Annotated in this window: 220 protein-coding genes, 2 tRNA genes and 4 pseudogenes; 94 read left to right on the top strand and 132 right to left on the bottom strand. The window is 70.1% G+C overall.

All coding sequences use genetic code 11. The features are described 5' to 3' along the window. The first annotated feature begins 41 nt into the window (after window positions 1–41). The 6 genes from AB0F91_RS18680 (at window position 42) to AB0F91_RS18655 (ending at window position 3,954) form a co-directional block, all read left to right on the top strand. Window positions 42–284, top strand: a complete 243-nt coding sequence (locus AB0F91_RS18680; RefSeq protein ID WP_360598779.1) for a hypothetical protein — start codon at window positions 42–44, stop codon at window positions 282–284. A 166-nt stretch (window positions 285–450) separates the two neighbouring features. Next, entirely contained in the window at window positions 451–978 is a 528-nt protein-coding gene (locus AB0F91_RS18675; protein WP_360598778.1) for an Arc family DNA-binding protein, read from the top strand. Between the two features lie 75 nt (window positions 979–1,053). Beyond that, complete coding sequence (locus AB0F91_RS18670) at window positions 1,054–1,896, top strand: DUF4097 family beta strand repeat-containing protein (protein WP_360598777.1); 843 nt, start codon at window positions 1,054–1,056, stop codon at window positions 1,894–1,896. Window positions 1,897–1,922: 26 nt separating this feature from the next. Next, a complete protein-coding gene (locus AB0F91_RS18665) occupies window positions 1,923–2,894 on the top strand; it encodes an ATP-binding cassette domain-containing protein (RefSeq protein WP_360598776.1) in 972 nt (323 codons plus the stop codon). Next, window positions 2,891–3,700, top strand: coding sequence for an ABC transporter permease (locus AB0F91_RS18660; protein ID WP_360598775.1), 810 nt, complete (start codon window positions 2,891–2,893; stop codon window positions 3,698–3,700). The genes AB0F91_RS18665 and AB0F91_RS18660 overlap by 4 nt, the downstream gene beginning before the upstream one ends. Window positions 3,701–3,723: 23 nt before the next feature. Next, a complete protein-coding gene (locus AB0F91_RS18655) occupies window positions 3,724–3,954 on the top strand; it encodes a hypothetical protein (RefSeq protein WP_360598774.1) in 231 nt (76 codons plus the stop codon). Here AB0F91_RS18655 and AB0F91_RS18650 read toward each other — a convergent pair. The 3 genes from AB0F91_RS18650 to AB0F91_RS18640 all read right to left on the bottom strand — a co-directional run bounded on the left by AB0F91_RS18650 (window position 3,951) and on the right by AB0F91_RS18640 (window position 7,454). Beyond that, complete coding sequence (locus tag AB0F91_RS18650; protein WP_360598773.1) at window positions 3,951–4,964, bottom strand: acyl-CoA dehydrogenase family protein; 1,014 nt, start codon at window positions 4,962–4,964, stop codon at window positions 3,951–3,953. The genes AB0F91_RS18655 and AB0F91_RS18650 overlap by 4 nt on opposite strands. A 106-nt stretch (window positions 4,965–5,070) precedes the next feature. Then, entirely contained in the window at window positions 5,071–6,981 is a 1,911-nt protein-coding gene (locus AB0F91_RS18645; RefSeq protein WP_360598772.1) for a glycosyltransferase, read from the bottom strand. 5 nt (window positions 6,982–6,986) lie between these two features. Then, the gene (locus tag AB0F91_RS18640) at window positions 6,987–7,454 is read right to left on the bottom strand and encodes a GtrA family protein (protein WP_360598771.1); all 468 of its coding nucleotides are present in this window, start codon (window positions 7,452–7,454) and stop codon (window positions 6,987–6,989) included. A gap of 155 nt (window positions 7,455–7,609) precedes the next feature. Between AB0F91_RS18640 and AB0F91_RS18635 the strand changes: the two genes are divergently transcribed. The 7 genes from AB0F91_RS18635 to AB0F91_RS18605 all read left to right on the top strand — a co-directional run bounded on the left by AB0F91_RS18635 (window position 7,610) and on the right by AB0F91_RS18605 (window position 13,825). After that, window positions 7,610–8,983: an FAD-binding oxidoreductase gene (locus tag AB0F91_RS18635; RefSeq protein ID WP_360598770.1), complete on the top strand. Its 1,374-nt coding sequence runs from the start codon at window positions 7,610–7,612 to the stop codon at window positions 8,981–8,983. Further along, window positions 8,980–9,735, top strand: coding sequence for a decaprenylphospho-beta-D-erythro-pentofuranosid-2-ulose 2-reductase (locus tag AB0F91_RS18630; protein WP_360598769.1), 756 nt, complete (start codon window positions 8,980–8,982; stop codon window positions 9,733–9,735). Before AB0F91_RS18635 ends, AB0F91_RS18630 begins: the two co-directional genes overlap by 4 nt. A 73-nt stretch (window positions 9,736–9,808) precedes the next feature. Beyond that, entirely contained in the window at window positions 9,809–10,312 is a 504-nt protein-coding gene (locus tag AB0F91_RS18625; protein ID WP_360598768.1) for a YbaB/EbfC family nucleoid-associated protein, read from the top strand. A gap of 2 nt (window positions 10,313–10,314) precedes the next feature. Further along, window positions 10,315–11,805, top strand: a complete 1,491-nt coding sequence (locus tag AB0F91_RS18620; protein ID WP_360598767.1) for a WXG100 family type VII secretion target — start codon at window positions 10,315–10,317, stop codon at window positions 11,803–11,805. After that, complete coding sequence (locus AB0F91_RS18615) at window positions 11,802–12,512, top strand: hypothetical protein (protein ID WP_360598766.1); 711 nt, start codon at window positions 11,802–11,804, stop codon at window positions 12,510–12,512. The genes AB0F91_RS18620 and AB0F91_RS18615 overlap by 4 nt, the downstream gene beginning before the upstream one ends. Next, window positions 12,512–13,108 carry a hypothetical protein gene (locus tag AB0F91_RS18610; protein ID WP_360598765.1) on the top strand — a complete coding sequence of 199 codons (597 nt, stop codon included), beginning with the start codon at window positions 12,512–12,514 and terminating at the stop codon, window positions 13,106–13,108. Before AB0F91_RS18615 ends, AB0F91_RS18610 begins: the two co-directional genes overlap by 1 nt. 174 nt (window positions 13,109–13,282) lie before the next feature. Then, window positions 13,283–13,825, top strand: a complete 543-nt coding sequence (locus AB0F91_RS18605) for a VC0807 family protein (RefSeq protein ID WP_360598764.1) — start codon at window positions 13,283–13,285, stop codon at window positions 13,823–13,825. Window positions 13,826–13,899: 74 nt separating this feature from the next. On the opposite strand, the gene AB0F91_RS18600 is transcribed toward AB0F91_RS18605, so the two are convergent. From AB0F91_RS18600 to glf, 5 genes are all read right to left on the bottom strand, one after another. Next, window positions 13,900–15,285 carry a hypothetical protein gene (locus tag AB0F91_RS18600; protein WP_360598763.1) on the bottom strand — a complete coding sequence of 462 codons (1,386 nt, stop codon included), beginning with the start codon at window positions 15,283–15,285 and terminating at the stop codon, window positions 13,900–13,902. Window positions 15,286–15,381: 96 nt separating this feature from the next. Further along, window positions 15,382–15,984 carry a hypothetical protein gene (locus AB0F91_RS18595; RefSeq protein WP_360598762.1) on the bottom strand — a complete coding sequence of 201 codons (603 nt, stop codon included), beginning with the start codon at window positions 15,982–15,984 and terminating at the stop codon, window positions 15,382–15,384. A 129-nt stretch (window positions 15,985–16,113) separates the two neighbouring features. Further along, window positions 16,114–17,163: a decaprenyl-phosphate phosphoribosyltransferase gene (locus tag AB0F91_RS18590; RefSeq protein WP_360598761.1), complete on the bottom strand. Its 1,050-nt coding sequence runs from the start codon at window positions 17,161–17,163 to the stop codon at window positions 16,114–16,116. Continuing rightward, the gene (locus AB0F91_RS18585) at window positions 17,160–17,720 is read right to left on the bottom strand and encodes a phosphatase PAP2 family protein (RefSeq protein WP_360598760.1); all 561 of its coding nucleotides are present in this window, start codon (window positions 17,718–17,720) and stop codon (window positions 17,160–17,162) included. The genes AB0F91_RS18590 and AB0F91_RS18585 overlap by 4 nt, the downstream gene beginning before the upstream one ends. Further along, complete coding sequence (gene glf / locus AB0F91_RS18580; RefSeq protein ID WP_360598759.1) at window positions 17,713–18,936, bottom strand: UDP-galactopyranose mutase; 1,224 nt, start codon at window positions 18,934–18,936, stop codon at window positions 17,713–17,715. Before glf ends, AB0F91_RS18585 begins: the two co-directional genes overlap by 8 nt. Before the next feature lie 88 nt (window positions 18,937–19,024). Between glf and AB0F91_RS18575 the strand changes: the two genes are divergently transcribed. Continuing rightward, window positions 19,025–21,037 (top strand): DUF6541 family protein, encoded by a 2,013-nt coding sequence (locus tag AB0F91_RS18575; protein WP_360598758.1) that lies wholly within the window; start codon window positions 19,025–19,027, stop codon window positions 21,035–21,037. A gap of 198 nt (window positions 21,038–21,235) precedes the next feature. Here AB0F91_RS18575 and AB0F91_RS18570 read toward each other — a convergent pair whose 3' ends face one another. Continuing rightward, on the bottom strand, window positions 21,236–22,123 hold the full coding sequence (locus AB0F91_RS18570) for an LLM class flavin-dependent oxidoreductase (protein ID WP_360598757.1): 888 nt from the start codon (window positions 22,121–22,123) through the stop codon (window positions 21,236–21,238). A 93-nt stretch (window positions 22,124–22,216) separates the two neighbouring features. Between AB0F91_RS18570 and AB0F91_RS18565 the strand changes: the two genes are divergently transcribed. After that, complete coding sequence (locus tag AB0F91_RS18565; protein WP_360598845.1) at window positions 22,217–23,002, top strand: HAD family hydrolase; 786 nt, start codon at window positions 22,217–22,219, stop codon at window positions 23,000–23,002. A 631-nt stretch (window positions 23,003–23,633) separates the two neighbouring features. Here the strand turns inward: AB0F91_RS18565 and AB0F91_RS18560 are convergent. The 3 genes from AB0F91_RS18560 to AB0F91_RS18550 are packed head-to-tail and all read right to left on the bottom strand — an operon-like array spanning window position 23,634 to window position 27,345. Continuing rightward, on the bottom strand, window positions 23,634–24,374 hold the full coding sequence (locus tag AB0F91_RS18560) for a lysophospholipid acyltransferase family protein (RefSeq protein WP_360598756.1): 741 nt from the start codon (window positions 24,372–24,374) through the stop codon (window positions 23,634–23,636). Continuing rightward, window positions 24,257–25,810, bottom strand: coding sequence for a hypothetical protein (locus AB0F91_RS18555; protein ID WP_360598755.1), 1,554 nt, complete (start codon window positions 25,808–25,810; stop codon window positions 24,257–24,259). The genes AB0F91_RS18560 and AB0F91_RS18555 overlap by 118 nt, the downstream gene beginning before the upstream one ends. Next, window positions 25,807–27,345 carry a hypothetical protein gene (locus AB0F91_RS18550; protein ID WP_360598844.1) on the bottom strand — a complete coding sequence of 513 codons (1,539 nt, stop codon included), beginning with the start codon at window positions 27,343–27,345 and terminating at the stop codon, window positions 25,807–25,809. Before AB0F91_RS18550 ends, AB0F91_RS18555 begins: the two co-directional genes overlap by 4 nt. Window positions 27,346–27,637: 292 nt before the next feature. Between AB0F91_RS18550 and AB0F91_RS18545 the strand changes: the two genes are divergently transcribed. Next, on the top strand, window positions 27,638–29,569 hold the full coding sequence (locus tag AB0F91_RS18545; protein WP_360598754.1) for a DUF6541 family protein: 1,932 nt from the start codon (window positions 27,638–27,640) through the stop codon (window positions 29,567–29,569). Between the two features lie 142 nt (window positions 29,570–29,711). On the opposite strand, the gene AB0F91_RS18540 is transcribed toward AB0F91_RS18545, so the two are convergent. The 7 genes from AB0F91_RS18540 to AB0F91_RS18510 are packed head-to-tail and all read right to left on the bottom strand — an operon-like array spanning window position 29,712 to window position 36,180. Then, window positions 29,712–30,704, bottom strand: a complete 993-nt coding sequence (locus tag AB0F91_RS18540; protein WP_360598753.1) for a lysylphosphatidylglycerol synthase transmembrane domain-containing protein — start codon at window positions 30,702–30,704, stop codon at window positions 29,712–29,714. A 43-nt stretch (window positions 30,705–30,747) separates the two neighbouring features. Further along, on the bottom strand, window positions 30,748–31,992 hold the full coding sequence (locus AB0F91_RS18535; RefSeq protein ID WP_360598752.1) for an acyl-CoA reductase: 1,245 nt from the start codon (window positions 31,990–31,992) through the stop codon (window positions 30,748–30,750). After that, entirely contained in the window at window positions 31,989–33,041 is a 1,053-nt protein-coding gene (locus AB0F91_RS18530) for an acyl-protein synthetase (RefSeq protein ID WP_360598751.1), read from the bottom strand. The genes AB0F91_RS18535 and AB0F91_RS18530 overlap by 4 nt, the downstream gene beginning before the upstream one ends. Then, complete coding sequence (locus AB0F91_RS18525) at window positions 33,038–34,447, bottom strand: AMP-binding protein (RefSeq protein ID WP_360598750.1); 1,410 nt, start codon at window positions 34,445–34,447, stop codon at window positions 33,038–33,040. Before AB0F91_RS18525 ends, AB0F91_RS18530 begins: the two co-directional genes overlap by 4 nt. Then, on the bottom strand, window positions 34,444–35,175 hold the full coding sequence (locus AB0F91_RS18520) for a glucose 1-dehydrogenase (RefSeq protein ID WP_360598749.1): 732 nt from the start codon (window positions 35,173–35,175) through the stop codon (window positions 34,444–34,446). The genes AB0F91_RS18525 and AB0F91_RS18520 overlap by 4 nt, the downstream gene beginning before the upstream one ends. Further along, window positions 35,168–35,437: an acyl carrier protein gene (locus AB0F91_RS18515; RefSeq protein WP_360598748.1), complete on the bottom strand. Its 270-nt coding sequence runs from the start codon at window positions 35,435–35,437 to the stop codon at window positions 35,168–35,170. The genes AB0F91_RS18520 and AB0F91_RS18515 overlap by 8 nt, the downstream gene beginning before the upstream one ends. A gap of 11 nt (window positions 35,438–35,448) precedes the next feature. After that, window positions 35,449–36,180, bottom strand: coding sequence for a UDP-N-acetylglucosamine acyltransferase (locus AB0F91_RS18510; protein ID WP_360598747.1), 732 nt, complete (start codon window positions 36,178–36,180; stop codon window positions 35,449–35,451). A 200-nt stretch (window positions 36,181–36,380) separates the two neighbouring features. Here AB0F91_RS18510 and AB0F91_RS18505 point away from each other — a divergent pair, with 200 nt between their 5' ends. Both AB0F91_RS18505 and AB0F91_RS18500 read left to right on the top strand, forming a co-directional pair. Continuing rightward, on the top strand, window positions 36,381–37,487 hold the full coding sequence (locus AB0F91_RS18505) for a DegT/DnrJ/EryC1/StrS family aminotransferase (protein WP_360598746.1): 1,107 nt from the start codon (window positions 36,381–36,383) through the stop codon (window positions 37,485–37,487). Next, window positions 37,484–38,440, top strand: coding sequence for a Gfo/Idh/MocA family oxidoreductase (locus AB0F91_RS18500; protein ID WP_360598745.1), 957 nt, complete (start codon window positions 37,484–37,486; stop codon window positions 38,438–38,440). Before AB0F91_RS18505 ends, AB0F91_RS18500 begins: the two co-directional genes overlap by 4 nt. Here the strand turns inward: AB0F91_RS18500 and AB0F91_RS18495 are convergent, their stop codons facing one another. The 6 genes from AB0F91_RS18495 to AB0F91_RS18470 all read right to left on the bottom strand — a co-directional run bounded on the left by AB0F91_RS18495 (window position 38,441) and on the right by AB0F91_RS18470 (window position 43,805). Beyond that, entirely contained in the window at window positions 38,441–39,211 is a 771-nt protein-coding gene (locus tag AB0F91_RS18495; RefSeq protein WP_360598744.1) for a hypothetical protein, read from the bottom strand. Then, window positions 39,208–39,717, bottom strand: a complete 510-nt coding sequence (locus AB0F91_RS18490; protein ID WP_360598743.1) for a SigE family RNA polymerase sigma factor — start codon at window positions 39,715–39,717, stop codon at window positions 39,208–39,210. Before AB0F91_RS18490 ends, AB0F91_RS18495 begins: the two co-directional genes overlap by 4 nt. Before the next feature lie 128 nt (window positions 39,718–39,845). After that, window positions 39,846–40,460, bottom strand: a complete 615-nt coding sequence (locus AB0F91_RS18485) for an acyltransferase (RefSeq protein WP_360598742.1) — start codon at window positions 40,458–40,460, stop codon at window positions 39,846–39,848. Continuing rightward, complete coding sequence (locus AB0F91_RS18480) at window positions 40,447–41,643, bottom strand: glycosyltransferase family 4 protein (RefSeq protein WP_360598741.1); 1,197 nt, start codon at window positions 41,641–41,643, stop codon at window positions 40,447–40,449. The genes AB0F91_RS18485 and AB0F91_RS18480 overlap by 14 nt, the downstream gene beginning before the upstream one ends. 32 nt (window positions 41,644–41,675) lie before the next feature. Further along, a complete protein-coding gene (locus AB0F91_RS18475; RefSeq protein WP_360598740.1) occupies window positions 41,676–42,605 on the bottom strand; it encodes an NAD-dependent epimerase/dehydratase family protein in 930 nt (309 codons plus the stop codon). A gap of 54 nt (window positions 42,606–42,659) precedes the next feature. Beyond that, the gene (locus AB0F91_RS18470; protein ID WP_360598739.1) at window positions 42,660–43,805 is read right to left on the bottom strand and encodes a DegT/DnrJ/EryC1/StrS family aminotransferase; all 1,146 of its coding nucleotides are present in this window, start codon (window positions 43,803–43,805) and stop codon (window positions 42,660–42,662) included. Between the two features lie 132 nt (window positions 43,806–43,937). Here AB0F91_RS18470 and AB0F91_RS18465 point away from each other — a divergent pair, with 132 nt between their 5' ends. From AB0F91_RS18465 to AB0F91_RS18450, 4 genes are all read left to right on the top strand, one after another. Beyond that, window positions 43,938–47,051: a BTAD domain-containing putative transcriptional regulator gene (locus tag AB0F91_RS18465; protein ID WP_360598738.1), complete on the top strand. Its 3,114-nt coding sequence runs from the start codon at window positions 43,938–43,940 to the stop codon at window positions 47,049–47,051. Between the two features lie 235 nt (window positions 47,052–47,286). Further along, complete coding sequence (locus AB0F91_RS18460) at window positions 47,287–48,816, top strand: MFS transporter (protein ID WP_360598737.1); 1,530 nt, start codon at window positions 47,287–47,289, stop codon at window positions 48,814–48,816. A gap of 135 nt (window positions 48,817–48,951) precedes the next feature. Continuing rightward, window positions 48,952–50,136 carry an L-2-hydroxyglutarate oxidase gene (gene lhgO, locus AB0F91_RS18455; protein WP_360598736.1) on the top strand — a complete coding sequence of 395 codons (1,185 nt, stop codon included), beginning with the start codon at window positions 48,952–48,954 and terminating at the stop codon, window positions 50,134–50,136. A 110-nt stretch (window positions 50,137–50,246) separates the two neighbouring features. Continuing rightward, entirely contained in the window at window positions 50,247–51,971 is a 1,725-nt protein-coding gene (locus tag AB0F91_RS18450; RefSeq protein ID WP_360598735.1) for a hypothetical protein, read from the top strand. A 31-nt stretch (window positions 51,972–52,002) separates the two neighbouring features. On the opposite strand, the gene AB0F91_RS18445 is transcribed toward AB0F91_RS18450, so the two are convergent. Both AB0F91_RS18445 and serS read right to left on the bottom strand, forming a co-directional pair. Then, window positions 52,003–53,010 carry a DUF3558 family protein gene (locus AB0F91_RS18445; RefSeq protein WP_360598734.1) on the bottom strand — a complete coding sequence of 336 codons (1,008 nt, stop codon included), beginning with the start codon at window positions 53,008–53,010 and terminating at the stop codon, window positions 52,003–52,005. Window positions 53,011–53,425: 415 nt separating this feature from the next. Further along, window positions 53,426–54,694, bottom strand: coding sequence for a serine--tRNA ligase (gene serS, locus AB0F91_RS18440; protein ID WP_360598733.1), 1,269 nt, complete (start codon window positions 54,692–54,694; stop codon window positions 53,426–53,428). A gap of 177 nt (window positions 54,695–54,871) precedes the next feature. Here serS and AB0F91_RS18435 point away from each other — a divergent pair, with 177 nt between their 5' ends. Next, the gene (locus tag AB0F91_RS18435) at window positions 54,872–56,164 is read left to right on the top strand and encodes an aspartate aminotransferase family protein (RefSeq protein WP_360598732.1); all 1,293 of its coding nucleotides are present in this window, start codon (window positions 54,872–54,874) and stop codon (window positions 56,162–56,164) included. Between the two features lie 68 nt (window positions 56,165–56,232). Here the strand turns inward: AB0F91_RS18435 and AB0F91_RS18430 are convergent, their stop codons facing one another. The 4 genes from AB0F91_RS18430 to AB0F91_RS18415 are packed head-to-tail and all read right to left on the bottom strand — an operon-like array spanning window position 56,233 to window position 59,412. Further along, entirely contained in the window at window positions 56,233–57,138 is a 906-nt protein-coding gene (locus AB0F91_RS18430; protein WP_360598731.1) for a haloalkane dehalogenase, read from the bottom strand. A gap of 38 nt (window positions 57,139–57,176) precedes the next feature. Then, a complete protein-coding gene (locus AB0F91_RS18425) occupies window positions 57,177–57,629 on the bottom strand; it encodes a DUF350 domain-containing protein (RefSeq protein ID WP_360598730.1) in 453 nt (150 codons plus the stop codon). A gap of 55 nt (window positions 57,630–57,684) precedes the next feature. After that, entirely contained in the window at window positions 57,685–58,851 is a 1,167-nt protein-coding gene (locus AB0F91_RS18420) for a glutathionylspermidine synthase family protein (RefSeq protein ID WP_360598729.1), read from the bottom strand. Continuing rightward, window positions 58,852–59,412, bottom strand: coding sequence for a hypothetical protein (locus tag AB0F91_RS18415; RefSeq protein ID WP_360598843.1), 561 nt, complete (start codon window positions 59,410–59,412; stop codon window positions 58,852–58,854). 166 nt (window positions 59,413–59,578) lie between these two features. Between AB0F91_RS18415 and AB0F91_RS18410 the strand changes: the two genes are divergently transcribed. The 3 genes from AB0F91_RS18410 (at window position 59,579) to AB0F91_RS18400 (ending at window position 61,585) form a co-directional block, all read left to right on the top strand. Next, the gene (locus AB0F91_RS18410; RefSeq protein WP_360598728.1) at window positions 59,579–60,583 is read left to right on the top strand and encodes a septum formation family protein; all 1,005 of its coding nucleotides are present in this window, start codon (window positions 59,579–59,581) and stop codon (window positions 60,581–60,583) included. A gap of 1 nt (window position 60,584) precedes the next feature. Next, window positions 60,585–60,935 (top strand): metallopeptidase family protein, encoded by a 351-nt coding sequence (locus AB0F91_RS18405; RefSeq protein ID WP_360598727.1) that lies wholly within the window; start codon window positions 60,585–60,587, stop codon window positions 60,933–60,935. 146 nt (window positions 60,936–61,081) lie between these two features. Beyond that, window positions 61,082–61,585, top strand: a complete 504-nt coding sequence (locus AB0F91_RS18400; protein WP_360598726.1) for a hypothetical protein — start codon at window positions 61,082–61,084, stop codon at window positions 61,583–61,585. 4 nt (window positions 61,586–61,589) lie between these two features. On the opposite strand, the gene AB0F91_RS18395 is transcribed toward AB0F91_RS18400, so the two are convergent. Then, window positions 61,590–62,021 carry a DUF4232 domain-containing protein gene (locus AB0F91_RS18395; protein WP_360598725.1) on the bottom strand — a complete coding sequence of 144 codons (432 nt, stop codon included), beginning with the start codon at window positions 62,019–62,021 and terminating at the stop codon, window positions 61,590–61,592. A 79-nt stretch (window positions 62,022–62,100) separates the two neighbouring features. Between AB0F91_RS18395 and tenA the strand changes: the two genes are divergently transcribed. Beyond that, window positions 62,101–63,030, top strand: coding sequence for a thiaminase II (gene tenA / locus AB0F91_RS18390; protein ID WP_360598724.1), 930 nt, complete (start codon window positions 62,101–62,103; stop codon window positions 63,028–63,030). 15 nt (window positions 63,031–63,045) lie between these two features. Here the strand turns inward: tenA and AB0F91_RS18385 are convergent, their stop codons facing one another. Both AB0F91_RS18385 and pheA read right to left on the bottom strand, forming a co-directional pair. Further along, window positions 63,046–63,660: a histidine phosphatase family protein gene (locus AB0F91_RS18385; RefSeq protein ID WP_360598723.1), complete on the bottom strand. Its 615-nt coding sequence runs from the start codon at window positions 63,658–63,660 to the stop codon at window positions 63,046–63,048. Beyond that, window positions 63,657–64,562 carry a prephenate dehydratase gene (gene pheA, locus AB0F91_RS18380; RefSeq protein ID WP_360598722.1) on the bottom strand — a complete coding sequence of 302 codons (906 nt, stop codon included), beginning with the start codon at window positions 64,560–64,562 and terminating at the stop codon, window positions 63,657–63,659. Before pheA ends, AB0F91_RS18385 begins: the two co-directional genes overlap by 4 nt. Before the next feature lie 98 nt (window positions 64,563–64,660). On the opposite strand from pheA, the gene AB0F91_RS18375 reads away from it, so the two are divergent. The 3 genes from AB0F91_RS18375 to AB0F91_RS18365 all read left to right on the top strand — a co-directional run bounded on the left by AB0F91_RS18375 (window position 64,661) and on the right by AB0F91_RS18365 (window position 66,734). After that, complete coding sequence (locus AB0F91_RS18375) at window positions 64,661–65,293, top strand: macro domain-containing protein (RefSeq protein WP_360598721.1); 633 nt, start codon at window positions 64,661–64,663, stop codon at window positions 65,291–65,293. 138 nt (window positions 65,294–65,431) lie between these two features. Beyond that, window positions 65,432–66,364, top strand: a complete 933-nt coding sequence (gene coaA / locus AB0F91_RS18370) for a type I pantothenate kinase (protein WP_360598720.1) — start codon at window positions 65,432–65,434, stop codon at window positions 66,362–66,364. A gap of 193 nt (window positions 66,365–66,557) precedes the next feature. After that, a complete protein-coding gene (locus AB0F91_RS18365) occupies window positions 66,558–66,734 on the top strand; it encodes a hypothetical protein (RefSeq protein ID WP_360598719.1) in 177 nt (58 codons plus the stop codon). A gap of 274 nt (window positions 66,735–67,008) precedes the next feature. On the opposite strand, the gene AB0F91_RS18360 is transcribed toward AB0F91_RS18365, so the two are convergent. Together AB0F91_RS18360 and AB0F91_RS18355 are read right to left on the bottom strand one after the other, a co-directional pair. Next, a complete protein-coding gene (locus AB0F91_RS18360; RefSeq protein ID WP_360598718.1) occupies window positions 67,009–68,577 on the bottom strand; it encodes a hypothetical protein in 1,569 nt (522 codons plus the stop codon). 150 nt (window positions 68,578–68,727) lie between these two features. Continuing rightward, window positions 68,728–70,068: a hypothetical protein gene (locus tag AB0F91_RS18355; RefSeq protein ID WP_360598717.1), complete on the bottom strand. Its 1,341-nt coding sequence runs from the start codon at window positions 70,066–70,068 to the stop codon at window positions 68,728–68,730. A 585-nt stretch (window positions 70,069–70,653) separates the two neighbouring features. On the opposite strand from AB0F91_RS18355, the gene AB0F91_RS18350 reads away from it, so the two are divergent. Continuing rightward, a complete protein-coding gene (locus AB0F91_RS18350; protein WP_360598716.1) occupies window positions 70,654–70,974 on the top strand; it encodes a nucleotide pyrophosphohydrolase in 321 nt (106 codons plus the stop codon). On the opposite strand, the gene AB0F91_RS18345 is transcribed toward AB0F91_RS18350, so the two are convergent. Beyond that, window positions 70,975–71,112 carry a hypothetical protein gene (locus tag AB0F91_RS18345; protein ID WP_360598715.1) on the bottom strand — a complete coding sequence of 46 codons (138 nt, stop codon included), beginning with the start codon at window positions 71,110–71,112 and terminating at the stop codon, window positions 70,975–70,977. It lies immediately after the preceding gene. Window positions 71,113–71,530: 418 nt separating this feature from the next. On the opposite strand from AB0F91_RS18345, the gene AB0F91_RS18340 reads away from it, so the two are divergent. Further along, entirely contained in the window at window positions 71,531–72,157 is a 627-nt protein-coding gene (locus AB0F91_RS18340) for a response regulator transcription factor (RefSeq protein ID WP_360598714.1), read from the top strand. Window positions 72,158–73,307: 1,150 nt separating this feature from the next. Continuing rightward, window positions 73,308–73,721 carry a hypothetical protein gene (locus AB0F91_RS18335; protein ID WP_360598713.1) on the top strand — a complete coding sequence of 138 codons (414 nt, stop codon included), beginning with the start codon at window positions 73,308–73,310 and terminating at the stop codon, window positions 73,719–73,721. Window positions 73,722–73,828: 107 nt separating this feature from the next. Here the strand turns inward: AB0F91_RS18335 and AB0F91_RS18330 are convergent, their stop codons facing one another. The 5 genes from AB0F91_RS18330 to cutA all read right to left on the bottom strand — a co-directional run bounded on the left by AB0F91_RS18330 (window position 73,829) and on the right by cutA (window position 81,476). Beyond that, window positions 73,829–74,971 (bottom strand): GAF domain-containing protein, encoded by a 1,143-nt coding sequence (locus tag AB0F91_RS18330; protein ID WP_360598712.1) that lies wholly within the window; start codon window positions 74,969–74,971, stop codon window positions 73,829–73,831. A gap of 53 nt (window positions 74,972–75,024) precedes the next feature. Next, window positions 75,025–78,351, bottom strand: a complete 3,327-nt coding sequence (cydD, locus tag AB0F91_RS18325) for a thiol reductant ABC exporter subunit CydD (RefSeq protein ID WP_360598842.1) — start codon at window positions 78,349–78,351, stop codon at window positions 75,025–75,027. 44 nt (window positions 78,352–78,395) lie between these two features. Continuing rightward, window positions 78,396–79,406, bottom strand: a complete 1,011-nt coding sequence (gene cydB / locus AB0F91_RS18320) for a cytochrome d ubiquinol oxidase subunit II (protein ID WP_360598711.1) — start codon at window positions 79,404–79,406, stop codon at window positions 78,396–78,398. A 114-nt stretch (window positions 79,407–79,520) separates the two neighbouring features. Beyond that, window positions 79,521–81,017 (bottom strand): cytochrome ubiquinol oxidase subunit I, encoded by a 1,497-nt coding sequence (locus tag AB0F91_RS18315; protein WP_360598710.1) that lies wholly within the window; start codon window positions 81,015–81,017, stop codon window positions 79,521–79,523. Window positions 81,018–81,155: 138 nt separating this feature from the next. Then, complete coding sequence (gene cutA / locus AB0F91_RS18310; RefSeq protein WP_360598709.1) at window positions 81,156–81,476, bottom strand: divalent-cation tolerance protein CutA; 321 nt, start codon at window positions 81,474–81,476, stop codon at window positions 81,156–81,158. 173 nt (window positions 81,477–81,649) lie between these two features. Between cutA and AB0F91_RS18305 the strand changes: the two genes are divergently transcribed. Further along, window positions 81,650–82,258, top strand: coding sequence for a TMEM165/GDT1 family protein (locus AB0F91_RS18305; RefSeq protein WP_360598708.1), 609 nt, complete (start codon window positions 81,650–81,652; stop codon window positions 82,256–82,258). Window positions 82,259–82,377: 119 nt separating this feature from the next. Further along, entirely contained in the window at window positions 82,378–83,037 is a 660-nt protein-coding gene (locus AB0F91_RS18300; protein ID WP_360598707.1) for a DUF998 domain-containing protein, read from the top strand. On the opposite strand, the pseudogene AB0F91_RS18295 reads toward AB0F91_RS18300, so the two are convergent. The 3 genes and pseudogenes from AB0F91_RS18295 to AB0F91_RS18285 form a co-directional block, all read right to left on the bottom strand. After that, a pseudogene (locus AB0F91_RS18295) lies at window positions 83,034–83,225 on the bottom strand (DUF6188 family protein); the annotation flags it as partial. The gene AB0F91_RS18300 and the pseudogene AB0F91_RS18295 overlap by 4 nt on opposite strands. 197 nt (window positions 83,226–83,422) lie before the next feature. Beyond that, window positions 83,423–84,061, bottom strand: a complete 639-nt coding sequence (locus AB0F91_RS18290; protein ID WP_360598706.1) for a helix-turn-helix domain-containing protein — start codon at window positions 84,059–84,061, stop codon at window positions 83,423–83,425. After that, window positions 84,058–84,912: a hypothetical protein gene (locus AB0F91_RS18285; RefSeq protein ID WP_360598841.1), complete on the bottom strand. Its 855-nt coding sequence runs from the start codon at window positions 84,910–84,912 to the stop codon at window positions 84,058–84,060. The genes AB0F91_RS18290 and AB0F91_RS18285 overlap by 4 nt, the downstream gene beginning before the upstream one ends. A gap of 85 nt (window positions 84,913–84,997) precedes the next feature. Here AB0F91_RS18285 and AB0F91_RS18280 point away from each other — a divergent pair, with 85 nt between their 5' ends. Next, window positions 84,998–86,170 (top strand): homogentisate 1,2-dioxygenase, encoded by a 1,173-nt coding sequence (locus AB0F91_RS18280; protein WP_360598705.1) that lies wholly within the window; start codon window positions 84,998–85,000, stop codon window positions 86,168–86,170. On the opposite strand, the gene AB0F91_RS18275 is transcribed toward AB0F91_RS18280, so the two are convergent. Together AB0F91_RS18275 and AB0F91_RS18270 are read right to left on the bottom strand one after the other, a co-directional pair. Further along, on the bottom strand, window positions 86,131–87,135 hold the full coding sequence (locus AB0F91_RS18275) for a hypothetical protein (RefSeq protein WP_360598704.1): 1,005 nt from the start codon (window positions 87,133–87,135) through the stop codon (window positions 86,131–86,133). The genes AB0F91_RS18280 and AB0F91_RS18275 overlap by 40 nt on opposite strands. Continuing rightward, a complete protein-coding gene (locus AB0F91_RS18270) occupies window positions 87,132–88,175 on the bottom strand; it encodes a hypothetical protein (protein ID WP_360598703.1) in 1,044 nt (347 codons plus the stop codon). The genes AB0F91_RS18275 and AB0F91_RS18270 overlap by 4 nt, the downstream gene beginning before the upstream one ends. Window positions 88,176–88,296: 121 nt before the next feature. On the opposite strand from AB0F91_RS18270, the gene AB0F91_RS18265 reads away from it, so the two are divergent. Next, window positions 88,297–89,097, top strand: coding sequence for a DUF2470 domain-containing protein (locus AB0F91_RS18265; RefSeq protein WP_360598702.1), 801 nt, complete (start codon window positions 88,297–88,299; stop codon window positions 89,095–89,097). A gap of 240 nt (window positions 89,098–89,337) precedes the next feature. Here the strand turns inward: AB0F91_RS18265 and AB0F91_RS18260 are convergent, their stop codons facing one another. Continuing rightward, window positions 89,338–89,805 carry a PPOX class F420-dependent oxidoreductase gene (locus AB0F91_RS18260; RefSeq protein WP_360598701.1) on the bottom strand — a complete coding sequence of 156 codons (468 nt, stop codon included), beginning with the start codon at window positions 89,803–89,805 and terminating at the stop codon, window positions 89,338–89,340. A 22-nt stretch (window positions 89,806–89,827) separates the two neighbouring features. Between AB0F91_RS18260 and AB0F91_RS18255 the strand changes: the two genes are divergently transcribed. The 3 genes from AB0F91_RS18255 (at window position 89,828) to AB0F91_RS18245 (ending at window position 92,590) form a co-directional block, all read left to right on the top strand. After that, the gene (locus tag AB0F91_RS18255; RefSeq protein ID WP_360598700.1) at window positions 89,828–90,652 is read left to right on the top strand and encodes a CPBP family intramembrane glutamic endopeptidase; all 825 of its coding nucleotides are present in this window, start codon (window positions 89,828–89,830) and stop codon (window positions 90,650–90,652) included. 51 nt (window positions 90,653–90,703) lie between these two features. Beyond that, on the top strand, window positions 90,704–91,888 hold the full coding sequence (locus tag AB0F91_RS18250; RefSeq protein WP_360598840.1) for an arginine deiminase: 1,185 nt from the start codon (window positions 90,704–90,706) through the stop codon (window positions 91,886–91,888). 150 nt (window positions 91,889–92,038) lie between these two features. Beyond that, entirely contained in the window at window positions 92,039–92,590 is a 552-nt protein-coding gene (locus AB0F91_RS18245) for a ferritin (protein ID WP_360598699.1), read from the top strand. Window positions 92,591–93,224: 634 nt separating this feature from the next. Here the strand turns inward: AB0F91_RS18245 and AB0F91_RS18240 are convergent. From AB0F91_RS18240 to AB0F91_RS18225, 4 genes are all read right to left on the bottom strand, one after another. After that, complete coding sequence (locus AB0F91_RS18240) at window positions 93,225–94,052, bottom strand: hypothetical protein (RefSeq protein WP_360598698.1); 828 nt, start codon at window positions 94,050–94,052, stop codon at window positions 93,225–93,227. Further along, window positions 94,049–94,681 carry a SigE family RNA polymerase sigma factor gene (locus tag AB0F91_RS18235; protein WP_360598697.1) on the bottom strand — a complete coding sequence of 211 codons (633 nt, stop codon included), beginning with the start codon at window positions 94,679–94,681 and terminating at the stop codon, window positions 94,049–94,051. The genes AB0F91_RS18240 and AB0F91_RS18235 overlap by 4 nt, the downstream gene beginning before the upstream one ends. 58 nt (window positions 94,682–94,739) lie before the next feature. Further along, window positions 94,740–95,093, bottom strand: a complete 354-nt coding sequence (locus AB0F91_RS18230; protein WP_360598696.1) for a DUF952 domain-containing protein — start codon at window positions 95,091–95,093, stop codon at window positions 94,740–94,742. 121 nt (window positions 95,094–95,214) lie between these two features. Next, entirely contained in the window at window positions 95,215–96,090 is an 876-nt protein-coding gene (locus AB0F91_RS18225) for a DUF5926 family protein (RefSeq protein ID WP_360598695.1), read from the bottom strand. A 76-nt stretch (window positions 96,091–96,166) separates the two neighbouring features. Between AB0F91_RS18225 and AB0F91_RS18220 the strand changes: the two genes are divergently transcribed. Beyond that, window positions 96,167–97,321, top strand: a complete 1,155-nt coding sequence (locus AB0F91_RS18220) for a cytochrome P450 (RefSeq protein ID WP_360598694.1) — start codon at window positions 96,167–96,169, stop codon at window positions 97,319–97,321. 50 nt (window positions 97,322–97,371) lie between these two features. Here AB0F91_RS18220 and mca read toward each other — a convergent pair whose 3' ends face one another. Next, window positions 97,372–98,169: a mycothiol conjugate amidase Mca gene (gene mca / locus AB0F91_RS18215; protein WP_360598693.1), complete on the bottom strand. Its 798-nt coding sequence runs from the start codon at window positions 98,167–98,169 to the stop codon at window positions 97,372–97,374. Between the two features lie 99 nt (window positions 98,170–98,268). On the opposite strand from mca, the gene AB0F91_RS18210 reads away from it, so the two are divergent. Beyond that, window positions 98,269–98,862 (top strand): TetR/AcrR family transcriptional regulator, encoded by a 594-nt coding sequence (locus AB0F91_RS18210; protein WP_360598692.1) that lies wholly within the window; start codon window positions 98,269–98,271, stop codon window positions 98,860–98,862. A 237-nt stretch (window positions 98,863–99,099) separates the two neighbouring features. Here the strand turns inward: AB0F91_RS18210 and AB0F91_RS18205 are convergent, their stop codons facing one another. The 11 genes from AB0F91_RS18205 to AB0F91_RS18155 all read right to left on the bottom strand — a co-directional run bounded on the left by AB0F91_RS18205 (window position 99,100) and on the right by AB0F91_RS18155 (window position 109,912). Then, the gene (locus tag AB0F91_RS18205; protein WP_360598839.1) at window positions 99,100–100,032 is read right to left on the bottom strand and encodes a DUF4328 domain-containing protein; all 933 of its coding nucleotides are present in this window, start codon (window positions 100,030–100,032) and stop codon (window positions 99,100–99,102) included. Between the two features lie 207 nt (window positions 100,033–100,239). Continuing rightward, complete coding sequence (locus AB0F91_RS18200; protein WP_360598691.1) at window positions 100,240–100,590, bottom strand: rhodanese-like domain-containing protein; 351 nt, start codon at window positions 100,588–100,590, stop codon at window positions 100,240–100,242. Between the two features lie 50 nt (window positions 100,591–100,640). Next, the gene (locus tag AB0F91_RS18195; RefSeq protein ID WP_360598690.1) at window positions 100,641–100,958 is read right to left on the bottom strand and encodes a DUF485 domain-containing protein; all 318 of its coding nucleotides are present in this window, start codon (window positions 100,956–100,958) and stop codon (window positions 100,641–100,643) included. A 121-nt stretch (window positions 100,959–101,079) separates the two neighbouring features. Further along, window positions 101,080–102,867 carry a cation acetate symporter gene (locus tag AB0F91_RS18190; RefSeq protein WP_360598689.1) on the bottom strand — a complete coding sequence of 596 codons (1,788 nt, stop codon included), beginning with the start codon at window positions 102,865–102,867 and terminating at the stop codon, window positions 101,080–101,082. Window positions 102,868–102,937: 70 nt separating this feature from the next. After that, window positions 102,938–103,444 carry a hypothetical protein gene (locus AB0F91_RS18185; protein WP_360598688.1) on the bottom strand — a complete coding sequence of 169 codons (507 nt, stop codon included), beginning with the start codon at window positions 103,442–103,444 and terminating at the stop codon, window positions 102,938–102,940. Window positions 103,445–103,448: 4 nt separating this feature from the next. Continuing rightward, window positions 103,449–104,282, bottom strand: coding sequence for a LytTR family DNA-binding domain-containing protein (locus AB0F91_RS18180; protein WP_360598687.1), 834 nt, complete (start codon window positions 104,280–104,282; stop codon window positions 103,449–103,451). 162 nt (window positions 104,283–104,444) lie between these two features. Further along, complete coding sequence (locus tag AB0F91_RS18175; RefSeq protein WP_360598686.1) at window positions 104,445–105,290, bottom strand: S49 family peptidase; 846 nt, start codon at window positions 105,288–105,290, stop codon at window positions 104,445–104,447. Between the two features lie 18 nt (window positions 105,291–105,308). Beyond that, window positions 105,309–106,610 (bottom strand): histidine kinase, encoded by a 1,302-nt coding sequence (locus tag AB0F91_RS18170; protein WP_360598685.1) that lies wholly within the window; start codon window positions 106,608–106,610, stop codon window positions 105,309–105,311. Between the two features lie 211 nt (window positions 106,611–106,821). Next, window positions 106,822–107,682, bottom strand: a complete 861-nt coding sequence (locus tag AB0F91_RS18165; RefSeq protein WP_360598684.1) for a DNA-formamidopyrimidine glycosylase family protein — start codon at window positions 107,680–107,682, stop codon at window positions 106,822–106,824. A 58-nt stretch (window positions 107,683–107,740) separates the two neighbouring features. Beyond that, entirely contained in the window at window positions 107,741–108,181 is a 441-nt protein-coding gene (locus AB0F91_RS18160; RefSeq protein WP_360598683.1) for a DUF983 domain-containing protein, read from the bottom strand. Window positions 108,182–108,289: 108 nt separating this feature from the next. After that, the gene (locus tag AB0F91_RS18155) at window positions 108,290–109,912 is read right to left on the bottom strand and encodes a sigma-70 family RNA polymerase sigma factor (RefSeq protein WP_360598682.1); all 1,623 of its coding nucleotides are present in this window, start codon (window positions 109,910–109,912) and stop codon (window positions 108,290–108,292) included. A 219-nt stretch (window positions 109,913–110,131) separates the two neighbouring features. Here AB0F91_RS18155 and AB0F91_RS18150 point away from each other — a divergent pair. Both AB0F91_RS18150 and AB0F91_RS18145 read left to right on the top strand, forming a co-directional pair. Next, a tRNA-Gly gene (locus AB0F91_RS18150) sits at window positions 110,132–110,204 on the top strand. An 848-nt stretch (window positions 110,205–111,052) separates the two neighbouring features. Next, a pseudogene (locus AB0F91_RS18145) lies at window positions 111,053–112,364 on the top strand (alkaline phosphatase family protein). A gap of 90 nt (window positions 112,365–112,454) precedes the next feature. Here the strand turns inward: AB0F91_RS18145 and AB0F91_RS18140 are convergent. The 4 genes from AB0F91_RS18140 to AB0F91_RS18125 all read right to left on the bottom strand — a co-directional run bounded on the left by AB0F91_RS18140 (window position 112,455) and on the right by AB0F91_RS18125 (window position 114,711). Next, window positions 112,455–112,856, bottom strand: a complete 402-nt coding sequence (locus tag AB0F91_RS18140) for an immunity 7 family protein (RefSeq protein WP_360598681.1) — start codon at window positions 112,854–112,856, stop codon at window positions 112,455–112,457. An 85-nt stretch (window positions 112,857–112,941) separates the two neighbouring features. Then, window positions 112,942–113,484, bottom strand: coding sequence for a DUF2716 domain-containing protein (locus AB0F91_RS18135; protein WP_360598680.1), 543 nt, complete (start codon window positions 113,482–113,484; stop codon window positions 112,942–112,944). Window positions 113,485–113,666: 182 nt separating this feature from the next. Next, entirely contained in the window at window positions 113,667–114,272 is a 606-nt protein-coding gene (locus AB0F91_RS18130) for a hypothetical protein (protein ID WP_360598679.1), read from the bottom strand. Window positions 114,273–114,411: 139 nt separating this feature from the next. After that, window positions 114,412–114,711: a hypothetical protein gene (locus AB0F91_RS18125; RefSeq protein WP_360598678.1), complete on the bottom strand. Its 300-nt coding sequence runs from the start codon at window positions 114,709–114,711 to the stop codon at window positions 114,412–114,414. A gap of 115 nt (window positions 114,712–114,826) precedes the next feature. Between AB0F91_RS18125 and AB0F91_RS18120 the strand changes: the two genes are divergently transcribed. The 4 genes from AB0F91_RS18120 to AB0F91_RS18105 all read left to right on the top strand — a co-directional run bounded on the left by AB0F91_RS18120 (window position 114,827) and on the right by AB0F91_RS18105 (window position 122,769). Next, window positions 114,827–116,149: a hypothetical protein gene (locus tag AB0F91_RS18120; RefSeq protein WP_360598677.1), complete on the top strand. Its 1,323-nt coding sequence runs from the start codon at window positions 114,827–114,829 to the stop codon at window positions 116,147–116,149. A 133-nt stretch (window positions 116,150–116,282) separates the two neighbouring features. Further along, window positions 116,283–117,449, top strand: a complete 1,167-nt coding sequence (locus tag AB0F91_RS18115) for a hypothetical protein (protein ID WP_360598676.1) — start codon at window positions 116,283–116,285, stop codon at window positions 117,447–117,449. Then, on the top strand, window positions 117,442–121,155 hold the full coding sequence (locus AB0F91_RS18110) for an FkbM family methyltransferase (RefSeq protein WP_360598675.1): 3,714 nt from the start codon (window positions 117,442–117,444) through the stop codon (window positions 121,153–121,155). The genes AB0F91_RS18115 and AB0F91_RS18110 overlap by 8 nt, the downstream gene beginning before the upstream one ends. 81 nt (window positions 121,156–121,236) lie before the next feature. Further along, on the top strand, window positions 121,237–122,769 hold the full coding sequence (locus AB0F91_RS18105; protein WP_360598674.1) for an acyltransferase: 1,533 nt from the start codon (window positions 121,237–121,239) through the stop codon (window positions 122,767–122,769). Window positions 122,770–122,858: 89 nt separating this feature from the next. Here AB0F91_RS18105 and AB0F91_RS18100 read toward each other — a convergent pair whose 3' ends face one another. Continuing rightward, window positions 122,859–123,527: a response regulator transcription factor gene (locus AB0F91_RS18100; protein WP_360598673.1), complete on the bottom strand. Its 669-nt coding sequence runs from the start codon at window positions 123,525–123,527 to the stop codon at window positions 122,859–122,861. After that, on the bottom strand, window positions 123,524–124,645 hold the full coding sequence (locus AB0F91_RS18095) for a sensor histidine kinase (protein WP_360598672.1): 1,122 nt from the start codon (window positions 124,643–124,645) through the stop codon (window positions 123,524–123,526). Before AB0F91_RS18095 ends, AB0F91_RS18100 begins: the two co-directional genes overlap by 4 nt. Before the next feature lie 99 nt (window positions 124,646–124,744). Here AB0F91_RS18095 and AB0F91_RS18090 point away from each other — a divergent pair, with 99 nt between their 5' ends. Further along, entirely contained in the window at window positions 124,745–124,996 is a 252-nt protein-coding gene (locus AB0F91_RS18090; protein WP_360598671.1) for a Smr/MutS family protein, read from the top strand. Here the strand turns inward: AB0F91_RS18090 and AB0F91_RS18085 are convergent. Beyond that, window positions 124,993–125,826 carry a helix-turn-helix transcriptional regulator gene (locus AB0F91_RS18085; RefSeq protein ID WP_360598670.1) on the bottom strand — a complete coding sequence of 278 codons (834 nt, stop codon included), beginning with the start codon at window positions 125,824–125,826 and terminating at the stop codon, window positions 124,993–124,995. The genes AB0F91_RS18090 and AB0F91_RS18085 overlap by 4 nt on opposite strands. Window positions 125,827–125,928: 102 nt before the next feature. Here AB0F91_RS18085 and AB0F91_RS18080 point away from each other — a divergent pair, with 102 nt between their 5' ends. Further along, window positions 125,929–127,359: an MFS transporter gene (locus AB0F91_RS18080; RefSeq protein ID WP_360598669.1), complete on the top strand. Its 1,431-nt coding sequence runs from the start codon at window positions 125,929–125,931 to the stop codon at window positions 127,357–127,359. Between the two features lie 4 nt (window positions 127,360–127,363). Here AB0F91_RS18080 and AB0F91_RS18075 read toward each other — a convergent pair whose 3' ends face one another. From AB0F91_RS18075 to AB0F91_RS18065, 3 genes are all read right to left on the bottom strand, one after another. After that, complete coding sequence (locus AB0F91_RS18075) at window positions 127,364–127,738, bottom strand: hypothetical protein (RefSeq protein ID WP_360598668.1); 375 nt, start codon at window positions 127,736–127,738, stop codon at window positions 127,364–127,366. 71 nt (window positions 127,739–127,809) lie between these two features. Then, window positions 127,810–128,697: a VOC family protein gene (locus tag AB0F91_RS18070; RefSeq protein ID WP_360598667.1), complete on the bottom strand. Its 888-nt coding sequence runs from the start codon at window positions 128,695–128,697 to the stop codon at window positions 127,810–127,812. Next, complete coding sequence (locus AB0F91_RS18065) at window positions 128,690–129,208, bottom strand: sigma-70 family RNA polymerase sigma factor (RefSeq protein ID WP_360598666.1); 519 nt, start codon at window positions 129,206–129,208, stop codon at window positions 128,690–128,692. Before AB0F91_RS18065 ends, AB0F91_RS18070 begins: the two co-directional genes overlap by 8 nt. Before the next feature lie 127 nt (window positions 129,209–129,335). Here AB0F91_RS18065 and AB0F91_RS18060 point away from each other — a divergent pair, with 127 nt between their 5' ends. After that, window positions 129,336–130,286, top strand: a complete 951-nt coding sequence (locus AB0F91_RS18060; protein WP_360598665.1) for an EamA family transporter — start codon at window positions 129,336–129,338, stop codon at window positions 130,284–130,286. Here the strand turns inward: AB0F91_RS18060 and AB0F91_RS18055 are convergent. Together AB0F91_RS18055 and AB0F91_RS18050 are read right to left on the bottom strand one after the other, a co-directional pair. Continuing rightward, complete coding sequence (locus AB0F91_RS18055; RefSeq protein WP_360598664.1) at window positions 130,240–130,650, bottom strand: VOC family protein; 411 nt, start codon at window positions 130,648–130,650, stop codon at window positions 130,240–130,242. The genes AB0F91_RS18060 and AB0F91_RS18055 overlap by 47 nt on opposite strands. A 92-nt stretch (window positions 130,651–130,742) precedes the next feature. Beyond that, entirely contained in the window at window positions 130,743–132,053 is a 1,311-nt protein-coding gene (locus AB0F91_RS18050; RefSeq protein WP_360598663.1) for a UDP-glucose/GDP-mannose dehydrogenase family protein, read from the bottom strand. Between the two features lie 181 nt (window positions 132,054–132,234). Here AB0F91_RS18050 and AB0F91_RS18045 point away from each other — a divergent pair, with 181 nt between their 5' ends. Next, window positions 132,235–132,993 carry an SDR family NAD(P)-dependent oxidoreductase gene (locus tag AB0F91_RS18045; protein WP_360598662.1) on the top strand — a complete coding sequence of 253 codons (759 nt, stop codon included), beginning with the start codon at window positions 132,235–132,237 and terminating at the stop codon, window positions 132,991–132,993. 176 nt (window positions 132,994–133,169) lie between these two features. Here AB0F91_RS18045 and AB0F91_RS18040 read toward each other — a convergent pair whose 3' ends face one another. From AB0F91_RS18040 to AB0F91_RS18015, 6 genes are all read right to left on the bottom strand, one after another. Further along, on the bottom strand, window positions 133,170–133,850 hold the full coding sequence (locus tag AB0F91_RS18040) for a class I SAM-dependent methyltransferase (RefSeq protein ID WP_360598661.1): 681 nt from the start codon (window positions 133,848–133,850) through the stop codon (window positions 133,170–133,172). 161 nt (window positions 133,851–134,011) lie between these two features. Beyond that, window positions 134,012–134,650 (bottom strand): PadR family transcriptional regulator, encoded by a 639-nt coding sequence (locus tag AB0F91_RS18035; RefSeq protein ID WP_360598838.1) that lies wholly within the window; start codon window positions 134,648–134,650, stop codon window positions 134,012–134,014. Window positions 134,651–134,720: 70 nt separating this feature from the next. Then, window positions 134,721–135,050, bottom strand: coding sequence for a hypothetical protein (locus tag AB0F91_RS18030; protein WP_360598660.1), 330 nt, complete (start codon window positions 135,048–135,050; stop codon window positions 134,721–134,723). Further along, a complete protein-coding gene (locus tag AB0F91_RS18025) occupies window positions 135,047–135,862 on the bottom strand; it encodes a hypothetical protein (protein ID WP_360598659.1) in 816 nt (271 codons plus the stop codon). The genes AB0F91_RS18030 and AB0F91_RS18025 overlap by 4 nt, the downstream gene beginning before the upstream one ends. Beyond that, on the bottom strand, window positions 135,859–136,371 hold the full coding sequence (locus AB0F91_RS18020; RefSeq protein WP_360598658.1) for a sigma factor-like helix-turn-helix DNA-binding protein: 513 nt from the start codon (window positions 136,369–136,371) through the stop codon (window positions 135,859–135,861). The genes AB0F91_RS18025 and AB0F91_RS18020 overlap by 4 nt, the downstream gene beginning before the upstream one ends. Window positions 136,372–136,457: 86 nt before the next feature. Further along, window positions 136,458–138,146 carry a TM0106 family RecB-like putative nuclease gene (locus AB0F91_RS18015; RefSeq protein ID WP_360598657.1) on the bottom strand — a complete coding sequence of 563 codons (1,689 nt, stop codon included), beginning with the start codon at window positions 138,144–138,146 and terminating at the stop codon, window positions 136,458–136,460. Window positions 138,147–138,261: 115 nt separating this feature from the next. On the opposite strand from AB0F91_RS18015, the gene AB0F91_RS18010 reads away from it, so the two are divergent. After that, entirely contained in the window at window positions 138,262–138,726 is a 465-nt protein-coding gene (locus AB0F91_RS18010) for a DUF6474 family protein (RefSeq protein ID WP_360598656.1), read from the top strand. A gap of 56 nt (window positions 138,727–138,782) precedes the next feature. On the opposite strand, the gene AB0F91_RS18005 is transcribed toward AB0F91_RS18010, so the two are convergent. The 6 genes from AB0F91_RS18005 to AB0F91_RS17980 form a co-directional block, all read right to left on the bottom strand. Next, on the bottom strand, window positions 138,783–139,118 hold the full coding sequence (locus AB0F91_RS18005; protein WP_360598655.1) for a helix-turn-helix domain-containing protein: 336 nt from the start codon (window positions 139,116–139,118) through the stop codon (window positions 138,783–138,785). Window positions 139,119–139,128: 10 nt separating this feature from the next. After that, entirely contained in the window at window positions 139,129–139,698 is a 570-nt protein-coding gene (locus AB0F91_RS18000) for an NAD(P)H-dependent oxidoreductase (RefSeq protein ID WP_220245503.1), read from the bottom strand. A 98-nt stretch (window positions 139,699–139,796) separates the two neighbouring features. Beyond that, window positions 139,797–140,768 (bottom strand): glycine betaine ABC transporter substrate-binding protein, encoded by a 972-nt coding sequence (locus AB0F91_RS17995; protein WP_360598654.1) that lies wholly within the window; start codon window positions 140,766–140,768, stop codon window positions 139,797–139,799. Continuing rightward, window positions 140,768–141,547 (bottom strand): ABC transporter permease, encoded by a 780-nt coding sequence (locus AB0F91_RS17990; protein ID WP_360598653.1) that lies wholly within the window; start codon window positions 141,545–141,547, stop codon window positions 140,768–140,770. Before AB0F91_RS17990 ends, AB0F91_RS17995 begins: the two co-directional genes overlap by 1 nt. Further along, on the bottom strand, window positions 141,544–142,731 hold the full coding sequence (locus AB0F91_RS17985) for an ATP-binding cassette domain-containing protein (protein ID WP_360598652.1): 1,188 nt from the start codon (window positions 142,729–142,731) through the stop codon (window positions 141,544–141,546). The genes AB0F91_RS17990 and AB0F91_RS17985 overlap by 4 nt, the downstream gene beginning before the upstream one ends. After that, the gene (locus tag AB0F91_RS17980; protein ID WP_360598651.1) at window positions 142,724–143,371 is read right to left on the bottom strand and encodes an ABC transporter permease; all 648 of its coding nucleotides are present in this window, start codon (window positions 143,369–143,371) and stop codon (window positions 142,724–142,726) included. Before AB0F91_RS17980 ends, AB0F91_RS17985 begins: the two co-directional genes overlap by 8 nt. A 295-nt stretch (window positions 143,372–143,666) precedes the next feature. On the opposite strand from AB0F91_RS17980, the gene AB0F91_RS17975 reads away from it, so the two are divergent. From AB0F91_RS17975 to AB0F91_RS17960, 4 genes are all read left to right on the top strand, one after another. Then, a complete protein-coding gene (locus AB0F91_RS17975; RefSeq protein WP_360598650.1) occupies window positions 143,667–144,221 on the top strand; it encodes a hypothetical protein in 555 nt (184 codons plus the stop codon). Window positions 144,222–144,297: 76 nt separating this feature from the next. Beyond that, window positions 144,298–145,047 (top strand): YcnI family protein, encoded by a 750-nt coding sequence (locus tag AB0F91_RS17970; RefSeq protein ID WP_360598649.1) that lies wholly within the window; start codon window positions 144,298–144,300, stop codon window positions 145,045–145,047. Continuing rightward, the gene (locus AB0F91_RS17965; protein WP_360598648.1) at window positions 145,047–145,616 is read left to right on the top strand and encodes a copper resistance CopC family protein; all 570 of its coding nucleotides are present in this window, start codon (window positions 145,047–145,049) and stop codon (window positions 145,614–145,616) included. The genes AB0F91_RS17970 and AB0F91_RS17965 overlap by 1 nt, the downstream gene beginning before the upstream one ends. Further along, window positions 145,613–146,641 (top strand): CopD family protein, encoded by a 1,029-nt coding sequence (locus tag AB0F91_RS17960; RefSeq protein ID WP_360598647.1) that lies wholly within the window; start codon window positions 145,613–145,615, stop codon window positions 146,639–146,641. The genes AB0F91_RS17965 and AB0F91_RS17960 overlap by 4 nt, the downstream gene beginning before the upstream one ends. 237 nt (window positions 146,642–146,878) lie before the next feature. On the opposite strand, the gene AB0F91_RS17955 is transcribed toward AB0F91_RS17960, so the two are convergent. Together AB0F91_RS17955 and AB0F91_RS17950 are read right to left on the bottom strand one after the other, a co-directional pair. Further along, a complete protein-coding gene (locus AB0F91_RS17955; protein ID WP_360598646.1) occupies window positions 146,879–147,808 on the bottom strand; it encodes an aminoglycoside phosphotransferase family protein in 930 nt (309 codons plus the stop codon). Beyond that, on the bottom strand, window positions 147,768–149,165 hold the full coding sequence (locus tag AB0F91_RS17950) for a helix-turn-helix transcriptional regulator (RefSeq protein WP_360598645.1): 1,398 nt from the start codon (window positions 149,163–149,165) through the stop codon (window positions 147,768–147,770). Before AB0F91_RS17950 ends, AB0F91_RS17955 begins: the two co-directional genes overlap by 41 nt. A gap of 318 nt (window positions 149,166–149,483) precedes the next feature. Here AB0F91_RS17950 and AB0F91_RS17945 point away from each other — a divergent pair, with 318 nt between their 5' ends. Next, window positions 149,484–149,828, top strand: coding sequence for a hypothetical protein (locus AB0F91_RS17945; protein ID WP_360598644.1), 345 nt, complete (start codon window positions 149,484–149,486; stop codon window positions 149,826–149,828). Window positions 149,829–149,841: 13 nt separating this feature from the next. Then, window positions 149,842–150,246, top strand: coding sequence for a hypothetical protein (locus tag AB0F91_RS17940; RefSeq protein ID WP_360598643.1), 405 nt, complete (start codon window positions 149,842–149,844; stop codon window positions 150,244–150,246). A gap of 327 nt (window positions 150,247–150,573) precedes the next feature. On the opposite strand, the gene AB0F91_RS17935 is transcribed toward AB0F91_RS17940, so the two are convergent. Next, on the bottom strand, window positions 150,574–151,839 hold the full coding sequence (locus AB0F91_RS17935) for an MFS transporter (RefSeq protein WP_360598642.1): 1,266 nt from the start codon (window positions 151,837–151,839) through the stop codon (window positions 150,574–150,576). After that, window positions 151,832–153,148, bottom strand: coding sequence for a GH1 family beta-glucosidase (locus tag AB0F91_RS17930; RefSeq protein WP_360598641.1), 1,317 nt, complete (start codon window positions 153,146–153,148; stop codon window positions 151,832–151,834). The genes AB0F91_RS17935 and AB0F91_RS17930 overlap by 8 nt, the downstream gene beginning before the upstream one ends. Before the next feature lie 176 nt (window positions 153,149–153,324). Here AB0F91_RS17930 and AB0F91_RS17925 point away from each other — a divergent pair, with 176 nt between their 5' ends. Further along, window positions 153,325–153,951, top strand: a complete 627-nt coding sequence (locus tag AB0F91_RS17925; protein WP_220245489.1) for a TetR family transcriptional regulator — start codon at window positions 153,325–153,327, stop codon at window positions 153,949–153,951. Here AB0F91_RS17925 and AB0F91_RS17920 read toward each other — a convergent pair. Beyond that, window positions 153,924–154,862: a MerR family transcriptional regulator gene (locus tag AB0F91_RS17920; protein WP_360598640.1), complete on the bottom strand. Its 939-nt coding sequence runs from the start codon at window positions 154,860–154,862 to the stop codon at window positions 153,924–153,926. The genes AB0F91_RS17925 and AB0F91_RS17920 overlap by 28 nt on opposite strands. Before the next feature lie 443 nt (window positions 154,863–155,305). Here AB0F91_RS17920 and AB0F91_RS17915 point away from each other — a divergent pair, with 443 nt between their 5' ends. After that, complete coding sequence (locus AB0F91_RS17915) at window positions 155,306–155,548, top strand: hypothetical protein (RefSeq protein WP_360598639.1); 243 nt, start codon at window positions 155,306–155,308, stop codon at window positions 155,546–155,548. Between the two features lie 189 nt (window positions 155,549–155,737). Here AB0F91_RS17915 and AB0F91_RS17910 read toward each other — a convergent pair whose 3' ends face one another. Then, window positions 155,738–156,925, bottom strand: a complete 1,188-nt coding sequence (locus tag AB0F91_RS17910) for an amino acid deaminase/aldolase (RefSeq protein WP_360598638.1) — start codon at window positions 156,923–156,925, stop codon at window positions 155,738–155,740. A gap of 102 nt (window positions 156,926–157,027) precedes the next feature. Between AB0F91_RS17910 and AB0F91_RS17905 the strand changes: the two genes are divergently transcribed. Next, the gene (locus AB0F91_RS17905) at window positions 157,028–158,332 is read left to right on the top strand and encodes a D-arabinono-1,4-lactone oxidase (protein WP_360598637.1); all 1,305 of its coding nucleotides are present in this window, start codon (window positions 157,028–157,030) and stop codon (window positions 158,330–158,332) included. A 14-nt stretch (window positions 158,333–158,346) separates the two neighbouring features. Here the strand turns inward: AB0F91_RS17905 and AB0F91_RS17900 are convergent, their stop codons facing one another. Genes AB0F91_RS17900 through AB0F91_RS17890 form a run of 3 tightly spaced genes read right to left on the bottom strand, consistent with a single transcriptional unit; the run spans window position 158,347 to window position 160,695 of the window. Beyond that, complete coding sequence (locus tag AB0F91_RS17900) at window positions 158,347–159,306, bottom strand: ribose-phosphate pyrophosphokinase (protein WP_360598636.1); 960 nt, start codon at window positions 159,304–159,306, stop codon at window positions 158,347–158,349. Window positions 159,307–159,349: 43 nt separating this feature from the next. After that, entirely contained in the window at window positions 159,350–160,000 is a 651-nt protein-coding gene (locus AB0F91_RS17895; RefSeq protein WP_360598635.1) for an NAD(P)H-binding protein, read from the bottom strand. A 41-nt stretch (window positions 160,001–160,041) separates the two neighbouring features. Beyond that, complete coding sequence (locus tag AB0F91_RS17890) at window positions 160,042–160,695, bottom strand: hypothetical protein (protein WP_360598634.1); 654 nt, start codon at window positions 160,693–160,695, stop codon at window positions 160,042–160,044. 432 nt (window positions 160,696–161,127) lie between these two features. On the opposite strand from AB0F91_RS17890, the gene AB0F91_RS17885 reads away from it, so the two are divergent. Next, window positions 161,128–161,982 carry a CoA ester lyase gene (locus AB0F91_RS17885; RefSeq protein WP_360598633.1) on the top strand — a complete coding sequence of 285 codons (855 nt, stop codon included), beginning with the start codon at window positions 161,128–161,130 and terminating at the stop codon, window positions 161,980–161,982. A 22-nt stretch (window positions 161,983–162,004) separates the two neighbouring features. On the opposite strand, the gene AB0F91_RS17880 is transcribed toward AB0F91_RS17885, so the two are convergent. The 8 genes from AB0F91_RS17880 to AB0F91_RS17845 are packed head-to-tail and all read right to left on the bottom strand — an operon-like array spanning window position 162,005 to window position 170,410. Next, window positions 162,005–163,387: an amidase gene (locus AB0F91_RS17880; protein WP_360598632.1), complete on the bottom strand. Its 1,383-nt coding sequence runs from the start codon at window positions 163,385–163,387 to the stop codon at window positions 162,005–162,007. A 13-nt stretch (window positions 163,388–163,400) separates the two neighbouring features. Continuing rightward, entirely contained in the window at window positions 163,401–164,159 is a 759-nt protein-coding gene (locus tag AB0F91_RS17875; protein WP_360598631.1) for an SDR family NAD(P)-dependent oxidoreductase, read from the bottom strand. Then, window positions 164,156–165,580, bottom strand: a complete 1,425-nt coding sequence (locus AB0F91_RS17870; RefSeq protein WP_360598630.1) for an aldehyde dehydrogenase family protein — start codon at window positions 165,578–165,580, stop codon at window positions 164,156–164,158. Before AB0F91_RS17870 ends, AB0F91_RS17875 begins: the two co-directional genes overlap by 4 nt. Beyond that, window positions 165,573–166,355, bottom strand: coding sequence for an ATP-binding cassette domain-containing protein (locus tag AB0F91_RS17865; protein ID WP_360598629.1), 783 nt, complete (start codon window positions 166,353–166,355; stop codon window positions 165,573–165,575). The genes AB0F91_RS17870 and AB0F91_RS17865 overlap by 8 nt, the downstream gene beginning before the upstream one ends. Continuing rightward, window positions 166,352–167,152, bottom strand: coding sequence for an ABC transporter ATP-binding protein (locus tag AB0F91_RS17860; RefSeq protein WP_360598628.1), 801 nt, complete (start codon window positions 167,150–167,152; stop codon window positions 166,352–166,354). The genes AB0F91_RS17865 and AB0F91_RS17860 overlap by 4 nt, the downstream gene beginning before the upstream one ends. After that, entirely contained in the window at window positions 167,149–167,979 is an 831-nt protein-coding gene (locus AB0F91_RS17855; protein WP_360598627.1) for an ABC transporter permease, read from the bottom strand. Before AB0F91_RS17855 ends, AB0F91_RS17860 begins: the two co-directional genes overlap by 4 nt. Then, the gene (locus AB0F91_RS17850; RefSeq protein ID WP_360598626.1) at window positions 167,979–168,923 is read right to left on the bottom strand and encodes an ABC transporter permease; all 945 of its coding nucleotides are present in this window, start codon (window positions 168,921–168,923) and stop codon (window positions 167,979–167,981) included. Before AB0F91_RS17850 ends, AB0F91_RS17855 begins: the two co-directional genes overlap by 1 nt. Next, the gene (locus AB0F91_RS17845; protein ID WP_360598625.1) at window positions 168,920–170,410 is read right to left on the bottom strand and encodes an ABC transporter substrate-binding protein; all 1,491 of its coding nucleotides are present in this window, start codon (window positions 170,408–170,410) and stop codon (window positions 168,920–168,922) included. Before AB0F91_RS17845 ends, AB0F91_RS17850 begins: the two co-directional genes overlap by 4 nt. A gap of 98 nt (window positions 170,411–170,508) precedes the next feature. Between AB0F91_RS17845 and AB0F91_RS17840 the strand changes: the two genes are divergently transcribed. Beyond that, a complete protein-coding gene (locus tag AB0F91_RS17840) occupies window positions 170,509–171,249 on the top strand; it encodes a FadR/GntR family transcriptional regulator (protein ID WP_360598624.1) in 741 nt (246 codons plus the stop codon). 79 nt (window positions 171,250–171,328) lie between these two features. Here the strand turns inward: AB0F91_RS17840 and AB0F91_RS17835 are convergent, their stop codons facing one another. From AB0F91_RS17835 to AB0F91_RS17820, 4 genes are all read right to left on the bottom strand, one after another. Beyond that, window positions 171,329–171,925 carry a class F sortase gene (locus AB0F91_RS17835; protein WP_360598623.1) on the bottom strand — a complete coding sequence of 199 codons (597 nt, stop codon included), beginning with the start codon at window positions 171,923–171,925 and terminating at the stop codon, window positions 171,329–171,331. Then, complete coding sequence (locus AB0F91_RS17830; RefSeq protein WP_360598622.1) at window positions 171,925–172,677, bottom strand: hypothetical protein; 753 nt, start codon at window positions 172,675–172,677, stop codon at window positions 171,925–171,927. Before AB0F91_RS17830 ends, AB0F91_RS17835 begins: the two co-directional genes overlap by 1 nt. Before the next feature lie 246 nt (window positions 172,678–172,923). Then, the gene (locus tag AB0F91_RS17825; RefSeq protein WP_360598621.1) at window positions 172,924–173,955 is read right to left on the bottom strand and encodes a PLP-dependent transferase; all 1,032 of its coding nucleotides are present in this window, start codon (window positions 173,953–173,955) and stop codon (window positions 172,924–172,926) included. An 83-nt stretch (window positions 173,956–174,038) separates the two neighbouring features. Next, entirely contained in the window at window positions 174,039–177,260 is a 3,222-nt protein-coding gene (locus tag AB0F91_RS17820; RefSeq protein ID WP_360598620.1) for a penicillin acylase family protein, read from the bottom strand. A gap of 149 nt (window positions 177,261–177,409) precedes the next feature. On the opposite strand from AB0F91_RS17820, the gene AB0F91_RS17815 reads away from it, so the two are divergent. The 3 genes from AB0F91_RS17815 to AB0F91_RS17805 all read left to right on the top strand — a co-directional run bounded on the left by AB0F91_RS17815 (window position 177,410) and on the right by AB0F91_RS17805 (window position 179,567). Then, entirely contained in the window at window positions 177,410–177,784 is a 375-nt protein-coding gene (locus AB0F91_RS17815; protein WP_360598619.1) for an FKBP-type peptidyl-prolyl cis-trans isomerase, read from the top strand. 133 nt (window positions 177,785–177,917) lie between these two features. Further along, entirely contained in the window at window positions 177,918–178,673 is a 756-nt protein-coding gene (locus AB0F91_RS17810; protein WP_360598618.1) for a trypsin-like serine protease, read from the top strand. Between the two features lie 147 nt (window positions 178,674–178,820). Beyond that, a complete protein-coding gene (locus tag AB0F91_RS17805) occupies window positions 178,821–179,567 on the top strand; it encodes a trypsin-like serine protease (RefSeq protein WP_360598617.1) in 747 nt (248 codons plus the stop codon). 324 nt (window positions 179,568–179,891) lie between these two features. On the opposite strand, the gene AB0F91_RS17800 is transcribed toward AB0F91_RS17805, so the two are convergent. The 4 genes from AB0F91_RS17800 to AB0F91_RS17785 all read right to left on the bottom strand — a co-directional run bounded on the left by AB0F91_RS17800 (window position 179,892) and on the right by AB0F91_RS17785 (window position 182,443). After that, window positions 179,892–180,074: a hypothetical protein gene (locus tag AB0F91_RS17800; protein WP_360598616.1), complete on the bottom strand. Its 183-nt coding sequence runs from the start codon at window positions 180,072–180,074 to the stop codon at window positions 179,892–179,894. A gap of 36 nt (window positions 180,075–180,110) precedes the next feature. Beyond that, window positions 180,111–180,902, bottom strand: coding sequence for a thiopeptide-type bacteriocin biosynthesis protein (locus tag AB0F91_RS17795; protein ID WP_360598615.1), 792 nt, complete (start codon window positions 180,900–180,902; stop codon window positions 180,111–180,113). After that, window positions 180,895–181,962, bottom strand: a complete 1,068-nt coding sequence (locus AB0F91_RS17790; protein WP_360598614.1) for a hypothetical protein — start codon at window positions 181,960–181,962, stop codon at window positions 180,895–180,897. Before AB0F91_RS17790 ends, AB0F91_RS17795 begins: the two co-directional genes overlap by 8 nt. A gap of 398 nt (window positions 181,963–182,360) precedes the next feature. Then, window positions 182,361–182,443, bottom strand: a tRNA-Leu gene (locus AB0F91_RS17785). Window positions 182,444–182,573: 130 nt separating this feature from the next. On the opposite strand from AB0F91_RS17785, the gene AB0F91_RS17780 reads away from it, so the two are divergent. The 7 genes from AB0F91_RS17780 to pknB all read left to right on the top strand — a co-directional run bounded on the left by AB0F91_RS17780 (window position 182,574) and on the right by pknB (window position 192,039). After that, entirely contained in the window at window positions 182,574–183,818 is a 1,245-nt protein-coding gene (locus tag AB0F91_RS17780; RefSeq protein WP_360598613.1) for a DUF3662 and FHA domain-containing protein, read from the top strand. Between the two features lie 101 nt (window positions 183,819–183,919). Further along, window positions 183,920–184,381 carry an FHA domain-containing protein gene (locus AB0F91_RS17775; protein WP_037718919.1) on the top strand — a complete coding sequence of 154 codons (462 nt, stop codon included), beginning with the start codon at window positions 183,920–183,922 and terminating at the stop codon, window positions 184,379–184,381. Beyond that, window positions 184,378–185,781 carry a PP2C family serine/threonine-protein phosphatase gene (locus tag AB0F91_RS17770; RefSeq protein WP_360598612.1) on the top strand — a complete coding sequence of 468 codons (1,404 nt, stop codon included), beginning with the start codon at window positions 184,378–184,380 and terminating at the stop codon, window positions 185,779–185,781. Before AB0F91_RS17775 ends, AB0F91_RS17770 begins: the two co-directional genes overlap by 4 nt. After that, window positions 185,781–187,274: an FtsW/RodA/SpoVE family cell cycle protein gene (locus tag AB0F91_RS17765; RefSeq protein WP_360598611.1), complete on the top strand. Its 1,494-nt coding sequence runs from the start codon at window positions 185,781–185,783 to the stop codon at window positions 187,272–187,274. The genes AB0F91_RS17770 and AB0F91_RS17765 overlap by 1 nt, the downstream gene beginning before the upstream one ends. Next, window positions 187,271–188,734, top strand: a complete 1,464-nt coding sequence (locus AB0F91_RS17760) for a penicillin-binding transpeptidase domain-containing protein (RefSeq protein WP_360598610.1) — start codon at window positions 187,271–187,273, stop codon at window positions 188,732–188,734. Before AB0F91_RS17765 ends, AB0F91_RS17760 begins: the two co-directional genes overlap by 4 nt. 3 nt (window positions 188,735–188,737) lie before the next feature. Beyond that, window positions 188,738–190,048: a serine/threonine-protein kinase gene (locus tag AB0F91_RS17755; RefSeq protein WP_360598609.1), complete on the top strand. Its 1,311-nt coding sequence runs from the start codon at window positions 188,738–188,740 to the stop codon at window positions 190,046–190,048. Next, window positions 190,045–192,039 (top strand): Stk1 family PASTA domain-containing Ser/Thr kinase, encoded by a 1,995-nt coding sequence (gene pknB, locus AB0F91_RS17750; RefSeq protein ID WP_360598608.1) that lies wholly within the window; start codon window positions 190,045–190,047, stop codon window positions 192,037–192,039. The genes AB0F91_RS17755 and pknB overlap by 4 nt, the downstream gene beginning before the upstream one ends. A gap of 69 nt (window positions 192,040–192,108) precedes the next feature. Here pknB and AB0F91_RS17745 read toward each other — a convergent pair whose 3' ends face one another. The 4 genes from AB0F91_RS17745 to AB0F91_RS17730 form a co-directional block, all read right to left on the bottom strand. Next, window positions 192,109–192,459, bottom strand: a complete 351-nt coding sequence (locus tag AB0F91_RS17745) for a hypothetical protein (protein ID WP_360598607.1) — start codon at window positions 192,457–192,459, stop codon at window positions 192,109–192,111. A 382-nt stretch (window positions 192,460–192,841) separates the two neighbouring features. Beyond that, window positions 192,842–193,486, bottom strand: coding sequence for a hypothetical protein (locus tag AB0F91_RS17740; RefSeq protein ID WP_360598606.1), 645 nt, complete (start codon window positions 193,484–193,486; stop codon window positions 192,842–192,844). Further along, the gene (locus AB0F91_RS17735) at window positions 193,474–194,286 is read right to left on the bottom strand and encodes an ABC transporter ATP-binding protein (protein WP_360598837.1); all 813 of its coding nucleotides are present in this window, start codon (window positions 194,284–194,286) and stop codon (window positions 193,474–193,476) included. Before AB0F91_RS17735 ends, AB0F91_RS17740 begins: the two co-directional genes overlap by 13 nt. Next, window positions 194,286–194,930 (bottom strand): aminodeoxychorismate/anthranilate synthase component II, encoded by a 645-nt coding sequence (locus tag AB0F91_RS17730; protein ID WP_360598605.1) that lies wholly within the window; start codon window positions 194,928–194,930, stop codon window positions 194,286–194,288. Before AB0F91_RS17730 ends, AB0F91_RS17735 begins: the two co-directional genes overlap by 1 nt. Before the next feature lie 209 nt (window positions 194,931–195,139). On the opposite strand from AB0F91_RS17730, the gene AB0F91_RS17725 reads away from it, so the two are divergent. After that, window positions 195,140–196,459: an FAD-dependent oxidoreductase gene (locus AB0F91_RS17725; RefSeq protein WP_360598836.1), complete on the top strand. Its 1,320-nt coding sequence runs from the start codon at window positions 195,140–195,142 to the stop codon at window positions 196,457–196,459. A gap of 4 nt (window positions 196,460–196,463) precedes the next feature. On the opposite strand, the gene AB0F91_RS17720 is transcribed toward AB0F91_RS17725, so the two are convergent. Next, window positions 196,464–197,063 (bottom strand): response regulator transcription factor, encoded by a 600-nt coding sequence (locus AB0F91_RS17720; protein ID WP_360598835.1) that lies wholly within the window; start codon window positions 197,061–197,063, stop codon window positions 196,464–196,466. After that, window positions 197,060–198,928 (bottom strand): histidine kinase, encoded by a 1,869-nt coding sequence (locus tag AB0F91_RS17715; protein WP_360598604.1) that lies wholly within the window; start codon window positions 198,926–198,928, stop codon window positions 197,060–197,062. Before AB0F91_RS17715 ends, AB0F91_RS17720 begins: the two co-directional genes overlap by 4 nt. A gap of 169 nt (window positions 198,929–199,097) precedes the next feature. On the opposite strand from AB0F91_RS17715, the gene AB0F91_RS17710 reads away from it, so the two are divergent. The 3 genes from AB0F91_RS17710 to AB0F91_RS17700 all read left to right on the top strand — a co-directional run bounded on the left by AB0F91_RS17710 (window position 199,098) and on the right by AB0F91_RS17700 (window position 201,031). After that, window positions 199,098–199,808, top strand: a complete 711-nt coding sequence (locus AB0F91_RS17710) for an ABC transporter ATP-binding protein (RefSeq protein ID WP_360598603.1) — start codon at window positions 199,098–199,100, stop codon at window positions 199,806–199,808. Between the two features lie 2 nt (window positions 199,809–199,810). Continuing rightward, window positions 199,811–200,545 carry an ABC transporter permease gene (locus AB0F91_RS17705; RefSeq protein WP_360598602.1) on the top strand — a complete coding sequence of 245 codons (735 nt, stop codon included), beginning with the start codon at window positions 199,811–199,813 and terminating at the stop codon, window positions 200,543–200,545. A gap of 93 nt (window positions 200,546–200,638) precedes the next feature. Then, window positions 200,639–201,031, top strand: coding sequence for an SCO5389 family protein (locus tag AB0F91_RS17700; protein WP_360598601.1), 393 nt, complete (start codon window positions 200,639–200,641; stop codon window positions 201,029–201,031). On the opposite strand, the gene AB0F91_RS17695 is transcribed toward AB0F91_RS17700, so the two are convergent. The 3 genes from AB0F91_RS17695 to AB0F91_RS17685 are packed head-to-tail and all read right to left on the bottom strand — an operon-like array spanning window position 201,000 to window position 203,220. Then, window positions 201,000–202,073, bottom strand: a complete 1,074-nt coding sequence (locus AB0F91_RS17695) for an LLM class flavin-dependent oxidoreductase (protein WP_360598600.1) — start codon at window positions 202,071–202,073, stop codon at window positions 201,000–201,002. The genes AB0F91_RS17700 and AB0F91_RS17695 overlap by 32 nt on opposite strands. Further along, a complete protein-coding gene (locus AB0F91_RS17690; RefSeq protein WP_220245437.1) occupies window positions 202,025–202,183 on the bottom strand; it encodes a hypothetical protein in 159 nt (52 codons plus the stop codon). Before AB0F91_RS17690 ends, AB0F91_RS17695 begins: the two co-directional genes overlap by 49 nt. Continuing rightward, a complete protein-coding gene (locus tag AB0F91_RS17685; RefSeq protein ID WP_360598599.1) occupies window positions 202,183–203,220 on the bottom strand; it encodes a class E sortase in 1,038 nt (345 codons plus the stop codon). The genes AB0F91_RS17690 and AB0F91_RS17685 overlap by 1 nt, the downstream gene beginning before the upstream one ends. 724 nt (window positions 203,221–203,944) lie before the next feature. Here AB0F91_RS17685 and crgA point away from each other — a divergent pair. Continuing rightward, window positions 203,945–204,211 (top strand): cell division protein CrgA, encoded by a 267-nt coding sequence (crgA, locus tag AB0F91_RS17680; protein ID WP_220245435.1) that lies wholly within the window; start codon window positions 203,945–203,947, stop codon window positions 204,209–204,211. Between the two features lie 118 nt (window positions 204,212–204,329). Continuing rightward, window positions 204,330–204,701, top strand: a complete 372-nt coding sequence (locus AB0F91_RS17675) for a PH domain-containing protein (RefSeq protein WP_360598598.1) — start codon at window positions 204,330–204,332, stop codon at window positions 204,699–204,701. Here AB0F91_RS17675 and AB0F91_RS17670 read toward each other — a convergent pair. Continuing rightward, the gene (locus tag AB0F91_RS17670) at window positions 204,698–205,447 is read right to left on the bottom strand and encodes a rhomboid family intramembrane serine protease (RefSeq protein ID WP_360598597.1); all 750 of its coding nucleotides are present in this window, start codon (window positions 205,445–205,447) and stop codon (window positions 204,698–204,700) included. The two genes, AB0F91_RS17675 and AB0F91_RS17670, sit on opposite strands and share 4 nt — an antisense overlap. A 259-nt stretch (window positions 205,448–205,706) precedes the next feature. Next, entirely contained in the window at window positions 205,707–206,231 is a 525-nt protein-coding gene (locus tag AB0F91_RS17665) for a peptidylprolyl isomerase (RefSeq protein ID WP_285971318.1), read from the bottom strand. 206 nt (window positions 206,232–206,437) lie between these two features. Between AB0F91_RS17665 and AB0F91_RS17660 the strand changes: the two genes are divergently transcribed. Then, window positions 206,438–207,061 (top strand): hypothetical protein, encoded by a 624-nt coding sequence (locus AB0F91_RS17660; protein WP_360598596.1) that lies wholly within the window; start codon window positions 206,438–206,440, stop codon window positions 207,059–207,061. 65 nt (window positions 207,062–207,126) lie between these two features. Here AB0F91_RS17660 and AB0F91_RS17655 read toward each other — a convergent pair whose 3' ends face one another. Next, window positions 207,127–207,579, bottom strand: a complete 453-nt coding sequence (locus tag AB0F91_RS17655) for a hypothetical protein (RefSeq protein ID WP_360598595.1) — start codon at window positions 207,577–207,579, stop codon at window positions 207,127–207,129. A gap of 139 nt (window positions 207,580–207,718) precedes the next feature. After that, window positions 207,719–208,252 carry a DUF2020 domain-containing protein gene (locus tag AB0F91_RS17650; protein WP_360598594.1) on the bottom strand — a complete coding sequence of 178 codons (534 nt, stop codon included), beginning with the start codon at window positions 208,250–208,252 and terminating at the stop codon, window positions 207,719–207,721. 158 nt (window positions 208,253–208,410) lie between these two features. Here AB0F91_RS17650 and AB0F91_RS17645 point away from each other — a divergent pair, with 158 nt between their 5' ends. The 3 genes from AB0F91_RS17645 (at window position 208,411) to AB0F91_RS17635 (ending at window position 210,313) form a co-directional block, all read left to right on the top strand. Then, window positions 208,411–208,833 (top strand): DoxX family protein, encoded by a 423-nt coding sequence (locus AB0F91_RS17645; RefSeq protein WP_360598593.1) that lies wholly within the window; start codon window positions 208,411–208,413, stop codon window positions 208,831–208,833. A gap of 66 nt (window positions 208,834–208,899) precedes the next feature. Beyond that, window positions 208,900–209,565, top strand: a complete 666-nt coding sequence (locus tag AB0F91_RS17640) for a hypothetical protein (protein ID WP_360598592.1) — start codon at window positions 208,900–208,902, stop codon at window positions 209,563–209,565. A gap of 109 nt (window positions 209,566–209,674) precedes the next feature. Next, on the top strand, window positions 209,675–210,313 hold the full coding sequence (locus AB0F91_RS17635) for a pyridoxal 5'-phosphate synthase (RefSeq protein ID WP_360598591.1): 639 nt from the start codon (window positions 209,675–209,677) through the stop codon (window positions 210,311–210,313). A 216-nt stretch (window positions 210,314–210,529) separates the two neighbouring features. On the opposite strand, the pseudogene AB0F91_RS17630 reads toward AB0F91_RS17635, so the two are convergent. Next, a pseudogene (locus tag AB0F91_RS17630) lies at window positions 210,530–211,344 on the bottom strand (phosphotransferase). 63 nt (window positions 211,345–211,407) lie between these two features. On the opposite strand from AB0F91_RS17630, the gene AB0F91_RS17625 reads away from it, so the two are divergent. Further along, window positions 211,408–212,286: a hypothetical protein gene (locus AB0F91_RS17625; protein WP_360598590.1), complete on the top strand. Its 879-nt coding sequence runs from the start codon at window positions 211,408–211,410 to the stop codon at window positions 212,284–212,286. A 9-nt stretch (window positions 212,287–212,295) separates the two neighbouring features. Beyond that, the gene (locus AB0F91_RS17620) at window positions 212,296–213,132 is read left to right on the top strand and encodes a PHP domain-containing protein (RefSeq protein ID WP_360598589.1); all 837 of its coding nucleotides are present in this window, start codon (window positions 212,296–212,298) and stop codon (window positions 213,130–213,132) included. On the opposite strand, the gene AB0F91_RS17615 is transcribed toward AB0F91_RS17620, so the two are convergent. Continuing rightward, complete coding sequence (locus tag AB0F91_RS17615) at window positions 213,129–213,761, bottom strand: TetR family transcriptional regulator (RefSeq protein WP_360598588.1); 633 nt, start codon at window positions 213,759–213,761, stop codon at window positions 213,129–213,131. The two genes, AB0F91_RS17620 and AB0F91_RS17615, sit on opposite strands and share 4 nt — an antisense overlap. Window positions 213,762–213,835: 74 nt before the next feature. Between AB0F91_RS17615 and AB0F91_RS17610 the strand changes: the two genes are divergently transcribed. After that, the gene (locus tag AB0F91_RS17610) at window positions 213,836–215,245 is read left to right on the top strand and encodes an FAD-dependent monooxygenase (RefSeq protein WP_360598587.1); all 1,410 of its coding nucleotides are present in this window, start codon (window positions 213,836–213,838) and stop codon (window positions 215,243–215,245) included. Here the strand turns inward: AB0F91_RS17610 and AB0F91_RS17605 are convergent. Further along, a complete protein-coding gene (locus tag AB0F91_RS17605) occupies window positions 215,224–215,886 on the bottom strand; it encodes a dihydrofolate reductase family protein (protein WP_360598586.1) in 663 nt (220 codons plus the stop codon). The two genes, AB0F91_RS17610 and AB0F91_RS17605, sit on opposite strands and share 22 nt — an antisense overlap. Before the next feature lie 44 nt (window positions 215,887–215,930). Between AB0F91_RS17605 and AB0F91_RS17600 the strand changes: the two genes are divergently transcribed. Then, a complete protein-coding gene (locus AB0F91_RS17600; protein WP_360598585.1) occupies window positions 215,931–216,902 on the top strand; it encodes a methyltransferase in 972 nt (323 codons plus the stop codon). A 270-nt stretch (window positions 216,903–217,172) separates the two neighbouring features. Here the strand turns inward: AB0F91_RS17600 and AB0F91_RS17595 are convergent, their stop codons facing one another. Further along, window positions 217,173–217,838 (bottom strand): class I SAM-dependent methyltransferase, encoded by a 666-nt coding sequence (locus AB0F91_RS17595; RefSeq protein WP_360598584.1) that lies wholly within the window; start codon window positions 217,836–217,838, stop codon window positions 217,173–217,175. A 275-nt stretch (window positions 217,839–218,113) separates the two neighbouring features. Between AB0F91_RS17595 and AB0F91_RS17590 the strand changes: the two are divergent. The 5 genes and pseudogenes from AB0F91_RS17590 to AB0F91_RS17570 all read left to right on the top strand — a co-directional run. Continuing rightward, window positions 218,114–218,800, top strand: a pseudogene (locus AB0F91_RS17590) (tyrosine-type recombinase/integrase); the annotation flags it as partial. Between the two features lie 819 nt (window positions 218,801–219,619). Beyond that, window positions 219,620–220,606, top strand: coding sequence for a LuxR C-terminal-related transcriptional regulator (locus AB0F91_RS17585; protein WP_360598583.1), 987 nt, complete (start codon window positions 219,620–219,622; stop codon window positions 220,604–220,606). 95 nt (window positions 220,607–220,701) lie between these two features. Then, complete coding sequence (locus tag AB0F91_RS17580) at window positions 220,702–221,127, top strand: hypothetical protein (RefSeq protein ID WP_360598582.1); 426 nt, start codon at window positions 220,702–220,704, stop codon at window positions 221,125–221,127. Then, window positions 221,109–221,450 carry a hypothetical protein gene (locus tag AB0F91_RS17575; RefSeq protein WP_360598581.1) on the top strand — a complete coding sequence of 114 codons (342 nt, stop codon included), beginning with the start codon at window positions 221,109–221,111 and terminating at the stop codon, window positions 221,448–221,450. The genes AB0F91_RS17580 and AB0F91_RS17575 overlap by 19 nt, the downstream gene beginning before the upstream one ends. A gap of 5 nt (window positions 221,451–221,455) precedes the next feature. Continuing rightward, a complete protein-coding gene (locus AB0F91_RS17570; RefSeq protein WP_360598580.1) occupies window positions 221,456–222,463 on the top strand; it encodes a hypothetical protein in 1,008 nt (335 codons plus the stop codon). Between the two features lie 210 nt (window positions 222,464–222,673). Here the strand turns inward: AB0F91_RS17570 and AB0F91_RS17565 are convergent, their stop codons facing one another. Together AB0F91_RS17565 and AB0F91_RS17560 are read right to left on the bottom strand one after the other, a co-directional pair. Continuing rightward, window positions 222,674–224,947 carry a hypothetical protein gene (locus AB0F91_RS17565; RefSeq protein ID WP_360598579.1) on the bottom strand — a complete coding sequence of 758 codons (2,274 nt, stop codon included), beginning with the start codon at window positions 224,945–224,947 and terminating at the stop codon, window positions 222,674–222,676. A 230-nt stretch (window positions 224,948–225,177) separates the two neighbouring features. After that, the gene (locus AB0F91_RS17560) at window positions 225,178–225,429 is read right to left on the bottom strand and encodes a hypothetical protein (RefSeq protein WP_360598578.1); all 252 of its coding nucleotides are present in this window, start codon (window positions 225,427–225,429) and stop codon (window positions 225,178–225,180) included. Window positions 225,430–225,968: 539 nt separating this feature from the next. Between AB0F91_RS17560 and AB0F91_RS17555 the strand changes: the two genes are divergently transcribed. Continuing rightward, window positions 225,969–226,307, top strand: coding sequence for a hypothetical protein (locus AB0F91_RS17555; protein WP_360598577.1), 339 nt, complete (start codon window positions 225,969–225,971; stop codon window positions 226,305–226,307). Window positions 226,308–226,477 lie beyond the last annotated feature (170 nt).

Raw genomic sequence — 226,477 nt, 5'->3', positions numbered from 1 at the left:
CCCGCTTGCCGCCGGTGATCGAGCGCTGATGGCATGGAGCCATGGCTGATCCGAAACCCGCGCTCGTGCTGCACCTGTCCTCCGGTGGCGAACCGCTGATCTTCCCCCTCACGGCCGACGAATCCGCCGGCGTGGAGGAGAAGATCCCCGACCTGCTCAAGCACGGCGGGGTCCATTCCGTGCAGACGCGCGACGGCAACACCGTGTCGGTGAACTTCGCCCACATCGCCGCCGCGTACGTCGACGATCTGAGCCGGAAGGGGAAGTTCGGGCTGTCCGTCTAGCCCGCCGTTCTGGGGGACGTGCCACATCCAGGTCAGGGTCGAAACCACCCTGACCTGTCTTTTTTCCGCCCGAGTGCCGCTTGAGTGCCACGCACGTGCCATCGATGGCACACATCTGAGCCAGATTGGCATTGCAGTGGTGCCATGCGTGTGCCATAGTTGTGCCATGGACTTGACCACGTACGTCAGCAACCTCGGCCGCGAGTTCGCCACGCTGGCCGAAGCCGGTGGCGAGGAGTCGCGTGAGCTGGTCGAGCGGCTGACCGGGTCACTGGAGTCGGCGATCCGGATGACGCTGCTGGACGCGCTGTCGGCCGCCACCGACGAGATCACCCGCGAACTGGCTCCGGGTTCGGTGGAGCTGCGCCTGCGTGGCCGCGATCCGCAGTTCGTCGTGACCACGCCGCCGGCCGAGCCGCTCGAGCTCGCGGCCGAAGACCCGGCCACGGCCGCGGCTCCGGAGAGCGAGCTGCTCATCTCCGAAGAGGGCCCGGCCGCACGGATCAACGTGCGCCTGCCCGAACAGCTCAAGGCCGCCATCGAGGAGGTCGCGGGCAAGGAGGGGCGCTCCGTCAACGCCTGGCTCGTCCGGGCGGCCGCCACGGCCTTGCAGCGCAGCGACCGCGACCAGCGCGTCGAGCCGCCCAGCAGCGGCAAGCGGACGAAGCAGAGCTTCACCGGCTGGGTCCGCTAGCTCCGTTCAGCACCACTTCACCTCACGTCCCTGACCTGCGGGGACGGTTCACCGACACCAGTTCTGGAGACAGCCATGCCCAAATTCGAAACTCCCGACCCGATCTCCGTCACCGTCGACCTCAGCGTCGGCGACGTGCAGATCTCCGCGAGCGACCGGCTCGACACCGTCGTCGACGTCCGCCCGAGCGACGAGAACGACGAGTCCGACGTGAAGGCCGCGCAGCAGGTCCGCGTCGACTACACCAACGGCACGCTCACGATCACCGGCCCGAAGCGCACGTTCGACTTCTCCCGCAAGACCCGCGCGGTCGACGTGACCATCGAGCTGCCCACCGGGTCCGCGGTGAACGCCGAGCTGCAGGCGGGCGACTTCCGCACCGCCGGTGTCCTCGGCCGGAGCCGGTTCAAGACCTCCGCCGGCAACGCGCGGATCGACCGCACCGGCCCGCTGCACCTGTCCACTTCGGCCGGTCACGTGACCGTCGACGGTGTCGCGGGCAACGCCGAGATCTCCACCGGCACCGGCAAGATCCGGATCGGCGAGATCACGGGCATCGCGGTGGTCAAGAACTCCAACGGCGAGACCACGATCGCCTCCGTCGGCGGCGACGCGCGGGTGCGGTCGGCCAACGGCGACATCACCGTCGAACGCGCGGGCGCCGGGGTCGACGCGAAGACGTCGGCCGGGCTCATCCGCCTCGGCGAGATCGTGCGCGGCGCGGTGACGCTCGAAACCTCCATGGGGGACCTGGAAATCGGCGTCGCCGAAGGCACCGCGGCCTGGCTTTCCGTGACCACCGGCTTCGGCCACGTGCGCAACCTGATGGAGAACACCACCCGCCCCGAGGAAGCCGACGAGACCGTCGAGGTGCGCGGCCGCACCTCCTACGGCGACGTGATCATCCGCCGCGCCTGACTTTTCTTTCCAGCGAAGGGGAAACCATGACCAGTTACCACTCCCGGCCCGCGATCGCCGCGACCGGACTGCGCAAGTCCTACGGCGATCACGTGGTGCTCGACGGCCTCGACCTCACTGTCGAAGAGGGCACGGTGTTCTCGCTCCTCGGCGCGAACGGCGCCGGCAAGACCACCGCCGTGAAGATCCTGTCCACGCTGATCAACGCCGACGCCGGTGACGTGCGGGTGGCCGGGTACGACCTCGTCCGCGAACCCGACGCGGTCCGCGCTGCCATCGGCGTCACCGGCCAGTTCTCCGCCGTGGACAACCTGCTCACCGGCGAGGAGAACCTGCTGCTGATGGCAGATCTCAACCACCTCGGCCGGGCCGACCGCCGCCGCCGCACCGCGCAGCTGCTGGAGCAGTTCGACCTCGCCGAGGCGGGCAAGAAGCCCGCGTCGACGTACTCCGGCGGCATGCGCCGGCGGCTCGACCTGGCGATGACGCTCGTCGGCAGCCCGCGGCTGATCTTCCTCGACGAGCCGACCACCGGTCTGGACCCGCGCAGCCGCCGCAACATGTGGCAGATCGTCCGCGGTCTCGTGGCCGACGGCGTCACGATCTTCCTGACCACGCAGTACCTCGACGAGGCCGACGAGCTGGCCGACCGCATCGCCGTGCTCGACCACGGCCGGATCGTCGCCGAGGGCACCGCCGACGAGCTCAAGCGCCGCATCCCCGGTGGACACGTGCGCCTGCGCTTCGCCGACCCGCGCGGCCTCGACACGGCCATGAGCACGCTCGACGACGCGTCGCGCGACAACGACTCGCTCACCCTGCGCGTGCCCAGCGACGGCAGCCTGCGCTCGCTCAAGGCCCTCATCGGCCGGCTCGACGACCGGGCCATCGAGGTCGACGAGCTGTCCGTGCACACCCCCGACCTCGACGACGTCTTCCTCGCCCTCACCGGCAACCCCGCGACCGAGAACACCCACGAGAAGGTGACGACCCGATGAGCACTCTCACCGCGCCGGTTCCGGCCGGCCTCGAGTTCCAGCCGCTGCGCGACTCGGCGACGATGCTGCGCCGCAACCTCAAGCACATGCTGCGCTACCCGTCGATGACGCTGATGCTCGTCGGAATGCCGGTGGTCTTCCTGCTGCTGTTCGTGTACGTCTTCGGCGGCACGATGGGCGCCGGGATCGGCGGAGGCCGCGAGACCTATGTGAACTACGTGGCGCCGGCGATCATCCTGATGACCGTGACCGCCACCGTCCAGGGCACCGCGATCTCGGTCGCCATGGACATGACCGAAGGCGTGATCGCGCGGTTCCGGACCATGCACATCGCCCGCGTCTCGGTGCTGACCGGGCACGTGCTGGGCAGCGTGGTCCAGGCCGCGTTCACCCTCGCCATCGTCATCGGCGTGGCCCTTCTGGTCGGTTTCCGGCCCTCGGCCGGGCTCGGCGGGTGGCTGGCGACGGCCGGGTTCCTGCTGGTGGTGACGTTTGCGCTCGTCTGGCTGTCGGTCGCGCTGGGTCAGGTGAGCAAGAGCGTCGAGACGGCCAGCAACCTGCCGATGCCGCTGATCCTGCTGCCCTTCCTCGGCAGCGGCTTCGTGCCCACCGCTTCCATGCCGGCCGGGCTTCGCTGGTTCGCCGAGTATCAGCCGTTCACACCGATCATCGAGACCCTGCGCGGCCTGCTGATGGACAAGCCACTCGGTAACAACGCGTGGTTCGCCCTTGGGTGGTGCGCGGTGATCGCACTGGGTGGCTATCTGTGGTCGAAGCGCCTGTTCAACCGCGAATACGCGCACTGAGCCTTGCGGTTTGAAACGGCGTAGTGGCGCAGGCTGCCGATCGAAGGTCGCGATGCCTGACGTTCGGGCACGGCATCCACCAGTGCCTCGGCCTGCAGCCGGCCCGGGTCGAACTGCGCGTCGCGTTGCCGGCGCTGACCAGGCGGTTTCCGACGCCGCGGCCGGCTGCCGCGCCCGAGGACGTGCCGCTGCGGCCCGGGCACCAGAACCTCCACGGCGTGCCGCGCCTGCCAGTCACCTGGGATCAGGGCTAGCGCCGGGCCAAGGCCAGCAGGCCGTCGCGGATCTCCGGGCGGCTGGCGGCCACCAGGAGGAACGTGGCCTCCCGCACCAGCCGGCCCGCGTGCTCGCCGGCGAGCACGGAGCGGCTGCCGGTAGCGGCCACGAGGGCGCCCGCGCTGCGGTAGGCCAGTTCGGCACCGGCCGCGCGGGCCGCGGGGAGTGAGGCAGGGTCGGTGAGGCCCGAGTCGAGGCGGATGCGGATCTGGTCCTGTTCGGTGCGCAGGGCGGTGGCCGTCTCGGGCCGGCCGAGGTCGTCGAGCAGGCGGGCACAGCGTTCGGCCAGCCCGAGGGGCGCGCAGCCGTTGAGCCGCGACGCGAACGTGTTCCCCGCGACGAAGTCGGCGTGCGAGACCTCGGCGAGCACGCGCTCGGCGGACACGAAGTAGTCGTCCAGTCCGATTCGGACGGTCGAGGTCCCTTGAGCGGCCATCAGGCGCAGTGGACTGGCGTGGAGTCCGTGGCCCGCCACCGGCGCCACCACGGTGGTGACGACCGTGTCCTCGGGGGTGCGGCCCGAGAGCATCAGCAGATCGATCCCGCCCCACCCGCTCACGAACGGGGCCTCGCCGTCGAAGCGGAACCCGTCGCTGACCCGCCGGGCCCGGGTGCGCGGCGGCGTCGGGATCACGCCGGCGTACGCGACGCCGGCCCGGACGGTGCCCTTGACCAGGTCGGCGAGGTACTGCGACCGCAGTGCCTCGTTGGCCGAACCGGACAGGCCGGCGACGAGGCCGTGGTGCTGGACCCAGGTGAACGTGGTGCTCAGGCAGCCGCCGGCCAGCGTCTCGATGACCTCAACCAGCTCGGCCAGGCCCGCGGCGGGGCCACCGGCGTCGGGGGGCGCGGCGAGGCCGTAGAGCCCGGCCTCGGCCAACGCGTCGAAGTGCGACCGCGGCACCTCGCCGCGCAGGTCCACCTGCGCGGCCGCGGGAAACAGCACGTCATCGGCGAGGGCCCGCGCGCGGGCGGCGAGGTTCGACACAAGAGTTAGGCTACCCTAACTCGACGGAAAACAAGCCCCCGAAAGCACCGAAAGCCACCACGGAAGAACCCGTGGTGGCTTTCGGCGGTTCAAGCGTTCAGAGCAATCAGAGCTCGTACAGCCGCTTCCAGTTCTCCCGCGAAGTGAGCTCCGGCATCGCGCGCTTGTACTGCTCCTGCACGCCCGCGCCTTCCTTGCGGAGACGCTGGATCACGCGAGCACCGCGCCGGGCGAGGTCGAACATCTTCACCTTGTCGTACGTGCGCACGCGCACGCCTTCCTGCGAAGCGTCCGTGACCACGGCCGTGTCGAACAGCGCGATGTGCCACCAGTGCGCCTCGTCGATCGGCACCGCGCCGAGGCCGAAGCGGCTGCGGCCGAGCACGCGGTCGACCACGCGCTTGATCAGCACCAGGCGCTGCATGCTGGGCCGCGGCGCGCTGTTGATGATGCCGATGTCGTTGGACGCGATGCCCGGGACGTCGGTGGCCTTGTGCCGCTTGGTCTCCGGGTACTGCTCGCGGATCCGGCGGATCTCCTTCATCGCGGCGACGCCGCCGTCACGCAGGACCTCCGGGCCCTCGAGGAAGTCCTCGACGGCCTTGATCAGCGTGGCCGACAAGCCGTACTGCATGCCCAGCAGGTAGCGCACCAGCTGCGCGAGCAGCACGCGCGAAAGCAGGTTCAGGTTGAACGGCGAGTGCAGCGCGGCGGTGATGATCGAGTTGCGCAGGTTGAAGTACCGGTGCCACTCGTCCCAGTCCTTCCAGTGGAAGTCCGCGTGCCACACGCCGGCGCCCGGCAGGGTCACCGTCGGGAAGCCGTACTCGCGGGCGCGGTAGGAGTACTCCGCGTCGTCCCACTGGAAGAAGAACGGCATCGGGTAGCCGATCGCCTTCACGACCTCGTAGGGGATCAGGCACGACCACCAGCCGTTGTACCCGGCGTCGAGGCGGCGCTCCTGGCGGTTGGGTTTGAGGGTCTGCTCGTCGACGCCCAGCAGGTCGGCCGTGGACAGCGAGTGCGTGACCGGCTGGCCCGGCTCCAGCGTGTTCAGGCGCGCGTACTCGGCGCCGACGTGCAGCTGGTTCGGGTGCAGCAGGTTGAGCATCTGGCCGCCGACGATGATCGGGTTGGCCGCGCGGTTGGAGAACGCGGTCATGCGCACGACGAGGTCCGGCTCCAGCAGCACGTCGTCGTCCATGAACAGCACGTTGGCGTGCTCGGTGGCGGTGTGGCCGGCCACCTCGTACAGGCCGCGGGTGAAGCCGCCGGCGCCGCCGAGGTTGGGCTGCTTGATGTAGTGCAGCTTGTCGCCGAGGTCCTTCGCCACCTGCTCGAAGCCGTCACGCGACTCGACGAGGTCGGTGCCCTGGTCGGCGACGTAGATGGCGTCGAGCGTGTGCAGCGACGACACGTCGGCCGCGAGCGCCTGCAGGTTCTTCAGGCAATCGTCCGCGCGGTTCATCGTGCAGATGGTCACCGCGGTCGGGCGGATCTTCTCCGGCGCGTCGACCGTCCAGCGGACCTGCTCGACGCGCAGCGTCTGGCCGCCCTCGGTCTCGAGGTCGAGCCACAGCGCGCCGCCGTCGTAGAACTTGTCGAGGCTCGCGGTCATCGTGACCTTACGGGCCTTGGCGCCGGCCACCTGCTCGGCGTTGACCACCCGGGCGTCGCCCTGGAGGTCGGACGCGCCGACCGAGAGCAGGCCGTCACCGCTGACCACGGCTTCCACGGTGACCGAGGTGACCGTGGTCCAGCGCTGCCAGTAGCTGGCGGGGAAGCGGCCGAAGTAGGTGTTGCCGGTGACCTTCGACGACGGTTCGACGGTGAGCGCGTCGCGGTCGCGCACCGCGGAGCCCCATGCGAGCTCGGCGTAGAGGTCCTTGCTGACGATCGGCGCCGGGCCGGCGTACAGCCCGCGCTGGGCCGTCAGCCTCCCTTCGGGCGCGTGCTCCGCGAACCGGGTCTCGCCTTCGGGGGCCGCCTCCGCGACCGGGGCTGCTTTACCGGGCATCGAACTCAGTTCTCCTTTACCGGCCGCTCACGAAACACGACCCACTTGAGCATGACGAAATTGATCACGGTCGCCGTCGCCTGCGACACGACCCAGCCGAGCGTGGCCTTCCACGTCGACTCCGGGAGCAGGTGCAGCATCCATTGGTTCACACCGACGGCGACGAAGAACGTCACGGCGTAGAGCAGGATGAAGCTGCCGACCTGCGTGCCGCCATCGCGACGGCCGCCGGCGAACGTGAACCGGCGATTCAGGAAGAACGCCGTGGTCGTGCCCACGACGAAGCTGATCGCGCGAGCGATGTCGACCCACGGCACGGCGTCCATGCCGACGGCCCTGAGCAGCGTGTAGGTACCCAGGTCCAGCAGCGCGCAGAATCCGCCGATCAGCCCGAAGCGGATGAGCTGACCGAGCAGACCGGGGCCCACCGGTGTTGTCACCGTCGTCTCACTCTGCGGTTCTGTAGCCACCACTGGAATACCTTCTCGGCTCGATGCGTCGTCGTCTCGGGAAGCCCTGTCCGTGTCGACTTTGACGCGCGGACGCTTGTGCCTTGATGCGCAAAGTGTAGAAGCGAGCACTTCAGGGTCACGTTCCGGGCGTCCTACGGCGTGGCTACGCTGGTCGAGTGACCCAGACACCCGAGACACAGCGACGCACGCTCACCGGCTGGGGCCGCACCGCTGGGACAGTCGCAGACGTCCTGAGCACGCCCGATGTCGAGACCATCGCGGCCGCCGTCGCGTCGGCCGGCCCCCGCGGGGTCATCGCGCGCGGCCTCGGCCGCTCCTACGGCGATCCGGCGCAGAACGCCGGCGGGCTCGTGGTCGACATGACCGTGCTCGACCGCATCCACTCGATCGACCCCGACTCCGGCCTGGTCGATCTCGACGCCGGCGTGAGCCTCGACAAGCTGATGCGCGAGGCGCTCCCCCACGGCCTCTGGGTACCGGTGCTGCCGGGCACGCGCCAGGTGACGATCGGCGGCGCGATCGCCAACGACATCCACGGCAAGAACCACCACTCGGCCGGCAGCTTCGGCAACCACGTGGTGTCGATGGACCTGCTCACGGCCGACGGCAAGGTCCGCACGCTCACGCCGGAGGGCGACGAGGCCGAGCTGTTCTGGGCGACGGTGGCCGGCATCGGCCTCACCGGCATCATCACGCGCGCCACCGTGCGGATGAAGAAGACGGAGACGGCGTACTTCTACGTCGACGCCGACCGCACGTCGAGCCTCGACGAGACGCTCGCGCTGTTCACCGACGGTTCGGACCTGAACTACGACTACTCGATGTCGGTCCCCGACCTGATCTCGGCGGACTCGCGCCTGGGCCGGGCCACGTTCTCGCGCGGCTCGCTCGCCACGCTGGACCAGCTGCCCGCGAAGCTGCGCAGCGAACCGCTGAAGTTCGACGCGCCGAAGCTCGCGACGCTGCCCGACGTGTTCCCCAACGGCCTGGGCAACAAGCTCACCTTCGGCCTGATCAACGAGCTGTGGCAGAAGACCGTGCCCAAGAAGGGCGTGCGCGGCAAGGTCCAGAACCTCACGCAGTTCTACCACCCGCTGGACATGATCTCGGAGTGGAACCGCGCGTACGGCTCCAAGGGCTTCCTGCAGTACCAGTTCTCGGTGCCGTTCGGCGCGGAAGACCAGCTCAAGGCCATCTGCCACCGGATCGCGACGTCGGGGCACTACTCGTTCCTCAACGTGTTCAAGCGCATGGGCGACGCCAACCCGGCGCCGATGTCGTGGCCCTCGCCGGGCTGGATGCTCAGCGTCGACTTCCCGATCAAGCCCGGCCTGAGCCGGTTCTGCCTCGAACTCGACGACGAGGTGCTCGCCGCGGGCGGCCGCCTGTACACCGCGAAGGACTCGCGGACCACGGCGGAGACGTTCGCGAAGATGTACCCGCGGCTCGAGGAATGGCGCAAGGTCCGCGCCGCCGTTGACCCCCAAGGCGTTTTCGCCTCTGACATGAGCCGGAGGCTCGCACTGTGATCGACGCCGTTGGCAACCCCCAGTCCCTGCTGCTGCTCGGCGGCACGTCCGACATCGCGCTGGCCATCGCCGAGAAATACCTCGCGGAGAAGCCGCTGCGGGTCGTGCTGGCCGCGCGTCCGTCGCCCCGGCTCGACGCCGCGGTGCGGCGTCTGAAGGACCGCGGCGCCGAGGTGTCCGTTGTGGACTTCGATGCCAAGGACACGGCCTCGCACCCCGCCGTGCTCGACCGCGCGTTCGCCGGTGGCGACATCGACGTGGCCGTGGTGGCGTTCGGCCTGCTCGGCGACCCCGAGGAGGTCTGGCAGGACCACGCCAAGGCGGTGGAGCTGGCGACGGTGAACTACGCGGCCGCCGTGTCGGTGGGCGTGGCGCTGTCGGAGAAGCTCAAGGCCCAGGGCCACGGCACGATCATCGCGCTGTCGTCGGTGGCCGGTGAGCGCGTGCGGCGTTCGAACTTCGTGTACGGCTCGACCAAGGCCGGGTTCGACGGCTTCTACCTGGGCCTCGGCGAGGCGCTCGCGCCGCACGGCGTGCAGGTGACCGTGGTCCGCCCGGGTCATGTGAAGACCAAGATGACGGCCGGGCTGAAGGACGCTCCCCTGGCGCAGACGGCCGAGCAGGTGGCCGACATCGCCGTGACCGCGGCGCGCAGCGGCAAGGACCTCGTGTGGGCGCCGGCGCAGTTCCGGCTCGTGATGTCGGTGCTGCGGCACGTGCCGCGTCCGATTTTCCGGAAACTGCCGATCTGACCGGGAACTCCCGAGGCGGGATCTTCGTCGCATATTCTGGACGAAGGTCTTTCACCTTTCTGGGGGTTCCACCATGCCGGACCAGGCAGCGCGGCTCGACGCCGTGCTCCAGCGGTTCCAGGAGCAGGCGGCTCGCGCCGCCGAGCTCAAGGACCAGATCGCGAACCTGCGCGGGCACGCCCGCAACGCCGACGGCTCGGTGACCGTCACCGTCGCCCCGTCGGGTGCCGTGCTCGGGCTGCAGCTGAGCCCGCAGGCCATGCGCCGCTCGCACACCGCGTTGCAGCAGGAAATCCTCGGCGCCATCCGCTCGGCGACGCAGCAGGCCGCGGCCGCGCTGAACCAGACCGTCGAGCCGGTGCTGGGCGAGCGGGCGGAGCAGTTCCGCGAGGCGTTCAACGCGCACGTCGAGCCGCTCGGGCCGAGCGCGCCGCCGCCCGCCAGTTCGCTGGCCGCCCCCGGGCAGCCCGGGCAGCAGCCGCACATGCCCCAATCGCCGCAGAACACTCGGAACCGGGCGAACCCGCAAGCCGTCGAAGACGACGATTTCGGGGGTTCCATTCTTCGGCGGGAGTGATCGTGACCAGTGGGTTCAAGATCGAGCCGGTGGCGCTGACCGCGCACGCGAGCGGCTCGAAGGAAGCGGCCGGGCACTTCGGCAGCCTCGCTCAGCTGCTGCAACAGGCGCGCGTGAGCGACGACTGCTTCGGTCCGCTCGGCGAGCTGATGGCGTACAAGTACTTCGACTCCCTGCAGGAGTGCCAGGACCTCGCCGACCAGGCGAAAACGTTCCTGGAGGCCATCGCCGACAAGACCACGCTGGCCGCGCAGGCGTACCAGGGTCACGAGGACGCGACCACCGACGCCGTGACCGGGCTCGGCAAGGAGCTCGCCGACGGCGGCAGCGGCGCCGGCTCGCTGTCGGACGTGAACCACGCGGGCGACGCCGGCCGCAAGAGCTACCTGGAGCAGCACGGCGGCTACGGCAGCTCGTGGCTTTCGACGTCGACCGAGGTCTCGCAGGCGAGCAGCCCACCGGACGTGGCGATCGCCGCTGTGCACACGCGTATGGAGCAGATCCAGCTGGTGACGAGCCCCGGGCAGTCGCTGCTGGACAACGGGCTCGGGTTCCTCATCGGCATCGTGATCAGCCCGCTCGTGGAATTCGTGCTGGAGCCGGCGATCGGCGACCCCGAGCAGATGCGCAGCACCGCCCAGGGCTGGGCGCAGGTGGCGCAGTGGCTCGACAGCGTCGGTGAGCACGAGCGGAAGCGCGCGGACCTCACGAAAGAGCCGTGGGAAGGCGCCGGCGAAGACGCGTTCCGCAAGCAGATGGGTGAGTTCGCCGAGGGCGCAGGAGCGTTCGCGGACGAGGCGCGCGGGCTGCAGCAGATCCTGGAGCTGGCCGCGGACCTGTTCGACGCGTTCGTGGAGATCGTGATCGACATCCTGCAAGAGCTGGTGATGGGCCTGATCATCGAGTGGCTCGCGGCGCTGGCGGCGTCCTGGATCACGGCGGGCGCATCGGTGGGAGCCGCGGGCGCGGCGACCACGGGCGAGGTCGCGGTGACCGGCGGGCGGCTCGGGATGAAGGTCAAGCAGCTGCTGGGCAAGCTGAAGCCGCTCATCGAGGAGCTCGAGAAGATCCTGCAGAAGCTGCGCACAGGGCCGCTGAAGAAGGTCGTGGAGCGTGTGGAAAGCCTGCGCAACGGCAACTTCCTCGAGAAGCGCGTGGCGGACATGATCGACAAGAACCCGCTCGCGAAGATCCTCACGAAAGCCGACGCGGCCACCGGGGCCTCGCGCACGGGCAACCGGTTCGCCAACGCGCTGGGGGTCGGCGAGAACGGCGCGAACGCGCTCACGACCAACCTGACCGAGACCGGGCTGCGGCTGGCGGGGATGAGCGGGACGTCGAGCGTCGGCAAGGCGGCGTGGCGGGGCAGCGCGGGCAACATCGCCGAGCAGGGCATCGAGCAAGGCGTCAAGTACGGTTACCACCAGTCTCAGACCGAAGGTGAAGACGAGCGCCGCGAGGCGACCGACCGAGGGTTCTCACTCGAAGAATGAATCTCGCCGATCCCCTGGGCGCCGCCACGCAGGCGCGGCCGCACCTGCGTGCTGACGAGCGGTTGTTGTGGGCCGCGTATGGCGGCGTGACCGGGTACGCCGTCCGTGGCCTCGACGAATCCGGCCAGCCCGCGAAGAGTGTGCTGCGCAAGGTGGGTTCCGGGCTGGCCGGCTTCGCGGGCGGGATCGTGGACGCGGCACTGTCCGGTGAGGACAGTGGCAGCGGCGGTTCCGTGACTCCGGAACCGGCGGTCGTGGTGTTCGGGGAGCGGACGGGGATGGCGGCCGAGGGGCTCGTACGCGGGGCGCGGGCGTCGTTGTGGGCGCTGACGTCGGCGCGGCTGGTGTTGTTGCGGGTCGTGGTGGCACCGGAACCGGTTGAAGAGCCGGAGAAGTCGTTGCTGGGCAAGGCGATGGGCTTCGGGCGGGGCATGGCGAAGTTCGGCAAGGACGTGGCGGAGATCGTCACGGACCGGCGCAAGACGTACGGGGCCAACCGCGAAGGTGAGCCGGTGGCGTCGCGGGAGTTCGAGGTGGCGGCTTCGCTGCCGCGCGAGCAGATCGCCGGGTTCGCGGTGGCTTCTCGCGACCGCCAACCCGGCCTGCGGATGTCGCTTGTGGACGGTTCCGGCTTCGACCTGCGGTTCGGCGTGGCCGAGCCCGAAGCGTTCGACTGGCTGCTGGCGCGCACGAACGGAGCCGCGTGATGCGTGCGCAGGAGCTGAAGCAGGCGGGCGAGGTCGACGAGATCATCGAGCGCGACTACACGAAAGTGTGGCTGCGCAAGAAGGAACGGCTGCTGCTGGGCTGCCCGCCGGCGCACGGGCACGTCGTCGCGTGGATCGGCGGCACCCGGCACCTGCCCTACACTCCGGCGCGCGAGCCGGTGAAGGTCACGACGGCGCCAGGCCGCTGGCCGACGCCCGCCGGCCTGCCCGACGAGGACTGGACCGACGACCCGTCGCTGGCCTACCGCGTGGAAGCCGCGGCGCCTACGGCCGTGGCCGTGCGGATCGCCGACCACCTGGCCTTCTCCGCGGGCGCCGCGCGCCTGACCTGGACCGATCGGCGGCTCGCGCTTGTGTACCCGACGAAGTTCGTGGCCGAGGCGGACACGAAGGACTTCTTCGTGACGGCCGAGGAGTTCCCGGCCGACGTCGTGGTGCGGCTCGACGCCGTGGCCCCCGGCCGCAGCTTCCCACCCGAGCCGGGGATCCGGTTCACCTTCGCCGACGGCTCCACGTTGACCCAGCGTGACCTCCTAGCGCCGATGAAGGTGCGCAGGGCCCTTTCGCGTTGCTGACCTGGATCAACCGATCGGTGGATGCCGGGTGGCCGGACCGACGATGGTTCCGGCCCGCGTTCCCCCGCAGACTCGGACGTATGGGTAAAGACTTCCGTTCGTCCGCGTTCGCCGTGCTTATCGACGTCGCCGCACCGGTCGGGGGCCTACTACCTGCTGCGGGCCTTCGGCGTGGTGCCCGGGTGGGCGCTGCTGCTGAGCGGTCTGCCGCCGGCGTTGCGCGTGCTCTACACAGCCGTCACGCGGCGGTGCGTGGACGGGATCGGCTCGTTCGTGCTGGCGATCGTCGCCGTGAGCGTGGTGACGACGCTGCTCGCCGGCGACGCGCGGCTGCTGCTGGTGCGCAACGCGTGGTGCAGCTCGCTCGCCGGCGTCTGGCTGCTGGCGAGCCTGGTCATCGGCCGTCGGCCGGCCACCTACGAGGCCGCCCGCGCGCTGCTGCCGGGCAAGGGCGAGCAGCTCGACGACGCGTGGGAGCGGCGGCCGTCGTTCCGGCGGCTGCGGCGAGTGCTCGCCGTGGTCTGGGGCGTCGGCGGGCTGCTGCACAGCGGCGTGAGCATCACCATGGCGTACACGCTGCCCATCGACGACGTACCCGCGCTGGACACGGTGGTGTCGATCGTGTTCTTCGTGCTCCTGCAGGTGGTGACGCAGGTACTGCTCGTGCGCGAGGGTTCGATGCGGACGGTGATCCGGCGCCCCGCACCCGTGCGCTGAGGAGTCCCGCCGTGGGGCACTGAACGAGATCGCGCTCCGCTTCACCACTTGGGCTCCCGCGAGTGGTGCTGCTGCTAGCGCGCCGGCGCCAGGAAGAGGTGCTGCGTGCCCGCGCCAGGTGAGTCGATGGTCCACGCCGCCAGCGCCGTCGGCGGAGGCGCGAGCGGCGTCGTTTCGAGCACGAGGTCCGGCGTCGTGGGCGCGACGCCGTGGTCGAAGTGGTGAAAGTTGGCTTCGATCAGGGCACGGCCGAGCTCGTTGCTGCCCAGCTTCGCCTCGGTGATGGCCGGATCGACGGCGCCGCGGTCGGAGAACTCGCCAACCAGATGACAATCGCACGCGTACGCGAGCGCGCCCGCTTCACCGGGACTCTCCACTGCGCGCCCCTTCGCCAGGGTGGCCAGCTGCGGGCCGATCTCGCGGTACTCATCCGTCGCCGCGAGGTTGCCCGTGATCGGCGCGAACCGTCGCGGCAGACCGGGCGCCACATACACGCCGATCGCGACGGCGAGCGCCAGCCCGGCCGCCGCCGTCGCCGGGACGCGGTGCGGCGTCACGCAAATCCACGCCGCGAGAAAAACCGTCGCACCAACGATCGCGGGCGCGTACGACCACGGGTTGGGCGACGCGACGACCACCGCGTGCACGATCCCGGCCCCCGCGAGTACGGCGAACGGCCGAATGGTTTCGTCCCGCCGGGCCAACGCCCCGATCACCGCGAGCGGCACCGGCAGAAACGAAACCAGCGTGGCGGCGGGAAAGTCGAGCCACGGCACCGTGGGCTGCTGAAAGACGACGGTGTCCGGCACCGCCGACCCGAGCAGGAACCAGCTGAACGCGAACCACGGCACCGCGACGACAAGGGCCGCGAAGGTCGTCCGCCAGATGCCCTCCCAGAACCTCGGCCGCGCCACGAACACCACCAGCGCGACCACCAGCAGATCGACCCGCACGAGCACGAGCGTCCCCGCTGCGAACCCGAGCGCCGCCGGCCGGCGTTCCACCGCGAACACCAGCACCCACACCACCCCGGCCGCCGCCGGCAACACCTCCAGCCCGACCGCCGACACGAGGAGCGGGTTGAGCAGCAAGGCGGCGTAGGCGAGCAGCACGAACTGGCGGGGGAGGCCGGTTTTTTCAGCGAGTCTTCCGAGTCCTGTCGTGAGCAGCACTTGCGCGGCCACGAACACCACGCCGGCGCCGGCCACCGCATCGCGCACGACGACCGTCACGGCGGCCACGGCGGCCACGTGCAGCGGTGAGGTGGCCGTGTTAGCCGTGCCCTGCTCGACGAGGCCCCAGTGGCCGTGCAGGGCGAGGTTGCGCGCGTAGGACAACGTGACGTACGCGTCGTCGACCAAATGCCGGCTGGCCAGAAGAAACACGGCGGCTGACACGGCCGCGACACCGAACGGCAGCCACCTGTCGATGGCCGGCCGGACAACGGTGTCGCTTCGCATCACGCGACACCGTACACAACCGCCGTGATCTTCCTGTGACCTACTCCCGAGGCATGGCCCGTTCAGCCGCGCACGGCCTCGCCCGGGATCGAGCGATCAGATCCCGTAACCAGTACCAGTTCCGTTGCTGGTACCCGTCCCACCGGGACCACCAGGCCCGCCCTGCCCAAACCCGGGCCCACCACGGAACTCGCGGTACCCGCCGCCGCCACCGTCACGGAAGTGCGACATCCCCGGCCGCCCGTCGTGCTGAGTCGCAGCCATGACACCGCCGACGATGCCGCCGCCGACGAGCAGCCCGAGGACGCCGACGCCGACCAGCTGGGTCACCCGGTTGCCTGCGAACCGGCGGAACCCGCCGGGCCGGCGAACCGGCTGCGGTGCGCCCCACGCACCAGGCGGCGGCTGCTGACCGTACGGCTGCTGCGGCATTCCGGGCTGCTGCATTCCAGGCTGCTGCATTCCAGGCTGCGGCATTCCCGGCTGCGGAGCCCCGGGCTGCTGCTGTCCCGGCGGGGCCTGCTGCGGCCCAGGCGCCTGCGGCTCGCCGGCACCCACCCCTTGCTGCTGGTTCTCCGCGGTCACCCGCGCATCTTCCCCAGAACCACCAGCAGCACTACCCGCCTGCGAACTCTCCACCGGCGCATCCCGCGGCGTAACAAGGTCACCGGACTGCTCCAGCGGGACCTGGTCACTCATCTTCGGCTCCTCCGGCTGAAGTGGGAACGAGCGGCCTGCCCGCCCCCACCTCCGAGGATGACCGGTATTGCTGTGCGCAGCCTGATACTCAGCTGTCTAAAATCCAGCGCAATTCACAGGTAAAACGGCTCACAGATAGAACGACAAGAACAACGTCACGACCCAAGCCAGCCCGAGCACCTGCAGTACCCGGTCCCGCAACGCGATCTCGTCCGGCGCCCCGGCGTTGCCGCCGTCGACGTCCACCGCATACCGCAGCACAGCGATCACGAACGGCACCATCGACACGACGGCCCACAGCGAATCGTGCTCCGCCTGCCGGATTTCGAAGGCCCACAGGCAGTACGACATGATCAGAATGGCGGCCGACGTCGCCCACACGAACCGCAGGTAACTCGCCGAGTACTTCTTCAGTGACGACCGGATCTTCGCGCCCGTGCGTTCGAACAGCATGATCTCGGCGTAGCGCTTGCCCGCGACCATGAACAGCGAGCCGAACGCCGTGACCAGCAGGAACCACTGCGACATGGCGATCCCGCCGGCGACACCACCGGCGATGGAGCGCATCAGGAAGCCCGAGCCGACGATCGCGAGGTCCACCACCGGCTGGTGCTTGAGCCCGAAGCAGTACCCGAGCTGCACGGCTTCGTACACGCCGAGCACCACGGCCAGCTCCCAGCTCGCGGTGAACGACACCGCGAGACCGGCCAGGAAGAACACCACCGCGGCGGCGTAGGCCACCGGCACCGGCACGACGCCGGCCGCGATGGGCCGGTTGCGCTTCGTCGGATGGGCGCGGTCGGCGTCGACGTCGACGGCGTCGTTGATGAGGTAGACCGACGAGGCCGTCAGCGAGAAGGCCACGAACGCGATCAGCGCGTCGATGACCAGCTCGGTGCGGTTGGTCGCCTTCGAGAACGCGAAGAACGGTGCGGCGAACACCAGCACGTTCTTCACCCACTGCTTCGGGCGCGCAGTCTTGATCACGCCCAGCAGCAGCGCCACGGGGTTCGTGCCGGCCGAAGCGGCGGCCGGGGTCGCCGGCTCCGAAACGGCAGCAGAGGACGCGGCCGAGTCAGCGGCAGCCTCCTCAGTCTCGACCTTCACGGCTTCGTCCGCCTGCGCGGATTCGGCCGGGTCGGTCGCGTTCTCGGCACGCTCGTCGGTCGTTTCGCTCATCGTCGCTTCAGCTTCCGTCGGATCAGACCACCGACGAGGCCTCCCAGGGCCGCACCGGCCAGTACGTCGGTCGGATAGTGGACGCCGAGCAGCAGCCGTGAGGCCAGCATCGGCGGTACGAGGGCGGGGACCAGGTTACGCCCGGTGAGTCCCGAGTAGAGCACTGCCGCCGCCGTCGTGGACGTCGCGTGCGAAGACGGGAAGCTCAGTTTGCTCGGCGTGCCGACGAGAACCTCGACGCTCGGATGGTCCGGACGACGCCGCCTGACCACCCGTTTCACCACGATGGAGGCGGCGTGCGCGCCGACGACGCCGGCGGACGCGACGAGCCAGTCCTTGCGCCGAGGCTTGTCCACCGCGGCGCCGATCAGGCCGAGCGCGAACCAGCCCGCGCTGTGCTCGCCGAACAGCGACATCCCGCGCGCGACCTGCACCGTGCCCGGCTTCTTCAGGAAGCGCTGGGTCTGGGACAACACGGCGACTTCGCCGGTGGTCGGGCCCGCAGGTGGCGTGCCGGTCGTGCCGGCGTCAACCGGCGCGGCGGCCTGCTCAAGCATCGATCGACCCGTCGAGCGGCGCACCGTCGGTGAGGTGCGGCGCGATCTTGTTGTCGAACATCGACAGCGCCGAACCGATCGCCATGTGCATGTCGAGGTACTTGTACGTGCCCAGCCGGCCGCCGAACAGCACGTTCCTCTCGCGCGCCTCGGCCTTGGCCAGCTCGCGGTAGCTCTCGAGCTTCTCGCGGTTCTCCGGCGTGTTGATCGGGTAGTACGGCTCGTCGTCTTCCGTCGCGAAGCGCGAGAACTCGCGGAAGATGACCGTCTTGTCCTTCGGGTAGTCCCGCTCCGGGTGGAAGTGGCGGAACTCGATGATGCGGGTGTAGGGCACTTCCTGGTCGTTGTAGTTCACGACCGGGGCGCCCTGGAAGTCACCGGTGGGCGCGACCTCGGACTCGAAGTCGACGGTGCGCCAGGTGAACCGGCCCGCCGAGTAGTCGAAGTAGCGGTCCAGCGGCCCGGTGTACACGGTGGGGGTACCTGCCGGGATCTGGTCGCGCACGTCGAAGTAGTCGACGTTCAGGCGGATCTCGATGTTCTCGTGCTCGGCCATCTTCTCGAGCCACGCGGTGTACCCGTTGACGGGCAGACCCTCGTAGGTGTCGTTGAAGTACCGGTTGTCGAACGTGTAGCGGACCGGCAGGCGCGTGATGATGTTCGCGCCCAGGTTCTTGGGGTCGTTCTCCCACTGCTTCGCGGTGTACCCGCGGATGAAGGCCTCGTACAGCGGACGGCCGACCAGCGAGATGGCCTTTTCCTCGAGGTTCTCGGCGGCGTCGGTCTGGAACTCGGACGCCTGCTTGGCGATGAGCTCGCGGGCCTCGTCCGGGGTGTGGGATTTGCCGAAGAACTGGTTGATCAGGCCCAGGTTCATCGGGAACGAGTAGACCTGGTCCTTGACCTTGGCGAACACCCGGTGCTGGTAGCCGGTGAACTCGGTGAAGCGGTTGACGTACTCCCACACGCGCTTGTTCGAGGTGTGGAACAGGTGCGCACCGTACTTGTGCACCTCGATACCGGTCTCGGGGTCGGCCTCGGAGTAGGCGTTGCCGCCGAGGTGGCTCCGGCGCTCGAGCACCAGAACCTTCTTGCCGAGCTCGGCCGCGGCCCGCTCGGCGACGGTCAGCCCGAAGAAACCGGACCCGACGACGACGAGGTCGTAGCCGGCGAACTCGTGTTCAGTAATCTTGGCGGGGTTCGTGTGCTCGCTCACGGGCGCCCAGGGTACGCAGTCCTGACACCGTGGCCCGAACCGACCTCGGCATACCGACGGCCGTACCGCACCGACACACGTGAGAAGCATGCCTGCACCGGACACCTTGGGGAGCTACTTGGTAGCGGTCGTCACCTACCTGGCCGTGCTGGCGATACCCGGCGGCCTGGTGGGCTGGGCCGCCGGAGTGCGCGGCTGGGCGCTGGCCGGCCTCGCGCCGCTGCTCAGCTACGCCGTGACGGGTCTGGCCGGCCCGTGGCTCGCCGATGTCGGGCTCCCGTACAACGTCGGATCCGCCGCCCTGTGCACCGTGGGCCTGGCGGCTCTCGCGTACGGCGTACGGCGGCTGCTGATGGCCGGCGGCCGGCTGCGGCCGGGCGCGGAGGAGCCGCCGATCGAGTGGAGCAAACGGGCGCACTGGGCCGTGGCCGGGTGCCTGGTCGTGGCCGTCGGCCTCTCGATCGCCGTCGTGCTCTCGGCGCGCGGCGGCACGACGGCCGTCTTCCAACGCTGGGACACCGTGTTCCACGCGAACGGCATCCGCTACATCGCCGACACCGGCGACGGCTCGCTCACCGGCATGGGCACCATCAACTGGTACCCCGACGGCTCGTTCTACCCGAACGCGTACCACCTGGTCGGCGCGCTGGTCTACCAGATCTCGGGCACGAGCGTCCCGGTCACGCTCAACGCCATCACCATGCCGGTCGCGGGCCTGTTCGCGCTGTCGATGGTGGCGCTGATCCGCCAGCTCGGCGGGCGCGCGGTGTACGCGGGCTGCACGGCGCTGGTCGCGGCGGCCGCCACGACCGGCGCGTACGAGTCCGTGTCGAGCGGGCTGCTGCCCTACGCGCTGGGCATCGTCCTGACGCCGCTGGCCGTGGTGGCGCTGCAGCGGTTCCTGGTGCGCCCCGGTGTGGACACGGGCCTGATCCTGGCGCTGACGGCCGACGGGCTGCTCGCGGCGCACTCGAGCGCGCTGTTCGGCGCGGTGCTGTTCGCGTTGCCGCTGGTGGTGCAGCGCTGGTACCGGTCGCTGCGGCGCAAGCGCGTGGACGGCGTGGCTCACGAGACGCCGGCGTGGCGCGTGATCCTGGGCGACGTGTTGCGGATACTGCCGGTGCTGGTGGTCAGCGGGGTGCTGGCGGCGCCGCAGATCCTGGGCGCGATCGGGTTCACCTCCGGCGCATACCCGTACTACTCGTGGAACTCGAACCTGCCGATCCCGCTGGCGCTGAAGCTGCTCGTGACGTTCCAGCAGGTGCTCAGCCGGCCCCAGGTCTGGCTGACGGTGCTGCTCGCGCTGGGCACGCTCATGTTTTTCACGCTGCGGCGGATGCGCTGGGTGCTGCTCTCGGCGATCGGGCTTTCGGGGTTCTTCGTGCTGGTCACCTGCTACGGCTACCTGCCGTGGGTGGTGTCGCTGTCGCGGCCGTGGTGGAACGACCGGTACCGCCTGATGGCGCTGGCCGCGATCCCGCTGTGCCTGCTCGCGGGCCACGGCATGGCGGAGCTGCAGCGGTGGATCGCGCGCCTGGCCCGCAGCGGCACGTGGGTGCGCTCGCGGCCGCAGGTGCTGGCGCGGCTCGGCCTGGTGACGGCCGTGGTCGTGGTGGCCGCGATGGCCGTGCTGACCGGCGGGTTCTACCGCAACGCGAACGCGACGGCTGTCTCGTACCTGTACTACAACGGGCCCGAGGGCGAGGTGACGCCGCCCGTGAGCGCCGACGAGATCACCGCCATGGAACACCTCGGCACGATGGGGATTCCCGCGCGGGAGAAGGTGCTCAACGACCGCATGGACGGCACCGCGTGGATGTACGCGATCGCCGGCGTGCACCCGGTGGCCGGCCACTACGACGGGGGCGGGCGCGTGTCGCCCGACGCCGTGTACCTGGCCCTGCACTTCCGCGACTACGCCACGGACCCGCGCGTGCGCGACGCCGTGCGTCGGCTGGACGTGCACCACGTACTGGTGGGCAGCGGCACGATCCGGAAGGACACACCGATCGCGCCCGGGCTGCAGGGGCTGGACGGGCGCGATTTCCTGCGGGTGGACTACCGGAATGCCGGCGCGGTGATCTACACGATCGTGAAGTGATTCTGTGGAGGTTTTCGGAGCCTCGTGACCGCGGCTGCCCCGGCCGCGGCCACGAGGACCTCCCATTCCCCAGCACCCCCGGGGTGCTCACGGGTGAGAAGAGCGGCCCGGTGAAGGGCCGCCTCCCCCTCTTCTCGACTGCTTGACGCCCGGGTCGGGAAATCGGTTTCCCGACGGGGTGAAGGTCACCTGAACGGCCTAGTTGTCCTTGAGCGTGGGCAGCACGTTCTCCACGACCTGCTCCAGCACGGACTCGTGGCCCTCGTACGGGCCACTCGAGCGCGGCCAGTGCGCGATGACGTCGGTGAAGCCCAGCTCGCGCGAGCGTTCGACGGCTTCACGGAACGCTTCCACGCTGCTCAGCGAGAAGACGGGCGCCGCGTCGAGGCTCAGGTAGCGGTGCACGGAGTCGCGCTCGCGGCCGGCTGCGTCGAGGCGCTCGTCGAACACGCGGCTGAGCTCGGCGATGCCCTGCCACCACTCGTCGGTGGTCGCGCCGCCGCGGCCGGTGGTGGCCCAGCCGGCGCCGAAGCGCGCGGCCAGCGTCATCGTGCGCGGTCCGTTGGCCGCGACCACGAACGGCAACCGCGGACGCTGCACGGTGCCGGGGAGGTTGCGGGCGCCGTGGGCCCGGTAGTACTCGCCCTCGAAGTCGAAGCGGTCGGTCATCAGCAGGCCGTCGAGCGATTCGACGAATTCAGTGAAGCGGTCGGCGCGCTGCTTCGGCGTGTAGTCGGGCGCGCCGAGCACCTGCACGTCGTAGCTCTTCGCGTCCACGCCCGCGCCGATGCCCAGCACGAAGCGGCCGTCGGACACGTCGTCGAGGGTGATCAGCTCACGCGCGAACGGCACCGGGTGCCGCGCCACGGGCGACGCGACGAACGTGCCCAGCCGGATGGTGGACGTGACCATGGCGGCGGCCGTGAGGGTGGGCACGGCGGAGAACCACGGGCCGTCGACCAGGGATCTCCAGCCCAGGTGGTCGTAGGTCCACGCGTGGTCGAAGCCGTACTCCTCAGCGGCCCGCCACTTGGGCTCGGCCGCCCACCAACGATCTTCCGGAAGGATCACGATGCCTGCTCGCACGAGGGTCGACGGTATCGGCAACCACCGACATTCGCTCGAACGGGCGGTGCCCGTGCCCGGTTCGGGGACAATGGGCGCGTGGAGAAACCCCGCTTGATCGCGTCCGACGTCGACGGCACCCTGCTCGGCCCCACCGAAGTCCTTTCCGACCGCACCATCGAAGTCGTGCGACGGGTTCGCGCCGACGGCGTTCCGTTCGTCCTGTGCACCGGCCGGCCGCCGCGGTGGATCCCGCCGATCGCGGGGCCGCTGGGACTGACGGGGTATGCGGTGTGCGCGAACGGCGCGGTGCTGCTGGACATCGCCACTTCGGAGGTGGTGGCGGTGCACGGTTCTTTGGCACCGCCGTTGCTGCACGACCTCGCCTCGGCGCTGGACAAGGCGCTGCCGGGCTGCCGGCTGGCTGCGGAGCGGATCAGCACGAATGCCCGGAGTTTCGTGATCGAGCCCGAGTACCGGAACCCGTGGGGCGACGGCGAGGGCCGGACGGCCCCGCGCGCCGAGGTGCTGGGGCACTCGGCGATCAAGCTGCTGATCAGCCACCGGGGCCTCGGCTCGGAAGAAATGGCGGCGGCGGCGCGGGCGGTGCTGGACGGGGCGGTGGACATCACGTACTCGTCGTCGGGTGGGCTGATCGAACTGTCGGCGCACGGGGTCACGAAGGCGACGGGGTTGGCGGATGTCGCTGAGCGGCTTTCGGTGCCGGTTGAGCGGGTGATCGCCTTTGGTGACATGCCCAACGACGTGGAGATGCTGCAGTGGGCCGGGCACGGGGTCGCGATGGCGGACGGTCACCGCGCGGTCCTGGAAGTGGCGGACGAGGCGACCGGACCTGCCGCGGAGGACGGCGTGGCGCAGGTTTTGGAGCGCTGGTTCTAGGCGTCTTGCCAGTCGCGCTGGCGTCTTGCCGATTGCTGCGGGCCTTGCCATTCGGAACGGCGGCTTGCCACTTCGTGCCGCGGCTTGCCACCTGGTGATCTGAGTTGCCCACCAGCTGGCCGACTTGCCACTCGCCGGCGCACTTGCCTTGGCACGAGGCTCACCGCTGGGGACCTGGTTTGCCACCTCAGCGGCGACTTGCCCGCCGCACTCCCCTTGCCAACTGACCTGACGCCTTGCCATCCACCAGCGAGTTTGCCGTTCGTGAGCCGGGGTTGCCGGCTTTGCCGATAGGACGCTGGCTTGCCATTTCGCGGATGGGCTTGCCACTCGAGGGCCGGGCTTGCCGCAAGTTGGTGAGGCGTGCCGGCTCGGGCGGAGGCATGGCCTCCGACGGGCAAACTCCAGCTCAACTGGCAACTCGCCAGGCATCCCGATTGCCAGCCGAGGTGGCGAATTGCCATCGGAGCGGGCTGCTTGCCAACCAGCTGGCCGACTTGCCGCTCACCGGAGCACTTGCCACGGCACGGGGCCTGCCGCTGGGACCCTGGCTTGCGACCTCGGCGGCGACTTACCTCGCACCGCTTTCACTTGCCAATCGACATGGCGACTTGCCGGCCGAAGTGGCGAGTCACTCCCGGCCGGCGGGGCGGGCGTCCAGCGCTGCGGCATCCTCCGGGGTGGGGGCGGTGCCGCCCAGGTGGGCGGGGAGCCACCAGCGTTCGGAGGGCGCGGGGGATTCCGGGTAGTCCGCCTGGGCGCGGTCGAGCAGCTCCGAGAGGCGGGAGCGGAGTTCGGCGGTCCCCGCTTCGCAGTCGTCGCCGGCTCCGGGACGTATCGGGGTGCCGAGCAGGATCGAGATGGGCACGTGGCGCCGCGTCAGGTTCTTCGGGTGGCCCTTCGTCCACAGGCGCTGCGTGCCCCACAGCGCCATCGGCACGATGGGCACCCCGGCCTCCGCGGCCATCCGCACGGCGCCCGTTTTCAAGTCCTTCACCGTGAAGGAACGGCTGATCGTCGCCTCCGGGAACACGCCCACCACCTCCCCCGCACGCAGCCGGGCGACGGCCTCGTCGTACGAAGCCTGGCCGGCCGAGCGGTCGACGGGAATGTGGTGCATCCCCCGCATCAACGGTCCCGCCACGCGGTTCGCGAAGATCTCGTGCTTGGCCATGAATCGCACCAGCCGCTTGGCGGGCCGCGCACCCAGGCCGCAATAGATGAAGTCCAGGTAGCTGACGTGCGTGCACGCGATCACCGCCCCGCCGCGCGTCGGCACGTGCTCCGCGCCCTCGATGCGGATGCGGTTGTCCAGCACCCGGAACATCGTCCGCGCGGCAACCAGCACGGGCGGGTACACGAAGTCAGCCATACCGCGAGGCTACGGGACCGTAGGTTTCTCGTGGCTACGCAACGTGATCGTCGGCACGAAACCCGTCGTTCGGGAACTTTCGCCACCGCCGGGCAACAGCCGAGCACCACCGCCACCAGCGTGCAGAACAAGGCGACGACCTGGTGCTTCACGTTCTCGATCCCGTCGCCCAGAGCGGCGACGACGAACTGACCCACCGCACTGGTCAGGAGGAGCGCGAGGGCCACGCCCAGCGCGGCCCGCCGGTGGCGCCACGCGCGCCAGCCGACGAGGAGCCACACGGGCACCAGGGCGAACAAGCCCAGGTGCGCCAGCAGCCCCGTCAGGCCCGACCACAGCGGCACCCGGTACTCCTGCGCCGCCGGTGTCAAGCCGGCCGAGGCGTCGAAGGAGGCCAGGTACGGAGGCCGCGCCGCGAGCAGATCGCCCGCCGCGCGGTGGAGGACGCCCAGGGTGCGGTCGGGGTGGGTGGCGAACCACTTCACGACGTTGCGCCGGCTCAAGCGGTCCCGGTACTGCGCGTACTGCGGATCCAACGTCACGGGATGCGGGTGCCACCAGCCGTTGGCCGCGTACTGCCCGAACGACGGCGGCAGGCCGAGCGACGCCAGATCCGCAGTGGTGTCGTGGTGGCCATCGACGATGTTCAGGAACACCGTGTTCACCATGTTGATCTCGCGCGAGTCATCGCCAGGACGCGCGGACGCCGTGCCGTCAGGAGCGACAGCCGGGGTGACCGCCGCCTGGGCCCACCAAGTCCCGCCGGCCAGAGCAAGAACCACGAGAACGCCCGGCAGCCACCGCGAACGTGTCACCAGCAGCACCGCGATGATCAGCAACGGCAAGACCATCAACGTCTGCACCTTGGCGTTCACCGCCATCAACCCGCCGACGATGGTCACCGCGGCACCGACCCGGAGCCACCGCCGTCCCATCAGCAGCAGACCGCCGACGGCCAGCAGCAGACCGAGAAATGCCGTCCCCTCGCCCAAAGTGGACGAGAAGTAGCCGAAGAACGCCGAATCCGCCACCACCAGCAGCAAACCGACGGCGACGGACAACCGCACCCGCAGCCGGTAGGGCAACCCGGCCACCACCGCGGCCACCGCTGCCGCGGCGACGACCGAGGAAATCACCCCGAGCACGACCAGGCTCAGCTCCGAGCGCGCCCCGAACGCCACCGCCAGCCGGGCGAGCCAGCTCTGGCTCAGCTGGTACGTCGGGTCGCAGCCCCCGGGTGTGGCCTCGTACACCAGGTGGACGTACTTCTCCGGCTTGCTGATCCGCTTGATCCCGGCACCGCACAGAACGCGGAAGCCGTCGCCGTTGTCGGACATGGACACGGGGCGCGGCACGAGGAAGCGCACCAGCAGCACGGCCAGGGACACGCCGAAGACCCCCAACCCGAGGGTCGTGGACCGGCGCACCAGCGTCATCCCGGGCACGATACGTACTGGAAGTCCGGTGCTCGATCGAGGTAATCGATGAGCAGGCCGGCCTCGTCCGCGCGCGGGTACACGGAGATCCAGAACGGCGTGCCGGTGCGGCGGAACGTCGCGAGGCGGTACCAGGCGCGGGTGTCGTCGGTGCAGTGCTGGCTCTTGGCGTAGCCGGATTCCTCGGGCACGGCCACCGTCGCACGCATCAGATTGGTGCCCACCACCAGCCGAGAGCCCGCGCGGCTGGCGATGGCGCCCGGCGCGGCGGCACTCACCACCGAGCCCGGCGGCAGGTACGAAGCCAGCCAGTCGCCGACCTCCGCGAGCTGCGCGCTGTCCGTGTGCCACGTGCGCACGCTCTTGAGCACGTCCGGGCTCACCACCGAAACGAGCACCGCGAACCCCGTCAACACGGCCGCGACCACCGGCATCAGCCGCGACACCGTGCGCGGCTTCGGCGACGGGTTCGCGGCCGTCAGCACGCCGTACGCGCCCACCGAAGCGACGGCCAGTAGCGGCGGCACGGGCACGAGCAGCCGCCACGACGGTCCGGTGTCACCGTCGAGCACGACCACGAAAACCGTGAAGCACAAGGCCAACGCGAACGGCAGCCACAGGGCCGAGCGCGGTTCGGCCGCGCGTTCGGGCGAGCGCAGGGCCACCAACCCCACCACGGCGGCAACCGCGAGCACCAGAAAACCCAGGTGGGCCAAGGAAAATCCCGCGAGATAGCGCCAGTCGGGGCCGAGCACGCGCACGGCGGAGTCGGGCAGGAAGCGGTGGTAGTACGTGACGCGCCAAGCCGTCCACGGCACGAGGAACACCAGCGCGCCCAGCACGTAGCCCGCAGGCATCCACCAGCTGTGCCGGCCGCGCACGGCGGCGAGCGCCAGCCACACCCCCGCGACGACGGCGAGGACCAGTCCTTCCGGCCGCGTCATCACCGCGCCCGCCACGAGCACTCCCGCCACCACGGACCTGCGGGCGACCAGCGCGTTGGCCACGGCCAGCACCAGCAGCACGAACATCGGCAGCTCAGTGCCCGACGGCCCGTACACGGCGAGGCCGCTCGCGCCGGCCGTCAGCACGGCGGCCGCGACCCCGATCGCGGGCTGGGGCTCCGCGCCTTCCGGCAGCGCGAGACGCATGATGCGATTGGTGAGGAAGTACGCAAGGAGAACGCACCCCAACGCCGCGACAACACCCAGCACAACGGCCGACGTCGAGATATCCGCGCCGAATGCCGCGCGCGGCAACGCGATCACCACGAGCCACAGGAAATTCGCGTAACCCTCGTTCCGGTCACCGGGATTGAACACGGGCCCGTTGCCGTCGGCGATGTTCTGCGCATAACGGAAGGTGACGAGCGCGTCTTCGGTCACGGTGGCGAACAACAGCTGGTGCACCAGCGAAAACGCGAGCACGAGCACCACCACGAACGCCCGCCACGCGGCGTCGGTGGCGATTCGGCGCCAGGTCACCACGACGAGCGCACCCAGCACCAGCCAGCCCCCCACGACCGCGTAGACCACGCGACCCCCTGCCTCCAGCCCCCGGCCGGTCCCCACCGGCCGCCACCCCGTTGCCACCTGCGGCCACGGTGAATCCCCGCGACGAAACCTCGCTTTCGAGTGAGCGATTGGCCGGAATACGCAGCGTTGTCGGACGGTTCCGGCCCTCACTTCACAGAGTCCAGTCAATCGCTTCACTACGCTTCCCGGACATAAGCCGTTCGGGTGTATATCGGTCCCGCTAATCTGTGACTCCGATTCCGATCCGCCACCCGGGGGTACCGAGCGGATCCGTCACAGCCGAGGAAGTCCGTTGCCGAGCGAACCCACGCTGCTGTCCGATGTGGCGAGTCTCGCCGTCCTGCTGCTCGTGCTCGGCCTGCCCGGCGTGCTGACCGGCCTCGCCGCGGGCCTGCGCGGCTGGGTGCTCGCCGGACTCACACCGCTGCTGAGCTACGCGATCGGCGGCCTCGCGGGGCCCTGGACCGCGGCGATGGGGCTGCCGTTCAACACGCTCACGTTCTGCGTGACCACTGTGGTGTTCGTGGCTGTCGCGTTCGGACTGAGGCGGCTGACGGTGCGGCGGTGGCCGCCGGCGGCGGAACCGCGGGTGTGGTCCGCGCGCGGCCAGTGGGGTGTGATCGTGTGCCTGCTGCTGGCGACCGGGCTCGGGTTCTACGCCGCCCTGCGCGGCATGGGCCATCTCGGCGCGATCGCGCAGGGCGGCGACGCGCCGTACGCGGCCAACGGCGTGCGTTACATCGCCACCACCGGCGACGGCAGCCTGTTCGGCATGGGCACGCTCAACTGGTACGGCGACGCCCACCCGCCCTTCTACCCCAACGCGTACCACCTGCTCGCAGCCATCCAGTACTCGCTGACCGGTGAGTCGTCGATCCCGCTGACGCTCGACGTGAACACGGCGGTACTGCCCGGCCTGCTGGCGCTGTCGCTGGTCGTTTTGGTGCGCGAGTTCCGCGGCCGCGCGGTACTGGCCGGCGCCGTGGCGCTCGCGTCGGCGGCGCCGGTGATGAGCACGTACGAGTCGATGAGCCGCGGGCCGCTGTTCCCGTTCCTGCTGGGGCTGGCGTTGACGCCGCTGGCGGCCGTGGTGCTGCGGCGCTACCTGGAGCGCGTGGCGCCCGACACCGGGTTCCTGCTGGTCGCGGCCGCGGTCGGGCTGCTGTGCGTCCACTCGTCGACGCTGTTCGGCGCGATCCTGTTCGCCGGTCCGCTGCTGTTGCAACGCTGGTTCTCGCCGAGCCGGCGCTGGCACCGCTTCGGGCACGACCTACTCGCGCTACTGCCGATCGCGGTGGTCTCGTTGCTGGTGGCCTGGCTGCAACTGTTCGGCGCGCTCGGGCTGGCCAACGGCGATCTCCCGTACCTGGGCTGGCCGAGCGAGGGCCGCGCGACCAACGCGATCGGCGCGTTGCTGGGCTTCCAGCACTGGGAACCAAAGCCGCAGCTGTGGCTTTCCGCCGCGTTGCTGCTGGGCTTCATCTTCTTCCGGCGGCTCGGTGAGCTGCGGTGGATCGGCGTGACGGCGCTGATCACCGGACTCGCGTACGCCGCCGTGTCGTCGTCGAACTCGCCGCTGGTGATGGCGTTTTCGCGGCCGTGGTGGGACGACCCGTACCGGTTCATCTCGATGGCGATCGTGCCGCTGTCCTTCATCGCCGGCCACGGCGTGGCGTCGCTGCAGCAGTGGCTCGGCGAGCACCTGCCGCCGCGCGTGCCGTCGGTGATCCTGGCGGTGCTGGTGCTGCTGGGCTTCGTGGGCGCGACGAAGGGCCTCTACGCGACCACCAACGGCGACCGCCTCGCGCCCGGTTACCGCTCCGCCAACCCGCACGACCAGACCATCACGCCCGACGAGGAAGCCGCGATGGTCCAGCTCGGCCACCTCGCGGCCCCCGGCGAATGGGCGATGAACGACCGCTTCGACGGCACGGTCTGGACGTATGCCCTCACGGGCGTCCGCACCGTCGCCGCCCACGACGACGGCACCGAACCGCCGACCGACGCCCTGTACCTGGCCCGGCACTTCAAGGACTACGCGACGGACCCGGCCGTGCGTGCGGCTGTGAAGCGCTTGAACATCCACTGGGTGATCCAAGGTCGGCCGATGGCGCCGCCGAACCCGCCGTACGTGTCGCCGGGGCTGGTGGGGCTGGACGGATTGCCGTTCTTGGAGCAGGTGTACCGGAACTCGGATGCCGTGATTTACCGGTTGAAGGGCTGAACCGGCGGGTTTTTCAGCCGGTTGCGGTGTCGACCGCGGTCACCGGGGCCAATCCCGCACGCCGCCGCCCTGCGGTGGATCAAGGCCACCGTGACAGGACGGTAAGCGCTTACTGGCCTCGCCAGGCAGGACCAGCGGCGCGTCAGGCAGCCGCGACTGTGCGGCGGGTCGTTGCCCACGCGGCGCCTGCGGCGAAACCCGCCGTGAGGAGGTCCGCGACGGTGAACATGACGCGCGAGGCCACGGCGAAGGCTGTGGCCTGGCCGACGGTGAGGCCGCTGGCCGTGAGGACGGCGACCTGGGCCACCTCGCGGACGCCGATGCCGCTGGGCAGGATGAAGGCGAAGGTGCCGACGGTCATCGCGACGGCCATGGCGCCGACGCAGAGCACGAGGCCGTTGAAGCCCGGCGCGCCGACGGAATTGGCCAGGAGCCACAGGTGGACACCCTGCAGAACCCACGCGAGGGTCGAAGCGCCGAAGGCCTTGAGGACCACACCCCAGGTCAGGGGCCGTTCGAGGGGCGGGCGGCGGAGCAGGCGAAGCACCAGCGAGGTGCCCCACGTCAGCACGCGCGGGTGAAGCAGCGCCAAGCCGACCGGGATCAGCACGAACAGCCACATCGCGCGCGGGCTGTTACTGAATACCGCCGGCGCGGCCAGCAGCGACACGACCAGCGCGGACACGACGCCGACGCCCAGCTGGATCAGCGAGCCCGTGAAAATGCGGGCGCGCGCGAGGCCGGCCTTGCGCCCGAGCTCCATCTGCAGCAGGTACGCCCACACGGAACCCGGCACGTACTTGCCGAGCGAGCCGACCAGGCAGATCTGCGCGCCGCGGATGTAGCCGATGGGTTTGCCGAGGTCGTCGACCAGGACTTGCCAGCCCCAGGTCGACACCATGATCGCCAGGACCAGCGCGACGAGGCTGAGCACCGACGACTGCCAGGCCACATCGGACAACGTGTGCCAGAACTCGGTCCAGTTGTCGGTGAGCGCCTTGGCCGCGAAGGCCACCACGAGCACGATCGCGAGCCACCGCACCGCGTCGAGGATCTTGGCCTTGGTCGACTTCGCCGCCTTCTTCGACTTCGAGGGAACTGGAGAATCCTCCTCAGGCGTTCGAACGGTCGTCACTGACCAGACTCCTCACAACGCAGCACAGACTCGTCACCGCTGGTCAGGCTTGTACCGTGACCAGACGGCTGAACTCGGCAAGCAGATCGTAACCGTCCCAGACGCCCGCGAACGTCAAGGCAGAGCCGAACGGCACCACCCGATCGACACCGCGCCCGGCGAGCTCCGTCACGAACTCCACCAGCTCGTCGCGGGTAAATCCGAACTGGGCCACGGTCTGGTCCTTGCGCAGAACAAGCGGCACGAGTTCACCCAACGAGGCGACGTGCGCATTGGCGAAAGTGCCCGCCCCGAGCCACTCGCGCGGCATCACGGCGGCGTCGGTGAGCTCCAGCGTCGCGAGAGAATTTCCGTCGAACGAGATCGCGGACACGAGCCCGTCGACGGCCGCGCCGTAGGCCGACACGCGCTTCTGCACGGCCATCGCCGGCTCGGTCACGTGCTGCTTGGCCTCGAGCACCGACGCCAGCAGTGCCCGGAACTGCTCGCCCGCGGCCTTTGCGCCGGCCGCGTCGCCGACCCAGAACACCGCCCTCGGCGACGAGCACGCGGCCTGGTCGAACCAGTACGAGTCGTTGTAGAAGCCCTCGGCCGCGCCCCGCCGCTGCTCCGGCGTGGCCTCCTGCCAGCCGCGCACCGACGCGACGGCGAACGACGAGCGGTCCGGGAATGTCAAGTCACGCGCGTGCGGCGCCAGCGGGTACTTGCGCAGTGCGGCGACGGAACCGTCACCGCCCCAGATCACGCGCAGGTCGGCGGCCAGCGACAGCGCGCCGCTGACCTCGTCGCTGCGGTCGTAGGTGACCATGCGCTGGGTCGCGCGGATGATCGCGGCCGACTCCGGGGAGACGTCGTCGAGTGCCGCGTTCAGGGCTTCCAGCACGGCCTCGGCCGCGCCGGCCGAACGCGCCGACACACGCACCACGTTGGTGTTGCCCGCGAGCGCCGAAAGCGCCCACGAGTACACGAAGATCGTGTCGACGTTGGCCGGCGGCACGTGGAACACCAGCCCGCGCGGGAACCGCAGCGAGTCGCCGGACTTTTCCAAAGTGGACAGTGCCTTCGCCAGCTCTCCCTTGCGCAGGAAGAAACCCAGCGATGCCAGCTCCGGGTAACGCCGTGCGAGAGCGGGCGCGAGGAGCTTCCGCGCGAACTTGGTGACGAACTCGACCACCCGCGGGTCGCCGACGGTCAGCCGGCCACCCGGCGGTTCGGCCCGCACCTCGTCCAGCAGCGAACCGACCTCAACCGGCTCCGCAATCGGGAACCGCTGCTCAAGAGAAGTCACGCCGCAGCCCCCGAGAACGTGTCCGAACAACCCCGCGCCTCGGCCTTCGGCAGCCGCCCCAGCACCGAGAAGTGCTTGCCGGGCCAGTCCCCGTCGTCAATGCCGTTGTACACACCGAGGTCCTCGGTCAGCAGCACGTGGCCCGGGTACGAGCGCGGCAACGTCGAGACGACCTCGATCACGCCCGGCTTGCCCACCGGCTGCTCCTGCCACGTCTCCGGATCGCGGATGACGACGTCGGCGAAATCCGGGCAGTACAGGGAGTTCCCCGACGGTCCTTCGAGGAACACGGTGCCGATCTGCTCGATCATCCCGTAGTAGTTGTGGATCCGCGTGAGGCCGGTGTCCTCTTTGAACCGACGGCGGAACTCGGTGTTGTCCACCGCGCGGTCGATGAGCTTCTTCCAGCCACCGGAGTGGATGAGGATGCCGTTGGAGAGATCGAGCCCGTGGTCGCGCGCCACCTCGTACAGGTAGAGCCACACCATGAACGTGAACCCGAAGATCAGGAACGGTTTGTCCCCGTACTCGGCGAGGAACTTCTTCACGGCCTCGACGTCGGGCTTGTCGTCCTCGTCGAGCACGTAGGTGTGCTTGCGCCCGAAGTTGGCCATGCCCAGCACGCCGGCGCCCCGCGCGGAGAACGAGCGGCGGTTCTTGATGATGCCGATGGTGTCGACCATCAGCATCGGCAGCCGCTCGCCACCGAGAACTTCCTGCAGCGTCGCACCGAGCTGCTTGGTCTGCGCACCCGCCGCGTCCTTGTCCAGGTAGATGCGCGACGCGCCGGCGCCGGTCGTGCCCGAAGACGTGAGCGTCTTGAACACCTCGGCGTCGGGAATGGACTTGAGGTCGTGCGTTTTGAACATGCGCACCGGCAGCCACGGCAGGTCCGCGATCGTGGCGAACGGCGCGTTCGGCGCGATTCCGAGCGACGTCAGGATCCGGTCGTAGCCCTCGGACCTCGCGCGGTGGTGCGCGGTCAGCTCCGCGAGCTCGGGAAGCAGCTGCGCCTCCCGCTCGGCCTGCGAGCGCGTGAACACACTCATACCCGTCCTTCCAACGACCGGTAGTCGATCTTCCCGCTGGCCAGCAGCGGCACCGTGTCGATCGGCCGCACGTCGAACCCGCTGGTGTGCAGGTGCAGCCGCTCCGACAACGCGCGCGACGCGTCCTTGCAGATCGCCTTGGCGCCGTCGCCCTCGGGCAGCTCGGCGAACAGCACGACCTTGTCGCCCGCCGGCACGGCCGCCACCACGTCGATGCCGACCGCGGCCTGGCGCACGGCCTGCTCCAGGTCGTCGAGGCTCACGCGGTTGCCGAACACCTTGCCGATGCGCTTGAGCCGCCCGGTGATGAACAGGTACCCCTCTTCGTCGAGGTACCCGAGGTCGCCGGTGGCGAGCAGCCCGCCGCACTCGTCACCCGCGGCCAGGCCGGCCTCGTCGTCGGCGTAACCCATCATCACGTTGGGTCCGCGGTAGACGACCTCACCGACGATTTTGGGGTGCGTGGTCTCGACCCCGTCGTCGCGGCGGACGGAGAACGCGCCGCCGGGCAGCGCCGGGCCGGCGGAGCCGATCTTGTCGGCGAGACGCTCGGCGGGGACGGTGGTCATGCGCGGCGAGGCCTCGGTCTGGCCGTACATCACGTACATCCGGCCGCCGACCGCGCGCATCTTGTCGTTGAACTCGACCACGAGCTCGTCGCGCAGCTTGCCGCCGGCCTGCGTGAGCGTGCGCAACGTCGGGTACTTCGCGGGGTCGAACTTGAGGCGCCGCAACATTTCGTAGTGGTAGGGCACGCCGGACAGCGAGGTGATGCCGTACTCGTTCACCGCGTCCCAGAATCCGCGGCCGAGCACGCCGGACGCTTCTATCACCACGGTCGCGCCGCGCACGAGGTGCGAATTCAGCACCGATAGGCCGTAGCTGTAGTGCAGCGGCAGGCAGGTGGGGGCGACCTCGTCGGCGTCGACGCTCAGCACTTCGGCGATCGCCTCGGCGTTGGCGAGCAAACCGTTGCGCGACAGGCGGACGAGCTTGGGGTTGCCGGTCGAACCACTGGTCGGCAGCAGCACGGCGAGGTCGGGGTGCGGCTCCACGCCGTCGGCCGACTCACGCAGCCAGCTCTCGCCGGACGCCGTGTAGCCCTCGGGCGCCGGGGCGTCCGGCGCGGCCAGCACGGCGGCGGGCCGGAACCGCGTGATCAGGCCCGCGAGCACGTCGGCGTCGAGCGCCGGGTCGATCAGCGCCACCGCGCGGTGGGCCTCGACGGCGCCCAGGTACCGCAGCACACTCGCCAGGTCGACGGACATCCGCGCGAACAGCACACCCACCGGCAGCTCACCGAGCGCGGCCGCGACGCGCGCGACCTCCGTGTCCAGCTCGTCGCCCGCCAGCGTGCGGCCCCCGGCCGCGTCGACCAGCCGAGCACCCGCACCCCACAGCGTCACAGCACCAAGCCTCCGTCGATCCCCAGCACCTGTCCGGTGATGAACGCGGCGTCGTCGCTCACGAGGAACCGGATCGCCTTAGCCACGTCCTCGGCGGTCCCGAGCCGGCCCAGCGGCGTCTTCGCGACGTTGTCCGCCTTCGCGTCCTCGGACAGACCCGAGGTGAGGTCCGTCTCGATCACGCCGGGCGCCACCGCGTTCACGCGGATGCCCGAACGGCCGAGTTCCTTCGCGGCCGAGCGCGCGATGTTGGCCACCGCCGCCTTCGACGCCGCGTACACGGTCTGACCTGCGCTTCCGTACTGGCCCACCACGGAGGCGAGCACCACGATCGCGCCGGTTTTCTTGCGCATCATCGCCCGCGCCGCGGCCTGCACGGTGTGCAGCGTGCCGGCGACGTTGGTGGCCAGCGTGGTGTCGACCAGTTCCTCGCGGATCATGCCGAGGAGCGCGTCCTCCATGATCCCGGCGTTGGCGACCACGACGTCGAGCCTGCCGTGCTCCTTCGCGACCCCGCGGACGACCGTCGACACCGCCTTGGCGTCGGTGACGTCGAGCGCGAGGCCGGCCGCGGCACCCGCAGCTTCCGCGGCTTCATTCGCGCGGGCCTCGTCGCGACCGGTCAGGACCACCGTGGCGCCGGCCTCGACCAGGGCGCGCGCGGTGGCCAGGCCGATCCCGCGCGTACCGCCGGTCACCAGCGCGACGCGTCCGGTGAGATCAGTCATTCTTCGACTTCAGCTCGGTCACCATGTCCACGGCGACCTTGAAGCTCGACATGTCGATGACCTGGTCGGTGTCGAACTCGACGTCGAACTCGTCCTCGATGGCCGCGACCAGCGCCATGTGGCCGACCGAGTCCCACGCCTCGATGTCGCGGTACTTCAGGTTCTCGACGTCCACGTCACCGTCGAGGTCGAGCGCTTCGACGAAGACCTCGCGCAGCTTGGGGGCGACCGGCCCCGCAGCCTGAGCGTCAGACACAGCCATGTTCACTACTCCTAATGCTCGTCGCGCGGGCGGGCGTCCCACGCCTTGACCAAGGTAGAGAGGTCGCCGGGCAGGCGGTCGGCCAGCCCATCCTCCGGGAGGCCCGCCTTGCCCTTGAGCCACGGACCCAGGGCTTCGATCGTGGCCTCGTCCAGGCCGCGGCGGGACAATCCCACGACGTTCACGCCGGTGACGCGCGCCGGGTTGCCCACGGCGATCGTGAACGCGCCCACCTCGCGCCGCACGGCCGAGGCCATGCCGACCATCGCGCCGGGGCCGACCACGACCTTCTGGTGCAAGATCGCGCCCATGCCGAGGTTCGCACCGTCCCAGATGTGGCAGTGCCCGCCGGTGATCACGTTGGACGCGACGGTGACGCCGGAGCCGACCAGGCAGTCGTGGGCGATGTGGGAGCCGCGCAGGTAGTAACCGTCGTTGCCAAGGGTGGTGGTGCGCCAGGTGCCCTGGTGGACGGTCGCGTACTCGCGGATGCGGTTGCGGCTGCCGATCACCACGCCGTGGCCGTCGGCGTCCGCGTCGCCGGTCGGCGCGGTGTCCCACGCAGCGGGGTGGTCACGCCCACGGTCCTCGCCCGGCGTGCCGATGGTCACGTGCGGGCCGATCCAGTTGCCGTCGCCGATCCTGGTCGGGCCGACGATCACCGTGTACGGTCCGATGACGTTGTCGTCGCCGAGCTCGACGGCTTCGCCGATGACTGCGGTGGGGTGGATCCGGTTGGCCACGCTGGTGATCCGTTCCGTTTCGTAAGCCGCCGTCGGGTCCGAGCGGCCTGGGGTCTGAGGCAGGCGGCGGCGCCCGGTAACGTGTGGCCCGCGTTCACGCAGGGCGGCCGGGCGCAGAACCGGCGGCTCTCCGGCCTCGCGGCCTGAGCGCACTGCACTGTACCGGACGCATCGAAATCGCCTGCCGAGAGAGACTGCCGATGATCCCCATTACCGTGGTCGACGTCCGTGACGCGGAAGACCTCGTCGTCGAGGTGCTGCGATCCGGCGCCATCGCACAGGGGCCGATGGTCAAGCGCTTCGAGGACGCCTTCGCGCACGTCGCGGGCACGAAGCACGCCATCGCCGTGAACAACGGCACCACCGCGTTGGTCGCCTCACTGCAGGCGCTGGACCTGACACCGGGTGACGAGGTGATCACCTCGCCGTTCACGTTCGTCGCGACCCTGAACGCCATCCTCGAGGCCGGCGCCACCGTCCGGTTCGCCGACATCCGGCGCGACGACTTCGCGATCGACCCGGACGCCGTGGGCGCGGCCATCACCGACCGCACCAAGGTCCTGATGCCGGTGCACCTCTACGGCCAGACGGCGGACATGGGCAAGCTCGCCCCGCTCGCCGCCGAGCGCGAGCTGCGGATCATCGAGGACTCGGCCCAGGCGGTCGGCGCGTCGTTCGAGGGCCGCGCCGCCGGCTCGTACGGCATCGGCTGCTTCTCGCTGTACGCGACGAAGAACGTGACCACCGCCGAGGGCGGCGTGATCACCACCGACGACGACATGCTGGCCGACAAGCTACGCGTGCTGCGCAACCAGGGCATGCGCGCCCGCTACCAGTACGAGATGGCCGGCCACAACTACCGGATGACGGACCTGCACGCGGCCGTCGGCATCCCGCAGCTGGAGAAGCTCGACCAGCTCACCGCGGCCCGCCAGGCCAACGCGAAGCGGCTCTCGGAGGGGCTGGCCGGCACGCCGGGCCTCGACGTCCCGCAGGTCCTGCCCGGGCGCGAGCACGTGTGGCACCAGTACACCGTGCTTGTCGGCCCGCACGCGATGCTCTCGCGCGACGAGCTGGCCACCGCGCTCACCGAGCGCGGCATCGGCAACGGGATCTACTACCCCAAGATCGTGTTCGACTACGACTGCTACCGCGCTCACCCGCTGATCCCGGGCGCCGACGTGACCGACTTCCCGGTGGCCTCGGCCGTCGCGGCGCAGGCGCTTTCGCTGCCGGTGCACCCGCACCTGACCGACGAGCAGCTCGACAAGATCATCGAAACGGTTCGCGAGGTGCTCGGCGCATGACCCATCGCATCGCCCTGATCGGCACGGGCAACATGGGTTCGCTGCACGCCCGCGTACTGGCGGCCAACGAGCGCGTGGACCTCGTCCGCGTGATCGACCCGCGTGAGGAAGCCGGCCGCGCCGTCGCCGAGCGCTACGAGACGCAGTGGACGCCCGAGCTCGGCTCACTGTCCGATGTGGACGCCGTGGTGCTCGCATCGGCCACCGAGGTGCACTACGACCTCGCGCAGGAGATCCTCGGCCAGGGCAAACCGATGCTCGTCGAGAAGCCCGTGTGCAACAGCCTCGAGCTGTCGCAGGAGATCGTGGCGCTCTCGGAGCAGAAGGACGTACCGCTGATGTGCGGCCTGCTCGAGCGCTACAACCCGGCCGTGATGACGGCGCGGGCGCTCGTCAACGAGCCGGTGCACCTCATGGCGCGCCGCCACGGCCCGTACGCGCCGCGCATCAAGACCGGCGTCGCGTGGGACCTGCTGGTGCACGACGTCGATCTGGCGATCCAGTTCTTCGGTGGCGCCACGCCGGCCCGTGTCACCTCGGGTGCCGGGTACTTCCACCCGTCGTCGGTGGAAGGCGCGGAGGACACCATCGAGACGGTGCTGTCGTTCCCCACCGGCCTGGCCACGGTGTCGGCTTCGCGGCTGGGGCAGAAGAAGGTGCGGTCGCTGGTCGTGTCCGAACTGGACCGGCTGATCGAGATCGACCTGCTGCGCCGCGACGTGACGATCTACCGCCACGTGTCGCACGACTCCGTGACGCCGGACGGCCTCGGCTATCGGCAGCAGACGGTGATCGAGATCCCGGAGCTGGTCACCGCACGTGAGCCGCTGGCGACACAGCTGGACCGGTTCCTGGACCTGCTCGAAGGCAAGATCGACGCCGACGTGGAGCGCGACCTGATCCTGCCCTCGCACCACGTGGTGGCGCAGGTGCTCACGCAGGCCGCAGCCTGATCACTTCGTGAGGCGGGTGCCGTCCTTGCCGTACGCGACCAACGGGGTCAGTACGGCGGGGTCGGGCACTTCGCGCTCGTCGAACCAGAACACGACCACGCTGGGGTCCACGCTCCACAACGCCGTCTGCGCCTGCACGGGCTTGCCCTGCACGGTGCTGACGATCTTCACGGCAGGGCCGGCGAAGTAGCCGTACACGGGGACCCAGGCGCCGCCGGCCTCGATGCCGCCCGCGGTGGCGTGGAAGCCGAACGAGCGGTCGGCGCCGCTGATCTCGTTGCTGGCGTAGAGCGACAGGTAGCCGCTCTTGGTGTGGATCGCGGCCATGATGCCGAAGTGGACGTCGGGCAGAGCCGTGTTGTCGTCGATTTTGGTCGCGTAGAAGACGAGTTCGCCGCCGGCGGTCTTGTTGCCGGTGTGGATGACGTCGCCGTAGGGCTGGGTCGCCGACTTCGGCAGCTGGTGGCTCGCCGACGACGGCGGTGGCGAGGTGGCCGGCGGGGCGCCGTCCGACGCGACCGGGGCGCTGGTCGTGGGAGCAGGCGGTGCGGCGACGGGCACCTGCGTCGGCTCGGCCGGCGTACGCAGGGCGACGGCGCCGAACACGATCCCGACGACGGCAGCCACCGCCGCGGCCGCCCCCGCGCCCGTGGCGATCCTCCGGCGGCGGATGCGGCGGCCGTCGGTGATGATGCGGTCCAGGTCGGGCGCGGCGAACGGCTGGTCGGGCTGTTCGCGCAACGCGGCGCGCAGCTTGTCGAGGTCGTTCACCGCCCGCTCCCTCCGATCAGCACGTCTTCCGGCCCGGCGGCCACCCGCAGCTTCGCGAGCGCCCGCGAGTTCGTGCTCTTGACGGTACCCACCGACACGCCCAGTTCATCGGCGACCGCCTGTTCCGGCAGGTCGAAGAAGTGCCTGAGCACCACCACGGCTCGCTCGCGGCCCGTCAGCCGCGCCAGCGCGGACGTCAGCCACTCGCGCTGCGTCACGGCCTGCGCGACGTCCTGGCTCGTCGGCCGCTCGGGCACTTCTTCGGAGGCGTACTCGCGCAACGGGCGGCGCCAACCGTCGATCACGTGGTTGATCAGCACTGTCCGGGCGTACGCGTAGGCATCGTTGCGGCGCACGCGCGACCAGGCGGCGTACGTGCGGGTGAAGGCGGTTTGGGCAGCGTCCTGGGCCTGATGGCGGTCGCCGGTCAGCAGGTACGCCGCGTGTGTGAGCCGGTTCGACGAGGCCTGCACGAACTCGACGAACTCGTCGTCACTGCGCGCCACCCGCGTACCCCCGATCTCCACGTCTACGGGACGGCTGGGTGCGACGGAGGTTGTCCCGAGGACGGCTCGGCCCGATCAACGCTACCTCGAAAATCGGTGGCGTGGCCCGGCGTTGGCTCGAAGGAGTGTTACTCCGTGAAATCGCCCGCCGGGGAGCCCCAGCCGGAGGGGTCGTCGGAAAGGGCGCGGCGGCGGGCGTTCTCCGCCTGAACGCGCTCCACTTCGGACTGGATGTACTCCTCGTCGTAGCGCTGGAAGACGCGCGCGGGGTTGCCTGCCACCAGGGTGCGCGGCGGCACGTCCTTGGCCACCACCGAGTTGGGCTGCACGGTGGCGAAGTCGCCGATCGTCACGCCGGCCATGATGACGACCAGACCGCCGATGAAGCAGCCCTTGCCGATCTTCACGGGCTTGCGCTCGATGAGGTCGCTGCCGGAGTGGTTCTGCAGCGTCATGTTCGCGAGCCAGCTCGAGTGCGTGAAGATGAGCGTGTTGAGGCCGATGCTGGTGTGCTCGCCGATCTCCAGGCCGCCGCTCGCGTCGAGCGCCGCGCCTTCGCCGATCCAGCAGTGCTCGCCCATCGTGAGGTTCTCGGGGCTGATGATCTTCACGCGCTCACGCACGCGGCACGTCGAAGGCAGCCCGTAGAACGCCGCCCGCTCGGCGTCGTTCATGTACTGCGCAACGAGGTCGTTCAGGATCATCGGCCGCAGACGGTTGCTGCGGTCGTCATCGAAGAACATCGTCGTCCGCCACCATCTTCGTGAACACGCGCAGGTGTTCCTCGGCCACCACGTCGAGGCCGAAGTTGGCCCGGACCATGGCGCTTTCCCGTTGCGCGATCCGCTCGCGCAGCTCCGGGTCGTCGAGCAGCGACAGCACGGTCTCCTGCACCGCCGCGGCGTCGTCCGGGCGCACCAGCAAGATGTTCTCGCCGTTGCGCAGCTCGATGCCCGGGTAGTTGTCCTCCGTGACCGAAGCGATGGTCGCCGTTCCGGACAGCATCGCCTCGAGCGAGGCAGTGCCGCAGCCGCCGTTGAGGTCGTGGGTCACGATGTCCGCGGCCGCGAAGTACGCCGGCACGTCCTCCTTCGGCACCGCGCCCGTCACGACCAGGGCGTCGGCCACACCGAGCTCTTCGGCGCGCTTGAGGAACGCGTCGTGGTAAACGCGCCCGACGATCACCACGCGCACGCCCGGGTGCCGCTCGAGGATCGCGGGCAGCGACTCGATCAGCGGCAGACGGTTGCGCAGCGGGATCACGTGGCCGAGCGAGACGATCAGCGGCGCGTCGCCCAGCTCGAGCTCCGCGCGCACGTCCTTGGTCACCGGCTTCTCGAAGTGCCCCGTGTCCACGGCGATCGGGAAGTACTCGGAGTTCGCGTCGCTCGTGCCGTAGCGCTCGACGCAGTAGTCCACGCCGAGCTTGTCGAGGATGACGTAGCGCGGGCGGATGTATTTCAACACCGGCTTGACCAGCACCGCGTCGAGCATCCGGAACACGCGCGAGTACAGCTTGTTCTCGCTGATCAGGAGCGTGTGAATGGTCAGCAGCACGGGAAGCTTGTGACGCCGCGCGTAGAACCCGGCCAGCCACGACAGGTCGAAGAACTGGCCGTGCAGGTGCACCGCGTCGGGCTTGAACTCGTCCAGCAGCTTCCACAGCCGCCGCCAGTTGCCCGGCTTGAGCGACGCGAAGCTCAGGTCGAAGTCGATCGACAGACCGAGCTGCGGCATCTTCGCCGCGGGCAGCCGCACGATGCGGTAGCCGTCGCGCTGCTCGTCGGCCGGCGCGTCGCCGTACGCCGCCGTGATCGCCAGAACCTGGTGGCCGGCCGCCACGTACTCACCCGCGAGCGACGCCGACATGTGGGCGCTGCCGCCCACACGGGGCGGGAAGAAGTTGTTCACCACCGCGATGCGCATCGCACGTCCTTGGGCTGGGCCCGCGGTGGCATTCACCCGGCGTCCCTGACCAGCGCCCGCATGCCCTCTTCGACGGTGATGGTCGGCTCCCAGCCGAGCATCTCCCGCGCCCGCGTGATGTCCGCGGCCCGGCGCGACACCAGCACGTCACGCTCGTTGAACTGCGGCTGCACGTCGACGCCGACGGCCTCGATGAGGATCTTCGCGAGCGTAGCGATGGACGTGTCCACACCCGTGCCGATGTTGATCGGCTTGTTCGACTGCTCCGACTCAAGCGCGGCCACGACCGAGCGGGCCAGGTCCGACACGTGCACGAAGTCCATCGACTGGTCGCCGCGCCCGTCGATGATCGGCGGCCGGCCGGCGCGCAGGCGCTGGATGAAGTGGTTGATCACCGACGTGTAGTAGGCCTCGATCTTCTGGCCCGGGCCGTACACGTTGAAGAAGCGCAGCGCGTTCCAGGACAGGCCCTTGGTGCGCTCGTAGAAGCCCAGCAGGTCCTCGCCGGCGCGCTTGGAGATGCAGTACGGCGTGAGCGGGCGCAGCTCGTCGTCCTCGTGCATCGGCAGGCGCTTGGGCTCGCCGTAGACCGAAGCGGTGGACGCGAACACCAAGCGCTCGACACCCTCGTCGGCGGCCGCGGCGAACACGTTGTGGTTGCCGGTCATGTTGATGTCGATCGACTCGTGCGGGTCGGCGATCGACTTGTTGATCGAGACCGTGGCGAAGTGGATCACGTGCGAGCAGCCGCGGATGGCCTCGCGCACGGCGCCGCCGTAGCGCACGTCCTTCTCGACCAGCTCGACCTTGCCGGTGGCCACGAAGTCGTTCACGCGAGCCCGGTCGCCACGGGTCATGTTGTCGAAGATGCGGACGGTGTACCCGCCGTCCAGCAGCAGCGGGATGACGTGCGCGGCGATGAACCCACCGCCGCCGGTGAAGAACACCTTCTTCTCGGACATGGTCGCGGTCTCTCCTCGGTCGGCGGTGTCTTCGGCGGTCACGGTCTTCGGACGTCAGATGAGGGCGTTGACGGCTTCGCGCACGGTCGTCACCACGCGGTCCACCTCGGCCTCGGTCAGCTCCGCGTGCATCGGGATCGCCAGCTGCCGACGGAACGCGTCAGCCGAGACGGGCAGCGGCCGCTGCCCGCCGTACACCGGCTGCAGGTGAGAAGCGTACGTCCCGAAGTTGCACTGCACGCCCTGTTCGCGGATGCGCAGCGCCAGCGCGTCACGGCTGACCTCCGGCGCGACGGTGAGCAGGTAGGCCTGCCACGGGTGCTCGCGGTCGGGCAGCTCGGCGGGCACGGTCAGCGCGTCGACGTCGGCGAACGCCTCGTGGTAGCGCTTGGCGACCGCGCGGCGGGCGGCGAGCAGGTCGGGTAGCCGGTCGAGCTGCACACCCATGATGGCGGCCTGGATGTCCGACAGGCGGAAGTTCCAGCCCAGCTCGTGGAACTCGGGGATCGGCAGTGTGCCCGAGCCCTCGCGGCTGATGGCCGGCTCGATGCCGTAGGTGTGCATCTTGCGGGCGTGGGCGATGAGGTCTTCGCGGTTCGAGACGAGTGCGCCGCCCTCGCCCGCGGTGATGCCCTTGCGGCCGTGGAAGGAGAACGCGGCGAGGTCGGCGAGGCTGCCGGCCGGGCGCGTCTTGTAGGTGGCGCCGGCCGAGCAGGCGGCGTCCTCGAACAGCCACAGGCCGTGCTGGTCGGCGATGGCGCGGTACTCGTCGAAGTCGCCCGGCAGACCGGCGACGTCCACGGCGAGGATGCCGACCGTGCGCGGCGTGATCAGGGCTTCGATCGCGGCCGGGTCGGCGCTGAAGATGTCGGGCCGGATGTCGGCGAACACGGGCATCGCGCCGGCCTGCAGCACGGCGTGGCCGGTGGCGGGGAACGTGTAGTCGCCGACGATGACCTCGTCGCCCGGCTGCACACCCAGCACCTTGAGGCCGAGGAACAGCGCGGCGCCGCAGCTGCTGGTGGTCAGGGCGTGCGTGGTGCCCGTGGTCTGCGCGAACCGCTCCTCGAAGCGGCGGCACGCGGGACCGGCGCCGGCGAGCCAGCCCGAACGGAACACCTCGGCGACCGCCGCCAGCTCCTCCTCGCCGACCGTCGGCTTCCCGAGCAGCACCGGTTGGTCGGCCGGTTGTCCAGACATCCCCACTCCTTGTTCCTCGCGCCACGACACGTTGCGCAAGCTCGCTCCGAAGTGTAGAGACGCGCTCCGCCGAGCGGGGCGTGGGGACGAAACCTGCCGGTGACGGGCGGCCGGAGCGCCTAGCCTTGCCGCATGCGGATCGGGGTTCTGGGGACGGTCACGGCGTGGGACGCGGCGGGTGACCCGGTCGCCGTCGGGGGTCCCCGGGTGCGGGCGCTGCTGGCGCAGCTCGCGCTGGAGGCGGGCCGGTTCGTGCCGGCGGAGCGGCTGATCGACGGCCTGTACGGCGAGGAGCCGCCGGACGGCGCGGCCAATGCGCTGCAGTCGCAGGTGTCGCGGCTGCGCGGCGCGCTGAAGACGGTGGCGCCGGTGGAGTTCACGGGCGCGGGCTACCGGCTCGTGGTGGAACCCGACGAGGTCGACGTGCACCGCTTCGAGCGGCTGGCGGGAGACGGGCGGCGCGAGCTCGCGGCGGCCGACGCCACGCGCGCGAGCGACCTGCTCGGTGAAGCTTTGGCGTTGTGGCGCGGGCCGGCGTTCGCCGACGTGACCGAAGCGCCCTTCGCGGCGACGCAGGCAACCCGTCTCGAAGAACTGCGTGCCGATGTGGCCGCAGATCGCGTCGACGCCGAGATCACGCTCGGCCGCGCGACGGAGGTGCTCGACGAGCTGCGGGCGGCCGTCGTCGCCGCGCCCCTGCGCGAACGGTCGCGCGCCCAGCTCGTGCGCGCACTGCACGCGGCGGGCCGCTCGGCCGAGGCACTGGCGGCCTTCGAGGACGCGCGGCGCACGTTGGCCGACGAGCTGGGCGCCGACCCCGGACCCGAGCTGGCCGAGGCGCACCTGGCGGCGCTGCGGAGTGAACCGTCCGCCGCGTCTTCGCCGTTGCCCGCGCAGCTGACCAGCTTCGTCGGCCGCGACGGCGAGCTGCGGCAGGTCGGCGAGCTGCTGCGGCGCGCGCGCCTGGTGACGTTGCTGGGTCCCGGCGGCACGGGCAAGACGCGGCTGGCCGTGGAAGTCGCGTCGGCTCATGCCGCGCCGGCGGCGCTCGTGGAGCTGGCGCCGCACGTCGCCCACGACGTGGGGCAGGCCGTGCTCAGCGCGTTGGGGCTGCGCGAAGGCGCTTCGCCGCTGCGGGGTTCGGGGGTGCAGGACCCGATCGAACGGCTGGTGTCGGCGTTGCGCGACCAATCGACGTTGCTGGTACTGGACAACTGCGAGCACGTCGTCGACGCGGCCGCGCGGCTGCTCGCGCGCCTGCTGCCCGCGTGTCCCGGCCTGCGCGTGCTCGCGACCAGCCGGGAGCCGCTCGGCATCACCGGTGAGCAGCTGGCGCCGGTGCCACGGCTCGCGGTGCCGCCGCCGGGCACGCCCGCGGCCGAGGCACTGGGGTTCCCGGCCGTGCGGTTGTTCGCCGACCGCGCGGCCGCGAGCGACCCGGCGTTCCGCGTGGACGACGACACGATCGGCGACGTCCAGCACATCTGCGCCGCGCTCGACGGCCTGCCGCTCGCGCTGGAGCTGGCGGCGGCGCGCGTGCGGACGCTGCCCGTCGGCGAGATCGCCGCCCGGCTGGACAACCGCTTCCACCTGCTCGCGCGCGGCAGCCGCACGGCGGAGACGCGGCACCGTTCGCTGCGCGGTGTCGTGGAGTGGAGCTGGGAGCTGCTGGACGACGACGAACGCCGGCTCGCGCGGCGGCTCACGGTGTTCTCCGGCGGGGCGACGCTGGGTCTTGCCGAGCAGGTGTGCGAGGTGCCGGACACCGTCGACCTGTTGCCGGGTCTGGCGGACAAGTCACTGGTCGAGACCACGGGTGACCGCTACCGCATGCTGGAGACGATCCGTGCGTTCTGCGCCGAGAAGCTCGCGGGCGCGGGCGAAACGGCGCGGTTCGAGGCGGCACACGCTTCGGCCTTCCTGCAGCTGGCCGAGGAAGCCGACCCGTTCCTGCGCACCGCCGACCAGCTGCGCTGGCTCGACCGGCTCGACGCCGAGTACGACAACCTCGTCGCCGCGCTGCGCTGGTCGACGGACGCGGACCTGCCCACGGCGTTGCGGCTGACGGCCGCGCTGGCCACGTACTGGTGGATGCGCGGCCGGCGCTACGAGGGCGCGATGCTGTCGCTGGAAGTCGTGAAACGCTGCGGCCCGATTGCTCCCGAGGGATACGAGGAGCAGTTCCTGATGTGCGTGCTCAACGCGATGTCCGGCGCCCCGGGCCACGACGCCACTCTGCCATACCAGTCCACAGTGGAGCATTACGCGCAAGACATGTCCTGGGCGCCAAGGCATCCGACGCTGAGCCTGCTGCTGGGCGTGGTGATCGGCCCACCGTCCGACGAGGAGGCGCTCTTCACCCGCAGCAGCATCATGGCCGGCGGCGACCCGTGGAACAGCGCGCTCGTCCCCATGGGCACGGGCCTGCGCGCGATGCTCACCGGCGACCTCGACGAGGCCGAGAAGAAGCTGCGCGAGGGCGAGTCCCGCTACCGCGCCCTCGGTGAGCGCTGGGGCCTGTCGATGTCGCTCGACCACCTGTCGCAGCTGCTCACGTGGCGCGGCCGCTGGGACGAGGCCATGGCCGCGATGACCGAGTCCATGGACCTCATGCAGCAACTCGGTGCGGCCGACGACTACGCCGACCTGCTCTGCCGCCGCGCGGACAGCCGCGCCCTCCGCGGCGACGTCGCGGGCGCACGCGAGGACTATTCGAAGGTGATCGCGCTGGCCCGCCGCTCGGGGATGCCGGAGACGCGCGCTTCGGGTTACGTCGGTCTGGCGGCGTTGGCGCGCCGGGACGGCGACTTGGCGGCGGCTCGTTCACTGGCGGAACGCGCATTGGCGGAGTGCACCAGCGGCTCTTTCTCGGTCGCCACGGTCCGCGGGGCTGCGACGATCGCGCTGGGCTGGGTTTCCGTCGCCTCGGGCCACCCTTCGCAAGCCCGCGCGCTCATGCGCGAAGCCGTGGCGGCGGCGCACCAGTGGCAGGACAGCACCGTGCTGGCCTCGGCCCTGGAGTGCGTCGCGGGCGCCGCGCTGCTGGAGGACCACGCCGAGGAAGCCGCCATACTGCTCGGCGCCGCCGTCGCCGCGCGCGGCACGGAGGTCGCCGGCCAGCCGGACGTCGCCGAGGTGGCCGACCGCGCTCGCGCCCTGCTGGGCCCGGATTACGACGGGTACTACGCCAGCGGACGGGAGCTGACGGTGCAGAAGGCCCTGACGGCGGCGGGGATCGCTCCGTAGGCAGCTCGCGGGGCCGGGACCCGGATCCCCCCACCTTGTGGCTGCCCGCCACTCGAAACCTCCGGTGACGATGGCGTGAACCAGCCTCGCGGGCTCGCACGGCACCGAGGATCCGTTCTCCGTCGACCTGCCGCACCGCACTGACCTGCACTGTCAGCCGTGGTCGTCGTTCGTGCGCGGGTCGTCAGCGGGGCCCCGCAGCGTAAGGGCCAGGAGCGAACCACGGAGGCCCACCATGACGATCACCGCAGCGCCCACCAGTCCGGCCGGAACGCTGACGCCGGCGCGCAAAGCCGCCATCATCAGCGTCTGCGTGCTCGTGCAGATCCTCACGGCCGTCGACATGACAGTGCTCCACCTGGCGATCCCGGCGTTGTCCGAGTCGTTGCAGCCGACGACCACGCAGGCGCTCTGGATCGCCGACGGGTACGGGTTCGCGTTGGCCGGACTGCTCATCACGGCGGGGAACATCGGCGACCGCATCGGACGAAAGAAGGTGTTGCTCGCGGGCGCGGCTTTGTTCGGACTGGTCTCGGTGGCCACGGCGTACGCGCCGAGTGCGGAGCTGCTCATCGTGCTGCGGATCTTGCTCGGGGCGAGCGCGGCGACGCTCATGCCGTCGACGCTGTCGATCCTGCGCAACACCTTCACCGGCAAGGAACGCGCGGCGGCGATCGGCGTGTCGAGCGGGCTGACGATCCTCGGGTTCGGTCTCGGCCCGCTCATCGGCGGCGCGCTGCTGAGCCACTTCTGGTGGGGTTCGGTGTTCCTGATCAACGTGCCCGTGGTCGTGGTGCTGATCGCGGTCGGCCTCTTCGTGCTGCCGGAATCGCGCAATCCCGTGCCCGGGCGGTTGGACGGCTTCAGTGTCGCGCTGTCGCTCGTGGGCATCCTCGGCCTGGTCTACACCATCAAGGAGATCGCGTACGAGGGCCTGGGCGACTGGGACGTCTACGCGGCGGCGATCCTCGGCGGCGGCAGCCTGCTCGCGTTCGTGCTGCGCCAGCCGCGGCTGGCCGAGCCGCTGATGGACCTGCGGCTGTTTCACAACCGCGCGTTCTCCGCGACGGTCGTGACCACCGTGCTCGCCATGTTCGCGCAGCTGGCTGTGAGTGTAATCTCCACGCAGTACTTCCAGCTCGTCAACGGGTGGTCGCCCCTGAAGTCGGGGCTGGCGGGCCTGCCCGGCATGGGCGGCGCCCTGATCGGCGGCACGCTCGGCGCCGTGCTGATCAAGCGGCTCGGCCGCGCCGGCACGGTCACGCTCGGTTGTCTGTCCTCGGCGATCGGGTTCGCGCTCTACAGCCGGACGGACGTCGGCACGGCGTATGCGTACCTCGTGGTGACGATGGTGGTCTTCGGCATCGGTCTCGCGCTGATCCTCACCGTCGCGACGGACACCGTGCTCGGCGTGGTCCCCCGGCACCGCGCCGGCGCCGCGTCGGCCATCTCCGAGACGGCCACGGAGCTCGGCGGCGCGCTGGGCATCGCGGTGCTCGGCAGCGTGCTCGGCTCGCTCTACCGCCAGGGCCTGCCCGCGGACGTCCCGGCGCCGGCCCGCGAGACGCTGGCCGGCGCCGCGCAGGTGTCCGCGCAGCTCCCGGCCGGTCCCGGAGCGCAGCTCCTGCACACCGCGCAGCACGCGTTCACCGGCGGGCTGCAGGTGACGATGCTCGGCGCCGCGGGCCTGATGCTGCTGGTAGCGGGCGTGGCGTGGTTCGCGCTGCGCGGGGTGCCGAAGGTGCTCGAAGATCCGGTGGAGTGACCACGCTGGTCCGGAGTGGGCGGAAGTCCACTCCGGACCAGCGTTCGTCAACGGGTCACCTGACCCGTGAAAAACCGCACTTCAGACCAGTTGGGTCTACGCAACCGACGCCCAGGTCGCGTAGCCTTTCCGTCCGTGCGCAACGTGGCGGTGATCGGTGGCGGAATAGTCGGCTTGGCCGTGGCCTGGGAGCTTTCCCGGCGGGGGCAGGACGTCACAGTGCTCGAGAAGGAGAGCCGCTGGGCGGCGCACCAGACGGGGCACAACTCCAACGTGGTCCACGCCGGCCTCTACTACAAGCCGGGCTCGTTCAAGGCGCGGATGTCCGTGGCCGGCAATCGGTCCATTGTGGACTTCGCGCGGCAGTACGGCGTGCCCGTGGAGGTGTGCGGGAAACTCGTGGTCGCCACGAGCGAGGCGGAGCTGCCGGCCCTGAACATCCTCGCCGAGCGCGCCGAGGCCAACGGCGTGCCGGCCAAGAAGGTCACCCCCGCCGAGGCGCGCGAGTACGAGCCCGAGGTGACGTGCGTCGGCGCGCTGCGCGTGGAGTCCACGGGCATCATCGACTTCCCGGCCGTCTGCGCCGCCCTGGTGCGCCTGCTCGACGAGGCCGACGCCGACCTGCGGCTCGACACTGAGGTGCTCGGCATCCGCCCCGGCGCCCACGGTGGCGTCGAGGTCGCCACCGGCACGGAGGTCATCCACGCCGACGCGCTCGTGAACTGCGCCGGTCTGCAGTCCGACCGCGTGGCCGAGCTGGCCGGCGTCACCCCGAGCGCGCGCATCGTGCCCTTCCGCGGCGAGTACTACGAGCTCAAGCCCGAGCGCCGCCACCTCGTGCGCGGTCTCATCTACCCCGTGCCCGACCCGACGCTGCCGTTCCTCGGCGTGCACCTCACGCGGATGCTCGACGGCAGCGTGCACGCCGGCCCCAACGCCGTGCTCGCGCTGCGCCGCGAGGGCTACCGCTGGGCCGACGTGTCGGTGAAGGACCTCGCCGACGTCGCCCGCTTCCCCGGCGCGTGGCGGCTGGCGCGCAAGTACGCGTACCCGACCGGGCTGGAAGAAGTGCTGCGCTCGTTCTCGAAGAAGCGCTTCGCCGCGAGCCTCGCCCGGCTCGTGCCCGCCGTGACGGAGGACGACATCGTTCGCCACGGCTCCGGCGTACGCGCCCAGGCGCTGCGCCCGGACGGCTCGCTCGTGGACGACTTCCTCATCGAAACCGCTCGCGACCAGGTCCATGTGCTCAACGCCCCGAGCCCCGCGGCGACGAGCGCGCTGGAGATCGCGAAGCACATCGCCGACCAGGTAGCGGCGTAACCAGCACAAACACGTTCGCTGAAAGTTTTTGGGATTTCCGTGAACCGTCCGGCCCCCTCGTTCCGTGTGTTGGCCGCACGCGGAAGATCACGCTGGAGGTCCCGGAAGCCATGAACCACAACGCCTCGCACTTCGGTGAGCCCGCCACGACGTTCCTGAAGCCGAACAGTGGGCAGGGCCCGGCGGACCTGGGCCGGGTGGTTCAGGCGGTTGCCCGCCCCGGTGCGTCCCGGCCGCTGCGGGTCGACGTGGCCGGCGGTGGGCCGGTCGGGCTGATCTTCGCGTGCACGCTGCGCTCGATGCTGGGCGACAAGGTCAAGATCCGCGTGTTCGACCGCCGCTGGATGCGGCGCGACGGCCGGATCGCCTGGCAGGGCACAGCGGAGGGCAACAACCGCCGCGAGCAGGTCGTCACGCTGCAGAGCAACGTGTGGGGGCAGCTGCCGATGCTCGTGCGGCGCCGCCTGTTCACCTCCGGCAACTACTCGGAGATGTGGCCGCTCGGCCCCGACTCCCCCACGCACCGCGGCCGCCCGCGCAACATCAAGGTCCGCTGGATCGAAGACTGCCTGCTGGAGATGGCGCAGGACTTCTACGGCATCGAGCTCATCCCCGAGCCGTACGCGCAGCCGAAGTCCTGGGACGGCCTCGACGTGCTCGCCATCTGCGACGGCGCCCGCTCGAAGACGCGGGAGGACCTCAAGGAGGCGTTCGGCCCGTCGAGTCGCGACCTCTACTCCGTGGGCGGGCAGCCGCTCGACGAGACCGTGCTCGGCATCCGCATCAAGGGAAAGGTGCCCGACGAGCACACCGTGCCGCTCACCGTGTGCCAGAACCGCTTCCTGTTCAACTCCCTCGGCGGCGGCTTCATCAACATGCGCCTCACCGCCGAGGAGGCCTCGGAAGTCCTTGCCTACGGCGAAAACGGCCCCGTGCCGTGCATCGGCAAGTTCGGCTGCACCATGCGCCCGGACGGCGACAAGTTCGTGTGCGACCGCCACCGCTCGGTGTTCAAGCCCTCGGTGGACAAGCTGTCGTTCCTGTGGCCGCGCATCGCCGACGGCGTCAAGTTCTTCGGTGCGACGATGGCCGACATCGTGGGCATCACGTCGTTCAAGCTGGGCATGCAGCAGAACCCGAAGTTCACCGCGCAGATCGCGCCGTCCACGTACGCGTTCCTGCTCGGCGACGCCGCCAACTCACTGCACTTCTGGCCGGGCCGCGGCCTCAACACCGGCGTGAAGAGCGTGCAGTCGCTCGCCGCGAACCTCGCGTCTCGCTGGGCCGGGCGGACGTTCCGCGCCGCCGACTTCGCGCCGCACGAGGGCTTGATGCAGCAGCTGCAGTACCGCGAGAAGTCGCGTGCCTGGACGACGATGCTGATCCCCGACGAGAACGGCCTGCCGCGCGGCATCGAGGACCGCATCCGCGCCGGCCTCACCAGCAAGGAGGACCGCCAGGTGCTGGCCGACACGCTGTACAAGCGGCTGCTGGCCGTGAAGTCCCGGCTGGAGGGTCGCATGGGCGCGCTGGCCGACGACGCTTGGTACCGCTCGCGCATCAACTCGCTCGACGTGAAGACGCTGGGCGTGATGGTCGAGTCCGGCGCCTGGATCACCCGTGAGATCGGTGGCGACGAGGTGGCGGTGAACATCGAGGTGGCGCCCGCCGACACCAACGCCTCCGAGCCGACGCGCCGCGCGCCCTCGCCCCAGCGGCCGGCCCGCCCCGCGTCGCGCATCATCCCCGCTTCGCGCAACATCCCCGCTTCGCGCAACATCCCGGTGGCACGCACCGCCCCCGCCGGGCCGCGGCGCCCCGCCGGCGTGTCCTGACGCGACAGTCCATTCAGGACTGCCGAGGCGGTCAGGCGGGGAGATTCCCCGACACCAGGGGAACTCCCGCCTTGACGGCGTCGCAGGACTTCGAGGGATCGTCGAGGTAACCGGACACGATCTGGATCGACGAGCTCGGCGTGACGGCCAGGCCGGCGCCGCAGTTGACGCCGCCGGAGTCGTTGAAGTTGCCGAAGATCGACCAGTGGTGACCGTTGGCGTCGATGGTCGAGACCGGCGGCACGTCCATGCCGGGCCACTGCGTCATCGGCAGGTCGGGGCCGAGCCAGACCTCGAATGCCTTCTGACCACGGTCGCCGTCGGTGTCGTCCCACAGGCAGAACACCGCGTTGGGCACGACACTGGAGCTCTGCTTCTCGCCCTGCGGCACCACGTGCAGCGACGCGGCCTGCTCGGGCTTCAGCAGTGTGCACGGGTCCAGACCCACGAGCGGCCCACTCGGCGGAGCCGGACTGCTCGGGGCCGTCGGTGTGATCCGCGGCGCGGGCTGCCCGCCCGGCAGGTGCGCGGCGACCTGCGGGACCGCTTGCTTCGCCGCGTCGCACGCCTTGGTCTCGTCCGGGTTGGACGCGCTCACGAACGCGTAGGACTTCGGGCCGAGCGTGGTGTAGAGGTCGCAGCTACCGGGGATGAACGAGCCGTAGCGCGTCCACTGGAACCCGCCTGACCCGAAGGGCGGAGCCTTCACCACGGCGCCCTGCAGGTAGTCGTCCAGCGGCTGGTCGACCGACCAGCCGACGGTGAGGATGGTCAGCGCCGCGCTCTCGTCCTTGCTGTTCCACAGGCACATCGCGGGCGTGCGCAGCTTCTCGCTCGCCGCCCGCCCCTTGCCGGGCGCGCGATAGCCGAGCGCGTCGGCCTGTTGCTGGTCGACCAGCGAACACGCGTCCACGACCTGCTGCACGGGCCCCTGCCCGGGCATCGGCGCCGCGACGCCCCCGACTCGCACCGTGCACCCGGCCACCACCACGGCCACGCCGGCCACGGCCAAGGCCGCCCGGACACCCCTGAACCCCATCGGCGTTCCTCCTCGCGCGCGAACCCTAGCGGGCGCACCGGGCTCGCACCGACCATCCGCGAAAACGACGACGGCCGGAACCCCGCAGGGCCTCGGCCGCGTGAAACGCGCCGATCAGCGCTTCTTCGGCTCCTGGTGCGCGAAGCGGTTGCGCACCAGGAGCGGCAGTCCCGCGGGCTGCCCGGCCGATCCCTACCCGTTGAGCCCGGTTCCCCGACTCAACGCGCGATCGCCAGGGCGGAGTGAGCCCGACTTCGGGCGGGCAAGATCGCAGCGGCGCGCTGCCGGGCCTGGACGGCCGGCAGTGAGTGGCCCGTTCGCCTTCCCCGCCGGGCGCACCGGGCTCGCACCGACCATCTGCGAAAACGACGACGGCCGCAACCCCGCAGGGCCCCGGCCGCGCGAAACACGCCGATCAGCGCTTCTTCGGCTCCAGCACCTCGCGCCCGCCGACGAAGGGGCGCAGGGCTTCGGGCACGCGCACCGAGCCGTCGGCCTGCTGGTGGTTCTCCATGATCGCGACGATCCAACGCGTGGTGGCCAGTGTGCCGTTGAGGGTGGCCGCGATCTGGGGCTTGCCGTTGTCGTCGCGGTAGCGCACGGACAGCCGGCGAGCCTGGAACGTCGTGCAGTTGGACGTGGACGTCAGCTCGCGGTAGGTCTCCTGCGAGGGCACCCAGGCCTCGCAGTCGAACTTGCGGTGGGCGGACGTGCCGAGGTCGCCCGTGGCCGTGTCGATGACGCGGTAGGGCACCTCGATCTTGGCGAGCATCTGCTCTTCCCAGCCGAGCAGGCGCTGGTGTTCGGCCTCGGCCTCGGCGGGCGTCGTGTAGACGAACATCTCGACCTTGTCGAACTGGTGCACGCGGATGATGCCGCGGGTGTCCTTGCCGTACGAGCCGGCCTCGCGGCGGTAGCACGAGGACCAGCCGGCGTAGCGGCGCGCACCGTCGCCGAGCTCGAGGATCTCGTCGGCGTGGAAGCCCGCCAGCGGGACCTCCGAGGTACCGACGAGGTACAGGTCGTCGTCGCGCAGGCGGTAGACCTCTGACGCGTGGGCGCCGAGGAAACCGGTGCCGGCCATGATCTCCGGGCGCACGAGCGAGGGCGTGATCATCGGCGTGAAGCCGTTCTCCAGCGCCTGCGCGATGGCCATGTTGAGCAGCCCGAGCTGCAGCTGCGCGCCGACGCCGCTGAGGAAGTAGAACCGCGAGCCCGACACCTTCGCGCCGCGCTCCATGTCGACGGCGCCGAGGCCCTCCATGAGGTCCAGGTGGTCGCGCGGCTCGAAGTCGAACTTCGTGGGCTCGCCGACGGTCTTGAGCACGGTGAAGTCGTCTTCGCCGCCGACGGGCGCGTCGGGGTGAACCAGGTTCGGCACGGTGCGGAAGAGCTGGTCGAACTCCTCCGATGCCTCCGTCTGCTCGACCTCGGCGGCCTTGACCTGGGCGGACAGGTCCTTGGCGCGCGCGAGCAACTCGGCCTTCTCCTCGGGGGCGGCCTTCGGGACGAGCTTGCTCACGGACTTCTGCTCGGCCCGCAGCTTGTCGGCGTTGGCGATCGCGGAGCGGCGGCGGGAGTCGAAGCCGAGCAGCTTGTCGACCACTCCTTCGTCCTCACCACGGGCACGCTGCGACGCGCGCACGGCTTCCGGGTCTTCGCGCAGAGTCCTGGGGTCAATCACGGAAGAAAGGGTAGTCGCAGGCCAGCAGGTGCCTCGACGCGGTTTCGAATTGCGCGGCCCTTGGTCGTCCACGGACAAACTGTGCGGCCCTCGTCCGAGGACGGTGCAGTCTGATCGTTGTCGCCCGTTTCCGGCGCTGCCCATACTCCGAAGAGCCCGAGACGGATGGAGAACGACATGACCGACGAGCTGCTCGCCCGGCACCGAGCGGTGTTGCCGTCCTGGATGGCGCTGTTCTACGACGAGCCGATCGAGATCGTCCACGCGCAGGACCGGCGCGTCACCGACTCCCACGGCCGCACCTACCTCGACTTCTTCGCCGGCGTGCTCACCAACTCCATGGGCTACGACGTCGCCGAGATCAGTGACGCCGTGCGCAAGCAGCTCGACACCGGCGTGCTGCACACGTCCACGCTGTACCTGATCCGTTCGCAGGTGGAGCTCGCCGAGCGGATCGCCGCGCTGTCCGGCATCCCGGACGCGAAGGTCTTTTTCACCAACTCCGGCAGCGAGGCCAACGACACCGCGCTGATGCTCGCCACGCAGTACCGCGGCAGCAACCAGGTCCTGGCGATGCGCAACTCCTACCACGGCCGTTCCTTCGGCACGATCGCCATCACGGGCAACCGCGGGTGGTCCGCTTCGTCGCTCTCGCCGGTGAAGGTCAACTACGTGCACGGCGGCTACCGCTACCGCAGCCCGTTCCGCGACCTGTCGGATGCGGCCTACATCGACGCCTGCGTGGCCGACCTGGTCGACATCCTCGAGACGGCCACCTCCGGCGACGTCGCCTGCCTGGTCGCCGAGCCGATCCAGGGCGTCGGCGGCTTCTCGCTGCCCCCGGACGGACTGTTCAAGGCCATGAAGGAGGTGCTGGATTCCTATGGGATCCTGTTCGTCTCCGACGAGGTCCAGACCGGCTGGGGGCGCACGGGCTCGCACTTCTGGGGCATCCAGTCCCACGACGTCGTGCCCGACCTGATGACCTTCGCGAAGGGCCTGGGCAACGGCCTTGCCATCGGCGGCGTCGTCGGCCGCGGCGACGTGGTGGACGCCATCAACGCCCAGTCCATTTCGACCTTCGGCGGCAACCCCGTCGCCATGGCGGGCGCGACGGCCGTGCTGGACTACATCAAGGACCACGACCTGCAGGCCAACTGCGCGGCTCGGGGTTCACAGCTGCTGTCCGGCCTGCGGGCCGCTTCGAACCCGTTGATCGGCGAGGTGCGCGGCAAGGGCTTGATGGTCGGCATCGAACTCGTCCAGCCGGGCACCACCACCCCACACCCGGCGGCCGCCAAGCGGATGCTGGAGGAAACCCGCGCCCGCGGCCTGCTCATCGGCAAGGGCGGCCTGCACAACAACGTCCTCCGCCTGGGCCCGCCGATGACCCTGACGGAAGCCGAAGCGCAGGAGGGCCTGGACATCCTGGTGGACGCCCTCGCCGCCACCCACGCCGCACTCTCTTGACCCCGGAGCGCCCCAATGTGGCGTTCGGTGCGCTGAACGCAACCAACGCCACATTGGGGCGCTCCGGCTCAGCCGCGCACGAAGCGAGCCACGTGCTCAGCCAGCTCCTCACCCGCATCTTCCTGTAGGAAATGCCCCGCCCCCGCGATCACCGGATGCGTCAGCCCCGCGGCCCCCGGCATCGTCCGCTGCAGAATCGGCCCCATCGCCCCGGTGATCGGGTCACCGTCGGAGAACGCGACCAGGAACGGCAAGTCCAGAGACGACAGCGTCTTCCAAGCCGCACGGTTGGCATCCGAGGCCGGGTTGTCCGGCCGGTACGGCACCAGTCCCGGCATGGCTCGTGGCCCGGCCTTGTACATCTCGTTCGGGAACGGCGCGTCGTACGCCGCGCGGACCTCGGGAGAAAGCGAAGACCGGCACCCCGATTGGATGAACCGCCCGATGTCCAGCACTTGCGCGTTCTCCACCGCCGAACGGAATTGGTGCCACACCTCAGGCATGTCTTGATCACCCGTGGGCAGACCGGTGTTGGCCGCGACCACACCCGCGAACCGTGATGCGTTCTCCGCCACCAGCCGCAGCCCGATCAGGCCGCCCCAGTCCTGGCCGACCAACGTGACGCCGGACAACCCCAACGCGTCGAAGGCGAACCCGCGCATCCACGACACGTGCCGCGCATACGTGTGGTCCGCGATGTCGCCCGGCTTGTCGGAGCGGCCGAACCCGACGAGGTCCGGCGCGATCGCGCGCAGGCCGGCGTCGGCCAGCACGGGCAGCATCTTGCGGTACAGGTAAGACCAGCTGGGCTCGCCGTGCAGGAGCAGCACGGGTGGTCCGTCGGCCGGGCCGGCCTCGACGTACCCGACTCTGATCAGGCCACCGTCGGGGTCGGCGAGCTCCGCGTACTGCGGCTCGTAGGGGAACTCGGGCAGGTCCGCGAACCGGTCTTCCGGCGTCCTGAGCAGTCGCACGGTTCCACGCTAGTGGGAACCGGACCGCAAAGCAGCACTCAGGAAATGCCGACCGCCACCACGAGGCCCAGGGCGAGGTGCGCCGCGGCGACGACGATGCTCGCCGGCGCGAACTTCTCGCTCTCGATCGTGGAGCCGACATCGATGCGGGTGGCCCACTCGAGCAGCCGCACGGCGATCACCTGCACGATGATGCCGAGCAGGCCGTAGACCAGCGACGTGATCAGGCCCTCGGTGAGGTCGCTCGCCGAGTTGAAGATCGCGACGACCACGATGAACGCCATCGACAGCAGCCCGGACGCGGTCACGATCACCGCGTTGGGCAGCCCGCGGTGCACGAGCTGCGAGAGCTTGCCCGGGGTCGTCCAGTCGATCGCCCAGAAGCCGGCGAACATCAACAGCAGGCCGATGACGCCGTACAACAGGATCGCGCCGACCCCTCGCACGAGGTCGGAGCCGAACGTGTCGGACAGCGCAAGGGTCGTGGTCACAGGGGTCTCCCAGAACGATCAGAGCGAACCGTGCAGATCAGGCGGGGAGGTTGTATCACGACTCGGGGATGCGGTGCGGGACGAACGCGGCGCCGTCGTCGGTGACCAGCCCGCTCGTCTCGCGGATCCCGAGCCCCGCGGACGAGTCGCCGACGATCCACGCGCCGAGCGCCGGCCGGTAGCCGTCGAACTCGGGGAGCGGGTCGAAGGCCTGGTAGACGTAGCCCTCGGCGCCGTAGACGCCGTCGGTCTGCGTCTCGTAGCCGGTGGCCACGATCTGCACGTTGGCGCCCTCACGGCCCAGCTTCGGCTTGCGCACGTACTCCGTGAGCAGGCCCGGGTCGTCGGTGAACGCGGGCAGCAGGTTCGGGTGCCCGGGGTAGTTCTCCCACAGCACGGCCAGCAGCGCCTTGTTCGAGAGCAGCATCTTCCACAGCGGCTCGACCCACAGCGTGCGCGGCATCGTCTCCACGGCGAAGCGGCCGAACTCCTCGTCGACCACCCACTCCCACGGGTAGAGCTTCACGACCGTGGACATCTGCGCCTCTTCGAGGTCCACGAACCGCTTGAGCACCGGGTCCCAGCCGATCTCTTCGATCGAGAGCCCCACGGTGTCGAGGCCGGCCTCCGCGGCCGTCTCCTGCAGGTACGCGGTGGTCACGTGGTCTTCACCGGACGGATCGGCCGAGGACCACGTGAAGTGCAGCTCGTTCGACGGCAGCTTGTCGCCGATCTCGCGCCAGCGCTCGACGAGCTTCTCGTGGATGGAGTTCCACTGGTCGTCGTTCTCGAAGACGGCCGTCTTCCAGTGCCACTGCACCACCGAAGCCTCGAGCAGCGTGGTGGGCGTGTCGGCGTTGTACTCCAGCAGCTTGGCCGGCGACTTGCCGTCGTAGCGCAGGTCGAAGCGCCCGTAGACGTGCGGGTCCTGCCGCTTCCACGACTCGGCGATGTGCGGCCACACCCACTCCGGGATGCCGAAGCGCCGGTAGCCCTCGGTGGTCACGACGTTGTCCACGGCCTCGAGGCACATCGAGTGCAGCAGCTCGACGTCGGCTTCGAGCGAGAGGACCTCGTCCATGTCGAAGACGTAGTGCACCGACTCGTCCCAGTACGGGCGCGCCTTGCCCGCGCCGTCGCGCGCCGGGGTGCCGTAGACGAGGCCCTGGTCCTCGACGATCCGCTGCCAGTCGCGCCGCGGCTCGGACCTGTCCCGGTACACCTACGAGCCCCCGCTCTTGCCGGTGCCGCCCGTGCCGCCGGACGTGCCCGTCTTGCCGCTGATCCCGAAGCCGCCGCGTTGCACTGATTTGCCCGATTTCGTCGAGACGTTCGTGTTCCCCGAAGGCGCGGTGAAGGTGCCGCCGGACACGCGCTGGCCGATGGTGCCGGTGCCGCCGTAGTTGTAGCGGTAGCTGTTGAAGCCGCCGCCCGCGAGCGGGATGATCCAGAAGCCGCCGCTCTGGTAGCCGTGCTGGCTGGTGACGTAGCTCTCGTCACAGAACTGGTCGTTCTGGATCACGCCGTTCGCGTCGGTGCAGACGGCGGTCTCGTTGGTCGGTTTCGCCACGGTGTAGAACGTCGCGACCAGGCCGGCCAGGCCGACGGTGACACCGCTGCCGATGAGGATCTTGCGCTTGGTCGCGGCCCGCTGGTCGGCCTTGCGCGCGGCCTCGGCGGCCTCGGCCTCCTGGCGTTCCTGGTCGGCGATCGCTTGCCGGCGGGCGCGCTGCTCGGCGAGCGAGGGCTCCTTCGGCGTCGTGCTCTCGTCCTGGAACCGCATCGATCCGCGCGGAGTCGGCTCCGTTGGCGGCTCGTGGGGTGGCTGGGCCCCGTTGTTGTCGTCCTGCGTCATCTGCGCTCCGTAATCCCCCGCACCGCGAAGTCCCTTCCCACACTAACGACCCAGGACGCGCACGGCTCGCGCGGCGCGGGCATCATGGGTATCGATGTCTCCCGACGCCGAGCGGTTCCGCTCGCCCCTGCAGACCCTGAGCACCCGCGTGGTGATGACCGGGGTGTTCCTGGGTGCCGTGATCGCACTGGGGCTGTCCGTCGCGTTCTCGTGGACGGCCTCCTTCGCGGGTGGGGCCGGTGGCGGCGAGGGCAAACTGTCGGCCGCGGCGCAGGAAGCGTTCCAGTCACCGCCGGGCAGCTGCCTGACCTGGAACGCACCGAACGCGTCCGACGTGCACAAGGTCCCCTGCACCCAGCCGCACCTGTTCGAGGTCACGGGCCTGGCTGACGTCGGCCCGCAGTACGGCGCCGAGGCGCCGTTCCCGAACCTCGACCAGTGGCAGCAGATCGCCCAGACGAAGTGCAACGCCGACGTCACGCCGTACCTCGGGCACCCGCTCGACCCGTACGGCAAGCTCACCACCAACCTGCTGCGCCCCAGCGCCGACCAGTGGGCCAACGGCGACCGCCAGCTCCGCTGCGGCCTGCAGTGGGCCGGTCCCGGCGGCGGACTGCAGCCCACCACCGGCCCGGCGAAAACACAGGATCAGTCGGCCGTGTGGGCGCCCGGCACCTGCCTGGCCCTGGCCGGCAAGGGCGTCGGCGACCCGATCGACTGCAGCCGTCCCCACTCGTACGAGATCATTGCGACGCTCGACCTGGCCACCGAGTTCAAGGACGGCTACCCCGACCAGAACAAGCAGGACAAGTGGCTCGACACCGAGTGTCACAAGGTCGCCGACGACTACACCGGCAAGGCCGACCTCAGCGCCAAGAAGCTCATCCTCGGCTGGGACCTGCGCGAGCAGGAAAGCTGGGACGCCGGCTCCACCAAGGTCAACTGCAAGGTCGCCGCCCCCCTCTCCGACGGCAGCGGGTTCCAGGCCGTCACCGGCAGCGTCAAGGACAACGCCGGCCAGCCCGACGCCGCGGGCCCGCCCTCCGACAACGGCGGGGGCCAGAGCAGCTCCCCGCCCAGCACCACCGGGTCCCGCTGACATGCCGGTGGAGATGACCCGCGCGCGCTTCGAGGAGCTCGTGTCCGAGGCTTTGGACCAGGTCCCACCCAAGTTCGCCGACGCGATGGACAACGTCGTCGTCCTGGTCGAAGAGTTCAACGACGAGTCCCCCACCATCCTGGGCCTCTACCACGGCGTCGCCCTCACCCGCCGCACCACCGACTACGGCGGCGTCCTGCCCGACCGCATCTCCATCTACCGCCGGCCCATCCTGTGGATGTGCTCCACGGAGGCCGAGGTCGTCGAACAGGTCCTGATCACCGTCATGCACGAACTCGGTCACCACTTCGGCCTCGACGACGACCGCCTCCACGAGCTGGGCTGGGGCTGACGGCTGCCGACACACCCGCTCCGTCACAACGCGGCCGCGCCAGATGACGAATCAGCTTCAACACCTGAACTACTCCATCGAGAGCAGTGCCCGGCGCGGGTTTTGGTGCTGAAATAGCACATCACCCGGCCGCCGGGAGGACGTGAATGACTGCGCTCGACACCCCACCTCTACCGGACGACGACCGGCAGACTCCCCAAGCCGACCGAGCCGACCGAGCCAACCAAGCCGACACCTCCGACAGTCCGGAGCCGGCCGAGAGGTCGCGAAGACCCCTGGTCCTGGCCGCCACCGCAGGATTCACCATCGGAATACTGATCACCGGCCTACTCTGGGGTCTCTCCGGCCAGCGCGGCGGCGCGAACGTCGACGCGGCAGCCGCCTGCGACGCCTTCAACCGCGCCGGCCACCTCCCGGACACGACCAGCGGCTACGACGCCACCGCCTTCACCCGCCTGGCCGACGACGCCGCCCACCGCATGACCGCGGCCTACGAACTGGCCCAGGCCGCAGCCGCCTTCGACGGCCAGTACCAGCCCTTGGCGCAAAGCCTCGCCGGCGTGAACGGAATGGTCCTGTCCGGCCGCTTCGACAGCCGGTCCGGACAAGACGACATCATCCGCGTCCAGCAACTCTGCGCCAGGGGCTAGGAACTCAGGCCCGCCGCACCGTCTTCACCGCGAGCTGGTTGCCCGGCAGCTTGTCCCCGGCACACCCGGTCCCCGGGTCCGGCAGGAATTTCGACGCCGTCTCCTGCGGCAGGTACACGCGCAGGCCCTTCACCGGAGTCGGCTTGCACACCGCCGGGTCGAAGTTCGCGACCTGCGTGAACTGCACGTCCGCGGCGGCCGACTGGCCCGGCTGCAGCTTGATCGCGTCGCCCTTGGTGCCCACACGGAACGCGGCCGGGCCGACCTGGTGCCCGTCGTCGCCGGCCACGTAAGAAACGCCGGGGAAGCCCTGGATCGTGCAGGGCTTGCTGCTGGAGTTCTTGATCAGAATCGGCCGGTAGACCGAGCCCGCGCCCGCGTCGCCCTGGCCGAAGGAGAGCGTGACGTCGCCGGCCTTGCACAGGCCGTTGTCCACCGGCTGACCGGACGGCGGCGGCGTGCTGTCCGAAGAGGACTCGGACGAGCTGGCCGTGGGCGCCGGTGACGTGTCGGACGTGCTGGCCGACGTGTCGGAGCTTGGCGTGTTGCTCGCGGTCGGCGTGGTTTCGCTACCACAAGCCGACAACAGCAGGGCGCCGGACGCGCCCAGCGCAGCAAGAAAGACCAAGGGAATCCGCGGTTTCGTCGTGCTTACCATCTCACTTGCCTCCCCGTGCTGGGTAACCACTGTTCAGTGGACGTGCGACCTCCGCACCGGGTTGCGCCGGCATCGTGAACTCTTCACCAGAGGGAAGGCGATCATGACGGGCTTTTCTCACCAGGCATGGCAACACACGGTGAAGCTACAACACGCCATGTCGGTCCACCCGTTCAACGAAGAGCTCGCGACCGGCACTTTGTCGCGCGAGCGGTTCCAGTTTTACCTGGTCCAGGACGCGCGTTACCTCGTCGGGTTCGGCCGGGCGCTGGCGTCCGCGGCGGCCAAGGCACCGGAGGTCGACGACGTCGCGTTCCTGGCCGGAGCGGCGCACGACGCGATCGTGATCGAGCGCGAGATGCACGAGAGCTATTTCAAGCGGTTCCGGCTCGCGGAGACCGATCTGGCCGACATCGAGACGTCGCCGACCTGCGTCGCGTACTCGTCGTTCCTGCTGGCCACGGCCCACACCGGCGGCTACGGCGAGCTCCTCGCGGCGCTGCTGCCGTGCTTCTGGGTGTACCAGAACGTGGGAGCCGGAATCCTCAAGCGACAGTCGCCCGAAACCGACAATCCGTACCGGCCGTGGATCGACACTTACGCGGGCGACGAGTTCGAAGCGACCGTCCGCACGGGCCGCGCCGCCCTCGACCGCGCCGCCGACGCCGCGGGTGAGGCGACGCGCGAAAAAATGCTCGCAGCTTTCACCCGGGCGTGTGAGTACGAGTGGATGTTCTGGGACAGCGCCTACCGGCAAGAGGGCTGGCCCACCGCTGCCCTGAGGTAACGGGGGCCTGCCCACTCACAACGGCGTGTCCACCCAGGTCAGGCATCGCCAGCCGTCGGGTTCCGCAAGGAGTTCGACGATGCCCGTGTTCGGGATGAGCGCGCTGCTCGCCAGGTCGCCGGGCACGTTCGAGGCCAGGAACTCGGCGCCGAGCCGGATCGCGCCGCCGTGGCTGACCAGCACGACGATGCCGTCCGGGTCGGTCTGTTCGTGCTTCGCCCGCAGGTCGTCAGCGGCGCCGACCATGCGGGCCCGCACCTGGGCGCCCGACTCGCCGCCGGGGATGGCGGCTTCGAGGTCGCCTTCGGTCCAGCGCTTGGCCGTCTCGAGGTAGGTCCGGATCGACTCGGCGTCGGTGGCGCCTTCGAGGTCGCCTGCGTCGACTTCCTTCACACCCTCGATCACCTGCACCTCGATGCCGAGCACCTCGGCCAGCGGCGCGGCCGTCTGCTGCGCGCGCGTGGCCTGCGACGCGTACACGGCCACGATCGGCTCCGGCGCGAGCCGCCCCGCGAGCGCCTTCGCCTGCTTCTGCCCCAGCTCGGTGAGCGGCGGGCCGGGCAGCGCTGTGTCGAGCGCGCCCCTCACGTTGCCGTCGGTCTGGCCGTGGCGGACGAGGAACAGCCTCACGCACCTTCTCCCCTCAACACGGCATCGACCCAGGCTTGGGCGTCGACGAAGTCCTGGTTGCCCGCGCCGGGTTCGACGGTGGCGGCCACCTCGTCGGCCCGCGGGTGCGAGCCGAGGAACCGCAGGTGGCAGCGGCGGCGCAGCGCGGCCATCGCGGAGACGATCCGCGGCTCGGCGACGTGCCCCTCGAAGTCGATGAAGAAGCGGTACTCGCCGAAGTTGTTGCGGGTCGGGCGCGCATCGAGGCGCGTGAGGTTGATGCCTCGGCTCGCGAGCTCGGCGAGCAGCTCGGCCAGCGTTCCGGTGCGGTTCACGGCCGCCGCGACGATCGACGTGCGGTCGGCGCCCGTCGGCTCGGGCAGCTCGCCGGGGCGGCGGACCAGCAGGAAACGCGTCTGTGCGTCGTGGACGTCGGCGACGCCCGTGGCCAGCTCCTCCAACGCGTAGTGCTCGATGGCCACCGGCGCGGACACGGCGGCGTCGTAGGTGCCCTCGACCACGCCGACGGCGGCCGACGCCGTGGACGAGGACGCCACCACGGTGGCGCCGGGCAAGTTCGCCTCGAGCCACTCGCGCACCTGCGCGAGCGCGTGCGGGTGGCTCGCGACGGTGCGGATCTCGCCGCCGCCCGGACGCGTCAGCACGCTGAAGTGGATGGGCAGGATGATCTCCGCGACCGCGACCAGAGGGTCTCCGTCGCTGAGGCCGTCGAGCGTCGTCGGCACGACGCCCTCGACGGAGTTCTCGATCGGTACGCACGCCGCGTCGGCAGCGCCTTCGCGGACGGCCGCGAGCGCCAACCGGACGGTCTCGTAGGGAGTCAGGTCCTCGCCCGGCGCGAGCGCACGGGCGGCCTGTTCGGTGAACGTGCCCTGTGGGCCGAAATACGCGATCCGCAACACGACCGCCAGGCTACTTACCGCACACGTGTCGGTTTTCACTCGGACAGCCGGTACGCCAACCGGTTACGCCGGGTGGCTTTTTTTGCCATGCTTGAACCGTGACCGCCGAATCGGGCACACACACCGGGCGCGAGGACATCGGCCCGCCGGTTTCGTCCCGGACGCCGGAACTCGTGTTGTGCGCCGTCGATGAACCGCTCGCCGCCGCGTGGACCCACGCCCTCGGCCGCCTCGAAACCGAGGCCGCCACGATCCGGGTGCACCGCGGGTCGGTGCTGGACGTCGTCGCCCAGGCCGTGGTGAGCCCTGCCAATTCCTACGGCTGGATGCGCGGCGGGATCGACGCCGTGTACGCGCGGGCGTTCCCCGAGGTCGAGCAGAACGTGCGCAGCGCGATCTTGGCTTCATACGGCGGAGAGCTACCCCTCGGCGAGGCCGTGATCGTGCCCACGGGCGAGGCCGAGCCGGGGTGGCTGATCAGCGCGCCGACCATGCGCGAGCCCGGCGAGCGGCTGCCCGCCGACACCGTGCACCCGTACCTCGCGGCACGCGCGGTGTTCCTGCTCTGGCAGCGCGGGATGCTCGAGGCAGGCCCCGTGCGGGACGTCGTGGACACCATCGCGATGCCGGGGCTCGGCACCGGCGTCGGCGGCGTCGAGCCGGCCACGTGCGCCCGCCAGGTAGCCGCGGCGTGGGAGGAAGTCTTCGGCCGTCGCCGTAACCCTCGGTGACCGCGTAGGCAACGGTTCGGACCGCGTGCAGCACATCACAGCGCGTTCACGCGCGGTAGGCCCTACCGTTGATGGAGCGTTACTCGAAAGGTGACGCCCAGTACGGAGCCAGCGCAGGCGACGGCCGAGGAGTGTGCGATGCCACGGGTCCGTGAACTCAGTCCCTACGTCGAGCTTCACCGGGAACAGTGGCGGGAGCTGCGCAGCTCGACCCCACTGCCCCTGACCGCCGATGAGCTGGTCCGGCTGCGGGGTCTCGGCGAGCAGATCGACCTGGCCGAGGTGGCCGACGTCTACCTGCCGCTGTCGAGGCTGATCAACCTCCAGGTCAAGGCGCGGCAACAGCTGTACGAGGCCACCACGACGTTCCTCGGCGAAGACTGCGTCAGCACGAAGGTGCCGTACGTGATCGGCGTCGCCGGCAGCGTCGCGGTCGGCAAGTCGACCACGGCGCGCATCCTGCGCACGCTGCTCGCCCGCTGGCCGGACCACCCGCGCGTGGACCTCGTGACCACCGACGGGTTCCTGTACTCCCGCGACGAGCTCACCCGCCGCGGCATCATGCACCGCAAGGGCTTCCCGGAGAGCTACGACCGGCGCGCCCTGCTGCGCTTCGTCACCGAGGTGAAGTCCGGCGCCGAGCGCGTGTCAGCGCCCGTGTACTCCCACCTCGCGTACGACATCCTGCCCGGCCAGGAACAGGTCGTGGAGCGCCCGGACATCCTCATCATCGAGGGTCTGAACGTCCTGCAGCCCGGCCCCCGCCTGACCGTGTCGGACCTGTTCGACTTCTCCATCTACGTCGACGCGCACACCGACGACATCGAACGCTGGTACGTCGAGCGCTTCCTCAAGCTCCGCCACACCGCGTTCTCCGACCCGGCTTCGCACTTCCACCACTTCGCCGGCCTCGACGACGAGGAGGCCCGCGAAGAGGCCCGGCACCTGTGGAGCACGATCAACGAGCCGAACCTCATGGAGAACATCAAACCGACCCGCCCGCGGGCCACGCTCGTGCTGCGCAAGGACGCCGACCACTCCATCAACCGCGTGCGCCTGCGCAAGCTCTGACAGCTCTGTTCGAGCGCTCTGTCACCCACATAGCCCTCGCCAGCCCCACATCCTCACCCTCCGCCCCCCGACCTCGGCCGATCGGCCAGTTCGGGGGGCGGCTTCGTAACCAGTTGGCCGATACCGGGCGAGGCTCGTGAAAGCGACCCTGAACAGAAGGGAAATTCGCATCTGACCTGGGAAGGAGGCCCCGGTGCTCTCAATCGTCCTCACGTGGGTCGGCGCAGTACTCGGACTGGCCCTCTTCGTCGCCATGGCCGCCAGCACCTTCCTGGTCGACCTGGACGAAGCCATGCGCGAACGCCGCCGCAAGGCCGCCACCGCAGCCGCCGCCGTCCCCGTGGTAACAGGCCAAACACCGACGGCATGAACAACAAAGCCCCAGCCACCACCGGCCGGGGCTTTCTTTATTCTTTGTCCTTTCACCACCCACACAACGGCATCAGATCCACACCCTTCACCAGCGCACCCAGACCCGGCCCTGCACCTCGATCCCCGCCTTCCACGCGGTCTGGACTATTTGTCAAGGTACTCTTTCCCGCCTTGACAAATAGTCCAGACCGTAGTGACGCTAAAAAATCGGGGCGCCTCGCTGCGCTACCCCCAGCGCAATGATCCGCGCCAGCGGATCGAGCCGCCTGCGATCACTCAACCGCAGTCAACGCCTCGCGATACCCGTCCAAATCATAATCCAACCGGTCCTCATCCTCAGCCTCTTCCAGCTGCCCCTCGAGCACAGCGACCAGCTCCCCCAAGACCTCTTCCCTCGTCAACCCCTTCTCGATCAACTTCCGAGCCGCCACCCAAACCTCTTCGGGCGAGTCCTCCCAAAGTTGATCCACCACCGACGTCTCCAACGCCAGCCTCAACCCATCAGCACCATCGAACTCATCATTCGCCAACGATTCGTGGTACTCCGGATGCCCACCGATAACCAGCATCCGCCGCTGCTCCGGATCCGACGGATCCAAATCCGTCAACTCCTCGTCCCCAATCACCGTGGACAACTCCGGCACAGCGAACCGTCGCCGCTCAACCACCCCCAAGACCTCTTCAGCGGACTCCGTCCCATCCAGATAGTCCGAAACCGCATCCTCTTCGGACTCGTCTTCATCGGACAAATACTCCGCCAAGTACTCCTTCACATCCTCGACAAGAGCAGCCGAAGCAACCTCCGACAACCCGTTCCGCGCAGCAGCCCAGGAAGCCCACGCCAGCACCACCGGCGGCACGAGGTCCTCATCCTCGACCTCGTACTCCCCACCCAGCAACGACTCCAGGAACCGCGCCAGCTTCTCCGGCCCGACCCGCAGCGGATCCGCCGGCTCCGTCCGGCAGCTGTGGTCCACCAGCAGCCGCGCCACCGACCGCGCCGCCTCGACGTCCGCGAACGAAACCTGCGCGAGGAACTCCTCCACGACCTCGTCGCGGCGCGCCTCCGGCCACTCCTCGGCACCGCGAGCAGCCGACGGCCCCGGCAACGCCCGCAGCCACGCCATCGCCACGGCGTGGAAGCGCGTGTAGTCCTCGCCGACGTCGGGCTCGTCCATACCGTCGGTCGCGGCGATACCGTCGAGCAGCAGGCGGTGCGCGTCGGCCGGCTCGACCTTCTCGAGCACGACGAGCTCACCGTCGTCGGCGATCTGCGTGCGCATCTCCGCGAGGACCTCGTGCGGCTCGTCGATCACCACGAGGTCGCGCACGCGGCCGAGCTCGGTGAAGTCGAGCAGCGCCAGCAGACCGAGCGTCGCGTCGCCGCGGGAGAACGTGCACAGCAGCGAGGACTCGTCGCCGTAGACGTCGCCGGTCCGCCAGATCTCACCGACCGTCACGCGACCGACCTCACCGGCCCACTCGGGCTCGGGGATGCCGCGCGACAGCACCACGGCGAGCGCCTCGGCGGCCGCCGTGCGCTCCTCCTCGGTCTCGGCCAGCACCTTCAGCGCGGCCAGCAGCGCCGCGGCGCCCGGTGTGATCTTGCGCTGCGCGAACGCGATCAGCTCCAGACCCAGCTGCTCGCCGCCCTCGGGCTCGCCCTCGATCGTGAGATCCCACCACTGCCCGAGCACCTCGGAGGCAAGGAGTTCGACGTCGAACGGACCGGGCTCCGCCGCGACGGCGGAGAAGTCCCGAAGGACGTCCTTGAACAGGCCGTTCACGCTGGGCGTGGTGGGCTGGGAGGTCTTCTTGCGGGCGCGGCTCACCGGACTCATGCGGACCATCGTTGCATCGCTGGTGCGGGCGCGGATCCGCGGGACGCGCGGCCGCGGTGGCCCCGGGCGCGGTATCCGCGACCGGCCAGGGAGCCGGCCGCGGAGAGGGACCACCGCGACGTCGCGGAAAAGAGCTACGTGCGGGGTGTTTCAGCTGGTCAACGAGTCAGACGCCGGAAGGTTACGCGGTTTCGGCAACGCGATTCGCGCCGCGCGCACTTCCGCGATCAGCCGCGTCTTGCGCCGGTGAACGCTCACCAGGTCAGCCAGGTACCCCGTGAACTCCTCCGCCGTGCCGGCTCGTTTGTGCAGCGTGCGCAGCTTCTTCAGGTGCTTCGCCGCTTCGCGGTAGGCCTGCGGGTCCTTCTGCTCGATGAGCTGCTCGACCTGGCTGCGGTAGACGGGGATCGTCTCGGCCGGGTGCGCGACCTCGCGCGACGCCGCCAGCTCCACACGCAACGCGAGCGACCCACCGAAGCGCACACATGCGCGCCACGCCTCGTCGGGCCGTTCCTCGGCGAGCAGCGCCCGGGCGAGCTCTTCGGCGCCTTCTTCGCTGTCGGCCGCGCGCTCCCGAAGCCGCGCAAGAGCCGCGACGCGCTGCACAGACCACACACCCGCTTCAACGGCCGCCTCGCGCAGCGCCGTGTACGTGACGTTGCCCGGCGCGTCGTCGAACTCCTTGCGCCGCAAGGCGACCGTCGCGTCTTCCGGCTCGGGGAGCTTCTGGTGCGTTTTGTGGGGTGTGAGCGCGCGGGCCGCGTGCGCGATGGCCTCGCTGTGCCGCCCGGCCGCCCGCAGCACCCGCACGATCTTCAGGCTCACATCCACGCGCGGCGGCTTGGCGGAGAGGATCGCGACGAGCGCATCGACGTCCCCGCGCACTTCGGCGAGCTCCTCGAGCAGGCGCTCCGCGACCTCCCGGCGGTACCCCGCAGGGCCGGCATTCAGTATTTCGTCCACAGCGGACTTGATCCGCTCAAGTCCCTTTTCCCCCAACGCCTCGGCGAAATCCGCCAGCGCGATCGTGGGCCTGCCGGGCCCCTCGAACTCCACTTCCAGCAGCCACTCGGCCAGCTGCTCAGGGTCCGGCGGCCGCGCGGCACACGCCCGCGCATACAGCTCGACGGCGAAGTCCAGCTTGTCGCCGAGGTCACCGGAAGGATCTCCGGACTGCTCCAGTACCTCCCCGATGTCATCCACGGTCCGCCGCGCGAGCGGCGCCAGATCCGCCGGGCTGCCCGCGTCGAGCAACCGCTCCAAGGTGTCCAGCACAGCACCCACCTTGGCCGTGTACTCGACGTTGCCGTCCTGCACGGCCGTGTCCAACAGCCGATGCGCCTCGGCCACCTCACCCGATTGAGTGGCGCACCGCAGCTCCAGCGAATGCCGTAACTCAGGGTCACGGCGCGCCTGGGCGTACAGCAGATCCACCAGCGTTTCCGCGTCCAACGTACGCAGGTAGGACCGCAGATCCGGGGGAGCACTCACGCGCACCAGTCTGCCGCATGCCGTTCTGCGCGCGTGTGGGCCAACTGCGTGCTCTTTTCGGAGCAGTCGCACACCGCCGGTGACCTGTGTTTCTCGTCGGTTGCGGCCGGGGTTGCGGGGTGCGGCCGGGTTGCGCCTCGGGTGGTCACCCGCACGGCCCGATGCCGCGACTCACGCGTTCGCCGCCGCGCCGCGGGTTGCCGCAGCACTGTCTCTCGCCCCGGCGCCGTCCCTTGTTCCGATGCTGTCCCTTGTCCCGCCGCCGTCCCTTGTCCGGCCGCCGTCCCTCGTCCCGCCGCCGCGGATTGCCCGGCGTTCTCCCTCGCCCCACCGCCGCGGATTGCCCCAGCGTTGTCCCTCACCCTGCCGCTGTCCCTGAGCCAGCCCCCACCCGTGATTCGCTTGCTGCTCCAGGAAAATCACGATCGCCAACGCCACCAGCACCAGCGCCGTACCGGGCACGAGCGCGATCAGGACCACGCGCCTTCGCGGGTACTCCACGGCCCTTCCTTCCGGAGCCCGAGTCAACGAAAGTCCGCCATACGGCCGTGAGCCCACCGTGACCGCCGTGGTACGCAATCTCCCGTGACTCTCGACGCGCTCACCCAGCGCCTGCGCGCCTTCGCCGCCGCCCGCGACTGGGAACCGTTCCACCACCCGAAGAACCTCGTCATGGCCCTCTCCGGCGAGGTCGGCGAGCTCATCTCCCTCTTCCAATGGCTCACCCCCGAAGAGGCCCGCGACTACTGCTCCGACCCCACCCTGACCACCAACGTCCGCGACGAAATCGCCGACGTCCTCCTCTACTTGATCCAGCTGGCCGACGCCCTGGACATCGACCTCCTCGAAGTGGGCAACGCGAAGGTCGACCGCAACGAAACCCGCTTCCCACCCACCCAGCGCTGATCAGCCGGCGCGGCTCGTCGACGGCTTGCTCGTCGTCACCACCTGCTGCGTCGGCATCGGCTCCGGCGGGCTCAGGAACGCGACCAGCAGCAGAGCCGCGACGGCCACCGCCATGACCGCGACCACCACGATCCGCATCAGGCCGGCCGGCGACGCAGGTAGAAGACCATGCCGCCGGACGCCGCGGCCGCGATCAACGCACCCGCGGCGACCAGAAACGGATAGCCACCGGATTGGGATATCGACGTTTCCGAAATTGCGCCAACCGGATTTCCGGTTCCGCGTGAGCCGCGGCAGACCAGATCACAATGAGCCCCGCGACCAGGGAGGACCTATCGGCAGCACGGCGAAAGAGAGCCAACATACAGACCTTCCGAAGAGCCCGGCGAAGCGACGACGTGGATATCGCGATGCCGCCGGAACCGTTACGGATCAATTCCGAACGATTTCCCGTAGCAACCTGATCGGGTGTATCCGGTGAATAGCCGCCAAGCCGCCGACGTGTCCTCCGGCACCAGCACCGGCACCTGACCGCGCGACGCCGTAACCTCGGGGTATGCCGATCCAGGTGCTGCTCGTCGATGACCACGAACTGGTCCGCCGCGGCCTGCGCGACCTGCTGGGCGACGAGGCGGACATCGAGGTGGTCGCCGAGGCCGGGGGCGTGGAGGAGGCGCTGGCCGTCGCGATGCACGTGGAGCCCGACGTCGCGGTGGTTGACGTCCGCCTCGGCGACGGCGACGGCATCTCCCTGTGCCGCGAGCTGCGCTCCAAGCCCAACCCGCCGGCCTGCCTCATGCTCACCGCCTTCGACGACGAGGAAGCCATGGTCGGCGCCATCATGGCGGGCGCGTCGGGTTACCTGCTCAAGCAGGTGCGTGGCCAAGACGTGGTGAACGCCGTCCGCGAGGTCGCCGCCGGCCACTCCCTGCTCGATCCCGTCTCCACCGCGCGCGTGCTGGACAAACTGCGCCACCCACCCATCGACGACCTCGCCACCCTCACCGACCGCGAACGCGACGTGCTGGAACTCATCGGCCAGGGCATGTCCAACCGCGAAATCGCCGAACGCCTCTTCCTGGCCGAAAAAACGGTCAAGAACTACGTCACCTCGGTCCTCGCCAAGCTCGGCATGCAACGCCGCACCCAAGCCGCCGCCTGGATCGCCCGCCGCGGCAAGTGATGCCCGAAAACGCATACCCCCATCGCTTCGGCCGAAGGTTCAGACCGATCCGGCGGATGACCACTGGCTGACCACGGCGTTCGCCCGCAAGGTGCTCGCCGTCATCTGCCCGTCGTCGGGGGGAACAGACCACGGCGATCCGGTTCGACCTGGCGATCGCGGCCAGCGAAAACGATGCACTGACGGAGCTCGACGCCTCGATCTTGTCGGTGCCCCATGGAATCGGCTACCAGAAGTACAACCCGGCCAGCCGCGCCACGTCGGGCCTCGAGCCGGGAAAGTCGGTCAACAAAGGTGAAGTGCGAGACACAAGAGCTGACGGCCGACGCAATTCCTGCTGCTGAGCGCTTTTGCGTACGTGCGGCTCTCGACGGGCCGACCGTTCACCGGCGATCTCCACGGCTCCGCCGTATCCGCTTTTCGACGGCGCTGAACTGCGCCGCCACGGGTTCCCACATGAAGCCACTGCCTCGTTTGTGATCAGGGCGCCCCTGACCAGCCACTGCGGACAAGAACTGGTGACGTCGATTTTCGCGTGATCGCGGGGTACCGCCGCTCGGAAACCGGCTAGGCCGTTCGGAGGTTTCTGGCGCGCATGAGGTCACCGTCGGCCACGGGGGATTCGGCAAGGACCTTTCGGATTCACCCCATCGTGAGTCGAATGGATGTTCGATTTGCCGGTAGACTCGTCACCAGTTGAAAGCGAGCCGTGGGCTCGCGGTGCTGGGGTGGAAAGCAAAGTCATACGGGAAGCCGTACGCGCCCGTCGGAGAGGGAGGAGCGGCTCACATGACGCGTGAAGGCTGAAGCCGGATCAACGCGCTGTGGGTGGCGGTCGCGCACGTGCGACTAGTGCCTCGTCAAGCAACGTTGATCATGCAATCGGGTTTTCGGATGGGTGAGTTGCTCGCGAAATGAGTCTCCGATCGAGCACCCGCGTCGCGCCAGCAGACATAAACCGGCGATGGCCGTGTTCTGCTCGGTGTGAGTGGGGTGGTCGGTGCCGTTGAGCGCGAACCGCAACGCGGTGAACTCGCACTCGATCCAGTTCAGCCACGTCGGCCGTGGGCGGCCCGATCGGGCAGTTCGGCGGCAAGTTCGGACGCGAATGCCGCCCGAGTTGCGCCATGGGGGCGCTAGATTCGGGCGTGTGCGCAGGTTGATCGTCGTGGTGGTGTTGCTCGGGCTGGTGTCGGCGGGGTGCTCCCGGTCAGTGGTGCCCGACCAGGGGCCGACGGTGGCCCCGGTGGGGTACTCGCTGCCCAAGGGGGCCGAACAGGTGGTCAGTCCGGGGATGGATCCGGACCTCAAGGTCGAGCTGCCGGTGGGCGGTCTGGTCAAGCTGGACGACGACACTGCTCAGCGCGCCCTGGACGCTCAGATCTGGTCGGTGCTCCGGCTGGCCCAGGTGTACGGCAAGACCGCGATCTACCAGGCGGTCGCGCCGGGCAAAGTGGCCTTGGTGATCGCCGCGCACGGCTACCCGTGCCCGCCGCGCGCGGTGGACTGCGACGTGGACACCAAGGGGCCGTTGAAGCTCCTGGTGGTCGTTACCCCGACTTAGTGCCGCGTCACGCAACGTTAATCATGTAATCGGGTTCTCGGATGGGCGAGTTGATCGCGAAATGAGACTTCGGTCGAGCACGCGCGTTGCGCCAGCGGACATAACCGCTAGTCCAGAGGAAGATCGAAGGCGACGAGTGTGCCGAGGCTCGGTGAGGAGTTGATGAAGAACTTCCCGCCGGCAGCGTCGGCGCGTTCGGCGAGATGACGCAGGCCGCGGGTGGCGACGCCTTGGGGCACGCCGGATCCGTTGTCGCGAACGCGGAGTTTCACGCCGTCGCGGTCGCGGGTCAGGGACACGCGCGTCTCGCTCGCGCCGGAGTGGCGGACCACATTGGACAGTGCTTCGCGCAGTGCCGCGCGAATGTGGTCGGCGCGTTCGGCGGGAATGTCGGCGAACTCGCCGGAGAGCTCGAGGGTCGGCGGGTAGCCGAGGAGCTCGCCGGCGATGCGGACTTCGCCGCGGGCGGACTCGGCGAGGTCGATCGGTGTGCCGGTGTCGTGGCGCGGCTCGGGTGAGCGCAGGGCTCGCACGGTGCCGCGGATTTCCTCGATGGTCTGGTCGAGCTGGTCGATGGCATCGGACAGCCGCGCGCCATCGGCCTGGGCGAAGCGTTTGCGCATGTTGCGGCGCACGCGGTCGAGTTGCATGCCGGCGCCGTAGAGGCGTTGCACAATCACGTCGTGCAGTTCGCGGGCGATGCGTTCGCGCTCTTGGTAGAGCGTCACGCGGTGGCGTGCGTTGGCGCCCTCGGCGAGCGCGAGCACGACGCCCGCCTGTGCGGCGAACGCCACGAGCATCTCGACGGTCCCCGCGGAGAACGGCTCGCGGCCCTGCAGGCGGTAGACCGTGAGCGCGCCCAGGACGCGTCCGCCGGAGCCGAACGGTGCGGCGGCGAAGGGGCCGAAGCCGCGCAGCTCGTCGGGCACGAAGGGCGCGGTGCGCGGGTCGACGACGAAGTTGTCGCTCACCACGGGCTCGCCCCCGCGCGCGACGCGGCCTGCGGCGGAGTCGGCAGGCAAGGTCAGGCCCTGCAACGCGCGCCCCGTGCCGCTGGAGTCGACGGCGGCCTCGACCACGACGTGCCCGTCATCGGCGCTGACCATGGCCAGGCCGAGGTCGGCGTCGGCCAGCTCGGCGGCGCGGATCACGACGGTGTCCAGCACGGCCTCCGGGTCGTCCCCGGACAACGCGGTGCTGGTGATCTCGGTGGCAGCGGACAACGCCCGCGCGGCAAGTGTCGGGTCCATGAGCAACACCGACCTTAGCGCGTGCTTGCGGTCCGGACCCGGAATCGTGACCGTCACCAATCACCCCTCGCGGCGGGTACCGCTTGCTTTTCGAGCACCTGGCCGCCGCGAACCTCCAGCACCACGTCGGCGTCGAGCTGCTCGTCGAGGTTGTGGGTGACGTGCACGACGGTGCGGCCGGCGAGTTCGGCACGCAGCGTGGCGCGGAGGGCGCGGGCGGTCCGTTCGTCGAGGTGCGCGGTGGGCTCGTCGAGCAGCACGAGGTCGGCTTTCGGTGCCGCCAGCAACGCCCGGGCCAGCGCGACCCGCTGAGCCTGACCACCGGAAAGCCCGGTGCCGGCGCTGTCGAGAACGGTCGCCGCGTCGAGCTCCGGCAGCCGCGCGAGGTCGAGCGCCCGCCGGACGTCCTCGTCGGTCGCCCGGGGATCCGCGAGCCGCAGGTTCTCCGCCACACTCGTCGACACCAGCATCGCCTCCTGCGGCGCCCACGACACCCGCCCGGGCACCGCGACCTCCCCCGCGCGTGGCTCCAGGAACCCCAGCAACGCCGCCACCAACGTCGACTTGCCCGCCCCGCTCGGCCCCACCACGGCGACGTAGGTCCCGGGCTCGATGTCGAGCGTGACGTCGGTGAGCACGGTTTCGCCGTCGGGCCAGCCGAGGTCGGCGCCACGCAGCCGCACGGCACTCGGTCCCGACGCGGGCGCCAGGCCGGCCGCACCGACGGAGTCGGCCTGCGCAGACCGGGGTGCCGACCGCATCGCATTGCCAGGCAGCGCCCGCTCTGATCCGGCAGCTGTATCGAGGTCGCCCAAGCGGAGGCGGGCAGCCCGCAGCGGGTCCCAGTGAGTGGCGGCCGGCGGCAGCAGGGAGAGGACTTCCGCGAGGGCCAAGGGGACCAGCGCCAGCAGCGGAGCCAGGACACCCGCCAACTGCCCGGACGTGACGGCCGGCGCGGCGAGAAGCGTGCTGCCCACGGCGGCCGCCCCGGTGGCCAGCACGACAAGGGCGTCGGCCGCGCCGGCGCCGAAGGCTTGGCGGCGGGCGGCGGCGGTCAGCTGGGCGTCGGTCGCGAGCAGTGAACGGCGGCGCGCGGTCGCGGTGCCGTAAGCGATCAGCTCGGCTGCGGAAGTGAAGAGCACCAGGACCCGCGTGGCGACGTCGCGGCGACCGGCGGCGAGGGCAGCCGTCGCACGCCGCTCGGCCACGAGGGCGAGCCGGGGCGCGGCGAGACTGACCACCACGGCAGCGGCGAGAAGCAGGCCGGCCGACGGAAGGACGACCATCTGCACCGCAACGGCGCCCACGGCGACAAGCCCGACGACGACCGGCGGTGAGACCACACGAGGCAGCAGGTCACGGACGGTGTCGACGTCGGTGACAAGGCGGCGCTGCCCCTCGCCCGCCGCCAAAGCGCGCGCCGGGCCGAGGCGGACGAGCGAGTCCCACAGCCGCACGCGCAGCCGCCCGGCGATGCGGAACGCGGCGTCGTGCGTAACAAGACGTTCGGCGTACCGCAACGCCGCGCGCCCGAGCCCGAACGCGCGCACGCCGACAACCGCGACGGTCAGCGTCAAGATCGGCGGCTGCAACGACGCCTTCGCGATCAGCCACCCCGAAGTCGCCGTCAACGCAACGCCCGCCAACAGCGCCACGGCACCCAGCACGGCTCCGGAAAACAGCCGACGGTCGAGCAACAACCGCCACGGCAACGGCCGACCGGAGCCCGCCGCGTCGACGGAAGTGGTGCCGGACAACGGCTTCTCATCCGCCACCGCCACCGCCACCGCCGCCGACCGCTCGTGCGCCGCGATGATCGCCGCCGCCCCACCTGCCACGGCCCGCTCGACGGCGCCCACCACGCGCCGGGCGTTGACCTCGTCGAGGTGGGCCGTCGGCTCGTCGAGCAACAGCAGCCACGCGCCCGCCCGCACCTTCACCAACGCCCGCGCGACGGCCACCCGCTGCCGCTGCCCCAACGACAGCTGCTCAACGGGCCGGTCCCCCAACCCCGACAGCCCAAGCTCCGCCAGCGCGTCCTCGACAACATCAGCCTCGCCGACCACCCCCTCGCCGACGCCGGCCGAGCCCACCACCTCCTCACGGACGGTTCCGCCGCTGAACACCGGCGACTGCGGCACCCAAGCGACGTCCGCGCGCCAGCGGTCGATGTCCACCGCGGCCAGGGGGACGTCACCGAGGGTGATGGTGCCGTCGTAGGTGGGGAGGAAGCCGAGGAGGGCGGCGAGGGTGGTGGACTTGCCGCCGCCGCTGGGGGCGCGAAGCCAGGTCGTTTGGCCTCGCCGCACGGAGAACGAGGAGCCGGCAGGGGCGAAGCCGCCGCGGCGGGCGATGCTCAGGTTGGACACCGTGAGTTGTCCACGGGGCGGCACGCGCGTGCCGAAGTGCGGGGCCGGCTCGGCCAGCACGTCCGTGACCCGCCGGACCGCCTCGACGCCGTCCTCACTGGCGTGGAAGGCCGCGCCCACCGCGCGCAGGGGTTGGTAGCACTCGGGGACCAGGATCAGCACGCCGAGCCCGATGGCCAGGGGCAACGAGCCCGACACCAGCCGCACGCCGATCACCACGGCGACCAGCGCCACGGACAACGTGGCGACCAGTTCCAGCACGAAAGCCGACGAGAACGCCACCCGCAAAGTCTTCAACGTCGCGCGGCGGTGGCGTTCCGAGACGCGGGCCACGGTCGCCGCCTGCGCGTCCGCGCGACGGAACGCCGTGAGCACCGGCAGAGCGCGCACCAGTTCCAGCAGCAGCCCCGACATCCGGTGCACCGCGTCGGTCGCGCCGGCCACCCGGTCGGCCGTGAACTTGCCGACCAGGATGGCGAAAACCGGCAGCAAGGGCACCGTCACCAGCACGATCACCGCCGACGGCCAATCCATCCACAGGATCGCCGCACCCGCCGCAAGGGGGACCACCGCGGCCGTCACCAAGGCCGGCAAGTACTCGCGGAAGTAGGCGTCGAGAGCGTCCAACCCGCGGGTGACCAGCTCTGTCAACGAGCCGTCGCCACGGTGGGCCAGCCACTCCGGGCCGAGCCGCAAACTGTGGGAGACGACGCGGGCACGCAAGTCCTGCTGCGCCGTCGCCGCGGCACGCGCGGAGACCACCCGCACCGCCCAGCCGGTGAACGCCCGGCCCGCGACGAGCGCGAACAGCGCGGCCAGCTGGGCGGTGCGGCCCCCGATCCCGGTGGAGACGATGGACGCGAGCACATCGGCCAAAAGAAACGCTTGGGCCACAAGGAAAGCAGCGTTGACGAACGAGAGCGCCGCCACGAGGAGCAGCGCCCGGCGCGCGGCCGGCCCGAGAGCCGAGAGCGCGCCGAGCGGCCCCTTGCCCGGCCGCACCTGGTCCACTGTGGACCTCGGGGCGGAAAGGGTGGTGCGGCCGGGAAGCGTGATCACGGTGCGTGCACCGCCGGGATGTGCTGGACGCCGATGCGCTTGCGGAAAACCCAGTAGGTCCAACCTTGGTAGACGAGCACGGCCGGTGCGCCGAACGCGGCGACCCACGTGATCACCTTCAGCGCGTACGGGCTCGCGGCGGCCTGCGCGATCGTCAGCGAATTGGCCGGGTCACCCGTCGACGGCAGCACGTTCGGGTACAGCACCCCGAACATCGTCACCGCGGCGGCCGCGATCACCACGCCCAGCGCGGCGAACGCCTGCCCGTCGCGGTCCGCGCGCAGCCGCAGCCACGCGACAATTGCGGCAACCACGCTGACCACAAGCGCGACCGATGTCCACGCCTGCCCCGCGCGCACCTGCACCACGATCAGGAACGCGACCAGCGGCAGCAACGCCACCGGCAGCAGCCGCAACGCCAGCACCCGCGCCCGCTCCCGCAACGAGCCCGACGTCTTCAGCGCCAGGAACGCCGCCCCGTGCACCAGTGAGAACCCGACCACGGCAAGCGCGCCCAGCAGGGTGTCCCACCGCACCGCCTCGAACGGCGAGCCGACGCGGTTGCCGGCGGCGTCGAGCGGCAGACCGAGCACGGTCGTCGCGAGCAGCAGCCCGACGCCCAGCGGCGGGATCCACGAGCCGATCATGATCACGCGGTCCCACGTACGCCGCCAGCGCTCGGAGTCGACCTTGCCGCGGTACTCGAACGCGACCCCGCGCCCGATCAACGCCAGGAGCACGAGCAGCAACGGCAGATAGGCGCCCGAAAACAGCGTCGCGTACCAGTCGGGGAACGCCGCGAACGTGGCGCCGGCGGCGACGATCAGCCACACCTCGTTGCCGTCCCAGACCGGCCCGATGGTGTTGACCATGACCCGCCGCTCGGTGTTGTCGCGCCCGAGCACGGGCAGCAGCATCCCGACGCCGAAGTCGAAGCCCTCGAGGAACAGGTAGCCGAGCCAGAACAGCGCGATGATCCCGAACCACACCAGCTGCAGCGTTGTCATGACTCATCCCCAAGATCGCCCTGAGTTATCCACAACCCGTCGAGTTGTCCACAGATCAGCTGTGGGTAACTCTCCTGGGTGATCGCCCCACCACGCTGGGTTCGACCCATCGGCTCAGTAAGCGAACGACAACGCGTCATCCGAACCCGCCTCCCCACCGTGCGCAGGCGGCGGCAGAACCCCATCGACCCCACCACGGACGTACTTGCGCATCAGGAACAGCTCCACCACGCCCAGCCCCAGGTAGAGCACCGTGAGCGAGATCAGCGAAGTCCACACCTCACCGACCGACAGCTGCGACACCGCCTGCGCCGTGAACATCCACATGCCCTCGACGCCCGTCGGGTTCGGCGCGACCACGAACGGCTGACGCCCCATCTCCGTGAAGATCCAGCCGGCGCTGTTGCCGATGAACGGCGTCACGATGCCCACGACCAGCAGCAACGGGAACCAGCGCGCGCCCGGGATCCGGCCGCGGCGCGTGAGCCACAGCGCCAGCAGACCGATCCCCGCCCCGATCGCGCCGAAGCCGATCATGGCCCGGAATCCCCAGTAGGTCACCGGCAGGTTGGGCACGTAGTCGATCGGCTTGCCCGCCAGCGGCCCCAGGTCGGGGTCGTTCGGGTAGTTGGTGCCGTACTTCGCCTGGTACTGGCCGATCAGGTTTTCCACACCCGGCACCTCAGTGGAAAAGTCGTTGTGCGCGAGGAACGACAGCAGCGCCGGCACGGTGAACGTCTTCACGTCCTCGCAGTTGGCCCCCGCGACGTCACCGATCGCCAGGATCGAGAAGCTCGCCGGCTTCTCCGTGTGGCACAACGCTTCCGCCGAAGCCATCTTCATCGGCTGCTGCTGGAACATCAGCTTGCCCTGCGTGTCACCCGTGATGGCCAGCACCGCGAACGCGGCGATCCCGACCCAGGCGCCGAGCCGCAGCGACGCGCGCCAGACGTCGCGGTGCACGCCGGCGTCCGAGTCCGAAGCCGAACGACGCCGCCACAGGTGCCAGCCCGCGACCCCGACGAGGAACGCCGCCGCCACCGAGAACGCCCCGGCCAGCGTGTGCGGGATCGCCGCCAGCGCCGTGTTGTTGGTCAGCACCGCGAAGATCGAGTTCATCGTCGGCTTGCCGTTCACGAACTCCACACCCACCGGGTGCTGCATCCACGAGTTCGCGGACAGGATGAAGTAGGCCGAGGCCATCGTCGCCAGGGAGAACGCCCACGCACACGCCAGGTGCACGCGTTTCGGCAGCCGGTCCCAGCCGAAGATCCACAGGCCGAGGAAAGTCGACTCCACGAAGAACGCGATGAGCCCCTCCATCGCCAGCGGCGCGCCGAACACGTCGCCGACGAAGCGGGAGTAGGCGCTCCAGGCCATCCCGAACTGGAACTCCTGCACGATCCCGGTCACCACGCCCATGGCGAAGTTGACCAGGAGGAGCTTCCCCCAGAACTTGGTCATCTTGAAGTAGCGCTCGTTGCCCGTGCGCAGCCAGGCAGTCTGCATCCCCGCGACGAGCACCGAAAGTCCGATGGTCAACGGGACCATCAGGAAGTGGTACACGGTGGTGATGCCGAACTGCCACCGCGCGAGCTCAAGGACATCCACGTACCCGAGCTAACTCCGCCCGCGCGCCACCAACCAGTTCAACACGTCCCGAAAACCGCGGGACCAACGTCCTGAACCCGGGAAACGCCCACGTCAGGCGTCCCGGGCACATCCGTCCACTGTGTACCCGAAAGGGAGCTATCGGGTCTGCTCCACCAGCCACGACAGGTACCTCGGGCTCCCGCCGACGATCGGAGTCACCACGATCTCCGGCAAGGCGTAGGTGTGGCGCACGTTCAGGAACTCCTCCAACGCGCCCGCGCGGTCGGCCGCCGTCTTGCACTCGACGCGCCACTCGTAGTCGGTGCACACCTTGCCCTCCCAGCGGTACACGCTCGTGATCGGCCCCACAATCTGGGCGCAGGCGGCGAGCCGCGCCTCGACGGCGCTCGTGGCGATGTTCCGAGCGGTCGCTTCTTTGTCGACAGTGGTGGTCACGACCACGTGGTCAGCAGGCATAACTCGCACCGTACCGCATCCGCAAAACAAAATTCGGCACACCGAAAACTATATTCAGGTCCTCCGGCAAAAGCTATTCAACGAACCTCACGGGGCAATTCGCAAACCCCATCAACTTGCAGCTTTCTGAACGCCTCCTTTATCGTTGAAGTGAAAGGGGTGTCCACCAGCTCATGTCTCCCGCACTCATCGCTCTCATCAGCGCGTTCGGCCTGGTCCTGGCAGTGGAACTGCCGGACAAGACCCTGGTCGCGACGCTGGTGCTGACCACGCGTTTCCGCGCGTGGCCGGTATTCGCCGGGGTGTGCGTGGCATTCGCAATCCAGTGTGTTATAGCCGTCGCGTTCGGCAGCGTGCTGACCCTTCTTTCGGAAACCGCGGTTTCCCTGCTCGTGGCCGCGATGTTCGGTATCGGCGCCTTCATGCTCCTGCGCGAAGGATTCAACGAAGCCGACGAAGCGGCCGACGACGCCGCACGCCTCGGCGCGGCGCCGAAGTCCTTCCGGCGCTCCGCGCTGACGTCGTTCGGCGTGCTCTTCGCCGCCGAGTGGGGCGACGCGTCGCAGCTCGCGACGGCGGGACTCGTCGCACGGCTCGGCAACCCGTTCGCGGTCGGGCTCGGCGCGTTCGTCGCGCTGGTGTCCGTGGCCGGGCTCGCGGTGTTCATCGGCGCGAAGATCCGCAGCCGCATCCGGCCGAAGCTCATCCAGCGCGTCGCGGGGTTCGTGTTCGCCGGATTCGCCGCGTTCGCCCTGGTCCAGCTCGCTTTCCAAGCCGGCTGACCACAGAGACTTCACAGGAACACCAGCTAGCCTCTTCGAAACCAGTGGATGAGGGCAAGGTGAACCCGCGATGACGCGGGGAGCCTTGCCCTTCGCCATGACCACCGAGGAGTGCCCGCATGCCGAAGGCCGCGCCTGGCGCCGTGTCCCCCGTGCACGGCCGGCTCGCGCTGGCCGGCATGGCGCTCGCGGTGGCCATCGCGGCTGACCTGCACCTGCGACTGTCGGCGCAGGTCAGCCCGGTGTGGCAGACGCTGTCGGAGTACGTCTACGGCCACCTCGGCAGCCGCTCGGCCGCGCCGCTGTTCAGCGCGATGTGCCTGGCGCTGGCGCTCGGTTCCGTCGCGCTGCTGGCCGGGCTGGTGAAGGCCCGGCGCTCGCCCGCGGTCGTCACGCTGCTCGGCGTGTGGTGCGCGGGCCTCACGATCTGCGCGACCGTCCCCGTCGACCCCGACGGCCAGGCCCGCACGTTCGACGGCCAGCTCCACAACGCCGCCGCCCTCACCGCGTTCCTCGCCCTGCCGGGCGCCGCGTGGCTGCTCACACGCCGCGGCACGCCGAAGTGCCCGTGGGAACCGCGACGCAGCACGATCCGCGGCCTGGCCGTCGCGAGCCTCGCCAGCGTGCTGATCGTGCTCGGCGGGTTCGTCTTCGAACTGATCACCGGCCCCGCGCAGCAGGAAGTGACGCTGGGGTTGTTCGAGCGGCTGCTGTTCTGCGTGGACCTGGCGCTGCTGCTCACGATGGTGCGACCGCTGCTGGCGGCCGCGCGCCGCTAAGCGTCCGGGCCGACCAGGATCGGCTCGACGCCGTGGCCGGTGAGCCACCACGACTCGTACTGCCGGTCCGGCCCCACACACAGCTCGGCGCCGCCGTCGAAGACCACCGTCAAAGTGCCCTCCTCGGGCACCGCCACCTCGGTCACGCGCTGCCCGAACGCCGCGAGCACCGGCGCCAGGGCCGCACCGCTGCCGGGCTCCCAGCTCGTGGCTCACGCCCTCCACGTCACGCAGCACGAACCCGCACCTGGTAGTCGAACGAGGTCCGGCGCACCTCGCAACCGACGAGCTCACTCGGAGCGTTCACCTGGGCACCTGCGCGACGGCTCCTCGGCAAGCCGTCCCCTTCGCTCCACAAGGCCATATTCCAGCACGCCACGCCGCACTACGCGTCGGTTCGAAGCACCTCGGTGAGCTTCCCGGCCGCCGCGACGACCTGCGGCCCCACCGCGGCCGCGTCCAACGGCTCCAGCGACACCACCCCGACGCTCGCCCGCAGCCCCGGCACCCCACGTACCGGCGCGGCCACGCCGGACGCACCGGCTTCCAGCTCGCCCGTGGACGCGACCCAGCCGTCACCCCCGGGCCGCAGCGACATCGCCCGGCCCGCGGCGCCCGCGCTCAGCGGATGACGGCTGCCCACGCGGTACGCCACGTGGTAGCTCGTCCACGACGGCTCCACCACCGCCACGGCCTGCGCCTGATCGCCCTGGGCAACGGTGAGGTGCGCCGTGGCCCCGACCTTCTCCGCCAGCTCGCGCAGGACCGGCCGCGCCGCTTCCCGGAGCTGCGGCAGCACCTGCCCGGCCAGCCGCAGCAGGCCGACGCCGAGGCGCACCTTCGTGCCGTCACGCCAGATCAGGCCACGCTCCGACAACGGCACCAGCAGGCGGTAGACGGCCGCGCGGCTCGCGCCGATCGTCACGGCCAGCTCGGAGATGGTCGCCGCCTCCTCACCCGCGTCGGCCACCGCCTGCAGCAGTGCCAGGCCGCGGTCGAGGGTCAGCGACCCCTCCCTGCTCACAGCAGCTCGAGCTCACCCAGGTCGGCCACCGGCTCCGCGAACGACGCCGCGGCGTAGGACGCGAAGAGCTCCCGTACGGCCTTCGCGGCCGGCTCCGACAGCGCGCGGGCCTCGGCGGCCAGCGCCTTGCCGTCGGTGGTCTCGAGCGCCTCGCGCACGTCGCCGCCCGAGAGGCAGCGGGCCGACGCGACGATCAGGTTCAGGAAGCCGTGGTGCGTGAAGCCCGTCTCCGGATCGGTGTGGCGGACGGCGCGGTGCAGGCTGTTGGTGGCCTTGAACGACGCGCCGGGCGCGCCGCTGACCACCGACAGGAAGTCGGCCACCTCGTCGACGCTGGGGAAGTTCTCCCCAGCGGGGCCACCGCAGCGGATCTTCGGCCAGCTGCCGTGCTCGATCACCTTGCGCACGCCGTCGAGCCAGCCGACGCCGCGGCGCGGCTCGACCACGCGGATCACGTCCTCGGGCACGAACTCCGAAACGCGCTCCAGCCACACCTCGTCGACGTCGGACGGCGCCGGCATCTCGACCATCCGCAGAGACAGCAGCTCACTGCGCGACTCGACGATCGAGATGGCCTTGGGCACGCCGCCGAGCCCGGTGTCGATGATCAGTGACAGGGGCAGCGGCTCCTTCGGCTTGATCTTGATCAACTCGGTGATCAGCTCCGGCAGCCGGGAGGCCTGGCAGAGAAAAACGCCCAGTACACCGGCGTGTTCACCCGCCCGCGACTCGTAGTGCGCGCGCAGCGCTTCGGGCATGGCCGCGTCCGAGGGCGGGAAGAGCGCCGAGTCGTCGACGAGCCGCGCGAACAGGGGAGGAATTCCACGGGGGCCGGGGGGCGTGAGTTCCACAGCGCTTGACACGAATGACACGCTAGTAGCGTACGACAACAGGACAAAATCGTTCGTTCTGCGGACACCTCCGGAGGAGTCAGCCATGCCCTTCTACCGGCGCGTAGGCGAGGTCCCCCACAAGCGGCACACGGCCTTCCGCAAACCCGACGGCGGCCTCTACGCCGAGGAGCTGATGGGTGTCGAGGGCTTCTCCGCCGACTCCGCGCTGCTGTACCACCGCGGCCTGCCGACGGCGATCGTCGACGCCGTGGCCGTGCCAGACGACCGCGGTTCCCTCGTGCCCAACCACCCGCTGAAGCCGCGGCACTTCAAGACGCCGGAGCTGAAGTTCGGCGCGTCCGCCGACGCCGTGACCGACCGGCGGCGCCTGTTCGGCAACGCCGACGTGACCATCGGCTTCGTCGTCGCCACCGCCCCTTCGCCCCTGTACCGCAACGCGGCGGGCGACGAGCTGTTCTACGTCCAGGGCGGATCGGCTGCCTTCGAGACGATCTACGGGGTGCTGGAGGCCTCGGACGGCGACTACGTCGTGATCCCGACGTCGTGCACCTACCGCGTGGTGCCGCGCGGCGAGGCGCGCCTGTACGTGCTGGAGGCGCGCGGGCACGTCGGTCCGCCGAAGCGCTATCTGTCGGCGAAGGGGCAGTTCCTGGAGCACTCGCCGTACTGCGAGCGTGACGTCCGGGGACCTGTCGCGCCGCTGCTGGTGGATGGTTCCGACGTCGACGTGCTCGTGCGCCACCGTGCCGGCCTGACCCGCTACACGTACGCGACGCACCCCTTCGACGTCGTCGGCTGGGACGGCTGCCTGTACCCGTGGGCGTTCAACATCGACGACTTCGAGCCCATCACCGGCCGCGTGCACCAGCCGCCGCCCGTGCACCAGACGTTCGAGGGGCCGAACTTCGTGGTGTGCTCCTTCTGCCCCCGCAAGGTCGACTACCACGAGGACTCGATCCCCGTGCCGTACAACCACGCGAACGTCGACTCCGACGAGCTCATGTTCTACGTCCGCGGCAACTACGAGGCCCGCCGCGGTTCGGGCATCGGCATCGGCTCCCTGTCGCTGCATCCGTCGGGCTTCACGCACGGCCCCCAACCGGGCGCCGCGGAGGCGTCCATCGGCGCGGAGTTCTTCGACGAGACGGCGGTGATGGTGGATACCTTCGCGCCGCTGGAGCTCGGGGAAGCGGCTTCGGCCTCCGAGGACGAGGCTTACGCGTGGTCGTGGTCGGGGAGGGGACCGGGGGCGTGAAGGCGGACGGGGCCGATCCACACGTGCCCGGGGAGGCCGGCCGCTCGTGAGCCGGCGATCCACAGCTTCCTCGTGGCGGCGATGTCGAGGGCGGTGAGAAGACTCGTGCTGGGGATGCGGAAGGCGGCTGTGGTGCCGTCGGGGTGAAGCGCGTGACCCTCGATGCTGAAGCGGCCGCCGGTACGGATGATGGCGGGCTCGGTTGTGACGTCGAGCTCGGTCCATTCGCCGAAGACCGGCGCGCGCCGCACCGCGCGCGAGAACGCCCTGCCCGCGAACAGCGCGGCGACGGCAACCAGGAGCCCCGCGACCGTGCCCCACGTCGACTGGTCGCCACGAGGCAGGCTCAGGCGCGCCCAGACGAACAGGGCGCCGAGGCCGACGAACCAGGCGGCGGTGAAACGTGCCCGGCGCCGGCGCAGCGTCCGCATCGGCCGGGGGTCGGGTTGGGTCACGGGGGCCGCGAGCGGGAGTGCCGTGGGCAGGGGCAGGTCGCGGATCCGGGCCGGGCGGTATCCGACGCCAGGCACGAGCACGAGCACGTGGTCGCCGATCCGGAGCACATGGAGGTACCGGCACCGCGCCAGCAGATCGGTCGCGTACCGGCCCAGCTTGAACTGCGCCCAGCGTCCGTCGGGAAGCCTCACCGCGAACCGTCGTCCGGCTGTGGTTTTCTCGGTGGCGTCGACGGTTTCGAACGGCGTCGCGAACATGCGATCGAACAGCCGCAGGTAGCGCAGCGTGCGGCCGCCCAGCGCAAGGACCGTGCCGACGTAGTACGCGAGCAGCACGAGGTCCGCGACATCGACGCGTCCGTCTGCGGCGATCAGCGCCACCAGGCCGGCGGCGATCACGAGGTGGGCCACCAGACGTTTGAGGAACCTGCGGGGGGCAGTGCCCATCAGCGAGCCGAAGAACGGCAGCTGCGCGGCGGGAACGGCGGGGTCGGGAAACCAGCTGTTCACTGCGCTCCTGCTCGGGTTTCGCCCAGGGTCAGCCACGCCTGCCCGGCGACGGGGTAACCGGGCACGCCGACGCGGACCTTGCCGGGTTTGGCCGGGCCGAACGTCCACAGGGTGTGGGACGCGGTGACGTTGAGCGCGAGTGACCCGGGTCGTTTCGGCAAGCGGATGTGGACGGTGCGGCCGTCGGGCAGTTGCGCCTTGCTTCGGCTGACCGCCAGCTCGGTCCAGGTGTCGGCGCGGTGGGCCTTCGCGAGCCCGAGCGCGTCGATGCCGCTGCCGAGTGCGTGGAGGAACGCGATGATCGCCCCGCCCGCGACCGGGGCGAGGATCAGAACCTGGACGAAAGCGGCGGTCCCGCCGTCGCTGCGGTTCGCGAGGATCTCGAGGCCGGCCCAGACGGCAAGGGCACAGGCACCAAGGGAGACCGCGACGGTCAGCCACGTGCCGCGGACGCGGGCGTCGCGGTCCGCGTTGAGGACGGGGTCGTGGCGCGGCGCGACCTGCTCACGCGAAAGGACGGGGAGCTCGCGCGCACCGGACGGAGGTTCGTCGTGGATGCGCGCCAGCCACGCCGAAGGGCTTCCCGCCACGATGGCCAGAGCCTGGTCTCCGCTGCGCGCGAGCCACAGGCTTCGCTGCCCGGCGAGCTGCGCCTGCACACCGGCGCCGGGGCGAGCGCGCAGCCACCGGCCATCGGGCAGCCGCACGGCGACCGTTTTGCGGCGGGCGATGAGGCCGTCCGCCGGGATGGCGACCTGCTCGAGAGCGAGATCGGTGTGCCAGCGCCATTTCAAGGCCCAGCTGAGTGCGGCAACGGCACCTCGCCCCCACTGCACCGCGATGACGAGACCCAGGTAGATCAAGAGCAGTGGCGCGGCGGGGCCGACGTGTGCGAAGAAAAGCGCGATACCGCCGCCGATCAACAGGACTCCGAGCAGGGCGATCCCCTGCGCCTTGTGGATCTTGCGGACCCTCAACTGTGCGGCGGGCATCTTCGGGTCGGGTTCCCAGACACGGACAGTATCCGTTTTGTCGGACATCTTCTCCCCAGGTGGCGGTACGGATCACCGACTATTCGCCACTCGTGCGGGGCGCGTTACGAAGCGGGTCTTCCCAACGCAGCAGAATTCAGGTTAGGCTCACCTAAGTAGGAGGTGACCCGTGACCGAGGCCCCGACATCCGTCCGCCGCCCGCCCGCGCCGAACCCCGCCGAGCGGGCCAAGACGATCGCGACGCGCAACGGACCGGCGACGATCATGCCGACCGTCGAGCGCGCCGATTGCGAGGCCGAGCGCGTGGTGCCCGTGCTGCACCACGTGCACCACAGCGGCAGCGTCAGCATCCTGCTGCCCGACGAGCACCCGATGGTGCGTACGACGCGGCAGACTCAGCGCGGCGAGCTCGCCGTCATGGTCGAGCTCGCCGACCACGCCCCGGTGGAGCTGCGGGAACCCATCCGCGGCCTCCTGTGGATAACCGGGTGGCTCCGGCCGCTCTCGGCGGTTTCGGCGCGCGCCCGCGCCGTGTCCATCGCCGAGCAGCGGCCGGACGAGCGGCTCCTGGACGTCGGCCACGGCCTGACGCTCCTGCGACTCACGCCCGCGTCCCTCGTGCTGGCCGACGCGGAGGGCACGCATTCGCTGCGGCCGCACCTGTTCAGCGCGGCGCCGCCCGACCCGTTCCACAGCTACGAGGCCGAATGGCTGCGGCACCTGGAGAGCGACCACTCGGACGTCGTGGAGCAGCTCGCGCAGCACCTGCCGCCGGGTCTGCAGCACGGCCGCATCCGACCCCTCGGCCTCGACCGCTACGGCTTGCGCCTGCGCGTCGAGTCCGACACCGGCGACCACGACGTGCGCCTGGCGTTCTCCCAGTCGATCGACAGCCCGCCCAAGCTGGCCGCCGAGCTCCGCCGGCTGGTCGGCTGCCCGTTTCTCCGCCGGCAGCACCGCTCCGACTGACGCTCACCTCGTGGGGATGGTTCGTCGGCCATCCCCACGAGGACATGTCGACTGGTCCGCCTGTGGACAACGCGCTTGATCCCCATGGGGACAGCCCGGCACCTGTCCCCATGGGGATGAGTTGCCCTGGGGACAACTCGTCGCTCGTGGGGCCCGACCCAGCGAGCAGAAACCGGCCACGCACGGCAAAGGCCGGCCCCACCTCAGTGGAGCCGGCCTGACCGTGGCGAGCGCGAAACCTCAGTCGTCGGCCAGTTCCGGCGGGAAGCCGCCCGTGGCGATGGGGCCCCAGCGGTCGATGGTGATCCGGATGAGGCTCTTGCCCTGCTTGCGCATGGCTTCGCGGTACTCGTCCCAGTCGGGGTGTTCGCCGGAGATGCTGCGGAAGTAGTCGACGAGTGGTTCGACGGAGTCGGGCAGGTCGATGACCTCGGCGGTGCCGTCGACCTGGACCCAGGGCCCGTTCCACTCGTCGGACAGGACACAGACCGAAACGGCAGCCGAACGCCGCAGGTTCGCGACCTTCGCCCGCTTCGGGTAGGTCGCGATCACGATCCGGCCCTCCGCGTCGACGCCGCACGTGTTGGGGGAGAGCTGGGGCCGCCCGTCGGCGCGGGTGGTGACCAGGATCGCGCGGTGGCGGGGCTTGAGGAACTCGACCAGCGCGTCGCGGTCGACCTTCGTGTTGGTGGCGATAGTCCGAGGCATACCCCGAAGGTAGCGTGCGCTCATGAGCACGACAGAGCGATCGGGCATCAGGTCCTGGCTACTGCCCCTTCCGCCCGATTCGCCCGCCCCGATCGTGGACGAGAAGGAGCGCCGGGCCGTCAAGTTCGAGCTGGTGCTCGTCTTCGGCATCACGCTCGGCCTCTCCGGCGCACGCAGCCTGCTGTCCCTTGTGGACTCCCTGCTGCGCCCCGTCCCGCTGGCGCAGCAGCAGGTGCAGCTGAACGTCCCGCAGGCCGCCGCCAGCCTGCTCGACCTGCTGCAGCAGCTGCTCAACGCCCTGCAGCTCGTCAGCTGGGGCGTGCTCGGCCTGTACCTGCTGTGGCGCGCCGGTCTCAAGATCCGCGATATCGGCCTCGACCGCCGCGCCCCCGGGTCCGACGCACTGATCACCCTCGGCCTCGCCGCCGTGATCGGGATTCCCGGGTTGGGCCTGTATTTCCTCTCCTACCACCTCGGCTTCAGCCTCGCGGTGCAACCGTCCACATTGGGCGACACGTGGTGGCGCCCGATCGCGCTCACGCTCTCGGCGTTCGGCAACGCGTTCGCCGAAGAGGTGCTCGTGCTCGGGTACCTGCTCACGCGGCTGCGTCAACTCGGCGTGCGCGAGAACAGTTCGCTCGTGGGAGCCGCGGTGCTGCGCGGCTCGTACCACCTGTACCAGGGGTTCGGCGGCTTTGTCGGCAACTTCGTCATGGGCCTGGTGTTCGGCCGCGTTTGGCAGCGCACCAACCGCCTGTGGCCGCTGGTCGCCGCGCACACCGTTTTCGACGTAGTGTCTTTCGTTGGTTATTCACTCCTGAAGGGCCATCTTTCCTGGCTCCCCTGACGTGCGCTCATTAGGCTCGACCTCGTGAACGACGTGACGGCACCGCCCAGGGTGGACAGCGAAGTCGGACCCCTTCGTGCAGTTCTCCTGCACCGGCCGGGAAACGAGCTCAAAAGGCTGACGCCCCGCAACAACGACCAGCTCCTCTTCGACTCCATCCCGTGGGTGGACCGGGCCCAGCAAGAGCACGACGCGTTCGCGGAAGTGCTCCGCGGGCGCGGCGTCGAAGTGCTCCTGCTGGCGGACACCCTGCGCACGGCGCTGGAGGACCAACGCGCGCACACCGCGGGCGTCCACGCCGCTGTGGATGAACTGCGCCTCGGCGCCGACCTCGCCGATTCGCTGCGTTCGCACCTGAGCGGCGTCGACGCGGGCACACTCGCCGAGGTCCTCATGGCGGGCATGACGTTCGAGGAGCTGCCGTCGTCGGAGGGCTCGTCGCTGGTGCGGATGATGCGCGACCCGCACGAGTTCGCCGTCGACCCGCTGCCCAACCTGCTGTTCACACGGGACTCGTCGGCGTGGATCGGCGACCGCGTGGCGATCTCGTCGCTGACCATGCCCGCGCGGCGGCGCGAAACGGCTGTGCTCGACCTCGTCTACGCCTACCACCCGCGCTTCCGCCACGCGGCGCGCGCGTACGGCGCCCACTCCGCGCCCATCGAGGGCGGCGACGTGATGCTGCTGGCCCCAGGCGTGCTGGCCATCGGCGTCGGCGAGCGCACCACGCCGGCGGGCGCGGAGTCGCTCGCGCGCTCGGTGTTCGCCGACGGCCTCGCGCACACCGTGCTCGCCGTGCCGATCGAGCAGACCCGCGCGACGATGCACCTGGACACGGTCTGCACGATGGTCGCGGCCGACGCCGTCGTGATGTACCCGCTCGCGCGCGATTCGCTCACCGCGTTCACCGTGCGTCCCACCGGCGACGGGGGGTTGAAAGTCGCGGGGCCGGCGCCGTTCCTGAGCGCCGCCGCCGAGGCGATGGGCATCGACCGCCTGCGCGTGATCGACACAGGCCTTGACCCGGTGACCGCCGAACGCGAGCAATGGGACGACGGCAACAACACCCTCGCGCTGGCCCCCGGAGTCGTCGTCGGGTACGAGCGCAACTTCGAGACCAACGAACGCCTGGCCGACGCCGGGATCGAGGTCCTCGCCATCGCCGGATCCGAGCTGGGTTCAGGTCGCGGCGGCCCGCGCTGCATGTCGTGCCCGATCGTACGAGACACGATATAAAGCGAAGTTAGCCTTCCCTAATGCGTGGAATTCATTAAGGGAAGGCTAACCAAAATAAGGGAAGATTTCTTTAGGAATGGTAACCCTAATAGGGTGGAGATCACCAGCTCAAAGTGGAAATTAATCGAGAGTTGTCGTACCGTCATTGGCATGGCCCTCACGAAGAAAGAACCGCGCTCGAAGTTCTACGAACTGCTGCAGGCGCAGATCCACAACGAGTTCCACGCGTCCCAGCAGTACATCGCGCTGGCGGTCTGGTTCGACAACGAGGACCTGCCGCAGCTCGCGAAGCACTTCTACAAGCAGTCGGTGGAAGAGCGGAACCACGCGATGGCGCTCGTGCAGTACATGCTCGACCGCGACCACCACGTGGAGGTTCCGGGCGTGAAGGACGTCCGCAACGAGTTCTCCGCCCCGTTGCAGCTCCTCGAGCTGGCGCTGGAGCAGGAGAAGGAGGTTGCCGCCGACATCTCCGCGCTGGCCAAGGCCGCGCGCGCCGAAGAGGACTACATCAGCGAGCAGTTCACGCAGTGGTTCCTCAAGGAGCAGGTCGAGGAGATCTCCCAGATGTCCACGCTGGTCACCGTCGCGCGCCGCGCGGGTGACGACGTGTACGAGATCGAGAAGTTCCTCCACCGCGAGTCCGTCGGCACGCCCTCCGCGGACGCCGGCATGCCCCCCGTCGCGGGCGGCGCTCTGTAAGGCGGCCGGTTCAACCGACCCAGCCAGCGGATGCTGGCACCATCAGGCCGGCCATCGCGGAGCCCGGGTTGTCCCCTTGCGGACAACCCGGGCTCCGTCGTTGGTTTGCTTCGAGCCACGCGGGAGCGTGCCTGAAAGTCGACAGGTCGGGCCTACCTGGCTGTCCACCACGTCGGGGCCGTCACGAACGCAGGAGGCTTGACCTGCTCAGCTGTCCACAAGGGCGATGATCCACTATCGGCTCGCTAGGTCGCGCCCACCCGGTCATCCACAGGGCCGACCACGAATCGGTCGGTCGCGCCCACTCCACCGGGGCCGCCGAGGAGTGGCTGGGCCGAGCACACCCAGCAATCCCCGCTGCGCCGCACGGCAGATCCCGGTAGGCGGGCGACCAGCAGCTCGTGGGGTCGGACATAGCCAGGTATCCACAGCGCCACGAGCCGTCGCGCCGCTGACTGTGGTGCGCCGCCGAGTCGTCAGGTCAGGCCTACCCACCTGTCCACAAGGCGACGGTCGGCTCTCAGGTCGTTAGGTCGAGCCCACCCAGTCATCCACGCCTCCACCAGGGCCCGGACAAAGAGAAACCCGGGCTCTCCCCCTGCGGACAGCCCGGGTTTCTCGGTCGGCGCCAGGCTCAGCCGGCGCAGGTCTGGTTGACGGAACGGACGTCGAGGCTCGAGACGGAGCCGTCATCGTCGAGGGTGAAGTGGTAGGCGCCCTCGTCGCCGGTCGGTGCCACCAATTCGTCGGAGGCCTGGGACGTTCCCGGGTACGCGGCGGTCACGTCTTCCTTCGCCGAACCCTCGCCGACGCCCTCGGGCGTGTGGGCGGCGCCGTCCGGTTTCACGACCACCACGCCGGCGTCGGGCGAAACCACGGCCGTCGCCGCGGGGACGCCCTCACCGGCGACGTCGTAGTAGGTGCAGCCGGCTGATTCCTTGACCGGCGTCAGCGTCAGGCCCGACTCGGTCAGCTGCTCCTCGGTCATCCCGAGCTTCAAGGCTCCGAGACCATCCGCCATCAGCAACGGCCCTTTCGTGACCTTCGCCGGCTCGTCACCCCGGGTCGCGGGCGGAGGCGAATGCCGCTTCGGCGGAGCGGCCGAGACGTGCGACGGCGCGACCGGTGGGGTAACGGGTGGGTCTTCAGCCGCCGGTGGCACGGCCGACGTGACCGGTGCGACCGGCGGCGGAGCCGACACGTTCGGCACCGTCAGTCGCGAAGCCGTCAGGTCGGCCGTACCAGTCGTCGCCTGGAATTTGAACACCACCAACCCACCCGACACCAACGCGAGCGCACACACCGCCCCGGACGCCGACATCAGCACCTTCCGCCGCTGCCGACGACGTCGCGCACCGGCCATGATCGCCGGCGCCGCGTCGGCCGGCGGCGCGACGCCGAGCCGGTCGTCGGAGAAGAGCGCGCGCAGCCGCTGTTCGAGCTCGTCCTCGGAGACGTTCAACCCGCTTCGCTCCCTTCTCCGTGCTTCAGCTTCGTCCGCAACGAAGCGAGGGCCTTGCTGGCCTGGCTCTTCACCGTCCCCTGGCTGACGCCGAGCGCTTCCGCGATCTCCGCCTCGGACAGTCCTTCGTAGTAACGCAGCACCACCACCGCGCGTTGCCTCGGTGGCAGATTCCGCAGCGCCTGCCACAGCGGCTCGTGTTCGAACGGGTCGTGCGGCGCGCACGGGCTCGTGTCCGGCAGGTCCGCGACGAGGTTCTCCCGACGCGTGCGTCTCCACCGGCTGACGTGCGCGTTGGCCATCGAGCGCCGCACGTACGCGAGCGGGTCGCCCGTCTTCTGCTGGACGTAGGACCAGCGCGAGCCGATCTTCTCGAGCACGGTCTGCACCAGGTCCGCGGCGTCGTGCGGGTTGCCGGTGAGCGCGTGGCCGTAGCGCAGCAAGCCGGGCAGGCTGGCCGCGACGAAGTCACCGAACTCGGCGAACACCCTGGGCTCGGCCGCCACGCGCGCGCCCGCGACCCACGCCGGTTCTCCCCCCGAGATGACAGGTGCCGCTGCCGTCACCAAATCGCCCCCTCCCCCGATGAGATCGCCGCGCACCGCGTCCTCGTCATCCCCCACACGCATGGCAGCCCCCGCAGGTTGTCCAGCTCTCGCGACTACTTTCCGTGAATGTTTCCGCGATTCAGCGCACGGAGAGCGACTCGGGCAACCGCAACGAACCGTCCGCGCCTGAGGGGAAATCGTGTACCGCGACCACAGCGTTTCGCGGGATCGGCCCGTAGATGTGCGGGAAGAGGATTCCGTCGGGGTGTGGTGGGGCACCGTCCTCCCAGACCACGCGCGCGTCGACCCGCGTCGGGTCGATCTCGAGCAGCACGAGGTCGGTGCGGCCGCGGTAGAGCGCGTTCGCGGGCAGGCTGACGGTGCCGGGGTCGGAGCAGTGGATGAACCCGATGTCGACGAGCGAAGGCGCAGCGAATTCGCCGCCCTCGGGCACGGCGGCCCACTCGTCGCGGGTACAGATGTGCAGGATCATCTCAGCGATCGTGCCACCACGAAGGCACGTCGAGGTACGGGTTTACCCGCTCAGCGGGGTGTGACTTCGGCGGGCGAACACGCTGTGGAAGTTCGGCGTCGAACTTCCACAGCGTTGTTCACTAGCGAATCGTGAGCTGGCGGCCGATGAGGCCGTCGCGGGCGCGGCGCTCGGTGGCGTTGAGCGGCTCGGCGTCGAGCGACTTCAGCGCCTCCTCGAGCCGGGCGCCAAGCTGGTCCTTGGGCTCGGCCCATTCGCGCGCGTGCGCTTCGGGGTCGAGGTCCCACACCGGGACGAGTAGGCCGTGGGCGCGGAACGAACCCGCGTACCGCGTGCCCTCGCCGAGGCCCAGCGTGCCGGCCGCGGACAGGCGCGCAAGCGCTTGCAGCAGCAGGTTCTCCGGCTCGGGACGGACCCAGCGCAAGTGCGCCTTCTCGCCGGCGAGCACCCAGTACGCACCGGCGCCGAGGCGCTCGGTGGGCATGATGGCGGCGTTGGCGCGCTCGAGGGACACCGCGACGTCGCCGCTCGCGTCCGCGTCCTCGGGCAGCCACCAGCCGAAGTCGCTGTGGAGCGTGAGCTCCAGCTCAGCGGCGGGCGCGAGCAGGTCCTGCAGGCGGTTGTGCTCGTCCGGGTCGGTCGGCGTGGTCGTGTCCGGCACCGACAGGACGTCACCCGGCTTCGCGTCGAGCACCCAGCGCAGCGACCGGCCGAGGTCGCGGCTGATGTCCGACGACCGAGTCTGCACCTGCAGACCGAGGTAGCGCTGCCCGTCGGAGCGGACGAACGCCGCGGCCGCCATGGGCAGCACGGTGCCGAGGGTGACGTCGCCGCCTTCGGCGAGCGTGAGCTTCGCCGTGGCCGACGGCACGAACTCGCGCAACGCGATCAGCTCCGGCTCCGCGGCCAGACCTTCGAAGGGCTGCCCGACGAAAACGTCGCGCACCTTCGGTTTGCGGTCCGGCTTGGGACCCTTCTTCCGTGCGCCCTTACCCACTTCAGCCTCCTCAAAGCTCGACGCCAGACGCTATCGAAGCGGGGGCCGCAGGGGGCGCCCGGGTTAGAGTCGGCTCGTGTTCGACGCTTCCGATCCCGCCTTCCTCGCCGACCCGTACCCCGCGTTCGCCGCGCTGCGCGCCGAGGGCGAGGTGCACCACCACGATGGACTCGACCTGGCGATCACGGTCTCGCACGCCGCGTCGGCCGCCGTGCTGCGCCACCGCGGGCTGGGCCGGATCTGGACGGACGCGCAGCCGCTCGAGCGGTTCGCGTCGTTCAACCTGCTGCATCGCAACTCGTTGCTGGAGAACGAACCGCCGGCCCACACGCGGCTGCGGCGGGTGATCGCGGGCGAGTTCGGCCGCGGCCACGTGCAGCGGCTGCGGCCGATGGTCACGCGGCTGGCTTCGTCCATGGTGGACACACTGGCGGGCAAGATCGAGGCCGACGGCAGCGCCGACTTGCTGGAACATCTCGCGCAGCCGCTGCCGGTGGCCGTGATCGCGGAGCTGCTCGGCATCCCCGTGGAGGCCGGGCCGCGGATGGTGGCGTGGAGCAACGCGATCGTGAAGATGTACGAGTTCGGCCTGCCGGAAGCCGGCCGTGACGCAGCCGAGCAGGCCGCGGCCGACTTCGTCGAGTACCTGCGCTCGGTGGTGAGCGGGACGCCGGGCGGGATCGTGGCCGACCTGGCGGCCAGCGAACTCACGCCGGACGAGGTCGTGGCCACCGCCGTGCTGCTGCTGATGGCGGGGCACGAGGCGACGGTGAACGTGATCGGCAACGGGGTACTCGCGTTGTTGACCCATCGGTCCGAGTGGGAACGACTTGGGTCGGACCCAAGTTTGCTCGACTCGGCTGTGGAAGAACTGATCCGGTTCGACGCGCCGCTGCAGCTGTTCGAGCGCACGGCGACCGAGGACGTGGAGATCGCGGGGTACCACGTGGCTCGCGGCACGAAGATCGGCGCACTGCTGGGGGCGGCGGCGCGGGATCCTCGGGTGTTCGATTCGCCGGACGTGCTGGACATCGGCCGCTCACCCAACGCGCATCTCGGTTTCGGGATGGGGATCCACTACTGCGTGGGGGCGCCGCTCGCGCGCGTGGAGATCGCGGCGGCGTTGTCGGCGCTCTCCGCGCGGCTGCCGGGGCTGCGGCTGGCGGCTGACCCGGAAAGGCGACCGGAGTTCGTGATCCGGGGGCTGAGGACGTTGCCGGTGACGGTCTGATCGGTGCTTCGCAGGTCGGGCCGCCGGGTTGGGTCGGCTGATCGACCGCGTCAGCGGAGGCCGGCGAAGAGGTCGTCTTCGTGGGTGTCCGGGGTGCTGCCGACGAGGTGGTACTCCTCCCAGGGCCAAGCGGCGCGTTCGACCTCGCGGGAGTGGTGGAAAAACGGGTGGGCCGGATCGGCCTGGGTGGCGTGGGCCTTGAGGGCGCGGTCGCGGGTGTCGAAGTACTGCTCGCAGCGAATCCTCGTGGTGACGCGGAGACGGTCGGGCGCGAGCTCGTCGAGGACCGGGCCCATCTGCGACTCGAGACCGGCGGAGAGTGTGGCGTCGTGCATGGCCTGGAACCATGCGCGGCTTAGGGTGGCCTGGTAGTAGAGCTTGCGCGGGGTGCCGTCGTCGGTCGCGGCGAAGGCGGCGCGGGTGACTTCGTGGGTGCGGATGTGGTCGGGGTGTGGATAACCGCCGGTCTCGTCGTAGGTGATCACGACCTGTGGACGGAATTCGCGCAGCAGGTCCGCGAGCGGCTTGGCGGCGTCCTCAACGGACAGTTTCGCGAAGCAGCCTTCGGGTAGCGGCTGGTCGAGGCCGGAGTCGACGTGGCCCAGGAACTGCTGGCGCACACCGAGAATCTCCGCCGCGGCGGCCATCTCGCGTCTGCGGATGGCGGGCAGGTCCCTGTGGATGGCCGGGCTGTTCCACATTGGGTTGAGCACATCGCCGCGTTCGCCGCCGGTGCAGGTGGCGACGAGGACGTCGACGCCCTCCGCGGCATAGCGGGCGAGGGTGGCGGCGCCCTTGCTGGATTCGTCGTCGGGGTGGGCGTGGACGGCGAGCAGGCGCAGGGTCATCGATGTCCCTTCGAGGATGATTAGGTCGAACCTAAGGTTAGGTTCAGGAAAATCACTAGGTCAAGCACAAATTTAGGTCGGACCTAGTATTCTGGGTGGGTGAGCCTCAGGGAGCGGAAAAAACTCGAGACCAGGCAGAACATCTCGCACGCGGCGACGCGGCTGTTCATCGCGCGCGGGTTCGAGGGGGTGACGATCGCCGAGGTCGCGGACGCGGCGCGTGTCGCGAAGATGACCGTGACCAACCACTTCGGGCGCAAGGAGGACCTGGTCTTCGACATTCGCAACGACTTCGTCGACTGGCCGGCGAAGCTGGTGCAGCAGGCGCCGTCGCGCACGCCGTTCGCGGCGGTGCGCGACGGGTACTTCGCGGCACTCGAGGAGCGGAGCGCGCTGCTGGGGTTCGCGGGGATCGAGTTCGTCGGGATGGTGCGGGCCAGCGTGACGCTCATGGCCGCGCTCACGCAGATGCACCGAGACCGGGAACAGCAGCTCGTCGCCGCCCTGCCGGCACCCGAGGCCCCCGGCAGCGACATCCTCGCGCGCGCGGCGGCGGCCCACCTGACTTCGGTGCTGCGGCTGCTGTTCGACGAGGTCTGGGACCTCACCTACGCCGGTGACGAGGACCTGGTCACCAAGGTGCGCGAGGCGGCGGCGAAGGCGTTCGGACAGCTCGAACCGGCGCTCGGCTGAGGCACACGGGGCAACGCCGACCGGCGCCGGTGTGCCCGCGGCTCAGGAGCGCTACCGAACGGGCCGACGCACAATGTCGTGACGAAGGCCTTCGCACGGCCCGGCCCCCAGCACCCGGTTGCGACGCAGAGCGCGGCGGAACCGGGCACAGCACGCACGAAGGGGTGCGGGCAAACGACGCATGCTCAACGCGGCTGCGAAGACCTTCGCGCAGCTGGGGCTGAGGCCCAACGAGGCTCAGCGAGCAGCCCCGACCGGGCGGGCGTTGTGCAGCTCCGGCTCCGGAGCGCCGTCGATCCTGAGGACGCGCAGCGTGCGCAGCCGGCCTGGGGCGATGGGCATCAGGAGGTCCGAGAAGCGGCGGATGACGAGCGCCGTGGTGATTGCGAGGGCGGCGGCGGTGAGGTCGGTGAGGGCGACGAGGACGACGCTGTCCGCCATCGCCTGCACGCCCGGGCGCAGGCGCCAGATGATCGTGACCGCGAGGAGCACCCAGTTGGCCAGCCAGGTGCCCCACCAGATGAGGACGAGGCGGGAGGGCTTGGGGCGTTCGTCGCGGGGGCGGCGGAGGACGGCGTGCTCCAGTTCGCCCACCACGGACAGCGCCATGGGCAGGTTCGCGACCGGCACCAGCACGCCGACGAGCACCTGCCACACCGGCCGCGCGGGCTCGACGCAGGCCTCGTCGGCGGCGGCGTGGCGGGCGACGAGCAGCCACCACACGGCCAGCCCCGCCGGGAGCAGCGAAAGGATCGTGGTGAGCAGGCCCGCGGTGACCACGAACGCGTCGGAGAAGCCGACCACCGACGTGCTCAGCGCGGAGTCGCGGCTCTGCACCAGCAGGGCGTAGCGCCAGATCTCCGAGCCCGCCGCGGCGAGGGCGAGGAACGCGAACGTCCACAGGATCGTGTTGAGGCTCTGCGCCAGGACCGGGATGCGGTCGATCGCGCGCACCGCGCCGGACGCGGTGCCGGGCACCGTCGTCGGGCGGCGCCAGACGAGGTTCGGGAAGCCCCAGCGCGGCGGGACCGGGTAGGACGGAGGGCCCGCATACGGCGTGGTCGCCACGGCGCGCCGCCGGATCACCGAGCCGGGCGGCGGTGAAGCGACCCACTTCAGGCGTGGACGCTGCCGCGGGTGCGACGGGTACTCCGGCGTGGTCCGCTGCACCTGGCCCTGCGGGGCGGCGGTGAACGGTCGCGGGTGGTCGGCCGGTTGAGCAGGGCCGCCGGCCGGCGGCGCACCGAACCCGGGCACCCAGCCGTCGGGAGAAGACTCAGCCTGCCAAGGCGGGTACTGGGGCCAGCCCGCGCCGCCCTGAGGACCCGCGGGGTGCGCGGATCCCGGGGGGACGGGGGGCTGGGCTGGGTGCATCCGTCAGATGACCTCGGGTTCGGCGCCCGCGTTCTCGCTCACCATGGGGCGGCCCTCGCGGGCCCAGGCGCCCATGCCGCCGGCGACGTTGACAGAGTCCCAGCCGCTGGCGTTCAGCCAGGCGGTGGCGCGGGCGGAGCGGCCGCCGCTGCGGCAGATGACGTAGACGGGCTGGTCGTCAGGCAGCTCGGAAAGCTCGTCGACCCGCGCGGGCAGCTCGCCGAGGGGGATGTGGACGGCGCCGGGCGCGTGGCCGGCGGCCCACTCGTCGTCCTCGCGGACGTCCAGCAGGGGGACGCCGTCCTTCGGCAGGTCACGGACTTCGGCGGTCGGCAGTTCAGCAGGGCTCACCACAGTTCCATGCTCCCATGTCCAGGCGTTGTGCGCGTGTGAGGAACCAAACGCTAGCCCCCGTACTCGGCGCGCAGTTCCGCGGCCAGGGGGTCCAGCTTGCGGTTTGCGAAGCGCACATACAACGCCGTGATGACGAACGTCGTCAAGAACTGCGCCAGGCCCAGCACCAAACCCACCGTAATGGTGCCCCACAGGCGCGCGCTCATGAACGCGTGCGCGTAGTCGGCGAGGAGCACGTAGAGCAGGTACCAGACCAGGAACGCCGCCGACAGGGGAAACACGAACCCGCGCCGACGCCGGCGAAGCTGCTGGAACTCGGGTGTCGCCTGCACGTGCTCCCAGTCGACGTTCGCTTCGGTGCGTTCCACGGCGCCCCTTCCCGACCACGACCTGACCACGACCCGACAACACCGACACGAAGATCTTCCGCCCCGGAAAGGCTGATGCGACCTCGTCGGATCGGGTGATCGGGCAGTGACGCCGAGTGACCTACTTGCGGTGCCGGCCGCGCCCGGCGCGCGCCTTGTCCTCCGCCTGGCCGAACCGCGCGACGGCTCGGTCGCGCATGAGGCCGAGCGGGTCGGGGGCGTGCAGGCGCAGCATGATGTCGTTGACCAGCTCCGGGCGCCCGTAGCGGGTCAGGCGGCTGACCACGTATGTCATGAGGAACGCCGCCGGCACCGAGATCAGGCCGGGCTGGCTCGTGAACCAGGGCGCTTCGAAGCCCGCGTAGCCCGCCGCCATGTCGACTCCCAGCGCGGCCAGCACCAGTCCTCCACCGACGAGCATGCCCGCCAGCGCACCCGGCCAGCTGAGCTTGCGCCACCAGATGCCGAGCAGCAGGAGCGGGCTGAACGTCGAGGCCGCCAACGCGAACGTCAGCCCGATCGACAGCGAGATGTCCTCCGTGCGCAGCAGGAACGCCAGGCCGAGCGGACACAGCGCGACGATGGCCGTGCCCACCTTGAAGTCCTTGACCCGCCCCGGAAGCAGGTCCGTGGACACCACGCCGGCCACGCTCACCAGCAGCCCCGACGAGCTCGACAGGAACGCGGCGAACGCGCCCGCCGCCACGACCGCCGCGAGGATCTGGCCCGCCACCCCAGGCACCATCGCCGACGGCAGCATCAGCACGGCCGCGTCGGTGTTGCCGGTGACGAGCAGCTGCGGCACGTACATCCGCGACAGCGCGCCCAGCATCGTCGGGAACAGGTAAAACAGCCCGAGCAGCAACAGCACGTGGACGGTCGTGCGGCGCGCGGCCTTGCCGTCGGGGTTGGTGTAGAAGCGCACCAGCACGTGGGGCAGCCCCATGGTGCCGAGGAACAGCGCGAAGATCAGCGAGTACGTCTGCAGCAGGTCGGTGATCTTGCCGGACGCGGGGTGCAGCCACGCGTCGTTGGTCGCCGGCGCGTCGCTGATCACCGGCACCGGCGTGCCCGCGGCGAACTTGAGCGAGGTGCCCTTCTCGACCGTGTGCGGGATCAGCGGCGACCAGCGGGCCACGCCGCGCGCGGGGCCGCCGTCGATGCGGCCGTCGGCGTAGAAGTAGGTCTCGGTGGTGACCTTCACCGTCACGTCGGTCTGCACCGACACCGTGGTGTCCTGCGGGAACACGGGCGGGGCCGGCGAGCCGAGCGCGCGCACGCCGCCGGGGCCGCCGCCGGAGAAGAACACCATGCACAGCACGAAAGTCGGCACCGAGATCGCGAACAGCTTGAGCCAGTACTGAAAGGCCTGGACCACCGTGATCGCACGCATGCCGCCGGCGATCACGTTGATCCCCACCAGCACCGTGACCACGACCGCGCCCACCCACGCGGGTACGGGCAGGACCGACGCGAGCGTCAGTCCCGCGCCCTGCAGCTGCGGGACCATGTAGAGGATCCCGATGAACACCACGAACGCCGTCGCGAAGCGGCGCAGCCCCAGCGAACCGAGGCGCATCTCCACGAAGTCCGGCAACGTGTAGGCGCCCGAGCGGCGCAGGGGCGCGGCGACGAACAGCATCAGCGCGAGGTAACCGGCGGTGAAGCCGATCGGGTACCAGGTGGCGTCCGCGCCTTCCTTGAGCACGATGCCCGCGACGCCCAGGAACGACGCGGCCGACAGGTACTCACCCGAGATGGCCGCGGCGTTGCGGCGTGAACGGACCGTTCGCCTGGCAACGAGGAAATCGTGCGTGCTGGTGGCCGAACGCGACGAGCGGTACCCGAGGTAGTACGTCGCGAGGGCGACCAGCACGATGCCGGTCAACGCCCACGGGTTCAGCTGCACGGCTGGAATCCTCGCACGAGCCCGCGGCCAGGTGATGCCCCGCCACCGGGGCTTTCCCGTCCGCCGGCGGTCAGTTTTCGATCATGTCCACGAAGTCGCGCTCGTGGCGCTCGGCGAGCCGGTTGTACCAGAGGCCCACCGCGAACAGGAACGGGAACGGCAACAGCCCGAGCACGAGCCACGGGATCGGGATGCCGATCACCGTGAACCGCGCGACGGCCGGCAGGAGGTAGAACAGCACGGGCATCGCCCCGAGCACCACCAGCACCAGCAACGCCAGCAGCACGGCCGTGCGCAGCTGCACCTTCACCAGGTCCCGGACCAGCAGCTTTCCCCAGCTGGTCTGTTCCTCCAGCTCGATGCGCGCCCGCATCCGGCCCGCCGACTGGCGCGGGTCGGCCAGGACCACGCGCTGGCGCTTCGGCTTCTCGTGCGCGGGCTCGGCCGGGCGCAGCGGCTCGGGCGCCGGCGGCACCGGCTCCACGACCGCGCTGTCCTCGGGCACGCGACCCAGCGTGGGGTCCGGTTCGCGGACCCCGTTGGCCAGGCGGTGGTACGGGTCGTCGGGCGCGGACACGGGCTCAGCCGCCGCGGCCGGAGCCGACGAGCCGGTCCTTCAGCGCCCGCGTGTGCCGTCGGCTGACCGGCAGCACCTTCTCCTCGTTGCCGATCACGACCTGGTAGCCGCCCTGGCCCATGCGCAGCTCCGTGATCAGCGGCAACGCGACCAGGAACGAGCGGTGGATGCGCACGAACCCGGCCTTCTCCCAGCGTTCCTCGAGCTGGGCCAGCGGGATGCGCACCAGGTGGCTGCCCTCGGTGGTGAACAGCCGCGCGTAGTCGCCCTGGGCCTCCACCCACCGCACCGACGAGCGCGGGATGAGCTTGGTGGTGCCGGCGAGCTCGACGGGGATCACCTCGTCGTCGTTCTTCACCGGCTCGCCCGCGCGCTGCCCCGGCGGCGGCGACGTGGCCGCGGCCAGCTTCTCGCGCACGCGCGAGACGGACCGGTCGAGGCGGTCCTGCTGGAACGGCTTGAGCACGTAGTCGACGGCGCCGAGGTCGAACGCGTTCACGGCTTCCTCGGCGTGGCCCGTGACGAACACCAGGATCGGCGACGGGTTCATCGCCGCGATCACGCGCGACATCTCCATACCGGACAGGCCGGGCATGTCGATGTCGGCGAACACGGCGTCGACCGTCGGCAGGCCCTGCGCGCGCCGGGCGATGAGCTCGGGGTCGTCGTGGGAGAACAACCGCAGCGCGTCGGAGGCGTCCGACGCCTTGAAGACGCGGTGGATGTACGGGTTGTTCTTCAGGCCGTGGGTCAGTTCGTCAAGCCCGTTGAGTTCGTCGTCCACCGCCAGGACGATGAGCTTCCGGGTGTCTTCATGAGCACTCACAGTGAGTCGCATCCTGCCCATTGCCGAGTGCAATGTCCAGCCCCGCCCCGCTCATCCGCCCGTCGGGGAAAGCCGACGCCCCCTTTGCCCCATTCCTGGTCACGGGCGCGGCACGGTGCAGCACGACGGTGCGGCCAACCGGGCGAGTACCGGACGCGCACGGGTGTCCGGAGGTCACAAACCGAAGCGGGCCCACGCGGCCTTGGTGGTCACCGCGTCGAGCACCGCGCTCGCTGCCGCGGGCGCGCCGATGCCGAGCCGCGCGAGCAACGGCTTCTTCGGCTCGGCCACGGAGATCTCCGCGTCCGGGTACCGCTCGGTGACGATCTGGCGCAGCGAGCCGAGGCCGTCGATCAGCCCGAGGTCGAGCGCCTTCTGCCCGAGCCAGACGTCGCCGGTGAACAGATCCTCGGTGTCGGCGAGCCGGCCGCCACGGCGCTCCTTGACCCAGTCGACGAACAGCTCGTGGAGCTGGCTGTGCATCTTCTTCAGCCACTCGACGTCTTCGGGCTTCTCCGGGCTGAACGGGTCCAGCCGCGACTTGTTCGCGCCCGCCGTGTGCAGCCGGCGCTCGATGCCGAAGCGCTCCAGCAGGCCCGTGAACCCGAAGCCGCCGCTGATCACGCCGATGGAGCCGACCATCGACGTGCGGTGGGCGAAGATCTCGTCGGCCGCGCACGCGAGCCAGTAGCCGCCGGACGCGGCGACGTCCTCGGCGAAGGCCAGCACGGGCACCTTCTTCTCGTCGGCCAGCTGACGGATGCGCTCCGCAACCAGGCCTGACTGCGTCGGCGCGCCACCCGGCGAGTTGATCAGCAGCGCCACCGCCTTGAGCCGGTCGTGACCGAAGGCCCTGGTCAGCGCCGATTCGACGGCCGCCAGGTTGATCGAGCCGCGCGCCAGCGGCGAAGGCGACGGCGTGATCACGCCGTGCAGCTTCACCACCGCGACCACGTCCTTGCGCTCGACGCGGTCGCCGAGCACGGGCAGGCGGGACGTCAGCTTCTCGGTAACGCTCATGCCGCCAGGCTAGCCATCTCAGTGGGCGGGCAGCATGCCCGAACGCGATCCGTTCACACCGCTGTGCTCGGCCTCGTCGTCCTCGGGCCCGCCCTGGGGCGGCACGTCGGCCGAGTAGTCGGGCATGTTCGGGCGCACGCCGAGCTTGAACTTCGGCACGCGCAGCGTCACCTTCATGCCCGCGCCGGGCGCGGTGTCGACGGTGAGCGCGTAGTCCTCGCCGAACACCTGGCGCATGCGCTGGTTGATGTTGCCGAGGCCGACGTGGGCGCCGGTGCGGTGCGCGTTCTTCAGGTCGGTGAGCGCGCGCGGGTCCATGCCGATGCCGTCGTCCTCGACGCTGATCAGGGCCTCGGTGCCGTAGTCCTGCGCGATCACGGTGACGCAGCCGCCGCTGGGCTTGCTCGCCAGGCCGTGCTTGACCGCGTTCTCCACCAGCGGCTGGATGATCAGGAACGGCACGACCACGCTCAGCACCTCGGGCGCGATCTTCATGCGCACCTCGAGGCGACCGCCGAAGCGCGCGTTCTCGATCGTGAGGTAGCGGTCGATGTTGCGCAGCTCCTCGGCGAGCGTGGTGTACATGCCGGAGGTGCGGAACGAGTAGCGCGTGAAGTCGGCGAAGTCCTGAAGGAGCTCGCGCGCTTCTTCGGGGTCCGTGCGGATCAGCGCGGAGATCGTGTTCAGCGCGTTGTAGACGAAGTGCGGCGAGATCTGCGCGCGCAGGGCCTTGATCTCGGCCTGCTGCAGCTGGTTGCGTGACTCTTCCAACCGGGCCAGTTCGAACTGCGTGCAGACGAACTGCGCCACGGCCTCGGCCATCTGCACGAGCTTGCCGCGCGTGCGCCCGACGACGATCAGCGTGGCCTCCGCGGCGCCCTCGACCAGGATCGGCACGATGGCGGCGGTTTTCATCTTGCAGGTGCCGCGGTGGTTGCACGGCATCCGGTTGTGGTCGGCGACGGCGCGACGGTGCTTGCGCAGCGCGGTGCCGATGTCGTCGACGAGGTCGAGGTAGTGGTCGGTGGCTTCGCCAGCCCAGGACAGGAGCGTGCCCTCACTGTCGGTGATCCCCACGGCGAGGCAGTCGAGCACTTCGAGCAGCTCGGAGGTCATCCGGTTGGCGGCCTCCTCGTCGAGCCCGGCGCGCAGGTTCGGCGTGGCCTTCGACATCCGGTGCACGGCCTGCAGCACGGCGTCCTGGATCACGCCCTTGGGCCGACGCACCTTGAAGAGCAGCACGAGCACGATGACCGCGAGCACACCGGCCAGCGTCCACGGGACGACCTGCGCGAGGGGGAAGGCGGACACGACGTCCATGCTCTGCGCTCGACCGACCGGGTGCAAGGCTTGCTCCCCACTTTCTGTCCAGTTGTGACGACCGAGGGTGGCTGAACCCTACCGAGCGGCGTGCCAGGGCCGCATGGTCACTCCCTGCGACGGCCGTCGGGTTGGGTTTCCCGTTCGGCCCAGCGCTCTCACGGCGCGAACGGACGCGTCGTGCGGAGGTTCGCGGAGCCCGGGCCCGGTGTTACTTGAGCAGGCGGGACATGCGCCGGTCAGCGAGAGGTTTGCCGCCCGTCTGGCAGGTGGGGCAGTACTGGAAGGACTTGTCGGCGAACGAGATCTCGCGGATGGTGTCGCCGCAGACCGGGCAGGGCAGGCCGGTGCGGGCGTGCACGCGCAGGCCCGAGCGCTTCTCGCCCTTGAGCATCGCGGCTTTCTGGCCGACGGAGCGCTGCACGGCGTCGGACTCGATGTCGTGGATGGCGGCGGCCAGCGTCTCCAGCGCGCCCTCGTCGAGCTTGCCGACGGTGGCGTACGGGGAAAGCTTGGCCTTGTGCATGATCTCGTCGGAGTAGGCGTTGCCGATGCCGGCGATGAGCGACTGGTCGGTGAGCGCCCACTTGAGCCGCGTGCCCTTGCCGGCGAAGAGCTCGCGCAGCTGCGACGCGTCGAGCGACAGGGCGTCCGGCCCCAGGCGCGCGACGCTGGGGATCTCGCTCGGGTCGCGGACGATCCAGACGGCGAGGCCCTTCTTCGTGCCCGCTTCGGTGAGGTCGAAGCCCGGCCCGGCCGCCGCGTTGAGGTGCACGCGCAGCGAGATCGGGCCCTTGCCCGGCTTCAACGGCGTCGGCGAAAGCTGGTCGGACCAGCGCAGCCAGCCGGCGCGCGCCAGGTGGACGACGAGGTGCAGGTCGCCGAGGACCACGTCGAGGTGCTTGCCGTGGCGCGTGGCGCCGGTGATTTCGCGGCCGTGCAGCTCGGTGTAGGGCGGCACGGCCGTCTTCAGGACGCTGAGCGAGGCGACGTCGAGCCGGAACACCGTGGCGCCCACGGCGTGTTCGCGCAGGTGATGGGCGAGTGCTTCGACCTCGGGCAGCTCGGGCATGGCACCAGTCTTGCTCGTGCTGCCCGAATCGGCCAGGTGCCCGGCCTGTTCGACTGAGCTATTCGACCGGGTGCAGGGGACCGTCGAAGTCGGGCAGCGAGTGCTTCTGGATCGTCTTCGTGATCCGCTTGACCTCGCCCGACACCGTGAACATGCCCCGGATCGTGCCGACCCAGCGCTCAGACGGCCGGTCACCCGTCACGTCGCCCTCGGTCTCGGCCACGACCGTCCACGGCCGCCGCAGGATCCAGCGCAGCGGGAAGAACAGCAGCACCAACAGGATCGCGAGGAACACCCACGCCGGCACGCGCACCTGGTCCGGCGTCCAGATCACGAGCACCACGGCCAGGAACGCGGTGACCAGGAGCATGGCGATGCCCGGCGTGTAGCTGCCGGCCACATCGTGTTCGAAATCGTCCGCGGTGGCGGGCGCCCGCCACTCCATCTGGGCTCGGACCACCCAGTCACGGCCGTCTTCGCCGCGCACCAGCCGGTTCATCCTGTTGCCTCCCGGGCGACGCTCGAGTCGGTCAACGTTACCGTGACGGCGCCCGTCAGCGCGAGGTGGTCACGGAGCGTGGCGCGAGGTTTGCCCGGTTTTCGCTGCTCAGGGAGCCGGCGGTGAATCGGAATCGGCCGAACCGGTGACATCCGAGGGGGTCACGTCTCCCGAGTCCTGGGAAGCGGTATCCGTCTCGGACCGGGTCTCCGACTGCGTGGACTTGGTCGGAGCGCGCTTCGCGGACGATCCGGGCTTCTCCGGGACGGTGCCGCCCGGCGCCGGCGTGGTCGTGACCGTCGGCGGGAGGTAGGTCTCCGGCGGGGGCACATACGTGAACGTCGGCGGCGGCACGAACGACGGCGGGTACGACGTGCGCGTGGTGCTGAACGGGCCGTCGATCGACGGGTCGTCGCACGGGTCACCCGGTGTCAGGTCCGGATCGGTGTCGGCGCGCGAGTCCGTGGATTCGGTGGCGTCCGGGGAGTTCTGGCTCGACACCGTGGAGTGCGACTGGCTGACGCCGGGGAGGTCATCGCGGGCCGAAACGTCGGACGGCTGCCCGGCGCCGGCTCCAGCAACAGGCCCGCCCGGGAGCTTCGGCACGTCGTTGGCGCCCAGGTGCGAGCCGACGGTGTGAGCCGACGGGTGCTGCGGACGCGCGGCCCCGTGCAGCTGGCCGGTCGCCACGCGCGGGCCGTGTTGCACCTGCGGAGGCGGCTGCTGAGCCGGCGGCGCGGGCGGCTGCAACGCCAGTTCTGGCGCACCACCCTGCAGACCGACGTCCTGCACCGGGTGCGTACCGAACACGAGCGGACCGGTCGTGAACCCGGCGACGCCCGCGGCGGCCGTCGACGCGAGCGCGAGCCCGACCTTCACCTTCGAGCCGAACAGCACGCTCTTCACGGTGGTGACGACCCCCGTCACACCGGCAGCCTTGCCGATGCCCACCAGCGCGGGCACCGCGACCACGAGCACCTCTGCGTGCGCACGCAGCGAGGAACAGACGTCGCGCAGCTCGTCCTGCGTCGCGCGGCACGACGCGCACCCCAGCAGGTGCGCCTTGATCCGCTTGGCCTCGGCGCCCGTGACGCTGCCCGCGGTGAAGCCGCCCATCTTCTCGACGACCGAACGGCACGTCTCCGGCCCGCGGTTCACCGAAAGGTGCGCCTGGAGATAGGCCGCGCGAAGGCCCTGGCGCGCACGGCGGGCGAGCGCCGCCGTCGCGTTGGCCGAAAGCCCGAAGTGCGGCGCGACCATGGCGGGTTGCTCACCCTCGACCTCGGTCTGCCACAACACCGTGCGCCAACGCTCGGGCAAGCTCGTGAACGCCGTGGTGATCAGCGTGTGCTCGGCGGTGCGCGCGTTGGTGTCGGCGCCCGCGCCGGCGCGGAACGTCAGCTCGTCGTCGGTCACCGGCACGTCGCGGCGCGCCCCGTGCCACTCCCACGACACCCGGCGGGCAACGGTCAGGAGGTACGCGCGGACGTAGTCACGCGGGCCCGCGCCGCGCCGCAGCGCCTGCAGAACCCGGAAGAACGTCTCGGCCGTGATGTCCTCGGCCTCGGACCTGTCCGACGCGAGGCTCTGCGCCAACCTGCGCACGGCCGCCGCGTGGAGCTCGAACAGCTCCCCGAACGCGGCGTCTTCCCCGTTGCGGAGCCGCTGAAGCAGTGCCTGCTCGTCGGATTCCGAGGCCGCTGGTGGCGGCGCCGTGCCCAGCTCGGTCATCCGGCAAGGCACCTCCTCCCCCGAAGGACTCACCACTCGGTCGAATGGGGACACCATACGGAGCGAAAAGCCCGTCGTCACCCCCTGTGCGCCCGATGTGACAACGAAGCACCGGGTCGAAGCACGTCACAGGCCGGGCAGCGCCAAGGTGGACCCCCCGAAAGTGGCTCCCACCCCTCGGTATAGAGTTACGGCAACACCGAGCAACAAGCGGTGAACGCGGATGTAGCGCAGCTGGTAGCGCATCACCTTGCCAAGGTGAGGGTCGCGGGTTCGAATCCCGTCATCCGCTCGGTCCAGGGGCCACTCTGCTCGCGGAAAGCGCGAGCTGGGTGGCCCTCGCCATGTCTCCCGGGGGCCGAGCCCCCGGGCCCCCACGGTGCCATCGGTGACCATTCCTGCATGGCTGAGATGGGGGAGCTACTGCGCGGGGCGCAGTGCTCGTGGTGAGACAGGTGGGGTGGTTGGGTGCGGGTGAGATGCGCTGTGCGGCCCAGGTGAGTGGTGAGAGAACCGCATTGTTCAGGTGCGGGCGAGACGCCCTGCCCGGCCCAGCTGAGTCGTGAGAGAACCGCATTGTTCAGGTGCGGGCGAGACGCCCTGCCCGGCCGAGGTGCCCCGGTGAGGCGAGGTCCCGGGGCGAGTGGAGTGGGTGACCATGCTCCGCGCGCCCGAGTCGAGTGGTGAGAGAGCCGCGTTGCTGAGGTGCGGGTGAGGTGCGCGGCGCGGCCGAGTCGAGTGGGGCGGCCGGCGGCGTTAGTGAGGTGCGGGCGACGGAGTCGGCCCGAGGAAGCTCGGGGGCCGGCGAAGCAGGCATTCGGGCCGAGCAATCTCCCCACCGGCGCGGACTGCCACCTCGCCTTGCCTACAGAAGGCTGGCAACGCAGCGGCGACTGCGCCCAGAACCCTCCCTGCACCTCGATCCGCAGCGTCCGCAGTGACAATCGATGATCGGGGTGCGTCCAGCGGCACCCGTCACTCGTTCCGAGATAACCACCTTTTTGAGTGGCGAGGTGGCAGCGGGGTGTCAGCCATGACCGAACTGACTCGTCGCCGTCTTCTCGGATCCACCGCCGGAGCCGCCGGCGCTGAGCGCCCAAACACGGCTCGATCAAGGACATCGAGCACGTCGTGCTGCTGATGCAGGAAAACCGGTCGTTCGACCACTACTTCGGCACCATGCGCGGCGTCCGCGGGTTCGGTGACCCGCACGCCAAGAAGCTGCCGAACGGCAAGTCCGTGTTCTACCAGCCCGACGCCGAGAACCCCGCCGGCTACGCGCTGCCGTTCCACCTCGACACCCACGCCACCAACGCCCAGAAGATCCCCTCGACCTCCCACGCCTGGCAGGTCCAGCACGACGCCCTCAACGGCGGCAAGATGGACAGCTGGCTCCCGGCGCACCGCGAGGCCGACGGCAAGAACGGCCCCTACGTGATGGGTTACCACACGCGCGCCGACCTGCCGTTCCAGTTCGCGCTCGCCGAAGCCTTCACCGTGTGCGACTCCTACTTCTGCTCGGTGCTCGGCCCGACGTGGCCCAACCGCATGATGTGGATGACCGGCACCGTCGACCCCGACGGCGAGAACGGCGGTCCGATCCTCGACAACAACGCCCCCGCCGGCGGCTACACCTGGACCACGTACTCAGAGCGCCTCCAGGCCGTGGGCGTGAGCTGGAAGGTCTACGAGCAGAGCGGCACCTACGGCTGCAACATGCTCGAGAACTTCGCCAACTTCAAGAACGCGCCGGCCAACGCCGCTCGCCGTCAACGGCCTGACCCACCGCCCCGAAGGCCAGTTCGAATACGACGCGCGCAACGACAAGCTGCCCACCGTATCGTGGATCATCTGCACCTCCACGGCTTCGGAGCACCCGAACTACACGCCCGCCGAAGGCGCGGCGTTCGTCGCCTCGAAGATCGACGCCATCGCGTCCAACCCGGACGTGTGGGCCAAGACCGCGTTCATCCTCAACTACGACGAGAACGACGGCCTGTCCGACCACGTCGTCCCGCCGACGCCGCCCGCCGGCACCCCGTACGAGTTCGTCACCAAGACCTCGCCGGGCGGCACCAAGGGCAACGGGCTCTCGGTCGGCGCGGGCTACCGCGTCCCGGCGATCATCATCTCGCCCTGGACCGCGGGTGGCTGGGTGTGCAGCGAGCCGTTCGACCACACGTCGACGCTGCAGTTCCTCGAGCAGGTCACCGGTGTGCGCGAGACGAACATCTCCGACTGGCGCCGCAAGACCTTCGGTGACATGACCTCAGCCTTCCGCTTCAACGACCACAAGGCGCAGCCGCCGACGCTGCCCGACACCTCGGGCCCGCTCACGCTGTCGCGCGACGAGGCCGCGAACCTGCCCGCGCCGGTGTTCCCCGGCACGGACCAGAAGCCGCCGCGCGAAGAGCCGGGCAGCCGCCCACAGACGCCGAACCACCACCACTGACGGCGTCCCACTGAGAACACCCTCCCGCGGGCAGATAAAAGCGAGCGGCCCCTTCGTGCCACCAGCGCGAAGGGGCCGTTCGTGCGGTTCCTACAGCTCGTAGACGTCCAGCACGGTCGGGGCGACCGGCGTGAGGTGCTCGTCGCGGAACTCGGACACGAGGCCGCGCGCCATGCGGAACACGCGGAACTCGTTGTCGTGGTCGGGATCCTGGTCGTCCCAAACGTGCAGCAGCCCGTACGAACCCGGCGCCAGCTCGCCGACGCGCGTGAACGTCTCCAGCAGCTCGGGCGCGATCGCCCCGCCGTGCTTGTCGAGGCCGCCGAGGTGCAGCATCGGCATGCCCGCGCTCCAGCGGAGGTCGACGAGGTCCAGCGTGCCGGCGTCCCGCACGGCTCGGTGGACGCGATCGACCAGGCGCTCCAGCAGAGCAGCGTCGTCGTCGCCGCTCGTGGTCGCCGCGATGGTCACCCAGCCGTGGTATTCGTACACGTCGCGAACGGTAGCAGCGCCACAAGCTGCGCCGATGCGCCGGTCGGCCCGCCGCGGCGGGCGGTTCCCCAGGCCGGACGGGCGGTCAGCGCGCCAGTGCGCTGGGGCGGCCGTCGCGGCGCAGGATCTTGGTCAGCACGCCCTCGCCGTGCTTCTCCACGGCGGGCAGCAGCCGATCACCGAACGCGCACAGCGTGCGCTCCCACGGGTGCCCGAGCGTGCCGAAGCTGAAGTCCTCGGCGAGGAACAGGTGGTAGTCGCCGCGCGGGAACACGGGCACGGGCCACGCCGCGCCCTCGGGCATGCGGTGGGGCCAGAACTTGAACGACTGGTGCTGCCAGTGCAGCACCCACAGCCACTCGTCCTCGCGGACAGTCTCCTTCAGCGCCGCCAGCGCGATCCGCGCGACGTCGGGCTCCTCCACCGCGTACGGCCCCAGCCGGAACTCCGCCGACGCACGGTCGAAGTCACCCGCCGACAGGTCCCACGTACGCGACGGCGCGGGCTCGCGGAAGCCGGGCCAGTCGTGCGCGAAGGTGCTCGGCCAGAAGCCGAGCGTGTTGTAGACCCAGTACCAAGCGGGCTCGTCGGCCACTCTGGAGAGTGGCTCCCAGGCTGCTGCGTTCACTTATCGACCTCGAAGTCGTCGGCCGGCTCAATACTGACGAAAGCTTCGTGTCCGGGGGCGAGATTGTCCAGTCCAGGGCCGCCCCGTGCCAAATGTGTCACCCGAGTGGGTGTGTCCCGTGGCCGTGGCCTGGGCAATCGGTGACCGAACGCGGCCGCAGCGTCCGGTCACCGACCATCACCTCACGCAGCGTCCCACAGGGTCATGAAGGCCGACGCCTCGCTGAACGCCCACGGCCGCAGCCGGTCGCGATCGCGCGCCGTGAGCGTGAACTCCTTCGCGCGCCGCACGTCGACGACCAGCGCCTCGCCGCCCGGCAGGATGTCGGACATGCCCTGCACGAGCAGCCACAGCGCCAGCTGCGCTGCGTCACGGGTGAGCGGTTCCTCCTTGAAGTAGAGCCAGGTCGCGTAGCGCTGACCGTTGCTCTTGCGCAGGCCGAGCTGCGGACTCAGGCCCACCTCCAGCTCCCCCAACGGCACGCGCGCCCGGCCGACCTCGATCAGCTTCGGGTCGCGCCGGCCCAGGTAACGCAGCCACCCCTCGGCGATGGCCGAGTAGTGCGGGCGCGTGCGGTCGTCGGCGTGGTGGACCAGCGAACGCATCGCCACCTCGTCCTGCCGCGCCGCGCGCCCGGCCCGCACCGCATTGGCCGCCCGCCGGTAGTAGTTGAACGCCGCCCGCGCCGGGTCCTCGTACAGCCGCCGCTGGCGCCGCACGAACGACGACCGCGTGGGACCCGTGCTCGCGCTGTAGCCGACGAACGTGGGCAGGGTGATGTAGGCCATGGGACAGCCGCCTTCCGGTCCGAACTCTTCGCCGATGCCGCCCCCGCTGAACCCACGGCACCTACGGTGAACGCTGCGCGAGCGACATCTCCCCTGGACAAGACCAATTTTAGAACATGTGTACGACAGTTTTTGCCGCTCAACGGGTGACGGGTGGCCAGGTTCCGGCGAGGAGTTCGCGGGCCTGCTGCAGGATCTGGTCCTCGCAGAAGCTGACGGGCGTGACGTCGGTGGAGATCCAGGAGTCGAGCATCGCGATCCACCGCTGAAGGTCACGCAATGCCTCGGGCGACCCGAGCCGCTCCGACTGCTCCCGCACGCTGCGGCTGGCGGCGCCGACGGGCGTCTCACCGCGCACCATCGCGCCCAGCGTCTCGCCGAGCCGTTCCCAACGCGCTGTCGCGGTGTCGGCGGGCACCTCACCGCGGTTCGAGGACATACACCGATCCTACGGACGGCCCTGGACCCTGGACGCCACGCGACCGGCGCGGAATGATCTCGCCGACGAATCGATCACGAGTCTACAAACCGGTACCCCCCGCAGGTCCGGGTGCATGAAAAACTACGGCCCCGACCAGTGGCAGAGGATGGCGATGAGCTGGCAGGAAGAGCTTCGGCGGCTGGACTCCGACCTGGCCGCGGGCCGGATCGGGCACGCCGAGCACCGGCACAAGCGCGAGGAGCTGCTCGCGGAGGCGTCCGGCGGGGGCGCGGCCTCGCCGGTGGCGTCGCCGTTGCAAGCGGGCGCGGGTGAGATGCCGGCCCAGGTCACGGAACCGAGCGCGGCCGCGGGGACGTGGAGCGCCGACCCGGTCTCGTGGAACCAGCCCCAGCAGGGCTGGGCGCCGACCACCCCGACCACGCCGAGCACCCCGAGCACGGCGAACACGTGGGCCAGCGCCAACCCCGCGATCCAGCAGCAGCAGCTCCAGCCGGTCTGGCACCCCGTCCAGCAGCAGGTCACCGAGCCCGTGCCCGCGGAGCCGCAACCCGAGCCCCAGCCGGAGAAGCACGACAAGAAGAAGGCCAAGCCGCAGCGGCCGCCCCGGTCGTCGCTGACCCGGAAACCGCGGTGGAGCCCGAAGGACGGCGAGCCGTCGTTCGCGACCGCGCCGAGCCCGGCCGACACGAAACCGACCGGCTACCTGCCTGTCACCGGCGACACGGGTGACCTGGGCCGCCGGCCGGCGCCCGAGCTGCGCCGCCTGTGGGAGGAAGCGCCGCCGCGCAAGAAGAAGCCGACGTGGCTGTTCCTGTCACTGGGCGTGCTGGTCGTGCTGGCGCTGGTCGTCGGCGGTATCTGGTACATCGGCAACCGGCCGGACCAGAGCGACACCGCCGACACCGTCTCGCCGCCACCGATCCCGTCGGCCACCGGCAGCCCGGATCCGTCGGCGTCGCTGGAGGACAAGCTGCCGGCCCTGGCCGGTACGCCGAACCCCGACAACTCGACGATGTCGCTCGACAAGGCCGTGCAGCTGAAGGTCGTGTCGCAGGCCGACGCGGACCTGATGAAGACGGCCACCGCGACCGAACTCGTCTACCACGCGTACGCCGACACCACGCACACCGACAACGGCACGATCCTGCTCGCCGTGCCGACGCCTTCGCCCGCGCAGGCCGCGCAGCTCGTGAAGGGCCTCAAGCAGAACCTCACCGCGGGCGGCTTCGGCAGCACACCGCTCGGACCCGCGCCGACGGACCTGCTGTACTCCGGCAGCAGCCCGGCCGGACGCGTCCTCGCGTTCTGGTACACCTCCGGTCCGGTGGCGATCGGAATCGGCGTATCGCAGCCGCTCCCGGACGACGCGGTGGTGCTCCGATCGCGGATCGAACAGATCCGCACGAAGGTGGCGGCAGCCCTGCCCGCCCGCTGATGCGGCCCCGGACACGGAAGGCGACCCGCGGGGTCGCGCGGGGTCACAGCCGTGCACAATGTCCACGTCGTCACACACATCGGGTCGCGGTGGCGCACTGATCGTCGCATGCCGACAGATAAGGGGGGCCCTGGTGTCCTGGCAGGAGGAGCTGCGGCGGCTGGACGAGGAGCTCGCGTCAGGGCGGCTGTCCGCGGACGACTACCGGATCCGGCGCGACCAGGTGCTGTCCTCGGCCGTCGGCCAGCAGGACCAGCCGGCCCCGCAGCAGGCCGCCCCGAGCTCGGACTCGACGCAGATCATCACGCCGGTCAGCCCGCCGCAGGGCATGCCGCAGCAGCAGCCGGCCCCGCAGCAGCCCGCCGGTGACCCGAGCGCGGAACGCACCCAGGCCGTGCAGTCCTGGCAGATGCAGCAGCACGCCGACCCCGCACGCACCGAGTACGTGCAGCCCCAGCAGCAGCCGCCGCAGGCGCAGTACTCCCCTCCCGGCGGGTTTCAGCAACCGGCCTCCCCCGCCGGCGGCTTCCCGCAGCAGCAGCCGTGGAACGCGCCCGAGGGCGACCAGAGCCCGCCGTGGGGCGGTGGCGACCTCCCGCCGCTCGGCCCGACGGGCAACGACTCCTTCCGCCAGGGTCCCGAGTTCTTCGCCGAGAAGCCCAAGTCGGGCAACGGCAAGAAGATCGGCGCGATCGTCGGCGCCGTGGTCGTGCTGGCCGCGATCGCGTTCGGTGCCTACTGGCTCTGGGGCCGTGACAGCGGGGGCGGCAACGAGCAGCCCACCGCCCAGCCGACGCAGCAGGCGCCCTCCAGCGCGCCGAAGCCGCCGGACGGGATGGCGGTCGCCGACATTCCGGGCGCTGCGGAGAAGTACGACACCATCAAGAGCTTCACGCAGATCCCGGCGCTGAATTACCTCACCTCCGACGAGCTGTCGACGTACGAGGCCGCGCAGGCCGGCGACGTGAAGTTCGTGGTGCACGACCTCGGCGGCGGCGCCCGGGCGATCCTCATGTTGACCAAGGTGAGCAGCCCGGCCGCGGCGCAGGACGCAGCGAGCAAGCTGCTGGCCACGCAAATCCGCAACGACGCCACCCGCGTCACCGACGCCCCGGACGGCGTGTTCGTCACCTCGGTCGACGCGAAGGACAGCTCCCCCGCGCAGATCCGTGGCCACTATTCGCACGGCAACGTGGTGGTCCGGATCGAGGTGACCGCTCCGGGAAGCCTGCAGACCGCGAAGACGAACTTCGACACGATCCTCGCTGCTCAGCTGAAGGTGCTCCCGAGCAATGGGTGACGCGTGCACAGTCACCGCGTGCACGATCGTCGCGCGCAACTACCTGCCCGCGGCCCGTGTCCTGGCCAGGTCCTACCTGGCGCAGCACCCCGAAAACGACTTCGTCATCGCGGTCATCGACGGCCACGAGGACGAGCGCGACGGGTACCGGGTCGTCGGGCAGGACGCGTTCGGCATCGACCGGGACGACTACCTGCGCATGGCCACGGCGTACTCGGTGACCGAGCTGGCCACCTCGGTCAAGCCCTATCTGCTGCGCGAGTTGCGCCGCGAGTACGACGTCGCGATCTACCTCGATCCGGACATCAGGGTCTTCGCGCCGATGCCGGAGATCGCGGAGCTCGCGATGGAGCACGGCATCGTGCTCACCCCGCACGTGCTGTCCCCGCTGCCGCGCGACGGGATGGAGCCCGACGAGGCCGTCATCATGGGCGCCGGGATCTTCAATCTCGGCTTCATCGGGGTCGGTCCCGGCTCCGGTGACTTCCTCGATTTCTGGGCGCAGCGGTTGCGGCACGACGCGATTGTGGCGCCGGAACGACAGCTGTTCACCGACCAGCGCTGGGTGGACAACGTGCCCGCGCTCTTCGGCCACCACGTGCTCGTGGACCCCGGTTTCAACGTCGCGTACTGGAACCTGCACGACCGCCCGGTCGAACGCGACGACAACGGCGAGCTGACCGCGGGCGGGGCGAAACTGCGGTTCTTCCACTTCAGCGGTTACCGGCCGGAGACGCCGTGGCTGCTGACCTACTACTGCGCACGCGAACCGCGCGTGCTGCTCTCGGCCAGCCCTGAACTGCGCGAGCTGTGCGACGCCTACGGTGCGGCGCTGCGCGACGCGGGTTACGCCGAGACGCTGGAAGCGGTGCCTTACGGTTTCGCCGGTTTCGGGGACGGCACGCCGCTGCCCAAGCTGGCCCGGCGCGTGTTCCGCGAGGCCTGGATCAAGGCCGAGCGCAAGAACAAGCGTCTCCCACCGCACGCCTACGGCGAAGACGGCGGCCGCGCCCTGCGCGAGTGGCTGGCCGGCGCGGAGGACTCGGCGCAAGCGGCGTCCGGGCTGAATCGGGCGGCGCTCGCCGTCTGGGATTCCCGTGTCGATCTTCGAACCGCCTTTCCGCATCCGACGGGTGAGGACGCCGAGAAGTTCCGCGCGTGGTGCGTGACCTCCGGCATCAACGAGGGCGAACTCGCCGAGTGGGCGCTGCCCGGTCATCCGGTGGCCGCCCGCGCGCCGGTGGACGAGTTCGGCGTCAACCTGCTCGGGTATCTGACGGCCGAGCTGGGCGTCGGCGAGATGGGCCGGATCGTGCACGAGGTGATCGAGACCGCCGGGGTGCCGATCGCGTCGGTCGTCGAGGAACGGATCCTGAACCGCACCGGTCTCGATCAACCGGAGAGCCTCGGTGACCCGCGGTTCCCGGTGAGCGTGCTCGCCGTCAACGCCGACCAGACGAGGGTGCTGCTCGGCACACATCCCGAGGTCGGGCACGACCGCTACCGGATCGGCCTGTGGGCGTGGGAGACCGAGGATTTCCCCGCCTCGATGCACGAGGCGTTCGGTCTGGTCGACGAGGTGTGGACGGTCAGCGACTTCTGCCGCACCGCGATCGCCAAGCACTCGCCGATCCCGGTCAAGACCGTGCCGGTTCCGGTGCGCGATCCTGGTGAGCCCTCCCGCCCCGCCCGCGAGGCCGGTGAGCCGGTCCGGTTCCTGTTCGCGTTCGACTTCAACAGCATCGCGCAGCGCAAGAACCCGTGGGGCACGATCAAGGCGTTCCAGCAGGCCTTCCCCGGCCGCGACGACGTGCGGCTGACCATCAAGACCATCAACGCGAAGCAGCGCCCGTTCGAGGCGGAGCGGCTGCGCGCGGCGGCAGCGACCGATCCGAGGATCGACCTGATCGAGCGTTACTTGTCGGTGGCCGAACTGAACGACCTCTACGACCGCAGCACGTGCTACGTGTCGCTGCACCGGGGCGAGGGTTTCGGGCTGACCGTGGCCGAGGCGATGGCGCGCGCCATGCCGGTCATCTCGACGGACTACTCCAGCACCACCGAGTTCCTCGACTCGACCACCGGCTGGCCGGTGCCCTACCGGCTGGTCCCGGTGGGCAAGGGCAACGACCCGTACGAGCCGGACACCCTGTGGGCGGATCCGGACGTCGAGGCGGCCGCGGCCGCCATGCGCGAGGTCGCCGACGATCCGGACGAGGCCGAGCGGCGCGGCCGGAAGGCGCGCCAGCACGTGCTGCGCACGCGGTCCATGGCGGCCGCCGCCGAGTGGATGCGCGGCGAGCTGCGCGGCGCCTACGAAATCTGGCGTTCGCGCCAGGCGTACCGGCCTCAGGAGCCCGAGCACCCGCTGACCCCGGTGCGCAAGGCGGCGGAGGCGCTGCAATGGCGGCCGGAGCCGGGCGCGCCCTCGAGGACGCCGCTGGCGCCCGCGATGCGCAAGGCCATGCTGCGTGCCATCGACCACTACGACGTGCATCAACGCCGGGTCATGGGCGAGCTGCGCGACGCCACGGAGGAGACCACCAGCAGGTTGCTGGCCCGCCTGGAGTCCGTGGAGGCGCGCCTCGACGACGCGCAGCGTGCCGCGGAGCTGAGCCGCCGCTTCGACGACAAGCTGCACACACTCAAGACCTCGGTCGAGGGCCGGCTGCGGGCGCTGGAGACTTCGGTCGACGAGCTGCGCGACCAGACGCCGGGCCTCGATCTGGCGGTGCGCACCATCGAGGCCGACGTCAGCAAGATGTCGGAGAGCTTCACCGGCGAGCTGGAGTCGGTCACGGCGAGCGTGCACGCCGACTTCTCGGCCCGCGACCAACGGCTCGACCAGGACGAAGAAGCAATCCAGCGCGTTTCCGTCGACCTGGGTGCGCTGCGCGACGCCGCCCGGCTCTCGCACGTTCCGATCCCGCGCGACGCCGAGGTCGTGGTCAGCGACGTGGGCGCGCTGCTGATGCCGGTCGACGAGGTCATGCTCCCGTGGATCCAGTTCCACCGGTCCTGGGAGAACAGTGAGGCCGAGCTCATGTGCGAGTTGGTGACCCGGCATCCCGGCGCCATCCTCGACATCGGCGCGCACGTCGGTTACCACACGCTGCGGCTGATGCGGTCCTGTCCGGACGTCAGTCACGTGATCGCGGTCGAGGCCGATCCCCTCAACGCCCGATACCTGCGCCGCAACCTCGAGGTGAACCTGCCCGCCGCCGCGGTAGCGCTGACCACAGTGCTGCCGGTGGCCGCCTGGGATCACGCCGGCACCGTGCGACTCACCCATCCGGAAGCCGACAACAGCGGCGACAACCGGGTCAGCGAGGACGGGCCGGGGATCGAGGTGCCCGCGGTCCGGCTCGGCGAGGTGCCGGAGGTGCGCGAGCAGCAGATCTCCCTGATCAAGGTCGACCTGCAGGGCCGCGATCACCGGGCGCTGGCCGGGCTGGACGAGGTGCTGCGCCGCGACCGCCCGCACATCGTGTGCGAGTTCTGCCCGGGCGCCATCGAGGAACTCGGGGACGATCCACATGCGGTGCTCGCCCGCTACCGCGAGCTGGGCTACCAGCCGATCGAGGTCGGCGAAGAAGGGCCGGTCACCTACCCACAGGGTGATCGGGAGCTGATTCGCAACGCCCGGCGTAACGAAAAGGACTTCGTGACGCTGTGGCTCCGACCAGAACCCGCCTTGGCTGGGTAATTTCCATCCGTGGAAACCACTCGGTGTTTCTTCGTTACACTCCTTACGGACTAAGTCGGTTCGACCAGGTGGGGGTGGGCGTTGGCCGAAGTCACGCCCTCCGAACCGGCGAAGAAGACCCGGATCGTCTTCATCGACATCGGCCGCGGGCTCGGTGCGCTGCTGGTCTTCTACAGCCACATCGCGCATCCTTGGGTGAAGGCCAAGGGCGAGCACGCGCCGTACATCGACTTCATCGAGGCGCTCACCAGCGACCCGATGCACATGTCGACCCAGGGCATCGGCGAGATCGCGGTGCCGTTCTTCTTTCTTGTCAGCGGTTTCGTGGTCACCCCGATCGCGATGCGGCAGGGCAGCCGGCGGTTCGCCGTGAACCGGCTGATCCGGGTGTACGCGCCGATGGTGTTCGTGGTGCTGCTGACCGCGCTGCTGATCTTGGTACACCTGCATCCGCCCGCGACGCCGGGACAGTCGCAGGAGCTGACGCCGCTGACCGCGCTCACCAACTCCCTGCTGGTCAACTACCTGATCAACCCGCAGGTCGTCCTGGTGCCGGTGGCCTGGACGATGATCGTCGAGGTCCTGTTCTACGTCATCCTGTTGCTGTTGCTACCGGTGCTGCGCCGGTGGGTGTGGCTGGCCATCGCTGTCGAGATCACGTTCATCTTCGTGGTGATGCTGAGCGGCAGGCAGCTCACCGCCGAGTACTTCCTGTTCGCGGTGAACGTGTCCTACCTGCCGATCATGATCATCGGCCAGGTCATCTGGGCCACCACGTCGAAAAAGATTCCGCTGTGGGCCGGTGGCGTGTTCGGTGCTCTGGCGTGGAGTCTGTACGTGCTCGGCGACATCATCGACGTCGGCCGTGTGGACACGGCGTACAACCTGTCGATGGCGTTCGCCGTGGTGCTGTTCATGCTGGGCCTGATGGCGGAGCCGAAGCTCAAGCAGCGGAAGTTCTGGACCGCCGTGTCCGAGCGCAGCTACTCGATCTACCTGGTGCACATGCTGGTCTCGTTCGTGCTGCTGCAGCTGCTGCGCCCGGCGGTGCCGCTGCCCATCGCGTTGCTGATCGTGATCCCGGCGGTGTTCGGCGTGGTCGAGGTGAGCTACCGGTTCGTCGAGCGGCCGAGCCACGCGCTGGCCCGCAAGCTTTCGTACCGGCGTGAGAAGCCGGCGCCGATCCAGGTCACCAGCGAGATCACGATCGAGATCCCGAAGGTGGACCGGCCTCGGCACCTGGCGGGTGACGCGCCGGCGGGTTCCGTCTCCGGCTCGCTGAACGGCAGCTTGCCGCCCCCGCCGACCAAGGGCGTGCCCAAGCCGCCGCCGACTCCGCCGCAGCGTGCTCCGAAGCCGCCTCCGCCGACCGACGCGGAGCAGACCGTGATCACACCGCTAGCGGTCCCGCCGCACCGGCCCCGCCCGGCGCCGGCGCAGGATCTGGGCTCGGGGCGCACCGCCGCACCTCGTGCCCGGCACAGCACCCCGCGGCGGCGCCCGTCACCCCCGCTTGAGCTGCAGCACCAGCCTGACCAGGAAGATCACGGCCAGCGTGGCGACCACGACGATCTCCCACGCCATGGGAGCTCCTTCCGCCGAACACATCGCTGAGTGAGGCGATGCTCTGCTGGTAAGGCGTCCGAACGTGGGACGACGTTCACCGACACGGCGTAACTCACACCTTCGGGCTAGTTGCCGAGCTAGTGCCGCCGAGGGGTGACGAGGCCCGATTCGTACGCCAGGACCACCAGTTGCGCGCGGTCGCGGGCGCCGATCTTCGTCATGATGCGGCTGACGTGGGTGCGGGCCGTGGCGGTGGAGATGACCAGGTGGGCGGCGATTTCGTCGTTGGACAGGCCGCCGGCGACGAGGCCGAGGACCTCGCGTTCGCGGTCGGTGATCTCCTTGACCGCGGCCGTGTCGATGCGGCGGTGCTCGGGGCGGCCGACGAACTCCGAGATCAGCCGGCGCGTCACCGTGGGGGCCAGGAGCGCTTCGCCCGCGGCGACCACGCGCAGCGCGCGCAGCAACTCCACCGGCTCGGTGTCCTTGAGCAGGAAGCCGCTCGCGCCGGAGCGCAGGGCCTCGTAGACGTACTCGTCAACGTCGAAGGTGGTCAGGACCAGCACCTTCACGCCGGCCAGGGCCGGGTCGGCGGTGATGCGGCGGGTGGCTTCGAGGCCGTCGGTGCCGGGCATGCGGACGTCCATCACCACGATGTCCGGTTTGTGCTCGCCCGCGAGCGCCACGGCTTGCGCGCCGTCGCCCGCCTCGCCGACGACGTCGAAGCCGTCTTCGGTCTCCAGCAGCACGCGGAACCCCGCGCGGACCAAGGCCTGGTCGTCGGCCAGTACCACGGTGATCGTCATGCTTCCCCCTTCACGGGCAACTCGGCCCGCACTTCGAAACCGCCGTCGACTACACCGGCCTGGACCGTGCCGCCGAGGGCGGCCGCGCGTTCGGTCATGCCGCGCAGGCCGTGACCGGGTGTGGGCGCGGTGGTGGCGCGGCCGTCGTCGCGGACGGTGAGCGTGAGGGCGCCGAGGCGCCGGTCGAGGTGGACGTCGACGTGCTGCGCGCCGTCGGCGTGGCGGACGACGTTGGTGAGCGATTCCTGCAGGATCCGGTAGGTCGCGCCGGCCACGGGCGCGGGCACGTCGCCCGCGTCGCCGTGCAGCCGCACTTCGAGACCGGCGGACCGCGCGTGATCGAGCAGCTCGCCCAGCTGAGACAGGCTCGGCGCGGGCGCCTTGTCCTCACCCGAACGCAGCACGGCGAGTGTCGCGCGCAGGTCGTTGAGCGCCGACGCGCTGGCCGCCTTGATGTTCAGCAGCGCCTCTTTCGCCTGCTCAGGCCGCCGGTCGGCGACGTGGGCGGCGACGCCGGCCTGCACGTTGATCATCGCGAGACTGTGGGCCACGACGTCGTGCACCTCGCGCGCGATCTGCAGCCGCTCCTGCTCGGCCAGGCGGTGGCGGTGCTCCACGGCCTGCTCGCGCCGCGCCGCCAGGGCCGCGAACTGGTAGCGCACGGCGGTGCCGATGCCGATCACCGCCGCCAGCCACACCACGAACACCCCGGCCGAAGGGGCGATCGCGAACGACCGCGTGGCGATCACGTGGGCCGCGTACCCGGCGACGAGCACGCCGGCGCCGGTCCAGCCCGCGACCACCGGACCACTGCGCCGGGTCAGCATGAACAACGCGATCGTCGGTACCAGGACGACCGGTCCGTTGGGCTCGCTGGAGGCGTAGAACGCGTACGCCGACGCGGCCGTGAGCACGAAAACCGGCAACGGGTAGCGGTGGACGACCAGCAGCGTCAGCACGGTCGCGACGAGCCACGCGGCGCCCGCGGCGCTGAGCAGGTGGGCGCCCGGCTGCCAGCGGCCGGCCGCGCTCGTGGCGCCGAGCGTGAACACGAGCACCACGAAAGTCCGGAACACGCGTCCGAACCACGGGTTCCGCGCCCGCCACCAGTCCTGCATGGTGCAGAAAGCTACCGCTCACGGTGCCTTCGCGCGTCCGTCCGGAAGCGGCACGATGGCTACGTCCGGTGCTGTACCCGAGTGACCGAGGAGCCGACGATGACGGAGATGCTGACCGTGGACCTGCACCCGATCTTCCGCAGCGACCGGGACATCGACGCGGCCGTGCGGACCGCGATCTTCCGTGCGGCCAGGGAACGGATCAGGACCGTCGAGATCATTTCCGGTAAGGGCTCGGGCAAGCTGAAACGGCGTGTGCTGGCCACGCTGAACCAGCCGCACCTCAAGAAGCTCTACCGGCGGGTGGAGGCCGACCCCGCCAACGACGGCCGGGTGCTGGTGCACTTCTAGTCGAACGAACTCGGCAGCTTCGCGGCGGTCTGCTCGTCGGCCGGCGTGTAGGTGGACACGGTGATCTCCGAGCGGCGACCCGAGTACAGGTACGTGAAGTTGAACTTGAGCAGCCCGACCTCGGGGTGGTCGTAGCACTTCGTGCGGATCGGCTCGGAGTTCACGTCGTGGCGGTTCCACAGCTGCTCGAACAGCGGCGACTCCGCTTTCAGCCGCTTGACCAGCGCTTTCCACGACGGTTCGGCCACGTGTTCGGCCATCGCCGCACGGAACGACGCGACCACGCGTGGAGTGTTCTGCTCCCAGTCGAGCATCCGGCTGCGCCAGTCCGGGTTGAGCAGGCACTGGACCAGCGTGTTGCGGTCCTCGAACGGGATCGAGTCGACGTCGCCCATCAGCCACGCATACGCACGGTTGTAGCCGAGCAGGTCGCAGCGCGCGTTTCGGACCGCGACGGGGAAGGGCTCGAGCTGGGTCATCATCTTGCGCATCGAGGGCGTGATGGCGTTGCACTCGTTCGCGGCCGGCGGTTCGGGCGCGCCGGCGAGGGTGAACAGGTGGGAGTGCTCGTGCGGGTCGAGTCGCAGCGTCCGCGAAATCGCGCCGAGTACCTGCTCGGACGCGTTGATGTCGCGGCCTTGCTCCAGCCACGTGTACCAGGTGACCCCGACACCGGCGAGCTGCGCGACCTCTTCGCGGCGCAGGCCAGGCGTACGACGGCGGCCGCCGAGGGGCAGGCCGACCTGCTCGGGCGTGATGCGGGCGCGACGGCTGCGCAGGAACGCGCCGAGCTCGCCGCGGCGGAGGCGTTCTTCGACAGCGGTGGTCATGCTCCCAGTTCAGCACAGCCCATTGCCTGGTACCAGGTAGTCCCGCTACCAGGATGAAAGCACACCTGGTACCAGGTTCGAAAGCGTCGCAGCGTGGTAGTCATGACGACGACAACCACCACACCGGTGCACCCCACCGGCGTGACCGCCAGGCCGGCGCTGACCTCAGCCGGCCTGGTCACCGTGTTGCTGGGGGCGGCACTGCCGGTCATCGACTTCTTCATCGTCAACGTCGCCCTCCCCACCATCGATACCGATCTGCACGCGTCCACCGCGACGTTGGAGCTGGTGGTGGCCGCGTACGGCATCGCGTACGCGGTGCTGCTGGTCCTCGGCGGCCGGCTCGGCGACGCGTTCGGCCGCCGCCGGCTGTTCTTGCTGGGGCTCGCGCTGTTCACGCTGACGTCGCTGGTCTGCGGCCTCGCACCCGATGCGTTGACGCTGGTGCTCGCCCGCGCCGCGCAAGGGGCAGCGGCGGCGATGCTGCTGCCGCAGGTGCTCTCGATCATCCAGGCCGGCACGACCGGCGAACACCGCTCGCGCGCGCTCGGCTCCTACGGCGCGATGGGCGGCATCGCGACCGTCGTCGGCCAACTGCTGGGCGGCGCGCTCGTGGCCGCCGACCTGTGGGGCACGAGCTGGCGGCCGATCTTCCTGGTCAACGTGCCGATCGGCCTCATCGGGCTGCTGGTGGCGCGCCGCACGGTGCCCGACAGCCGCGCGGAGAACCCGCTCGGCGTCGACCGCTGGGGCACCGCGCTGCTCGCCGCGGCACTCCTGACGCTGCTCGTGCCGCTGATGGAAGGCTCTGCTTTGGGCTGGCCGTGGTGGACGATCGCGCTGCTGGTGCTGTTCCCGTTCGCCGCGCTGGGCTTCGCCCGCGTCGAGAAACGGCTGGAGTCGCGCGGTGGGATGCCGCTGCTGCCACCGGCGCTGTTGCGCACGGCCAACGTGCGCCACGGCCTGATCGTCGCGGTGCCGTTCTTCTGCGGCTTCGGGTCGTTCATGTTCGTCTACGCCGTGACCCTGCAGGACGGCCTGCACCTCGGTCCGCTCGGCTCGGGGCTCGTCCTGACGCCGATGGCCGTGGCCTACTTCTTGACGTCGCTGGGCAGCAGCCACCTCGTCGCCCGCTACGGCCAGAAGGTCGTCCTCGCCGGCGGCGTGATCGCGGCGTTCGGCCTGCTCGTGCTGGCCGGCTCCGCGTTGTGGGCGTGGCCCGCCCTCACGCTGTGGGAGCTGGCGCCCGCCATGGTCCTCATCGGGGTCGGCAACGGCCTGGCCATGACCACACTGTTCCGCATCGTCCTGTCCCGCGTGCCCCACGACCTCGCCGGTATCGGCGGCGGCGTGATGACCACGACACAGCAGACGTCGCTGGCCCTCGGGGTGGCCGTGTTCGGCAGCCTGTTCGCCGGCTTGAGCACAGGGTCAATGGGGTACGAGGGGGCGTTCGTACTGGTCGTGGCACTGCTGGCCGCGGTGGCCCTGCTCGTGGTGGTACTGGCCCGGAAGCTGCCGGATCCTCGATGAAAGCTCAGCCCGGGAGCGACGACCAGCCGCCGCCCCGGGCGAGCAGGATCCGGACGGCCTCGGCGTGTTCCGCGAAGCCCGCGAGGTCGCCGTGCAGCAACGCGGCGCGCTCGGCATCCAGGGGTGCCGTGTCGTCGCGCCAGAGTTCGAGGGTCCAGTTGGCGGCGAGGAACATCGAGCGCACCAGGCCGATGATTCCGGCGCCGTCGGGGCCGCCGCTGCGGCGGTAGGACTCGAGGATCTCGTTGCACGTCGAGAACAACCGCGTCAGTCCGGTCACGGCCTCCGCGGGCGTGCCGTCCCAGTCCGGGCCTGGCCACGTACAGGAGCCCAGCTCGAGCCACAGCCGCCAGCCGGCGGTCAACTCAGCTTCGTTCACGGAGTCCAGTGCCCGGCCATGGTTCGAGTGTGACCCCGGCGGCGCGGGAGCCGCCGGGGTCATGGGGTTTCTCACTCGTGTGGCTGTTCCCAGAGCCAGAACTCGATGCCCTGGTCGTCGACGCAGTCGGCGGTCGTGCCATACGGGTGGTGCTCCACCTCACCGGCGGTGCCGCCGTGGTCGCGAACGCGGGCGAGGGCAGCTTCGAGGTCGTCCACCGCGTACATCAGCTTCCAGCCGACCTGCCGGCCCGGGCCACCCCACAGCCCGCCTTCCAGGCCGGGGCCCTCGAAGCCCCAGGCGTCCGGCACGGAGCCGGGCGAGAACTGCCAGCCGACGACGCCGCCGTAGAACGCCTTCGCCCTTTCGCCGTCGGGGACCTGGAACGTGAAGTACATGGCTTCGCCGTGGCGGGTGGGCTTCGTCGCGTGTTTGGTCGTCTGGCCGGCCTGCGCGACGAGCCAGCGCTGGCCGTACGGGTCCTTGATCGTGCCGCCGAGCCCGTAACCGCGGTCCTCGACCGGACGCAGCAGCTCACCGCCCAGCTCCACGGCGCGGCGGGCCGACTCGTGGACGTCGGGCACCTCCACGCGGATCAGCGGCCCGCCCTCGGGCGCGACGACGTTGCCCAGCTCGGGGAACTCCTCCGCGAGCATCAGCACGCTGTCGCCGATGGCCAGCTCGGCGTGCCCGATGCGCCCGTCGTCCATCACGATCGGGTCGGATCGCCGCCGCGCGCCGAAGACCTCGACGTAGAAGTCCAGTGCGGCACGGGCATCGGTGACGACGAGGTACGGCGCGAGCGCGCGCACGGCGGCGTCGGCGGGGGTTTCGGTGGTGGTCATTTCGACTCCGTTCAGGATGAGGCGCCGCAGGTTGTCCCGCAGCTCCCTGGCGAACGCCGGGTCCGGGTCGACCGGCGTCGGGGGCAGTGCGAGCGCGTCGAACGGCTCAGTCATCGCAGCCCCCTTTCTCCTCGTAGCTGTGGCGGAACGCGGCCTTCGCGCGGGTCAGCAACGCTTCGGTCGCGTAAACCGTGCGGCCGAGGCAGGCGGCGACTTCGCCGACCGGCAGGCCGTCGACGTACCGCAGCGTGAGCACGGCCCGGTGGTGCGCGCCGAGCGACTCGAGCACCTGGCGCGCGCGCAACGCGTCGAGCTCGGTGTCCCACGGGTCGTGGGCGTCGGGCTCGTGCACCAGCCGCAACCCGCGCTCCTCCCGGGCCTTGCGGCGCCAGTGGTCGGCCAGCTTGTGCCGCGCCACCCCGATCAGCCACCCGGTGCTCACCGGCGGCGCACCCGCCTTGCGGCACGCGGCCACCGCCCCCAGGAACGTCTCCGATGTCAGCTCCTCGGCCAGCACGCGGTCACCGCAGCGCCCGAGCAGGTACCCGTAGACCTCCGGCAGCGCGGACTCGTACAGCCCGAGCAGCGCGAAAGCCGGGTCCGGTCTCACCCGCGGTTCCGTCACACCCACATCGTCGTCCGAGCGCCGCGTTTTCCGTCGGGTGAATTTGGGGCCGCTGGAAAATCATTGGTCGGCGCAGGTGGCGGGCGGCGACACTGCGGTCATGGCCGGGCGAGGACGAGCGACGGGGTTGAGCCTCACGTCTTGGGTGCTGTTCGCCGGCTCCGGGCCGGTGGCGAAGGCCGTGATGACCACGGGCTGGTCACCGGCCGCAGTGACGGCGGTGCGCATCGCGCTGGCGGCCGTGGTGCTGGTGCCGGGCGTCGCGCTGGTGCGGCCGTGGGCATTGCGCTTCCGCGGGTCCGACGTGTGGCTGGTGCTCGGCTACAGCGTGCTCGGCGTGGCCGGGGTGCAGCTGTGCTTCTTCGTGGCCGTGGACCGTGTGCCGGTCGGGGTGGCGATGGCGCTGGTGAACCTGGCGCCCGCGTTGGTCGCGCTGTGGGTGCGCGTGGTGCGGCGCGAACCGCTGCCGGCGCTGGTGTGGGTCGGGACCACGCTGGGCGTGGCCGGGCTGGCGCTTGTCGCCCAGGTCTGGCACGGCGGCCGGCTCGACGCGCTCGGCATCGCCGCCGGCATCGCCGCGGCCGTGTGCTCGGCGGGGTACTTCCTGCTCGGCGAACGCGGCGCGGGCCGGCACGACTCGGTGGGACTCACGGCTGTCGGGCTGGCGATCGGAGCCGTCGTGGTCGGCGCGGTCAGTCCACCGTGGACGGTGTCGCCGGCGTCGATCACTCAGACGGCCACGCTCGGCGAACTGCACGTGCCCGTGTGGCTGGCGTTGCTGGTGCTGGCCGTGGCCGGCACGGTGCTGCCCTACCTGGCCGGACTGCGCGCATTACGCGACCTACCCCCGGCGCCGGCGAGCGTGCTGGCACTGGTGGAACCGCTCGTCGCCGCGGGGCTGGCGTGGCTGTGGCTCGGCGAAACCCTCGGTGCGTCGCAGCTGGTCGGCGCGGTCGTGCTGCTCGCGGGAGCCGTGCTGGTGCAGGTGGCCGGATCCCGCATCCCGGCTGGAGTGCGGGATCCGGTGGTGGCTACCAGCCAGCCGGCCGACGGCGGTCCGGCTCGTAGGGCTGCGTGATCACTTCCACGCCGTTGCCGCCCGGGTCGAGGAAGTAAACCCCGCGGCCGCCGTGGTTGTGGTTGATCTCGCCGACCAGGTTCCCGGCCGGATCGGCGTGGTAGGTCACGCCGGTTTCCTCAAGCCGCGTGAAAAACGCGTCGAAGTCGTCCTCGGGGATCAGGAAACAGTAGTGCTGCAGCCGAAGGTCCTGCGGCGGGATCGTCGCGAAGTCCAGCCGGACGCCATTGCCGGTTTCGACGGGGATGAACGGCCCCCATTCCTCGCCCACTTCGAGACCCAGCAAGCGGGCGAGGAACTCGGCGGACTCCCGGTTGTCCCGGGACGGCACGATCAAATGGTTGAGCTCAACGGAAACGGACACGAACAATGCCTCCAGAAGGCATCCCGGCACCTCCATGTCTCACCCGGCCGGTGACCGACACGCGATGCCGCGTTCGTGATCGTAAGGCAGGACTAGGAAACCGTCACGCGCCTTCGCCCGGCCGCGCGCGGCCGCCCGACGCCCTGCCAGGAGAGGCCGGCGTCGATGACCGTGCGCGGGTCGAGGAGGTTGCGGGTGTCGACGACGTCGTCGCCCTCCATCGCGTCGGCCATCACCGTCCAGTCGAGGTGCTTGAACTCGGCCCACTCGGTGAGGACCACGATCACGTCGGCATCCTTCGCAACCTGGTACGGGTCGTCGACCACGGTCATGCCGTCGATGCCGGTGTCGACCGCCGGGTCGTAGGCCGTGATCTCCGCGCCCAGCGCGCCGAGCACCGAGGAGACGGCGAGGGCGGGCGAGTCGCGCAGGTCGTTGGTGCCGGCCTTGAACGCCAGGCCCAGCACGCCGATCCGCGCACCGGACAGAGTGCCGCCGCAGGCGCCGGCGATCTTCGCCACGATGCGGTCGCGCTGGGCGATGTTCTCGTCGATGGCCGAGGTGAGCATGCGGAAGTCGTAGTTCACGGACTCCGCGACCTTCACGAGCGCACTGGTGTCCTTGGGCAGGCACGAGCCGCCCCAGCCCGGGCCGGGCTTGAGGAACGTGCGGCCGATGCGCCGGTCGTAGCCCATGCCCTCGGTCACGAGGTCGATGTCGGCTCCGAGGCGCTCGCACAGCTCGGCGATCGAGTTCACATAGGACAGTTTCAGCGCGAGGAAGCAGTTGGCCGCGTACTTCACGAGCTCCGCGCTTGCCGCGTCGGCGACGACGACGGGTGCGCCGAGGTCCGCGTAGAGGGCACCGACCCAGCGCGCCGCGCCGGGGGTGTCGGAGCCGACCACGATGCGGTCGGGGTTGAGGAAGTCGGAAACCGCCGTGCCTTCGCGCAGGAATTCCGGATTGGACACGACCGGGACGTCTTCGCGGCCGAGCATCGCGCGGATGCGCTTGGACGTGCCCACGGGCACGGTCGACTTGGTGATCAGCGCGCAGCCGGCGGGCAGCACGGCGCCGATCTCGGCCGTCACCGCCTCCACCGCGCGCAGGTCTGCGGAGCCGCCCGCGCCCATCGGCGTCGGCACGCACAGGAAGACACCGTCCGCCTCCCGCACGGCTTCGTGCGCGCCGACGACGAACGACAGCCGCCCGCCCGCGATGCCACCGGTGACCAGTTCGGCCAGCCCCGGTTCGAGAATGTCCACTCTGCCGGCGGAGAGGCGCGCGACCTTCGCCTCGTCCACGTCCACGCAGGTGACGCGATGCCCCAGGCTCGCGAGACATGCCCCCGTGGTCAATCCGACGTACCCCGTCCCCACCACCACGATCCGAGCTGCGCTCATGCTGCCGAAGGTGACATTCGGAGTTGAAGCGGGCGCTAACGGAAGTGGGCGACGCCGAATACTCCACGCGAGAAGTGAAGAACGGCCCTCGCGTGAGGCAGCACACCCGGAGCCGGTGCGAACGAGCGTTAACCTGTCGCTACGGTGCAGGGCCGCACCACGAGCAGGAGAAAGGCTGAAGATGCAGATCACCGACACCGCAGCGCTCGTCACGGGTGGTGCTTCCGGCCTCGGCGGCGCCACCGCCAAGGCGCTGGCCGCCAAGGGCGCGCGCGTCTTCGCGCTCGACCTCGCCGCGTCGATCGAGAAGGCGGAGCAGGTCGACGGCGTCACCTACGTCGAGGCCGACGTGACCGACCCCGACCAGGTCCAGGCCGCCGTGGACACCGCGGCCGGCTCCGGCGTTCCGCTGCGCACGGTCGTGAACTGTGCCGGCATCGGCCCCTCGGCTCGCATCCTGTCGAAGAAGGGCCGCCACGACCTCGCGCTGTACGCGAAGGTCGTGCAGATCAACCTCATCGGCACCTTCAACGTGCTCACCATCGCGGCGGAGGCCATCGCCAAGACCGAGCCGCTGACCGACGACGCCCGCGGCGTCATCATCAACACCGCCTCCGTCGCGGCCTACGACGGCCAGATCGGCCAGGTGGCCTACTCGTCGTCCAAGGGCGGCGTCGTCGGTCTGACGCTGCCGGCCGCGCGCGACCTGGCGTCGCAGGGCATCCGCGTGCTGACGATCGCGCCAGGCATCGTCGACACCCCGATGCTCGCCACGGTCAGCGACGAGTTCCGTGCGGGCCTCGCGGCCGGCGTGCCGTTCCCGAAGCGCCTGGCGCGTCCGGACGAGTACGCGCAGCTCGCCCTCTCGCTGATCGACCACGACTATCTCAACGGCGAAGTCGTCCGCATGGACGGCGCGCTGCGCATGGCGCCGCGGTAGTAAACCCGCTCACCCACGGCGGACCGCCCCGGTGCCGGCCAGTCCCCGCCCGGCACCTCGATCCCCCAGCGTGCAAATGGTATGGACCACCCGGTCAAGGCGCGCTTTCCCGTCTTGACCGGGTGATCCAGACCGCCGTCGCCATTCCGGATCGGGGTGCTGGGCCGGCTGAGACCTCAGGCGGCCTTCGTCAGCCGCGCTTCCAGCCCGATGCCGTCCGTGGTGATGCGGCACGAACCGAAGCGGCTTTCCCGCGCCAGTGTCTCGAACTGCTCCGGCGTGTACGCGCGTTTGCGCAGCTGCCCGAGTGTCCACTTCGTCGTGAACGCGCCCACGGGCCCCAGCTTCGTCCCGGCCACCTCGGCCGCGATGTCTTCCGACGTCGCCGTCTTGCGCAGGTCCTGCACCAGCGCCACCCCGCCCGGCCGCAGCACGCGCCACATCTCGTCGAGCGCGTCGACCGGGTCGGCGAAGTTCTTGAACGCCGCCTGCGTGATCAGGAAATCGAAGGACCTGTCCGCGAACGGCATCGCCGCGACGTCGCCGTGCACGAATTCCGCCGCGACACCCTGCTCGCGGGCGTACTGGCTCGCCAGGGACACGAACGTGCGGCTCACGTCCAGCCCCGTGACCGCGAAGCCGAGCCGCGCGAGCTCGACCGCGTGGAACCCCGGCCCGGGAGCCACCTCCAGCACGTCGGCGCCGCCGGGCAGCTGCTGGGCCCGCTCCGCCGCCGACGAGCGGTAGAACGCCAGCTGCGGCTCCGTCCCGCGACCGCGCGCGTAGGCCCGCGCGACCGGTCCCTCCATCTCCGGCACGAGCTTGGTGCGGTGCCGTTTGACCTCGGTCTTCGTCATGGTTGCACTCCAGTTCGGTGGGTCGGCCGAACCGCTCCGGCGAGTGCGGGCCCGTATCCTGTGATCGCAGCCCGAGGATCGGATTCGCGTCCGCGGAATCGGTTCGAGGGTTTCCCCGGTCCCGGTGGCGGTGTGCCAGCACTACCTCCGGGGCCGGCTTTCTACTCCTGGCCGCGTTCGACGAAAGCGGTCAAGTCTTCCGGTAGCTCGCCGGTCTCTCGGTAGTGCCGCCACTCGGCGACGCCCGGCAGCGCGCTCGTGGCCAGGTCGTCGCGCAGGCCGCGTACCCACTCGATCTCGGCGCGCAGCAGCACCAGCTCGTATTCGCCTTCGACGAGGAACAGCCGCGGCACCTCGGCGCGCGAGGCTTCGAGCACCGCGGCCCGTTCAGCGAGGCGCTTATCCAGCGCGGTGAGCCGTTTCGTCAGCAGGTCCGCCACCTCGTCCGGTCCGAGCGAAGCCATGATGGAAAGCCCGGCCTGGAACTTCGTCGGCTCGAGGTCCGGCTCGGCGAGCAGCTCGGCCACCCAGTCCTCCAGCTCGGTGCGGCCGGCGTCGGTGAGGCGGTAGATCGTGCGCTCGGGCCGCGCGCCGTCGCGGACGCTTTCGACGGTCGCGACGAAGCCGTGCTTCTCGAGGTTGCCGACAACCGTGTAAAGCGAGCCCCACTTGATCTTCATGTCGGCTTCCTTGCCGCGTTCGCGCAGCACGGAGGCCATTTCGTAGGGGTGCATCGGTCGCTCGACCAGAACCGACAGCACGGCCAGCCCCAGCATGTTCCCGACCTTGCGCCGCTTCACGGGCACCCACTTCCTCGCCTACGAGTATTCGCAAACGAGTATAGGCACGGCAGGCCGGAGATCGCCAGGATCAGCGGTGGATCAGCAGCACCGAGGAGCGATGGGGCGGCAGGGGGACGGCGCGTTGAAGCAGCCAAGACCCGTCTTTCCCCGCGTGGACGGTGCCCAGGGCGACCACGGCGGCCGAGCGGCCGAACCCGGTCAGTACGATCCGGTCGCCTTCTTGCAACGCGCCCGCACCGGCCGGGATGACGATCGTCGGGGCGCCGCCCCGCCCGCCGGTGCCGGTCAGCGTCACGGACTCGCCGGACGCCGTCACCGTGTGCAGGCCCCAGGGCCCGGACAGCTCGTCCGGGTTCGATTTCAGGATCGCGAAGTCATCGAGCCCGGTAGTGATCACTCCGACGAACCCGGCCTGCGTCGCGACGACGTCGCCCGCCTTCGCGGTGACGCCCGAGACGCCGAACTGGGCAGCGGCCCCGCGCGGACGACGGTCCCGGTCGAGACAGCCGGGTCGTGCGCCGAGCTGGTGAGGGTGCCGAAGACCGGGTGCTGCGGATTTCCGGTGGCCAGGGAGGTGTTCCACGCGGCCGCGGTGGGTGGCAGCTGCGCGGTCGCCACGCCGTCTGCCACCTGGGTTTCGCCGGAGGCGAACCTCGCCGAGTCCACTTGCGGGGCTGTCACCGCAACGCCCGTGGCCGGGCCACCGTCCAGCGCAGCGGCGACGAAGCCATACGCCGGCGCCGTGAGCCGGTCGGCCGGGACGGCCAGCTGAGCCTGAACCCGCAGCTCAGGCCCGGTGAGGAACGCCAGGCGGACTCCGCCGTCGCGCTCCTGGCTCCGGAGCACGACGATCGTGCCCACCTCCGGCCTGCTTCCGGCGAACACCACCTGGGCCGCCTCCCCGCCCCAGCCCCACCTCGCCCGCTCGATCACCTCCACGTTGCCGGCCAGAGACCCCCGCGCAGGCCACTGCGTCACCGGCACGGCCTGGACCTGCGACGACGTCGTCTGCGTGGTGGCGATCGTCGCCGCGCCCAGCGCGGGCACCACGGCGGCGGCCGCGGCCCCGGCCAGCCTCCGCTGCCGTCGACGCGTCCGCGTCCCCAGCACCCGCCGTGCCATCCGCGCCGCGTCTCCCGGCTCCGGTGGCGCCAGCGAGATCTCGCCGAGCTCCCGGCGGACAGTGTCGGTGAACTCCTGTTGCCTCAACGCGGTCCCCTCCCGATCGCCGCCGGACTCGGTCCGTGCGTCGCCGCCCACAGCTCACGCAGCCGGGCCAGCCCACGCGCCGTCGACGACTTCACCGTGCCGACGCCGCAGCCCGGCAGCTGCGCGGTCTCCGCCTCGCCGAGGTCCAGGTAGAACCGCGCCGCCAGCACCGCCCGTATCCGCGGCGGCAGCTGCCACAGCAGCGCGACCATCTCCGCCCGGCCCGCCGACACGGCGAACGCATCTCCCCCGGTTACGACGTCCGCCCCGGCGATCGGCATCAGCCGCTCGCGGCGTCGACGGTCGCGACGAGCGAGGAAACGCGGAACAACGCCTGCCGGGGCGTAGGCGCGCTCGTGCTCGATGTCCGTGCGGCCGACGTGCTTGTCCAGCCGCAGCAGCGCGTCGTGCTCCACGTCCTCGGCCTCGCCGCGGTCACCGGTCAGCACGAGCGCGTAGCGGAACAGCTCGTCGTAGTGCTGCTCGACGAAGACGTCGAACCCGCGCACGCCCACCGCCCTCCGCTACCTGACGCCCCCTCGGATCACGGAGGAGGCCGGAAAGTTGCCGGGGGAGCCGAACTCGAGCCGGCGGCTCAGAGGTCGAGCATGAAAGGCACCTCGGCTTGCGCCCGATCGGACATCCACTCGCGCAACGCCTTGGTGGCCAGCACGTCGTCCTCGTTGTACTGCAGGAGACGCTCGCGCTGGGTGCCGTCGGGAGTTTCGCCGTCCATGCCCACGGCGTCGCGGTACCAGCGCATCGACGCTTCGCCGCCGGCCTCCGCGTCGCGCCACCGGAAGCCCGCGACGGGAGCGATCACCTTGAGGCCCTTGCCGCGCGAGCACAGGAACTGGTCGGTGACGCTGCGGAAGAGGTCCACCCACTCGTCGGAGTCCACAAAGGACTGCACGTCCTTCTTCGCCGGGATTCCCGGGTGGTCGCCGAAACGCTCGACGGAACCGAACAGCCAGCGGTTCTCCGCCAGCGCGTTGTAGCAATACGCGCGGAACGTGAGCCCGGCCGCCAGCGTGCGCTCGCGCACGTCGGTGAACCACGTCCAGAACTCCGCGAACGAACGCGCCTCGTCGGTGGTCGGCAGCGGCTCCCACGTGGCGAACGCGCGGTAACCCTGCTCGACGCCGATGTCGGCGCCCGAGAGCAGCGTGCCCCACAGGTACGCGCCGGCGTCGCCGAAGCTCTCCATGTCGACGTCGACCTCCACGTCGCCGCGGGGCACCTCGACCTGCGGCGTGCGACGCACCACGGTGAGGTCGGCAAGCCACGCGCGCGCGAGCATGATCGCGTCGGCGAACGTGCCGCCGGTCCAGTTCATCGGCGGCGCCTCGGCGACCGGGTCGAGTGCGGCCAGCTTGTCCACAGTGGACACGCCGGCGCGCCGGAGCTCGCCGGCGTCCTCGCCGCGCACCACGAGGCTGACGTCGCGGGTTTCGGTGAGCTGCACCTCGCACGTCGGCCAGAACGGGCAGCGCCGGCACTCCAGCACGCGTGAGGGCATGGCCAGCGGTTCGCCGCCGGTCGCGGCAGCGGTGGCCACGGCGAGGCGGTCGGCGAAGCGCGCGTCGTACTCCGCCAGCGCGCTGCGGCCGCCGGGCCAGGTGCCGGCGGTGAGGTCGTGCCAGACCACCACGTCGGCGTCGAGCCCGATCACGCCGCCGACGGCCCGGCCGGTCTCCGCGCGGCCGTACGTCTGCAGCATCCGCCGCAGGTGCGCGAGCCGCAGCTGGTCGCGCGGCTGCGAACGCACCTTGCGCGTCTCGTCCGGCGTGCGGTGCGCGGGGTCGAGGTCGGTCAGCCCGGTGGTCGGCGCGCCCTGGCCGCGGTCGGTGATGCGGTGGCGCACCACGAGCACCGGCACGTAACCGGTCGCGGTGCGCACGAGCAGGTCGACGCCGCCACGCCGGTGCCCGACCGGGTCGGCCTGCAGCAGCGGGCCCCAGATGAACCGGGCGCCCTCGGCGAACGCCTCCTCCGTGAGCCGCACTCGGTCGGCCGCGGGCAGGTCACGCGGGATGCGCGCCCAACTCGCGTCGGCACAGGCCGCGTCGGTTCTGGCCGCATCAGTGCTTGTGGCGCCGGTGGTCGCGTCGACGAGGCGCCGCAGGATCGCCTCGCGGTGCGCCGTCGCGTCGTCGATCCGCTGCTGCGCCGTGGGATCCGGCGGCGGCAGCGGGACGTCGCGCATCGCGGGGTCGTGCTCCAGATGCACACGACGACGGCAGCGACTGACCGCTCCGGCGTCGAGCAGCACCTCGTTACCCATGACGATCACCTTATCCGGCCCCACCGACAGAACTGCCTTTCCGTGCTGCGAGCCGACATGCCCGGCCCCACTCGGACCAGTAAGTTCGACCCCGACGAGTAGCAGGAGGTGGGCCATGGCGCGCAAGGCCAAGCAGGACGCGGGTGAAGCTCGGATCACCCCGAAGAAGGCGAAGAACGCGATCGCGGTGGCCAAGGTGCTCGGGCCGGCCGTGATCCCGGTGGTCGCGCCGTACGCGGTGCGCGCGGCGGGCGCGGCACGGGAGCTGTACGACCGTTACCAGGCGCGCAAGCTCGGCGTCGCCGTCGACCAGCTCGGCGAGTTCTCCGGCCGCGGTGCCGCGCTGCACGCGCGGATCGCGGGTCTCGTGCAGGGCCTGGGCGAGCTCAGGAAATCGAGCAAGGCCACCGACGCCGATGCGAAGTTCGCGGCCGACACCCAGGCCACCCTCGAACAGCTCTCGGCCACGGTCCGCGCGGCCGAACGGATGCCGGCCACCCGGCGCAAGGCCGCGCACCGCGCGGTCGCGAGCGAGCTCGACTCCCTGGAAGAACAGCTGCTGCACCGGCTCGGCGTCTGAGCACGAGCCGGGCCGGCCACCCGAAGCGGTGAACGGCCCGGCTTCGACCGTCGGCGTCAAGACGGCAGCGGGATCCACTTGTGCGACCACGTGAGCACAGCGTCGAGAACCGGCTCCAGGTCCTGGCTCTTCGCCGTGAGGTGGTACTCCACCTGCAGCGGCGTGGCGGTGAGGACCCGCTTCTCCAGCAGCCCCTCCTCCTCGAGCGTCCGCAGCCGCTGCGCCAGCATCGTGTCGCTGATGCCGGGCACCGCGGCCTTGATCAAGGCGTAGCGGTGGTGACCGGTGAAGACCGCGCGCAGGATCGCGCCCGACCAGCGCGTGCCGATCTGCTCGATCGCCGTGTGAAAGCGCGTGCACACGCGGTGGGCTTCCTCCTCGTGCCGGTCCACGGCCATTCCCTCAGTCGCCCGAGCGCAGCGGCGCCAGCGACGCGGTGACCCGCACCAGCTCGTCGAACATGGCCTTGGCCGAGGTCTTCACGATCTCGTTGGGCACGAACTCGCCCTCGTCGCTGATGAACTGCTGCACGAACGGCACCGACACCGCGTCGAACACCGGCGTCATGCGCAGCGTGGTCACGACCTGCTTGATCTGCTGCACCGCGCGGGTGCCCGCCGCGACGCCGCCGTAGCTGACCAGGCCGACGGCCTTGTACTTCCACTCGTTGTGCAGGTAGTCGATGGCGTTCTTCAGCTCGGCGTTGTAGCCGTAGTTGTACTCCGGCATCACGAAGACGAACGCGTCCGCTTCGGACACCTTCGCGCTCCAGTCCTTCGTGTGCTGGTGCTCGTACTGACCGAGGCGCGGGTGCTTTGGCTCGTTGAAGAACGGCAGGTTGACCTCGGCGAGGTCCACGAGCTCGACATCGAAGCCGCCGTGCTCGATCGCCGCGGACTCCGTCCACTTCGCCACCGGCAGGCCCACCCGGCCCGGCCGCGTGCTCGCCAGGATGATCTCAAGCTTCGGCAACGCCTCCGCCTCCTCCCGGCCCGACAGAACGCGGGCCGCTCGACTAAGGATTCCTGAGCAACTTAGCATTCCTTAGTGAACGGTCCGCGTCCGGCTGCTTACTTGATGAACCCCTTTTCGATCATCCACTGGTGCGCGACGACGCCGGCGTCCTTGCCGTCGACGTCGACCTGCTTGCACAGCTGCACCATCTGCTCGTTGTCGATCGCCGCGGTCACCTTCTCGAGCGGGCCCCGCAGCGCGGGGTGCTGGTTCAGGAAGTCCGTGCGCATCGTCACCGCGGCGTTGTACTGCGGGAACGCCTTCTTGTCGTCCTCCAGCACGCGCAGGTTGAGCCCTGAGATGCGGCCGTCGGTCGTGAACACCTCGCCGACCGGGCACGTGCCGTTGGCCACGGCCGAGTAGATCGTGCCGATGCCGAAGTTCTCGATCTTCGGGTTCTGGAAGCCGTACGCCTTGACCGCCGCCGGGAACCCGTCCTGGCGGCTGGTGAACTCCGTCTCCAGGCAGAACCGCGCCTGGTCGGGCTTCTGCTTGAGGAAGTTCGCCAGGTCGGTGGTGGTCTTGAGGTTGTTCTGCTTGGCGTAGGCCTCGGTCGTGGCGAAGGCGTACTGGTCGTTGAGCGGCGAGTACTTGAGCCAGGTGATGCCGTTCTTCTCGGCGTCGGCCTTCGCGGTCGCGTCGTACTGCGCCTGCTCCCCGCCCGGCACGGGCAGCTCGTTGCCCTGGTAGTTGATCCAGCCGGTGCCGGTGTACTCCCAGGTGACGTCGGTCTGCCCGTTGAGCAGCGCCTGGCGCGACGAGTTGGATCCCTTGATGTCGGTGAGGTCCACGACGTCGGCGCCGGCGGCGCTCAGCGCCATCTCGGCCATGTAGCCCAGGATGATGTTCTCGGTGAAGTCCTTCGAGCCCACCACCACGCGCACGCCCTGCACGCCAGGGGTCGGCTGGATGGAACCGGGCTGGATCGAGTACGGCACCGACGTGTTGAGGTCGAGCCCGCACGCCGAGAGCGTCCCGGCGAGCAGCGCGGCCCCCGCGAGGACGCCCGCCTTCTTGAGGACGTTCATCAGCGCAGCCCCTTCGGTCCGAAGAACTGTTCCGCCACCGCGCCCAGCCAGTCGACCAGCAGCGCCAGCGCGACGGCCAGCACGGAGCCGGTGATCAGCACCTTCGTGAGGTTGAGCTTGTAGCCGGTGTCGATCAGCAGGCCGAAACCGCCGGCGTTGACGAACATCCCGAACGTCGCGGTACCCACGGCCAGCACGAGCGACGTGCGCAGACCGGCCAGGATCAGCGGGATCGCCAGCGGGAACTCCACGCGCCACAGCACCGCCGACGAGGACATCCCGATGCCGCGCCCGGCGTCGATCAGCGCCGGGTCCACCTGCTGCAGGCCCACCATCGTGTTCCGCAGCACCGGCAGCAGCGAGTAGAACGCCAGCGGCAGCGCCGCGACCCACAGCCCGCCGACGGCGCCGGTGACGATGAACCACAGCACCAGCACACCCAGCGCGGGCGCCGCCTGGCCGATGTTCGCGATGGCCAGGAAGAACGGCGCCAGGAACCTCGCCCACCGCCGCGTCACCAGAACGCCGAGCGGCACGGCCAGGAGCACCACGATCACGACGACCACCAGCGTCATCGCGACGTGGTCACGCAGCGCGGTGAGCAGCGAAGTCGCGTTGAGCGTGGTCTTCTCGGTGGCGGTCAGTCCGGTGCCGAACACCCAGCCGAGCGTGACCGCGACCAGCACGACCACGGCGATGGGCTGGGCGAACAGGCGGAAGCGCTCCGCGCCACGGGAGCCGGATTCGGTGGAAAAGCCAGTGTCGACAACGGCTGTCACTGTGAAACACCCCCGACCGGCTCATGGTCGTCCGCATGCTCTTCGCGCAGCTGCTGGATCGTGTTGATCACGGTGTCCAGCTCGATCATGCCGGCGAACTCGCCGCGCGGACCGGTGACGGGTACGCCGCCGCCCTCGGCGAGCATGGCCTCCAACGCGTCCTGCAGCGTCGACTGCAGGCTCACGATGTCGCGCAACGGCTTGCCCGCGGTGGCCAGCGAGGTCGCCGCGGCGAGCTCACGCCGGTGCACCCAGCGCACCGGGCGGCGGCGGGCGTCGAGCACGAGGACGAACTGCCTGCTCTGCGCGTCGAGCCGCTTGGCGACATCCGCCGGCGCCTCGTCGACGCCGGTGGTGAGCACGTTCTGCTGGAGCTCGACGTCGCGGACGCGCAGCAGGGTCAGCTGCTTGAGCGAAGCGCCGGCCCCGACGAAGCCGGCCACGGTGTCGTCGGCCGGGTTGGCGAGGATCGCATCGGGGGTGTCGTACTGGAGAATCTTCGACCCGTTGCCGAGGACCGCGATCTTGTCGCCGAGCTTCACGGCCTCGTCGAAGTCGTGCGTGACGAACACGATCGTCTTCTTGAGTTCGGTCTGCAGCCGCAGCAGCTCGTCCTGCAGATTGCCGCGCGTGATGGGGTCGACCGCGCCGAACGGCTCGTCCATCAGCAGCACCGGCGGGTCGGCCGCGAGCGCGCGGGCCACGCCGACGCGCTGCTGCTGGCCACCGGAGAGCTGGCGCGGGAACCGGTCGCGGAACTCGGCCGGGTCCAGGCCGACCAGGTCCATCATCTCCTCGACGCGGGCGGACACCCTCTTCTTGTCCCAGCCGAGCAGCCCGGGCACCACGCCGATGTTCTGCGCCACGGTGAAGTGCGGGAACAGCCCGGCCTGCTGGATCGCGTACCCGATGCGCCGGCGCAGAGTGTCGACGTCGAGCTTCAGCGCGTCTTCGCCGCCGATCGTGATGCGCCCGGACGTGGGCTCGATCAGCCGGTTGATCATCCGCATCGTGGTCGTCTTGCCACAGCCGGACGGGCCGACCAGAACGACGATCTTGCCGGCGGGCACGACCATCGAGAAGTCGTCGACGGCGGGAGCGCGCGTGCCCGGGTAGCGCTTGGTGACGTGTTCCAGCTCGATCTCGGCACCGGAGACATGGTCGTCGGAAACGTGCTCAGCCACGGAGCCCCCTCGTTACGGTCAATCGCTTGATCAGGACGTAGATGGCGTCGAGCACGAGCGCGAGGATGACGACGCCGACGGTGCCCGTGAGGGCCTGGTTGAGCGAGTTGGCGCTCCCCGCGTTGGTGAGGCCCGAGAAGACCTCGGACCCCAGGCCGGGACCCTTCGCGTAGGCCGCGATCACCGCGATGCCCATCAGCATCTGCGTCGCGACGCGCATGCCCGTGAGGATCGCGGGCCACGCCAGCCGCAGCTCGACGCGGGTGAGCACGGCGAAGCGGCCCATCCCGATGCCGCGCGCGGCATCGGTCACTGCCGGATCGACACCAGCGAGACCGACGATCGTGTTCCGCACGATCGGGAGCAGGCCGTAGAGCACCAGCGCGATGACCGCGGTCGTGGAGCCGAGTCCGGAGAGCGGGATCAGCAGCCCGAGGAGGGCGAACGAGGGAACGGTCAGGATCGTGCTGGCCAGCGCCGTGGCGACGGCCGAGCCGATGGGACTGCGATACACCGCGATGCCGATCGCCACACCCAGTACGGCGGCGAGGATCGTGCACTGCACGACCATGCTCGTGTGCAGGTACGCCTGCAGCCACAGCCGGTCCCACCGGTCCGAGATGTACTCGAAGAGGTTCATGCGTATTCGTTCTCCTGCCGCTAGTGAGGAGCCCCAGACGTCACCCGTTCGGAGTAGCTCATCAACCGGGAGAGTGACTACCCAGAAAGAACGCGGACCAAACCTCCCGTCTCACCGTTGGTCAGGCCACCGTTTCGCATCCTGAGACCATCGGCAACCGAAGCAAGTGGCCTGGCCGGGCGGTCGTCACCTGATCGCAACGCTGCGACCAGCAGCTACTTGAACGTTCACCGAGACACTGCTCACAGGTCGGGAGCGCTCGATCACTCGTCGGAGTGCCGATAAGCTGCCGTCCGTGAGCACCCGGACCCGGCACCGCGGCGCGCTGGCCGCTGCGCGCGGCGGGCTGCTCGCGGCCAGTTCGGCGTCACTCGCGGTGACCGCCCACGGCGTCGCCGACGGCGGACTGCCCGACCCGGCACTCACGGTCCTGCTCACCGGCCTGCTCGGCTGGACGGCCACCGCGCTCGCGGGCAAGGCCCGCGGCCGCCTCGCGACCGTCGCCGTGCTCGGTGCCGGCCAGCTGGTGATGCACCTGGTGCTGACCACGCTCGCCGACCATACCGACCACATCGGTCACCCGGCCGCAGGCTGGGCGAGCGGCTGGACGATGACGGCTTCGCACGCCGCCGCCACCTTGCTCACAGCCCTGTTGCTGGCGCGCGCGGACGCGCTGCTGCTGGCTGTGCTCCACGCGGTGCGAGCGGTCCTGCCGCTCCTCACGCCGCCACTGCCCGTGCCCGCCGGCGCGGCCGTGGCACTCCCGCCGCGGCCCGTGCGGTCCGTGGCGATCCTCGACGTCGAGCTGCGGCGAGTCCGCGGCCGGCGCGGGCCACCTGCTCTGTCCTGAACCCGATTTCCCATTTCCCCTCACCGGTGGAGCCCCCGAAAGCTCTCCACCGGATCACCCCTGTTCAGGAGCAGTTGTGTCCCATCACGTCTTCAAGCGCGCCGGTGTCCTCGCCGCCACCGTCGGTATCACCGGCCTCCTCGGCGCCGGCATCGCGTCGGCCCACGTCACCGCCAACGTCTACGGCGCCCCGGCGACCCAGGGCGGCTACGGCGCGATCTTCTTCCGCGTCCCCAACGAGGACGCGAAATTCGGCACGATCGGGCTCGAAGTGGACTTCAAGCCGGAGTACGGCATCGGCAGCGTGAGCACCAAGCCGATTCCCGGCTGGACCGCACAGGTCACCAAGTCGTCGCTCCCCCAGCCGGTGACCACCGCGTCGGGCACGAAGATCACCGAAGCTGTCACCAAGGTCGTCTGGACCGCCGAGGCCGGCACCAAGATCGGGCAGAACCAGTTCCAGGAGTTCGAGGTCAGCGCCGGCCCGCTGCCGGCGAACGTGGACCAGCTCGAGTTCCCCGCCATCCAGACGTACGAGGCCGGCAAGGTGGTGTCGTGGAACGAGACGGCGATCCCCGGCGGCGAGGAGCCGGAGCACCCGGCGCCCACCATCAAGCTCGCCGCCAAGAGCGGTGGGGATGAGCATGCGGGCATGACCGCGTCGACCACGAACGCCGAAACGCAGGCGGCCGCGGCCGATTCCGCCGACAGCACCGCACGCTGGCTCGGCGGCGCCGGCCTCGTCGTCGGGGCGCTCGGGCTCGGCTTCGGCGTCGGCGCCATCACGCGCTCGCGGCGCACCGGAAACACCGGAGGAACCAAGTAATGCGGAAAGCGCTCCTCGCGCTGGCGATCACCGGGGTGGCCCTGCTGGGCACGGCCACCCCGGCGCTGGCGCACAACGTGCTGATCAGCTCCGACCCGGCCGACGGCGCCTCGCTGGCCACCGGTCCGGCGAAGGTCACGCTGACGTTCGACCAGTACGTGCAAGACGCCGACGTGAACCAGATCGCGGTGACCGGACCCGACGGGAACCAGTGGGCCGAGGGCCCGGTGACCGTGGAGAACAACGTGATCAGCGCACCGCTGCGGCCGCTCGGCCCAGCGGGCAAGTACACGGTCGGCTACCGGATCCTGTCGGCCGACGGGCACCCGGTGTCGGGCGAGATCCCGTTCACGCTCACCAAGGCGGGCACCGGTACGCCGGCGAAGGTCGACGCGGCCAAGGCGTCCGGGGTACCGGCCGCCGGTGCCCCGGCGACGTCTTCGACCTCCGGCTCGACGGGCATTCCGATCTGGGTCTGGATCGCCGGCGCGGTGGTCCTGCTCGCGATCGGGCTCACCGTCGCGCTGCGCACCGGGCGTGAGCCGAGCCAGGAGAAGACGAAGCAGTGACGAGAGTCGAGACCACCCCCACGGCCCGCTGGTCCACGCTGGTCTGCGTGGTCACGGCGGGCCTGCTGGGCGCGCTGATCGGTGTCGCGCTCACGGCGTCGGCACCCATCCCGGGTGTGGTGGAGCCCAGCGAGGTGGTCTCGGCCGCCATCCCGATCGTGCGCGTGCTGATGGACCTGGCCGCGGTCGCCACGATCGGGCTGGGCCTGCTTTCGGTGATGGTCGGCTACGACCGGCCGAAGCTCACCGAGCCGATCATGCGCCGCGCTCGCCCGGCCGCCGTCGCCGCCGCACTGATCTGGTCCGCCGGCTCGGTGGTCGCCTTGATCCTGCAGACGGCGGAGTACAAGCCGGGCAAGTCGACGCTGACGGCGAGCGACATCGGCGCGTACATCGCGGAGGTCGGCGCGGGCAAAGCGCTCGTGATCGTCGCGGTGCTGGCGCTGCTGCACGCCGGGCTCGGGTTCCTCGCACTGCGCCAGGGCGAGAAGGTGCCGGCCGAGGTGCGCGTGGGCGTCGGCATGTTCGCACTGCTGCCGCTGCCGGTGACCGGCCACGCGTCGAACTCGTCGTGGCACGACTACACGATGATCTCGATGGAGCTGCACGTGATGAGCGCCGTCGCCTGGTGCGGCGGTCTCGGCGCGATGATCGTGCTGCTCGCGACGAACCGCACGCTGCTGGCGCACGCGCTGCCGCGGTTCTCCAAGCTGGCGACGCTGTGCCTGGCCGTTTCCGCGGTGACCGGCGTGTTCAACGGCGCCGTCGAGATCCTGGCCAACCCCACCATCAGCTTCTGGGCAGGCGTGTTCACCACCCCGTACGGGCAGTTGGTGCTGCTGAAGATCGCGTGCACCGGGGCGATCACCCTGCTCGCGGCCAACCTGCGCTGGCGGCTGATGCCGCAGATCGTGCGGCACAACCGCACGGCGATCGCGTCGTGGGCGACGCTCGAGCTCACGGTGATGGGGCTGGCGTTCGGTTTCGCCGTCGTGCTGACGCGGGCGCCGGTCGCCGTTTCCTGAAGCCGGCCCTCCTCGAATCCCTGTGTTTCCGAGGCCGTTACCGGCTGGTTCTCACCGCACGTAGCTGCAAGTTGCACCACGGGATTAGCAGTCCTCCGTTCGAGGCGATCGGCCGGACCGAATTTTCTACTCGCGCGGAGACCGTGTCAGTGATCTTCGGGGAAGCGACGAGTGGTCCTCTTCAGGCGTCGAATGCACGTGCAGCAGCTCATGAATGTGGCGCGGGCCACTGTCCGTTCACCGGTAGCGAGTCCAGCGGGCAGCGGTGCGACCGTGGCGCAGGTCGTCGAGCCGGCGGTGCAGCTCGGACCTGACCTGCGGGTTGCTGCGCAAGATCGGCAGCACGCTGGTGGTGAGCTTGAGCTCCCGCACGGCCCGCAGCACGGAGAACCCGCGCCAAGCGGTCACGTCGAAGCCGTACGCCCGGCAGAACTCCTGGTAGCCACCCGGGGCGTCCCCGAACCGCTCGCGGCCGACAGCCAGCGGCGTGAGGTCCCACTCCGGCGGCCCGACGCAGGAAGAGTCGAAATCGCACAGCACCGGACCACCGGGGCCGGGGATCACGTTGCCCGGGTAAGCGTCGCCGTGGACGAAGCCCCTGGCCAGCGGGAACTCCAGCTCGGCGAGCTGGGCCGCGACGGCCGCGCAGCGCTCCAGCAGGAACTCGCGGTCGCCGTCGGACAGCTCCTCGGCGTCCGACACGCGGGCGCGCACCGCGTCGAACGGCGCCCACTCGGCGAGCCCTTCGGGCGGCGGCAGTGCGTGAACGCGGCGCAGCAGCCCGGCCAGGTCCGCAGGGGTCGGCGCCGGCCCGACGGACGGCACCTCGTGCCACACCGTGACCAGGTGCGATCCGGCGGACAGCGGCTGCTCGACCCCCTCGATCAAGCGGATCGCGGGGATGCCGTGACGCGCGAAGTGCTCGGCGACCCGCACGACCGTGCCGACCCGGTGGCGCAGCCGCGTGGAGCCGACGATCCGCACCACGACCGGGGCCGTGGCCAGTGCGTACACGGCGTTGTTGGTGAAGCGCAGCAGGCGCGCACCGGCCGGATCCAGGCCCAGCCGGGCGCAGGTGTCGGCCAGCGCCCCCCGTAGCTTTTCGGGCGTGAACCGGCCGCCGGCCTCAGGCGGCGTAGAAGATCTTGAGCCGGTCGGCGAGGTCACGGGCGTCACCGTTGTTGCGCCGACGCTCGGCCTCCACCTGCAGCGGGCGCAGGCGGTCCTTCACGCGCTCCGACTTGATGCTCTCGGCGTAGTCGATGGCCTTGCTGCCCACTTTGGCGCCGTGGTCGAGGTCGCCGTCGAGCAGGTGGTTGGTGGCCAGCGCGCTGAGCATGAACGTCTTGCTGCGCGCCATGTCGTCGGTGTAGGAGTCGACGGCCCTCGTCAGGGCCGGGATGGCGTACTTGGTGTGCTCGGGGTTCTTCTGCGCCAGCACGGTGTGCACGGTGCCGGTCATCGCGTAGACGTCGGTCTCGTTGAAGAACTTCACCCACGACTCGGCGTTGGCGATGTCGGCACGCGCGAACTCGTCCTTGCTGCGGCCGAGCAGCTTGGTGGCCTGCTCCTCGTTGCCCATCATCGCGTAGGCCCAGGCCTCGTTGGCGCAGAGCACCGCGACCGCGAGCTCGGAACCCGACTCCTGTGCGGCGATCTGGCCGAGCTGGAAGAGCTTCAGCGCGTCGTTGGGGGCGTCGTTGTGCAGGTAGACGCGGCCCATGCGGTAGAGGACGTTGGCGACGAGCGGGTGGCTGTCACCCTGTTTGGCCAGGTCGAGCGCGTTGGCGAAGTGGCCGCGGGCGGAATCCATCAGGCCGGTGTCGAACGAGGTCCAGCCGGCGAGGCTGTGCAGGTCGGCGAGCGCCACGAACAGGCGCTGCTTCACCGCCTCGGTCGCGGTGGACTCGAGCATCTGCTGGCCCCAGGACAGCTGGGCCACCACGGCGTCGCGACAGAACCCGCCGCCGTACTGGTAGTCGAGCGCGCGCAGCGCCCTCGTCGCAGCCTCCACCTGGCGGACGTCGGTCGTCCCGATGCGCCCGGGAGCGGGCGTGCGCGCCGGCGCCGACGACCACGTCCCGGATTCCGAACCGAACACCGCCGCACCCATCGTGACCTGGGCGGCGTGCGCGAGGAACCTCCGTCGCTTCACGGACTCGTCCTCCTCAGCCTGCCGGCCGTCGGACGAACCGACGACCCGTATCGCCGTGGTCTCGTCGTACGCGAGACCCATGTATCCACGGGGGACACCCAGGCCGTCGGCGATTCTCGTGAGCACGTCGTAGGCCATGACCTGGCGACCCTTGAGGATCTCCGACACCTCGGACTGCGACTGGCCGGTCATCGCGGCGATCTGGCGCTGTGAGACACCGTGCTTGCGCAACAGGCGGTACACCGCGCTGACCTCCCGGGCCGCCAGCGCCGAGCGCATCTCCGGCTGTTCCCAGGCATCGGGCGGGACCGGGCTGCCCTGACGGGCATCGGTACCACCGGAAACACTGTCGCCAGCACTGGCGTCCATAACGACCCCTCACCGTCCGTTGGGCGTCGGAAGCAGACTAAGCACACCTCGAGAAGCATGTGAAACGAGCAGACAGTGTGTCTGATCGGCCCGGCTGAACTCCACTGACCGCTTACCGTGGAACCTCGCCCGGTCACCGCTATGACGCGGTTTCGACCTTCTATCGCACTCGGTTTCACTTCACTGTAGTTGTCAGATCTCCGTCACCGCCCGGACACCGGTAGCGATCACGGAGAGCGACGAAGACCGGGAGACCGGCGACCACGCGGATGTGCATCTCGCAAGGTGCACACGGGACGAGAGAGCGGTGGAGGGCCAGTGGAGTTCGTTGACTCGCTCGCAGGAGGACATGCCGGGACCGCGATGCGGCCCTTGCGACCTGCCCCGGGCATGCCAGGAGTCGCGACCGCCACCCGGCCGGTCACCCCCTCCGCCGTGGCCGACCCCCGCACCGCGGGTGTCCGTCACTACGAAGGCGGACAGCTGGTGTGGCGTGTGCAGTGCGGCGACCTCATCAGCCGCGAGCGCGCGGTGACGGTGTTCGTGGAAAACGACCAGGTCGTCGTCGTTTCGCCTCCCGGTGAGACCGCTCGCCTGACATCCGGTCAGCTCGGCCAGCTCAGGGCCGCTCTCAACGAAGCCGCCAAAATGGCGGAAAGGTAACGGTGAGCTCTCCATGGATCAGGTACTCGGGCAGGTCCTCCGCAACGCGGTCTGGGAACGCCTCGACATGCTGTCCGACCTGGCGACCCGCGCCGACGCCCAGTCGCTCGTCTCGGTGGCCCGCTCCGAACTGCCGCGCCTGACCGAAGGCTGGCGGGCGATGCTGCAGGCTCACGAGCCCGACGAGCGCGGTGACTGCCCCACGTGCTCCACCCGGTGGCACCGCTGCAAGGCGCCCTGCTCGGTGTGGCAGGTGGCGCACGAGCACCTCGTCGCCGGCGGCCTCGCGCCGCAGGCCCGCACGCAGGACGAGGGCCGCGCGAGCCGTCGCCGCGTCCCGAACCAGGCGCGGCGCGCGACGCCCGCCGAAACCACCGGCCGCCACGCGCTGGTGAACCCCCGGGCCGTCACGGCCTGATCCCGAGCAGGCGAGCGAGCGCCGGACCCGACTGCCCCGGTGGGACCGGCACTCTCGCCGTGGCCGCGGGCTGGCTCGTCCGTCCCCCCGAGCGAGGCGAACCAGCCCCGGTACCCCAGCCCCACCGCGATTAATCGAAAATTATCACCACAGGCCTAGCGAACCGTGAAATCCGCCGCTAGGTTGAAGATCATCGCAGCTGGGCCAACCCCCTGGCTACGACCACAAACTCCGCGGGCCGGTGCCGTTGCACTCCCCTCCCCCGACCGGCACCGGCCCGCGGTTCCACTTCCCGGAGTTATCGGGTTTGCCCGATTACCACTCTGATTACCGCACGGCTTTCACTCGCGTGACGAGCACACCCGCGAAGACCGTCGCCAGCGCCGCAGCCCCGAACAGCGCCGGGTAGCCGCCGAGGAACTTGAGGATCAGCGTCGTCAGCAGCGGTGCCACGACCTGGGGCAGCGAACCGGCGATGTTCACCACGCCGAGGTCCTTCGCCCGGTTCTGTGCGACCGGCAGCACCTGCGTGAGCATCGCCAGCGCCACGGCCATGTAGACGCCGAACCCGATGCCCAGCAGCGGCGACGCGATCAGCGCGGCCGGCCACGTCTGCCACACCACCAGCAGCAGGGCGGCGACCGCCATCACGGCCGAGGACGCCAAGACGTACGGCTTGCGGCGGCCCGACTTGTCGGAGAAGTGCCCGGCCAGCACGGCGCCGATTACCAGCGCCACGCCGTAGAGGCCCATCATGATGAGCAGCCCGTCTTCCGGCGAGGGGTAGTGCACGGCATCCTTGAGGAAGAACAGCAGGAAGAGCGTGCCGAACGCGTTGCCCAGGTTGATCATGAAGTGACAGCCCCAGGCCCACGCGAAGTCCGGGTGCTTGCGCGGCGACACCCAGAGGTCCTTGAGGAACCGCCGGAATCGGGTGCTGGGCCGGAAGTCCAGGGGCAGGCGCGCGTCGGGCGTGCGGAACACGAACGCGCCGGCCCCGCCGAGCACGATCACCGCGCACACCGCGTACCCCAGCGGCAGGCCCGCCACGTCGAGCATCACCACGACCACGACGGCGCCGAGCACCGTGCCGAGCATCTGCGCGATGCCGACGAGCCCGCCGACCTGCGCACGCTGCCCGACGGGGACGCAGTCGGCGATGCCGCACATGAGCGTGGCGCCGAGCATGCCGTTGAGCCCGGCCTGCACGAGGCACCAGCCGATGGTCATCACGACGACGTCGGGCGCCTCGGCCAGCACCAGCAGCCCGGCCGCGCCGAGGACCGCGCCCAGGACGGTCCACGGGTGGCGGCGGCCGAACCGTGAGACCGTGCGGTCGGACAGGAGGCCGACCAGCGGGTTCGCGACGAGCGCCACCGCTGCGCCGACGCCCGTGACCACGCCGAACACGGTTTCCTTGTTCGCCGCGTCGAGCAGCTCGGCCTGCTGCGGCAGCAGGACCTGGATCGGCGCGTAGATCCCGAGCCACATCGCGATGTTGGCGAAGAACAGCAGGCTCATCCAGCCCGGCCGCACGCGCGCGACGGGTTCGGCCAGCGCTGCCGGAAGCCGGTTGGTGGTCGTGTCACTCATGGCGGACCAGCTTTCGGTACCAGGCGAAGGAGTCCTTCGGTGTGCGGCGCTGAGTCTCGTAGTCCACGTGCACGAGTCCGAAGCGGGGTGCGTAGCCCTTGGACCATTCGAAGTTGTCGAGCAGGGACCAGACGAAGTAGCCGCGCACGTCGACGCCGGCGTTCATCGCTTCGCGCAGGGCCCGGAGGTGGCCGTCGAGGAAGTCGATGCGTTCGGGGTCGTGGACCTGGCCGTCGGCGGCGGGTGCGTCGGCGAAGCTGCAGCCGTTCTCGGTGATGTAAACGGGTGGGAGGTGCTCGCGGTAGCGGTCCTGGAAGGACACCAGCAGCTCGCGCAGGCCCTGCGGCACGATCGGCGAGGCGTTGGTGGTCACCGGGTAACCCTCGACCGGGCGCAGCTCGAACGGAAGGGGGTTCCCCTCTCCGGGTGCCGCGACGCCCTGGGGCTCGTAGTAGTTCACACCGTAGAAGTCGAGCGGCTGGTGGATGGTGGGCAGGTCTTTTTCGAAGCCCGCGGGCAGGTGCGGGTGAATCTGCTCGGGATAGCTACCGAGCAGGACCGGGTCGGCGAAGGTGCGGTTGAGGAGGGCGTCGAGCCAGGTCTTGGCGGCTTCGGCGCTTTCGCCGGCGGGCCAGATGGGCGAGTGGTTGTTGGCCGTGCCGATGCTCTCGGCGCCCGCGGCCCGCAGCGCCTGGGTGGCGAGGCCGTGGGCGAGGTTCTGGTGGTGGGCCGTCGGGAGGGCGTCGAGCAGGAGGAACTGGCCGGGCGCGTACTCGCCGATGCCGTAGCCGTAGATCGACATGACCATGGGCTCGTTGAGCGGGATCCACAGCTTCACCCGGTCGGCGAAGCGCTCGCCGAGGATGGCGGCGTACTCGGCGAAGTGGTGCGCGGTGTCGCGGTTGAGCCAGCCGCCGTCGTCTTCGAGCGCCTGGGGCGTGTCCCAGTGGTACAGCGTGACGGCGGGCGCGATGCCGGCGGCGCAGACGTCGTCGATGAGCTTGTCGTAGAAGGCGAGGCCCTCGGTGTTGGCTTTGCCGGTGCCGGTCGGCTGGATGCGCGGCCAGGCGATGGACATCCGGTAGGCGCCCACACCGAGTTCCGCCATCAGGGCGATGTCTTCGGAGTAGCGGTGGTAGTGGTCCGCCGCTACCTTGGCGTCCTCACCGCGGGCGATCTTGCCGTCGGTCGCGGTGAAGGTGTCCCAGATGGACTGTCCGCGGCCGGCTTCGGCCGTGGCGCCTTCGATCTGGAACGCCGAGGTCGAGACACCCCACAGGAATTCGGGCGGGAAGGTCGGATAGTCCACCGGCGGAACACACCTTTCTCATCCGGCCACCCGGTCGGGTGAACGTGAAAAGTTCTCATATGCTAGGTCGTCACTCGTCCAGGGGAAAGCCCGCAAGGGCGCTAAAGTCCCAGATCAGACGAGTGCTTCCGCCGGCACCGGCGGAACAGGGAAGCGAGAAGGACCGAGGAACGACAGTGTCCGAGACCCAGGCGGAGACCACTCCGCTCCGGCGCAAGCCCGTGCAGCAGCGCAGCGCCAAGCGCGTGGAGCAGATGCTCGACGCCAGCGCGCAGCTCATCGACGAGCTCGGCTACGACGCGCTGACGACCACGCTGATCGCCAAACGCGCGAACGTCGCGGTGGGCTCGCTGTACCAGTTCTTCCCCGACAAGCGGGCCGTCGTCCAGGCGCTGACGCAGCGCAACCTGGAGCGCTTCGTGGCCGCCGTGAACGAGCGGCTGAAGGAGCTCAACCCCGAGCACTGGTGGAACATCGTCGACTCCGTGCTCGACATCTACCTGCGGATGCACCGCGAGGTCCCCGGGTTTTCCAAGGTCCACTTCGGTGACGTCATCGACGTCCAGCTCCTCGACGAGGAGCGCGACAACAACTCCGTGATCGTCGACTCGCTGGTGGACATCCTGCGCGTACAGGTCGACCGGCCGGCGGACGAGCTGCGTTTCGCCATCGCGATCGCCAACGAGACCGCGGACGCGCTCCTGAAGCTGGCGTTCCGGCGGGATCCGCAGGGCGACGAGCGGATCGTGGCGGAGGCGAAACACGTGGTGAAGGGCTACTTGGCGAGCAAGTTCGGCGAGTGATGGCGGGTGGCTTTTTCGAACCACTCGAGGGCCGGGACGAGCGGGGTTGGTTCGGCCCAGCCGTTGATGGCGGCCAGTAGCCGGAGGTAGTGGTCTCGGCGGGGGTCTTTGGCCTGGTTGATGCGGGCCAGGTCTGCCGCGGTCGGGTTGATGTGGTGGAGGGCTTCGGCGCCGTCTGGTCCGGCAGGGTCGGTTTCGGGGTTGATTCCGGCGACTGCGGCGAGGACGTCTTTCGCTGGGCGCTGGGGGCGGGCTTGGGCGGCGGCCAGGTTGTGGAGTGTGGTGCGGAAGCCCGCGTCTTGCGTGAGCTCGGCCAGCTCGACCCAGGCGTCGACCTGCTCGGGGGTGGGGTCGTCGGGCAGCTCCGGGGTGAGGGTGCGTCTGATGCCCGCCAGCTGCGCGGCCAATCCGCCGAAGACCTCGTCGAGGAACTCACCGACGAGCTTCCGCCGCTCCCCTGCCGACATCGCGGCCAGCTCATGCACCATCTCGACCTCCTCCCAACCGACCCCGTTGCGCGCGACGGCCAGCAGAACCGCGCGCCGCAGCTGGAGCACCTTGATCCGGGCTTGGATCGCCTCAGCCTCTGCGGCCGCGACGTCGCTCAGCTCAGCTTCTCGCCCGACGACGGCTCGAATGGTCTTCAGCCCGACGCCGAGCGCTCTCAAACTCCGGACCAAGCCGAGCCGCGCTGTGGCATCCGGGCGATACTGCCGACGTCCGGCTGAATCCCGACCGGACGGGGGAACGAGCCCGAGGTCGGAGTAGTAGCGGACCGCTTTGACCGACAGCTTGGCTCGCCGGGCCAGCTCGCCGATTGAGAGAAGTTCGTCGTCTTCCACGGTGCCCAGCGTGCCTGCTCCCCTTGTGGGAGGTGCAAGATTTTTGGTTTGTCCACAGGAGTTGTTCACAACTCGTGTCCCCTGTGGACAACTCGGCCGTTGAGGCCTTCGTGCGACTTTCCGCAAGTAGAATGGGATCGGGGCGTCCTCCCGTGGTGGGCGGGGGTTTGACTGCGCCGGGGTGGGCAGGCAGCAAGATTGTTGCTGGGGTCGTTCGGAGGCGCTGCGGGCGGAGTCTGGCGGAGGAAACGTCGGCGTGACGCCGAGCGGAGGGCGCGGCCGACGTGGTGCCGGGCGGCTCCCCCGCGACGCTAAGTAGACGCACGGCCAGCGCGGCGCCAGGCGGAGAAAGTTGCCGCACTCGGCGGAGGGCGCGGCCGACGCCCCGCCAGGCGACTTCCACACGGCGGGCGACAGGTCGAAGCGCAGCCGACACGATGCCGGGCCGAGGAAGGCACGGCGCTGGGCGCAGGAAGTCGGCGCGAGCCGGCGGCAGCCGAAGTAACGCGGGGGTGAGTACGAAAGCGGTGGGGGTGGCTGTGCTGTTCGTGAGGTTTCAGAGCACGACGCGGAACAAGCGGGGCGGGTACACCGGCGTGTTCGGCTTGGTGAACGGACTCGCGAAGGCGGGCCGGCTGTCCGAGGAGCAGGAAGCGTTCCGGCGGGCCTCGAATGATTGGTGCGACGCCAACTTCCTCAACCCGGCCAAGGTGGATCCCGCGGTGTACGAGCAGCTCGGCGCGGCGGCGTGGTGACCAGTCGCCGACGGGCACCTCGTCCGGCGACTCGTCGGATCCGTTCAAGGTCGGCGCGGAGGAGTCCGTCTCGCGGTTGCGGGGGCATCTGAACATCCGCGAGACGCACGGGATGGGGTGCGAGCGCGTCAAGTCGTCAGAGCCGGGGCTGGTGGCGTACGAGGACGAGTTCCAGGTCGTGGTGGTGCCTCAGCCGAAGTTCTGGTGTTCCCCGCGGTAGGTCGGGACCGTGCGGTCCAGTTGGTCGCCGCGGACGAGGTGGTAGGCGTCGAAGCGTTCGGCGAGTTCGCCGGCCTTGGCGTGGCGCAGCCAGACGCGGTCGCCCAGCCGCAAGGCACGGGCGGCGGGGCCGGTGACCGGGGTTTGGACCTCGCCGGCGCCTTCGAAGCCGAGGAGTTTCAGGCCGGCCGGGAGGTACGGCGAGGGGACGCGCGAGCCGCCCGCGGGGCCGGAGGCGATATAGCCGCCGGCGAACAGCGTCGCGACGTCGCGGGCCGGCCGGCGGACGACGGGCAGTGCGAAGAGCGCGGCGGGGCGCGGGTGGAAGCGGGAGTAGCCGTCGAACAACGTCGGCGCGACGAGGCCTGAGCCGGCGGCGATTTCGGTGACGGCGGGTTCCGCGCCGGTCGTCTCGATGCTGCCGGTGCCGCCGCCGTTGACGAACTCGAGGTCGGCGATGTCGCGCACGGCACGGACGACGGCGCCGCGGCGGCGCGAGATCTCAGCGGCCGAGCGGCGCTGCATCCAGCCGATCACGGAGTTGGACACGCCGCTGCCGGCCGCGTCGGCGAGGCCGGCGATCTGGCCTTCGTACGCCATCAGTCCATTGAGCACGAAGCCTGGCCGCGCGGCGATTTCGCGGGCGAAGGACACGGCTTGTTTCACGGTGAACACCGGCGACCGCCGCGTGCCGACGTGGACGCCGGGCAGCGGGCGCCACGACGCATCCAGCTCGAGGCACACGCGGATGTCCGGGTGGCCGTGGCCGAGGGCGGCGTCGACGAGGTCCAGGTGCTCGGTGGAATCCACCATGATCGTGATGGCCGCGCGCGCTTCGTCCGACGCGGCGAGGCGACGCAGCGCCTCGTGGTCGGCCGGCGGGTAGGCCACGACGATGTCGCGCGTCGTGCCCTGCTCCACGTGCCACACGGCCTCGGCGAGCGAGTAGCACATCAGGCCCTCGAAGCCGTCTCGCGCGAGCACGCGCTCCAGCAGGTACCGGCACCGGACCGACTTGCTGACCACCCGGATCGGTTTGCCGGCGGCACGACGCAGGAGGTCGTCGGCGTTCGCGTCGAACGCGTCGAGGTCGACGATCGCGAAGGGCGGATCGAGGTCCTTCGTCGCGAGGTCGTAGCCGTTCGGAGAGGTGGTCACGGACTTACGGTACGACAACAACACTTGAAACGCGAATCTCATTCACTTACTGTTCCACCAACTAACGTAAGGACACTCAGCTCAGCGACGACAAGGTGCGCGATGACTCCGTGGAGCAACTGGGCCGGCACCGCCAAGGCCTCCCCGCAACGGGTGCACCGGCCCCGCAGCACGGCCGAGATCGCCGACGTGGTGAGCGGCATCGCCGACGCCGGGCGCCGCGTGCGGCCGTGGGGCAGCGGCCACTCCTTCACGGCCATCGCCGTCGCCGAGAGCGACGCGCTGGACCTCACGCGCTGGACCGGCATCGAGACGGCCGACCTCGAAACCTGCCGCGTGTCCGTGCGCGCCGGAACCACGATCAAGCAGCTCAACGCCGAACTCGACGGCCTCGGCCTGGCCATGACGAACCTCGGCGACATCGACGCACAGACCATCGCCGGCGCGATCTCCACCGGCACCCACGGCACCGGCGCGCGCTTCGGCGGCATCTCGGCGCAGATCGCCGCGCTGCAGCTCGTGCTCGCGGACGGCTCCGTCGTCACCTGTTCCGCCGACGAGCGCCCGGAACTGTTCAACGCCGCCCGCGTCGGTCTCGGCGCCCTCGGCGTGATCACCACCGTCACCCTGCAGTGTGAACCCTCGTTCGTGTTGACCGCGCAGGAACGGCCCGAACCGCTGGAGCAGGTACTCGAGGGCTTCGACGAGTTCGCCGCCGCGTGCGACCACTTCGAGTTCTACTGGTTCCCCTACGGCAAGAACGCCCTGGTCAAGCGCAACAACCGGCAGCCACTCGGCACTGTTCGCAAGCCGCTGTCGCGGGTGCGGCAGTTCGTGGACTACGAGCTCACGGAGAACGTCGCGTTCAGCGGCATCTGCCGGCTCGGCCGCGCCCTGCCGAAGCTCGTGCAGCCGCTCGGCGGGTTCGCCGCGCAGGTGCTTTCGGCGCGCGAGTACAGCGATCTCTCGCACCGCGTGTTCGTGACCCACCGCGGCGTGCGGTTCGTGGAGTCCGAATACGCGGTTCCCCGTGAATCACTGCTCGACGTGCTCGCCGAGCTGCGGGCGCTCGTGCCGCGGCTCGAGAACCCGGTGATGTTCCCCGTCGAAGTGCGCGTGGCCGCGGCCGACGACATCTGGCTGTCCACGGCGAACGGCCGCGACTCGGCCTACATCGCCATCCACCAGTTCGTCGGCATGCCCTACCGCGAGTACTTCGCGGGGTTCGAGGCGATCGTCGCGCAGGTCGGCGGCCGGCCGCATTGGGGCAAGATGCACGACCTCGACGCCCACACCCTGCGCACGCGCTACCCGCACTTCGACGATTTCTTACGCGTGCGCAAGGAGTGTGATCCGGCCGGCACGTTCACCAACACGTACCTGGACCGGGTGCTCGGCTCGGTTTGATCGAACCGGTTCGGTCAGATCGGCTCGAACAGCGAGCTGACCGACTCACCGTTGTGGATCCGCCGCATCGCCTCGGCCATCGCCGGGGCGATCGAAAGGATCTTCAGCTTCTCGCTGCGCTCCTCCACGGCGACCGGCACAGTGTTCGTGCAGACGATCTCCAGCACGTCCTCCTGGCTGCCGATCCGGTCGATCGCCTTGTCGGCGAACAACCCGTGGGTACAGGCAACTCGGATCGTGCGCGGCTTCAGCTCCCGCAGTCGGTCGAGCAGCTCCAGCACGGTGCTGCCGCGCGCGATCTCATCGTCGAGCACGATCACGTCGCGGCCGGTGATGTCGCCGATCACCGACGTGATCTCCACCCGGTCGTCGGCGTAGCGCTGCTTCGTGCCCGACGCGACGCGCGCGCCGAGCAGTCGCGCGAAGTGCGCCGCCTCCTTCGCGTTGCCCAGGTCGGGCGAGACGACGGTGGCGTTGGACAGGTCGTACTGCCGGAAGTGCCGGGCCAGCTCGTGCAGCGCGTGCAGGTGGTCGACGGGCACCGAGAAGAAGCCGTGGACCTGCGGCGAGTGCAACGTCATCGCGAGCACGCGGTCGGCGCCGGCGGTGACCATGAGGTCGGCCACGAGTCGGCCGCCGATGGAGATGCGTGGCGCGTCCTTCTTGTCCGAGCGCGCGTACGCGTAGTGCGGAATCACCACAGAGATCCGGGCCGCCGATGCGCCGCGGGCCGCGTCGAGCATCAGCAGCAGCTCCACCAGGTGCTCCTGCACCGGCTTCACCAGCGGCTGGATGATGAAGACGTCGCGCTCGCGGCAGTTGGCCTGCAACTGCACCTGGAGGCAGTCGTTGGCGAAGCGTTCGAATTGCACCGGGAGCAGCGGCACCCCGAGGTGGGCGCAGATCTCCGCCGCGAGTTCAGGATGAGCGCTACCGCTGAAAACCGCGATGTCCCGCAAGGAAGGATTCCCCATCTCTGTGGTCCGGTGGGTACGGATCCAATCCTAGAGGTGCAGGTCAGAGCGCCGAGATCGCGTCTGCGATCGTGTCCTCACCGGAGATCAGCTCCAGCGTGCGGCGCGCGGTGGCCGGCGCGTCGAGCAGGGCTACGACCACGGCGGCCACGTCTTCCCGCGGCACGGCGGCGCGGCCGGTCTTGGGGGCGATCTTGACGTTGCCGGTGCCGGAGTCGTTGGTCAGCGCGCCGGGACGCAGGATCGTCCAGTCGAGGTCGCGGGCCTTCAGATCTTCCTCCGCGGCGGCCTTCGCGTGCAGGTAGGCGCGGAAAACCGGGTCGAGGTCCGGCGCGTCGGGATTGTCGGCGCCCATGGAGCCGATCTGGATGAACCGCCGGACGCCCGCGTTCTGGGCCGCCTCGGCGAAGAGCGCGGCGGCCGCGCGGTCGACGGTGTCCTTGCGCGCCTCGCCACTGCCCGGCCCGGCGCCCGCGGCGAACACCGCCGCGTCGGCACCGCGGAGCACCTCGGCGACCGCGTCCACATCGGACTGCTCTAGGTCGAGCACCACGGTCTCGGCGCCGGCCGCGAGCAGGTCGCCTTCGTGATCGGGGTTGCGCACGATCCCGACGGGCTGATCACCCCGCTCGGAAAGCAGCTTCTCGAGGCGAAGGGCGATCTGACCGTGTCCACCGGCAATGACGACTCGCATGTCCGCGAGGGTAGCCGGATCGGGACGGCCGCGCCGGGTGGTCAGTCGACGTCGGCAGGGACTTCGGCGGTGCGCAGCAGCAGGTCGTAGGCCATTTCGTTGACCCAGCGCGACACGGGATCCTCGGCGAGGAGGATGCGCTCGGTGCGGCCTTCGAGGTCGAGGTCGACCTGGGCGTGGGGGTCGGCGGTGGCGATGCCGAGACCGTACGCGCGAGCGCGCGGCAGGCAGTTCGCCACGTAGTCTTCCGTCAGTACGGCAGGCGATGGGAGAACCATCGCGGCCTCGCCGTAACGTGCGAACGGAACCGCGGAGGCCATCGCGGTCCGCCAGTGCCGTGCGACCGCGAGGACGCCGATGATCTCGGCGGCCGGCGCGGGTGCGGTCGCGGCCAGCTCTGGCCAGGTCCAGGTGTCGACGGTGGCGCGATCGGCGACGGGACCGACACCCATCGCGATCCGCTCCGCGTGCACATCGGTCCGAAGCCGGGCGACGATGCTGACCTTGCGGCCGAGCAGGGTCGCCTCGGGCAGCACAATGCCGTTCCAGCCCAGAAGGGCCGCGGCCTTGCGCGCCAGCTCGTCGACGCTCGCGGGGAGCTCGATCGGCGGCACCACCCGGCTCGGCATCGACCGGCTGCGCTTCGCGCCACCGGCGACCGTCGAGCGCTCGGTGTTCTGAGGTGTAGCCGCCACGAGTCCGCCTCCTTCAACAACCTGTACCCCTGTGTGCCTTGTGAAACGGGCACATGACTTGAGTACCAGTGCGGCGGCACGGGGTCTTCACGTTGCCCGAGTGGCTGCGATCGGCGGCGCTCAGCGGTCGGTGACCGGTCGGTAGGCGGTCGGCGGACTTCGGCCCGACGGTGCCGCCAAGCGAGTGAGCCGGAGATGAGTGGTGTTACGGACCGCCTACGACCGACTACCCGCAGCCGGAAACTCCGACCCGGCAAGAGTCCAGGAGCGTTGCGCCATTCGGCGCAACCGCGCCGTGTTCCACAGTGGACGTCGCAGGTAGGAGGGGGTCACCCGGTTGGCGGTGACCTTCGCCGCAGCGGTGTCACACTGGCCCGGATTAGGGTTGGCGACCGTCGATTCCCGTCGAGTTCTGTCGCGTGAGGAGCGAGCATGACGCAGATCCGGCCCCGCCGATCGGTGCTCTACCTGCCGGGCGCCAACGAACGCGCGCTCGAGAAGGCCAAGACCCTGCCGGCCGACGCGCTCGTCCTCGACCTCGAGGACGCCGTCGCGCCGGACGCGAAGGAAGCCGCGCGCGAGCGGGTGTGCGCCGCGCTGGGGAGCTACGGGACGCGCGAGGTGGCCATCCGCGTCAACGGCCTCGACACCGAATGGCACGACGCCGACCTGCGTGCCGCCGCCTCCGCCGGCCCCACCGCCGTGGTCGTGCCGAAGGTGAACTCGGCGAGCGAGGTGCACAACATCGAGCGCGCCCTGGAGCTCGGTGGCGCGCACGAGGACACGAAGATCTGGGCGATGCTGGAGACGCCCGTCGCGATCCTTCACGCGGAGGAGATCGCCGCCGCGTCCTCGCGGCTGACGGTGCTGGTGATGGGGACGAACGACCTGGCGAAGGAGCTGCACGCCGCCTTCGTCCCGGGCCGTGGCCCGCTGCTGACCGCGTTGTCGACGGCCGTCCTCGCCGCCCGCGCGACGGGCAAGGTCATCCTCGACGGCGTCTACAACAACGTGAAGGACGCCTCGGGTTTCGAGGCCGAATGCCGCCAGGGCCGCGACTTCGGTTTCGACGGCAAGACGCTGATCCACCCGTCGCAGCTGGAGCCGTGCAACCGGATCTTCGCCCCGTCCCCCGCCGAGGTCGACCACGCGCGCCGCGTGATCGCGGCCTTCGACGAGGCCCGCGCGGCCGGCCGGGGTGTGGTGACGGTGGACGGGCGGATGATCGAGAACCTCCACGTGGAGGAAGCGCAGCGGGTGCTGGCGCTGGCGGAGGCGGTCGGCTGAGTCCCGGGTGGCCGGTCCGTCCTCAGCTGACCGGCCAGGGGCGCTGCTCCGGGCGCAGCTGTTCGTACACGGCGGCAGCCCGGAGGACGGCCAGGTCCGCGAAGCGGGGACCCGCGATCTGCAGGCCGATCGGGGTGCCGTCGGTGGTGTAGCCGCAGTTGAGGGCGACGGCGGGCTGGCCGGACATGTTGTAGGGCACCGTGAAGGGGATGTGTTCGAAGGGGCGCGCGGGGTCGTTGGTCGGGGAAGCGGCGTCGAAGGCCGGGGCGGAGACCGCGCAGACCGGGGAGAGGACGACGTCATAGGCGGAGGTGGCTTGCAGCGCCGCGGTGCTGATGCGGTCGATGCAGGCGAAGCCGCGGTAGGTGTCGAGGGCGGAAACCGAAGCGGCGGCGCCGGCCCAGCTGGCGATGTAGGGCAGGACGCGGGCGCGGCGGTCCTCGGAGAGGGCGAGCAGGTCGGACCAGGCGCGGACGCGCCAGAAGACGTCGAGGCCGTCGAGGAGCTCGCGGGTGAGGAAGGGGCCGACCGGGGAGACCTCGGCGCCGGCGGCTTCGAAGAGGGCTGCGGCGGCGGTGACGGCGGCGGTGATCTCCGGGTCGACGGGGAGGCCGACGCCGGGATCGAGGTGGAGGCCGACGCGGAGGCCACGCACCGAGGCCTCCAGTGCGGTCCAGTCGAGGGTGGCCGGCGGGAGGCTGAGGTGGTCGCGGGCGTCAGGGGCGGACAAGACACCCATCAGCAGCGCGGTGTCGGCGACGGTCCTGGTCAGCGGGCCCGCAACGCGGCCGAGGAACGGTGGGTCCACCGGCACGCGGCCGAAGCTCGGCTTCAGGCCGACCAGGCCGCACCAGCCGGCGGGCAGGCGGATGGAGCCGCCGATGTCGGTGCCGACGTGGAGGGGGCCGTAGCCCGCCGCGGCGGCCGCGGCGGCGCCGGCGCTGGAGCCGCCCGGGGTGCGCGAGAGGTCCCACGGGTTGCGGGTGGCGGTGTGGAAGCTCGAAAGGCCGGAGGTGAGCATGCCGTAGTCGGGCATGGTCGTCTTGGCCAGCAGCACGGCGCCGGACTCGCGGACGCGCGCGGCGGCGGGGGCGTCGGCCGAGGCCGGCGTGAGGGCGGTCGCGGCGGTGCCGAGCGGGACGGGCGTGCCGCGGGTGGCGATGTTTTCTTTCAGCGTCAAGGGAACGCCGTCGATCGGGCCCAGCGGCTCGCCGGCGTGCCAGCGAGCTTCGGACTGCTTTGCCGCGGAGCGCGCTGAAGCCGCGTCGTAGGCGTACAGGGCGTGCAGCCGCGGCTCGCTCGCCTCGATGCGGGTGAGGACGGCCTCGGTCGCCTCGACGGGCGACACCGTGCCCGCGCGGTAGCCCGCGACCAGGTCCACCGCGGTCAGATCGGCCAGCTCCATCGTTACCTCCGATTCACGAAGCGGGTGGTTCGAAACGCCCGTCGACGGCGGTCCAGCCCCCGTCGACGGCGAGCACGGAGCCCGTGACGAACGTCGAAGCGTCCGAAGCGAGGTACACCACGGCGCCGGCCAGCTCGTCGGCGCGCGCCCAGCGGCCGAGGGCGCCCTTGGTGGCGTAGGCGTCGTACCAGCCTGGATTCTGCTTGATCTGCGCCGTGAGCGGGGTTTCGACGACACCCGGCGCGATGGCATTCACGCGGACGCCCGAGGGCCCGAACTCCGCGGCGGCAGTGCGGAAGAGCTGCACGAGGCCGGCTTTTGTCGCGGAGTAAGGGCCTTGGCCCGGCTCGACGGTCGTGCCGCGGATCGAGGAGAACCCGATGATGCTGCCCCGCCCGCGCGCGACCATCGGGCCGCCGAACGCGCGCACCACCTCGAACGCGACACCGAGGTTCAGCTCGACGACGCGGTCGAACTCCTCGCGGGTGTAGTCGAGAAGACGTTTGCGGACGTTGACGCCGGCGGTGAGGACGACGGTGTCGAGCTCGCCCAGGTCCGCGGCCGCCTTTTCGACGGCGCCCGGTTGGAGGAGGTCGATCTCGTACGCCTCGGCCACGCCCGTCTCACGCGCGGCGGCGACGTCGCGGTCGGCGCAGATCACGTGGGCACCGTGCGCCGCCAACGCGCGAGCGGCTTCGCGGCCGATGCCGCTGCCGCCACCCAGGACTACGGCGCGGCGGCCGTCGAGGCGGAAAAGGTTTTCGTAGTTCACGGGCGCAGCACCGCCATCCTCGTCACGGTCAGTTCTTCCACGGCGAAGCGGGGGCCCTCGCGGCCGATGCCGGAGTCCTTGACGCCGCCGTAGGGCATGGTGTCGGAGCGGAAGCCGGGGACCTCGTTCACGACTACGCCGCCGACGTCGAGCTCGTCGAGAGCGCGGAAGGCAGTGTTGAGGGAGCGGCTGTAGACGCTTGCGTGGAGGCCGTAGCGGGAGGCGTTGACGGCTTCGAAGGCCGAGTCCACATCGGACACCGTGCGGAAGCAGACCACGGGGCCGAAGATTTCCTCGTCCCAGCATTCGACGCCGTCGGGCACGTCGGCCAAGACCGTCGGTTCCAGGGCGCCGTCGACGAGCGAGCCGCCGGACAGCACCCGCGCGCCGGCGGCGGTCGCTTTGTCGACCCACTCGACGACGCGGTCAGTGGAGCGGGAGTCGATCAGTTTGGACACGCGGGTGGTGTCCGAGCGCGGGTCGCCGACGACGACCTCGGCGAGACGGGCCAGCACCTTCGCCGTGAATTCCGTGGCCACCGAAGTGACGACGAGCACCCGCTGCACCGAGATGCACGCCTGGCCGGACGCGTAGAAGCCGCCGCGCAGCACGGCGTCGGCCGCCGCGTCGAGATCGGCGTCTTCAGCGACAACCAGTGCCGCGTTCGAGCCCAGCTCCAGCAAGGTCTTGGTCGGCGCGGCGTCGCGGGCGATCTGGTGGCCGACGGCGGCCGAGCCGGTGAACGACACCGCGCCGACGCGGCGGTCGGTGACCAGCGCGGACCCGACCGAGGCGTCACCCGTGACCAGCTGCACCATGGCCGGGATGGGTGCCGCCGAGCGGACGAGGTGGACCAGCCACAGCGTGGCCAACGGCGTCTGCGGAGCGGGCTTCACCACCACCGGGCAGCCGGCCGCGATGGCCGGCGCGATCTTGTGCGACGCCAGCAGCACCGGGTAGTTGAACCCGGCGATCCCGACGACCACGCCGATCGGCTTGCGTTTCCAGAAGCCGACGAGGCCGTCACCCGAAGGGAGCAGGTCCAGGGGCACGGTTTCGCCGTGCAGGCGGGAGACCTCTTCGGCCGCGGCTTCCCAGGTCACGATCGTGCGCGCGACCTCGACCCGGCAGTCGGCCAGCGGTTTTCCGGTTTCGAGGACCAGGAGCTGTTCGAACTCCGCACGATGAGTCCGCAACGCAGCGGCCACGTCGTTCAGCAGCTGTCGCCGCGTCCGCGAAGGAAGAGCGGCGACCTCGCGTGCGACAGCCACCGCCTCGTCGATCGCGCGAGTCGCCAAGGTGGGCGTGCCGACCGGAGCGGAACCGATCACACTGCCGTCATAGGGGAAAACCACGTCCGAAGTGTCTGAAGTAGACACCCAGCCGGAGCCGATCGGCAGTCCCTCGGGGTAGTCAGGCATTTTCCGCGCTCCCTCCACTCAGCCGGGCCAGCTCGGCGCGCAGGTTAGGCGCGGCCGCCAGCAGTTCCCGGGTGTACTCGTGCTGCGGCGTCTCGTAGACGTCCTCGACGGCGCCGATCTCCACGATCTCCCCGCGCCGCATCACGGCGACGCGGTCGCACACGTGCCGCACCACGCCGAGGTCGTGGGAGACGAAAACGAGCGTCAGCGAGAACTCCGCCACCAGGCGCGCCAGCAGGTCGAGGATCTGGGCGCGCACGGATACGTCCAGGGCGCTCACCGGTTCGTCGGCCAGCAGCACGCTCGGGTTCGGTGCCAGCGCGCGAGCGATGGAGATGCGCTGCCGCTGGCCGCCGGAAAACTGGTGCGGGTAGCGCGAAGCGGCTTCGGCGGGCAGGCCGACGGCTTCCAGCAACGAGGCCACCCGTTCCGGCGAACGGCGGCCCAACGGTTCGGAAATGATGTCCCGCACCCGCATCCGCGGGTCGAGCGACCCCATCGGGTCCTGGAAGACGATTTGCATCGACGACCGCAGGAACCCCAGCTTCCGCTCCGGCACGTTGTCGATCCGCCGCCCGGCAAAGGAAACCGTGCCCGACGTCGGCCGGTCCAGCGCGGCGAGCAGCCGCACCAAAGTCGATTTGCCCGACCCGGACTCACCGACGATGCCGAACCGCTGACCGGCGTCGACGTCGAAGCTCACGCCGCGAAGCGCCTCGACATCCCGGCGGGCGTACCGTCGGGTGAGGTTCCGGACCTCGATCACCGGACTCATCGGGACGCCCCGTCCTCTGGGGCGGAGCCCCAGGCCCCAGCCGGGGGGCGAGCCCCCCTGGACTCCCCGAGAGCCTCGAGGTCCGAAGCCGCCAACAGAGCCTTCGTGTACTCGTGCTGCGGCGTGGTCAACACCGCACGCGTCGACCCGCGCTCCACGATCTCGCCGTCCAGCATCACCAGCACCCGCTCGCACACCGACGCCACCACCGCCAGATCGTGCGTGATGAACAGCAACGCTGCGTCCTCAGCCAAGGAGCCCTTGATCAACGAAAGGATCTGCGCCTGCACCGTCACGTCCAGCGCCGTCGTCGGCTCGTCGCAGATCAGCAGCGACGGCTCGTTGGCCAGCGCCATCGCCAGCACCACGCGCTGCCGTTGCCCGCCTGAAAGCTGGTGCGGATAGGCCCGCGCGGTGCCCGGCAGCCCGACCGCCGCCAGCAGCTCGTCGGCCGGACGCCCCCGCCGGCCGTGCACCCGGAACGGCTCCGTCACCTGCCGGCCCACCCGCATCGCCGGGTTCAGCGCCGTCATCGGCTCCTGGAACACCATCGACAACCCGTTGCCCCGCAGCCGAGACAGCTCACGTTCGGACGCGCCCAGCAGCTCGCGATCGTTCAACCGCACCGAACCCGTCGCCCGCAGCTCGTCCGGCAGCAGCCCCATGATCGACAGCGCCGTGAGCGACTTCCCCGACCCCGACTCGCCGATCAGCCCGACGCGTTCGCCCGCGCCGAGGAAGAACGACACGTCGCGCACCAGGTCAGCGACGCGCAGGCCTTCCACCATGAGAGTCATGCCCGGGCCGCCAATCGTGGGTCGAGCCGGTCGCGCAGCCCGTCGCCCAGCAGGTTGAACCCGAGTACCGCCACCGCGATCGCGACGCCCGGCACCAGCGCGAGCCGCGGGTGGACGGTCAGCAGTTCCTGCGACTCCTGCAGCATCCGGCCCCACGACGGCGTCGGCGGCCGCGTGCCGAAGCCGAGGAACGACAGCGCCGCCTCGGCCAGCACAGCGATCGCGAACGACACCGAGGACTGCACGATCAGCAGGCCCGAGATGTTCGGCAGCACGTGGCGCACGGCAATGTTCCAGCGTGAGCGCCCGGCCGCGCGCGCCGCGAGCACGAACTCGCTGCTGCCCACCTGCAACGTCCCCGACCTCGCGATCCGCGCGAACGAGGGGATGGTCGCGATGCCGATGGCGATCATCGCCGTCAGCGTGTCGGCGCCGAACACCGCGCCGAACATGATCGCCAGCAGCAGCGCGGGAAACGCGAGCACCAGGTCGTTCACGCGCAGCACGAACTCGCCCAGCCACCGCGGCGCCAGCCCCGCCAGCACACCGAGCGGCGTGCCGATCACCGCGGCGATGCCGACGGCCACCACACCGACGTACAGCGTGGTGCGCGCGCCGACCATGATCTGGCTGAACACGTCGCGGCCGAACTTGTCGGTGCCGAACAGGTGCTCGGCCGAGAAACCCAGCAGCTTGTCGGCCGCGTTGACCTGCACCGGGTCGTACGGCGTCCACACGAACGACACCAGCGCGGCCAGCACGACGAGCGCCACCAGCACCGCGCCGAGCACGAAACTGCGGTTTCGCACCGGAGTGAGCGTGGTCATCACGAACCCCGCAATCTCGGGTCGAGCACCGTGTAGAGCACGTCCACGACGAAGTTCACCAGCAGCACCCCCGCCACGAGCACCAGCACGATTCCCTGCACCGTCAGCAGATCCCGCGACGACACGGCGTCGAGCAGCATGCTGCCCAGGCCCGGCAGCACGAACACGCGCTCAACCACCACGGCGCCGATCAGCAGCGTCGCGAGCTGCAAGCCGAGCACGGTGACCACGGGCACCGACGCGTTGCGCAACCCGTGGCGCCGCAATGCCTGCGCCGGCAACAGGCCCTTCGACCGGGCCGTGCGCAAATAGTCTTGTCCGAGCGTGTCGAGCACGGCCGAGCGGACGTAGCGCGTGAGCACCGCGCCCTGCACCAGCCCCAGCGACAACGCCGGCAGGATCAACCCGCGCACGAACTGGCCCGCGTCCTGGTCCGGCGGCGTCCACCCGCCGCTGGGCAGCCACCGCAGCTGCACCGCAAAGATCTGCACCAGGATGATCCCGGCGAGGAACGCGGGAATCGCCACCCCGATCTGCGACAGGCCGGAAACCGTGGCCCCGCTGGGTTTGCGGTGCCGCACGGCCGCGAACATCCCCACCGGCACCGCGATCACCAGCGCCACGACCATGCCCGCACCGACCAGCCACAACGTCACACCGAGCCGGTCGAGCAGCTGCGGGCCTATGGCCTCGCGGGTGACGTACGAGCGGCCGAAGTCGCCGTGCAGCACGCCTCCGATCCAGCTGAAGTACTGCGTGACGAGCGCACGGTCGATGCCGAACTCCGCGCGCGTCTTCGCCAGCAGCTCCGGCGTCGCGTTGACGCCGAGCGCGACCTGCGCCGGATCGCCCGGCAGCACGGCCATGAACAGGAACACCACGATCGACGCGACGAACAGGCTGACCACGAGGATCGCCACGCGCCGGAGCACTCTCCCGGTCATGCCGGCCTCAATCCCGTGAGGTCGAACGACTCGCTGACCTGATTCTTCGCGAAACCGGTGACCTTGTTCTTCGCCACGATCACGTTGGGGTAGAGGAACAACCAGTCGGCCGCGGCGTCGGTGTTGAGCTGCCGCGCCACCTGCTTCATGTCGGCGACCTGCTGCTGCGGGGTGCCGCTGTCGGCCTCGACCAGCAGCTGCTGCACGCGCGGGTTGTCATAACCCCAGTAGTACGTGGGTTTCCCGAACGTCGTGATGTCACGGGCTTCCACGTGCTGGATGATCGACAGGTCGTAGTCGTGGTCGGTGAACACCTGCTTGAGCCACACGGCCGGGAAGTCGAGCGGCTCGATCGTGGTCCGCACACCGACGTCGGCCAGCTGCGACTGCACCACCTGCGCGGCCGACACGGCATACGGCAGGTTCGGGATCCGCAGCCGCAGGTTGAGGTTCTTCACCCCTGCCTCTGCGAGCAGTTGCTTCGCCTTCGCCGGGTCGTACGGGTAGACGCCGGAAAGATCCTTGTACCACGGATCCGTGGGCGGGACCATGCTGCCGATCAGGGTGCCGCGGCCGTTGAACACGAGATCCAGCACGGCTTTCCGGTCGATCGCGTACGTCAGGGCCTGGCGCACGCGCGGGTCGTTCAGCGGGGCGTGCTTGTTGTTGAACGCGAGCGTGACCTCGCTGTTGGTCGTGCCCTGCAGCACGGTGAAGCGGTCGTCGCCCTGGAACTGCGGGATCGAGTCGGCCGAGGTGAGCGAGGAGATCACGTCGATGCCGTTGCTGAGCAGGGCGTTGTTCAGCGCGGTCGGGTCGGCGATGTACTTGAGCACCACCGTGGAGTACGCCGGTTTGCGGCCCCAGTACGCCGGGTTCTCCTTGAGCACGATGGAGTCCCCCCGCCGGCGCGACGCGACCTCGTACGGCCCGGTGCCCACGGGTTTGTTCGCCAGATCGGCCACGCCGGTCCGGCTGAACATCGCGCCGAGGCGGCTGGTGAGGCTGAACAGCCAGCCGTTGCTGGGTTTCGACAGCACCACGCGCGCGTGATCGGGCGAGACGACGTCCACGTGCTCGACCACGTCCATCGCCGACTTGATCGAGATCGTCCAGTCGGTCTTCACGCGCAACAGGGAGAACTTCACGTCCGCGGCGGTGAACGGCGCGCCGTTGCTGAACTTGACGCCCGGCTGCAGCTGGAAGTCGTAGGTCAACCGGTCGGGGCTCACGGTCCACGACTTGGCGAGCAGCGGCACGATCCGGCCCTGCGCGTCGAGCTTCACCAAGCCCTCGTACACGTTGTACAGCAAGGCCTGCGGGATGGCGGAGCCGTCGGCGTGGGTGAAGTCGAAGTTCGCGGGCTCGGCCGTGAAGCCCACCGACAGCGTGTCGGGACCGCTCGACACGCTCGCGCTGGAGCCGGCCGAGCAGGCGGACGCCGCGAGCAGCACCGCCAGCGCCGCGAGGTGGAGCCGGGCTCTCATTCAGCCTCCTGTGACGGGCCCTCGGCCGCTACACTGAGCAAGTACACTGGTCAGACCAGTAGCCTGAGGTTCGCACCACACGACGCTGAGGTCAAGGGATGAAGTTCGAGCCGGTGGCCCCGATCCGCGCCTACGAGCGGATCGTGGAGCAGATCGAGGAGGCCGTGGTCAGTGGCCGCCTCAAACCCGGCGAGCGCCTGCCCGGTGAACGTGAGCTCATGACGCAGTTCGGCGTCGGCCGCTCGACGGTGCGGGAAGCGTTGCGCGTGTTGCAGGCCGCCGAGCTGATCCGGTCGCGGCCCGGAGATCCGCGCGGCCCCGAGGTGCTGGCCGCGTCACCGGCGGCGTTGCACCGCTCGATGCACCGGCTCGCCCGCGCCGACCACGTGGGCCTGGCGGAGCTGCTGCAGTTCCGAATGGTGCTCGACGGTTCGGCCCACCTGCTGGCCGCGCAACTGCGTACGGACGACGATCTGTCCGCTTTGGACACCGCACTCGCGGCGATGCGCGCCGGCGCGGAAGAGGGGTTCGAGCAGTTCAGCCACGCCGACGTCGCGTTCCACGAGACGATCGCCCGAGCGTCCCGCAACCCGCTGCTGGTGGTGAGCGCCGAGGTGGTGCGCGGGGTCGTGCTGGAGCTCATTGAGGACAAACTCTCGCATGCCCGCGACCGTTCGGCGTTGATGCAGTCGTGGCTCGCGCACCACGCCGAGGTCTTGGAAGCCGTGCACGCAGCCGACGGGGAGCTGGCGGCGCGACTGGCGCGGCGAGCGCTGTACGACAACTACGCCGAGTACGTGCCGGAAGAGCAGCGGGCACTGCTTACGCCGCTGCTCTGAATTCGGTGACGCCGCCCTGGAAAACGACCGCAGCCCGGCCGCCTGCGGCGCCGGGCTGCGTGATCGCGTTCGGGAATGCTCAGGAGACGAGGTTCGCGTACACGATGATGTTGTCCTTGTAGCTGTGCTCGGCGTGGTCGAACACGCCACCGCACGTGATGAGCCGCAGCTGCGGTTTGTCGGTGTTGCCGAAGACCGCCTGCGTGGGGAACGTGTCCTTGGGGACCTCGTCCTTGTGGTCCACCACGAACTTCAGCTTCTTGCCGTCGCTGCGCTCGATGTCGACCTCGTCGCCGGGGTTCACGTCCTTGAGCTTGTAGAAGATCCCCGGCTGGTGGTTGCCGTCGACGTGCCCGAGCACGATCGCCGGCCCGACCTCACCCGGCACGGGCGAGAGGCGGTACCACGCGGCCTGCATCGGCGTCTTCACCGACGGCACCGAGATCTGCCCGTCCTTGTTGGGCAGCACGGTGATCAGCGACGACTTCGCGCCGATCTTCGGGATCTCCACCGACGTCGGCCGCAGGCCGGTGAACGGCTTGGTCACCGGCACCGGCTTGCTCGCCGGCGCGGGCTTCGCGGCGGTCGCCGGGGCGTCCGAACCGCAGCCGCTCAGCGTCAGGGAAAGAAGCAGGGCGCCCGCGATCGCGACGCCCTGCCCGTACTTCCTGGTCATCAAGCGGCCATGCCGCCGAAGCCGGTCTCGACGCCGCCCTTGGGCGCGTACTTGACCTGCGAGGAGCCGTCGCCGTTCGTGGTGCCCGCGGAGCCCGCGCCCGCGCCACCCGCCGGCGGCACCGGCTGGTTGCCGGTCTGGTCGCCACCACAGGTCCAGGTCGCGGTCACGTTGCCGGCGTCGAAGGACACGCCGTCGTGGCGCTGCACGAGCCAGCCCCAGTAGCGGCCGTCGGTCTCGTCCTGGTGCGGGCCCTCGATCAGGTCGAAGTCGCTCGAGGACACGTTGGTCGGCTCGCCCGCGGCGCACGCGATCACGAACAGGCCCTGGCCACCGTCGAAGTCGACGCCGTAGGCGCTGTCGTCCACGTACGGCGGCTCCTCCGGCGTGGAGGTCTCTTCGGAGCCCGACGTGGTCGGGGTCGACGAGTCGCTCGGCTCACCGGTGTTGCCCGGGTTGCCCGGGTTGCCCGGGTTGCCCGGGTCGCCCGGCTGGCTGGTCTCCGTCGGCTGCCCACCGGTGGTCGGCGGGGTGTCCGAAGAGGACGGTGCCTCGGAAGTCGGCGCATCCGAGGTCGGAGCGTCGGACGTCGGCGCGTCCGAAACCGGCGTGTCGGAGGTCGCCGGGGCGCTCTCGGACGTGGTCGGCATGGTGCCGGTTTCGTCGTCCGCGAGGGCGGTCGGCGTAACGGCAAGGCTGATCAGGGCGCCCGCGAGCACAGCGCCCGCGAGTCTGCCCAGGGTCTTCTTCACGTGTTGTTCTCCCTGGAAGAAAGCGCGGTGACCCCCACCGCATCCGCTGATCCTGCCGGAGGAACGGGGTGGACACGAAACGTTTTCGACGGTGATTAAAAGCACCGTAAACAGAGGTAACGAACACGCGAGCCGTGGCGATGAACTGGTTCAACGCTCCGCCGTGCACGCGAGAACCGCGAAACTGTGCCATTACTGTAACAGTTTCCGGTCCGCCGGCGAAGCCCCGTGAATTGTTGGCGGAATTTACCCCAGCGCGGTTATCAGGTCGCGCCAGAGGTCTTCTGGATCTTCCAGCCCCACGCTGAAGCGCAGCAATCCGGCCGGCACGCGCTCTTCACCCGGCAGCCACGCCCGCCGCTCCACCAGGCTTTCCACGCCGCCGAGGCTCGTCGCCGCGCGGATCAGCCGGACGGCTGCGCACACCTTGTCGGCAGCCTCGGCAGTCGGCAGTTCGAACGACACCATCATCCCGAAACCGGGGTAACGCACCTTCGTGACCGCCGGGTGTTCCGCCAGCCGGGAAGCCAGCAGCGCCGCCGTCTTGGTCTGCTCCGCGAGGCGGACAGGCATGGTCCGCAGACCGCGCAACGCGAGCCACGCTTCGAGCGCGCCGGGCGTCGAGCCGATGCGCGTACGCGCGCCGCGCAGCTCGGCCGCGATGGTCTCGTCGGCCGCGACGGTGATGCCCAGCAGCAGATCGCTGTGGCCGCCGATGAGCTTGGTCGCGCTGTGCACCACGATGTCCGCGCCCAGCTTCAGCGGCTGCTGGTGCAGCGGCGTCGCGAAGGTGTTGTCCACGACGACCCGGCCGCGGGTGCCGCGCGCGATGGTCTCGATGTCCATCACGTCGAGCGTGGGGTTCGTGGGCGATTCAAGCCACAGCAGATCGGCGTCGCAGTCGAGCCACGCCTGCGTGTCGGTGGGTTCGAGCTCGATCACGCGGAGCCGGCCCATCTTCTCCGCGTGGTGCATCGCACCGCGGGTCACGGCGTAGCTGAACGTGGGCACCGCGACCGTCGAGCCGACCGGCAACGTATCCAGGACAGCCGACAGCGTCGCCACGCCGGAACCGAAGCTGGTGGCGTGGCCGCCTTCCAACGCACCGACGGCTTCCTCCAGCGCGAGCCAGGTGTCCGTGCCGTCGGAGCGCGCGTAGACGAAGTCACCGCCGGCCTCGAACGTGCTCGTGGCGACGATCGGGGTGTTGAGGGGTTCGCCGGGGCCGTGCGGCCGCCCGGCCGCGATCGCGAGCGTGCGCGGTGTCCAGTCGTCCATGCAGGACACCGTAGCTTCGCTATCGCGGCCAGGCAGCCGTGATGTGGCGGTCGGCTCACCCGCGCCGGCGAGCCGACCACACGTCAGTGCGCGTACACCTCGAACTCGTACAGCGAGTACCCGTAACCGGTCCCCCGCTGTACGCCCTGCATCCGGACGAACCGGGCGGCCGACGGCGTGAACGACACGTTGTCCGCGCCGCCGTTGCCGTCGGTCACCACGGCCGCATCACGCCAGCTCTCGCCGTCGGCCGAGAGCTGGATCTTGTAGCCCTTCGCGTACGCGGCTTCCCACGACAGCACCACGCGCGCGACCTGCTGCACCGAACCGAGGTCGACGGTGATCGACTGGTTGTCGCTCCAGTCGCTGGCCCACCGCGTCTTCGTGTTGGCGTCCACGGCGTTCGACGCGGGCGAGTTGTAGAAGCCCGTCTCGGCGCTCGTGGCGCTCACCGGCTTGCCCGCGGCGAGGTTGCTGACGTTGTCACCGCGGTGCGCCGGGTACTCCACGACCTGCTGGAACGTCGGCCGGTTCTGCGTGCTGATCTTGCCGTGCGTGATGCCGCCGAGCGGCCGCTGGATCACGGTGTCGGCGCACCACTGGTCGCCGGCCGAGCAGTCGGCGTCACCCGGGTAGGCGGTGCCGGCCGGCTGCGCCGCGGCCGCCGTGAGGGAGTCGACCAGCGCGGTACGGCACGCGGTGAGGTCACCGCCGCCGCAGAACGTGGCGCCCAGCGGACCGGCGACGGGCCGGGCCAGCACCGTGCGGATGTCCTTGCTGACGTAGCCCCACCACCCGTGCTGGTACGACGAACCCTGGTGCGGCTGGCCGACGTGCTTGCCCGGCAGCTCGTTCTGGAACCCGGACGGGCTCTCGTTGATCTGCAGCACGTTCGTCATCGCGGTGAACGCGTCGTCGCCCATGGCCGGCTTGAACTCCGCGGTGACGAGCAGCGGCCACCACGCGTCCATGATCCGGATCGCGTCAGTGTCGTTGTACGTCTTGCTGCCCGGTGCCGATTCCACCCGCTGGTGCCCGTGCGACAGCCACGTCTTCAGCTTCGCCTCGGCGTCGGCCGCCGCGCCGGTGAGCGGTGTCTTGTCGAGCACCTGCAGCAGCAACGGCAGGACCTCCTCGGCGCGCAGGTCGGCCAGCGCCGCGTCTTCCATGGCCTGCGCGAGGTTCACGCGCGTCACCTTCGTGCCACTGGAGATCAGCGCCTTCACGCGGGTGTCGAGCAGGTCGGCGCGATGCACGGCCGACTTGTCGGCGCCGCCCGAGGCGTAGCCCTTGGCCTGCGCGTTGTTCCAGCTGACGTAGTAGTCCTGGTTGACCGACTGCGGGTGCTGCGAGGCCGGGGTGTAGTTCGCCGTGTTGCCGTCGGGGTTCCAGCCCTGCCAGTCGTACCCCTCGTCGCCCCACACCGGCATCATCGGGTCCACAGTGGAATTGCGGACGGGGTTGGCGCCGGAGTTGAAGTAGGCGACGTCCTTCGAGTCGGCGTAGAACCAGTTGAAGGTGAAGTTCACGTCGCTCGCGGCCCGCTGGAAGTCGGCCGCGGAGTGGATGAAGCCGGGGTCGTTGAACTCCTGAAAGCCGATGAGCGAATCGACCTCGTGGAAGTACGAGGACCGCAGCGACGCGTACGCCACCGGCTTGCCGCCGATCGTCGCGCGGCTGACGACCGGGCCGTACTTCGTACGGTAGCTGCGCAGCGTGTACGAACCGGCGGCGGTGCCGTCGGCCACCGTCGGCGACCAGGAGTTCTTGCGTTCCACGATGTCCATCGGCAGGCACTGGCCCTGGTAGACGTAGTGGTTCGAGTCCTTCGTGGCCGGTTTGCCGCTCGGGTCGCACAGCGGCAGCGCGAACGTGTCGATGATGTCCTGCGCCGCGGTCGTGGCGCTCCACGAATAGTCCTGGCCGCGGCCGAGCAGCACGTACATCGAGATGCCGGCGAACGACGCGCCGCGTGCGCTGATGCCCGGGCCCTGAAGCTCCTGCAGCAGGAGCAGCTGCGGCGCGAAGTACCCGGTCTGCGGGCCGAACACAGCGACCGGGTGGCCGCTGGCGGTCTTCGCGCCCGAGACGACGAGCGCGTTGGACATGCCGTGCTTGTCGCTCAGCATGTCACCGGGCAGCACGCCGTTGTCGAACATGCCCTTCGCGGCCTGCTGGTCCTGCGGCGCCTTGACGTCAACCTTCGCCGGCGTGTTGGTGGCCGCCGAGCCGGTCTGGTCGTAAACGAGCTGCTGCGGGGTGACGGAACCCTTGTCCGGCATGGCCAGGCCCTGCGGGTTGGCGGGGGTCATGCCGTAGTCGAAGGTCTGGCCGTCGTGCAGCGTCTTCACGGCTTCGGGGTCGTCGGCCGAGCGCAGGCTCTGCCACACCTGCTCGCCCTTGGCGACGCCGTACTTCTCCTGCAGCGCGAGCGTCGCGATCGCGTTCTGCACCTCACCACCGCCACCGGCGCCGAACTGCGCGCCGACCACGGACGCGAGCACCACGAGATCGGTGAGCTTGAACGGCTCGATGGTGCCCGCGTTGGTGATCGCGTCGACGTGCCCGGTGAGCACGTACTCGCCCGGGAAGTAGCGGCCGTTGTGCGCATCGGTGATGTACTTGTTGATGCCGTCGAGGTACGACTGCGCGTCGGCGAGGCCCTGCTTGCCGCGCGGGCCGCTGGCGGCCGTCGCCTCGATCTGCTGCTGCAACTCGTCCTCGGTGTAGGGCGCGGCGCCGAAGAACGACTGCTCCAGCTCGCGGTTCGCGGGCGCGCCACCGGCATACGAGGTCAGCTGGCCTCGGCCGACACGGCGCATGATGTCCATGAGCCACAAGCGATCCTGCGCGGCCGCGTAACCGGCGCCGAACTCGGTGCCGGAGCGCGTGGTGCCCTGGATGTGCGGGACCCCGGTGGCCTTGTCGCGCGTGATCGTGACGTCGGAGCGGGGCTGCAGCGTGCTCGCGACCTGGTCGGCGGGGACGCCGAAGGAGGAGTCGTTGAAGAACTTGCCGATGGTGTCGGTCGTCAGCGTCTTGTGGCCCCCGGCGAGGTCGGCGTACTTGCCGAGCTGGTCGTCCGCGTGCGCGGGCTGTGTGCCGAACGCCTTGTTGCCGAGGATCTCCGCCAGCGTCGCGCTGCCGTTCTCCCCTGGCGGGAGGATGTCGTTGCACTGGCCGGCGCAGTAGTCGTTGCCGGGCAAGGCCGCCGAGGCCGGTGGCGCGCCGCCGACCGCTGTCACGAGTCCCGCCGCGACAACGGCCAGGGCCGAAACAGCCAGGGTGCGGATGCGTCGTCGCATGCCGGAGCTCCCGTCCACGAGGTTCCCCCAGAGGTGACCCAGCGCACGCTACCGACGGGTAGATCAAGTGTGAAGACTATTCGCGTTTAACCCCTCTTTGGGCCTAGTCCGTTCGGCGCAGCTCAGCGCCGCTGGGTACGGTGAGCGCCATGACCTTGGAAAAGCCCGAAATCGACCGCCCGGACGGACCCCCTCCCGCCGAATTGGAGATCACCGACCTCACCGTCGGTGACGGCACCGAGGCCCAGCCGGGCAACGCAGTGACGGTCCACTACGTCGGCGTCTCGCACTCCACCGGTGCGCAGTTCGACGCGTCCTGGGATCGCGGCGAGCCCCTGCGCTTCGCGCTCGGCGCCGGCCAGGTCATCCCCGGCTGGGACCAGGGAGTGGCCGGCATGAAGATCGGTGGCCGCCGCCGTCTGGTGATCCCGCCGCACCTCGCGTACGGCGAGCGTGGCGCGGGCGGCGTGATCAAGCCGAACGAGACGCTGATCTTCGTCGTCGACCTCGTCGGCGTGAACTGATCGACTTTCGGGCAATCGGGCCGGCCCAGTGGGCGGCCCGGTTGCCCGAACACTTTCGAGTGAAACCCGGTGCTGGCCAGGCTGCGGGTTGAGCACCAGCGGGGGCCGGTGCCAGTAACCAGGGGGAACTGACATGCGCCTTCGCGCGATCCTTTCCGCGGCTCTGCTCACGCTCGGGGCCGCGCTCGCCACCGCCGTGCCCGCGTCGGCCGTCGCCAACGGATCCGACGTGCCGCAGGGCCGGTTCGAGTTCGCCGCGAAGCTCACGATGACGAACATCCCGCGGCCCGACGGCACGCACTACAACAGCGGCTGCTCCGGCGCCCTCGTCGCGTCGCAGTGGATCCTCACCGCCGGGCACTGCTTCCACGACGTGAACCGCAATCCGATCTCCGGACCCGTGCCGTACCCGACTTCGGTGCTGCTCGGCACGACCGTGCAGCGCGGCAAGCTCGGCGTGCTGCGCCAGGTCACCGACGTGGTCCAGGCCGGCGTAGGAGACCTCGCGCTCGCGAAGCTCGACAAGCCGGTCCGCGGGATCACGCCCCTGAAGGTGAGCCGCTCCGAGCCGACGGTCGGGCAGAAGCTGACGCTCGCCGGTTGGGGCGCGCTGAGCTCGGTGGACGCGGCGCCGTCGATGGAGCTGCAGCAGGGCACCGTGGCGGTCGGCGAGGTCGCGGCCACCACCCTCGGCGTGCACGGCGTCTCGCCGGCCGCGGACACCAGCGCCTGCCGCTACGACTCGGGCGCGCCTTACTTCGTGGCTTCCGGACGCGGCGGCCGGGTCGTGGCCGTCGAGTCGGAAGGCCCCGGCTGCCCCCACGACCAGCAGGAGACGACCTCGCGCGTCGACGTGGTCGCCGACTGGGTGCTGTCACAGACCCACTGACGCCCAGATACCAGAAGACGGGCTCCGCGCACAGGTCGCGGGGCCCATTTTCTTTCGCCCGACAAGGGAATTCCTGACCCGGAAGTAGCTGGTTAGCGTTGAGGGCCGATCATCGGCGCCCCGCCGGTGGCCCGACGAAGGGAAAGAATGCGCGTCCGCGCCGCACTCACCGCAGCAGCCCTCCTGCCCCTCCTCACCGCCGGCCCGGCCTTGGCCGTCGCCGACGGGTCCGACGTGGCCCCGGGCCAGTACGGCTTCACGGCCAAGCTGACCATGGCGAGCATTCCGCGCCCGGACGGGAGCACGTACACGAGCTTCTGCTCGGGCTCCCTCGTCGCGCCCACGTGGATCCTCACGACCGGCCACTGCTTCCACGACGCGCAGCGCAATCGCGTGTCCGGCCCGGTGCCGTACCCGACCACCGTCACACTCGGGCTGGTCGACGAAACGAAGGAAGCGGGCGTCACCCGCAAGGCCACGCAGGTGCTGCAGTCCGCGGAGAACGACGTCGCGCTCGTGCAGCTCGACAGCGCGGTCCCGAACATCACGCCCCTGACCGTGAACCGCCTGATCCCGGCCACCGGACAGCGCCTCACCCTCGCGGGCTGGGGCAGCCACACGGCGAAGAACCCCGTGCCGTCCTCGAAGCTGCAACAGGGCACCGTGCAGATCGCCTCCGTGGGCAGCACCACGGTCGCCGTCCGCGGCGTCGCTCCTTCGTCCACCACCAGCGCGTGCGTCTACGACTCGGGCGCGCCCTACTTCGTCCCGTCCGGCAGCGGCGGCCAGCTCATCTCCGTGGAGACGACGGGCCCGGACTGCCCCCACGCGACCGTCGAGACAACGGCGCGGGTGGACGTGATCGCGGATTGGATCGCGGCCAGGACGAAGTGAGCACGGTGAAGCCGACATCGCTCCGAGCGAGGGCAGATGCCGGAGCCGATCCATCACCGCTGTGGCCACCGCGTCGGCCACGAAGGCGGCCACCGGCTTGTACGGGCTGGTGAAGCGCAAGTTCTCCGGGGACAAGAAGGCGGGTCGCCACCCTCGAAGCGGCGCGACGTACACGGCAACATCAGCTTCTGATTAGCACGGAGAGCGATCACCGAGATCGCTCTCCGTGCCCCATTCGTCGATTCCCGTGGCACCGAGGAGTTTCCGGCGGAGCGCGGAATTCCCCTTCTCCCCCACAATCACGATGCCGGAATAATCGCGACTTTACTTGTCCTTTTTCTTCGGCAGCTGATCGGCGGCTTTCTTGCCCACCGGGCCAAGCTTGTCGAGGACGGTGCGCACGCCGCTGACCACGGCGTCGCCGACGGGGTTCGGGTGGTCGTCGTCCGGGTCGCCAATGCCACCGGCAACGCCACTGGAGCCTGAGTCCAGGGTATTTCTCCCCAACTGTTGATTATCGGATTACCCGATCAATTATCGATGCTACGCAATCGTTGCACCCACAACAACCGCGCGATTTGGGCCTCCTCTCCGGGAACTGCGCCGAGCCGGTTTGTTCATGAGGTGGACGTGCTGGAATGCCGCCCGATACGGCGAAACCCGCCGTGCCGATTCGCGGTACTCCGTCCAAAAGCGCTCGGCGTAGCGGCGCAGGGGCTTGCCGACGCGGTCGGTGGCCAGTTCGCGCGTCACGTTCTCGAACAACCGCCCCGCTTGGCGCACGGCGGCCGGGGCGTCCGGACGGGCGGTGGCCGCGGCCGGACGCCAGGCGACGGTGCGGGCGCCGCGGCCCGACCAGTACCAGGCGTACTGGTGCAGGAAGCTCACCTGCTGGTCGGCGGGCAGGCCCTCGACGATCGCGGCGGTGTGGGCGGCGGCCTGTGTGATGCGGTGTGCGGAAGCGCGGCCGGGCAACAGCTCCAGCGCGGTGTCGCTGCCCAGGTGGGCCACCCGCTCGGCGAACTCCACGCCGTCGGGGCCGCGGAACTTCGCCAGCTCCGGCTCGTACCAGCGCTTCACGACCTCGGTGCCGCGTTCGGCGAAGCGGCGGTCCAAGTCGGCTTCGACCAAGGCGGCCGACTCCGAAAACGTCTGGACCCGCACGCGCAACTGGAGACCCGACATGTCCATGTACTGCAGGAAAAACCAGCGCCGCAACGGGTGTCCGCTGATCACCGGCTGTACCACCTCGGTCAACAGCCGTGTCACGGACGGCAGGTCCGGGACGTACACGCGCCAGTAGCGCCAGTCGGGCCGCAGCAGGGTCTCAAGCATGGGTCACCACCGTCAGGAACTCGGTCACGCGTCCGACGCTTGTGCCGGCCGCGGGCAGGGCCTCCGTAAGTTCGAGCTCCTCCGCGCCGGCCAGGCCTTTCAACGCCGTCCACGCGGCGAGCGGGTGGGCGAAGCTGAGCCACTGCGGTTTCCCCTGCGGCACCCCGCCCGCGGCCAGGGCGCGGACGAACACCTGCTCGGGCAAACCGTGCTCGGCCAGGAACCTCCGGCCGGCGCGGAGGCAGTCCAGGTCGGGTCCCGCGGGGACCGCGGACAGGGCCGACGCCGGCAGCGTCCAGCGGGCGCGCCGCAGCACCAGCCGCCCGTCGGTCGCGCGCTCGCGGAACCCCGCACCCGGCACCGGGGCCCACGGGCCCAGCGACAGCCACGGATCCGACAGCAACTGCAGCACGCGCGGCACCCCGCGCAGCAGGTGCGCGGGCACGGCGCCGAGGTAGCTCAACGCGGCGGGCCGCCCGGCGGGGTCGAGCACCTCCAACGTCCCCGTGGCCAGGTCGTGGCGCGCGCGGAACCCGTCGATCGACACGGCACCCGGCCCGGCCGACGGCCGTTCGGCGCCCCACGACAGCCACGGCGCCGAGCGCACGGCCGGCCGCTGCGTGTCCGTCCAGTCGGCGTGTGCGGTCACCTGGTACACCGCGCAACCGGGGAAACGCTTCTCGTGCAGTGAAGTCAGCGCTGCCTCGACGCGCTGGGCCAGCCCGGGCACGCCCGCCCAGCGCGAGACGGCGCCGAGGTAATCCGGGTGCACCTGGTTGACCACCAGCGATTCGCCCGCGACCTGCCAAAACACCGAGTGCGCCGGACGGCCGATGCTCGGGCCGGCGATGTCGCGCACGTCGGGCTCGGGCACGGCGCAGCGCGACAGCCACAGCATCGGGTCCAGGTCCCGCACCGCGCGCAACGCGAACTCGGTCAGGTCGGCGCCGCCGCCGCTGCCGTAGTGGTGCAAGAAGAACCGGACCAGGTCGTAGTACCCGGCCCGCGGCCGCGCGGTCGCCCGCAGCAGGCCGTCGAGCCGGTCGAGCTCCCCCGCCACCCACGCGGGCGGCGCGGTCTCCGAACGAGCCGTACTCGACCCTCAGCCCGTCCACCTCGACAACCGCTTCCCTACCCATGCCCCCACCCTGGCGACCCACCAGGCCGGGCCATAGACGCACGCCTCACCACCCCTCCGTGCGTTCCCCACCCCCACCACATGACAAACATCATTTCCCCAGCTCACCCCCACCGGAACGAGCACCAGCGGCACCGCGCGGATCCAGGCGACTTCGCCACCGGAACCATCACCACGGCACCGGGGATCCGGGGGCTTCCATGCAGGAACGGTCACCAGTGGCACCGTGGGGATCCGGGGGCTCGGCCCCCGGGAGACATGACGACCGACAAACGGGAGAAGCCCCGCAGTGCGCCAGCACTACGGGGCTTCGACCAGAGTGGGCGAGGAGGGAGTTGAACCCTCACGTCCTTTCGGACACACGGACCTGAACCGTGCGCGTCTGCCATTCCGCCACTCGCCCGAGTTGCTTCTCTCTGACAGCCAGCAAAGCGTAGCAGGGGGTTTTCACGGGTTTCAGCGGGGGTCGTGTCGAGGCTTCCTCTCCCGGATAGGATCGGTGCGGAAGCACACGTGCGAGGAGGTCACCCCAGGTGGGTCGGGTAGAGCGCTTCGACAGGCGTCTCGAGAACCTCGTGGGGAACACCTTCGCGCGCATGTTCGGTGGCAACGTCGTCACGCAGGAAGTGGCGGTGGCGCTCGAGCGGGAAGGCGAGGAAAACGTTCGTGAGCTGGCAGGAGGTCGGCAGCTCGCCCCGAATCACTACATCGTGTCCTTGGGGCAGGCTGACCACGATCGGATGGCCGGTGACGAGCAGCGGGTCACTGCGGTTCTCGCACAAGCTGTGGGCGAACACCTCGCCGAGCACGGCTGGGAGACCTATGGTGACGTCGTCGTATCACTCGAGCGCAACGAGGCGCTGCATACTGGACAGTTCAAGACCCGTTCGTCCGTCGATCCCGACGCCCACGCGAGTGGACCCGGTGGCTCGTCACGGTCGGCACGACCCAGCAACGCAGGAGACCCAGCAATGAGCCAGCCCCCCGGATACGGCCAATACGACCAGGGTGACCCGTACGGCCAGCAGGGCCAGTACGGCTACGGACAGCAGGGTGGCCAGCAGCCCGGGTACGACCAGGGCTATGGCCAGCAGGGCGGTTACGAGCAGCAGGGTTACGGCCAGCAGCCCGGCTACGACCAGTACGGCCAGCCCCAGCAGGGCGGGGCCGCGCAGCCCGGCTACGACCAGGGCTACCAGCAGGGTGGTTACGACCAGGGCTACGGGCAGCCCCAGCAGGGCGGCTACGACCAGTACGGCCAGCCGCAGCAGGGTGGCGGCTACGGCCAGCAGGGCGGTTACGACCAGGGCTACGGGCAGCCCCAGCAGGGCGGCTACGACCAGTACGGCCAGCCGCAGCAGGGCGGCGGCTACGGCCAGCCGGCGGCGGACCCGTACGCCCAGCAGCCCGGCTACGGCCAGGCCCCGGCCGACCCGTACGCCCAGCAGCCCGGTTACGGCCAGCCCGCTCCCGCGGCGGCCGGTCGCGCGCTCGCCGCGAGCCTGCAGCTGGACGACGGCTCGAACCGGACGTACTCGCTGAAGCAGGGCGGCAACGTCGTGGGCCGCGGCCAGGACGCCGACTTCCGCCTCCCCGACACCGGGGTGTCGCGCCGGCACCTGGAGATCACCTGGGACGGCCAGAGCGCCACGCTCGCCGACATCGGGTCCACCAACGGCACGACCGTGAACGGGACTCCGGTGCAGACGTGGCAGCTGGCCGACGGGGACGTCATCCGGGTGGGTCACTCTTCGTTGGTGTTCCGAACCCAGGGCTGAGCAGAGGCCGGTGACGGGGTTCCCGCAGAATTGTCTTGCGGGGGGATCCGCGGTGCGCGCGCGCCGCGGCTTGCAGGCAGAGTCGGGAGCGGACACAACAAGTGCCAGAGCTGGTCGTTCAACTCACCAGAGTGGGCTTTCTCGTGCTGCTCTGGCTCTTCGTGTTCGCCGCCCTGCGGGTCGTCCGTTCGGATCTCTACGCCGCGTCCGGCCTGCGGGTGCAGGTGCCGTCGTTTCGGCGGAACAAGGAGAAGAAGCCGCGGGGCAGCAAGGCCCCGCAGCAGCTCCTGGTGACCCACGGGGCGCTGGCGGGCACCCGCATCGCGCTCGACGGCCGGCCGATCCTGATCGGCCGCGCCGACGACTCGACGCTGGTGCTCGACGACGACTACGCATCGACCCGCCACGCCCGCATTGCCCTGCGCGGGGAGGACTGGTACGTGGAAGATCTGGGCTCGACGAACGGGACCTACCTCGACCGGGCTAAGGTCACTGCACCCCTCCGGGTCCCGCTCGGAGTCCCCATCCGGATCGGCAAGACGGTGATCGAGCTTCGCCCATGACTCTCGTCCTCCGCTACGCGGCCCGCAGCGACCGGGGCCTGGTTCGTTCGAACAACCAGGACTCCGTGTACGCCGGCCCTCGCCTCCTCGCGCTCGCCGACGGTATGGGCGGCCACGCGGCCGGTGAGGTGGCCAGCAAGGTCGTCATCGCCTCACTCGCCCCGCTCGACGACGACGAGCCGGGCGACGACCTGCTCGGTCAGCTCCGCGAGGCCGTGACCAACGGCAACGCGGCCATCGCCGAGCTCGTTTCCCAGGATCCCGATCTCGACGGCATGGGCACCACGCTCACCGCCGTGCTCTTCGCGGGCAACCGCCTGGGGCTCGTGCACGTCGGCGACTCCCGCGCGTACCTGTTGCGCGGCGGCCAGTTCACGCAGATCACCCGCGACGACAGCTTCGTCAACGAGCTGCTGGAGCAGGGCCGCATCACGGCCGAGGAGGCCGCGGTGCACCCGCAGCGTTCGCTGCTACTCAAGGCGCTTACCGGGCACGAGGTCGAGCCGAGTCTCACCGTGCGCGAAGCGCGTCCCGGTGACCGGTACCTCATCTGTTCCGACGGTCTGTCCGGCATGGTCTCCGACGAGACGATGTCCGAGGCCATCCGCATCGCGGACCCGCAGGACTGCGCGGACCGGATGATCGAGCTCGCCCTCAAGGGCGGTGGTACGGACAACGTCACCGTGATCATCGCCGACGTGGTCGACGTCGACTTCGGTGACGACGCACCGATCGTGGGCGGCGCCGCCGGTGACGGCAGCGACGAGCAGCACCAGGGCGACTCGCCGGCCGCGCGGGCCCGGGCGCTCACGCAGCCGCCCCCTCAGCCGCGGCCCGAGCCGCAGTCGTTCGAGGAGGATCCGAAGGCCAAGCGCCGCAAGCGGTTCCGCTGGCTCGTCGGCGCCGTCGTGGTGCTGATCGTGCTGGCCGCGGCCGCGATCGCGACCCGCTACTTCGTGCTCAGCCAGTACTACGTGGGCGAGGGTCCCGACCAGGAGGTCGTGATCTACCGCGGGGTGCCGGGGAGCATCCTCGGCATTCAGCTGCACTCGTTCGAGCAGGGCTCGTGCCCGCCGGGGACGCTGTGCACCGACAAGCTGCGTGTGCCTGCTCTGCAGGAGGACGCGCGCATCGCCGTGCAGAACGGCGTGAAGCGCGACAGCCTCGACGACGCGCGCACGTACATCGACGACTTCCTGCGCCTGCGCAAGCAGCTGTCCGACTGCCCGCCGGCCACCCCCGGCACCACTTCCGGCGTGCCGACGGCTCCCGGCGGTCCGCCGGCGTCGTCGAGCAGCGCTGTTCCGCCGCCTTCCAGCGGCGCGTCTTCGTCGGCGAACCAGCCTGCGGGGAGGGACTGCTCGGCGTCGAGTACGGCGCCGACAGGAGGCGGTAACTGATGGGTCAGCCCCTGGCCGACCCGTTATCGGCCCAGTTCGCGACCAATCCGCCCCGGGAGCTGCCCAAGCGCCGGGGCACCGAGCTGTTGCTGCTGGCGTTCGCCGCGTTCATCGTCACCCTCGCGCTCGTGCTCGTGGAGGCCAACCAGGAGCAGGAGCTCACGCTCTCGATCCTGTGGCTGGGCCTCGCCTACCTCGGTGTTCTCACGGCCGCGCACCTCGCCGTGCGCCGCTGGGCGCCGTATGCCGACCCGGTGCTGCTGCCGTGCGTCGCGCTGCTCAACGGCATCGGGTTGGTGATGATCCACCGCCTCGACCTGGCCGAAGCCGAGCAGGCGGCGCAGAGGGGCAGCGAGTACAGCCCCGAAGTGACCAAGCAGGTGCTGTTCACGGTCATCTCGCTGGCGCTGTTCGTGGTCGTGCTGATCGTGGTCAACGACCACCGCACCCTCACGCGCTACGGCTACACCTTCGGCCTGATCGGCATCGCCGCGCTGGCGCTGCCCGCGGTGCTGCCGTCGAGCCTGTCCGAGGTCAACGGCGCGAAGGTCTGGCTCAAGCTGCCGTTCTTCTCGATCCAGCCCGGTGAGTTCGCGAAGATCCTGCTGATGATCTTCTTCGCGTCGTTCCTGGTGTCCAAACGCGACTTGTTCATGGTGGCGGGCAAGAAGGTCCTCGGCGTGGAGCTGCCGCGCGCCCGCGACCTGGGCCCGATCCTCATCGCCGCCGCGGCGAGCATCGGCATCCTCGTGTTCGAGAAGGACCTCGGCACGTCGCTGCTCTACTTCAGCATCATCCTCGTCATGCTCTATGTCGCGACCGAGCGCGTGATCTGGGTCGTCGTCGGGCTCACGTTCTTCATCGGCGGCTGCATCATCGCCTACAACCTCTTCACGCACGTCCAGCAGCGCGTGGAGAACTGGCTCAACCCGCTGGGCCCGCGCTACGACGAGCTCGGCGGCTCCTACCAGCTCGCGCAGGGCCTGTTCGGGCTCGGCACGGGCGGGGTCGGCGGAACCGGTCTCGGCGCGGGGCGGCCGGACATCGTGCCTGCGGCGAGCACCGACTTCATCACCGCCTCGATCGGCGAGGAGCTGGGCTTCATCGGCCTGGCTGCCGTGCTGATGCTGTACCTGCTGATCGCGATGCGCGGCATGCGCAGCGCGCTGGCCGTGCGCGACACGTTCGGCAAGCTGCTCGGCGGCGGGCTCGCCTTCACGATGGTGATGCAGATCTTCGTGGTCGTCGGCGGCGTCACGGCGCTGATCCCGGAAACCGGTATCACGGCGCCGTTCCTGTCCCAGGGTGGTTCGTCGCTGCTGGCGAACTACATCCTCGTCGCGCTGTTGCTGCGCATCTCCGACGCCGCGCGCAAGCCGGCCAAGCGCGCGAAACCGCAGCAACCCCAGGCCCCGATCGCCGAGGCGCGCACCGTGCTGGTGCAGCGGCCGCCGGCCGGTGGCAGCCCGAACGGTGACGGGAGGACCGCGTGAACACTCCCCTGCGCAAGGTCGGCATGGCGATGCTCGTGATGATCGTCCTGTTGCTTGCGAACGACACCTACATCCAGGTCGTGAAGGCTGACGACTACCGCACCGACTCGCGTAACCAGCGCGTGCTCTACGACGAGTACTCGCGCCAACGCGGCCAGATCGTCACGCCCGACGGCGTGGTGCTGGCCGGCGTGAAGGCGTCCAGCGACAAGTTCAAGTTCACGCGCACCTACACCGACGGCCCGATGTACGCGCCCGTCACCGGGTTCTACTCGATCAACTACGGCGCCGGCGGCCTCGAGCGCGCCGAGGACGACGTGCTCAACGGTTCCGATCCACGGCTGTTCGTGCGCCGCCTGTCGGACATGGTCACCGGGCGCGACCCGCGCGGCGGCAACGTGAAGCTCACGATCGACCCGAAGGTGCAGAAGGCCGCGTACGACCTGATGACGCAGCACGGCTACACCGGCGCCGTGGTGGCGATGGAGCCGAAGACGGGTCGCATCCTCGCGATGGTGTCCACTCCGTCGTACGACCCGAACACGCTGGCGTCGCACGGCAAGGACCAGAACACGGCCTGGGCCAACTACTCCAAGGACCCGAAGAACCCGATGCTGAACCGGGCGATCTCGGAGACCTACCCACCGGGGTCCACGTTCAAGCTGGTCACCGCCTCGGCCGCGCTCGAGGCCGGCATCGGCCCCGACACCGTGATCAACACCGCGCCGAACGTCAAGCTGCCGGGCACCAACACCACGCTCGAGAACTACGCCGGCGAGACCTGCCCCGGCAACACGTTCAAGGACGCGCTGGCGCACTCGTGCAACGTGCCGTTCGCGACGTTCGCGGGCCAGCTCGGCGCCGACAAGATGAAGGCCACGGCCGCGAACTTCGGCATCGGCCAGACCGACCTCACCGTGCCGATGAAGGTGGCGCCGTCCACCGTCGGCGCGCTCGACTCGCAGGGCGCGCTCTACCAGAGCGGCATCGGCCAGCGCGACGTTCGGCTCACGCCGCTGCAGGACTGCCTGCTCGCCGCGACCGTCGCCAACGGCGGCATGGCGATGAAGCCGCAGCTCGTGCAGTCGATCCTGGCGCCGGACCTCTCGACGATCGAGGACACCGACCCGGAGCAGCTCACCGGCACGCCGGCGCTGTCGCCGGAGAACGACCAGATCCTCACGCAGATGATGATCGCGTCGGAGGGCTTCACCGCGGGCAAGGGCAAGGACCCGGCGCTGAAGATCGCGTCGAAGACCGGCACCGCCGAGCACGGCACCGACTCGAAGAACACGCCGCCGCACGCGTGGTACACCGCGTTCGCGCCTTCGGACAACCCGCAGATCGCCGTGTCGGTCATCGTCGAGAACGGCGGCAACCGCGGGCTCGCCGCGACCGGTGGCTCCGTCGCCGCCGAGATCGGCCGGGCCGCCATCGCCGCGCGCCTCGGGGGTGGGTAGCCGATGCTGTCCTCGGGTCAGCTGCTGGCCGAGCGCTACAAGCTGACGAACCGGATCGCAGTCGGCGGGATGGGCGAGGTTTGGCAGGCCAGCGACACCCGGCTCGACCGGGTCGTCGCGGTGAAGGTGCTGAAGGCCGAGCTCTCCGGCGACGCCGAGTTCCTGCACCGGTTCCGGACCGAGGCGCGGATGACGGCGTCGCTCAACCACGCCGGGATCGCGGCGGTGCACGACTACGGCGAGACGTTCGCCGGAACCGAGGGCGGCAAAGAGGAAGACGCGCTGCCCATCGCGTACCTGGTCATGGAGTTCGTGGAGGGCGACCCGCTCGCGGGCATCCTCGCCAAACACGGGCGCCTCTCGGCCGACTACACACTCGACCTGCTGGAGCAGGCCGGCACGGCGCTCCAGGCCGCGCACGAGCAGGGCCTGGTGCACCGCGACGTGAAGCCGGGCAACATCCTCGTCACGCCGGCCGGCCAGGTGAAGATCACCGACTTCGGTGTGGCCAAAGCCGCGCACGCCGCCCCGGTCACGCGTTCGGGCATGGTCATGGGCACGGCCCACTACATCGCACCCGAGCAGGCACTGGGCCACGACGCCGAACCGGCCAGCGACGTCTACTCGCTCGCCGTGTGCGGCTACGAGTGCCTCGCTGGCCACCGGCCGTTCCTTTCGGAGAACGCGGTGAGCGTCGCCATGATGCACATCCGCGAGATCCCGCCGCCGCTGCCGCCCGACGTGCCGCCGGGTGCGCGCGCGGTCATCGAGGCCACCCTGGTCAAGGACCCCCGCCAGCGCTACGCGAGCGGCGGCGAGTTCGCCGCCGCCGTCGCGGCCGTCCGCGCCGGGCACCCCCTGCCGACGCCGCTCGGCCTGGTCAACGCCGCTTACGCGGCCGGCCAGGTCCCGCCGTTGCCGCCCCCCGGGATGCCGCAGGCCGGCGAGCTCCCCCACGTGCCCATCGGTCCTGGTTCCAACCCCGGGTTCCCGCCGCTGTCGCCGGGTTCGGTGCACGCCGTGCACCCGCCCGTGCCGCGGCGGAAGAGCCAGTGGGGCTGGTGGGTGCTGCTGGCGGTGATCGTGGTCGCCGTGATCGTGGCAGCGGCGTTCGTCATAGCCAAAGTGGTGGGCACCGGCAACGGACAGCCACCGAGAAGCGTGGACACGGGCAGACCGGCGCCGATCGAGCCGACCGGCCGCGCGGGAGGACCGACCGCAGGCGGACCCGCCCAACCGGGTGCGAGCGAGAAGCAGGGCCTGCAAGGCATCATGACCACACCTTGGACGGAATGGAACGGCACACAGAGATGAGCACACCCAGACTGCTCTCCAATCGGTACGAGCTGGGCGAGACGCTCGGCTACGGAGGTATGTCCGAGGTCCATCACGGACACGACGTGCGTCTGGGCCGGGAAGTCGCGATCAAGGTCCTGCGCGCGGACCTCGCCCGCGACCCCCAGTTCCAGGAACGCTTCCGCCGCGAGGCGCAGAACGCGGCCGCCCTCAACCACCCGGCGATCGTGGCGGTCTACGACACCGGTGAGGCCAACACCGACTTCGGGAACCTGCCCTACATCGTCATGGAGTACGTCGAGGGCCGGACCCTTCGCGACATCGTGAAGACCGAGGGCCCGATGTCGCAGAAGCGGGCCATGGAGGTCATGGCCGACGTCTGCGCGGCACTGGACTTCTCCCACCGCCACGGCATCGTGCACCGCGACGTGAAGCCCGCCAACGTGATGATCACGAAGAACGGCGCCGTCAAGGTGATGGACTTCGGCATCGCCCGCGCGATGCACGACGGCCAGTCGGCGATGACGCAGACGGCCGCCGTGATCGGCACCGCGCAGTACCTCTCGCCGGAGCAGGCGCGCGGTGAAGCCGTCGACGCGCGTTCCGACGTATACGCGGCCGGCTGTGTGCTCTACGAGCTCGTCACCGGGGAGCCACCGTTCACGGGTGACTCGCCGGTGGCGGTGGCGTACCAGCATGTGCGGGAGGACCCGAACCCGCCGTCGTCGGTGAACCCGGCGGTGACGCCGGAGCTCGACGCCGTGGTGCTCAAGGCGCTGGCGAAGGGCCCGGCCAACCGCTACCAGTCGGCCGCCGAGATGCGCTCGGACCTCGTGCGCACGCTCTCGGGCCAGCGCCCGTCCGCTCCGATGGTGATGTCGGAGGACGAGCGCACCCAGGTGATGAACCAGGACCGCCGTCAGCCCCAGCGTTACGAGGAGTACGCCGACGAGCCGGATGAGGACCCGAAGGCCAAGCGCCGCAACCGCACGATCCTGGCGATCGTCGCCGCGCTGCTCGTGGCCGGTGTGATCCTGCTGATCATGTGGCTCAACGGCTCGTTCCGCTCGGAGCCCACCACCGCGGCGATTCCGAACGTGGTGGGCCAGCAGGCGGGTGTCGCGAAGTCGACCCTGCAAACGGCGGGCTTCTCCTCGTTCGCCCCGAACAAGAACGTGATTTGCGGGGCCTCGGACCCGAGCACCAACCCCAAAGGCCTGACCTGCAGCGACGACTCGATCGACAAGGTCGTCTCGATCGACCCGAGCCCCAACCAAAACGTCGCGACGACCACGCAGATCCAGCTGTACGTGGGTGCCAGGCCCAACTCGACCATCGTGCCGGACCTGACCGGCAAGACCCCGGACCAGGTCGGCCCGCTTCTCGATCAGGCCCACCTGCAGCTGGGCAACGTCACCACGAAGACGGTCGACAACGCGGACGATGTCGGCAAGGTCATCTCGCAGGACCCGACCCCGAACTCGACGGCGGCCCAGGACACCAAGGTGAACATCACCGTCGGCGGCGATCTGCAGCTCAAGCAGGTGCCGGACACGACCGGCCAGACCTACGCCAACGCGAAGAAGCAGCTCGAAGGCCTCGGCTTCACGGTCACCCGCACCGATGTGGACTCGACCCAGCCGAAGGAGCAGGTCGTCAACCAGCAGCCGAACGGCGGTCAGGTCCCACCGGGTTCGAAGATCACGCTTTCGGTCTCCAAGGGCCCGCAGCAGATCACGATGCCGGACCTGACCGGTCAGACCGAAGACCAGGCCACGCAGTCACTGCAGAAGCTGGGCTGGTCGGGCAACATCAACGTCCAGTCGGTGCATTTCGGCGCAGGCCAGCCGGGCACGGTCATCCGGACCAGCCCGGACGCCGGCGAGACGATCTCGCCGACGCAGAACGTCACGCTGACGATCCTGGAGCAGGACGACGGCGGTACTCCGTCGACGTCGGGCAGCCCCGGCGGCGGTGGTGGAATCGGCTTGCCGCCGGGACACAATTGATCACCCGCTGAAACGCGACAGGGCCCGCACGCTTTTCCGTGCGGGCCCTGTGCTTTTCCCGGAAGTTTCTCAGTCCTGGTCAAGGAATCCGCGGACGCTCGCGAGCACCGTGTCGACATCGCTGCCCGAACCGCAGTCGACGTCCAGCTCCTCCACGGCGCCGGACCGCTTCAGCTTGAGCCGCACGCGTTCGTCGCCGCGGCCCTTGCGCAGCCAGCCGAACAGCGAGCGGCACAGCGTGCCCACGGACCGGCTGCTCACCATCACGACCACGGCGTCGCCCGCCGCGTCGCCCGACACGGCTCTCTCGGCCAGCCGGACGCGGTCGCGGAGCTCGTCCTCGGAACGCAGCCACGAGGCGAGCTGGCGCAGCTCGTCATCCGAGCCGGCCACGGTGATCGCGGCGATCCCAGCCGTCACGACTCTCCCCTCACGGGTGAACAGACGGCGCGAGGGTAACCGACGCGCTGCTGCGGAGGAAGACCAGCTCCTCGCACTGCTGACGGCAATTTGCGCATAACTGCGTGCAATCGCTCCGGCCGGGCACCGGCATCCGCCGTCGGCACGGGCGCGTCGTGCAGCCGACGGATGCCGGTGGACCGGTAGACCCACCCGCGGCGCCGGAGCGTTTCCCGACGCCGCGGGCTCTCTCCGCAGCAATGTTTTGCTGCTGACCGGCGTCACCCGCATGGGTGAAGGCAAGACATTAGCGTGCTCGGGGTGATCTCCGGAAGATCCGAACCGGAAATTGCCATGTGCAATTTGCACATTAACCTCGGAGCATGCGCCAACGGCTCCGAGTTCAGGCTCGCCGGCCCGCCAGCCACCCGACGACACCGGCGCTCACGCCCAGCGCGACCACCGAGGTGACCACGGCGAGGACGAGCGCGCCGACGTAGGGCGCGCCGTTGGTCAGCGCCGTGATCAGCGGGTGGACCAGGGGCACCCACTTGCCCAGCAGGACCAGGCCGAGCGCGAGCACGGCCGCGAGCACCGTCCAGCCGATGCGCCCGACCAGCAGGCGCGAGCACGGCAGGCCGATCGCGATCCCGAGCAGCCCGCTCGCCGGCAGGGCCAGCAGGCAGACGCCGAACGCGTCCCAGTTCAGCTGCCACGTCCTGATCGCCGACCACGCGAGCGTGATCACGGTGAGCACCACCAGGCAGCCGAACACCGCCAGCACCGCGCCGCCGATGGTGCGCAGGCGACTGCGCGCGTGGCTGAGCGTGACGAGCCGCTGCACCGGATCCTCGATGTCGAGCACCGCGATCGTGAGCCAGCAGCCGAGGACGACCAGCGCGCCGCTGCTCACGCCGTAGAGCGGCAGCACGGGCGAGTGCGGGTCGGAGTAGAGGATCACCGAAAGCGCGAGGTAGGCCAGCACCGCCGGCAGGTAACGCTGCGAATGGCCCAGTAGAGCCAGGTAATAGCGGCTCACGGCGAGCACGGCGCCACCTCCCGCACGGACCAGCCGCCCGACAGCGCGCGCAGGAGCACGGCGTCGGCGCTCGTCGCGTCGACGGTCAGGACCACGCGCGATCCCTCGGCGATCGCGTGCCGCACGCCGGGTTCGGCGGTCCAGTCGGTGCCGGTACCCGCCAGGACGATGCGGGTGGCGGGCTCGGTTTCCGCGGGGTCGCCCACGGCCGTGAGCCGGCCGCCTTCGATGCGGTGAACGGCATCGGCGTGCTCGCGCACGACGGCCGGCCGGTGGTCGGTGAACACGACGCTCGCCCCGCGCGCCCGCGTCTCGGCCACCAGCTCGCCGAGCACCGCGTGCGTGCCGCCGTCCAGCCCCGACCACGGCTCGTCGAGGATCAGCAGGTCGGGCCGCGGGAGCACGGCCTGCGCGAGGCCCACCTTCTGCGCGTTGCCCTTCGAGAGCGTGCGCAGCTGGGCATCAGGCCCGCCGACCAGCGCGAGCCGCTCCAGCAGCGGGTCGATCGCCGACAAGTCGGCAAGTCCGCGCATGCGCGCCAGATGCCGCAGGTACGACCGCGCGCTCAGCCGCTGCCCGCCCGGGAACCGGTCGGGCAGGTAGCCGATCGACGGCGTGCCCTCGACCGAGCCGAGGCTCGCCCGCGAAACGCCCGCCAGGATCCGCAGCAGCGTGGACTTCCCGGAGCCGTTGGCACCGAGGATCCCGACCACGCACGCGGCGGGCACGGTCAGGTCGACGCCGTCGAGCACCAGCTCGCCGCCGCCGTACCGCTTACCGACCCCAGCGAGCCGGATCAGCGGGGTGATCACGCAGCGGCGGCCTTCTGCAGCGTCTTCGTGGCGCGTTCCAGCTCTTCGACCACCTTCGGGTCGACGGGGTGGCCGGTCGAGGCGAGCCACGTGGCCAGCATCCGGTGCCCGCCCTCGGTGAGCACGGACTCGGGGTGGAACTGCACGCCCTCCAGCGGCAGCTCGCGGTGGCGCATGCCCATGACCACACCGGATTCGGTGCGGCCGGTGACCTCGAAGATCTCGTCGCGGATCGTCTCGGGCAGCACGGTCAGCGAGTGGTAGCGGGTGGCGGTGAAGCCGTCGGGCAGGCCGGCGAGCACGCCCTTGCCGTCGTGGCGGACTCGGCTGGTCTTGCCGTGCAGCAGCTCGGGCGCGCGGTCCACGGTCGCGCCGAAGTGCACGCCGAGCGCCTGGTGGCCGAGGCAGACCCCGAGCATCGGCGTGCGCGTCTCGGCGCACTTCGCGATGACCTCGATGCTCTGGCCGGCACGCTCGGGCGTGCCGGGGCCGGGCGACACCAGCACGGCGTCGAACTCGGGGACGCGTTCGAGGTCGACCACGTCGTTGCGCCACACCGTGCACTCGGCGCCGAGCTGCGCCAGGTACTGCACCAAGTTGTAGACGAAGCTGTCGTAGTTGTCGACGACGAGTACGCGCATGCGGCCACCTTACTGATCCGGCCAAAAGTAGGCCCCCGAGCGAGACGTAGCCGTCTCTACGCAAACCATGCGGCCGTGACTGTGGTCGGATTGGTACGACCGGCACAGTTGCGGCTCCCACCTGTTGGACCGTACGCCAGATCACAGTGAAAGTTAGGTAGGCCTAACTTACCGTGGGTACGGTGAGCCGATCCCTTCGCGTAGCGGTCGTGGGCGCCGGCCCCGCCGGTATCTACGCCGCCGACATCCTGGACAAGTCCGACGCCGACGTGCAGGTCGACCTGTTCGAGCGCATGCCCGCACCGTTCGGGTTGATCCGCTACGGCGTCGCGCCCGACCACCCGCGGATCAAGGGCATCGTCACCGCCCTGCACAAGGTGCTCGACCGCCCGAACATCCGCCTGCTCGGCAACGTCGACTACGGCACCGACCTGAAGCTCGACGAGCTGCGCGAGTTCTACGACGCCGTGATCTTCTCCACCGGCGCGATGGCCGACCGGCCGCTGGACATCCCGGGCGCCGACCTCGAGGGCAGTCACGGCGCCGCCGACTTCGTGAGCTGGTACGACGGCCACCCCGACGTGCCGCGGACCTGGCCGTTGACCGCGACCTCCGTCGCCGTGCTCGGCGTCGGCAACGTGGCGCTCGACGTCGCCCGCATCCTTGCGAAGACGGCCGACGAGCTGCTCACCACCGACATCCCGGCCAACGTCTACGAGGGCCTGAAGGCCAGCCCGGTCACCGACGTGCACGTGTTCGGCCGCCGCGGCCCGGCGCAGGCGAAGTTCACGCCGCTGGAGCTGCGCGAGCTCGACCACTCGCCGAACGTCGAGGTGATCGTGCACCCCGAGGACATGGAGTTCGACGAGGCCAGCATCACCGCGCTGCGGGCGTCGAAGCAGATCGACATGGTCGTGAAGACCTTGCAGGAGTGGGCGATTCGCGACGAGGGCACGCGCCCCAAACGGCTGCACCTGCATTTCTTCCACGCGCCCGCCGAGGTGCTCGGCGAGGACGGCCGCGTGACCGGCCTGCGCACCGAGCGGACCGAGTACGACGGGGAAGGCGGCGTGCGGGGCACGGGCGAGTTCCACGACTGGGACGTGCAGGCCGTGTACCGCGCGGTCGGCTACCTGTCGTCGCACCTGCCGGAGATCCCGTTCGACCACGTCGCGGGCGTCGTGCCGAACCAGGCCGGACGCGTGCTGGACCTCGACGAGAACCAGCTGCCCGGCGTCTACGTCACCGGCTGGATCAAGCGCGGCCCGATCGGCCTCATCGGCCACACGAAGGGCGACGCGGCGGAGACCGTCGCGAGCCTGCTGGCCGACGCCGACAACCTCGCGTCGCCGAAGCACGACTCCCCCGACGCGATTCTCGACTTCCTGACCGGGCGCGGGATCCCGTTCACCACGTGGGAAGGCTGGGGCAAGCTCGACGCGCACGAGAAGTCGCTGGGCGAGCCGCACGGCCGGGAGCGGATCAAGGTCGTGGAGCGCGACGAGATGGTGCGGGTCTCGCGCGGCTGAGCCCTCAGGCGGAGCCGAGGTAGGCGAGCACGGCCAGCACGCGGCGGTTGGTGTCGTCGGAGGCGGCGATACCGAGCTTCGCGAAGAGGTTGGCCGTGTGCTTGCCGACGGCGCCCTCGCTGAAGTGCAGGCGCGCGGCGATCGCGGCGTTGGAGCAGCCCTCGGCCATGAGCTCCAGCACCTCGCGTTCGCGCGGGGTCAGGGCCGCGAGCGGGTCGTTCGCGTTGCCCGCGACCAGTTTCGCGATCACCTCGGGGTCCATGGCCGTGCCGCCGGCGGCGACGCGGCGCACGGCGTCGACGAACTGCTCGGCGTTGAACACTCGGTCCTTGAGCAGATAGCCGACGGCGCCGGTGCCGTCGGCCAGCAGCTCTCGGGCGTAGAGCTGTTCGACGTGTTGTGACAGCACGAGGATCGGGAGGCCGGGCATTTCCCGTCGGGCCGCGAGCGCCACCTGCAGGCCTTCGTCGGTGTTCGTCGGGGGCATGCGAACGTCCACAACGGACACGTCCGGCCGGTGTTCCCGCAGTGCCGCGGCGAGTTCCGGGCCGGAGCCGACCGCGGCGACGACGTCGAAGCCGTGCGCGGTCAGCAGGTGGGTCAGGCCGTCTCGGAGGAGGTACTGGTCTTCCGCGACGACGGTTCTGGGCCGACCGGTGCCGGGTCCGGTTCCTGGGCCGCCGGTTCCGGGAGTGTCTGGCACGGCACCTCCAGGATCGCCTCGGTCGGTCCGCCCGGTGGGCTGGTGAGGCTCAACGTACCGTCGAAAGGCCCCACCCTGCGCTCGATTCCGCGAAGTCCCGAGCCACGTGCGGCTTCGGCGCCGCCGCTGCCGTCGTCGGTCACGACCACGCGCAGCAGGCCGTCGGAGTGCGTCAGCGAGACAGAGACCCGTTTCGCGCCAGCGTGTTTCGCCGCATTGCCGAGCAGCTCGCACACGGCGAAGTACGCGCACGCCTCCACCGGCTGTTCGACGCGGCCGGGCACGTCGGCCGACACGTCGACCTTGAGCGGGCTGTCGAGCGCGACCGCGCGCACGGCGTCGACCAGGCCGCGTTCGGACAGCACCGGCGGGTGTATGCCGCGCACGAGCAGCCGCAGCTCCGTCAACGCCTCGGCCGACGCGGTGCGCAGATCGGCTGCCAGCCGTTTGGCCGCTTCGGGATCGCTGTCGATCAGTGCCTCGACCGCGCCGAGCTTCAGGCCGATGGCCACGAGCCGCGACTGGATGCCGTCGTGCAGGTCGCGTTCGATGCGGCGCAGCTGGGCGGCCTGGGCCACGGTGACGTCGCTGCGCGACTGGTCCAGTCGCGCCACGCGCTGCGCCAACCGGGTCGCCTCCGTCGGCCCGAGCCACACCCGCGCGGATCGGGCCTGCTGCCGGGCCAGCCACGGCGTCGGCGCCAGACCCGCAATCAGCAGCGCGAACACGAGCGGCGTCTGTGCGAGCCCACCGAGGTGCGTCGACACCTCGGGCAGCGGGTACCACTGGACCGGCTGGTCCGACGCCGTCACGAACGGCCGCCACACCCACAGCGTCGCCAGCCCGGTCAGGCCCCAGCCGAGCAACGCGACCGTCGGGAGCGTCAACACCAGACAGGCCAGGGGGATCAGCGCGCCGCCGGCGAGGTCGCGCCAGGTGGCCCGGTCGCGCAGGACCCACTGCGTGCGGGCGCGCTGCAACGGCCAGAACGGCTCGTCGTACAGCTGCTTGCCGAACTGGTAGAGCCCGTCGGCGCGCGGCACCGGCAGCCCGGGCGCCGGCAGGTACGGCCGGTCGATGCGCACGCCGGTCCAGTTCCCGGCCTCGCGTCGCAGGGTGTCGGTAATCGTCCGGCAGCCGACCACGAGCGACGCCGTCATCGGAGCCGCGCCGATGATCAGCACCAGCTGCCAGACGGAGAAGACGAGGTGCACGCACGCCAGCGCGAGGAGGCCGAACTGGTGACCCGCGGCCTCGAGGTGGCGGTGCAGCCACCACTTGCGGGCCGGGTCGGCGGCCGGGTGCGGTCCGAGCCAATGGCGCGTCCAGCGGCCGTACCAGCGCAGGGCGTGGCGCCCGGCCAGCACGGAGAGCAAAGCCGTGCCCAGCGCGAACGGCGGGTTCAGCACCTGCCAGCCGAGCTCGCGGCTCGTCGCCGGATCCTCGATGATCCACGTGAAACGTCGGTTCCACCGGATCCACCACGCCCGTTTGTAGAGCTGGTTGCCGTCGCGATACCAGCCGTCGCGCTCGCGTTCCGGCTCCGCCGGCGCCGGCCGGTACGGTGTCGCGACCTCGATCTCACACCACCGGCCGACGAGTTCCCGCGTGCGCGCCGAGCGCGCGCGGGCCCAGTCGATCGCGGGGGTCAAGAAGAACACGAGCCCGACGCAGAGCAGCAGGAAGGCGAGCAGCTCCACGAGCGCGTCGACCCAGCTCAGCAGCGCGAGGCCGGCGAGGACGAACGCTCGCCGCACGGATTCCATTCGCCCCACCCCCTTTCCCGCAGTCTGACCGAGCCGGACCCTCGTGCGCACTGGCCGAAGCTCCCGTAAGGGGGTGGGCCCAGCCCCACCCCCGCGTCAGCGAAACCCCACCTGAGCTGGGGTTTCAGCGCCATTCTGCCGGACACCGCGCGCTTTTAGCGTTTTTCGCATGCCACTCATCGAAGTCACCGAGCTCCGGAAAACCTACGGCAAGCGGGTCGCGGTCGACGGCGTTTCGTTCACCGTCGAGCGCGGCGAGATCTTCGGCATCCTCGGCACCAACGGTGCCGGCAAGACCACCACCGTCGAATGCCTCCAGGGCCTGCGCCGGCCCGACTCCGGCGCGATTTCCGTGCTGGACCTGGATCCCGCGAAGGACATCGCTCGGCTGCACCAGCACATCGGCGTGCAGCTGCAGGACGCGCGGCTGCCCGAAAAGCTGCGGGTGGCCGAGGCGCTGGAGCTGTTCGCGGCGTTCTACCCGTACCCGGCCGATATCGGGGCCTTGCTGCGGCAGCTGCGCCTGGAGGACCACCGGACCACGGCGTTCGGCAAGCTGTCCGGCGGGCTGCGGCAGCGGTTGTCGATCGCGCTCGCGCTGGTCGGCAACCCTGAGGTCGCCATCCTCGACGAGCTCACCACCGGCCTCGACCCGCACTCGCGCCGCGACACCTGGCAGCTCGTGACCGGGGTGCGCGACGCCGGCGTGACCGTCGTGCTCGTCACGCACTTCATGGACGAGGCCGAGCGCCTCTGCGACCGCGTCGCCGTGTTCGCCGCCGGCCGGATCGTCGCCACCGGCACCCCGGCCGAACTCCGTGCCACCACGGGTAAATCCACTTTGGACGACGCTTTCGTCACCCTGACCGGACGGAGCTGACCGTGCACACCTTCACCAAGCTGCTCGCGACCGAGGCGAAACTCTTCCTCCGCACGCCGATGTGGGCGGTGTTCGGGATCCTGCTGCCGACCGCGGTGCTGGCCGGCGTCGGCTCGATCCGCGGTATGCGCGAACCGAGCGAGGTGACCGGTGGTTATCGGTTCATCGACCTGTGGGTCCCGTCGCTCGTGGTGGTCGCGCTCGCGATGCTGGGCCTGCAGTCGATCCCCGCGGCTGTCGCGAGCTACCGCGAGCAGGGCGTGCTGCGCCGGCTCGCCACCACGCCGGTGCCACCCGCGTTCCTGCTGCTGGCACAGCTCGTGCTCCACGCCGTGGTGGCGCTCGCGGGCGTCGGGCTGATGCTGGTGACCGCGCGCGTCGCGTTCGATGTGCCGCTGCCGCGCCACCCGCTGACCTACGTCGTGACGCTGCTGCTGGGCCTGGTGTCGGTGTTCGCGCTCGGCCTCATCGCGGCTTCGATCGCCCGCACGGCGAAGGCCGCGGCGGCGTTCGCGATGATCGCGTTCTTCCCGATCATGTTCGTCGGCGGCGTGTACCTGCCGCGACCGCTGCTGCCCGAGGTGATCCAGCGGATCGGCGCGTACGTGCCGCCGGGCACGCAGCCATTGCAGGACGCGTGGGTGGGCGCGGGCGTTCAGCCTCTGCAGTTCGTCACTCTGGCCGCGTTCGCGCTGGGCGGGACGGCGCTGGCCGTGCGGCTGTTCCGGTGGGAGTGATCCACCGAAGTGGTGATGAATACCGTTTTCTCTTGTGGGGTGTCCGGCCAGGCGAGTAGCCAGGAGGGGGAACCACTCACCATGGAGGTTGTCTTGTCTCTGGACGTATCGCCTGCGCTGCTGGAGAAGGCCGAGCGCGGGGAGGTCTCCGACGCCGAGTTCGTCGCCTGCGTGCGGGAGTCGCTGCCCTACGCGTGGGAAGTGATCACGGGCGTGATCGCCGAGGCCGACGGCGCGCCGGACGGCTTCGCCGACAACGAGACGCCGCCGCCGAGCGAGGCCGCCCGCGGGCAGCTGCTGCGTGCGCTGGCCTCCGACGCCATCCGCGGCGGGCTCGAGCGCCACTTCGGCGTGAAGCTCGCTTTCCAGAACTGCCACCGGGTTGCCGTGTTCCGGACGTCCGAAGTGGACGGTGACCGCTATCGAGCGTTCGTGTCGGTGCGCGGGCAGCTGCTCAACCAGAGCCCGGAGCTGCGTGACTGTTAAGTCCTGCTTTTGAAACCCTGAGCGCGGGCAGCACTTCAGCGCCGATCCGCGCGATGTTCTCCTCCGTGCCCTCCGGCGTACCGGACGCTTCCACGAACATGATCACGTGGGCGGCCCCGGTGCGCCGGAGGCTCGTTTCCAGGGTCGCCGTGCAGTAGTCGGGATCGCCGACGGGGTGGATCTCGCACAGGTACTCGGTGTACTCGTGCGGATCACGCGACGGACCGGGCCGGCCGTCCACTGTCACGTGCGCGCCGAGCCCGTCGGAAAGCCAGCCGGGCAACGACTTCCGCACCACGTCGACCGCCGCCGCACGGCTGTCGCCGACCTGGCAGAGAACCGTGGACACGTGGTCGCTGTGCCCGCCGTACGCCTCGACGGTCGCCGCTTTCTCGTCGTCACCGGCGTGCAGCCCGAGCAGCATGGGCAACCCGCGTTCGGCGGCCAGGCGCACGGCGTCGGACTTCAGCCCGCCGGCCGCCACAATCACTTCCGGTCGCCGCCGCGGCACCGGCACCAGCGGCACCTCGCGGAACGTGAACTGCTCACCCGCTGCGGACGCGACTCCCGAAGCCGCGCGCAGCAGCACGTCCAGCGACTCCTCGAAACCGCTCTCGAAGCGTGTGAGCCCGGTGCCGAACACCTCCAGGTCCTGCCACGGCCCGCCGCGCCCGACGCCGAGACGCAGCCGGCCGCCCGAAACCGCGTCGAGCATCGACCACTGTTCCGCGAGCGCCACCGGATGCGTCGTCGACAGCACGCTCACGGCCGTACCGACGGCGATCCGCGACGTGCGCCCGAGGACGTGCGCGGCGAGCGTGATCGCCGACGGGCACACGCCGTAGGGCAGGAAGTGGTGCTCGGCGAGCCAGACGTCGTCGAAGCCCGCCGCCTCGGCGGCCTCGGCCGCGCGCACGGTCCTGAGCAGCACTTCGGCGTCCTCCTGCCCCGGGAACCGCCCGGAGACGAGGAAGACGCCGAAGCGGCTGTGCCTCAGTTGTCCACCGACACTTCGTTGAACGGCAGCAGCGGGTCGAGCCACGGGAACACCACGAACATCAGCAGGGCGATGATGCCGAGCACCAGCACGACGGCGATCGCCAGCTTCGCCGCGAACGGTCCCGGCAGGCGCCGCCAGATCCACGCGTACATCAGGCGGCACCGCCGATCTCGGTCAGCAGCTTCCCGTAGTCGGCCACCTGGGACTTCGGCACCTGCTGCGTGAGCACGGACGTGATGATCAGCCGCTGTTTGGCGGAGAACTGCGGGTGGCACGTGGTGAGCGTGAGCAGCGAAGCCTCCTGCGCCTTCGGCAGCGTGTCGGCCGGCTTGTACGGCACCGGGTTCACGGCGTCGCCCTGGCTCGGGAGCACGACCTTGCGGCCGAACGTCTGGTCGTACGGACCGCCGCCCGGGATGCTCGGGTTGCGCAGCGTCGACACGCCCTTGCACTCCGGCTGCGCGCCCTTCCCGCTGCTCCAGCCCGATATCTCGTCGTCGTAGGGCAGCACCTTGTAGATGTAGAAGTCGGTCTGCGTCTCGATCACGATCTGGTCACACGAGCTGAGGTTGTCCAGGTCGTTGAACGGCGCGCCCTTGCCCACGCGGTGGCCGGCGACGCCGAAGTTGCCGGGCTCGCCGGGCAGCGCCGTGCCCTTGTAGTGGCCGGGGCCGATGGCGAGCGAGTCCTCGCCGGTGCCCTCCTGGATCGTGAAGTTGAAGTCGGCGCCGAACTCCGGGATGTGGATGCGCGCGAACGCCTTGCCGTCGACGAGCCCGGGGTGCAGCGTGCGGTCCTGAGCCCAGTCGCCCTGGAGCTGGTCGCTCGCCGCCGACTGCTTCTCGGCCGAGAAGAGGTCGGTCACGTAGACCTCGTAGACCATGAACAGCAGCACGACCAGGCCGAGCGTGATGAGGATTTCGCCGGCCGTGCGGATCGCGACGCCGCTCTTGCCCAGCGGCGCGGGCGCGGCCTTCTCCTTCACCGCGGTGGTGCCACCGGCCTCGACGGCGGCGAAGACCTCCGTCGGCTGGTCGGCTACGACGGGCCGGGGCCTGCGCCGGGAATCCGGCCCAGGCCCGCCGCCCCGTGTCGGCTGCGTCGGGCGGCCGGTCCCGCGGGGCGGCGTGCCCATGCGCTCGGTGGGCGGGTTGCCGGCACGTTCGGTGCCACGGGGCGGCGTGCCCATGCGCTCGGAAGGTGGGTTCCCAGCCCGCTCAGTGCCACGGGGCGCCGTGCCGGGTCCCTCGGCACGCGCGCGCCCGCCTGGCTCGCTGGGGGGTCCACCGGCGTCGGGTCCAGCGGCCATCGGTGCCTCCGCGCCCGGCGCGGCGCCACGACGGCCGGGGCCGCGGCGGCCGGCCGCACCTGGCCCGCCGACGCCCAGCTCACCGGCACCCCGGCGGGCGCCGGCGTCCGCGCCCGGCGCCGGGCGCTGGTCAGTCCGCCCTGGCTCGGTGCCGTACTGCTGAGTGGGACGCGGCTGCCTGCTCTGTTCGGGTGATCTGCGCTGGTCGGCCTGCCTGCGCGCCGGGTCACCCGCAACACGGCGCGGAGGCTGCGGCACTCTCGAGGTGGGGTCCTCCGGAGGCTGCCTGCGAGGTCTCGCGGCGCCGTCGGCACCGGGCGGCGGCTGGCGTCGCCGCTGGCCGTCGGGCCCTCCCGAGGGGCGGCGGCGGTCGTCTTCACCCGGCCAATCCCGCGTCGTCACGCAAGCTCCTCTCGCGCCGCCGGTGGAACTGCCGGTGGCGCTATTGTCACAGTCCGGAAATCCGACCGCTCCCGCCCGGTGCTCTGGAGCCGTCGTTTACGTTAACGTGTTCACGTGGCGCTGGTTGCGCAACCCGACGAGCGGGACGCCCGCGAACAGGCACCGCCACCAGGCAGAGCCAGAACAGCACGCGAGGAACACGATGCCGAAGTCCAAGGTCCGCAAGAAGACCGCGTACACCCCGCCCGTTGATCGCCGGACGCCGGTGAAGGTCAAGGCCGCGGGCCCGTCGAACCTGTTCTACAAGATCGTCATGTTCGGCCTCATGCTCCTCGGGCTGCTGTGGCTCATCGTGAACTACATCGCCGGCGACAAGATTTCGTTCCTGACCTCTCTCGGGAACTGGAACTTCGGCATCGGTTTCGCGGCGATGATCGTCGGCCTGCTCATGACTATGCGCTGGCGCTGATCATTACTCCGGATGGCTGCTTGACACCGAATTACACCGGTGTGACTCATCCCCAGTGTGGATAACCTCTGTGGATAACTACCCCACCTCGTGGGCCCCTCGTTCGGCCCTTGTGGTAGTGGCCTGGCTGGTCACGGTTCTGCTGCTCGCCGGCGCGGTGCTCGACGCGGTCTTCGGCGACGGCAAGGGCGCGGTCCTCATGGGGCTCGCCACCGTGGCGGTCGGGGCGTTCGCGGTGCACTGGAGCGTGGTGCGCCCGCGGCTGTCCGTCGACGCCGAGGGCCTGATCGCCCGCACACTCGGCGGTACGCACCGCCTGCCGTGGGACCGCACCGGCATCCAGCTGCGCACCACCCGCAGGCTGGGCCGCGACGGCGTCACGCTGGAGCTGGAACACGACGACGAGCTCTACATCTTCGGCCGCGTCGACCTCGGCGAAGACCCGCGCGACGTCCTCGACGCGCTCACCGCGCTGCGCGGTGCGTTCTAGCCGGCTGCCCGGCTGCAGAGGTAAGTCTCGACGCCGCGCACCGTGCCGAGTCGGCAGTCGGCCGAAGGGATCTGGGCGCCGCGGTAGAGCACCAGCCCGATGAACGCCACAACGATGATCCCGATCCCGATCGCCTGCCAGCGCGCACGGTTGCGCTCCGGCGCGTACAGCACCGCCGCGGTCACGAGCGCGCCCGTGACGAGGCCGCCGACGTGCGCGAGGATCGAGATACCGGGGATCGAGAAGGTGATGAAGGCGTTGATCGCCAGGTTCACGATGAGCCCGGTGGGGTTCAGCTTGAGCTTCACGATGATCACCGCGTAGGCGCCCATGAGCCCGAACAGGGCGCCGGAGGCACCGGCCGACGGCCGGTTGGGCACGTCGAACAGCAACACAGCCGTGGACGCGCCGAACATCGAGACGAAGTAGATCGCGAGGAACCGGGCCTTGCCGAAGACCTGTTCCAGTGCCCGGCCCAGCATCCATAGCGAGAACATGTTCACGGCGATGTGGAGCGGCCCGTAGTGCAGGAACCCGGAGGTGAAGATTCGCCACCACTCACCGCCGCCGAGCGTGGGAATGGTCCAAAGTTCACCGAGCTGCTGGATCGGCGCATCGCCGTTGTCGAACAGGCTCTTCGCCTGGATCACCGTGATCAGGTAGATCAGCACGTTGACCGTGAGCAACGTGGTCGTGACCACCGTGGAGTTCGTCGGCCGGGCTCCCGCGATCGTGCGTGTGCCCATGCCGGAGTTCTGGTACTCGCGGTGCTGCTGCCGCGTCTGCTGCGAGCCGGCGTGAACGCAGTCGGTGCACTGGAAGCCGACGGGGGCTTCCCGAAGGCAGTCGGGGCACGCCGGACGCCCACAGCGCGCACAGCTGAGGCCGGTCGGGCGGTCGGGGTGCCACCAGCAACCGGGCAGCGCGGCCTGCGGAGGGTACGCGGGGGGATTCGGCGGTTGGTTCACGATGACTCCAACCTACCGAAATCCCCCCGAGACGGCCTCAGGCCTCGATGGTGACCTTCTCGATGACGACGTCGGACAGCGGCTTGTCCGCCGGGCCGGTCGCCGCGCGCGCGATCGCGTCGACGACGTTGCGGGACTCCTGGTCCGCCACCTCGCCGAAGATCGTGTGCTTGAAGTTGAGGTGGGTCGTGGGTGAGACGGTGATGAAGAACTGCGAGCCGTTGGTGCCGGGCCCGGCGTTCGCCATCGCCAGCAGGTAGGGCTTGTTGAACTGCAGCTCGGGGTGGAACTCGTCGCCGAACTTGTAGCCGGGGCCGCCGCGACCGGTGCCGGTCGGGTCGCCGCCCTGGATCATGAAGCCGTCGATGACCCGGTGGAAGATCGAGCCGTCGTAGAACGGGCCGGAGTTCGTGCCCTGCGCGTTCGGCTGCGTGTACTCCTTGGAGCCGTCGGCCAGCCCCACGAAGTTCGCGACCGTCTTCGGCGCGTGGTCGGGGAGCAGGTTCACGTGGATGTCACCCTGATTGGTGTGCAGGGTGGCCTTGCGGGCGCTTTCAGTCACGTCGCCATCGTGCCATCCCTTCCCACATTTGGGGGGTTCAGGGGGCTCGCCACGGGGGAACCTGGAGGCAGGACCGCAGGAAGATGGGCATTTCCCGAGGTTTCACCGGTTCCCGTTGGGGGAAGACACAGCGTTACGCCGGGAAAAAGGGCACGATAGGTTACGGGCAACAGAGCGATATCAAAACGATTGGTGAGGTGAAGGCCATGACCCGGGCCGCAGATTCGGTGGGCGAGTCGGTGAAGTCCGGCGCGGTCGGCCTGCGCAAGCGAGCCACCGAAGCGGGCAAGGCGGGGGCGGCTTCGGCGGCGAAGGCCGCGGAAGCCGGCGCCGAGGAGTTCGCCAAGCAGAGCCGCCGGGCACGCAAGAAGCTCGCGAAGAAGACCGAGCTGACGCGCAAGGAGCTCAAGAAGAGCTCGGCCGCGGCTCGCAAGGAAGCCCTCGCCCGCATCGCCGAGCTGAAGAAGCCCGGTCGCAAGGCGAAGAAGGCCGCCATCAAGGCCGCGAAGTCCGCCGGTGAGTCGAAGCGCCGGGGCAAGAAGGACTTCAAGGCCGCGAAGAAGGACTTCCGCGCGGCGCTGGTCGAGGCGAAGTCGGCGGCCAAGGGCATGCGCAAGCGCCGCCGCTGGCCGTGGGTGCTCGGCCTGGGTGCCGTCGCCGTGGGCACGGCCGTGGCGCTGAAGTCGCGCCAGCAGGAGCCGCCGGTCGCCCCGGCGCCGCCGAAGGCCACCCCGCCGGCTCCCCCGGCGAAGCCCGCTTCGGAGACCCAGCCGTCTCCGGCGAGCAACGGCAAGGCACCCAGCACGCCGGCCGCCGAGAAGAAGAACTGAACCAGACGCGAAGAGGGCCCCGGGACGGCGATCCCGGGGCCCTCTTCCGTTGCTACTGAGCCAGATCAGGCCATCGCGGCGTGCTTGTCGATGAGCTGGCCGAGGCGGGGCAGGGCCTCCTCGACGTTCTTCTTGCCGCCCGGACGCAGCTTCGAGTAGACCTTCTTGATGCTGTCGCGGCTGCTGCGGTCGGCGCGCGAGTCGGTGACGCTCAGCAGGGCGTCGGCCGCCGCGTCGGAGCGGCTGGTCAGGTAGGCACCGAAGTCGCTGCCGCCCTGGGCGCGGAAGTCGCCGTAGAACGGCTCGAGGGCACCGGCGAAGTCGTCCAGCAGGCTGTCGACCGCCGAGGGGATGATGCCCGGCTTGATCTTCTTGACGGCGGCGAAGCCGGTCTTCACGACGGCGCCGGAGACCCCGCCCTTGTCGGAGACCTCGGCGTCCACGAGGCCCTCGAGGTCGGTCACGACCGACGGGCGACGGCTGGAGTCGAGCAGGATTTCCTTGAGGGTGTCAGCCACGAATCTTGTCCTTGTCGTAGAGATGGCGAAGTGCTTGTGGTGCCGGACGGGCACCCGCCCGCGCGAGTGCTCCAGGGCCTGCGCGTGCCGCACAGGGTAATACAAGATCAACTTCACTCACCCGTGTGGAGGCCACTACTCAGAGCTTCAGGGCCGCGATAGCCTTCTTGGCCACTGTGCGTGCTTTGATGCTCTGCTGCTGATTACTCGTCACGATGACTGCGGCTTCCCCCTTCGAGACCGCGTACACCACTCCGTCACCGGCCGGCTGGTAGCCGCCCTTCCACCCGGCGGGGTCGGAAGCCGGGTTCGAGGTGTCCACGGGCGCGGCGCGGTTGACCAGTTTCGTCGCGACGTCCTTCGTGCCCACGTACACCTGCACGGTGACCTGGAGCCCGCCGTCGGGGCGGTAGAAGAAGCACGACGGGTGCGGCTTGTCGTCGGACACGCGTACGGTCGTCACGTGCTGGCCGTTCGCGTCCTGCACCGTCTCGGCCGAGAGGTACGGGCACTTCGCTTCCCGGGCCGGCCGCGGATCGGGTGGCAGGCCGGGCTCAGCCGCGTGTTCGGTGGTCGGCGGCGGCGCGGGTTGCGCGGTGCCCGCGAGGGGAGTCGACATGCTGCAGCCGGCGAGCAACGCCAGGGCGGGCGCGAGAGCGAGGATTCGTCGCATAGCGCGCACAGTCAATCATGTCCAGTCACACGAGAGTGAAGAGCGAAAGGTTCGAGTTCCAGCGAGTAAGGGGCCTTCACTCCCTGTGGTGATAGATGAGGGTTGGCTTACCTGCCCTGGCAGTCACGTATATTCCGACTGCCCGGGAGACGACAGCCGTGAAACTCTTCGACAAAGGCCGGGACCACGTCCTCGCACTCTTCCGTGTCGTGCTCGGGTTCCTCTTCTTCTGCCACGGTGCTTCGACCGTGTTCGGCCTCTGGGGGCACCACGCCACGGCCGTCGGCACGTGGCCCGGCTGGTGGGCCGCGCTGATCCAGCTCGTCGGCGGCGCGGCCGTGACGCTCGGCATCGGCACGCGCGTCGCCGCCGTGATCTGCTCCGGTTCCATGGCCTTCGCGTACTTCACCGTGCACGTCGGCAAGGCCGTGCTCCCCATCGAGAACGGCGGCGAGCAGGCCGCCATCTTCGCCTGGGCCTTCCTCCTGCTCGCCTTCACCGGCGGCGGCCGCTGGGCGCTGACCGACTTGTTCCGCCGAACCCGTGAGGCCCCGGCCACCGGCACCGTCCCCGCCGCTTGACCGCACTGGCCGTCCGGCGTGCGACGATGGGCGCCGGGTGGTCGGTTGTCGCGGTCAGGGGTTCGAGTGCTCACGCCGGATCAGTACCTGCAGGTGGTGGCCGAGCGCGTCCAGCGCAGCGGCGGGCAGCTCAGCACCGTCCAGATCGGACCCGTGACCGCGGCCGTCGGGTTGTTCACCGAGTCGATCATGTTGTCCACCATGAACTACTGCGTCGCCGCGGCCGCCTACCCGGAGATCGACGAGCACACGTTGTTCCAGTTCACCGGCCTCGCCACGCAGCACGCGCGCGCCCACGTGCAGGGCACCGTCGGCTGGACGGCCGCCTCCGCCGTCATCGCGGGCCTCGTCGGCCGCGCGCACCCCGACGCCGCCACCGCCGCGTCGGCGAAAACCGCCAACCAGTTCGGCGTCGCCGTGGACCCATACGCGGGCATGACGTACGCCTGGGTCGGCGGCAAGCTCTGGGGCGCGGCGGTGCAGGGTTCGGTGAACGCGAAGCTGTTGTTCTGCTTCCCGCAGCCGACGGAGGCGTACCAGCAGCTGCAGTGGCAAGCGCAGTGGCAGGCCCAGCAGGCCGGGTACAACGCCGCGCCTGGCGATGGCGGCTCAGGCTCCGCCGCCGCTCCGTATGGCGCCTCTGGCCCCACGTCGAACGATCCCGGCGCGGTTCCCGGCGCGACCGGTCCCGCCACCGGCGGCCCCGGCCCCGGCGGCTTCCCCGGCCGGTAGATCCCACCCGGCCGGCAGCCCCCGATCCCACCGCCTCCGGCCGCCGGCCCGCCCGGCCCCCAGCCACCGCACTACCCACCACCGGGCCGCCCACCGTACGGTCAGTGACATGGTTTCCTTACGCGGCTGGCAATCCTTCCCCGAAGAACTCCCGCCCTTCGACCCGGACGCAGCCCCGGAAACCCCCGAAGAGCTGTTCCTCGAATGGCTCACGGAGGCCGGCGAACACGTCCTCGCCCCACACGCGGTGACTCTGTCCACAGTGGACTCCGACGGCTTACCCGACGCCCGCGTCGTGATCCTCAAGGACGTCGCCCCGTCCGCGTGGGCCATCGCCAGCAGCTCGGAAAGCCCCAAGGGTCACCAGCTCGGCGCCAACCCCCACGCCGCCCTCACCTTCTTCTGGCCCGGCCGCGGCCGGCAGGTCCGCGTGCGCGGCACCGTCGTCCCGGCCGCCCCGGAGGTCTCGGCGGAAGACTTCCTGGCCCGCCCACCCGCCTCCCGCGTCGAGGCGTTCATCGGCCACCAGTCCGAACCCCTCCCGGACCCCGCCAACCTCACCGAAGCCGCCGACGCCGCCGCCCACTGGGTCGCCGAAAACCCCGACGCCGCCCCGAAAACCTGGACGCGCTACCTCGTCACCCCCACGACGGTCGAGTTCTGGCAAGCCTCCCACGACCGCCGCCATCTCCGCCTCCGCTACCTCCGCGCCGCCGACGCCTGGACCCGCGAACGCCTCTGGCCCTGACCCGGCCGGCGCCGGTCAGGCGTCCGGCCGCGCCAACGCGGTCCGCCCACGTCGGCTCCCCGCCGGTGGGAAGCCGACTTCGCCGAGGCAAACCGCCCCGACGCCATCTGGACGGCCACCCCAACCAACGGCGCCGCACGCCTGCCGTGGGAGCTGAACGGCCGACCTCACGCCCCGCAGGTCCGGCACGACACGCCCTCCTCGGGGCCGTGCCCTTCAGGCCTCCAGCCGCGCCAACGCGGCCCGGCCGCCGACAGCCCACGTCGGCTTCCCGCCGGGTGGGCCGGCTTCGCCGATGGACACCAGCCGCGACGCGAACAGCACAGCCCAGCCGCGGGCGCGCCGGATCGTGGCGTCGTCCGCGGTGTACGCGGCGAAGAAGCCCGTCGCGTCCGGGAGGAGCACCCAGGCGGCGGCGAGGTCCGTCGCGGGGTCGCCGCTGCAGAGCTCGCCGAAGTCGAGGACGCCGGAGAGGGTCCGTCCGTGGTGACGACGTTGGCCGGGTGGAGGTCGCCGTGGAGGCAGACCGGCGGGCCGGACCAGGCGGGAGCGGCGATGGCGTCAGCCCAGATCGTGCGCAGGGCCGGGGTCGGCAGTGCAGGCGTGAATGTTGCGAGGGGGACGCCGCGGTCGGTGGTGGCCGGGGCGTCGACAGGCGCCTCGCGGTGGAGCGCCGTGAGGAAGGCACCCAGGGCGTCGGCGGAATCGAGGGTGACCGGCGCGCGGTCGGCCGGGGTGCCGGGCACCCAGCTGACGACGGTCCAGTGCTTCGGGAACCGCTCCGATGGAAGACCCAAGCGCACGCGGGTCGGAACCGGAAGCGGAAGAAGCGAGGCGAGCGAAGGCAGCCAACGGTGTTCCTTCACCAGCAGGTCGGACGCGCGTTCCGTCGCGTACGGCAGCCGGACGGCGAGGTCGTCGCCGAGGCGCCAGAGCTGGTTGTCCCAGCCGGTGGCGGCATGGCGCAGCGGAAGCGCGACGAGGTCAGGGTGCTGGTCGCGCAGGAGGGCGCGGATGAGCTCTTCGGTCATGAGCGGTCCCCCGGTGTCCGAACTGTTCAAGACGCGCGCGCGGGAGCGTGCGACGGTGATCGTATGACTGTGAACCTCGCTGCTGCCGCGTCCTTCCTCGCCACGCACGGGCGGGTGCTCGACCGCCGCCGGTTCGAGCTGCTGTTCGGCGCAGGTGATGCGGAGGCTGTGCTCTCGGCTGTCGCGGGGTACCGCAACGCCGACGGCGGTTACGGCTGGGGCCTGGAGCCCGATCTACGCGCGCCGGAGAGCCAACCGGGCGGGGCGCTGCACGCGTTCGAGGTGTTCGAGGACATCGCGCCGAAAACCACGCCGCTGTCGCTGGAGCTGTGTGACTGGCTGGAATCCGCGTCGCTGCCAGGTGGTGGGTTGCCGTTCGCGTTCCCCGTCGCGGACCGCGCCGGGAGTGCTCCATTTTGGACCGACGCGGATCCGACGAAGTTCTCGCTCCAGAGCACGGCTTTCGTCGCGTCGACGGCGTTGCGCGTCGCGGCGCACGACAAGGCCGTGGCGGAACACCCGTGGCTCACCGCGGCCGTGTCGAGGTGTCTGGACGCCATCGCCCGGGTGGAGGAGCAGCCGCACGCGATCGAGCTGTCGTTCGCCATCCGGTTCCTCGACGCCGCGCACGCCACCCGCCCGGAGGCCGACGAGCTCCTCGACCACCTCGGCAAGTTCCTGCCGGCCGACGGCATCCTCCACGTCGCCGGCGGCGGCGAGGACGAGGTCTTGCGGCCACTGGACTTCTCGCCGATCCCGGGGCCGTCGCGCAAGGTGCTCGACCCCGCCGCGGTCGCCGCCGAGCTCGAGCGTCTCGAGTCCCAGCAGCTCGAAGACGGCGGCTGGACGGTCGACTTCGCCAGCTTCTCACCGGCGGCGGCGCTCGAATGGCGCGGCTACGCCACCGTTCGCGCGATTTCGGTGCTGCGGGCCAACTCGTAGTGTGAGGGCGTGCTGCCGCAGGACAGCCACGTCCACACCGAGTGGTCGTGGGACACCGTCACCGGGTCGATGGTCCAGTCGTGCCAACGCGCGCTCGTGCTCGGCCTGCCGTCGGTGGCGTTCACGGAGCACGCCGACCTCACGCCGTGGCTCATCCCGCCGCCGATCCGGCCGCACCTGCCTGATCACTTCCGCGTGCGGATGCGGACCGACGGCGTGCTGGAGCCGCCGGCCCTCGACGTCGAGGGTTACCTCGCGCGCGTGCAGGAGTGCCGAGAGCGGTTCCCGGACCTGCGGATCCTGTCGGGCGTGGAGCTGAGTGAGCCGCACTGGCACCGGCCCGAGGCGGACGCGTTGCTGGCGGCGCACCACTTCGAGCGGGTGCTGGGCTCGGTGCACTCGCTGCCGGAGGGTTCGCACCACTACGAGCTGAGTGTGATCGCGGACCGCCCGGCCGACGCGACGCTGCGCGCGTACCTGGGCGAGGTGCTGGGCCTGGTGGAGTCGACGGCCGATTTCGAGATCCTGGCCCACATCGACTACGCGCTGCGCACCTGGCCTTCGTCGAAACCCTTCGTCGCCGCGGACTTCGAGGAGGAGTTCCGCACGGTCCTGCGCGCCTTGGCCGACAGCGGCCGCGCTCTGGAGCTGAACACGAAAGTCCCGCTGCCGCGCGACGTCCTGCTGTGGTGGGCCGCGGAGGGCGACCGGATCCTCTCGTACGGCAGCGATGCCCACGCACCCGAACTCGTCGGCCACGCTTTCGCCGAGGCCGCCGCGTTGGCGACTTCGTGCGGGTTCCGGCCGGGCCGGACTCCACACGACCTGTGGGTCCGCCGGACCTAGCTCTTACCGAGCGTCCCCAGGCCGTTCATCAGCAGGTCGAAGCCCAGTTCAGCCGCCGCGACCGCGTCGGGATACGCGTCGGTCGCGGAGACGCCGTTCGCCATGCGGTGGTGGTTGTCCATCGACAGCCGCCATTGCACGGACACGATCTGCGCGGCCGCCAGGCGCGCGGTCAGCGGCGACAGGTCCGGTGACTCACCGAGCTCGGCCGCCAATGCCAGTTCCCCGCTTTCCCGGAACCGCAACAGGCTCGGCAGCAGGGTCGGCGTGCCCATGATCAAGCGGTACAGCGCCAGCACCTGCGGGAGGTCGCAGAGCCCGGTGATCGGTTCGTGGCGACGCAGGCCGTCGAGGAAATGCTCACGCAGCGCGGGAAGCGGCGCGTCGCGGTGCGCGCGGACCACGCGCGCGCTCTCGTGCTCGTGGTCTGCGATGCGGTGCAGGACGAGATCGTCTTTGCCCCGGAAGTAGGCGAACAACGTCCGCCGCGACACCTCCGCGGCCGCCGCGACCTGCGAGATCGACACCTGGTCGAAGCCGTGCTCGAAGAACAGCTCGAGGGCGGCGTTCGAGATCGCCTCGCGCGTGCGCTGCTTCTTCCGCTCACGCAGGCCGGTCTGCTCTTCCACGAAAACAAGGCTACCGCGTGGGTGCACTCGGGGCTATATTGCACTAAGTATACTTATGCACTGAGGAGCGCTTTATGGACGTGGTGGTGGTCGGAGCGGGCCCGACCGGGTTGACGCTGGCGCAAGAGCTGGCCCTCGGCGGCGCCGAAGTCGTGGTGGTGGAGAAGCTGACCGAGCGCATCGAGCAGACGAAAGGCGGCACGATCCAGCCACGCACCGCCGAGCTGCTCGACGTGCGGGGCCTGCTCGACGCGATGCTCGAGCGGCAGTTCGAGCGTGTCGCCGTCGGCGGGCATTTCGCCGGGCTGCCCGTACCGCTCGACTGCACGCCTTGGCAGACCAGGCATCCCCTCCCGATCGGCATTCCACAGTGGAAGGTCGAGGAGGTGCTGGAGGCGGCGGCGACCGCCCGCGGCGCGCGCGTGCTGCGCGGCCAGGCCGTCACCGCGATCCAGGCCGACGACGCCGGTGTCACCGTGACCACCGACCGGGCCCTGCGCGCTCGGTACGCCGTCGCCTGCGACGGCGCGCACAGCACGGTGCGCAAGCTGCTGAACCTGCCGTTCCCCGGCCGGCCTGGCACGTATCGAGCCGTGCTCGCCGACGTGCGGCTGTCGGCCGTCTCCGAACTGGTGCCCTCGCGCGCCGGCCACATGAGCACGATGACCAGGACCACCGCCGACCACTGGGGCATGCTCGTGCCGACCGGCGGCGACCACTACCGCTTCACCTACGGCAGGCTGAATGAGGTCGAGCCGCCGATGACCGCGGACGCCGTGCAGCAGGCGCTCACCGCGATCTACGGTGAACCCACCGCGCTGGCCGAGGTGCTCACGATCTCCCGCTTCAGCGACGCCACCCGCCAGCTCGAAAACTACCGCCACGGCCCCGTTTTCTTCGCCGGCGACGCCGCCCACATCCACGCGCCGCTCGGCGGGCAGGGCCTCAATCTCGGTGTGCAGGACGCGTTCAACCTCGGCTGGAAGCTCGCCGCGACGCTGAACGGAGCCGCGGACAGCCTCCTCGACACCTACCAAATCGAGCGCCGCCCGAAGGCCGCCCGCGTGCTGCACCACACGTCTGCCCAACGCGTTCTCGCCGTGCCGAATCCGGACCCGGACCTGCTCGCGTTGACCGAGATCTTCACCGACCTCGTGCGCCTGCCCGACACCAACCGCTACCTCGCCGGGATGATGTCCGGTTTGGACGATCCCGCGCGGCTGCCCGATCTGGACCTTCTGACCGCCGACGGACCGACCCGCGTGGCCGAGCTCCTGCGCGACGGACGCGCCGTCGTGCTCGATTTCACCGGCGAGGTCGAGCTGCCCGCCGGCTGGACCGAACGCGTGAACCTGGTGCGTGCCAAGGCAGACACCGCGTTGCCGGCCGTGCTGCTCCGCCCCGACGGCACCGTCGCCTGGCGCGGCGACACCCCGCTCGAAGACGCTCTGCGCGCGACCTTTCAGCCGGCCTTGGGCGCGTAGCGGATCAGCACGACGTCACCGATCGCCCGCGTGTCCAGCAGTTTCATCCGCCCGCCCGGGTACACCGCGGGCAGCAGGAACCGCGGCGCGGCGGCGGCGCCGACCACGAGCGGCGCGATGGCGAGGTGGATCTCGTCGGCCAGGCTCTGCGAGAGGAACGCGGTGTGGATCTGGCCGCCGCCCTCGACCATGAGCCGCCGGACGCCGCGACGGCCGAGGTCGTCGAGCAGCACACCGAAGTCGACCTGTGGTCCGAGCGCGACGACTTCGGCGAGCCGACCGAGCCGTTCGCGCACGGTCGGGGCGCCCGTTTCGGTGGTGTAGACGAGCTTTTCCCCACCGTGGTGCCAAAACTTCCACTCCGGATCGACGTCACCCGACGCCGTCACGGTCACCTTCAGCGGGTACGCGGGCTTGCCGGCACGCAGGCGTTCGGCCCGGCGTTCTTCGCTGTTGACCAGCAACCGCGGGTTGTCGGCGCGGATCGTGCCCACGCCGACCAGGATGGCGTCGGAATCCGCGCGCACCTGGTCGACGCGGTCGAAGTCCTCGGCGTTGGACAGCAGCAGCCGGTCGGGGGTCGTGTCGTCGATCGCCCCGTCGACACTCGTCGCGACGCTCAGCAGCACGTGGGGACGCATCAGCTCTCCTTTTTCGGTTGACCAGCCCGGCACAGTAGATCTTCGTGACCCATGACGATACGAACTCCCTGCGCCGCCTCGCCGGACTCGCGACGCCGATGGCGCTGCGCGTCGCCGTGACCCTCGGCCTGCCGGGGCGTCTGCGCATCCCCGCGCCGGCCGCCGAGTTCGCCGCCGAGCTGCAGGTGGACGCCGTCGCGCTCGGCCTCCTGCTCGACCACCTGACAACGCTCGGCGTCCTCGAACACACCCCCGCCGGCCACCGCACAACCACGTACAGCGAAAACCTCGGCGACGACCTCACCGAAACGCTCCTGAACCTGAACACCGCCGGGGGGCGCGCCGAGCTGGCGTTCGTCGAGCTCGCCCACAGCATCACCACGGGCGAAGCCGCCTACCCACGCCGCTACGGCCAGGACTTCTGGGCCGATCTCGCCGAGGACGAGCACCTTCGGGAATCCTTCGACCGCCAGATGACCTTCCGCATCCACGAGCAAATCCCGCAGATCGTCTCCGGCTACGACTGGTCGCGGTTCTCGACGATCGTCGACGTCGGGGGCGGCCGGGGCGACATCCTCGCCGCCATCCTCACCGCGAACCCCGGGTTGCGCGGCCACCTGCTCGACCTGGCCCCGACGGCCGCCGACGCCCGCCGCACCTTCGCCGCCCATTCCCTGGACGCCCAGGTCACCGCCGGCAGCTTCTTCGACCCAATCCCACCCGGCGCCGACGCCTACCTGCTCGTCGACATCCTCCACGACTGGGACGACGCCCACGCCCACCGAATTCTGGCCCGCTGCGCCGAAGCCGCCGGCCCGACGGGCCGCATCCTCGTCGTCGAACCCGTCACCGGCCGCCAGGCGAACACCGAAAGCACCCTCGCCATGCTCACCATCTTCGGTGGCCGCGAACGCCACCTCGACGAGTTCCTCGCGCTCGCCTCGGCCCACGGCTTGACGCTGGACACCGTCACGGACCTGACCCCGCAGCGCTGCCTGCTCGAATTCCGCCGCTAGGGCGCGCTCGCGACCGTCGTCACCATCACCACGACCGGCAGTCGAGCGGAGGGCACGCCGGGGCACGAACGGCGGAAGAGCCGCGTGAGACGACGAAGGCCAGGTGCAGAGATACGCCTCCGACCTGGCGGTGTCGCGATGTCGATCGGGTGGAGCTGAGGGGAATCGAACCCCTGCGCCCGCCTTGCGAATGTCCGCCTGCAGACCCGGGCCGACCTGCCGAGATCTCACGCTGGGTCTACCTGCTGTTTTGCGGCACTGTTCCCCGTGCTACTGGCCGCTAGCCTCCGGCAGCGCCGAGCGTCGCGCGGCGAGCAGCACCTGCGGGCGCTGCTGCTGCGGTGGCTGCGCAGGCATCCGCAGGTCGGCGATCAACTCAAGACCGGCGTCGGCCAGCATTCCGGCCAGCTCTTCGGGGCGGTACAGGTGAGTCGTCCAGGACACCGGCAGGCCGCCATAACCCGTGGTCGGCGGCACGTCGCCGTCGCCGACATGCGTGCCGACAAGCGCCTGGCCACCGGGCACGAGCGCCTCAGCGAAGGTCCTAAGCACACCGGGAAGCGCCTCACGCGGAAGGTTGAACAGCGACCACCAGCCGAGCACGCCGCCGAGCGATGCCGGCGCGAGGTCGAGCTCGGTCGCCGAAGCGACGGAAAACCGCAGGTCGGGGTGAAGTCGACGGGCGTGCTCGACCATGCGCGGCGATAGGTCGACACCCGCAGCGTCTAGCCCGAGCTCGGTGAGGTGCGCAGTGATGATGCCCGGACCGCAGCCGACGTCCAGGACCGGGCCGAGCCCGCGGACGGACTCGGCGAAGGCGGCAAGCGCGGCCCGTAGCCACGGCACCTCCTCCAGCCGACCCACACCAAGCTCCACATAGACGTCGGCCACCCGGTCATAGGACTCACGAACCGTAAGAAGATCGGATGGCTGCACGGAGGGCACCCTATCGAGGCATGACGAACGCGAGCAAAGACGTTTGCCGGCCCCGAAGGGCGCGGGCACGCGTCATGACGTTCGCTGGATCGTGCGCAGCTGGTACAAGTACTCGGTCGCTTCGGGTTCGCCGGCGTACGTCCCGCGTGCTGCGGGCGATATTCAACACGGCCGTGGATGAGGACAGGATCGTGAAGCGCGACCCGTGCCGGATCAAGGGCGCGGGCGAGGACCCACTCTGCTGAACGTCCGGTGCTCACGATAGCCAGGTCTACAAGCTCGCCGACGCAATGCAGCCGCGCTACCGGATGCTTGTGCGGCTGGCGACGTTCACGTCACCGCGTTTCGGCGAACTGGCCGCACTGCGTCGGCGCGACGTCGATTTGCAGCGCCGGGAAGTTCGCGTCCTCCGCTCGCAAGCCGAAGTGAAGGGCGCACCGCGGCTCAAGGGGCCGAAGAGCGAGGCGGGAAAGCGTCGCATCGCGATTCCCCGAGCCATCGTGGCAGAACTGCGCGAGCACATCGAGCGGTACGCCGAGCCAGGCGCGGACGGCCTGGTGTTCGTTGGCCCGCAGGGTGGCCGGCTGCGTCGGCACAACTTCCGGTGGCTGTGGGTGAAGGCAAAGAACGTCGCGAACATCCCGGACGACGTGCACGTCCACGACCTCCGCCACAGTGGCAACGAGCCGGCCGCCGAAGGTGGCGCGCCGACGCGTGAGTTCATGGCCCGGATGGGCCACTCGACCACGCGGGCCGCACTGCGGTACCAGCGTGCACGGCGCGAGCGCGACCAGACGATCGCCGATTCGATGAGCCGCAACATCGAGTCGGCGCGCAAGCGCCCTCAGGGCAAGCGCGCCCGTCGGCGGGGCGCGGCCGGGGCGAGGGGCACGCAGGGGGCCACGGCGGGAGGTACGGCCGCCTGGTACGACGAAGGCCAGGTCGGGGGAAATGCCCTCTGACCTGGTCTTAGTCATGTCTACTGCGGTGTGGAGCTGAGGGGAATAGCCTCACCCGAATCCTCGCCGTCTACAGCGGCATGGGCAGCTTCAACGATCTGGTCGTTCAACCCAGCAACAACTACGCCGCCGAACCCAACGAAGTGGGCGACCACAACCGGAAGCTCGACAGCCTCAGAGCGCGAATTCACCGGACCGCTCTTCACCTCCAGCAAGAGCAACGTCGGTGAGGTGCCTCCTCTACCTCGCCAGCCGCGCGAGGCGCGTAACTGGTCTCACCCGTTGCCGGACCTCCATGCACCGCGGGAGCGGACCGGACTCACGTCCTGATTAACGCGACCCCGACTACGGGCGCGGCTTGGTCGAGCCAGGTCTTCAGCGCGTTCAGCAGCTGCGGATAGAGCGACGAGCGCGAACGCCGTACCCGGCGAACAAATGGCAGCGCTGTTCGGGGGAGTTCAATTGCTCCGTGCAGTACCCGGCTTGCGCCTCGACACCCGGTGCCTGGGGAAGCTGGAACGGCTCGTTGCCGTGGCTGTGGTTCGTGCCGGACGAGGTGGCGTCGGCTCCGCGGGCGGCGGTGGCGCGCCTGGCCGAGCAGCTCCAGACAGCATCCGCTCGGCCCTGCAGCGCCTGGCACTCGACCCGAACCGGCCGGGTCGCAGCTTCCGCGACTAGTGGCAAAAACGCCGGGGCCGGCCTAATCAAGAAATCTGTGGATCGGATCCGGATTCCGCCGGGACGGTGATCAACATACCCGGGTGGGTGGCGACCACCGGGGGTGCCCGGGAGGATGTCCCTCCACGCGCGACGGGAGGGTCCATGACGGCGAAGGTGCTGGCGGGGTTGGTGTCGGACGGCGCCGCGGACGCCTACGACCGGTTGCACGCCGCGGGAGTACTCCCGGCGGGCACCGGGCCGGGCGAGTTCGACCTCGAAGGGCATCCGGGCCGCGAGCTGTTCGACGCGGGCCTGGTGACCCTGGCCGGTTCCGGCGACCGGCAACGGTTCGTGCGCGTGGTCCATCCGGCGATCGCGCTGCGGCGGCTGCTCGACCGCCAGCACCGGCAGCTCGCCGCCCTTCAGAGCGGCCTCGCCGACTCGTGGGAACGGTTCGCCACCCTCGTCGCGCCCAGCACCGGCCTGACCCCGGGCGAACTGGACGGCGAGGGCGTGGAGGCCGTGCGGGACCCCGGCGAGATGGCACGCCTGGCCGCCGGGCTCTACCGGTCACCGCGGCGGCTGCTGCGCGCGACGTTCAACGCCCGCTCCGGCCACAACCCGACTACCGAGGGCCTGCTCCTGCCACCGCCGGACGCGATCGCCGCCGGCGTCGAGTTCCGCATGCTTTACGACGCCGACCACGCCTCCGACGCGTGGGGCTCGCACGGCATCGAGCAGTCGGTGCTGGCCGGGGAACAGGCCCGGATCCGCCGGTCGGTGCCGGTGAAGATGATGCACGTCGACGACAGCGTCGCGCTGGTGACGATCGACCGCACCGGCGCCGACGGCGCGCTGCACATCCGCTCTCCCGCCCTGCTCGCGGTGCTCGCCGAGTGGTTCGACGCGCTGTGGGCCGCGCCCGATACCAGCGCCATCGGCGAGGCCGCCCACGCCGAGCTGACGCCCGCGCAGCACAAGGTCCTGCGCCTGCTGGCCGCGGGCCTGACCGACGAGTCCATCGCGCGCCAGACCGGCACCGCGGTCCGCACGGTCCGCCGCCACGTGGGCGCGATCCTGGAGATCCTCGGCGTCGACAGCCGCTTCGCCGCCGGGGTCGCCGCGGTCCGCCGGGGCTGGCTGGAGTGACCGCAACCGGACATTGTCCGGAATTGACCTGGTGACGCCTCGCCTCAGGACGTCACACTCTCTGTCGTCCGCGGGGAGCGACCGGAGGGGGAGCAATGCGGCGGAGAACGGGGAGGGCCGTCACGCTGGCCGGGACGCTGGCGCTGTTCGCCGGGCTGGCAGTGAGCCCGGCGAACGCCGCCACCAACCCCTACACCCCGGAGGAGGTGTGCGGGGCGGGCTACCGGGTGATCGACTCGAGGCCTGCGACGTGGAACGGCAAGGCCTACGCGGGTGTGTACCTGCTGTACAAATCGGGCGGCTACAACTGCGTCGCCACGATCAAGTGGACCGCGATCGGGACCCCGACCGACACCATGGCCGGGCTGTACCGCGACTCCGAGGATTCCAGCCGGAACCTCATCGACCAGGGCGACTACAAGTACTACGCCGCGGTGAGCGGGTATGCGCCGGACTGCATCAGCTACGCGGGCTGGTCCGGCGCCGCGGTCGCAACGAGTGGATGGGGATGGTGTTCGTGAGCGGCGGCTACGAGGTCGACCTGTCCGGGCTGGAGGCCGCCGGCAAGGCGCTGACCGGCGCGGCGGGCTGGGCCGCGGAGAACGCGGGCCACCTGCACCGCTGCCGCACGAACGTCGAGTTCACCGACGGATCCACTTTGGACGAACTGTTGCGGGGCGACGTGGAGAACCTGCCGCTGCGCAAGCTCGAGAACGTGATCGCGCGGATGGCCGATCTCACCGAGCGCCGCCAGACACACGTGGTCGACGAACTGGACTACGCGGGCACGGCCATGCTGAAGATCAAGGCGCTCTACGCGCGCGCCGACGGGCAGGACGAATAGGGGCCATGGGCAGTTACGAGGAGTACCGGGAACAGCTCTTCGCGGAGTTCCTGCGGCTGGCCGGCGTGATCGAGGAATGCGCGAAGATCCTGCTCAAGCAGACGCCGCCGCCGGTGATCGAGGGTGTGGGCACCCAGACCGACGAGTACGTGCGACAGCTGTCGATCGACGCCGCGAAGAAGAAAGAGGTCGTCTGGGAGGCCTACGAGCTGCTCGGTCAGCTGCACGGGTACCAGGCGGGCGCCGCCGAGGCCGCCGACCAGGCCCGCGGGCAGCTCCCCCCTGTGGCGGTCACCGTCGAGGACGTGGACGGCAAGTTCAAGTCCGTCCGGGACGGCCTCGAGGACTGGACCGGGGCGGGTGCCCTGGCCGTCAAGACCACGCTCAACGACCTGGAGACGTTCGTCGGGAACCAGTCCGCCTACGTCCAGTACCTGGACAAGACGCTGGAGCAGTACGCACTCCTGGTGCGCACCGGCGAGGACAACGCGGAAGCGCTCGCCGCGAACATCACCAAGGCACTGACGGACGCGGCCAAGAACCGCTCGGCCGCCAAGGTCGACTTCGCCCTGACCATGTTCTACGGCACTGCCGGGCTGGTCGAGGCCGTCAAGACGGGCGACCCGGTCGACGCGGTCAAGAATCTGGAACAGGTCGTCGGCGCCATCGAGCATCTGAAGAAGACCTGGGAGGAGACCGACCCGGACAAGATCATGGCCCAGTTCCGCACGGACGTGCGCCAAGCGCGTACCAACCTGGCCGAAGCAGGCGACCGGCTGGCGGGCTACTTCACGGCGATGCTGGAGACCATGGCGCAGGAGAACAACCACAGCTTCTTCAAGAACCCGGCGCTGGGCATCGATACGACCAGCCCGACCTTCAAATCGGCCGAGTTCCGCCTGCGGGAAGCCGCGAACTGGAACGAGTTCGCCCGCGCGGTTGAAAAGCTGCCGAAGGAATCCCCCGCACCGACCCGAGGCGCGATCGCACAACGCCTGGAGGCCGCGGGTTAGAGCGTGTTTCACAAGCGTGGTAGCCATTCGTTGCTTGCGGCGATCTCGGGGAGTTCCCGAGCCGAGTGGTAGTCGGCCGCCTCCGGGTCGACCAGGTCAGCGATCCAGTCGCCTCGTCACGCCGGCTGATCGACGCTATACACGTTCGGTGACGCGTCGGAGCTCTACGGGCGACCGCGGGTGGTTTCGCGCGGCGCGTTGCTCCGGCGTTCACTCGTGGAGGTGCCAGATGGTGACGGTGCTGCTGGCCCAGCTTCTGGCGGCCAGAGCGTCCAGTGTTGTGTGATCTGCCGGAACTCCGCGGGAGTCCGCGATAAGCCACCGCACGCCAGCTTCGTACAGTTCGTCGAGGCCAGGTTTGGTGGGCGCCACGAACGCGGCTTGTTCTTTGGCAAGCTTCGCCGGGTCCCAGAACGGACTAGCGTTCCACACGGTGGTGGCTTCCCACGCAGTATTGAGATTGCGCGAGGCGTATGCCCAACCTCCGACATACTCGTCTCGGCCAGAAATAGCGGCCAGGGCGAAGGTCTTGGAGGTGCACGGGTTGGGGAGCGAGATGTTCGTCTGAAGTTGGGTGCAGACGCGGTTGACCGCGAGCACATCGTCGCTGCCGGAGTGCTCAGCGAGCCACTTCCCTGACGCCATCTCGTCTGCGGTGATCCGCAGGTTGACCTCCGCCGTGGTCATCACCTGGCTGTAGGTGGGTGCGGCAGAAGTCAGGTAGATCCCTGTGCTGAGCAGGCCGGTGCCGAGCAGTGCGCTGACAGCTCCGACGGACAGCATGGCCCTGCCGCGGTTGCGGAGGCCGACCCACGCGAGCGCGGCCGCGGCGGCCAGGATCGCGGCGGTGACGGCGAACGGGAGCAGGTAGTGCGCGACCTGCCGCAACGGACTCATGTCTGCGGCCGTGGGAGGGTGACCGAACTGCGACGCGAGCCGGGCTTGTACTGAGGCGGGGAAGATCATCGCGGATACTGCTGTCGCCAGGGCACCGATTGACCCGCCGATGAGGGCGGCCCGTGCCGGCATCCTGCCACGGTGACGCTCCCAGAGCACTGACAATCCCCACGCTGACCCGATGAGTCCCACCGGATACGCAGAGACCAAAAAGAACGCCTCGGACTCGCCCGGATGCCGCAACACCGCCACCGCGCCGACTCCGGCCAGCACCGTCCCGAGAATGAACCACCACGCCGGATCGCGGCGCTCGGTGCGGCCTGCACACGCCAGGCCGACCAGCCTGACCAACACCGGACCGAACGCCAGGACAACGCCCGCGACAACCGTGATCGTCGGCACTGGCGCCAAGGTCATCGCGAGATCATCCGGCTGCGCTCCGGCCAGGCCCGGAAACATCTGGGCGGCCCGGCGACGGAATCCGCCCAGCACGTCGACGTGGAGGCCATTGTCGCCACTGCTGTATATCGTCACGAGCGCCACGAGCATGACTCCGGCCAGTGTCACCAGCGCCAGCAAGGAACGCTTCGCGGGTTTGCGGTGTACCAGTGCACCCACCACGGCCAGCGCGGCCCCACCCGCAAGCACCGCCAGATTTGAGGGCTTCGCACCGGCCGCCAGCACCGCCAGCGGGACCAGGAGCGACACGGGAGCGGTCGTCCCTGTTCCCCTGCCACGGATCAATGCGATCGCGCACCCGGCAACCGCGACCGTCGGCAGCCACCCGAACGCCGCCGTCAGGCTCGCCCACCAGTAAGTCTGGACCATAAACAGTGACGTGCCCTCGGCACTCAAGGTCACCACTGTCGTGCCCACCACACCCAGCAGGATCGCGACGATCGGCCCGGCCCAGACGCGGCGCGCCACATCGCGAGCCACAACTGCGGTAGTCAGCACTACTGCCGGCAGGACGGTCGCAGGGGCCAAACGCACCACGACATCGAACGGATCAGCCCCGCTGTCGAGGAGATGCGCCAGGATCGCGTGGGTGAACCACTGGTAGGAATAGGGCTCACCGTGCACTAGGGGGTACGTCAGACCCACCGCGTGTCTCAACTGGCCGACCACCGCAAGCTGGAACACCGAATCCGGGTAGTAGACGCTGCCCGCGGCACCAGGACTTGCCGGTGTCCGCCGCAGGAAATCCATCGTCATCCACGCGATCACCACCAGCATGACCCCGGCCATGACCAGGTTGGGAGCCGCGCCCCACCCAGGAGCCGGTCGTGCCAGCAACCTGGCTCGAGAGACGGGGAACACCAACGTCACGAGCACGACAAGGGGCCCGAAGACCCAAGGCGGCACGGTAAACGGGAGCAGCGCACTCACCAGCCAGCCGAGCAACGCAACTACGCACCCGATCGGCGCACCCCAGCCCACGTCCTCGATCAGGGCAGCGGGCTCACAGCGGCAGGAACGCACCACAGCGACGCCCGGCGCGACGACGCCCAACATGATCGCGCCAATCCACAGCATGGTTGTCGCTGGCGAGGATCCTGTCATCACCGCGCAGGCCAGCCATGTCAAGCCTGAGACGAGCCATGCTGCCGGGTGCGCCCAAGTCCACGTCCGGCGCGTACCCATGGTTGCTGTCACGTCGCAATCATGTAGGTCAGCGATCGGAGACGATTTTTCAGGGTAGACCTCGGGTTAAGGCAACGAGCATCTGTCCGCCGATCGTTTCAGCAAGTGCGGGAGATGAGGTTTTCGGCGGCCGGTGGGGTGACGGCGTTGCCGCGGTCGGAGCCTTTGACTTTCTAGTCCTTGGCGAACCTCATGCCAGCGGCGATCTCGTGCGGGGCGAGCATCCGGAAGGTGGACTGCTCGACCGTCGCGCGGCCGGCAGGCCAGCCGACGGACGACTGGTGTCCGGCGCTGGCGATCGCGTGGACGGGCTCATGTCGGACGCGCGTGTGTTCGGCGTCGGCCGGCGGGCCGGCCAGCCCGTGGTGGTTGCCCTGGGCCGACACGGTGGGCAGCGGCCCGTCCACCGGGTAGGCGGTGGTCATGGAGCCAGCGCCGCGCAGCGGGGACACGAACGGCGGGATCACCATGGCGGTCTCGCGACGGCAGGTCTGGGTCCGCAGCGGCTGCTCGATGTTTGGTCCTTTTTCTTGGTGGCGCCGGTGGCCGGCGGCCGGGCTCGGGAAGTCGTGGGGCTGGTGCTGCCTGGTTTTCTTCGCGGCCCGTAGTGCTGGGGCGTCAGCTTTTGCCGTCGCCCTTATCGGCGCCGGGCGCGGCCCCAGAGGCTCGCGATCAAGGGATCAGGCCGAAAAGTTTGAAGCCACGCCGTTTTGCGGGTTCAAAAGTGTTCGGACCCCTTGATCGTGAGTGGAGGACCGTGCTAAGCCGGGCTGCGAAGCTCGAAGACACAGACCGCGCTTACGCGGCACCGTGTTCCACCCGCAGAGGGCGGTGTGAGTGCAGGTGACCGGACGTGGGCGTGCCGGCCCGTTCGGGCTGGTGTTTCTGTCGGTGCCCCGTGTCACCCTGGGGGTATGGAGCCGACCGGACGCGATTCGACAAGATCCCGCCACGCAATCTGCACGTGCCGGTGGTCGACTTCGCGCGCCTGTGGCTGGCCGCGGAGGAGCTGTACGACCGGGAGAAGTCGTGGTCGGCTTTCGGAGCGGTGCAGATCTCCCGGTGGCTGGTCCGCGCGACGGTGCGTCCGGCCAACGGCCGCAAGTACTTGGCGGACTCGCCGGTGACGAACCGGTTCGGCCTGGCGCACGAGGAGATGAGGTCGGCGAGGCGGAGCCAGTCCTGCATCGCAACGCGGAAGAGGCCGTGGCTACGAGCGTGGCGCTCTTCGTTGACCTCAGCGAGGAACCGGGTCCTGATCTTTTCGGCCTCGCGCTCGTCGGTCGTCGACTCCTCAAGGTAGAGGCGCTTGCCAGTCACAGGGTCGACGCCGGCGTAGACCTGATGCGCCCCGGGTCTGGTGCAGGTCTCGTTGTCTGTCACCGAGCCCGGGCAGGCTCGAGGGGTTGATCGTAGCGTGATGCTCGGTGGTCGGCTTCGGTCTGGGCTGGGGTGCAGTGGCCGAGCTCGCCG

This window comes from Amycolatopsis sp. NPDC023774 (assembly GCF_040639695.1).
In the GTDB taxonomy this organism is placed as follows: domain Bacteria; phylum Actinomycetota; class Actinomycetes; order Mycobacteriales; family Pseudonocardiaceae; genus Amycolatopsis.
The sequence above is the reverse complement of the archived record's forward strand: the minus strand, read 5'-3'. Positions and strand labels throughout refer to the sequence as shown.

Coding starts and splice junctions, on each gene's coding strand:
- AB0F91_RS17950 (WP_360598645.1), bottom strand. CDS start 149,165: ATGGACGCCAGTGCTGGCGACAGTGTTTCCGGTGGTACCGATGCCCGT.
- AB0F91_RS18680 (WP_360598779.1), top strand. CDS start 42: ATGGCTGATCCGAAACCCGCGCTCGTGCTGCACCTGTCCTCCGGTGGC.
- AB0F91_RS18435 (WP_360598732.1), top strand. CDS start 54,872: ATGACCGACGAGCTGCTCGCCCGGCACCGAGCGGTGTTGCCGTCCTGG.
- AB0F91_RS18400 (WP_360598726.1), top strand. CDS start 61,082: ATGACTGCGCTCGACACCCCACCTCTACCGGACGACGACCGGCAGACT.
- AB0F91_RS17580 (WP_360598582.1), top strand. CDS start 220,702: ATGCGGCGGAGAACGGGGAGGGCCGTCACGCTGGCCGGGACGCTGGCG.
- AB0F91_RS18095 (WP_360598672.1), bottom strand. CDS start 124,645: ATGCAGGACTGGTGGCGGGCGCGGAACCCGTGGTTCGGACGCGTGTTC.
- AB0F91_RS18475 (WP_360598740.1), bottom strand. CDS start 42,605: ATGTCCGAGAAGAAGGTGTTCTTCACCGGCGGCGGTGGGTTCATCGCC.
- AB0F91_RS18500 (WP_360598745.1), top strand. CDS start 37,484: ATGACCCATCGCATCGCCCTGATCGGCACGGGCAACATGGGTTCGCTG.
- AB0F91_RS17670 (WP_360598597.1), bottom strand. CDS start 205,447: ATGGGCACACGCACGATCGCGGGAGCCCGGCCGACGAACTCCACGGTG.
- AB0F91_RS17905 (WP_360598637.1), top strand. CDS start 157,028: ATGACTCCGTGGAGCAACTGGGCCGGCACCGCCAAGGCCTCCCCGCAA.
- AB0F91_RS17755 (WP_360598609.1), top strand. CDS start 188,738: ATGCTGTCCTCGGGTCAGCTGCTGGCCGAGCGCTACAAGCTGACGAAC.
- AB0F91_RS18410 (WP_360598728.1), top strand. CDS start 59,579: ATGTCTCCCGACGCCGAGCGGTTCCGCTCGCCCCTGCAGACCCTGAGC.
- AB0F91_RS18340 (WP_360598714.1), top strand. CDS start 71,531: ATGCCGATCCAGGTGCTGCTCGTCGATGACCACGAACTGGTCCGCCGC.
- AB0F91_RS18165 (WP_360598684.1), bottom strand. CDS start 107,682: ATGCCCGAGCTGCCCGAGGTCGAAGCACTCGCCCATCACCTGCGCGAA.
- AB0F91_RS18675 (WP_360598778.1), top strand. CDS start 451: ATGGACTTGACCACGTACGTCAGCAACCTCGGCCGCGAGTTCGCCACG.
- AB0F91_RS18120 (WP_360598677.1), top strand. CDS start 114,827: ATGAAAAACTACGGCCCCGACCAGTGGCAGAGGATGGCGATGAGCTGG.
- AB0F91_RS18610 (WP_360598765.1), top strand. CDS start 12,512: ATGCGTGCGCAGGAGCTGAAGCAGGCGGGCGAGGTCGACGAGATCATC.
- AB0F91_RS18050 (WP_360598663.1), bottom strand. CDS start 132,053: ATGAGCGCAGCTCGGATCGTGGTGGTGGGGACGGGGTACGTCGGATTG.
- AB0F91_RS18615 (WP_360598766.1), top strand. CDS start 11,802: ATGAATCTCGCCGATCCCCTGGGCGCCGCCACGCAGGCGCGGCCGCAC.
- AB0F91_RS18080 (WP_360598669.1), top strand. CDS start 125,929: ATGACGACGACAACCACCACACCGGTGCACCCCACCGGCGTGACCGCC.
- AB0F91_RS17865 (WP_360598629.1), bottom strand. CDS start 166,355: ATGAGTCCGGTGATCGAGGTCCGGAACCTCACCCGACGGTACGCCCGC.
- AB0F91_RS18155 (WP_360598682.1), bottom strand. CDS start 109,912: ATGACCGAGCTGGGCACGGCGCCGCCACCAGCGGCCTCGGAATCCGAC.
- AB0F91_RS18245 (WP_360598699.1), top strand. CDS start 92,039: ATGGCCCTCACGAAGAAAGAACCGCGCTCGAAGTTCTACGAACTGCTG.
- AB0F91_RS17805 (WP_360598617.1), top strand. CDS start 178,821: ATGCGCGTCCGCGCCGCACTCACCGCAGCAGCCCTCCTGCCCCTCCTC.
- AB0F91_RS18670 (WP_360598777.1), top strand. CDS start 1,054: ATGCCCAAATTCGAAACTCCCGACCCGATCTCCGTCACCGTCGACCTC.
- AB0F91_RS18330 (WP_360598712.1), bottom strand. CDS start 74,971: ATGGACCCGACACTTGCCGCGCGGGCGTTGTCCGCTGCCACCGAGATC.
- AB0F91_RS18360 (WP_360598718.1), bottom strand. CDS start 68,577: ATGAGTCCGGTGAGCCGCGCCCGCAAGAAGACCTCCCAGCCCACCACG.
- AB0F91_RS17880 (WP_360598632.1), bottom strand. CDS start 163,387: ATGGAGCTGGCCGATCTGACCGCGGTGGACCTGGTCGCGGGCTACCGC.
- AB0F91_RS18485 (WP_360598742.1), bottom strand. CDS start 40,460: ATGTTCTTCGATGACGACCGCAGCAACCGTCTGCGGCCGATGATCCTG.
- AB0F91_RS18085 (WP_360598670.1), bottom strand. CDS start 125,826: ATGACCACCGCTGTCGAAGAACGCCTCCGCCGCGGCGAGCTCGGCGCG.
- AB0F91_RS18555 (WP_360598755.1), bottom strand. CDS start 25,810: ATGACGCTGGTGCGCCGGTCCACGACCCTCGGGTTGGGGGTCTTCGGC.
- AB0F91_RS18270 (WP_360598703.1), bottom strand. CDS start 88,175: ATGTCCGACAAAACGGATACTGTCCGTGTCTGGGAACCCGACCCGAAG.
- AB0F91_RS17965 (WP_360598648.1), top strand. CDS start 145,047: ATGCGGAAAGCGCTCCTCGCGCTGGCGATCACCGGGGTGGCCCTGCTG.
- AB0F91_RS17845 (WP_360598625.1), bottom strand. CDS start 170,410: ATGAGAGCCCGGCTCCACCTCGCGGCGCTGGCGGTGCTGCTCGCGGCG.
- pknB (WP_360598608.1), top strand. CDS start 190,045: ATGAGCACACCCAGACTGCTCTCCAATCGGTACGAGCTGGGCGAGACG.
- AB0F91_RS17770 (WP_360598612.1), top strand. CDS start 184,378: ATGACTCTCGTCCTCCGCTACGCGGCCCGCAGCGACCGGGGCCTGGTT.
- AB0F91_RS18575 (WP_360598758.1), top strand. CDS start 19,025: ATGCCTGCACCGGACACCTTGGGGAGCTACTTGGTAGCGGTCGTCACC.
- AB0F91_RS18300 (WP_360598707.1), top strand. CDS start 82,378: ATGCCGAAGGCCGCGCCTGGCGCCGTGTCCCCCGTGCACGGCCGGCTC.
- AB0F91_RS18600 (WP_360598763.1), bottom strand. CDS start 15,285: ATGCGAAGCGACACCGTTGTCCGGCCGGCCATCGACAGGTGGCTGCCG.
- AB0F91_RS18445 (WP_360598734.1), bottom strand. CDS start 53,010: ATGGGGTTCAGGGGTGTCCGGGCGGCCTTGGCCGTGGCCGGCGTGGCC.
- AB0F91_RS17625 (WP_360598590.1), top strand. CDS start 211,408: ATGACTGTGAACCTCGCTGCTGCCGCGTCCTTCCTCGCCACGCACGGG.
- AB0F91_RS17860 (WP_360598628.1), bottom strand. CDS start 167,152: ATGACTCTCATGGTGGAAGGCCTGCGCGTCGCTGACCTGGTGCGCGAC.
- AB0F91_RS18045 (WP_360598662.1), top strand. CDS start 132,235: ATGCAGATCACCGACACCGCAGCGCTCGTCACGGGTGGTGCTTCCGGC.
- AB0F91_RS18130 (WP_360598679.1), bottom strand. CDS start 114,272: ATGGCCTACATCACCCTGCCCACGTTCGTCGGCTACAGCGCGAGCACG.
- AB0F91_RS18625 (WP_360598768.1), top strand. CDS start 9,809: ATGCCGGACCAGGCAGCGCGGCTCGACGCCGTGCTCCAGCGGTTCCAG.
- AB0F91_RS17650 (WP_360598594.1), bottom strand. CDS start 208,252: ATGCGACGAATCCTCGCTCTCGCGCCCGCCCTGGCGTTGCTCGCCGGC.
- AB0F91_RS17765 (WP_360598611.1), top strand. CDS start 185,781: ATGGGTCAGCCCCTGGCCGACCCGTTATCGGCCCAGTTCGCGACCAAT.
- AB0F91_RS18665 (WP_360598776.1), top strand. CDS start 1,923: ATGACCAGTTACCACTCCCGGCCCGCGATCGCCGCGACCGGACTGCGC.
- AB0F91_RS17820 (WP_360598620.1), bottom strand. CDS start 177,260: ATGCGACGACGCATCCGCACCCTGGCTGTTTCGGCCCTGGCCGTTGTC.
- AB0F91_RS18125 (WP_360598678.1), bottom strand. CDS start 114,711: ATGTCCTCGAACCGCGGTGAGGTGCCCGCCGACACCGCGACAGCGCGT.
- AB0F91_RS17840 (WP_360598624.1), top strand. CDS start 170,509: ATGAAGTTCGAGCCGGTGGCCCCGATCCGCGCCTACGAGCGGATCGTG.
- mca (WP_360598693.1), bottom strand. CDS start 98,169: ATGACCCTGCGCCTGCTCGCCGTCCACGCCCACCCCGACGACGAATCC.
- AB0F91_RS17810 (WP_360598618.1), top strand. CDS start 177,918: ATGCGCCTTCGCGCGATCCTTTCCGCGGCTCTGCTCACGCTCGGGGCC.
- AB0F91_RS18305 (WP_360598708.1), top strand. CDS start 81,650: ATGTCTCCCGCACTCATCGCTCTCATCAGCGCGTTCGGCCTGGTCCTG.
- AB0F91_RS17855 (WP_360598627.1), bottom strand. CDS start 167,979: ATGACCACGCTCACTCCGGTGCGAAACCGCAGTTTCGTGCTCGGCGCG.
- AB0F91_RS17835 (WP_360598623.1), bottom strand. CDS start 171,925: ATGACCAGGAAGTACGGGCAGGGCGTCGCGATCGCGGGCGCCCTGCTT.
- AB0F91_RS17980 (WP_360598651.1), bottom strand. CDS start 143,371: ATGAACCTCTTCGAGTACATCTCGGACCGGTGGGACCGGCTGTGGCTG.
- AB0F91_RS18100 (WP_360598673.1), bottom strand. CDS start 123,527: ATGACGATCACCGTGGTACTGGCCGACGACCAGGCCTTGGTCCGCGCG.
- AB0F91_RS17940 (WP_360598643.1), top strand. CDS start 149,842: ATGGATCAGGTACTCGGGCAGGTCCTCCGCAACGCGGTCTGGGAACGC.
- AB0F91_RS17610 (WP_360598587.1), top strand. CDS start 213,836: ATGGACGTGGTGGTGGTCGGAGCGGGCCCGACCGGGTTGACGCTGGCG.
- AB0F91_RS17885 (WP_360598633.1), top strand. CDS start 161,128: ATGACGCAGATCCGGCCCCGCCGATCGGTGCTCTACCTGCCGGGCGCC.
- AB0F91_RS17635 (WP_360598591.1), top strand. CDS start 209,675: ATGGTTTCCTTACGCGGCTGGCAATCCTTCCCCGAAGAACTCCCGCCC.
- AB0F91_RS18480 (WP_360598741.1), bottom strand. CDS start 41,643: ATGCGCATCGCGGTGGTGAACAACTTCTTCCCGCCCCGTGTGGGCGGC.
- AB0F91_RS17815 (WP_360598619.1), top strand. CDS start 177,410: ATGACCTTGGAAAAGCCCGAAATCGACCGCCCGGACGGACCCCCTCCC.
- AB0F91_RS17900 (WP_360598636.1), bottom strand. CDS start 159,306: ATGGGGAATCCTTCCTTGCGGGACATCGCGGTTTTCAGCGGTAGCGCT.
- coaA (WP_360598720.1), top strand. CDS start 65,432: ATGCCACGGGTCCGTGAACTCAGTCCCTACGTCGAGCTTCACCGGGAA.
- AB0F91_RS18515 (WP_360598748.1), bottom strand. CDS start 35,437: ATGGCTGTGTCTGACGCTCAGGCTGCGGGGCCGGTCGCCCCCAAGCTG.
- AB0F91_RS17995 (WP_360598654.1), bottom strand. CDS start 140,768: ATGAACGTCCTCAAGAAGGCGGGCGTCCTCGCGGGGGCCGCGCTGCTC.
- AB0F91_RS18160 (WP_360598683.1), bottom strand. CDS start 108,181: ATGAACCGGCTGGTGCGCGGCGAAGACGGCCGTGACTGGGTGGTCCGA.
- AB0F91_RS18470 (WP_360598739.1), bottom strand. CDS start 43,805: ATGTCTGGACAACCGGCCGACCAACCGGTGCTGCTCGGGAAGCCGACG.
- cutA (WP_360598709.1), bottom strand. CDS start 81,476: ATGCCTGCTGACCACGTGGTCGTGACCACCACTGTCGACAAAGAAGCG.
- AB0F91_RS18560 (WP_360598756.1), bottom strand. CDS start 24,374: ATGGCTGACTTCGTGTACCCGCCCGTGCTGGTTGCCGCGCGGACGATG.
- AB0F91_RS18040 (WP_360598661.1), bottom strand. CDS start 133,850: ATGACGAAGACCGAGGTCAAACGGCACCGCACCAAGCTCGTGCCGGAG.
- AB0F91_RS18010 (WP_360598656.1), top strand. CDS start 138,262: ATGGCGCGCAAGGCCAAGCAGGACGCGGGTGAAGCTCGGATCACCCCG.
- AB0F91_RS18405 (WP_360598727.1), top strand. CDS start 60,585: ATGCCGGTGGAGATGACCCGCGCGCGCTTCGAGGAGCTCGTGTCCGAG.
- AB0F91_RS18255 (WP_360598700.1), top strand. CDS start 89,828: ATGAGCACGACAGAGCGATCGGGCATCAGGTCCTGGCTACTGCCCCTT.
- AB0F91_RS18260 (WP_360598701.1), bottom strand. CDS start 89,805: ATGCCTCGGACTATCGCCACCAACACGAAGGTCGACCGCGACGCGCTG.
- AB0F91_RS18090 (WP_360598671.1), top strand. CDS start 124,745: ATGACGGAGATGCTGACCGTGGACCTGCACCCGATCTTCCGCAGCGAC.
- AB0F91_RS17660 (WP_360598596.1), top strand. CDS start 206,438: ATGACCCGGGCCGCAGATTCGGTGGGCGAGTCGGTGAAGTCCGGCGCG.
- AB0F91_RS18170 (WP_360598685.1), bottom strand. CDS start 106,610: ATGGACGTCGTGTCCGCCTTCCCCCTCGCGCAGGTCGTCCCGTGGACG.
- AB0F91_RS18180 (WP_360598687.1), bottom strand. CDS start 104,282: ATGCGACTCACTGTGAGTGCTCATGAAGACACCCGGAAGCTCATCGTC.
- AB0F91_RS17715 (WP_360598604.1), bottom strand. CDS start 198,928: ATGGAATCCGTGCGGCGAGCGTTCGTCCTCGCCGGCCTCGCGCTGCTG.
- AB0F91_RS17710 (WP_360598603.1), top strand. CDS start 199,098: ATGCCACTCATCGAAGTCACCGAGCTCCGGAAAACCTACGGCAAGCGG.
- AB0F91_RS18460 (WP_360598737.1), top strand. CDS start 47,287: ATGACGATCACCGCAGCGCCCACCAGTCCGGCCGGAACGCTGACGCCG.
- AB0F91_RS18235 (WP_360598697.1), bottom strand. CDS start 94,681: ATGCGTGTGGGGGATGACGAGGACGCGGTGCGCGGCGATCTCATCGGG.
- AB0F91_RS18175 (WP_360598686.1), bottom strand. CDS start 105,290: ATGAGCGTTACCGAGAAGCTGACGTCCCGCCTGCCCGTGCTCGGCGAC.
- AB0F91_RS18450 (WP_360598735.1), top strand. CDS start 50,247: ATGAACCACAACGCCTCGCACTTCGGTGAGCCCGCCACGACGTTCCTG.
- AB0F91_RS18070 (WP_360598667.1), bottom strand. CDS start 128,697: ATGACTGAGCCGTTCGACGCGCTCGCACTGCCCCCGACGCCGGTCGAC.
- cydB (WP_360598711.1), bottom strand. CDS start 79,406: ATGACAACGCTGCAGCTGGTGTGGTTCGGGATCATCGCGCTGTTCTGG.
- AB0F91_RS17575 (WP_360598581.1), top strand. CDS start 221,109: ATGGGGATGGTGTTCGTGAGCGGCGGCTACGAGGTCGACCTGTCCGGG.
- AB0F91_RS18595 (WP_360598762.1), bottom strand. CDS start 15,984: ATGAGTGACCAGGTCCCGCTGGAGCAGTCCGGTGACCTTGTTACGCCG.
- AB0F91_RS18645 (WP_360598772.1), bottom strand. CDS start 6,981: ATGCCCGGTAAAGCAGCCCCGGTCGCGGAGGCGGCCCCCGAAGGCGAG.
- AB0F91_RS17690 (WP_220245437.1), bottom strand. CDS start 202,183: ATGTACGCGTGGATCTGGCGGCGCCTGCCGGGACCGTTCGCGGCGAAG.
- AB0F91_RS17730 (WP_360598605.1), bottom strand. CDS start 194,930: ATGCGCGTACTCGTCGTCGACAACTACGACAGCTTCGTCTACAACTTG.
- crgA (WP_220245435.1), top strand. CDS start 203,945: ATGCCGAAGTCCAAGGTCCGCAAGAAGACCGCGTACACCCCGCCCGTT.
- AB0F91_RS17870 (WP_360598630.1), bottom strand. CDS start 165,580: ATGCCTGACTACCCCGAGGGACTGCCGATCGGCTCCGGCTGGGTGTCT.
- AB0F91_RS18230 (WP_360598696.1), bottom strand. CDS start 95,093: ATGATCCTGCACATCTGTACCCGCGACGAGTGGGCCGCCGTGCCCGAG.
- AB0F91_RS17605 (WP_360598586.1), bottom strand. CDS start 215,886: ATGCGTCCCCACGTGCTGCTGAGCGTCGCGACGAGTGTCGACGGGGCG.
- AB0F91_RS17825 (WP_360598621.1), bottom strand. CDS start 173,955: ATGGACGACTGGACACCGCGCACGCTCGCGATCGCGGCCGGGCGGCCG.
- AB0F91_RS18520 (WP_360598749.1), bottom strand. CDS start 35,175: ATGACTGATCTCACCGGACGCGTCGCGCTGGTGACCGGCGGTACGCGC.
- AB0F91_RS18015 (WP_360598657.1), bottom strand. CDS start 138,146: ATGGGTAACGAGGTGCTGCTCGACGCCGGAGCGGTCAGTCGCTGCCGT.
- AB0F91_RS18345 (WP_360598715.1), bottom strand. CDS start 71,112: ATGCGGATCGTGGTGGTCGCGGTCATGGCGGTGGCCGTCGCGGCTCTG.
- AB0F91_RS18280 (WP_360598705.1), top strand. CDS start 84,998: ATGCCCTTCTACCGGCGCGTAGGCGAGGTCCCCCACAAGCGGCACACG.
- AB0F91_RS17685 (WP_360598599.1), bottom strand. CDS start 203,220: ATGGGCACGCCGCCCCGTGGCACCGAACGTGCCGGCAACCCGCCCACC.
- AB0F91_RS17560 (WP_360598578.1), bottom strand. CDS start 225,429: ATGACCACCGCCTACCCGGTGGACGGGCCGCTGCCCACCGTGTCGGCC.
- AB0F91_RS18585 (WP_360598760.1), bottom strand. CDS start 17,720: ATGCTTGAGCAGGCCGCCGCGCCGGTTGACGCCGGCACGACCGGCACG.
- AB0F91_RS18505 (WP_360598746.1), top strand. CDS start 36,381: ATGATCCCCATTACCGTGGTCGACGTCCGTGACGCGGAAGACCTCGTC.
- AB0F91_RS18530 (WP_360598751.1), bottom strand. CDS start 33,041: ATGAGTGTGTTCACGCGCTCGCAGGCCGAGCGGGAGGCGCAGCTGCTT.
- AB0F91_RS18660 (WP_360598775.1), top strand. CDS start 2,891: ATGAGCACTCTCACCGCGCCGGTTCCGGCCGGCCTCGAGTTCCAGCCG.
- AB0F91_RS17850 (WP_360598626.1), bottom strand. CDS start 168,923: ATGACCGGGAGAGTGCTCCGGCGCGTGGCGATCCTCGTGGTCAGCCTG.
- AB0F91_RS17935 (WP_360598642.1), bottom strand. CDS start 151,839: ATGAGTGACACGACCACCAACCGGCTTCCGGCAGCGCTGGCCGAACCC.
- AB0F91_RS18415 (WP_360598843.1), bottom strand. CDS start 59,412: ATGCGGTTCCAGGACGAGAGCACGACGCCGAAGGAGCCCTCGCTCGCC.
- AB0F91_RS17585 (WP_360598583.1), top strand. CDS start 219,620: ATGACGGCGAAGGTGCTGGCGGGGTTGGTGTCGGACGGCGCCGCGGAC.
- AB0F91_RS18110 (WP_360598675.1), top strand. CDS start 117,442: ATGGGTGACGCGTGCACAGTCACCGCGTGCACGATCGTCGCGCGCAAC.
- AB0F91_RS18590 (WP_360598761.1), bottom strand. CDS start 17,163: ATGAGCGAAACGACCGACGAGCGTGCCGAGAACGCGACCGACCCGGCC.
- AB0F91_RS18465 (WP_360598738.1), top strand. CDS start 43,938: ATGCGGATCGGGGTTCTGGGGACGGTCACGGCGTGGGACGCGGCGGGT.
- AB0F91_RS17570 (WP_360598580.1), top strand. CDS start 221,456: ATGGGCAGTTACGAGGAGTACCGGGAACAGCTCTTCGCGGAGTTCCTG.
- AB0F91_RS17795 (WP_360598615.1), bottom strand. CDS start 180,902: ATGCTTGAGACCCTGCTGCGGCCCGACTGGCGCTACTGGCGCGTGTAC.
- AB0F91_RS17895 (WP_360598635.1), bottom strand. CDS start 160,000: ATGCGAGTCGTCATTGCCGGTGGACACGGTCAGATCGCCCTTCGCCTC.